This window comes from Rothia similimucilaginosa (assembly GCF_029850985.2).
Lineage (GTDB): Bacteria > Actinomycetota > Actinomycetes > Actinomycetales > Micrococcaceae > Rothia.
In genome coordinates, this window is sequence record NZ_CM138149.1 from 1,902,730 (window position 1) to 2,089,287 (window position 186,558).

Consider the following 186,558-nt stretch of genomic DNA (forward strand, 5'->3'; position numbering starts at 1 on the left):
GCCGTGTGCTCGTAATTTTGGGTTTCCCGCTGGCTTTCATCGTCGCTGGAGGCGGCATTTACCGCATCTTCTATCTGCGGCAGAACCCGAAGATGTTGAGGTACCTGCAAGAGCGCGCCCTGTACCTGGGCGAGTGGTAGCAACCGGTTAGGGCGATGTTCCCCTAGTTTTTGTAATTACATATCCCGCTAATGTATCCAGCTAAAGGACACAGAACAAGCGGGACAGAAAATCCCGGGCACTCTCTCGTGAGAGTACCCGGGATTTCGAGTCCTACAGGACGACTAGAGCATTACCGAAAAGGGTATTACTCCCGTCTGTTCTACTCCTGCCAGCCAACGTTGACCCAGTAGTCAGCGCTGGTGTAGCTCTGCTTGAACAGGGACGGACCGTAGTTCGCGACCTTAGCCTTGACAGCGGCGTACATCGGGCCGTTTGCGTAGGGCAGGTACACTGCGACCTTCTCGTAGTAGAGCTTCTCCGCCTCGTTAGCGATCTTGATGCGCTCGTCTTCCTTCTCGGTGTTCTGCAGCTTCTCGATGAGCTTATCAACTTCGGGGTCACCGACTCCGAACACCTCGGTGGTGAAGAAGTAGGGTGCCGAGGAAGCCAGGTCGGGCAGAACGCCCCAACCGGTGAAGATTGCTTCGTAGCTCTTCTGGCCGAGCACGGAGTTGGAGTTCGACTGCGGCTGGTTGTCAGCGCTCAGGCGGATACCTGCGGACTTCAGCTGCTGCTCCAGAATCTGGTAGACAGCCTGGTAGACCGCCTCGGAACCGAAAGAGGTCAGAGCGAAGCCAGCAACCTTGCCGTTCTTAGCGTAGTAGTCGCCGGACTTGGAGTAGCCTGCGGCCTCCAGAATCTTGCCAGCTGCCTGTGCACCGGTGTCACCAGCGTAGTTGTTCTGGTAACCCTTCTGGAACGGCATTGCGATGATGGAGCCGGGCAGCGGCTCGGTCCAGCCGAGCTGCGAGAAGTATGCCTTAGCGATCTGCTCGCGGTCCACAGAAGCAAGGATTGCGCGGCGCAGTGCCAGATCCTCGATGCGCTTGGGGTTCAGCTGAATGATGTTGACGTTGGTGTTCTGGCTCTGGCGAATCTCGGTGCCAGCCTGGCCCTTCACAGCGTTGTAGCTGGTTGCGCCGATGAAGGTGAACGCGTCCAGTTCGCCGTTCTTGAAGCTTGCACGGATTGCTTCGGAGTCCATCTGACGCCAGATGATGCGGTCCAGGACCGGCTTCTCGCCCCACCACTTGTCGTTCTTGACCAGGGTGAGAACCTTCTGGGAGGAGTTCCACTCGCCAATCTTGAAGGGACCTGCCCAGTACTGGTCGAGGGGCTTGTCAACGAAGCCTTCGTTGAAGAGGTTGACATCTTCCAGTGCGGGGTGGATTGCGAAGGCGCACAGACCCTCGGAGGGGTAGTACGGGGTCTTCATGGTGACCTTAACGTGGAAGTTGTCGCCGTCCACAGCCTCGATGCTTTCAACCTGCTGCCACATGGTGTTGTCGGTGATGTGGTAGGGGTTGTCGGTGGTTGCGCGGTAGACCTTCCAGCAAGCCTGCACAGCCTTCACGTCCATGGGGGTGCCGTCGTTGAAGGCAGCCTTGGGGTTGATCTTGAAGGTCGCGGTCTGCACACCGTTGACGGTTTCGGTCTTGTGCTCGAGGCAGAACTCGGGGTTGAGGGTGCCTTCACCGTCAGGGCTCATAGTGTAGAAGCCCATAACAGCGGGGATGTTGCAGGGTGCCAGCGCATCCAGGTTGCTGGAAGTATAGCCGCTCTGGGTCTGCAGGTTGAAGTTGGGGCCCAGCGCAGTAGCTGCGAGGGTCAGGGTTCCGCCCTGCTTGAGGGAGGAACGGTCCTGCTTGTTGACCTGAAGGTTCTTCAGAATATCTTCAGCGTTGCTAGCGGCGCTACCGCCAACCTTTTCCTTCGAGCCGCCGCAGGCAGCCAGCAGACCGACGGTGCCGAGGGCAACGGTGCCGGTCAGGAGGGTACGGCGAGAGACAGACATGCTCTTCATGGAATTTCTCCTAGAGTATTCGCAGTGTTGTGGAGTCGGTACGCGAACGGTGCGTAGCCAGCACTCCAACCCGGCGGGAGGACAGTCTCTGCCGGGGTGGGCAGAATGCCCACATTTGCTTTTAAGTATATCCTTGCTACTCTCTAGGGCATGGAAAAGCGGCGCGCTACAGAAGGTTTTAATCCTTTTGTAACACGCCGCGGTAGCGCTTTTGCCCTTATGGGGTGTGTGAGCTGTGCTCAGCGCTTAAGATTTTTACTTTTCCCAACCGACGTTGATCCATACGTTCGGGTTGTAGTAGGGCAGACCGAAGAGCATGGGACCGTAGTTCGCCAGGCCCTTACGGCATGCCTTGAAGTTTGGGCCGTTGTGGGTCGGGACGTAGATTGCGACCTCGTCCATGTGGCGCTTCTCCAGCTCGTTCATGATCTTGAGCTGTTCCTTCGGGTCCTCGGTGGACATCATGGTTGCTGCCAGCGAGTCCAGGTCCTTACCGTGACCGTTGTTGGTCGCGGAGATGTAGAAGTAGTTCGCTGCGTCCACCGGGGAGGTGGTGATGCCGTAGCCGCCGCTCTTGATGGTGAAGTTCTTCGCAGAGATGATGCTTGCCATTTCGGATGCACCGTGGTTGTCGATGCTCAGCTCAATACCGATTTCCTTCATCTGCTGGGTGAGGAACTGTGCGGTGGAGCTGACGACCGGGTCGGTACCGAAGGTGGTCACCGAGTAGGAAGCCTTAACCCCGTCCTTCTCGTAGTAGTCGCCATTCTTGGTGTAGCCTGCATCCTCGAGGATCTTGGTAGCTACGTCCTTGCCGAGCTTGGTCGGGTAGTTGTCCTGGTAGCCTTCCTGCATGGGCAGCATGCACATGGAGCCGGGCAGGTTTTCCTTCCAGCCAAGCTTCTCGTAGCGCAGCTTCAGCAGCTGGTCACGGTTCAGAGCTGCAACGAATGCGCGGCGTACGGGCAGGGGCATCTTTTCGGGGTTGATTTCGTAGTTGCCCACGGCCAGTGCGCTACCCTTGCGGATATCGGTGTTTGCCACGCTGGAGAGCTCATTGTAGGAGCTGAGGGTGCTTGCGTCAGCGTAGTCGATTTCGTTGTTCTTGAATGCTGCCTGCTCTGCCTGGGAGCTCATTTCACGCCAGATAATACGCTCAAGCAGAGGCTTGGTGCCCCACCACTTCTCGTTGCGGACGACGGTGAGCACCTTGGAGGAGGAGTTCCACTCGCCGACCTTGAAGGGACCTGCCCAGTACTGGTCGAGGGGCTTGTCGTTCAGGCCGTCGTTGAAGAACTTGGGGTCGGCGAATGCCGGGTGCAGGAACGAGGTGAAGCTGCCTTCGATGGGGTACCAGGGCTTGGACATGGTGACCTTCACGTGGCGGGTATCGCCGTCCACAGCCTCGACGCTTGCGACCTGTTCCCAGATGGGCGAGGGGGTGATCTGGTAGTCCGAACCGGATGCCGCGGCGGTGTAGATGGTCTGGTAGCTCTTGACGGCGTTCACGTCGATGGGGGTGCCGTCGTTGAAGACTGCCTTGGGGTTGATCTTGAAGGTGACGGTCTGCACGCCGTCAACGGTCTGAGCCTTGTATTCGGTGACGTAGTCCTCGTTCATGTGGCCTTCACCGCGGAAGTCGGAGTAGTAGCCGCCAGTGAATGAGGAGTTAATTGCCGCCTGAATATTTAGGTTACCTGCGGTGTAGCCGTTGGTGTTGAGGATGTTAAAGTTCGGGCCAATGCCGTCTGCGCTCAGTCGCAGCTCGCCGCCATCCTTGAGGGCGGAGCGGTCCTTCTCGTTGTAGGAGACTGCCTTGGAAAGGTCGTCGCCAGCGGAGAGAGCGTTGCTTTCGTTCTTGGCGGAGTTGCCGCCGCAGGCTGCGAGCAGGCCGACGGTACCCAGGGCAACGGTGCCGGTGAGCAGGGTACGACGGTTGAGAGTGAAAGTGGTCATTAGTTTTCCTCAGTTAGGTGGGATGCTGCTTTGCTGTACGCGGGGGAACACAACCCGCACACCTTTGTGACAGCACACACATTTTGCATTGGCAACAGTATACACACATTTCCCACACAATATGACCCAGTTCACCATTCCAGGGAAATATTTCAGTCAATCCCCGAAACCACCCCACCACAAAACCACCCTTCAAAAACACAGAAAAGCCCCGCAGTACCCCACCTCTGAGGCGGAATACCGCGGGACTTTACCCTTCCGGAGTCTTATGCCGGCGCCTCCGAAAATTCAGAAACCCCCGGATAGAAATCCAGAAAATTAACCTGTGGCTTTAGTTCTGCCAACCCACATTGACCCAGCGCTTGGGGTCGGCGTAGCTGGTTGCGAAGAGGGAAGGACCGTAGTTAGCCAGCTTCTCCTTCACAGCTGCGTAGCTGGGACCGTTGCCGTAGGGGAAGTAAATAGCAACCTTCTCCATGTGCTGCTTCTCAGCCTCAGCAGCCATCTTCAGCTGCTCATCATGGGATTCCTTCTCGTAAATGGACGCAATGAACTTATCCAGCTCGGGATCACCCACACCCTCGTTGATTTCGCTGGTGTAGAAGTACTGAACGCTGTCTGCGGGGTCAGCACCAATACCCCAACCGGAGAAGGCGCAGTCGTACTGCTTGGAGCCCATCACGGAGTTGAACTGGGACTGCGGCTGGTTATCCTGCTCGAGCTTAATACCTGCCGCCTTGAGCTGCTGCTCAAGGTTCTGGAACTGAGCCAGGGAGGTTGCATCCGAACCGAAGTAGGTGATGGAGAAGCCTGCAGTCTTGCCGTCCTTGGCGTAGTAGTCGCCGGACTTGGAGTAGCCTGCTGCCTCCAGGATCTTTGCCGCAGCCTCGGCACCGGGGTTGGTGGGCATAGCGTCCTGGTAGCCCTTCTGGAAAGGCATAGCAATCAGGGAGCCGGTCAGAGGCTCTTCCCAGTTGATCTGGCTGAACTTGACCTTAGCCAGCTGGGAGCGGTCAACCGCGGCGAAGACTGCACGGCGCAGGGCGGTGTCGGTCACGCGGGTCGGATTGAACTGCAGGTTGACGACACCGACACTCTGACCGGAGCGAATCTGAACACCGGGCTGACCCTTGACAGCGTTGTAGGTTGCCAGGCCAGCAAAGCCGATACTGTCCAGCTCGCCATTCTTGAACGCTGCGCGCTCTGCTTCGTCGCCCATTTCGCGCCAGATAATGCGGTCCAGCAGAGGCTTCTCGCCCCACCACTTGTCGTTGGGCACGAGGGTGAGGGTCTTAGCCGAAGAGTTCCACTCGCCAATCTTGAAGGGGCCGGACCAGTACTGATCCATGGGCTTGTTCACGAAGCCGTTGTTGAAGAGCTCCTTGTCGGTCAGTGCGGGGTGCAGACCGAGCAGGCCGAGGGTCTCAGCGGGGTACAGGGGCTTGGACATAACGATCTTGACGCGGGTCTTGTCGCCATCCACGGGGTCGATGGACGCCACCTGCTGCCAGAAGGGAGCTGCGATGACGTTGTAGCCGTCATCGGGGTTGCGGTAGACGGTCCACGCGGCGCGGATTGCCTCAATGTCAACGGGGGTGCCGTCGTTGAAGACAGCCTTAGAGTTGAGCTTGAAAGTGATGGTCTGCACGCCACCAACGGTCTCTGCCTTGTAGTCGCTGACATAGTCGTCGTTGAGGCTGTATTCGCCAGCAGGGCTCAGGGAGGTGAAGCCGATAGCGGAGGGAATGTTGCAGGCGCCACCGAATGCGGTGAGGTTCTCGGTGGTGTAGCCGCTCTGAGTCAGAATGTTGAAGTTCGGGCCGATTGCGGAGACGCTACCGCGGAAATCGCCACCCTGCTTGAGGGAGGAGCGGTCCTGCTTGTTGATTTCGAGGTTCTTGACGATTTCCTCGGTGCTTGAAGCAGCCTTACCGCTGATCTTCTTGTCAGAGCCACCACCGCATGCAGCGAGCAGGCCGACGGTACCCAGGGCAACGGTGCCGGTCAGCAGGGTACGGCGGTTAATACGTAGATGAGTCATGTGTTCTCCTCGTGCCGGAGGGCTCAGGTGCTATTCGATAAGCGCACCGTGTTGTGCGCCGTTTTTTGCGGGAGCGCCGAAGCTCCCGCCCATCACCTTTGTGAGAGCCCCCACATATTTTGTAATTGAAACACAGTATACCCCCAAAAGAAGCGACGCAGACCACAGTCCAGGCTCTGGAAGAACTATACACTGTCTAAAAGTCATAGATTCAGCATCTGAACCCGCATCATCACGCGGAAGCCGCGTGCAAAAACTAAAAAATGAAATATTATGTCGCATTGGCGCGCGAGCGTGTCACATCCAATACTTTGAGAGTCATTACAGGGTAAAAGCATATCAACGGGTAGCTAAAGCACCCCTGCACCTTCCAAAAGAAAAAGCTCCCCCGCCCCTATACGACACTGCGAAAACGTATAGGGGCGGGGAGCTTAAAACTGCGGCTTATGCCATCCAGCCGACCGTAGACCAGTCAGTACTCTTGAAGAGGAACGCACCGTAGTTAGCGAGCTTCGGGCGGCATGCCTTAAAGTCTGGACCATTGAGGAACGGGACGAAGAGGCAAACCTCGCTCATGTGCTTCTTCTCAATTTCGTTGCACTTCTCGGCGCGCTTAGCGTCGTCGAGAATGGTGACCATCTCGTCGACCATAGCGTCGATTTCGGGGGTGCCGACGCCGTTCCAGTTCTTGGAGTGGTAGAAGTACTCGGCAGCACTGGTCGGATCGGAGCCCACACCGAAGCCCGAAATGCTTACGTCGTACTCGCGGTTACCAACAACCTTCGAAAATTCGGACTGTGCACGCGAATCGAGTTCGAAGTTAATGCCGATTTCCTTCATGCTCTGAATGAAGGTCTGTGCCTGGCCCTTGGTGGTGGCGTCATCACCGAAGGTGGTCAGCTTCAGGGTGATGGTCTTGCCGTCCTTCGCGTAGAAGTCGCCAGACTTGGTGTAGCCTGCGTTCTCCAGGACCTTGCGTGCTTCCTCCGGGTTACGTGCCGGGTAGTTGTCACGGTAGTACTGGGAGGAACCCATCAGAAGCATCGAGCCGGGAACTTCTTCTTCGTAGGGCAGACCCTGGAAGCGAATCTTTGCCAGGGCACCACGGTCGATACCCAGGAAAATTGCCTTACGCACGGCAACATCAGTGATGTGCTGTGCATTCAGGTTCATGCCGCCAGCGAAGAGTCGGTGACCGCGGCGGATCTCGGAGTTCGCAACGTCCTTCATCTCATTGTAGGCGCTGAGGGTACGTGCTTCCACGACGTCCAGTTCGCCATTCTTGTAAGCGGCGCGAGCTGCAGCATCTGCCATTTCACGCACAACAATCCGGTCCAGCTTAGGCTTCTCACCCCACCACTTGTCGTTGGGCACAGCGGTAAAGGTCTTCTCGGAGGAGTTCCAGCCGTTGGGTGCCAGAGTGAAGGGGCCGCAACCGAGCTCGGGGTGGGGATTGTCCACGAAGCCTTCATTGAAGAGGTTTACGTCAAGCATTGCCGGGTGCAGGATTCCGCCGAAGAGCAGACCCTTGAGGGGGTTGTGTGCAGTCTTGAAGACAACGCGTGCGTGGTAGCGGTCGCCGTCGATAGCTTCAACACTTTCGATGAACTCGTAGATACCTGCTGCAGCAATCTTATATTCACCCTCGGGGTCACGCTGAATCTGCCAAGTTGCCTTGAGAGCCTCAATGTCGATGGGGGTGCCATCATTGAAGACTGCCTTGGGGTTCAGGCGAACCTCTGCGGTAATCTTGCCATCTACTTCCTTAGCTTCGAAGCCGAGGCAGTAGTTGGGGTCGATCTCATCTTCACCCTTGTAGGTGCTGCGCCAGATGCCGGCGCTGGCGATAACACCCATGGTTTCGGAGACGGAGGTGCTGGAGCCGTTCTGGGAGAAGCGGTTGAAATCCGGACCCAGGGAGTAGGTGCTCAGGTTCAGGGTACCGCCCTGCTTGAGCTTCGAGGGGTCCTGCTCGTTAATTTCGTAGAGCGGGGTTTCGCTTGCCTTGTGCTCGGTCTTGGAGGATGAGGAGCCACAAGCGCTCAGTACGCCGGCAGCAGCGACGGCGGTTGCGCCGCCAAACAGTACGCGGCGGCTCATGATCGGATTGAATCCGGAGAGGGAGGGGATGGGGTGGGGGCTCATGATGGGCTCCTTGTGGGTGTAGACTGCGCTAATGCAGTGTTTGCAGTGTAAAGTGGGTGGCTCGTATGCTCTGGCGGCGGGGTTTCCGCTTACAGGAGCGCCTGCCATCTGCGGTGATGGGCGGGCAGGTCATGCCATGGAAAATAATGTGACCTAAATCTATGTTTTAAGCCACATTTAATATTTTTAGTAGTGTACACCACACACGTCACTACAAGTGTGCACCACGATAAATATTTCTTAATTATTACGCCCGACCCTAAGACACCGAACCTAAATCCATGTCGGCACAACCCCACCACCCTTCGAGTGACACTCCCTCCCCCACCTCCAGAAATAGTCAGCGGGCACAGCAAAGCGGGCCGAACGCGCATATACGCATTCGACCCGCTCATAGGGTAGGAACCCCTAGGAGTTCATCCAGCCCACAGCAGCCCAGTCCATCGACTTATACAGGCGCGGACCATAGTTAGCCAGATTCTTCTTGACCATCACAAAGTCAGGACCGTTCGTAATGGTGCCCAGGAAGGCGAACTCCGCCATGTGCTTCTTCTCAATCTCGTTGCAGGCGAGGTTACGTTCTTTATCGTCTTCCATGAGTGTCATGGCGTCGATAAGGGCATCGATTTCCTTGCTGCCGATACCTTCGTTGTTCTCGGAGTAGTAGAACTGCTTGGTACCCTCGGTCGCGTCAGCAGAGACCGAGTAGCCACTGAAGGAAATATCGTAGTCCCAGTTGCCCAGAATGGTGGCGAACTCACTATCAGCGTGCTGATCGATCCGAATCTCAATGCCGACATCCTTCATCTGCTGAGTAAAGGTCTGAGCCTTACCCTTGGTGGTCGGATCGTCACCGAAGACCACCACGGCGCAGCCGGCCTTCGTGCCGTCCTTCTCGTAGTAGTCGCCGTTCTTGGTGTAGCCGGCGGCTTCCAGAATCTTCTGCGCCTCCGAAACGCTATTATTCGGGGTCGGGTAAGAATCCTGATAGTAGGGCGAGAAGGGCATGTGAATCATCGAACCGGGGATAGTCTCCTCGTAGGGAAGACCCTGGAACTGAATCTTTGCGAGTGCTTCACGGTTGGTGCCGACGAAGATTGCCTTACGCAGGGCAGCATCCTTGACGCGGCGGGGATTGATATCCAGGCCACCAGCGTAGAGGCGGGTGCCCTTACGCAGTTCGGTACCCGCAATGTTCTTCACCTCGGCATAGGTGGAGGAGGTGCTTGCACCGATAGCGTCAATTTCGTCATTCTTGAACGCGGCACGTGCAGCACTGGACTCCATCTGGGTAAAGACAATCTTGTCCAGCAGAGGCTTCGTACCCCACCACTTGTCATTGGGCACGACACTGAAGGTCTTCGCGGTGGAGTCCCAGCCCTTATCCGCCAGAGTAAAGGGGCCAGCCCAGTACTCGGGGTGGGGCGCATCCACAAAGCCGTTATTGAAGAGCTCAACATCTTCCAGTGCGGGGTGCAGAATCTCAGAGAAGAGGCTCTGCAGCGGATAGAAGGGCTTGGAGAAGGTGACGGTTGCACTGTAGTCGTCTTCGCCCTTTTCTATGGATTCAACGAATTCGTAGATGCCGCTGGAGACAATATTGTAGCCATTATCCAGGCTCTTAAAGATATTCCAGGTGGACTGGAGTGCCTTGTAGGTGATGGGGGTGCCATCGTTAAAGACAGCCTTGGGATTGAGCTTGACGGCAACCTGAATCTTGTCACCCTTCTTGCTGCGCTCGAAGGAGGCAGCGAAGTCGGTGTTTAGCTTGTAGGTGCCGTCACAGTCGAGGTTCCACATGCCAGCCTGGCTGATGGTGCTCATAACGTTGAGGTTATCGCTGGTGTTACCGCTCTGGGTGTAGAAGTTGAAGTTCGGACCAATAGATCCTGCGGGCAGGCGTAGGATGCCGCCCTTCTTCAGGCTATTCACGTCCTGAGCGTTGATGTTGTAGAGGTCTTCTATATTGGCACCGGCGCCGGCAGCCTTGGTCTTTTCAGAGCTTGCACTGCCGTTGCCGCAGGCGCTGAGCAGACCTACAGCCCCCAGAGCCGCAGTGCCGCCAATGAGGGCGCGGCGGCTGAAGCTGTTCTTAGTCACTTCGTGGCTACTCGCGGTGTATGCGGTGTTGGCGGTCATGGGAGTTGTTTCCTTCTGTCCTGTGCGGGTGGGTGTATCCCTGAGTAATGATTATTTATACAGAGTACTGCATAAATTTGTATAAACCCACTGTAGCGCACTTCGGGAGCGAAAACTAAGCATTTTCACAATATCTCTTAATATTTATTGTGTTTTTTGAATATTAATACCACAAATACGCTGATTTTGTGCGAATTTTTCAGATTTTACTGGATAGCTATACCACCGCTCCCCTACATCGATATACAAAAGCGCTCAAAGATCCCTTTCGGAAATACAAAAAGTGTCCACCCGGATGATCCGGGTGGACACTTTCAATAGCTCTAGGCTATCCACCTAGTAGGTGAAGGGATGAGGACTTACTTAGCCCAACCGACCTTCTCCCAGTGAGTACCGATGCCCTGGAAGAGGGCCACGCCGTAGTTGCGCAGACCCTTCTTCACGAACTTGTACTCGGGGCCGTTGATGAGCGGAATCAGCACTGCGAACTCAGCCAGGTGCTTCTTCTCGATCTCGTTGCAAGCCTGGTTGCGTTCCTTGTCGTCAGCAATGAGCTTCATCTTTGCAATCATCTCATTGATCTCATCGGAACCGGCTTCCTCGGGCTTACGACGCATGTAGAACTGCTCGGTAGCCTCGGTAGCATCCGGGGAGGTTGGAGCAAAACCGGAGGAGGTTGCGTCGTAATCCTTAGAGGCCATGGTCTTGTTGAACTCGCTAACAGCACGGGAGTCGAGCTCAGCATTAATGCCTACGGACTTCAGCTGCTGAACCAGGGTCTGACCGACAGCCTTGGAGGTGGGATCCTCACCGAAGATGGAGAACTTGAAGGCAGCCTGCTTGCCGTCCTTCTCGTAGAACTCACCGTTCTTGGTGTAGCCTGCATCTTCCAGAATCTTGGATGCAGCAGCAGCATCGTTGTTCGGGGTCGGGTAGTCGTCCTGGTAGTACTCGGTGAAGGGCATGTGAATCATCGAGTTGGGGAGCTTCTCTTCGTAATCCAGGCCCTGGAAACGAACCTTGGCGAGAGCCTCACGGTTCAGACCAACAACCACAGCACGACGCAGAGCAACATCCTGCATGCGGGCGGGGTTCATAGTCACGCCACCGGAGAACAGACGGGCGCCTCGGCGAATCTCGGTATTAGCAACGTCCTTGAGCTCCTTGTATGCGGAAGCAGTGGTAGCACCAATCGCATCAATCTCATCGTTCTTGAACGCTGCGCGCTCAGCAGCAGTATCCATCTGGCGGAAGACAATACGCTCCAGGACGGGCTTCTCACCCCACCACTTCTCGTTGCGGGTCAGGGTCAGGGTCTTCTCGGTCGAGTTCCAACCACCTTCAGCAATGGTGAAGGGGCCAACCCAGTACTCGGGGTGCGGCTTGTCAACGAAACCATTGTTGAAGAGTTCCTTATCCAGCAGAGCCGGGTGCACAATGCCAGCGAAGAGGGTCTCCAGCGGGTAGTAAGGTGCGGAGAAAGTTACCTTCACCTTGAAGTCATCACCGTTGCGCTCCACGGAAGCAATGCTGCTGTAGATGCCGCTGCTTGCGACCTTGTAGTCACCATCGGTGCTCTTAAGGATGTTCCAGGTAGCCTGCAGAGCCTTGTAGTCGATGGGGGTACCATCGTTGAACTTAGCCTCGGGGTTCAGCTCAATGGAGACGACGGGCAGCCCGTTTTCTTCGGCGACATCGAAGCTCTTCGCAAACTCGGGAGCCAAAGTGCGCTTACCCATGGGGTCACCCTGCCACAGGCCGGCGTAAGCCACGGGGCTCATAGCGGTCTGGGTCTACAGGGAGTTACCGTCCGCACTGAAAAGGTTGAAGTCCGGACCAATACCCGGAATAGCCAGGCGCAGAGTGCCGCCATCCTTCAGCTCAGAAACAGCAGCCTCAGCAAGGTCATAAAGCTCCTTGGCATCGGTACCCACGGTTGCACCCTGGGTGGTTGCCTTGGAGTTCTTGGACGAGCCGCACGCAGCCAGTACGCCCACGGTACCCAGTGCTGCAGCGCCACCGAGAACGGTACGACGGTTCAGGATGAAATTCTTCTCCATGAGAGTGTCCTCTTATACGTTTGACCCTCAATAATCCTGCAGGAAAGCGTCAAGGGTTCCCTGCTCATACGCCGCAATAGGGTGCGGTGAGCGATGAATTAGTGCCGGTCTATGAATGTGTTCCTTGAGGTACGCCCCTAGCGGCGCACCCACAGGCTTAATTATGGCTTACCTGCGGTATAGAAGCTCGCCTATAAATATTCATATCTTGAATGGTGAGAAAGGTTACGCCTAATCAGTGCGGTTTTTCCTATTTTCTTGCTGGTTTCAGTGCCTAGCACCACATTCTGAGACTCCCACAGTCTCACCAGGTGACAATCTCAAGCTGCACGCGCCTAACCAGTACCGGGCATTAAAAACCCGAGGGGCGAATATTCAACGAATATTCGCCCCTCGGCACACATGCGACTTATTCAGCCGACTCTAGAGCTACACCGTAGCGGCCTCAGCCTCAGGGTAGTAGCAAGCATAACCGTGATCCTCACCCTCAACGTGGGTCAGTTCCGGCATCTCCTCCAAGCAACGACGCTTCTTGTCCTCAGGCAGGAGCTTGAAGACCGGGCAACGGCTCGAGAAGCCACAGCCCTTAGGCGCGTTCACCGGAGTGGGCAGGTCGCCCTCAAGCATGATGCGGTGGCGCTTAGCCTCAATCTCGGGATCCGGAACCGGAATCGCCGAGAGCAGTGCACGGGTGTACGGGTGGATCGGGTTGTCGAACACCTGGTCGACGTCACCAATCTCAACAATACGACCCAGGTACATCACTGCAACGCGGTCGGATGCGTGGCGAATCACCGCGAGGTCGTGAGCAACCATCAGGTAGCTCAGGCCCAGGTTTGCGCGCAGCTCTTCCAGCAGGTTGATCACGCCAGCCTGGACGGACACGTCCAGTGCGGACACCGGCTCATCCAGAACCACAAGCTTGGGGTTCACGGCAAGCGCACGAGCAATACCGATGCGCTGACGCTGACCGCCAGAGAACTGGTTCGGGAAGCGGTTCACGTGGTCAGGCTGCAGACCCACAATATGCATCAGTTCGATAACGCGCTTCTTGATGTCTGCCTTGTTCATGCCCTGGTTTTCCAGCGGCTCGGCAAGCACCTCATAAACGGTGAAGCGCGGATCGAGAGCACCGGTGGGGTCCTGGAAAACCATCTGCTGGTGCTTACGCAGCTCAAGAATCTCACCTGCGGACTTGCCGTCCTTGGTGGAGGTTCCGTTAATCAGAATCTCACCGTCGGTGTTCTTATTGAACTCCATGATTTCCAGCAGGGTTGTGGTCTTACCACAACCGGACTCACCCACGATGGAGAAGCACTCGCCCTCACGGATGTCGAAGGACAGGCCGTTCACACCCTTCACAGTGCCCACGCGGCGCTTAATCAGCGCACCCTTCATGAGCGGGAAGTGCTTCTTGAGGTTGCGAACCTCCAGGACGGGGGCACGCTCCTCACGCGGAATACCGTCGTACTTCGATACCGGGGGCTCAGGAACCGGGTACAGCTCCTCAGCGGTCTTACCAACCAGATCCTGAGAGATGGTGCAGGATGAGTAGTGGCCCTCGCCAACGCCTTCCAGCAGCTGCAGATCGGGCTCGCCGTTGGAGTCCTGGCAGCACTGGCCACCGCTCTTAGCGATGGGGCAACGCGGGCGGAAAGAGCACGCGGTCACCGGGTTAATCAGGTTCGGAGGGGTACCCTCAATCGGCACCAGGGAGACCTTCTCGGAACGGTCCACACGCGGGACCGCACCCAGCAGACCGATGGTGTACGGGTGGGAGGGATACTTGTACAGGTCCTCTGCCTTCGCAATCTCCACCGGCTTACCGGCATACATCACCAGAATGTCGTCAGCCATACCAGCCACAACACCAAGGTCGTGAGTAATCATGATGGTTGCTGCGCCGGTCTCATCCTGAGCCTTCTGCATAACCTCCAGCACCTGAGCCTGGATGGTCACATCCAGTGCGGTGGTGGGCTCATCGGCGATGAGCACGCGGGGGTCATTCGCAATCGCCATAGCGATCATGATGCGCTGACGCATACCACCAGAGAACTCGTGCGGGAAGGAACGCAGGCGGTCAGCCGGGGAGGGAATACCCACCATACGCATCAGTTCGATGGAACGATCCTTGATAGCCTGCTTGCTCATGCCCTTGTTGTGGACCTTGAGCACCTCAGCAATCTGATCACCAATGGTGTACACGGGGGTCAGCGAGGACAGCGGATCCTGGAAGATCATAGAGATCTCCTTGCCGCGGTATGCGCACATTTCCTTATCGCTCAAGCCCAGCAGTTCGGTGCCGTTGTACTTGACCGAGCCGGTGATATCAGCGGTAGTCGGGTGCAGGCCCATGATTGCCATGGAGGCAACGGACTTACCGGAACCGGATTCACCCACAATACCCAGGGTCTTACCGGGGTACAGGTCAAAGTTCACACCGCGAACAGCATGCACGATGCCATTCTCAGTGTTGAAGCGGACGTTGAGGTCCTTAACGCTCAGAACGGGAGAGGTACTCATTAGTTCTTCGCCTCCTTTGCAGCGGCGGCAGGTGCCTCTGCCTTCTCGCTCTTCTTGGACTTCTTGATCTTACCGACAGACATGGAGGTCGGGTCGAATGCGTCACGCAGACCGTCGTTCATGAGGGCCAGCGGACCAACCAGCAGGAAGAAGAACAGAACCGGGAACCAGAACATGTGCGGCAGGGTGTTAATCTGTTGCGAAGCATCCGAAATCAGCGAGCCCAGCGAGTAGTTGGGGTACTTAATACCGATGCCGATGAAGGAGTAGGCAACCTCAGAGAGCACAGCGCTCATGATGCCGCTGGTAAAGTTCAGAACTAGCAGAGAGCCGATGTTCGGAACCAGGTGGCGCATCACAATCTTAAAGGGGTGCACACCCATGTAGCGTGCAGCCTTCACGAAGTCGCGGTTGATGAGGGACTGCGCCATTGCACGAATAACACGAGCGCTACCCATCCAGCCGAAGGTAATCAGCACTGCAGAGAGCAGAATCCAGGTGGGAACACTCTTCTGAATCTGCTTACCAACCTGACCGTTAATCAGAATTGCCAGAATCAGCAGCGAGGGAACCATGATCAGGGTCTCAAGGATGAACAGCATGATCTTGTCGATCCAGCCGCCGAAGTACGCCATCACACAGCCGTAGACTGCGGAGATGAACACGGTGACCAAACCAACGATCACACCAATTTCGAGAGAGGTCCAGACGGCCTCAACCATCATGGCGAACACGTCGTTACCCGCAATGGTGGTACCAAACCAGTGGTCAGCCGAGGGGCCTTCACCCAGCGCCATGTAGTCAATGTCGTTGGGCTTGTACTTGGTCAGGTACTTACCGAACAGGCCGAACAGACCCATGCCGATGAACACGGACAGGCCGAAGACTGCAGCCTTGTTACGCAGGAAGCGGCGCAGAATAATAACGCTCTTGTTGATGACCTTGAAGTCACCGTTCTCCTGTACCACCGGTACGGAGGAAGTTGCAGTTACCTGGCTCATGAGATCCTCACTCGGGGGTCGACGATGGTGGTAGCGATATCAGCGATAATCGCACCGACGGCGAACAGTGCAGAACCGTACGCAAGGGTCACGGTCGCAGCGTTCACGTCCTGCGAGGAAATGGAGTCAATCGACCACTTACCGATACCGGGCCATGCAAAGACGGTCTCGGCGAAGAATGCACCCGCAAAAATCAGCGGAATCTGGTACGCGATGGACTGTGCCACGGGGATGAAGGAGACGCGCAGTGCGTGGCGAGTAATCGCCTGGTTACGGGTCAGACCCTTAGCACGAGCGGTTCGCACGAAGTCAGCGTTCACGTTATCGAGCAGGTACTGACGCTGTGCAATCTGGTAACCAGCCCAACCGAAGATGGTCATACAGAAGGTCGGCACGATATAGTGCGCCGCCATATCGATTGTGATTTCCCAGAATCCAGTCAGACCCGGAGTCGAAATACCGGTCACGAAGAAAATCTTCTCTCCACCATTAGCAACGGCGATGTTGTTGATAGTGGTCGCACCCTGCTGCACCACGAAGTATGCAACGGGAGCGGGGATGATGTAGACCAGGTAGGAGTAACCGGTGATAACACGGTCAGAGAATTTGTACTGGCGAGCTGCCGAGTACACACCCAGGGCAATACCAATCACAATCGAGAGAATGGTAGCCACCAGCAGCAGGCGGGTGGAAACCCACACGCGCTGGCCAAATTCCTGGTTAATGTACGCGCCGTTGGGGCTACGGCCCCAATCGAACTTGGTGACCACATTGGTCAGCCACTGAACGTAGCGGTCCCAGGGGTTCATTTCGGGATCGAGACCCAGGGACGCGAAGTTACGGTTCACCTGCTCAGGGCTAGGCTTCGGAACCTTTTCCTGCTCCAAGAGGGCAGGCTTCAGAGCAGTAACCGCTGCAAAGTAACCCATCGTGGTCGTAATAAAGACCATGACGAGGTACGTCAGCGATCGCTGGAGGATGTACCTAAACATGGGACGGTTCCCCTCCTTGTGTAGATGTCGGTGTCATTGGCATGTGTGTCATGCGGCCCTAGCGCACTGCTTCGTGATGGCTGTCACTAGGAGCATAGTTACTTTATCTTATATAGCTCGTAACGCTTCCACCAAACCCACATTGGGTACTTTCACCCCTTAGAACAGCCTGTACGCAAGTTAAAAAAGTGCTGAATAAAAAAATGCCCCGGAATACCGGGGAAAAGGGGCGGATTAACAATTTTTACGAAAATTTTACATCCGAAACAATTAACCCCAGATAGGGACGTAATAACCTTTTCGATAAGCGGTTTAACAGGGTAAAACACCACGTAAACCCACCATTTAAGGGACTAAGCCAACACTTCCAACCCCTAAACCAAGCACTAAGGCACACCTCTTAAGTGCGCTATTTAAGGCAACGCACCCAAAAGCGGCGCCCCAGCGCAAGCAAAATGCTCGCACCGGGGCGCCACCTCTACAACTCTATGAAAGAGCAACTAGCCCCTAATGCTCGAATCCTTTGAGCCAGCAACCCACTCATCCGAGGCTTCTAGAGTCAACGATTCGGGAATCGTCCTACGGGTAGGGCCCCGCATGCTTTTCAGAGCCTGCGCATCCTTCGCCGCCATCTCTGGAGTAATCACCGGAATCGCGCCGGTCGCCGCACGGGCAATATCAACAGCCGGCTCAGTCTCCAGAGTCGTCGCCAGCGCATCCTCACGAATGAAGAACAGAAGCAGCGTAGATACCAGGCCCAGCGGCACCAAGTACAGGAAAAGCGGAATCAGCGCATCGTTATACGCATTCACAATGATGCCGTGCACCGGCTCCGGCAAAGACGCCACCAACTCAGGAGTCAGAGACGAAGACGCATGACTACCCGAAGACTGCAGCGCCTGCTGCGGCATACGCTCAGAAATCAGCGAGGTCAGACGCGAGGTGAACAGACCACCCACCAGCGAGGCACCCACAGTAGCACCCACCTGACGGAAGAAGTTATTCGACGCCGTCGCGGTACCAACCACGCTCACCGGGAACGCGTTCTGAACAATCAGAGTCAAGAACTGCATGGACATACCCAGACCGGCACCCATCACCGCAAGGTACGTACAGAACAGCCAGGTCGGAGTCTCAACAGTCACGGTCGACAGCAGGAACAGACCCAGCGCCACAATCGCGGTACCGGTCGTCACATAACGCTTATAACGACCGGTCTTCGACACCACGCGGCCCGTCACAATCGACACCACCAACATGACACCCATCATCGGAATCATCAGCAGACCAGCCACCGTAGCGCTTACACCCAGCGCCATCTGCAGGTAGGTCGGGATGTACTCCACCGCACCGAACATCGCCACACCCAGCGCCAGCGAAGCACCCAGAGTCAGCAGGAAGTTACGGTTCTTGAACAGGTACATGGGCATAATCGGCTCAGCCGCACGGTTCTCCACCGGGATGAACACCAGCGCAGCAACCACTGAGAAAATCAGCAGACCAATAATCTGCGGTGAAATCCACTCGTACTGATTACCGCCCCAAATCGTGGCAAGCACGAGCGCACTCGTACCCGCCATCAGAATCAGCGAACCAAGGTAGTCAATGTTGTGCTTCTCGCGCTCACGGAACGGGCGGTGTGGCAGCAAGAAAATTACCGCAAGAATCGACAGAATAGCCAGCGGCAAGTTCAGCCAGAACGCCCAACGCCAACCCGGGCCCTCAGTAATCCAGCCGCCAATCAGTGGACCAGCCACCGACGAGAACGCGAAAACGCCACCGATAATACCCATGTAGCGGCCTCGGTCGCGGGGAGGAATCACATCAGCAATCACCGCCTGAGAAAGAATCATCAGGCCACCGCCACCCAGACCCTGCAGGGCGCGAGCAAAAATCAGCCAGTTCATGTTCTGCGCGAGCGCGCCAACAATCGAACCCGCCATGAAAGCGACAATCGCAAAAATCAGGAAGGGCTTGCGTCCGAACTGGTCAGAAAGCTTGCCGTAAATCGGCATCGTAATCGTCGAAAGCAGGATGAAAATAGTAATCACCCAGCTCATGTGCTCCACGCCGTGAAGCTCACCGACGATTGTGGGCAGCGACGGCGCCAGAATCGTCTGGTTCAGCGAGGACATGAGCATCACAATGACCAGGCCCAGGAACATAGCGCGAATGCGGTTTTTACTTTCCTGCTTAGCCTCACCGGCTGACGGTTGGGGTAGTTTCTTTTCCTCTGCATTCATCGTTTAATCCTTAGTTACGTTCTATATGTGTTTGTTGTCAGCACCCGCCGGGTTCTTGATTCGGTTGCCCCGATCCGGTTCTAGCAGGCTTTTGTCGTTCGCAGTAGTGAACCGCCGTTAGATTGCGGGTCGGTTCTGCTCAAAAAGCAGGAACTGGAAGGTCTTCACCGTCTGGCGGATATGGCGGGCGATATCCTCTTTATCCTCCAGGTCACGGGCGAACTCCAGCTGGCGAAGCACCGCGGAGGCAAGCTGGACCTTTGCGCGCGATCGCTCGCGGAAGTGATCGGTCAGCGGGTCAGCGGGGGTTCGGCGCGGGAAGGGGCCGCGGCGGCCAGCAGCATCAAAAGCCACCCAATCAATGGTGTTGAGGTACTCGGTGAGCACTTGTTCGCACTTCATATAGTGCATTTTCAATCGTTTCGCGGACTCGGGGAACTCCTGATAGGGAGCTCGAGGATCCTTGCCCTTGGCGTAGTGGAAGCTCTGGAAAATGACCTCCCAGAGAAGGTGGGTTACACGAATAATCGTGTTGTCATCCTCGTGGGCGCGGTCTATTTCGAGGATTTCCTCGCTGACCACCGGCTCACGCAGACCCAGAACGGCGTCCTCTTTGGAGGGGAAGTAGTTGAAGAAGGTGCGCGGGGAGACGCCCGCCTCCTGGGCGATTTCTTCAACGGTGGTTCCGCGCATCCCGTGTTTGCGGACGCGTTTGAGGGCTGCTTCATGGATTGCCGTCCAGGTTTGTTCGCGGCGGCGTTCGCGAAGACTCTGTTCTTTTTTCTGCATGACTGCAATTATTTCATCACTGCATACAATGCTCAAGTGCATTTTTGGCGTTAAAGCTCACAGCAAAGCCAGCTGAGCTCCAACCCCACCACCGGAACACAATACCGACACATCGCGCTACAAAGCGGCAAACCCGCTCCCCCAAGCCCCACCCGAAACATCGCATAATAGAGAGGTGAACTTATTTGCCCCCACCTACCTCGACTTCCTGCCCTACTGGCTGCGCCTCGCACTCGGCATCGCCGATATCCTCATCCGACTCGCGGCCCTCTGCTGGCTCCCCTACAACCGCAAACCCGTGGTTGCACTGGGCTGGCTCATGGCGATCTTCTTCATCCCCTTCGTAGGGTTCATCGCATTCCTCTTCTTCGGCTCCTCACGCCTGCCCGCCTACCGCCGCGCACGCCAACACGCCATGAACGATATGATTCGCGAAGCCAGCGACAACAAGCCCTTTATCGCCCGCACCGACGACCTCTCCGACCCCGCCAAGGTAGCCAGCCAGCTCAACTACACCCTCGGCTCGCTCCCCCTGGTCGGCGGCAACCAGTTCACCCTCCACACCGACAACCACGACGCGATGGTCGCCATGGCAGAAGAAGTAGACCGCGCCACCAAATACGTGCACTTCGAGTTCTACATCACCGCCTACGACGAGGCGAGCGCAGTCCTCTGGGACGCCCTCTTCGCCGCCCACAAACGCGGTGTACAGGTACGCGTACTCATCGACCACATCGGCTCCCGCAAATACCCGTCCTATAAGAAGCTTGTGAAAATGCTCAACGACTCGGGTATGCAGTGGCGCCTCATGCTGCCCCTCAAACCGTGGAAGCTCAAGTGGCAACGCCCCGACCTGCGTAACCACCGCAAGGTCCTCGTCGTGGACGGCCTCGTCGCGTTCTCCGGTTCGCAGAACGCTATTCACCGCTCCTACGATCTACCTGAAAACATCAAAAAGGGTCTGGAGTGGAAGGATCTGACCTTCTCCTGCACCGGCCCCATCGTTGAAGAGCTCAACGCCGTTTTCGTCTCCGACTGGTACTCCGAAACGAACCAGCTGATCCTGGCAGAAATTAACACCACTATCCCCTACTACGAGGATGGAATGCGCGCCCAGGTTGTTCCCTCCGGTCCCGGTTTTGAAACTGACAACAACCTGCGCCTCATCAACTACTTGATCTACAATGCTGAGCGGCGTATCACCATCTGTTCGCCCTACTTCGTGCCCGAAGAGACCCTACTGCAGGCGCTCACGAACGCCGCATACTCCGGTATTGAAACCACCGTGATTGTGTGCGAGAAGGGTGACCAGTTCCTGCCAAACATGGCGCAGCGTTCCTACTACGAGCAGCTGCTGCAGGCGGGCGTGCGTATTCTGCAATACCCCAGCCCGACCGTGTTGCACTCCAAGTTCATGATGGTCGACGACGAAATCGCGTTCATTGGCTCGTCCAATATGGACCCGCGTTCCTTCTCGCTGAACATGGAAGTGTCAACGTTCATCATTGACCGCGGCATGGTCGCGATGCTGGATGAAGTATGCGCCGAATACGAACAGGTCTGCACCGCGCTGCTGTACACCCAGTGGGCGGAGCGCCCGCGCCGTATCAAGATGACGGAGAACCTCTGCCGACTATGGTCATCGCTCCTCTAAACTATTTTTTACCCATTCGCAGGGTCTGAGTTTTCATCTCCGCACTCGCTAAAGGACTATCAGTTGCCCCTTCTATTTCGTAAAGCACGGCGCAAATTCGCGGAACTCGATGCACACGATGTAGCCCAGCACATTTCCGCGTACACCTACGGTAATTTCTTGGTGCTGGCGGCTCTGCTGAGCATCTACGACGCGAACGCTATCTTTGACGGCACCGCGATCCTTTACATTACGGGTACCGGTCTGACCACTTACATTGCCCACGTCATCTCAGAAATGCAGGAGTACCGGGTACTGCACGGCAGCACCCCGCCGCGAGAATTCGTCAAGCGCGCGCTGGGCAACGCAAGCCCCATTCTGGGTACGACCGTGTACCCCGTGCTGTTGCTGATTCTGGCGGCAATCCTACCACCCGGCGCCACCTACGACATCATTTTTGACTGCACTATTCTCCTCTGTCTTGCGACCGTGGTGTGGCGTATTTTTAGCCTCAACTTCACGATTGCTCGCTACCGCGGTGAGCCACTCTGCTGGCGTACCTTCCGAAGCGCTGTGTGGCTCACCCTCGCGGTTATTGTTCTCGCGATTGTGAAGATTATGTTCACTCACGCTGGTAAATAACCTCAAAGCTCCCCTGACACTCAGATTAACCGAGATTAGGGGAGCTTTTGTATGCACCATCGCAGGATGCGCCGGGCCACAAGCCAGAGCAGTGCTACACGCCAGCCGCGCACAAGCGCATGCAGAAAAGGCAAAGGGCAAAAAGAAACACGCGGCACCTCCGACATCGCACACCTTCGTATGCGGCGAATGCATCGCGCGTTCATTTCTACCCTGAGTAGTTTAGCGCCATAAACGGTTTCCCGTGTGGATTGAAGAAGGTTTAATCTGCAACCACTCCGGCGCAAGCAGGCGAACAGCTTTCGCACAACCTGACAAAGCAGTAATAATCGACTCGCAACGCTGATTAAACTCGCTCTGGTGACGCTTATCCACAATCTGCCCCGGAAAATGGCGGTGCATCTTCGACACAGAGTCGCTACTCTCCTGCAAACCGTGGCCCGTATGGCCCGGAACATGCTTCACCAACACACGCTTCTCGCGGATAGCTTCCGTTAAAGCACACATCTGAGCTACAACACGCTCATCCTGAATACCCTCAGAAACCCAGGCTTCAAAAGCCCCACGGCTATGCGCCAAACGCAACACAAACGTCAACGCACCCAAAGAATCCGTGTGAATAATCAGGCGGCGCGACCCACTATGGAACACCGTATACGCCGCTAACATAGCCGACAGCTCACCGGTCATAATATTCACGCCATCATAGTGGGTATGAAAATAGAAGCCGTCCTCACTCACGCCAGCGATACCCATACGGCCGCCACGCTGATACTTCTTATTGTGAGTCGAACGGAACGAACAATCCGTGAAAACGCTATAGTCCTGCAGCTGATCCAGCGGTCGAGGGGTCAGGGCTTCCTCCACCATTTCATCCACAGCGGTACGTGCCGCACACACCTCAGCATGCATCCGCTCATAGGCGGACGTGCCAGCAAGCTTCACATGCACTTCACCCAAAGAATGGTTATCGTACGGGTCCAGCACCTTCTCAAAGGCGCGGTACTCCATAATCGCCTTCAGCTGATCGCAATCACGGAAAAGCTGCTTCAAATTCTTACGATCAGCAGCAATCGTGACCAGGTTCTGACGGTACTGCTCCGGAACCACATCCCACGCTATCAGTACCGCACGGCCCAGCAGACAGGGATGCACCTCATCACACGGCTCCATGAGGGAATGAACATGCGTGAAAAGCATCGGCTCCTCATGCACCACGGTACGGGTGCCGTCCTGTTTAGAAATAAAAACCACCGTCGACAAGGCTGAATAGCAGAAGCCCTGCGCCGTACGATGCTCTTGAGCTACCGCAATCACAGCAACACCATGATCCGTGTACCCGGCAGGGTACGAAGCGCTATAGTCGGGCGCCTCCCAAGTCAGGGTGCATCGTTTGATATGCGCCGGTGAAAATCCCATGAGTGTCACCCCCCATGCGTGCCATACCGCGTCTCCTTCCATTCATGCGGTGTATCATCCTCATTCTTTTATAGGTCGAAAAGAAAGGGGCACGCAAATATAAAATACCTTTTTTACGGTAAGCGAATGGGCCAGCCGAAAATCCTCTCAGACACCGCCACAGCACGTGAAAACCACGACCATTGCCTCCCCGAACCGGGGTTGAAGGTGTACGGTAAAAGAGTCATATACGACGCGGCCTCACGCCGCCCACCCCATAAGGAGAGCCCAATGATTGGTGTTTACGCCGGAGTATCCGTCAAGCCCAAGCACATCGAAGAATTCCTCAAGATCATCGAACCGCTCGTGACCGCAAGCCGCCAGGACGAAGGCAACGTCAGCTACGACTTCGGTGCCATCTCCAACACCAACTTCGCATTCATCGAGCGTTGGGAATCCCAAGAACTGCTCGAAAAGCACATGGGCACCGAGCACTTCCAGAAGGCTGTCGCCGCATGGGAGCCGCTGCTCTCCTCCGAGCTGGACGTTCGCATCGTCAACTTCCGCTAAACAACGTTAAATACCGAAGCTGCCCGGTACCCCCTATGTGAGGGGGACCCGGCAGCTTCATATATCAGCCTTCGAGCGAGCACGGCCACTAGCGGCGTTCTACGCCAACCTCCACCGAATCAAGAGTGAAACCATTCGTCGCGCTCACGCAATGCACCTTACCGGTATTCACCGACTTGCAGGTGTAACCGTACGCAGTCACCACCTGACCGGCAGGTAGCGCAGTAATACCCTCGGTATTCACCGGCTCCGGGGTGGCGGTCTGACCGACCAGGCTCACCGCAGGAGCCTGGCCCTGCACCATATGCACGCGCTGCTGCGCGGCACCGGAGGCGGCATCCCAACCATCCAGGGGTACACCCACCAGCGCCTGGCAATCCACACCCGACGGGGTCAGAGAGCACGCGACCCTAGAGTCCGGACTGGTGAAACGCAGCGCCTCAACAGTCTTCGCCGAATCGCCCTGACCGAAAGTGCCGCCGCCGTACGCCTTAGAGAAAGTCAACGTACCCGAGAGCATGCGGGTCTGCGCCGGAATCAACGCCAGGCTAGGCTTCTCAACGCTACCACCCTGCATGAAGCAGGCACCCGTAATGTAGTCGCGACCCTGCACCTTCGTAGCGCACTGGTACCACTCCACACTTGCCGAACCGTCCTGGTTCTTGCGGCTGTTGAAGAGACGCACCGCCTCCTGAGCCTTCGCACAATCCGAACCGTCATACACGTAAATACCGGCAGAACCACCCAGCAGGCTCGTCACACCGCAGCGGGTGCCCGCATCAATAGTGTTCGCGGAGCCGCTCGCCTTAGCGTACGCCGCCTCGTACTCAGCCTCCGTGCTCGGCTCATCGGTCAGGGTTGCTACAGCATCAAAAGTCGCAGGCGCATCCAGGCCGGCAGAAATCTGCACAGTATTCGGCTTCCAGGAGCCGTCCGCCGCTTTAAACAGGGTCTTCGCATCAACGGATGCCGAGGAAGTCGCGATCTTCATCGGGGTGGTTTCAGACTCATCAGCCTGCGGCTGAGCGGAGCAAGAACTCAAAGCGAGCGCACCGATGCAGGCAAGAGCCGCCAGAGCGCGACGAGTAAAAACACGCTGTGCGCGTGCGGGCAGTGTAACCATGGATACGTCCTTGTGAGGGTTGCGAATTGCGTTGTATTTGAGTGGTTGTACTGAGTCGGTAAAGCGGGTACCTAAATACCTCCTTACACCCTACTGCACCGCAACTGACAAGGCAATACCCCGCGCCGGGTATCCCACGATAGCAGACGAAGACGCGGATAAAGAACAGCGCCCCGCCCGCAGAAAAACCGCGGAACGGGGCGCTAGCCTATCAGGGCAATATATTAAATTCTCACACGATACGTGAGGGGCTTATGCGTCCTCGGGCAGGATGCGCACACCGCCCTTATCAGCCGAAGCAGCCAGCATGCCATACACCTTCAGGGCGTCCGAAACCTGACGCTCACGCGGCTTCGACGGACGCCACGGTGCAGTGCCCTTCGCCTCGCGGCGAGCAGCAAGCTCCTCATCCGAAACGTTCACACGCAGGATGCGGTTGTTCACGTCGATCTCAATCTCGTCGCCGGTCTGCACCAGGCCGATTGCGCCGCCAGCAGCAGCCTCCGGGGAGACGTGACCGATTGAAATACCGGAAGTACCACCTGAGAAACGACCGTCAGTGATCAGAGCACACTTCTTACCCAAACCCAAACCCTTCAGGTAGGAGGTCGGGTACAGCATCTCCTGCATACCCGGGCCGCCCTTCGGACCCTCGTACTGGATGACGACAACGTCGCCTTCCTTCACGTTTTTCGACAGGATCTCGTACACAGCCTCATCCTGAGACTCAACCACGAAAGCGCGACCCTTGAAGTGGAACAGTTCCTCATCAATACCAGCGGACTTAATGATCGCACCGTTCTGGGCGATGTTGCCGTACAGGACCGCCAGACCGCCATCCTTGGTGTACGCGTGCTCCACAGCGCGGATGCAACCATTCTCGGAGTCAGTCTCGTGGGACTCGTACTTGTTCGCGGTAGAGAACGCCTGAGTGGTGCGCACGCCACCGGGAGCCGCGAGGAACAGTTCCTTCGCCTTCTCACTCGCCTTGCCACCGCGGATATCCCACTCATCCAGCCACTCGTCCAGCGAGTCAGCATGAACAGAATGAACGTTCTTATGCAGCAGGCCGGCACGGTTCAGCTCACCCAGCAGGGCGGGGATACCGCCGGCACGGTGCACATGCTCAATGTGGTACTTAGTGGAGTTCGGGGCAACCTTCGCCAGGCAGGGAACCTGACGCGAAATACGGTCAATGTCATCCAGAGTGAAGTCAGCGCCCGCCTCGTGAGCAATCGCCAGGGTGTGCAGCACAGTGTTGGTTGAACCGCCCATCGCCACATCCAGCGCCATAGCGTTCTCGAACGCCTCCTTGGTCGCGATAGAGCGGGGCAGAACCGACTCGTCATCCTGCTCGTAGTAGCGCTTAGCCAACTCAACGATACGGCGGCCAGCATCCAGGAACAGCTCCTTACGAGCAATCTGAGTAGCCAGGGTGGTACCGTTACCGGGCAGCGCCAGACCAATCGCCTCATTTAGGCAGTTCATGGAGTTCGCGGTGAACATACCCGCGCACGAACCACAGGTCGGGCAAGCGTTCTTCTCAACCTGAGCAAGAGTCTCATCGCTGACGCTGTCGTTAACAGCCATCACCATGGCGTCAATCAGGTCGAGGCGGTGCTCAACAACACCCTCAATGCCCTCGCCGGACTCCATCGGGCCGCCAGAGACAAAGATAGTGGGGATGTTCAGGCGCATAGCCGCTAGAAGCATACCGGGGGTGATCTTGTCACAGTTAGAGATGCACACCAGCGCGTCAGCACGGTGGGCGTTAACCATGTACTCGACCGAGTCAGCAATCAGATCGCGGGAAGGCAACGAGTAGAGCATACCGTCGTGGCCCATCGCGATGCCGTCATCAACGGCGATGGTATTAAATTCCTTGGCGACACCGCCAGCCTCACGAATCGCGCCGGCAACCAGCTCACCCATATTCTTCAGGTGCACGTGGCCAGGCACGAACTGAGTGAAGGAGTTCGCGATAGCAATAATGGGCTTGCCGAAGTCGTCATCGCCCATACCGGTGGCACGCCACAGGGCGCGGGCACCAGCCATGTTACGGCCGTGAGTTGAAGTACGTGAACGCAGTTCTGGCATTGTTTTACCTTCCGTAGTGATGCAAGTACTGATTTTACGCGCGGCGTCCAACGCTCTTCAGCTCAGGGTCACTTTGGTTTCATACATCGAAACGCGCACGAGCCCGCAACCGCCTATCAGTGGGAGGGTTGAGGCCACGGGGGTTGTGCCGGATCTGCGGCAGAATTGCCCCCTTTGGGATAAATGGGGACATCACCCCATTATGCCCCCTAATCTGGAATGAGCCCAGGGTGCGGGCGGCGATATTCAATCGGCGAACGCACCGGGAGGCGGCGGGGCACTATGCCTGCCGCGTACGGGCCTCACTGAGCATACGTAGCAGCGTACGTAGCACCGGGGCGGTTCGTTTCCAACACACTGGTTTATACATGCTGAACCCTGCATACGTTTCAGAAGGTTTCCATGACACAGGCACCCACCGCATCGCCCACCCTCACCCCGGCAACCACCCCGGCAGGTGGCAAAGACTTCGCGTCCTCCGTCATCTACCAGGTGTACCCCAAGTCCTTCTACTCCTCAGCGGGTGGCGCCTACGGCGATTTGCGCGGCATCATCGAGAAGGTGCCCTACATTGCCTCCCTGGGCGTAGACATGGTGTGGTTCAACCCATTCTTCGCCTCCCCGCAGAACGACAACGGCTACGACATCTCCGACTACTACGCCATCAATCCCGACCTGGGCACCATGGAGGACGTCGAAGAGATGATTGCCGCCCTCGCCGAGCACGGTGTGGGCGTCATGTTCGACATGGTCCTCAACCATATTTCGACCGAGCACGAGTGGTTCCAGCGTGCGCTCGCCGGTGAGCGCGAGTACTGGGATTACTTCTACATTCGCCCCGGCAAGTACACCGAGGACAGTCAGCTGCGCGAACCGACCAACTGGGAGTCGAAATTCAGCGGCTCCTGCTGGTCCCGCTTTGGCGAGTACACGGATGAGCACGGCACTCCCCTGTTCTATATGCACTTATACGACCGCACCCAGGCAGACTTGAACTGGTACAACCCGACTGTGCGCGACGAACTGTTTAAGGTCGTGAATTTCTGGTACGAGAAGGGCGTGCGCGGTTTCCGTTTTGACGTTATTAACGTCATCGGTAAGGGTGAAGAGCTGCTCGACGCCCCCGAAGGCACCGTGGACAAGGCACAATACACCGACACCCCGATTGTGCACACCCGCATTCAGCAGCTGAACCGTGCCTCGTTCGGTCAGTATGATGACACCGTGACCGTGGGCGAAATGTCTTCGACCAGCATCGAAAACTGCGTGGACTACTCCAACCCAGCAAACCACGAGCTGGATATGGTGTTCAGCTTCCATCACCTGAAGGTAGATTACGAGAACGGCGAGAAGTGGTCAAAGGTACCGTTCTGTTTTGCCGAGTTGAAGCAGATTCTGAACGATTGGGCGCTGGGTATACAGGCCGGCGGCGGCTGGAATGCGCTGTTCTGGAATAACCACGATCAGCCGCGTGTGCTGAACCGTTTTGGTGACGTTGAGCGTTACCGTGTTGAGTCGGCAACCATGCTGGCGACCGTAATTCACCTGCTGCGCGGTACCCCGTACGTGTACCAGGGCGAGGAAATCGGCATGATTGACCCGGTCTACTCCTCGATCGAGCAGTACGTGGATGTGGAGGCACGCAACGCCTACGTGATGCTGCGTGAACGCGGTCTGAGCGAGCACCAGGCTCTGGAGATTGTGGTGTCGAAGGCTCGGGATAATTCGCGTGTGCCGATGCAGTGGACCGCGGACCCGGCGACTGCGGGGTTTGGTTCCGCGTCGCCGTGGCTGGCTCCCGCCCCGGTGCGTGATGCGGCAACCGGTGCCGGTATTTCGGTGGAGGATGAGGAACGTAACGGCGTGATTCTGCCCTACTACCGCACCCTGATTGCCCTCCGTAAGCAGTACCCGGTCATCTCTGTGGGTTCGTACGCACCCTACGCGCTAGATCACGAGCGGGTGTTTGCATACCTGCGTGAGCTGCCCGCTGGTGCTGCGAACGGTAGCCTGGCGCAACGCCTGCTGGTGCTGACAAACTTCTACGGTGAACCGACCGAGGTTGAGGTTCCGGCTGAGTTCATTCGTTCCGGTCACGTACTGTTGTGTAATTACAAGAATTCTGCGGTCGATTCCACCGCGGCGGACTCTGCCGTATCTGATTCAGCTGAGACAGTGACGCTGAGCCTGCGCGCCTACGAGGCTCTGACGCTACTGATTGAGGACTAAAAGCTAGTGTATGCCTCTACCCAGATGTGTGGGAAGAGGGCGATATAATCCGACCTGGCAATATTCTATTTCTAGAATATTGCCAGGTCGGATTTGTTTACGCCTATTTCTGCAGAGGAATTTATGAGTAATGTCAGGCGGAGTCTTAGAAACCGTGCTCACTCAGCCAGGTAGCCGCTGCCTGCGCGGGCTCTTGCTTAGAAGTACCCGAAACACGGTCATTGAGGGTGCGCAAATCGGCGGTAGTCAGCTTCGCCGAGACACGATTCAGAACCTCCGCCGCGGAGTCGGGAACTCGCGACGTATTGATAATGGGCAGCACCTGTTGAGCCAAAATCATGTTCTTCGGGTCCTCCAGCACCACCAGCTGATTCTGCTCAATCGCGGGCGTGGTCGAGTAGAGGTCAACCACCTGCACTGTGTCATCCAGCAGGGCCTTGACGGTCAGCGCACCACCGCCGTCCGAGAGGGGTACAAACTCGGCGGGGACGCATCCGTACTTCTCTTTCAGACCCGGGATACCGTAGGCGCGCTCAGCAAACTCCGGGGCGGCGCCGAGCTTCAGATTCGTACAGTGGGGAGCGAGGCCTTCAAGGCTTCGCAGACCATACTTTTGGGCAGTCTGCGCGGTAACAACCAGGGAATCCTTATCCTCCGCCTCGGAGGCGTTCAGGGCGCGAATTTCAGCCCCGGAGTCACCCGTGGTGAGGGTGCCGAGAGCGGCGGGTAGCGCCTGCAGAATCTCCTGCGCAGTACTAGCTGTAGCCTTCGGGTCCAGGTAAAGTAGCAGGTTGCCGGAGTAGTCCGGGATAATGTCCACCGCGCCGGAGGCCAGTGCCCCCAGGTACGCTTCGCGGGCGCCGATACTCAGCTGGGTGCGGGCGTTGAAGCCCGCCCAGACGAGGGCTCCGGCGTAGATTTCAGCGAGGATTTGGGATTCGGCGAAGGCTGCTGAGCCGACGATGATTCCTTCGTGTTCGCCCCTGAAGACTTTGTCGCCGCTGAGCCCACAGGCGCTGAGAATACCCGCCATGCCGAGCGTTCCAGCGGCGGTTAGGGCAGTGCGACGAGATACAGCGCGGCACGTGAAGGTTTGAGGTGTCTGATTCATCGGGTTCATGCCTTCTTCCAGTTGGTGGTGAGCCCCGCGGGAGTGAGCGCACGTTGCACAAGACCCATGAGTGCATCCACGGCGAAGGCGAGAAGCGCTACGAGCAAGGTTGCGACGAGCATACGCGGGTAGTCGCGCACAGCGAGCCCGTCGAAGAGGTACCTGCCAAGGGTTCCGCCACTCAGGTAGGCGACGATGGTCGCGGTCGCGATGACCTGCACGAGTGCGGAGCGGAGCCCGCCGAGCATCATGTTGGCGGCGAGCGGAATCTCGAGGCGGGTCAGAATCTGCCATTCAGTCAGGCCTTGGGCGCGGGCTGCGTCCACGAGGTCTTCCGACACGGCGGCGAGTCCTTCAAGAACTCCGGCGAGCAGGGGTGCCGCCGCAATAATAATGAGCACGATGAGAGCGGGCAGGGTTGAGACGCCCAGCCAAAGCGCCAGGATCGTCAGCAGACCGAGCGCGGGCAGCGCGCGGGTGGCAGCAACAGCGCTCATGAGCAGGTTGCTGCGGGGGCGGTTAGTGCCGTCAGAGGGTCGGTGGTGTCCAGCCCAGAGGCCAAGGGGTACGATGATGAGCGCCGCGCAGGCAGTGGCGAGGGCGGTGACGCTCAGGTGTTCAAGCAGGCGCACGAGGATTCCGCCGCTTCCCTGCCAGTTGGTACCGTCCATGAGGTAGGCGAAGGTTCGTTCTATGACGTTCACGGGTTATGCCCTCCTTTCGGGGCTGCGGCGGTTCGCAGCCGTACCCGCCTGCCAGGGCGTAAGTGCCTTCGTCAGAAGGGTAAGGAGCAGGTCGAGGACCAGCGCCAGCAGCAGGCTAAGAATCACGCCAGCCAGGATTTCCGAGGGGATATTGCGCGCGAGTCCGTCGGTGAAGAGCGTGCCGAGCGAAGGCACACCGATGAGGGCACCCACGGACACCATCGCAATATTTGCCACGGTTGCCACGCGGATTCCCGCCATAATAACGGGCACGGCGAGGGGCAGGTAGAGCTCCATCAGTGCTTGTTGGGGCGTGTATCCGAGGGCGCGGGCAGATTCGTGCACGCTATCGGGTACGGAGTCGAAAGCGTCCACACCGGAGCGCACCATGAGCGAGAAGGAGTAGATACTCAAGGCGACAAGCACGTTCAGCGGGGAAATAATGGAGGTTCCCAGAATAAGCGGCATCAGCACGAATAGTGCGATCGAGGGGATGGTATACAGCAGCGAGGAGAGGTGCATGAGGGTTCGTGCACCAATGCGGCGTTCGGAACCACGGTCGCGGCGACGGCTCGCGTAGTAGGCGACCGGCAGCGCGAGGAGAGTGCCAATTACGACGGGCACAATACCCTGGTAGAGGTGGCTGAGGGTCAATTCGAGGACGTGCTGGCTATTGTTGACGACCCATTCCCAGTGCATATCGCCTGCGGCGAGGGGTTGCGCGGCGAAAGGTGATGCCGCGAACACAATATTTTCTGGAAGGCTCATTAGCTTTTCTCGCCTTCTACCGCACCGTTCTGTGTTTCTCGGGAGGCAGTAAGTCGGCGCGCGCGAGCCTGGCGCATCGTCTGTTCATCCAGCAGACCGGCAACGGAGCGGCTCACGAAGGAGCGCACAAAATCATCGGCGGGACTGTAGAGAATCTCTTCGGGAGTACCGAACTGTGCGAGGCGACCACCCTCCGCGAAGACAGCGATTGTATCGCCGAGCAGGAGCGCCTCATCAATGTCGTGGGTAACGAACACGATCGTCTTGGCGAGTCGATTCTGCAGGCGCAATAGCTCTTTCTGCAGATCGGTACGCACCACCGGATCCACCGCGGAGAACGGCTCGTCCATCAGCAGGATGGGCGCATCAGCTGCGAGAGCACGCGCCACACCAACACGTTGCACCTGACCGCCCGAAAGCTGAGAGGGGTAGCGCTTCGCATACGAAGAATCCAGACCGACCACATCGAGCAGTTCGAGGGCACGTACCTGCGCCTCCTTACGGGAGGCGCCGAGCAGACGCGGTACGGTGGCAATATTCTGCGCGACGGTGCGGTGCGGCATGAGTCCACCCTGCTGCATCACGTAGCCTATGCCGCGGCGTAGCTCGTAGGGGTTCTTCTCGTGCACGTTCACACCGTCAATGGTGATGGTTCCGCTATTGGGCTCCACCATGCGGTTAATCATGCGTAGACTAGTGGTTTTACCGCATCCGGAGGGTCCGACGAATACGGTAATCTGACCGGCGGGAATGTGCAGGTTCAGGTTCTGCAGCACCGTGGTGGGTTCACCGGTTCGGCTCAGGTAGCTCTTGGTGATGTTGTCGAAGTGGATTCCACCCGCCTGAGCGGTGGCGGCAGCAGCATTTTTTACCCAGGGAATTTGGGGCGAGCTTGGAATCTGAGGTGAGCTCTCCGGAGGCTGAGCGCTGGGATTCTGAGCGGTCATGGGTGTGGCAATCCTTTCTGCAGCCTGGTGTTACAGCCCAATTTTACAACCCGGTGCGTGCACCGTTCCCGCAGAAATATTTGAATCAGTTTTCTGCAGAAATCTATCTAGAATGAGCATGACATTGTTTCCGCATACACAAAGGCGGCACCTCAGGGTTTTATTCCCAAGATACCGCCTTTTTGACAGGTTTGCAGTATTTGCAACCGCAAAGTTTTTTAAAAACAAAACCCGCCCCACTGTAGAAGCCTGGAGGCGGATTTCGTGGCTCCGACCGGCGTCGATCCGGTGACCTTACGATTTTCAGTCGTACGCTCTACCAACTGAGCTACAGAGCCTTGCGTATTTACTTTTAGATACGCAATGACCGCGTCTTCGGATGATGAATCATCTGAACTTACGCGGCCAGAGCGACCCCGACGGGACTTGAACCCGCGACCTCCGCCGTGACAGGGCGGCGCGCTAACCAACTGCGCTACGGGGCCTTGTTGGAATCAACAGAAGTAAATTCTATATCATCAAACTTGGCTTTGCAAAATCGTGAGATTTGCAAGTACCCCCAACGGGATTTGAACCCGTGCTACCGCCGTGAAAGGGCGGCGTCCTAGGCCGCTAGACGATGGGGGCCTAGTCGATCGAACAGGTTCAGTTTTCTTCATCCCGTCGTTCGAACCTCCACTAGTTTATGACAGGTTCGCGGAGGCATGCAAACCGTTTTTTCAATTTTGCCCGATTTTGACCCTTATTTTTAATCGTTTATAGCCTGGCACATATGCGTTTAAGCTTATCAATGAGGATTCAGAAAAACTTCAAAAAATTTTAAAATTTCTTCACAACACCCCATATCAGGGACTTTTGGAGAGGTTTTAGCGGCTTTTGGGTGCCCATAGAGGCTCTGAGAAAGCCTTATTATTTACCCTGATCCACACTAATTTCTACGGATCTTCTTCAGACTCTTCCAAAATTTTGTTTCCCAGAGAGCCCGAAGGGAATCCAAAGATGCTTTAGATACCCCCTCACATGAGCTCCGGGAGTTAGTTTTCCACCCCGCACTCACCTCACGGCAGCCTAAAACAGCAGAAAATATCTCCATAAAAAAATTCAGTTGTTTCTGGGGTGCCTGCATAAGGTGCACGAGCAAGCACTGCCCAGCCAGTACTACCCGGAGTGCGAAAACTGCAGAAGAGTGCACAGCAGATTCCACGATACATCTCCAGTAGATCCTGCGACACATCTTTCAGCTGCATCTTTCAGCGAGACTCACCCCAGCTTCATCCAATCCCCCCGAGCCCATAAAAATGTGCCTCGTAAAGCAATCACCCCGCAGAGTGCACCTATATGAAAATGTTAACTCCAGGGAATACAATAAACCGGCTTGTCAGATACATATTTTTCTCTCTGTGCAGATATTTGCACAATAATGACGACATAGAAATATAAAGATTTGATAAACCTCTGGCGATTGACAAGGAGAGATGAAATCCAGCTGAAAATACCCCTGAATTGGCTTGAAGCCCCATCTTTGAGCACCGTAGTATAGAGGGCGTGAGGTCACTTCCGGACCTTGCACGGGGCCGCTTCCGGGCCCCAGACGTAGAGTTACCGCACATTACAGTACCGATAAACCGGATAGAGATCCAAAGGGGGATCCAGTATCCGCAACGATGAACCACGCACGGCACTCCATGCACTTGGCATAGGTACCACAACCGTCGCTCTCGTCTGTGCGGTTGCACCCGCAGCACAGGCACAGCAGATGGCACACCTGCAGAAGGCAATGACTGCTGACCAGCAGCTCAAACTAATTCTGTGCCGCCTAGAGCATGTTCCTGCCTGTTTGAAGTATGCGAAGCCTGGATCCTCCAACCGCGGTAATAGCGGCATCGAGAGCGCACTGGGCAACCTGGCCACCGTCCAGGGCGCTGACGCAGGCCGTCAGATTACAAGCGCCAAGGCCACTGTCCGCAAGTCTGATGGACATGCCCACGCACCCCCCCTTGGTGTTATTGCCTGCGTTATCAGTATTGCAAAGTTTGTCATTCAGCTGGGTATCGCCATGTACAAGCTTATTAGGGCACTCGTTAACGCCTTCAAGCAGTGGAAGACCTTCAAGAACATCGTGAAAGCTGTCATTTCTGGTGAGGCTCGCAAGAAGCTGGGTACCGAAACTGAAACCATACTCAAGGCCATTTTGGGCATTGAAGACGTCCTCAAAAAGTGTGTATAGTCTACACACCGTACGGCCATGCACTTGTTGAGAGAGCTAATCTGGTGTTTCTTTAGCTTTCGAGACCCCGTTAAAGGGGTACGCTGCACGTGGATTCTGCGTGGGCTCGCTGCGCGTCCGGGGTAGCCGGAGAGTATGTCCTCGAGTGTCTTCGGCACCTACCCAACCCACCCACATGACCTCATGATACGGGGTGGGTTCCTTTAACCGCTCTTTCAGGCGAACGCTTCTCGATCTTTCCCCCTGACGTCCCCCCATCTCCTTGTATATAGAGTCTCCTTATATATAGACAAAAATCGACCCCGCACCGACTAACGGTACGGGGTCGATTTCTATGCTCTAACGTACTACACGTATGGATTACTCACCGCGGGAGATGTTGATCATCTCGTCACGGTCCACGACCTTCACACGGGCGCGAGGCTCACCGGCTGCATCCTTAGATGCTGCGCCCAGTGCCTTCTCGTGATCATCCAGGCGGTGCCAGCCTTCCCAAGTGGTGTACTTGATGCCCTTAGAATCCAGGTATGCGCTGAATGCCTCTGCCTCCGGCTCGGGTGCGGTGTAGAGGTTCTCGCGATCCTCGAGCAGGTGGGTGATGGTCTCGAGTGCGTCAGACTTGGTGGAGCCAATTAGGCCGACGGGGCCGCGCTTAATCCAACCGGATGCGTACAGGCCGGGAACGACCTCGCCGTTCTCGTCCACGACGCGACCCTCAACGTTAGTGGTGACGCCGCGCTTGTCGTCGTAACCGATTTCGGGCAGTTCGGAACCGAAGTAACCGATTGCACGGTAGACAGCCTGTACGGGGTAGTCCACGTACTCGCCGGTGCCGACAATGCCGCCGTTGCCGTCGAGCTTGTTGCGCTCCATGCGCAGGCCCACGACCTTGCCGTCTTCGCCGAGGATCTCGTGCGGGGACTGCAGGAAGTGTAGGTGCAGGCGGCGGGATGCGGTCTGCTCGTTGGTCTTCTGGTCTTCCAGCCAGCCACGCAGGGTCTTCATCATAACCTTGGTCTGTGCGTTCTTCTCCATGGCCTCCTCGGAAGCCTCGTCAAACTGGAAGTCCTCTTCGTACAGGACGATATCCACGTCGCGGGAGTGTGCGAGTTCGCGCAGCTCAAGCGGGGTGAACTTCATCTGTGCGGGGCCGCGGCGACCGAAGACGTGCACGTCAGTTACGGGGGAAGCCTTCAGGCCCTCGTAGACGTTGTCGGGGATTTCGGTGACGAGCAGGTCGTCAGCGTGCTTGGAGAGGATGCGGGAGACGTCCAGGGCGACGTTACCGTTACCGAGCACTGCAACCTGCTCAGCTTCGAGCGGCCAGGTGCGGGGGTAGTCGGGGTGGCCGTCGTACCAGGAGACAAAGTCTGCTGCGCCGTAGGAGCCGTCCAGGTCGATGCCTTTAATATTCAGGGGTGCATCGAAAATCGCGCCGGTTGCGAAAATGATGGCGTCGTAGTGTTCACGCAGGTCGGCGAGGGTCAGGTCCTTGCCGTATTCGACATTGCCGAAGAAACGGATGTCGCCGCGGTCCAGGACCTTATGCAGCGCGGTAATGATCCCCTTGATGCGGGGGTGATCCGGTGCCACACCGTAACGAATCAGGCCGAAGGGGGCGGGGTAGCGGTCGAAGATGTCGATGGCGACCTCGACGGCGCCGGTGCGGACCTCTTCAGACTTGGTGAGGATGTCGGCGGTGTAAATACCGGCAGGACCTGCACCAATAACGGCGACGCGCAGGGGGCGTGCTGCTTCAGACACGAAAATCTTCCTTTCGAAGTTCACCATCCGACGCCCGGTGCGGCGCAAACAGACGGTGAGCTTAGTGTTCACTTCTTGCCTATTTTACCGGGGATTGACCGGTGTTCGGGGGCTTATAATGCTTTCGCATGCGACCCGAGACAAAGACTAAGGTTCGACCACTAGGAGGCGGGCACCGCCTCAAAGGCCACAACCAGTTCGTCGCGCTCACCGAAGCGGACCAGGTGGCGGTCCAGCACATCCGCCAGGCCAGTGGCCAACTCGTCGCTTTCGGCGCGTACCTCCATGATGAGGGCGCCTTCGGTTTCACGCAGATCGCCGTAGCCGCGGAAGATGCCGTCACGGTTGAAGGTGAGGCGCAGGCCGTCCGGCAGTTCTGTGGTGCCGAGCTTGCGGCCCATATGGGAGCCGAGCTGCTTGATGTAGCGGGCGGGGCGGTCGGTTGCTACGACAGCGCGCTGGCGTACCGGCAGGGATTCCGCAACGGGGTAGTTCTCAGCGGTGTTTTCTTGGGGAGTTTCAGTCACGGTGGGCTCCTTCTCATCTATGCCGAATTCTCATCTATTCCGGAAAAGGCTCACCACACGGAACCTGGCATCCGGCGACGCATTGTTTCACCTCGAATATAGCAGGAACTTAGGGTTCGCTAACCTAATATGTCATCGTTGTTCGCGTAGGGGCGATAAACAACCACCGTTCTTTACACGCCTACCTCTTGAGCTTAATCTCAGCAGCAGCACCCAAATGTGCCGAAGTCACCGCATCATTCAAACGCTTAAAATCCGACCGGTCAGTGTACGTAATCGTCAAAACAGCCTTCTGCCCATCGCACAGAAGCGTCTGGGAGAATTCAACATTCTTCGCAGTCGAACGAATAGCATTAAGCTCTTCAGTCCGCGCAAGAGCTTGCTGCACATCCTCCGGTGAAGAAGCTGTTGCGCAAGCTGGTGTAGTGGTCGAATACTCATTCAGCCATGGTTCAAAAGCTCCGCCCCAGTACAGACCCAGAAGAGCACCAACAAACACCACGCAAGATACTAGAGCGCCCACCACTTTTCGCGGCAGATGCCGCAATCCATTTTTTCGAGGAGTATCGCCTCCTGAATTTTCTGGCACACGATCATACTCATCACGAGCTAGAGGGCTCCTTGTCGTCATGATTCATTCTCCTTCCGATGAGAATTTACGTTTACATCCGCTAGTCCCGAATCGGGAATTCGGGTAGGGGTTTCAAGACGGCATAGCCTATCGCAGGCGGCCATCATATCCGCGTCATGAGTCGCCACGATAACTGTGGCTCCACGCCGAGCAGCAGAGCTCAACAGCTCAACAACCAATGCCCGGTTCTCAGCATCGAGACTTGCCGTCGGCTCATCCGCAAAAATGTAGCGACCACCCTTGTGGATTGCCCGAGCAATGCCCACTCTCTGCTTCTCACCACCACTCAGCAGGGCAGCCGAAGTACGCTCCTTCTCTTCAAGACCAATGACGCTCAGAAGCTCGCGGCTCTCATCCGTAATACGAGCACGGCCAAAGGTCTTACGGTCAAGCAGAATATTCTCGATAACGCTCCATTCCTCAATAATTCCGTAATCCTGAAATACGAAGGAAGCTTCATCAGCCCAGAATGCAAGACGTTCCTTCTCACGAGCACGTTCCATATGGCGGCCCCCGATAACCACCTCGCCCTCGTGAGGTGGCATCAGCAGACCCAGAACATTCAAAAGCGTCGTCTTACCGCATCCGCTCGGACCCACGATTCCGGTTACTTCCCCCGCATATGCCTCAAAGTGGGGACTCTGGAGAATGGGCTGCCCCTGCGCATACACCACAATATTGCGGGAGGCGATAGTTACCTCAGGATGTTCTGCATTACTAGAGGGATAAACAGTCTTTGTCATCGTTCACTCCTATACGTGACGACGGTGAACCGTCGCGGTGAAGATACGGTTAAAACTCAGTCTCAGCACCAACGCCAGAATAGTGCCGTACAACAGCGGCGCCGCCAACGCTGAAAAGGCGTACTCTGCTCCCTGCACCAGAAGAAGTACCAACGCCACAGCAGAGCAAAGGCCCACAATGCAGGCTTCCTTCAGAAGGTACCCACTAAAAATTGTTCTGAGAGGCAGACCAGCAGTACGTAAAACAAAATCATTACGAGCACGAGCCGCAAGAGTAATGTACGTATTAATTGCTGTTCCGATAATGAGCGCCGCACAGAGAATTGCTAGGCCCACAAGATGCGCAACATACCGGTTACGTTCCAGCTGCGCGATGTAAAGGTGTTCCTCTCCCGCGCGGTCCACAGAAAGTAGGGTCTGCCCAATTTCCTCAGCGTTGTAGGCAGCCCGTACAGACGCAGGCTGAGAGACCATGATATTACCAGTAGTCAAGGCCGCAGAAATAAAGGAAGGTTGTAGATTCTGCGTCGCCGATTCGGTTACCACAAGAACAGGCTTTTTATAGTTCAGAAGCCGTGAATCCTGAGAGCTCAAAGCAGGCACCGTTACCCCCGACGAGTTGGTTTTGTCCTCCACAGTGAGCAGAGTAAATCCGCGATCCTCCCGGTCTTTCTGGTGGAAAGAATACTCTGCACGCAAAGACTGAGATCCAGGGAAGTTGCTATCCTCAACGTTCTTGAACGACAAGCCAAGACGTTGCTGAAGAAGGTCCACATAGGCGCGGTTCACCATAAGAGCACCATCGTATCCGCTACCCTCCAAACCCTTAACGTTTTCCAACGCATAGGACAGAAGAACACCGTTCCGTGATTCAAGAGAACCTAAAGCACGCACTGTAGCCTGGTCGTAGGAGGCGAGCGCCTGTTCATCCCGTATCGTCGCTTCGGGCACGTTCACTCGTAAGGTGTACTGGTCAGAAAGAAGAGACCAGCCCGCCGCCGAATCGCTCCTACCCAAACTCACTTGAGCACTTGAGACCAGACCCGGAATAGTGCACGCCACTAAAACCACCACAGCATACTTAGCGATTGCACTCGGAACTGTAAAACGTCGATACGCCGGTTCCCTGCGTCCCACAGCATTAATGCTCGGCCAAGTTATGAGGTTGATCAGCAGTAGAGCAACCAGCATGAGAACGGTAAACACGGCAAAAATTAGCGCCGTAACCCCCATCAGTTGAGGAAGATGCGCCACACCGTACACGAACCCCTCTACGCATCCCATGCACAATGCTGTTACTGCTGCAGGAGGTAGCGCCAGGAGCAGGAGGTCTTGTGCATCCCTTAGCTGCAGGCGCTGCGGGGAGTATCCGTTCAGAAGCAGAATATTCTGAGTTCGCGAACGGACCGATAACCACCCCATGATTGCGGTACAGAAGAGCACAGCCAGACAGATAAGGCTCGTCAGAGAGCCCGAAGAAGTAACTGCCCCGTAGACAACACGCACCGGGTTAACGGAGGTAACTTTAATATCTATGCCTTGTTCACGGGCAAGGTTTTCAAAAGCACGCACAAATTCTTGGCTACCCGCTAGCGCGTATTGGCCGTCAAGCGAGGAATCCTCGAATGCTCGTGACGGATATTTTTTCCCGTGCTTATCCGGGTCGAACCAATCGATAGTTTCACCGTCAGAGCTCAGTGAATTCGCCCCAAATACGTAGATGGATTTTCCGTGCCAGAAATCTTCGGGGTCGGCGACCACCTTGAGTAGCTGGGCACCATCGGCAGCGTAACGGTCCACCAGAGCGTCAAAGTTCTGAATCAGCTCAGACTTAGACTGTTGCGAAGCACGAAGAGAAAGCTGTGCTTGCGTATTGGTACCCAGAGGAGTCTGCGTCTCCAGGACGGAGATGAGGGCGCTACCCAGCAGAAAGGTCAGAACCGTGCACAGTACTGCGCACACTCTCAGAGCATTTTTCATCGTTGAACTCCGGTAACTGACGTAATTTTGTACAGTGGGCGGACGCTTTCACAGCGCCCGCCCACGTATCCGTTCAAATATCTACAGGTTTAGCAGACACGGTAGTAATAGGAAGGGTGGTAGTGCCAGAACAAGTTTCCCCAGACCCATTTCGATGCCCGAGCAGTTTCGCCAGCACGAGTATCTACGGAACGGACAGTCCCGAACGCAGTAGAAACAGTAGAACCATGACAACGATCATTATGGTGATAATCAGAGAAGGCGCGGTTACCGCCCCATTCAACCCCATAATTCCAATCGCCACCCTCATGCGGCTTCTAAGTACCGGCCAGGGCTGCTGTCCTGACACCAGTTGCAAGTGCTCCCGACATGGCGAGCACAGCGAGTGATTTCATGACTTTTATAGTCTTACCTTTCGGTAGAACTTTCCCCTTTGCAGGAGATATATTTTGCTCTTCCACCCTGTGTGTGGTAACGATATTAGCGCTATAGTGAAGAAAATAATATAGTTTTTCAGAATATTTAGATTTAAAACATATATTTTTTTACTATTCAGCGGATTTTAGAATTTTTACCTGCCTTATCAGGCTTCCTGAACGAAAGCTGGGAATTTCCTGGATTAACGCTTAGAGAAACTTTAACCGTAGAATATTCCGGTAACAACAGTGTCACCTCCCCAACACACCGGGAAGTGGCACTTTTTTATGCGGGATCGGAACCCCGAACCCCGCCCCTACGAGAGTATCTACGGATTTTCACGAATGTCCTCTGAGAACACCGCGGCTCCCCAGAACCCCAAGGCAGATGCCAAGGGCGCACTGGACCGTTACTTCAAAATCAGCGAACGTGGCTCCACCATCGCAGCGGAATTCCGAGGCGGCCTCGCCACCTTCTTCGCGATGAGCTACATTGTCGTGCTGAACCCCCTCATCATCGGCCTGGGTAAGGATGCATCCGGCAACGCCCTCGGCGTACCGCAGGTCGCAGCAATGACCGCACTGGTCGCAGGCGTCATGACCATCCTCATGGGCGTCATCGCCAAGCAGCCCTTCGCCATGGCGGCAGGTCTCGGCGTGAACGCGCTGCTGGCAACCACCATCGCCTCCACCCCGAACCTGACCTGGCCCGCAATCATGGGCCTGGTCGTATGGGCTGGTGTGCTGATGACCATCCTCGTGCTGACCGGCTTCCGCACCGCAGTGTTCAACGCGGTCCCCGAATCGCTCAAGGTCGCAATCGTCGTTGGTATCGGCTTCTTCATTGCCTTCATCGGCCTCGTCAACGCAGGTATCATCCGCCGCATGCCCGACGCAGCCGGCACCACCGTGCCCGTCTCCTTCGGCGTAAGCGGCCACCTGCTCGGTTGGCCCACCCTCGTCTTCCTCTTCGGCCTGTTCCTCACCATTGCGCTGTTCATCCGCAACGTGAAGGGTGCAATCCTCTACGGCGTGCTCGCCTCCACCGCCCTCTCCATCATCCTGGAGAAGGTCGTGCCCTCCGGCAGCTCGCTTCAGTCCCCCACCGGCTGGTCCCTGAACGTCCCCGTCTGGGACTCCAACACCAGCAAGCTGCCCGACTTCTCCCTGTTCGGCTCCGCTGACCTGTTTGGCGCCTTCGGCACCCTCGGCGGCATGGCTGCAGTTCTGCTGATTTTCACCATCCTCATCTCCGCATTCTTCGATGCAATGGGCACCTCCGTCGGTCTGGCAACCGAAGCAGGCACCATCAAGGATGGCCAGATTGAGAACGTTGACAAAGTCCTGCTCGTGGACGCCCTCGGCTCCGTAGTCGGCGGTGGCACTTCCTCCTCCTCCAGCCAGATTTTCGTGGAATCTGCAACCGGTATCGGCGCGGGCGCACGCACCGGCTTCGCAAACGTCGTCACCGGCGCACTCTTCCTCGTCGCAATCTTCCTGTCCCCGCTGGTCACCATCGTCCCCTTCGAGGCGGTTGCACCCGCAATGGTGTTCGTTGGCTTCCTGATGATCCGCCAGGCAGTGAACATTGACTGGAACGACTGGGGGCTGGGTATCCCCGCATTCATGACCATCATCTTCATGCCCCTCTCCTACTCCATCGCGGACGGTATCGGCGCAGGATTCATCTCCTACGTCTTCATCCGCCTGGTGCAGGGTCGCGGCAAGGACGTGCACTGGCTCATGTACGTGGTTTCTGCAGTGTTCCTCATCTTCTTCGCTAACGGCCTGATTACCGGCTGGATGCACTAAATACATCGGGTGCCTTACTCTTCACGCATGGAGGCGCAGGCACCATCGGGGCGGGGTATCAGCACCTTTGAGGTGCCGATACCCCGCCCTGCGCTATTCTTCCCCCGCTGCCGACCTAACTACAGGAGCGGGGAAACACCACATCACCGACTGAGCTGCCGCACACAACGCGTTTCAACGGCACAAGCTAGGAGGCGGCGCCTACAATGGTTGAACCATTGTGACGCCCAACCCCAGGATTTACCCGTGAGCTTTACCCGCGAAACTGGCGGCGCAACAGTACACACCGAACAACATCAACGGATCCTTATATGTCTGAACCTCAGAAGACGGCAGCGCCCACCAGCGCACTCGACCGCTACTTCAAGATTTCTGAACGCGGCTCCTCCATCGCCGCAGAATTCCGCGGTGGCCTCGCCGCATTCTTCGCCATGAGCTACATCGTGGTGCTGAACCCCCTCATCATCGGTACCGGCGCTGACGCATCCGAACGCATCCTCGGTATCGCACCCGTCGCAGCTGTGACCGCACTGGTTGCCGGTGTGATGACCATCCTCATGGGTGTTATCGCCAAGCAGCCCTTCGCGATGGCGGCTGGCCTGGGCGTGAACGCGCTGCTCGCCTCCACCATTGCCACCACCCCGAACTTGACCTGGGCAGACATCATGGGCCTGGTCGTTCTTGCCGGTCTAATCATGACCGTTCTGGTGCTCACCGGCTTCCGTACCGCGGTGTTTGAGGCGGTCCCCGAGTCGCTCAAGACCGCGATTGTGGTCGGTATCGGCTTCTTCATTTCCTTTATCGGCCTGGTCGACTCCGGCATTATCCGCCGCATGCCCGACGCTGCAGGCTCCACCGTTCCGGTGACCCTCGGCGCGGACGGTCACCTGCTCGGCTGGCCCACCCTCGTCTTCCTCTTCGGCCTGTTCCTCACCATCGCCCTGTTTATCCGCAACGTGAAGGGTGCAATCCTGTGGGGCGTGCTCGCCTCCACCGCCCTCTCCATCATCCTGGAGAAGGTCGTGCCCTCCGGTTCCGTGACGAAGGCGGCAACCGGCTGGTCCCTAAACGTGCCTTCCCTGGAGGATCTGAAGTTCACCACTCCGGACTTCTCCCTCATCGGTTCCGCTGACCTGTTCGGTGCGTTCACCCATATTGGCCCGCTGGCTGCTTCCCTGCTGGTGTTCACCATTCTGCTGTCGGTGTTCTTCGACGCGATGGGCGTTTCGGTCGGTCTTGCCGCCGAGGCTGGCACCATGAAGGACGGCAAGGTTGAGGACATTGACAAGGTCCTGCTTGTGGACGCTTTCGGCTCCGTTGTTGGTGGTGGCGCATCCGGTTCAGCGAACCAGATTTTCGTAGAGTCCGCTACCGGTATTGGTGCGGGTGCACGCACCGGTTTTGCGAATATTGTGACCGGTGTGCTGTTCCTACTGGCGATTTTTATCTCGCCGCTGGTCACCATCGTCCCCTTCGAGGCGGTTGCTCCAGCGCTGGTCGTGGTCGGCTTCCTGATGATCCGCCAGGCCGTGAACATTGACTGGACCGACTGGGGTCTGGGTATTCCGGCATTCTTGACCATTATTTTCATGCCGCTGTCGTACTCGATTGCGAACGGTATTGGTGCCGGCTTCGTGGCGTACACCTTCATTCGTCTGGTGCAGGGCCGCGGCAAGGACGTGCACTGGCTGATGTACCTGGTCTCCGCGGTGTTCGTGATTTACTTCGGTATGGGCATCATTAACGGCTGGACTAGCTAAGTCCGACAGTCTACATATTTGCTGAGGGCAGGTTCCTGAGGCGGCTGAGAATGTAAGTTTTCAGGCTGCCGAAGGGCCTGCCTTTGGCGTATCTGGTTCACTCTTACATGTTCCTTATCGCTCCTGGGCGCGAGAAAATCATGGCAGAATCATTCCGTTTTCGGTATGATTCTGCCATTTCTTCTACGCCCGCCTTCTACACGTACAAGAGGCAGGGAAAGCTACGAGACCTAGCGGACGTCACCATCCACATAGAACCAGGCGCCGCCCACCTTCTCAAAACGCGACAGCTCATGCATGCTGCCCTTCACCCGCTCCTCCGCAGGTGTGCCCGGCCCCGAACGGTAATACGCAACGAACTCCACCGTACCTGATGCATCAAACGGGCCACCCGAAGCACCCAGAATATCCAGGCGATACCAGCGGATATCATCCTCCAAATCCAAGGTGGCCGGGCGAGTACTCGGATGCCAGCTCGCTAGCAGATACGCCGCATTCCCGGTCGCAAACGCGGTAAAACGCGAGCGCATCAGCTGCTCCGGCGTGGGAGCAGTCAACGTGCCGGAGGCGACAAACTCGCCCAGGACCCTGCCGCAGCAGGCGCCGTACACCTCGCCGCTCGAACAGGGGCAGCGGTCATCATGGTTAAGTTCAACCTGGTTCAGTTCAATCATGCCAATCAGTATAAAGAAAGCACCGCGTCAAGAAGGTGCCCTGTATCAAGAAAACGGCGGCGGCACAGCACGAAGAAACGCCCGCTCCGCCTGGGATACACATCCCCAGCAGAACGGGCATTCTTGTTTTCAATCGTTAAGTTTGAGCGAACCTACACGGTGCGCATCAGCGACAACGCTTATTCAGCGATTGCGCGAGCCGGGGTGTCAGCCGCCGAAGGCTTACCCACATATGCGCCGCGGTACTTAGCAGCCGGGTGGCTGTCAGCAACCTTGGTGTGGCCCTTACCGAAGATGTTCTCACGCAGGGTGTTGCCCTCGTACTCGGTACGGTAGCGGCCGCGCTTCTGCAGCTCGGGAACAACGTACTCGATGAAGTCCTCGAAGGAGCCCGGGGAGACGTGGTATGCCAGGTTGATGCCGTCCAGTCCGCCCTCGTCGATCCAGCGCTCCAGCTCGTCAGCAACCTGAACCGGGTCACCAACAATGACCTCGCCCATGCCACCGATGGTGGTGTGCTCAGCGATGTCCTTACGGGTCCACTTCTTATCCTTCGCCTGCAGGGTTAAGGGGGTCAGGAAGGACTGAATCGACTCGGTCTGCACGTAGTTCAGGATCTCGTCCTCGTCGAACTGGGACAGGTCAACACCGGACCAGCCGCCGATAATGGCCTGTGCAGATTCGAGGTTCACGTACTTCTTGTACTCCTCGTACTTTGCCTTTGCCTTCTCTTCGGTCTCATCCACGATGACCGAGAGCATTGCGAGAATCTTCACGTCGTCGCGGCTACGGCCCTGTTCCTCGGCAGCGGCACGAATACGGTCGGTCACAACGCGGGTCAGGTCCGGGCGCAGGGCGCTAATGAACACAGCCTCAGCGTGCTTACCGGAGAACTTCTGGCCGCGGCTGGATGCGCCAGCCTGGAAGATCACGGGGGTGCGCTGCGGGCTCGGCTCGGTCAGGGAGATGCCGGGCACGGAGAAGTACTTGCCCTTGTGGCCAATCGGGTGGACCTTGGAGGGGTCAGCGTAGATGCCGCGCTCGCGGTCCTTGACGACTGCGCCGTCTTCCCAGGAGCCTTCCCACAGCTTGTAGCAGACGTCCAGGAACTCGTCAGCAATTTCGTAGCGCTCGTCGTGCGGGATCTGGGTGGGCAGACCCTGGTTCTCAGCAGCCGAAGGCAGGTAAGAAGTCACCACGTTGAAGCCGACGCGACCCTCAGTGAGGTGGTCGAGGGAGGCGTAGCGGCGAGCCAGGGTGTAGGGCTGCTCGAAAGTAGCGGCAGCAGTCACGCCGAAGCCGAGGTGCTCGGTCACTGCAGCCATTGCAGAAATCTGGGTTGCGGGGTCATTCACGGGAACCTGAGCGGCACCCTCAATGGCGGGAGCGGCAGAGTTCTTGTACACGTCGTAGATGCCGACAACGTCAGCGATGAACACGGCGTCAAACAGGCCGCGCTCAAGGGTCTTAGCCAGGTCAGTCCAGTACTTGATGGTGTTGTACTCGGTTGCGCGGGAGCGCGGGTGACGCCAGAGATCGAAGCTCTGGTGACCAATGCAGGTCATCTCGAATGCGTTAACTACGATGCGCTTCTTCTGCTCAGCCATCGATTTTCCTTTCGCGAATGATCGGGGACGATCGGGTTTGTACCCTGCACCCCGCGCGCCGCCTCCTGATGCCTTCTGCGTTCGGTGGTGGCCTTCGTGCAGGTGGCGCGTTCGCGCCGTACTTGCCTCTTTTCGTTGAGGCCAGATCATCATCTGGGGCACCCCGCTACGGGAGAGGGTTGCCGCCCGGCTAGCCAGAGCTTAGCGCCGGGACTCATAATCTCGTGGTTTGAGTGTACGGGGCGCGCAGGAGGGAGAGCACGTTTGTGACGAAAAAATATTTTTGTGACGCGCAACCGAAATATTTCGCGACAAATGCGAAATATACAGTCATAGAAATTCATACGCGCCCACTGGATTGATTGAGGCACGCCATAGCCCATAGGGTTGGAGGAGCAAACCATCCAGAGCGACTGAGAGACCTGGCTCCACGACGTCGCAGCAACCGGCACAGATTTTTTCGCCCCCGGTGCTAACGCCAGGACCGATGGAAGTGACATGACACTCAACAGTGCAGTACTTGACGTACCCACCAGTGAAAACACCGGCCACCACGCCGTATCCACCGCCGCCGTCCCCCTGAGCTTTGAAAACGTCGGACAATCTTTCCCCGTGCCCGGCGGAACCCACGAAGTTCTTCGCGGAGTCTCCTTCACGGTAGCCCCCGGCGAGATTATCTCCGTCATCGGCTCCTCCGGATGCGGCAAATCCACCCTCTTGCGTGCAGCAGCAGGTCTGAACCGCATCACCGCAGGTACCGTGCGTATCGGCGAGAAGGCAGTGACCGGCCTCGACCCCCGCGTCGCTATCGGCTTTCAGGAACCGCGCCTACTCCCCTGGCGCACCGTAGCCGACAACGTGGCGCTCGGACTGCCGCAGGGCACCAAAAAATCTGAAGGCACAGCATCGGTAGCATGTCTGCTCGACCTGGTCGGCCTGGGCGAATACGCGACCCACCGTCCCAAGGAAATTTCAGGCGGTATGGCTCAGCGTGTGTCCCTGGCGCGAGCGCTCGCACGTAACCCCGGCGTGCTGCTGCTCGACGAGCCCTTCGGTGCTCTGGACGCGCTAACCCGCATCAACATGCAGGATTTGCTGTTGAACGTGCACCGTCAAGACCCGACCACGATTCTGCTGGTCACCCACGATGTGGAAGAGGCGCTGTACCTCTCTGACCGGGTCATCATCCTCGGTAAGGACACCCCGGAGGCACCCGCCACCATCCAGCGCATTGTGACCGTTGAACGCTCTCACCCGCGTGACCGCGCCGATGCAGAGATCACAGCACTGCGTAGCGAACTGCTGGCTGAGCTCGGCGTGGAAGATAACGCCTAAAAGCCGCCACGAAATACATTTCCCGCACATCACACCATCATCTTCAGAAGCGAAAAGATTTCATCATGACTTACTCCCCGTCTCGCCGTACCGCCCTCAAGTCCCTTGCCGCAGCCACCGCTTTTGCTACTCTGCTCAGCGCCTGCGCCGGTGAAGGTTCCGGTTCCGCTAACGCCTCCGGTGTTGCCGGTGGTGGCAGCCAGAACACCGTGACCATTGACTACGCCACCTACAACCCGCTGTCCCTGATTATCCGCAAGAAAGGTTGGCTTGAGACCGCCCTCGCTGCCGAGGGCAAGAAGGTCGAGTGGGTCAAGTCGGCTGGTTCGAACAAGGCGAATGAGGCTCTGCGTAGCGGCAATATTGATGTCGGCTCGACCGCTGGTTCGGCGGCGCTGCTGGCACGCGCTAATGGCTCCCCCATTAAGGTCATTAGCCTCTACTCGCAGCCGGAGTGGTCGGCACTGGTAACCCGCAAGGATTCGGGCATCACCAAGGTTGCGGATCTGAAGGGTAAGACCGTTGCTGTGACCAAGGGTACCGACCCGTACTTCCTACTGCTGCAGGCGCTCAAGCAGGAGGGTATTTCTGCTTCGGATTTGACCATTCAGAACCTGCAGCACGCCGACGGCCGTACCGCCCTGGATAACGGTCAGGTCAACGCGTGGAGCGGCCTGGACCCGATCATGGCTGCCGCCGAGGTGGAAAGCGGCGACGTGCTCTTCTACCGCAACCTAAACTTCAACACCTACGGCTTCCTGAACGCGGCCGAGAAGTTCATTCAGTCCAACCCGACCGCCGCACAGACTATCGTGGACGTGTACGAGTACGCTCGCGCCTGGGCTAAGAAGAACCCCGAAGAGGCAGTGAAGATTGTCGAGGAGGAGTCCGGCATTAAGCACGAGACCGCCCAGGTCGTCATGGAGCGTACCCACCTGGATATTGACCCGGTTCCGGGCGCTAAGCAGGTTGAGGTTCTGAAGGGTGTCGGCCCGATTTTGGTCGAGTCCGGCGACGTTCCTTCCCAATCCGACGTGGACAAGGCGCTGAACAGCATTGTGGACGACCAGTTCGCAAAGAAGGCTGACAACGCAGCCGTCGAGAAGATCGCGAAGGTGGTTGAGAAGTAATGACCGCCGCAACGATTACCGCCGCCTCCAGCGCTCGCGCTGAGCGTGCCGAGAAGCGCGTCTCATCCGTGAAGCTACCGTCGAACCCGTTCGCCGGTAAGCAGTACCTGGGTCTGATTCTTCCCCTGGCACTGATTGCCCTCTGGTACATCCTGAGCACGAACGGCGTGTTCACCCAGGTCCAATTGCCGTCCCCCGACCGTGTGGTCAGCGCCGGTATTGAGCTAGCGCAGCGCGGCGAGTTGGGTCGCCACGTGGCGATTTCTACTCAGCGTGTACTGATTGGTTTCGGTATTGGTGCCGTGCTTGGCCTGGTGCTGGGTGCGCTGATTGGCTTGTCTGCGCCGGTGCGTCTGATTGCCGCGCCGACTATCGGTGCGTTGCGTGCCGTGCCGTCCCTGGCGTGGGTTCCATTGCTTCTGCTGTGGATCGGTATCGGCGAGAATTCCAAGGTGACCCTGGTTGCTATTGGTGCGTTCTTCCCGGTGTACACCACAGTTTCTGCGGCCCTGGCGCACGTTGACCCGAAGCTTGTGGAGGCGGCACGCGCCTTCGGACTGAAGGGTCTGCTCCTGTTCACCACGGTTCAGCTTCCCGCGGTTCTGCCGTCGGTGGTTTCGGGTCTGCGTCTAGCGCTAGCTCAGGCGTGGCTGTTCCTAGTCGCCGCTGAGTTGCTGGGTGCATCCATGGGTCTGGGTTATCTGCTGACCGACTCACAGAATAATGGCCGTACCGACCGCCTGCTGCTGGCTATTGTGGCGCTGGCAGTGCTCGGTAAGATTACCGACGCGCTGGTGGGCGTATTCGAGCGCTGGGTGAAGGCGAAGTACCCCAGCAACTAGAACCACAGCTAGACACAATACTCAGCACGCTCTGAGTTTTAGGAGAGATGTCCGCTGCGTGGTTGCTCCCCCGAAGATGAGCTAATCATCGCTACGTGCCGGAGAAAGAAGTCGGCGGGGAAACCTGTCGTCTACTGAATGATGATGAATCCCGCACCGCGCCCCACAGCAGTGAGCGCGGTGCGGGGTCTTTAAATATGTCGTTATATTACGAACTGGTGCTCACCATACCGAATATGACGGTCCCCTTTGCGTCCGCCCCCTCGGGCGCGCTTTACTAAGAAGGCAAACCATCCAGAGCGACCGAGAGACCTGGCTCAACGACGTCGCAGCAACCCCCTCGTCAACGCACACACAGACCCCACGGTCGCACAGACAACGGCACGGCGAGCAAGGGTGCTAATGCCAGCAACCGATGGGAGAATAATGGGACTGCCCACCCCCTACTCGTTCACCGACCCGCTGAACCCCACCCCGAATCCCGCCCTCGAATCTGACGAGGCACGCGTCGCGTTCTGGGAGAAGCAGGCACAGCGCCTCACCTGGGCTGAGCCCTGGCACACCGCGCACCGCTTCGAGAAGCCGAAGTCCCTCGGCTTCGATAAGGACGGCATCGAACAGTTCAGCATCCCCGAAATTAAGTGGTTCGAGGGCGGTAAGCTCAACGTCGCCTACAACTGCGTAGACCGCCACGTGGAGGCGGGCCGCGGCGACAAGGTAGCCCTCTACTTTGAAGGTGAACCCGGCGACCGTGAGGCCATCACCTACGCCGAGCTACAGCGTCGTATTGCGAAGGCAGCGAATGGTCTGCTGTCTTTGGGCGTGCGTAAGGGTGACCGCGTGGTCATCTACCTGCCCGTCATTCCCGAAACCATTATTTTCACGCTCGCCTGCGCACGTATTGGCGCGATTCACTCCCTCGTTTTTGGTGGTTTTTCCGCCGAGGCGCTGAAGTTCCGTGTGGAAGACACCGGCGCGAAGGTTCTCATCACCACCGACGGCCAGAACCGTCGCGGCAAGGTCGTTCCCGTGAAGGTGAACGCTGATGAGGCATGCTCGGGTGAGAACAACATTGAGCACGTTATCGTGGTGGACCGCACCAGCGCCTCCGACCCGGTTGCACACGCGGCTGTGCCGTGGACTGAGGGCCGCGACGTCTGGTACCACGACCTGGTGGACGATCAGCCAGACACTCACGCCTACGAACTGCATGATGCTGAGGATCCGCTGTTCATTATTTACACCTCCGGCACAACCGGTAAGCCCAAGGGCCTGGTGCACACGATGGGCGGCTATCTGGTGCAGACCGCATACACTCACGCGCTGCTGTACGATTTGCTGCCGGATTACGTGGAAGAGAACGGCGTATTGCGCCCCGACGAGCTGTCCGCGGTCAATGACGCACAGAAGGTTGAGTCCACCGTTCACTGGTGCACCGCCGACCTCGCATGGGTGACCGCCCACACCTACGAAATTTACGGTCCGCTGGTGAACGGTGTCTCCGAGGTAATTTACGAGGGTACCCCGAACACCCCGCACTTCGGCCGCCACTTTGAGGTCATTGAACGCTACGGCGTGACCAACTACTACACCGCCCCGACCCTGATTCGTTCGCTCATGGGCGCGTTCCCGAATGGCCCGGAGCCCGGCAAGTACGACTTCTCGACCGTGCGTCTGCTCGGTTCGGTGGGCGAATCCATCAACCCGGAGGCGTGGCGTTGGTTGCGTCAGCACGTGGGCGGCGGCACCGCGGCGTTCATTGACACCTGGTGGCAGTCAGAGACCGGTTCGACCGTGTGCTCACCGCGTCCGCACGACCCGGCATTCGCGCCCGAGGGCACCTACCCGGAGGGCACCCCGCACTGCACTCCCCTGCCCGGTTGCGCTACCCGCGCTGTTCCCGGCGTATCCACCCGCTTGGTGGATGAGCACGGCGACCCGGTCGAACCGGGCAAGCAGGGCTTTATTGTGGTCGATAAGATTGGCCCGTCCATGGCTCGTACCGTGTGGCAAAACCCGCAGCGTTACCTGGAATCCTACTGGCGTCACTACGGCGAGCGCGGCTGGTTCCTAGCTGGCGACGGCGCGAAGGAAGACGAAGAGGGTAACGTGTACATCCTCGGCCGTATTGATGACGTGATCAACATTTCAGGTCACCGTCTGTCCACGATTGAGATTGAGTCGGCTCTGGTGACTCACCCGGCTGTGGTTGAGGCTGGTGTCTGCCCCGTGGAAGATGAACTGACCGGTCACCAGGCGGTCGCCTACGTAACGCTCACCGATGAGGGTAAGGCCCTGACTGAGGATGAGCTGAAGGGTGCGCTGACTGATCATGTGCGTGAGCACATTGGCCCGATTGCTAAGCCGAAGGATGTTGTGGCGGTTGCTGATATCCCGAAGACTCGTTCGGGTAAGATTACTCGCCGTCTACTCGGTGAGCTATACCAGGGTCGTTCTTTGGGCGATGTTTCTTCGCTGCAGAATGAGGAGGCGCTGGGCCACATTGCGCAGGTTTTGGTGGATACTGGCCGCGTAAGCGAGGCTGTCTAAGCTCCCCTGCTGAGCTGAAAAGTTGCATAGAGTAAAGGCGCGGATACCGAATAATGATTCGGTATCCGCGCCTTGCTATTTTACTGAGCTGACGAGGCTCTTTATCAGCAGTGTGCAGACCGGTTAGATTCCGATCAGTCAGCCTACTTAATCAGGCCCAGCGAACGAGCGTGTTCAGCGGTAATGCCGCTCGGTTCAATGTGCTCGGGGCCCTTGCCCTTCTCCGGGTTTTCGGTCGCCTGGAAGCGGAGCACCTTCATATCGTTTGCCGCGCCCAGGTTGGTAATCATGCCGTCACCGTTGAGGTCCACGGACACCGGCTCGGTGTCGATCTTACCGTTGCCGTTAAAGTCAATCGGCTGGTTGGCGGGCTTACCCTTGTACAGGAATCCAGCCGCGCGGGGACCAAAGCCGCGTGCCTCGTACAGCTTCGCCTCGTTGAGCATGCGATACTCTGCGGTGGAGTAGCCGAAGTAGCGGCTACCGTCAGCCATGGGCACGCCGGTGAGGGTGTACTGGTAGTTCATGACGCTATAGTAGTTGGGCTTGTAGTTGATTTCGTCCCAGCCGCCGTGGCTCAGGGCGAGGTTGTGGCCGAGCTCGTGCACAAACACTGCCACGCGGATGTCGCTGCTTGCCTTGCCCCAGAAGTGCGGGCCGACGGTGACCATGAGGTTGCGACCACCGAAGTTAGCGATCCCGGAGGAGGTGCCGTTATCGTAGTAGTCACCCCAGATGACGTAGTGGAAGGTGCCTTCGCGGGCGGGGTTGAACTTACCTTCGGTTGCCTTGATGCGGTGGAGAGCCTTGAACTCGCTGTCGAGTTCCTGGTAGCTGATTTCGTTGCCGCCGCCGAGGTTGTATTTGGCGCTGCGGGCACTACCGGCGTCCAGGTGAATGTTCACGCCGGTGGTGCCATTGGGGTTGCGCACGGGCAGGTCGGCATAAATCTTGGTGATGCGGTCCAGTTCGTCTTCGCTGGGTAGCAGGCCAGCCATGTAGTCCATCTCAACGAAGATGTCCTTGTGGTTGGGGTCTGCGCCCATTGCGGGGAAGTCGACGTCGATTTTGCCGTCTCCGTCGGCGTCGTAGCCCTTCATTTCCCAGGTGTTGGGGATGCCGTCGCCGTCAATATCGGGGCTGTAGGCGTTTGCTGCGGGGGCTGCAATAGTACCCAAGCAGAGCACTGAGAGGGAGGCGAGCGTGATGCGTGCGCTCTTCATAAATGCCATATTGTGTTCCTTAAGTGTGTGTGGTGACCGGTAGTGTTTCTATGGAGTTTTCCGGGAGGACGTCCTCCACAGTTTCCATAATGCTCCCGTTTCACTCGCTATGTGAGCTGGGTGCCACAATGTTCATACATTGAGGTAAAAGTTGAGATAATTTTGAAGATGAGCTGAATTACATTAGAGTATCAGTAATTCAAATCACATGCATCACCGCATTCTTCATAACAAGAGAGATCCATGACTTCTTCGCCGAACATCACTAATGGCCTGAACCGCCGCGCCCTCATCAAGGGTGCCGTGTGGGGCACCCCCGTCATCGCAACCGCAGCGGCGGTACCCGCCTACGCGGCGTCCACCGATGCGCAGGAAACCCCGACTCTAAAGTTCGGTGTCTTCACCCAGGCGTTCAACTCGAACCCCACCAACGACTTTGACACCCGCTACGGTCTGGACTCCTACACCGTGCAGGTACCCAACATCACCGCAACCTCCACCACCCCGCAGAGTGCCGGCGGCGGCGCCTTCACCCCCGGCGGTAGCGTCGGCGCAGGCCTGTACGGTGGTGCGGGCCTATGGATTTCCGCACCCATCAACTCCAAGGGCGAGTTCCAGGGTAGCACCTGGCTGTACGGCTCCGCGCACCTGCAGGTGACCTTCGAGTTCACTTTCCCCACCGCCGAGGATGTCACCGACCCGCTGCTGTGGGACATCGATAACGACGTTGAGATCCCCGCACTCGCCAAGAGCGAGGGCGGCGCGAAGACCAACAACCCCGCCGTGGCGGCGTTCAACGGCGTCGCATACACGGCAAAGTTCTACGAGCCGATCATCGAGAACAACGTCTGGACCGGTGTACTAGACATCCGCACCTCCGACTTCTTGGAAGCCACCGCGAAGGACGGCGTGAGCTACGCACAGGTGCTGGCTTCGCTGGTTCCGGTGTACTTCACCGAGGTAACCTCCAGCTACACCCTGACCACCACCGCTCAGATTACCAGCGGTAGTGTCGCAATGCAGCTGACCGAGGGTGGCGAGTACACCTTCAAGAACCTGGCTGGTTTGAGAGCTTCGGCAACCATCACCCGCTAAAGGGACAAACATAAACGAGGGGCCCGGCATCCATAACGGATGCCGGGCCCCTGTGCTATTGACCTGCGCTATTGAGGAAGCTTGGCCTATCGGTTACCGCTGGTAGCCGCTAGAGGCTAGTCCTTCGCGGGAACCAAACCCTCAGCACGAGCGTACTCAGCGGTTATTTCGTTGTCTTCAATCTCGCCAGAGAGCTCTGCCTCGGGAGAGTACGCACCCCGCTGAACTTCCTTGCCCTGAGCCTGCAGCTTGAAGGTCTTCATATCGTTCGGCGCAGTCAGCACGGTCTTCTTACCGTCACCGTTAATGTCCGCCTCAACCGGCTCGTCGTCAATCTTACCGTTACCGTTGAAGTCTATAGCTTCCCACGCGGGCTTGCCGTTGTAGTAGAAACCATAGGCGTTACGACCGAAGCCGGTCTTCTCGTCTAGCTTAGTTTCGTCCAGATCCTTGTAGGCGCGGGTCGAGTAGCCGAAGTACTTCGTGCCGTCTGCACGCTCCAGACCACGCAGCTGGTAGCGGTAGTTCATAATGCTCATATAATTCGGCTTGTAGTTCACGTCATCGGTGCCACCGTGGCCCAGACCGAGGTTGTGGCCGAGCTCATGCACGAAGGTTGCCACGCGAACATCGGAGGTTGCGGACTTACCCCAGAATCGCGGGCCAACGGTCACGATGAAGCCGCGACCGCCCATATAACCCTGACCGGAGGAGCCCTTATCGCCGTAGGAGTCGCCCCAAATCATGTAGTGGAAGACGCTGCGACGGTTCGGATCCATATTTTCGATGTAGAGATCACCCCAGCGCTGCATCTTATCGTCCAGCTGCTCGTGCGCCACTTCATTGCCGCCACCTAGGTTGTACTTGGCGCTACGGGCACTACCGGCGTCCAGGTGAATGTTAATGCCGGTGGTGCCATTGGGGTTGCGGATCGGTAGCTTCGCGTAGATTTCGGTAATGCGGTCGAGCTCATCCTCGCTGGCGAGCAGGTCGGGCATGTAGTCCATCTCCACGAAGAGGTCCTTCTTCAGCGGGCTAGCGCCCATACCGGGGTAGTCCACGTCTACCTTACCGTCGCCATCGGCGTCATAGCCCTTCATCTCCCAGGTGTTGGGGATGCCGTCGCCGTCAATATCAGGGTTGTATGCATTAGCGGCAGGTGCGGTTACAGTACCGAGCACCAGCAGAGCCGCCGAGGCAAGCGCGGTACGTGCCGCTCGAGTAGAAAAGGAGAAAGGCATCTGTATCTCTTCTTGTGTTTGTTCGCATGGATGTGCGCGAAGACCCTCGTGATGATGCGAGTAGCCGTGGGTGGCGTTGAGTGAACCGTTGGATCATCAGGCGCAGCCGATGCGTGAGAGTGAATTATGTATGCACTGTAGTACGGCACCCCAAACAAGTATGGTGGCGCGGGATGCCGCTTAAAAGAACAGCGGGTCACTGTTTTTCGTGAGGTTTTGACACCTCAGAGCAACAATGACCTCGCTTCATCATACACAGCGCTTATATGCCTTGTCCCGGTGTACGCACCGTATTTGCGTTGACATGGCGAACATTACGTAAAAGCGCTCTGATAAGCCTCTATATAGTGTTTTCTACCTCAGACTCTGCCTCAGCGTTCTGCGCGGCAGCCTTCGCCCCGGAGGTCTTTGCGGAGGCGTAGAACAGGCACACAACCGCACCCACAACCGAAGCGACCAGGGGCAACATCATGGAATCCGCCATTGCCGCCGCGTAGGGTTCACGCAGGATCTGCGGAAGCACGCCGCCTCCAGCACCGCCGTGAGAGCTACCGCCCGCTGCGACAGCCGGACCCAACGCGGAAAGATGCGAGGTAATTGCAGAAGCCATAATCGTAGTGATTGCAGCCGAACCGAGTACCGACGCCATCTGGCGGGTCTCGTTGTACACACCCGAACCGGCACCGGCACGCTCAGGCGGCAGGTTACGAGTCGCAGACACCGACAACGGACCCCAGATGCAGGCGTTTGCCGCACCCAGAATAATCATCGGGCCAACCATCAGCCACAGGTTGCCGTCAACAACCATCGTCGGGCGTAGCAAAGCAAAACCGATAACCAACAGCGTAAAGCCAATCACCGCAATCCACTTCGGGTCATAGCGGTTCAGGCGCGCACCCACCGCCGGTGCCAACGCACCCGAGGACAGAGCTAGCGGTGCAGTCATCAGTGCCGCCTCAGTCGGGTTCAGGCCCTCCACCTGCTGCAGGTACAGGGTCAGCGGGAACGCCATGCTGATAGCAACCACGCCCATCACAGCGATACCCACGTTCGACACGGAGAAGTTACGGTCACTGAATAGGCTCAGCGGAACCAGCGGCTCACGCGAGTTAATAGCCTGCCAACCAATGAACAGCGCCAGCACCATAATGCCGGCAATAATCAGGCCCCACACGCTCACCGCAATGCCGGTGCCCATGAACGAATCAGTGATGATACCCCAATCGTAGGTGGTGCCTTCCTGAATACCGAAAACCAGCAGGAACAGACCAATCGCCGAAAGCACCACACCTAACCAGTCGAAGCTGTGCTTCTTCTGCTCGAACACCGGCACATTACGCCACGCCAGGAACATACCCAGAATGCCGACCGGAATATTTATGAAGAAGATCCAGCCCCAGCTGAGGGTATCCACCAGCACTCCGCCCAGAATTGGGCCGACCAGCGCGGCAATACCCGCGGTCGCACCCCAAATACTCATGGCAACACCACGCGCATTCGGCGGGAACATCAGCGTAATCAGAGACATGGTCTGCGGGGTCATCAACGATGCGCCCAGGCCCTGCACCACGCGGGCAGCGATGAGCGATTCAACATCCGCCGCCAGACCACACCACAGGGAAGCGAGCGTAAAAATACCCATACCGATCATGTACAGGTTCTTCTGACCGAAGCGGTCACCCATACGGCCGGTGATGAGCAACGGCACAGCATACGCCAGCAGGTAGGCGCTCGTCACCCACATGCCCTCCGACAGGGACGCCTCCAAATCCTGCAGCATATGCGGCAGGGCGATGGTGACAATATTGCCATCCACAAGAATCATAAAGAAGCCAACGACGAGGGACCAGAGAGCAGGCCAGGGCTTGTAGGGTGTCTTTGCCGGGTTACCGACAAGAGGCGCTTTTTTAGGGCGTGAACTCAATGATCCTCCAGGGATGGGTTGTATACGGATAGGTATCTGTGTGGTCAGGGTTGCCGCTTAGTGAATGTCCCTAATGTTACTCCTTTTCAGAGCGCGGCTTCGGTTGCTCTACCCTTATTCAACTCTTCACGGCGCATATGCAGGGCAACCAGGCAACAGGCACCCCGCACCCTCTAAACTAAAGCTATAGAAACTGTTAGAGCGCCATCATCGGCGCTCACTCCATCAGACCACCCTCAATGAGATGTCCCCGGGAGGGCCCATGGGTTTCTTTGATTTCTTCACCGACCGCACCCCGGCAGAACCCGCCGAAATCCGCCTCGTCGCTTTCGTGAGCGGCAAGGTGCAGGGTGTGGGTTTCCGTTGGTGGTGCGCCGGAACCGCAAAGCCTATGGGCCTAACCGGCTACGCCGAAAACCTGGACGACGGGCGCGTAAAAGTTGTTGCGGAAGGTACCGCCGCCTCCTGCACTCGCCTGGTGGATGTGCTGCACGGTGACGACACCGCCGGACGCGTGGATGAGGTACTTGTCGAGTGGGAGGAGCCGAGCGGCTCATTCCGCGGCTTCGGCATCAGGTAGTTTTTACGGGTTCCCACTCAACCTCGTGCACGTTACATCCAGAGCGCAGTTTAGTTAGCCCAGAGCGCCACAAATTGTGCGCGGTTCATATCAGCTCGGCGTACCCGATGCTGCACCGGGTGACCGTTCTCGTCGGGGCGACCGGAGTTCGGGTCAATATCGTCATAGATGCCGGTGAAACCCACCTTAACCGCCACTCGTTCAGAGGCCTCGTTACCCGCCAGGGCGGTCCAGCGGACGGTATCAAGACCCAACCCGAGCGGGTCGAAAGCGTAGCCGAGGACGGCTCGCAGAGCCTCGGTCATATAACCCTTTCCGCGCGCCTTCGGGGCGGCGTAATAACCCAGTTCGGCGCGAGTTCCGGGGCCTTCGGGGGTTCCGTCAACCAGACGCAATTCAATGGTCCCGGCAAACACGCCGGAGGCGTCAATCGCCCAACGCTGAATCTGTCCGACGGCAATCTGGCGGGCAGTGGTGAGCAGGTAGTCCTCGGCGTCGGCGTGCGTGTAGTTCAAGGGAATGCGGGTGTAGCGGAGGATTTCTTCATCGCGGCAGGATTCCACGATGTCGGGGATATCCGCCTCGCGCAGGTGGCGCAGGGTGAGGCGTTCGGTAATGAGTTCGGGTTGGCCAGGCTCTACATATTCGCTGTCTTCTAAGAAGTCACTGTGTTCAGGGGTCATGATTCGAGCTTAACCCCTGGGGTTTGTAAGTGGGATTTGCGCCTGGCAATTTGCACGGGTAGAAACTTTTCGAATACCCCGGAATATTCAGTGATGCATATCATAGTTAAACCTTCGGGTTTTATTCCAAGGCCACTTGATTATTATGAATTATTCATAATAAAATAGTTATCAGGCCCGTTCACTGGGCACTATTAGAACAAGCGCCACGCACTCTCGTCGCGCGACACAAATCAGAAAGAAGAACACTATGGCAGTTCTGACCATCGGCGACCAGTTCCCCGAATACGAGCTCACCGGCGTTGTCCCGGGTAAGCTCGCTGACATCGAAGCAAACGCCCCCGAAGACTACTTCACCACCGTATCCTCCGAGGGTCTGGACGAAGACACCTGGCGCGTCGTCTTCTTCTGGCCGAAGGACTTCACCTTCGTTTGCCCCACCGAGATTGCTGCATTCGGCAAGCTTGCTGACGAGTTCGAGGCACGTGACACCCAGGTGATCGGCGTTTCCGTTGATAACGAGTACACCCACTACGCATGGCGCCGCTCTCACGAAGAGCTCGTGGACCTGCCCATCGTCATGGCATCCGACCTCAAGCGTGAGCTGGTTAGCGCACTGGGCATCCTGAACAAGGACGGCGTTGCAGACCGCGCAACCTTCATCATCGATCCCCACAACACCATCCAGTCGGTCTCCATTACCGCTGACTCTGTCGGCCGTAACACCGACGAGGTGCTTCGCCAGCTGGACGCACTGCAGTCCGACGAGCTGTGCGCATGCAACTGGAAGAAGGGTGCAGAGACCATCGACGCATTCAAGGAGATGAAGTAATCCATGAGCATCGATAACCTGCGTTCGGCTCTGCCTTCCTACGCGAAGGACATGAACCTCAACCTGTCCTCTCTGCCCCGCATCACCTCCCTGTCCGAGCAGCAGCTCTGGGGTGCAATCCTCGCAACCGCAGCAGCAACCAAGGTTGACTCTGTTGTTGTTGAGATTGCTGCAGAGGCTAAGGAGCACCTGAGCGACACCGCTTACGAGGCTGCTCTGGGCGCTGCAACCATCATGGGCATGAACAACATCTTCTACCGCACCCGTGGCTTCCTGAACGGTGCATACGATGACCAGCGCGCAAACCTGCGCATGCAGATCATCGGCAAGAACGGTGGCATTGAGAAGCTGGACTTCGAGATGTTCGCACTGGCAGTGTCCGCAGTCAACGGCTGCTCCCACTGCGTTGAGGCTCACGAGCACACCCTGCGTGAAGAGGGCGCAACCAAGGAACAAGTCAACGACCTGATCCGTATTGCTGCAACCCTCGGTGGCGTGGCACAGGGCATTCAGCTGGCTGAGGCACTGGGCTAAACCCACTAAGCGTTAGAGCTTACACAGAAGCGGCGCATCCACCCATCACGGGTCGGATGCGCCGCTTCCGCTATGCCCTCAAGCCCCGGCCTTCAAACAGCCTTGATACAAGCGCCTCTTAACTAGGAGCAGAGGCGGGGGCGGGTCTACAATAAATCGGTGCCATTTCAGGTACGCGCACAGGCAGACAGAGCCGGATGCGGTGATAACGTCGTCACCCGACCCGCCCACCGTGCGCGCCTTACCCGCACCCCACAGCACACGTATCACGTACGCAGGAGAACGCCCATGCACGAGCTCTTTGACCCGGACCAGGTATTCCGCATCGTCGACATTGCCGCCGTTGTCGCTAACGGCCTGCTCGGCGGTGCTGTGGCGCGCGCCTTCCGATTCGACATTGTGGGCTTCCTGCTGCTCGCAGTCGCCTGCGGTATGGGCGGCGGTATGATCCGTGACATCCTACTCAACTCTGGTCTGCCGGTGGCACTCACCGACGGCGGCTACTGGGTAGGCGCTATCGGCTCCTCAATTCTGGCGTACAGCATCGATTTGAGTGCCCGCTGGGCAACCCGAACCATGCTCGTCATCGACTTCATCGGTATGGGTGCGTGGGCGGCAACTGGCACCATTAAGTCCCTGAACCTGGGTCTGCACTGGCTGCCCGCTATTGCACTGGGTGTGACCACCGCGGTCGGCGGCGGCGTTATCCGTGACATTATGGTCAACCGCATTCCGGCAATTTTTGGTGGCAACTCCCTGTATGCGACGGTCGCGTTTGTGGGGGCCGCCGAGACCGCCCTCGTGACTGGCCTATTCCACCGCCCGAACCTGGCGATGGGTCTGTCCATTCTGCTGTGTTTGGTGCTGGGTGTACTCGCCCACGCGAAGAATTGGCAACTGCCTACCACTCCGGCTGAGCTACGTGTGCCTCGCCCGCGTCTCTTCACTTTCGGTAAGCAGGAGGACCGCACCACCGTTGCTAATGAGGGCTGGGCGCCCGGTGCTCCACTCACTGAGCAGCTTGAGGTGATTAATGCTGAGCAGTTGGAGGAGTATCGTCGCTCTAAGGGACTTTCAGAGTAAAAACCAATATATGCTGTATATAGAATGTGGGCTGGTTTCTGCTGATCAGATAATCATCTGATGAGCAGAAATCAGCCCACATTTACTATATGCAGTACAACTAAATCGTGTACTCAGTGCTGTCATACACGGTCAAGAACTTACAGATACGCTCATCATCCGAAGCAAAGAAACCGGTCGGCTCACCGTTATAGCGTAGGGTACCGTTCTCCAGGAACACGATACGGTCCGCGACCTTCTTCGCAAACGCCATATTGTGCGTCACGATAACCAGGGAGCGGCCTTCCTTCGCCAGCTGCATGAGCACGCGGATAACCTCCGCCTCCAGCTCGGGATCCAACGCACTCGTCGGCTCATCAAAGAGCAGGTAGGAGGGTTCCAGTGCCAGGGCGCGGGCAATCGCCACACGCTGCTGCTGGCCACCAGAGAGGGCGTCCGGGTAGGAATCCACCTTGTCGGCAAGACCCACCTTCGCCAGCAGCTCGCGGGCACGCTCCTGAGCCTCCTGAGCACTCAGGGTGCCGTTGAGGGTCGGGGCGAGCGCCACGTTCTTCAACGCCGTGTAGTTCGGGAACAGGTTGAACTGCTGGAACACCATCGCAGAACGGGAACGAATATCACGCATCTGCACGTCGGTGAGCTTCTGGCTGTAGTCCACCTGCGCACCGTCAATGATGAGCGTGCCAGACTGCGGGGTTTCCAGCAGGTTCAGGCAACGCAGCAGAGTCGACTTACCGCTACCGGAGGGGCCCAGAATAACCGTGGTTTCACCGTCGGGGATATCCAGGCTAATGTTCTTGAGCACCTGCGTCTCACCGAAGCTCTTCGATAGGGATTCAACGCTAAGCATTGTTGCTCCTCACGTAACGGTTGCTGTACTTCTCCAGCGCCGACTGTGCGGCGGTCAGCAGAGTGAAAATCACCAGGTAAATGATGGCGACCTCGGAGTACATTGCCAGCGGCTCGAAGGTACGCGATGCGATCTGCTTACCGGTCTGGAACAGGTCAACCATCGAAATGACCGACACCAGCGAGGTGCCCTTAATCAGGTCAATGAAGTTGTTGCCCAGGTTCGGCAGAGCGATACGCACCGCCTGCGGAATGACCACGTGGCGCAGGGTCTGCATGCGGGTGAAGTTCAGGGTTGCCGCCGCCTCGAACTGGCCACGCGGAATAGCCGCCACCGCGGAACGGAACGTCTCCGCCACGTACGCGCCGGTATGTAGGCTCATCGTGATGATTGCGGCACTCCACACATCCAGGGCGATCCCGACCTTCGGCAGACCATAAAAGACGATGAACAGCTGCACCAGCAGCGGGGTACCGCGGAAAACCCAAATGTACACCCACGCCAGCCAGTTCACCGGTGCGAAGCGGCTCGTGCGCGCGCCCGCAGACACAATGCCCACCAGCAGCGCCACCGCGAAAGAAATCAGCGACAGCGGAATGGTCACTGCCAGGGTCGAACCCAGCAGCTGGGGCAGGGACTCAGCCCAAAGATTCAGGTAGCGTTCCATAAACGGAACTCAGCTCCTTTAATTAGTTCTTCGGGGAGAGGTCTTCGCCTACGTACTTCTCGTAAATCGCCTTGATGTCACCGTTCTGCAGGTGATTCTTCAGCGACTCGTCGATAGCATTACGCAGGGCATCCTGACCCTTAGGCAACAGGATGGAGGAGTTGCTGCCGGTGCCCAGGTCACCGGAGAGCAGGCGCAGGTTAGCGTCCGGGTGCTCCTTGAAGTACTCAGCGAAGGACACGGAGTCGTTCGCGGTCATCTCTGCACGGCCCGAGAGGACCTGCTCGATAGCCTCATCAAAACCGGAAACAACCACGATTGAGGCGCCCTTCGCCTCCACCATCTTGCGGAAGTTCGAGGTCTCAGACTGCGCCGAGGAGTGACCGGAAATCTCGTTCACGTTCAGCAGGGAAGAATCTTTCTTCACCGCGACCTTCGGTTCGGAGTACAGGTAGGGGACGGAGAAGTCATACTTCTGCTTACGCTCATCGGTTGCAGAAACGTTGTTGATGACGATGTCGTAGCGGTCAGCGCCCACGCCGGCGATTAGGGAATCCCAGGGGGTTTCGGTGAACTCTGCGGTGACGCCCAGGTCCTTAGCGACCAGGTCGATGATTTCCTTCTCGAAACCGACCAGGGTGCCGTTCGAGTCGTGGAAGGAGAAGGGGCGGTAGGTACCCTCCAGGCCCACACGGATCTTTCCGGCAGACTTGATAGCCTCCAACTTGTTGGTACTGGATGCGGTGCTGCTGCCATTGGAGCCGCACGCTGCGAGCAGTGCAGCTAGGCCTGTGAATGCGGAGCCTGCGAGGACAGTGCGGCGGTTAATCATTGCGGACATGTTGTTCTTCTTTCGTGTGGTGGTTGATGCTCTTGTAGTTGCGGGTTGTCGCCCTGCGGTAACCCGGGGGCATCATGCGGTGTGTCCCTCTCTGCGGGTGCAACGCTGGCTATCGTACAGCTATTCCCGGTAGGAAAGAATTCAACGTAACATTCCGTCACAATCTGTGAGAGAGGAAAACCCGGCGGTCGGTACGCGTGTGTGCTGTGTGCCGGCCGCCGGGCTCCACACTAGGATACCGGTTCAGCACCCCAGAACATAGAGGTAAGGTTTACCTCAAAGCTGAACTGCTCTCCACAAGGGGCGATGCTAGGCCCTCAATCTCACCCACAGCACACCGGATGCTCCACCGGGCACAGATAAGGGGCGCGCCCGGGAGTCACCCCGGGTACGCCCCTTATCGTTCAAGCACTGACAAGCACCTAATTTTTGTAATTACAAGCTACAGCGGCTTATACAGCACAGGCTGCTTACTTCGACAGCACCTGACGCTTCGAAGAAATCACGCCCGTGTTAAAACCAGCCAGGTGCAGACCACCGTGAAAACGCGCATGCTCAATCTTCACGCACTTATCCATCACCACGTTCAGGCCGGCAGCCTCACCAATCGCGGCAGCCTCCTCACTCCAGGAGCCCAGCTGCATCCACACGGTCTTCACACCCAGATCCACAGCCTCCTGAACCACACCCGGCAGGTCTTCATTACGGCGGAAAATCTCCACCAAATCCGGGACCTCCGGCAAGTCCTGCAGCGACGGGTACACAGGCTGACCCAGAACCAGCTTGCCCTTTGCCGCCAGAATCGGGTTCACAAAGTACAGCTTGTACGGTGACGCCGACTGCAGGTACGTCGCCACAAAGTACGAAGCACGCGAAATCTTATCGCTCATACCCACAATCGCAATCGTGCGGGTATTACGCAGAATGTTCAGACGCTCAGGGGCGGAAGGACCCACCCAGGTACGCTTCTCAGTCATTACTTTTCCTCCTGAGTGGTAGTAGGCAGGGAGCAGGACGCGCCAGCAGCGTCCTCGGCGGCCTTAGCAGCGGCAACCGCTTCCTCAGCCACCACAATCTTGTCTGCGCTGGACTCTCCAACACGCTCGCCAGCGTGGTTCAGACCGGTTGCGTAGGTTAGCGCCTGGTCCAGGTCCCAAATGATGTCTTCAACGTCTTCCAGACCCACCGAGATACGGATCAGGTCCTCACCGACGCCAGCAGCTTCAAGCTGCTCACGCGACAGCTGCTGGTGCGTGGTCGAACCCGGGTGCAGCACCAACGTACGGGAGTCACCAATATTCGCCAGATGGCTTGCCAGCTGCAGGGCGCCAATGAACTCGCCACCGACCAGGCGGCCGGATGCCTTCTCGGTCGCCTTCACACCGAAGGAGAACACGGAACCGACACCCAGCGGCAGCAGCTTCTTCGCGCGCTCGTGGTGCGGGTGGTCGGGCAGGCCAGCGTAGTTCACGTAGGCGATACGCTGATCCTCAACCAGCCAGGCGACAACCTGCTTAGCGTTCGCCAGGTGCGCATCCATGCGCTGCGGCAGGGTCTCAACACCCTGCAGTAGGTTGAACGCGGCCTGCGGGCTCAGCGACGGACCGAAGTCACGCAGCTGCTCAGAACGCAGCTTAGTGAGGAAGCCGTACTCACCGAAGTTACCCCACCAGGACACACCATTGTAGGAAGGAACCGGCTCGGTCATGGACGGGAAATTGCCGTTACCCCAGTTGAAGCGACCGGACTCGACGACGATACCGCCGAGGGTGGTTCCGTGACCGCCCAGGAACTTGGTGACCGAGTGGATGACGATGTCCGCGCCGTGCTCGATGGGGCGAATCAGGTAGGGGGTGGACAGGGTTGCGTCCACGACCAGGGGGATGCCTGCCTCGTGTGCGACCTCTGCGAGGCCTTCCAGGTCGGCAACCTCACCGGAGGGGTTCGCCACGATTTCGGTGTAGATTGCCTTGGTGTTCTCGGTCAGTGCCGCCTTGTAGTCGGCGGGGTCGGTTCCGGGAACGAAGGTGGTCTCAATGCCGAAGCGGCGCAGGGACACGTCCAGTTGGGTGACGGTGCCGCCGTAGAGCTGCGAAGAAGCAACAATGTGGTCGCCCTGCTGACACAGAGCCGCGAAGGTGATGAACTCGGCAGCCATACCGGAGGCGGTTGCTACCGCACCGATACCGCCTTCGAGGGAGACGATGCGCTCCTCCAGCGCGGCGACAGTGGGGTTGGATAGGCGCGAGTAGATGTTGCCGTACTTCTGCAGGGAGAAGAGGTTCGCAGCGTCGTCAGCGTCTTTGAAGACGAAGGAGGTGGTCTGGTAGATAGGGACCGCGCGGGCACCGTGCTCAGCGTCGGGGGTGCCGCCCGCGTGTAGTGCGCGGGTGCGGAAGCCGAAAGTGTGTTCAGCCATTGGTTTGCTCCTGGTGTATCTGCTGTATCTGCCCGCCTGTGTGCGGGGAGTCGATAGTGGCTCGACTTTATACTGTGCCACCGGCGGCGGGGTGCACCAAGTGCGGGTACCTATATGTCGTTTATTGCGGATTATGACGGGGCATCATATCAGCCGTCATAACAACTTCTGTTATGACGGCTGATATGATGCGCGGTCAATGAGACCGATAAAAATACCCAGTTTTAGCCTGCTTTTCCGGGATTTTCAAGATTCTAAGAGTGATGAAGATACCGCATCATATCAACATCATCGCAGGATCATAACAACATCATGACAAGTCTTGTTATGATGCTGTTATGACCTTGCTATGACGTTCACCAAGAAGTAGCCATCGGGAGCATACATGGAAACAAACACCGCCGAACTCATCGAAAACCTACGCCGTAGCCAGGCTGAAAACGGACAGGTAGAAGTCAAAGCTGCAGCTGGCGGGTTCCCCAAGTCTGTTCTTGAAACCGTTAGCGCCTTCGCTAATGGAGACGGTGGCACCATTCTTCTCGGCCTCACCGACCCGACAGAAGGTCTACAGCCGGTTGAAGGTTTCAACGCACAGGCAGTCCATGATGCATCTGTTGAGGCAATCCGTTCCAAGATTACGCCTCGACCTCCGGCAGATATTCACATTGAGCCAGTAGAGGGCCAGCGCCGTATCGTGCGCATCGATGTACTCCCCGGCGACCCGACGCAGAAGCCCTACTACATCGAAGCACACGGCATGTATAACGGCTCCTACCAGCGTGTTGGAGAGGCCGATATTCGCCTGACTAAGTACGAGATTGACCGCCTCCTAGAGAACCGCAGTCAGCCCCGCTATGACGAGGAGCTGATTAGTGAGGCAAGCTTCAAAGACTTCTCCCCCACCCTTGTGAGTGCCTATGTCGCTCGCCTGCGCGAGGAGCAGCCTCGTGTTTTTGCGGCGCTTTCTGACCGTGAGGTTCTTCTGCAGGCACGCATTCTACGCATCGATTCTCAGGGCCGAGAAGTGCCCACTCTTGGAGCGCTTCTCGCTATGGGTTCATACCCGCAGGCGTTCTTCCCACAGCTGATGATGAGCGTTGTTGTTCTTCCCGGTGAAGAGCTTGGTGAGGTCACCGAGGACGGTCGACGTTTCCTGGACAATCACAGCTGTACCGGCCCTATCCCCTCCATGTTGGATGAAGCTATGGGCGTTCTGGTTCGCAATATGCGCAAAACATCCACGATGGAGGGCCTCAACAGCAGCGGTATCGGGCGGGTTGAGCGCTACGAGTATCCGCTGGAGGCTATCCGCGAGCTCCTGGTCAACGCCCTCATGCACCGCGACTACTCCCCTGGTGCGCGCGGCTCGCAGGTGCAGGTTGAGCTCTACACCAACCGCCTGGTGGTGCGTAGCCCGGGTGGTATTTACGGTGCTGTAACTATCCGAGATTTCGGTCAGCCCGGTGTTTCTTCAACCCGCAATAGCTACTTGGCAAGCATTCTGACTGATCTGCCCGACCCGGGTACGGGGCGTTTGATTGCAGAGAATAGGGCTTCCGGTATTCCCACGGTTCTGCGAGCGCTGAAGGATGCGGGTCTGCCCGCTCCCCAGTTTGCTGACCGTCTACTCTATGTGCAGGTCACTCTGATGCAGCCTCCGCAGGGTGTGTCTTCTACGGAGCAGAAGACCGCGCCTGAGGATAAGATTCAGCAAGTAACCCCTTCCGAAAACAAACATTCAGCCGACACCGTCGAACTGGCGGGGGCCTATGCGTCGCTTGACGGCCTCAGTGAACGCCAGGCCGGCATTGTGCGCGGTCTGCGTGCACAGGGCGAGGCGGTTTCCGCGGCATTTATCCAGGAGCATTGGGGGCGGGGCGCTTCACGTACTTCCATTACGAATGACCTGCGCGGTCTTGTGGATGCGAAGCTGATTGTCCCGACGGCTCCGCCGCGTAGTAAGAACCGTAAATATCGCGCTGCTTAGACGTGCCCGATAAAAGGTACATAAAGGGGAGGGAAATAGAGCGGATATTCTCTATTTCCCTCCCCTGGTGCGTAGCTAGCCGAGTCAGTAACTAACCGAGGCGGCGTTGAAGGCAACCCCGGCTTAGCGGCAGGGCTTTAGCCGCAAGCCCACTCAAAGACGACCTGCGAGAAATCGCGGGCGGCAAGCGCCTCCGGAGTAATCAGCCAGTTTGCCGCACCGGCATCACCCCACATCACGTACACGCCCTCCTCTGCGTCCTCACCCCACTCCGATTCGATGGTCAGCAGGTTCACAGTGTGGCCGCGCAGCTCCTCGAACTCATCGCGCGGATCCTCCTGCACGAATGAAGGGTAGCCGCCGATATGCGAGTAATCCCTCTCCTCCGATTCGAAGGGCTCCAGCAGGTTGTAGGAGGCGTCATCTCGTGCATTCGGTTCCTTAGGAAGCTTCTGGTCCGGGTACATTTCATCCCAGGCGTCAGCGAACTGGTCGTAGATTTCGAAGCCACCGTCCAGGAAGCCCTGTTCCCAGGTCTCGAAGGCAAGTGCGTACTCGGCAGTCTCCTCAGAAACACCCTTACCATCAGGTCCCAGAGGCCAGCCGCCCTCGTCCCAGTCAACGTTGGGGAAGAGAGCATCCGGGTTCGGCTCACCCAGAGTCTCGTAGTAGATAACGCGGTGGTTCTTCTGCGAGAGCGGCTTCTCGTAGTCGTAACCCCACAAGCATTCTTCGTCATTGGGATTAATCCAGAACTGCAGCAGACCGGTCGCCGGGTAGATATTGTTTTCGGGCAGGTCGGCGCAGTTAATCTGCGCAATCATGCCCAGCGGCTCCCCCTTCTCATTGGTCGGCGGCAACTCGCCGGCGGGCAGGTACGGGCGGCCATCAATTTTAGAAGCAGTCTGAGGCAGCGGCGCTTCGGGGCGGGTTACCTTCAGACGGATCGCCTGCTTGCGGGCGCCACGCTCGTTGAGTGCGTCGATGACGCGGCGTACCTGCGCCAGGGTCTCTTCTGAGGGCTTGTTCCTCGGCATGATGTGTTCGTTTCGTCGGTGAATTATTCGGTGTGGAAGGCGCGGGCAACGATACCGCTGCGCCTTTCTGCCCCCATTAGACCCTATTTCGGGCGGGCACGCACCGATTCCGGTCACGAGTGCATCCAGCGGGCAAAAAGCAGGTGCATGGCGTGCAGAAAGCGCCGATTCCGGCCGCATAGGAAAGCACCCGGTTTTCTGTGTTTTACGGGCGGTTTCAGAATTTTTCAGAATTTTCCCAGTTTTACCCCGGGGTAGATTAAAAACTGCTTATCGTGTCAGGGGTCGCTCATAGAGTGTAGGTGTTGGAAGGGACGATCCTTCCGACCGGACACGCCGTCTCCTGCGGTGTTGCCGCTAGGTTAATTCAGCATCTACGGAAGGAACGGTCATGGAAAACACCACTCACGAGAGCCAGTACGCAAACGCAGAGATTTCCTGCACCGCAGATGAGCAGCTGTGCCGTGATGCAGAGTTCAACCTGCTAATGCAGGCGGGCACCATCGTTCGTATGGAGCGTTTCAACGTGGAGGAGCTCCGCGGCGTTCTGAAGCAGCTGGTGGCTGACGGTTCGTGCTTCCGCACCGCGCCGGTGTCCTCGACTATGGACCGCGTGATGCGTCACCTGACTCAGGGCGCTTCCGGTTACGAGGCGAACCTGGCTGAGCTACGTGCGGCGGCGCAGAACGCTCTGCTGTTCGTGTTCCCCCTGGAGAAGGACCTGGAGATGTGCCTGCGCTTTGAGCGTGTGCAGGGTACCGGCCTGGCGTTGACTCGCCTGGGTGTGAGCCCGGTCAATGGTGACCTGTGGACTCAGCACTGGGCGATGCGCGTGCTGGAGTGCACTGGCGGTGTGTTCGCGGTGGAGTCCGCTCCGGGGGCCTGCGATTTTGAGCTGCACCACAAGGTGTTCTACGCGATGCTGTCGCTGGTTGAGCTGTCGACTTTGGGTCTGTCGGCTGAGCCGAAGGACTTCTACATGTTTGCCGATTCGGAGGCTGTGTATAAGAAGTTCAAGCGTGAGCGTCGTGATTGCCGCCGCGCAATGCGTGCCCAGTACGACCGCGCCGCATAAGGTATATCGTGTATGCCATATCCGGCATACACGCATATCAGAGCCATTTGTTCTTCTTAAAGAACCAGTAGAGGAGCAGACAAGAACCCACCATGAGCAACAGCGCGGCGGGGTAGCCGAACTGCCATTTGAGTTCGGGCATGACCTCAAAGTTCATGCCGTAGATCGAGCCAACGATGGTGGGCACCATGAGCAGCGCCGCGTAGGCGGAGATTTTCTTAGTGTCATCGTTCTGCTGCTGACCGAGCAGGGTATCGTGCACGCGCAGAGCGTTTTCGAGAGAGCTACGAAGGTCTTCAAGGCGTTCTTTTGTTTGTGTTACGTGGTCGAGCACGTTGCGGAATTGCCGGGCGAGCTCAACCGCTTCTTCATTCTTTTCTTCGTCGGATGCGCCCGGGTAGGGTGAGGGGTCGAGCGCACCGGTGCGCATGCCTTCGATGATACGGCCAATCATGGATTCGAGGGGTCGGCAGGCACGCTGGAAGTCGATAACCTGGTTGAGCAGTTCGTAGATGCGCTGGGCGAGGGTGTTGGCGTCTCGTCGCTCATTGGTGGAGAAGAGGATGTCTTCGATTTCGTCACTGTCGTTTTCGAGGCCGTCCAGCACGGGTGCATACCCGTCGACGGTGCTGTCGAGGATACGGTGCAGCAGTCGAGCGGGGGATGCGTCGGGGGTGGCGTAGAACAGGTTGAACTGGTCGTTGATGCGCTGGTTGTTGCGTTGTTCGTCGCGGACGAGTGCGAGGGTGTAGCGAGGGCCGGTGAAGAGGTGCAGTTCGCTGAGGCGCACTTCTTCTTCTTTGTCGAGGTAGATAGCGGGGCGGATGACGGTGAAGAGGGAGTCGCCGTATCGTTCTAGTTTGGCGCGCTGGTGGCCTCGTCCGGCATCTTCGATGGCGAGTTCGTGCAGATTGAAGGTTTCTTGCAGGCCGTACAGTTCGTAGATGTCGGGGTTGGCGTATCCGAGGGCGACAGCGGTGTTAGGCTGCTGGTAGGCGTTGAGGGTTTCTTCTTCGGGTGCGCCTATGCGGATACGGTCTCCGCTGGGGTAGATGGCTCCGGTAATGTAGGTCATCGTTGTCCTCCTCTGAACGCTTTTGCACCACGTGTGCGAGGCGCTCTTTCCAGCATACGGCACACGCCCTACCCGGTCACATGTACCGCGCGTGCACCCAGCATACGAAAAGCCCCCGGAAGGCACCTATAAGGTACCCTCCGGGGGTTCACGTATTTAGCTTATTAGATTAGTTTTCGTTGATGAGGTCGCGAACCACAATGGTCTGGTCACGATCCGGGCCCACACCAATCGCAGAAATACGGCAGCCGGAAATCTCTTCCAGCTTCAGCACGTACTTACGGGCATTCTCGGGCAGCTCATCCAGGCTCTTCGCATCCGAAATATTCTCGGTCCAGCCGTCGTAGTACTCGAAAATCGGCTTAGCGTGGTGGAAGTCAGTCTGAGTCATCGGCATCTCGTCGTGGCGCACACCGTCAACATCGTAAGCCACACAAACCGGGATCTTATCCAGGCCGGTCAGGACGTCCAGCTTGGTGATGAACAGGTCGGTGAAGCCGTTGATACGCACAGCCTGACGCGCCAGCACGGCATCGTACCAGCCGCAACGACGCGGGCGGCCAGTGTTCACACCGAACTCGCCGCCGGTGGTTCGCAGGAACTCGCCCATCTCATCGAACAGCTCGGTCGGGAAGGGACCAGCACCCACGCGGGTGGTGTACGCCTTCTGAATACCAATCACGCGGGAGATGCGGGTCGGGCCCACGCCCGAACCGACGCATGCACCGCCGGAGGTCGGGTTGGAGGAGGTCACGAACGGGTAGGTGCCGTGGTCAACGTCCAGGAAGGTTGCCTGGCCGCCCTCCATCAGCAGGGTCTTACCCTCGTCCAGTGCCTTGTTCAGCAGCTGGGTGGTGTCCACAATCATCGGCTTCAGACGCTCAGCGTATGACATGAAGTACTCGACGATTTCATCGACCTCAACGTGGCGGCGGTTGTAGACCTTCACCAGCAGTTCGTTCTTCTGGCGCAGTGCACCTTCAACCTTCTGGCGCAGAATCGACTCGTCCAGGATGTCCTGAACACGCACGCCGAGGCGGCCAACCTTATCCATGTAGGCGGGGCCGATACCGCGGCCAGTGGTGCCGATAGCACGCTTGCCGAGGAAACGCTCGGTCACCTTGTCCATGGTCTGGTGGTAGGGTGCGACCAGGTGTGCGTTAGCGGAAATCTTCAGGCGGGAGGTATCAGCACCACGAGCCTCAAGGCCGTCAATCTCAGCGAAAAGAGCTTCAGGGTTAACAACTACGCCGTTACCAATCACGGGGACGGCGTTATCGCTCAGGATACCCGCGGGCAGCAGCTTCAGCTCAAACTTCTGGCCGTTCACCACCACGGTGTGACCGGCGTTGTTACCGCCGTTGGGCTTGACCACGTAGTCTACGCGGGGTCCGAGCAGGTCGGTTGCCTTGCCCTTACCCTCATCGCCCCACTGGGCGCCCACAATCACGACAGCTGACATTTTTTGTGCTCCTTGAAAGCCTTGAAGATACGCACCGGATTTCACGGCGCGGCGGCGACCTACCGCCTCATGATCCGGGTAGGCACAGCTCTTCTAATGATACCGTGCCCACCCCTTTAAGTCCCGTGTAACGAGTCGATAGGCATGCCGAATACGGTGCCGGTGAGCTTCACCGAGCACGGCAACGCCCCCATCCAATATTCAGACGGGGGCGCTACCGATATGAGCCGTGAAGACTACTTGAGGATCTCGATGAAGGTCATCGGGTAGGTGTACTGCTCACCGCGGTTTGCAGCTAGAGCAGCCAGGCTGTGGAAGATAACCATCAGGATAGACACAACCAGCGGGACAACCCACAGGATGATGCCCAGGATGCCGAAGGTCACCACCATCAGCACCCAGGACGCCATGCTGATGAGCCACAGGGAGAAGTTGAAGTTGAACGCACGACGTGCCGATTCCTTAGTGAAACCGTAACCGGGCTTGTCCTTGTAGATGAACCACATCACCAGCGGTGCGAGAATACTTGCGGTTGCAAAAGACAGTAGCGACAGAATTGCAGAAGCCAGGTGTGTGAGCATCGCCATGTTCTGGTCATCCTTGGAGGAAACCACGTAACCGTTGGGCTGACCCGGCGCCTGCGAGTAGGAGGGTGCCTGCTGGGAGTACTGGTTGTACTGTTCAGGGTGCTGGGACATCGTTCTTTTCCTTAATCTATCGATGAGTGGATACAGCTAATCGTTGAGGCGCGGCAGCAGAATAACTCGCCGTTTTCGGCGGGTGCCCGCCTCGCTCTGCTTGGTCGCAACGCTTGTGATGGTTTCACCCTATCAAGGCAAGGTAAATGGAATATTAACCCTCGCCGGACAGCAGGCGAAGAAACCCGAATATGACAAGAAAAAGACGCCTCTGCCCCTCCACGCGGTGTTACGTGCGTGGAGGGGCAGGTCGTTATACGGTTCTGGGGCTACTCTGTTGTTTTGTGAATCCCTCGATGTCCGCGTAGCCATCCGGCCGGCGGTGTACACCAGGTAGTACCAGTACTCGGCATACCCCGTCTCCGCTGACGCAATCCCCGCACTCGGCGAATCCGGTGCATCCACCAAGGCGCTGCTGCTACACCTACACAACGGCACCGGTGACCTCTCCGGCACCAACGGCGCTAAGGGCAACCGCACCGAGGTACTGAACATCAAGGATCAGCAGACCGAGTACATCACTCCGTCCCGCTTCACCGATGTGAAGAACACCGATCAGTGCTACACCAAAATCTCTTGGTTGGCTCAGCATCGCATCACCACCGACTGCCTGGACGGCACCTACCGCCCGCTAGAGTCCGTGGAACGTGGCGGCTGACTTCGTTGAGCGCTATAAGAGCGTCTTTGAAAATCTAAGCCACTGATATTCCTTTGAAAAAGAAGTACCCCCGGCGGATGCTGTACGCATCTGCCGGGGGTACTTGCTTGCCCTGCCCGAGGCGGGCTAGTTAGTGGCGGCGGGCTTCTTTACGGTTGAGCTTCTCAATGGCGGCTTCCACCTTGGACTTGCGGTGACTCAGCTTCCAGAGGCTAAAAGACTGCGTCAAGGTACTCTTGCCTATCTCCACGAGGGAAGGCAGCCCCTGCCGGATGAGTGCCTCATTGATTTCTTCCTGGGTGGCGCCCTGCTCCTTCATCTGCTCGACGATGATGTTCGCCTCCGCTATTTTCCCGGAGGTGAGCGGGTGGTTTTCGAGGCTGGTTTCGATGTCTACGAGCTCATCGTAGAGTTCAGTTTTTGTTTTTGCTATGGTGCTGTCTTCACCGTCCTTGGTTGACGTGTTCTGTGGCGTAGCGGGGGTGGGGGCGTTTTCCCTCATCACCGGGTGTTTTGAACGGTATTTGAACCGTACACTCATCCTAGCAAACGAGGGGGGTGGAACAAGGATTGCAACCTGTGAGTACGCTGCGTATTTGCGGAACTAGAGGAAGGCTAGAGCAGCACTGAACCCGCCGCGTACGCCGCGCTGAACGCGCCGCGTGGCACACTACCTTGCTTCCCTCGGCGGTTCACCGCACGGGCCATAAGGTGGAGCGTACACTTAAGTCATGCGTGAATTACAGGCACAGATTATCCGTGAAATGGGCGTCAAGCCCAACATGACCGAAGAGCAGGCACGCGAAGAAGTGGAGCGCCGCATCCAGTTCATCTGCGACTACCTGGAAGCCACTGGAAGCCGCGGCCTGGTACTGGGCATCAGCGGCGGCATTGACTCCACCCTGGCGGGTCGCCTCTGCCAGCTGGCGGTGGACCGCCTCAATGAGCGTGGCCGCACCACCGAGTTCGTGGCAGTGCGTCTGCCCTACCGTGTGCAGCACGACGAAGAGGACGCGCAGGAGGCGCTGCGTTTCATCCAGCCCACCCGCTCCCTGACCTTCAACATTGCCGAAGCCGTGGATGGCTTCGACACCGCCTACGCTGCCGCGACCGGCGAGCAGATTAGCGATTTCAACAAGGGTAATGTGAAGGCGCGCGCCCGCATGATCGCCCAGTACGCGATTGCTGGCGGCCCCGGCTACCTGGTGGTCGGCACCGACCATGCGGCGGAATCCATTACGGGTTTCTTCACGAAGTTCGGTGACGGCGGCGCGGACCTGCTGCCGCTGGCTGGTCTGAATAAGCGTCAGAACCAGCTGTTGCTGCGTGTTTTGGGTGCGTCTGAGCGTCTGTGGGCTAAGCCTCCGACTGCTGACCTGCTGGACGGCGTGCCCGGCCGTACCGATGAGGATGAGCTGGGTCTGACTTACCCGCAGATTGACGACTACCTGGAAGGTAAGGAAATCGGCGAGGCGGAAGCTGCAAAGCTGGAGCAGATTTACCTGCGTAGCCGCCATAAGCGCACTACTCCGGTGACGATTTTTGATTCGTGGTGGAAGAACTAGCGCGGAAGAATCTAGCGTCTTCCGGTTGAGCGCCTCAACCAGCGTAAGAACTAACGTAAAAGCCCCGGGCTCCTATGTGGGAGTCCAGGGCTTTTACTATGTTTTCGCAGGCTGAGGACTATGCCTTCTGCTCGGACTGTGCGCCAGAAACCTGGGCAGCCTGAGCATCAGATTCCTCAGAACCTTCAGCTTCTACCTCAGGCTCAGCGGGCGGTACCTTCGTGCCGCCCGTAGCGAGGAACAGTACCAGACCCAGCACGCAGGCGAGCACCTGAGCGAAGGGGAACGCCCAGGTCAGGCCCTTAAAGCCGAACCACATATTGCCGAAGTACACGGCGGGGAAGAACAGCAACGCAATGCCGAGGGTCATCAGCATTGCCGGGCCGCCCTTACCGGATGCCTGGAACCAGGAGACAAACACGATGCTGACCGCGTTGAACACGGCGGCAAGCATCAGCGCGACCAAGACCTCTTCGCCGGTGGAGACCAGACGCTCATCACCAACCACGGCAAGCAGTTCGCGGCGGAAAATCAGCACCGGGATAGTGAGCACCACGGAAGTTGCCACAGACAGTATGGTTGCGGTGCGCAGCGCCTCCTTCACGCGGGCGCCGTTGCGGGCACCGTATGCGTAGGCGTACAGCGGAATACCGCCCATGCACAGGCCCATACAGAGCATTTCGGGCACCATGTTCAGGCGCATTGCTAGGCCGAATGCCGCCACAGTATCATCACCGTAGGAGGCAGCGAGGTTGTTCAGCAGCAGGGCGGAGAAGATCAGGTTCAGGCTCTGAATGAGCTCAGCGGCACCGACCGCGACCACGGGCTTAATGATGGCGGGGTCGAGGGAGAAGTCACGGATGTTCGCGGAGAAGTTCTCGCTCTTACGCATCAGGAACAGCAGGTAGTACAGCATGGACGCAACGTTCGCCAGGACCATCGCCCAGCCGGCACCGGCGATACCCATGTCCATGATGGCGATGAACAGCACGTCAAAGATGCAGGTGACGACGGTGCCGACGATGATGCCGTACATGGACTGCTTGGCGTAGCCTTCGGATCGGACCAGCTGTTCCAGGGTGAACATGCCGATGGCGAAGGGGGCGCCGAGGAACATGAGGTGCACGTAGATGCGGGTCGGTTCGTAGGAGCCGCCGGAGGCACCCATAATGCCGGTAATCGGGTCGGCAAGGATGAAGCCGATAATGGCGGCGATAACGCCTGCACCGAGTGCCGAGTAGAGCGCGAAGGAGGTGACACGGTGGATTTCGTGGGCGGGCTGGCCTTCGCCAAGCTTGCGGGAGGCGAGGGTGGAGGCGCCCAGACCGAACAGGCCCGCAATTGCCATGATGACGCCGAAGACGGGCACACCGTAGCCGGTGGCGGCGAGTTCTTCGACGCTGCCGTAGTGGCCGACGAAGTAGGAGTTCACCACGTTGTAGATGCTGGTGATGGCGAGGCCGAGTGCCATGGGCACGCCGAGAGAGAGTAGCGCCTTGAGGATGGGGGCGTCTTTGAGCAGGTAGATGTTCTGCGGGTCTTCGCTTGCACCGTGCGGGCCATGTCCTGCGGTGGGTGCGGTGTTGTTGGATGCGCCGTTTTTGGGCGCGTTGTTTTCAGTCTGGTGGGACGTCATAGGTTCCTTGGTCTGTGCGGTCCGGTCACTTGTGTGCGTCAGATAGACGGCTGATGTCCGCGAGTGTGCGGGGCCGGGGTGCCCGAAATGTCTTACTCATTCCCTGGGCCGTTGAGGCTTCCGCGTAGGGGGGGTGAGTGCGGGCGTAACTTTCATATTTTACCGATGTTCAGTGCGGGTGGGTAGATACTCACCCTGAGCAAAACCTGCCTTATAGCCGCTTGGGGTGCGCAGATACGGGAGGGCGCACAGAGGCAGCGGCAACATAAAGTAACGAGACGCCCCTCCCCGTTCAGGGGTGGGGCGCCTCACCTCATACGTATCGCATGTAGGAGCGTGAGCTATTCGAGCTCAAGCGGGCCGAGCACACGCGACACCTCAATGTCCAGGCGTTCCTGGATTTGGTGCAGTACGTTCGTGTCGATTCTGCCTTCGTCACGCAGACGCTCAAGGATGTCACGCTGAACTTCGAGCACGCCCAGGCGCAGTTCCTTTTCCTTTTCGTTCGCTTCGAGCACCTTCAACACATTCTCGGGGGTGTCCTCGCCGTGCATGTGCAGGGTGTGCAGGTTGCGGTACATACTCATGTTGAACATGTACTCTTCCGCGATGCGGTCGATGACTTCCTGCGGGGCGTTGATGCGTCCACCGATTTCCTGGATGGAGTCGAAGGACTCGGCAATCAGGGTGCGGATTGCTTCGTTCATCTCTTCTTCTTCGCTGTTGTCGACCGGCAGGTTCGCCCAGCGGATCACGGCGGGCAGCAGCATGCCCTGCACGACCATGGAGCACAGCACCACACCGGACACCACGAAGATCACGAAGTCGCGGTATTCAACACTCGCCGGGATGGACAGCGCCACCGCCAGGGACACGCCGCCGCGCAGACCCGCCATGGTGGATACGACACGTCCGCGGTGGGTGGTGCGCAGGGTGCGCTGCTTTTCGCTGCGGTCAAGCAGTCGAATCGTGAAGATGGACGCCTGCAGGAATACGTAACGAATGGCAACGCAGGCAATCCAGGCGACCAGCACAACGAGCAGGCCGTAGCTCCAGGTGGTGCCGTAGAGGTTGATGGTGACACCCATACGTTCCACGGCGGTGGGCAGCTGCACACCGACCATGACGAACAGCACGGCGTTCATGACGAAGGTGACGAACGCCCAGGTGGGCAGACCGTAGGTGCGGTTCTGCGGTTTGATGGTGTCCGGGCTGTAGTAGGTGAGAAAGAACGCCGCAATCACGACAGCAACCACGCCGGAGCCCTTCATATCGGGGAAAGGCTCGATCTTCTCCGCGAGCAGGAACGCGATGAAGGGCACGGTCAGCATGAAGCAGGTGAACCACATCGGGTTGTCGATGTGGGCACGAATCTTGTTGGCTACCCAACCGACTGCCAGACCGACCAGAATACCGATGAGGAAGGAGAAGAAGAACATGCCGCTGGAGTGGCCGAGGGAGAGTCCTTGGCCGGCGGCTACCTGCATCGCGAGGGTTAACAACACGAGGGTCGTGCCGTCGTTAATGAGTGCCTCCGCCTTAAGCGTGGTGATGGAGGACTTGGGCAGTTTGCCGTTGAGGGTTGCGACGGCGACTGCGTCGGTGGGTGCGAGCGCCACACCGATGAGCAGGGCCGCACCCCAGATGCTCACGCCAACGAGCTCGTGCAGAATCCCGGCGACACCGAAGGCGGTCACGATGACCAGCAGCTTCCGGTGAGGATAATGCCGCGGATGCGGGTGCGCGCTTCACGCCATGAGGTGTTGCGGGCTTCCCAGAAGAGCATGATGGGCAGGAAGATTTCGAGGATGACGTGCGGCGGCAGGCCAATACTCTGAACTTCGTGCAGTTCGTGGGCGGGCATAATGCCGATAGCCAGGCCAATGAAAATCAGCACAATGGCGGGGGTGATCCGCGTTTTGTGCGCGATTGCGCTGCCTACGAGGACAGCGAGGGATAGTGCGATAACGACTTCGAGCATGCTGTTCCTTTTCTTGGGCACAGGGGTACTGGACGCTCGGGTGCTGATATGGGTGTGCCCGGGCGCAGTTCCTGGTGCGCTACATGGTCTGTGAAATGTGTTGATGGTTGCCCTGCGGGCTTTTGTTCTAGGTGGCGTTTACGATGTGGTGAGCGCCTACCCGCGGTGCCCGTGTGCAGGGTTCTACTGGGTTAAAGAGTATACCGGCGGTTTTATTTCCTACGCTCGCTGGCGGGGCTGTCTACTTCATGGGTGCGGGCACCTTTCATGACATTTTGTGTCATTCTGACGTAAACTTCGGGTCGTACCGTGTCAGAGAACAGAAAATCCACCTCCGTGAGTGCGCGTGAGCACTCAGAACGTGAGAAGATAAGGTCATGACTGATAACAACACCGTAACCGGCAGCCCGCTTGTTAAGCGCGGCCTGGCCGACATGCTCAAGGGCGGCGTCATCATGGACGTCGTCACCCCCGAACAGGCTAAGATCGCTGAAGATGCTGGCGCTGTTGCCGTCATGGCTCTCGAGCGCGTTCCCGCGGATATTCGTGCGCAGGGCGGCGTGGCTCGTATGTCTGACCCGGACATGATTGAGGGCATCATTGATGCTGTTTCGATCCCGGTCATGGCGAAGGCACGCATCGGCCACTTCGTTGAGGCTCAGATTCTGGAGACCCTGAAGGTCGACTACATTGACGAGTCTGAGGTTCTTTCCCCCGCTGACTACGTGAACCACATTGATAAGCACCAGTTCAAGGTTCCTTTCGTGTGCGGTGCTACCAACCTGGGTGAGGCTCTGCGCCGTATCACCGAGGGCGCCGCTATGATCCGCTCGAAGGGCGAGGCTGGCACCGGTGACGTCTCTGAGGCCACCAAGCACATCCGCACCATTAAGCGTCAGATTGCTGAGCTTCAGGGCCTGTACAACACCATGCCCGATGAGCTGTACGTGAAGGCTAAGGAACTGGCTGCACCGTACGAGCTGGTTCGTGAGGTTGCTCAGACCGGCAAGCTGCCCGTGGTCATGTTCACCGCTGGTGGTGTGGCTACCCCCGCTGACGCTGCAATGATGATGCAGCTCGGTGCTGACGGCGTGTTCGTTGGTTCCGGTATTTTCAAGTCGGGCGACCCGGTTGCTCGTGCGAAGGCTATTGTGAAGGCTACCGCTTTCTACAATGACCCGAAGAAGGTTGCTGAGGCTTCTCGCGGCCTGGGTGAGGCTATGGTCGGCATTAACGTTGCTGACATTCCGGCACCGCACCGCCTGGCGGAGCGCGGCTGGTAATTCGCGCGCGCACCCCGTTTGTGGGGTGAGTGTTTGATGAGGGGGTGGGGTTCGCTGAGGCGGGTCCCACCCTCCTTGTGTTTGTTGATTTGTGAAGGGAGCGGTGATGAAGGTTCAGCCTACCGGTGTTTTGCCGGGTGAGGGTTTGACGGTTGGTGTTTTGGCGTTGCAGGGCGGCGTGAGCGAGCATGCGGAGATGCTGGAATCTTTGGGTGCGCAGGTACGTTGGGTGCGTACCGGTGAGCAGCTTGAGGGTCTGGATGCGCTGGTTCTGCCCGGTGGTGAGTCGTCGACGATTGACCGTCTGACCCGTATTTTTGGTGTGCGTGAGCCGCTGATTGAGGCGATTTCTTCGGGTCTGCCGACCCTGGGTACGTGCGCTGGCCTGATTATGTTGTCGAAGCATATTAATGATCCGGCGCCGGGTCAGCAGTCGCTGGGTATTTTGGCTGTTTCGGTGGGCCGTAACGCTTTTGGTTCGCAGGTTGATTCTGCAGAGGTGCGCCTGCCGTGGCTGACCCCTGCCGGTGATGAGGTGGTTATTGATACGGCGTTTATTCGTGCGCCGATTGTGACTGGCACTGGTGAGGGTGTGCAGGTGACGGCTCGTCATGAGGGGAAGATTGTGGGTGTGCGTTCGGGCAACCTGATTGGTATTTCTTTCCACCCTGAGGTCACGGGCGATACGACCGTGCATGAGGAGCTGCTGGCTCTGGCACGCGAGGTGAAGGGCAGCTAGCCCCTCCCCCCCCCAAAAAAAATAAGCCCGTTGAGGAGCGTTTAAAGAGTTGTGGCGGTGACCGTTGTTCGGTCACCGCCACAACTATTTTTGAGTGGGCTTATGGTGAGTGGGGTTACGGGCGGGCGCTGCTGGGGGTTTGGGGCTGGGCCTTCCACTGCTGGTAGGCGCTCGTGGCGAGGAATCGTGCACGGTTGCCGTCGCTGAGCGTCTTGACTTGCGTAAACATGGAGATTATCGGGCTCTTGGAGCAAATACGGCACAAAGACACCAGCATCAGATATTGTTATTTGCCCGATAATCAGCAGAAGCCAACATATCCAGAGGGGCACGGTTGGAGCGCCCTTTATGCAACCTCGAACTCCGTAAAAGCCTGCACCTCAACGGCCCAACGCTACTGCAGGAGGAAATAGATAAGTCCCCTAACGTATTCCCAGAGCAGTACCAAGATGACGCACTGCACAACAAATGCGGCTATAGCTGCGAGGGTTGGTATCCAGTAGCTACGCTTAGAACATGCAATAAAAACTGCTATAAAAATAACGCATGAGACAATATCGGGACCCCAGAGAATGAATGCCTGTAGATCATATGGCCACAATATTCCATGCATATATTCTGTAGGGACTTTACATGAACTTAAGATATTGCCTTTTAAAATTTCATAAGTCCCATACATTTTAAAAACTAAATATAGCGATGCGATCCAAAAAATTCCTATACGAAGCTTGACACCCAGCCACATACTAAAAGTCTGCCATAAGCTAGCTGATACAACTCCCACCACAAAGAAGGGTATATAGTCGAAATATGCACTTTGCCACCTATCACATGGCGATACAAATCTATAGAAATCTGCATACAGGGCAGTTGGGAAAATATAGAAAAATTGCAATACAATGAGAAATAAGATATACAAAATTATTTTCTCATTTACGGCAAACATCTTATAAGTAGAATTCATGATGCCATTTCCTTTCAGTAGCATAAAAAGCTAGTAGCGGAACATCGAACACATAGCCTCAATGTTGTTTTTCTTATCCACTAAGCCTCAAAGCCAATACTGGGATAGGTAGGCGACCCGCAAAGCCTCCGCACTCTTACCCTATCTACCTCATGTTTAAGCAGGTCAGAACCTTAAGACTACTGGGTAGCACACTTTGTGTCTAGAGTGTTGGTTTTAAACTAAGATGATATTTTCCATTGACCGCATATCAAATATTTGGGTATGTTTAGACGCAATATATCGTTCCATCCCTCTTGTGAGGTGGTCTCATGACCCACACCCCTGTTTTTCTTTCGTTCCGTTCCAGCGGTCTACGACGCAGTGCCGCGCTGGCGATTCTTCCCCTACTTCTTGCCTCCTGCGGTAGCTCCACCAGCACGGCATCAAACACTCCCGCACCCTCGAACACGACTGTGACTTCATCCCCGTCAGCTTCAAGCGCCACCGGATCCGCTTCCTCTTCCGCGGCGAAGAAGAGCTCCACCCCCTGCCTTGAACCTGACGAAGCCGCGAAAGCTCAAACCCTCAAGCAGCAGGAAGCCATCAGCGCCGACCGCGGTACGGCACTGCCCTCCTACGTCTCCGCGCGGCATGTTGTGCGCAACCAGGCGAACTTCCCCACCCGTGCCGAAGCTGAATCAGCAGGAGCCGAGTGCCTGGCGCTGTACGAGAAGAACAAGGCCGATCACGCCTACGCCGCGGCGTGGGTGCGCGCTATCGATGACAATAACGTGGCAAGCGGAAAGGTAGCCTCCGGCCCGCGCAGTGACATCCAGAGCGCAGACCCCTACAAGGCAAGCAACTACGTCGATATTCGAGAGGGTAAGGAGTACTTCCCGACCCGCCAGGAGCTACTCGCGGCAAACTACCCTGAGAACTACATTGTTGCTTTTGAGGCGTGGGCGCAGCAGGCGCCAGCCGATGTGAAGCAGAAGAGCGACGCGAACCGTGCGGCCGCTAAAGATACGCGCTGGTCTGAGGTGGTAACCCTGCCCAGCCCCGACAACCCTGTCTAATCGAACCCCGTCTAATCTGAGTCTGTCTCATCTTAAAAATAGTTGTGGCGGTGACCGTTGTTCGGTCACCGCCACAACTATTACACGCTCGGACTAAGGCAGGAACGCCAGCCCAAACTCAATAATGATTAGCGCAATAGCACACGCGAAGAGTACCCCACGCGACACATTGAACTTCTGCCAGAGCTCATACAGCTGCCGAGGAACCACCCAAATAACGCACGCATGAAAAGCAAGCGAGAACGAGGCGTTACCCCACTGAATAATCATCAGGGCAAGAGCAAAACCCACGCCGAGCACATCCAGGATGCGCAGGTGCTTTCGCGCCTGCTCCTTCTGCTCCCGATAGCCCGGGTCGTTTGGCGACGTTCGCGGTGCTTTCTTCAGCTGACTCACAATGACCAAAACCGCCAGCGGGATCAGAGAAATATCGAAGAACATGGGAACCGCCTTTCATGTTGGGGTTCGCTCGCTACGCCGGTGACGAGCTGATGGCGCACCATCATTGGTGAAAACTTCTCAAAAATAAGTAGTGTGCAACACGTGCATAACGTATTGTGGGTTACTTTACAGTACACATAGAACCTATTCAAGAGGTAAACAGCCCCCCCCCCGAAAAATTTTGAAAAAATAAGGGCGCCGGGAACCTTACGTTCCCGGCGCCCACTCCCCAGCTGTTCATACCTCAGCGGGATTCAATTTAGAGGCGGAAGAAGCCTTCCACCGCGCGCGTCATGTACGCCATATCGTCCACATGGCACATCTCGCGCATCGAATGCATCGACAGCAAACCAATACCCACATCCACGGTGCGCATACCCAGGCGAGTCGCCGTAATCGGGCCAATCGTCGAACCACACGGCATATTGTTATTCGACACGAACTCCTGATACGGCACACCAACCTTCGCACACGCCGCAGCGAACACGCCAGCACCCACCGAATCCGTTGCATAACGCTGGTTCGCGTTAATCTTCAGCAGCGGGCCACCACCGGGCAGCGGCTGCACGGTCGGGTCGTGGTGACCCTGATAGTTCGGGTGCACCAGATGACCGGCATCAGCCGACAGACAGAACGACGCCGCCACCGAACGGCGGTACTCCTCCGTGCTCTCACCACGCGCAGCGGACAGGCGCACCAGAATATCCTCCAGGAACGGGCCCGCCGCACCACTACGCGACTCCGAACCAAGCTCCTCATGGTCGAACGCTGCAAGCATCACGGTCTCGGTGGCGTACTCGTCCGCATTATCGGCAACGTAACGCTCCAGGGCGGTCAAACCCGCATGCACCGAAGACAGGTTATCCAGGCGGCCGGAAGCGAACAGCTCCTGATCGGCACCGAAGCGGCACGGCGGCTGCGAATCAGCGAACAGCAGGTCGTAACCCACAATGTTTTCCGGGTCGACCGGCTCGCTGTCAATCACGTGCTTCGCCATGTAGCCGAGCACATCATTCTCCGCCGGGTCCACGCCCCACACGGGGTACATGTTGAACTGCTTGTCCAGCACCAGTTCGTTGCGCTTGTGGTCCAGGTGCGGCGCCAGCTGCGGGATGCGCGCAATCGGGCCGGTGCGCACCAGGCGGTCCTTCAGCTCCCCGCCCTCAAGGACGGTGAGGCGGCCCGCCACGCACAGTTCGCGGTCCAGGAAGGAGTTCAGCAGTGCGCCGCCGTAGTTCTCAACAGCAATCTGGTGCCAGCCCTTCGTGGTGATGGAGGAGGAGGGCTTGACCTTCAGGGAGGGCGAGTCGGTGTGTGCACCCAACACGCGGTAGCCGCTTGCCTTCTGCGCCTTCTCGCCGCCAGCCCAGGCGATAATCGCGCCGTCGCGAACGACAAAGTGGCGGCCGGTTGCGACCTGCGGGTCCCATGCTTCAGTCTCTATAAGCTCGGTGAAACCTGCTGCTTGCAGGCGGCGCGCTACCGTGCGCGCGGCGAGGTAAGAGACCGGCGAATCCGCCACGAATGCGGCGAGGTCTTCAATATTTTTTACAGCATCAACAGTCATGGTTTAACCCTACCTTTTCTTGGGTGTTGACGGGGTGACCCGGGCGATAGCCCACGCGGTGTGGAGCAAGAGCCCTGGTGAGGCCCGCATGGAGTGGGGCGGGTGGGTTGGGGTAGCTGGGCTAGAGCAACCCGCCACAACCTTTAGTTATCAACCTTGAGCGGCTGTGTTTCACGTGAAACCTCGCCGCGGCGAGCGCGTGCGTTGAAGATCAGGCAGGCGAGCACCACGTACAGGCCTTCCAGTGCGATACCCTGCAGTGCATCCACGGGGGTCACGCCCTCGGAGGCGAAGGGATCCAGACCAGCCACCATGGACAGCAGCATCAGGATCACGTTATTTGCCACGTGCAGGCTGATGGAGGCTTCCAGACCGCCGGTGTACCAGCAGAGGAAACCGGCATAAATACCCATCGCGAGAATCGTGCTCTGACCCCAGGGGTCGTATGCGTGGGAGAACATGAACAGTACTGCGGGTAGCACAATCGGCAACCAGGGGGTGCGGAGCCAGCGGCCAAGCATCTGCATCATGAAGCCGCGGTAGGCAAGCTCTTCGGCGTAGCACTGCACGGGTACGAGGAGCAGCATCATCGCTATATAAACCCAAAATTCAACCTGTGGAGGTTGAAAATAATGGTATTCAGGCAGGTTCGCACCGCTCACCACCAGCATCACGGCGTAGTAGATGCCGTAAACCGCGAAGCTCAAAGCCAGGTACGGAAGCAGCAGTGAGCGGCGCAGGCGGCCCGCCACCGAGTGGATTAGACCCCAGGGCTTCGGACCCACGACTAGGCGCGCTACAAAGAGCGAAGGCACGATGGCGACGAGGGAGAGGAAGGTCAGCGCGAACAGTGCCGGGTGTTCCATGATGACGGCACGGTTCGTAGCTACATTCTGGAGGGAAACTCCCGAACCCCTAACCGACATAACCAGGGCGACTGAAATGATCAGGTTGAGGCCAATAAATACGGCGACGCCGAGCAGACCTTCCAGCAGGGGTGAGAACCAACGGGATTTCGGGTCGGCATGGGAGAGACGGTGGTAGGCAAGGCCGGCAGGCGCAGTAGCAGCTGCGGGGGTTCCGGCGGCTACCTGCGGAGGTGCGGGAGGCGGTATCGTGTTCATTCTTTAATCCTAGCCTCCGCGGGTTCACTGGTGACCGCGCATACGGCAACCTTCAAGAACTAATCGATACGGGATGTTTCAAAACCATTGAAAAGCCGTGAATTACAGTCAAAACCCACCATTCACGGGGTTCATTTTCTGAACCTATGCCATAATTTGTAGCGATAATACGCTCATATACATAGTCGCTGATGACCGCTCTTCCGGGGTGTTTTTTCAGCACCAGAAAGGCTACTTTCTTATGGCACTCGTCTTCAACCCGCCGCCCAACTGGCCCGCTCCTCCTGCCGGATGGGCCCCCACTCCCACGTGGCGTCCTGACCCCGCGTGGGGTCCCGTTCCTGAAGGCTGGCAGCTGTGGGTCGAAGAGCCCGAGCCCGAACCCATTCAGGTTGAAGAGGCCACTATTGAGCCACTGATTCCCAAGGAGCCCGCTGCTGAGGCAGCTCCCGCTGCGCAGGTTGTAGAGGCACCCGCGGCTGAGTCAGCTGAGGATTCCTCCGGGTCCAAGCCGATGCGTCACCTGACTCAGGTTCCGCTGGCCGGTGTCACTCTGCCCGAGCAGGTTCTCGCATCCCAGTCTTCCGCACTGTCCGATCCCGCTGTTTCTGAGCCGGTTGTTTCCGAACCTGTTGCAGAGCCCGCTGCTGAGGCTGTTGAAGCTCCCGTAGTACCGGCTGTTTCTGAGCCCGCTATTGCTGAGCCCGTCGCCGAGGTTACTCCCGAGGTACCGGCGGCAGCTGAACCGGTTGCTGAGGGTCCCGTAGCTGAGGTTCCCGCCTCCACCGAAGAGGCTGCCCACACCATCGAGAGCTCCCCGCTGGTTAAGTTCCACACTCCGGAAACCGAACGTACCGTGAACCTGTCTGAGCAGCCCGGACAGAACGCGCAGGGCGACCAGAACGCGGCGTTCATCCCGGCGGGTCAGGTACCGAATGGTTTCCACCTGAACCAGGCTGATGGTTTCCAGGGCCAGAACTTCCAGGGTGGCCAGAACGTCCAGGGCAGTCAGTATCAAAACAACCCCTACCAGGGTCAGCCGTACAACGCTCAGCAGCCCTACGCGGGTCAGGTGTCTGGTCAGGACCAGGCAACCGTGGCACTGAGCAACCCCTACGGTACCGAGCCCGCAGCTCAGGGCAAGGACAACTCCCAGAAGAAGGGCCTGTTCTCCGGCACCAAGATTTGGGGTGTTATCGGTGGTGTGCTGGCTCTGCTGATTGTTATTATCCTGGCGATTGTCATGCTGGTTCCGCGTGGCGGCTCGACACCCACCTCCAATTCTTCCAAGTCGGCGAGCACAGCGGTTACTTCCTCTGAGGCATCATCCCCTGAGGCTTCTTCCGCAGCGCCGGTCGCTGCTGCTGAAGCGAAGATGCCCGAGGGTGAGTTCAAGGAATACAAGAAGACCATCAACGACAACAAGGACACCATCGAGATTGAGAAGCTCAAGGGCGATGTGTCCACAGGACTGCTCTACTACGAGTTCAAGCCCGCAGATGGTGTGGTTAACGCCTTCATCTCTAGCCGTGATGAGAAGGGCAACAACAGCGCAGGTGTGAGCGTTATCGACTCGACCCGCGACAGCAAGGACCTCAAGGGCACCGCATGGATTGACGCGAGCGGCCACTCCACCCCCACCCGTAAGCTGGAACTGACCGGTAAGGGCGAATGGACCATTCGCGTCTACGATGCAGACTCCGCACCCCACTACAAGAAGGGTGAGAAGTTCCAGAGCACCATGAACCACTACGCTTTCACCTACGAAGGCACCGAGGCGACCATGGAGTTCCAGACCAGCGGCCCGACCAGCCGCGGCTTCAGCGTTCTGAACGCAACTAAGAACGACCCGTTCTTCTCCTCGACCATGTCGCCTGTGAAGGGCAGCATACAGTGGGTTCAGAACAACAAGAGTTACCTGCAGGTTCGTACCGACTCCACAATTACCTGGAGCATCGGCACTAACTAGTGGCTTGGCTGACTAGATCAACAGGCTGGGTATAAAAGTATCCCCCGCATCCGAATAGGTGCGGGGGATACTTTATACCGGAATATTTATATACTGGGATACTTTTATGCCCGGAGTCTATGCTCTGAGGTTCTGTCGGATGGGCTTACGCCCCTGCTGGATGCGCCCGCCGCCGTGAGCGGGCAGCAACCGTGAGCAGGTAGCCGCCGTGAGCAGGCGGTTTCTTTAGCGGGAGTACTTCGCCTCTGCCAGTTCGGCACCTGCGGCGTATGCCGCACGTTCCACCAGCTGACGATTCGCCAGGTACACGAAGAACGTCACCAGGATGAACAGGTACATCAGCTGGTACGGCATAGTGCCAGCCATCAGGCCCAGGGATCCCTCGGGCACCATCAGAATCTGATCCGAGTTGAAGTGCGGGGAGAGCGCCAGCACAATCCAGAACGGTGAAATGTACATACCCACCAGCGCCGCAGTCGCCAAGATAACAGCCAGCGTGAAGACGAAGGAGCTGACCCGCTGGTACATGAGCGGGAAGATTTCCATGACCACGGCGGCGAGCATCAGCGGGTACCAGGTGTTGTGGTGCGACCAGCTGATCGGCGAAATCTGCAGCATCATGAACGCGGTCAGCGCCAGCTGCGCCATGAGCGCGCGGGCACGAATCAGCGGAACCAACAGAACCGCCGTAACCAGCACAATCAGCAGGGTCAACGCCACCTGCACCACCGACAGGGCGGTAGCCGTCAGATGATGCTGCAGGCCCGCATGGGTCAACGTACCCATAATTGACACATTATCAAAGTAGCTGAACCAGCCCACACGCGAAGTATCACGCACCGCGTGGAACCAGAACGTCAGCGACTCCTCCCGAATCACTAGGAAGCCGATACCCACGGTCGCGGCGAAGCTAGCACCCAGGGTCGCGATGCCCTTCCAGTCCTTACGCATGAGCAGCAGCAGACCGAACGCGAGCGGGGTCAGCTTAATACCCGCCGCAATACCCAGCAGCACGCCGCGCGGAATGCGGGTTGCCGGACGCATAAAATCAGCGAGAATCAGCACTAAAATGATGGCGTTAATCTGCCCAAAATGTGTGGTCAAACGCCACGGGCCGCACATCCAAATAAGCGCCGCAATCAGCGACACCATACCCCAATGACCCAGGTGCTTCTGCAACGGCAGACGCCACGAGCGGCTACGCGCGTAGGAGTACAGCAGGTACGCGCACCAGTAGCAGAGCGCACAAATAATGGCGGTAATCAGCAGCATGCTCTGTGGCTCGGTGAGGAACGCGAGCGGGTAGAAGAGCAGCGCCGCAAACGGCGGGTAGGTAAACGGCAGGCCGCGCGTGCGGAAGGTGTACAGCTGGTAGCCGTCCGGGCCGTCCGCGAGGGAGACAGCGCCCAGGCGGTACACGTAAATATCGTCGGCCGCCGCGTGCGTCACGTAGTCGAAGGCGTAGAGGGCAACCAGGATGAACAGCAGGTGCGCCCAGAGAGCGCCGCTGCGCATGCCGGGGATGCGGTCAAAGAAGCCTGGACGCGCAGGTTTTGTGGGCTCTGCGGCAGGCTCCGCACGTTCTACAGTGCTTTTAGCAGCCGGTTCCGCAACCGCGAAATATGCCGAAGCCCACGGGATTATAGACGCTACCGCCTCGGCGTTCTTCTCGCGATTCTTCTCGCGGCTCACGCGGTTGCCTCCCGAGAAGTAGTAGCCGCGTATTCAGATACAATGGCACGAGCACCCCACCAGCCCAGGGGCGCATCGCTTTCGGCTGGTTCAACCGGAGCGCCACGCACCGGCGCACTCAGTGCGGCAACCGACCAGAACATGACCGTAGCCCACAAGGCAAAGGATGGAAAACCACCAATAGCTACGCCGGGCCCCCATAGGAATTCCAAGCCATTCATATCTAGCTGGGTGATACTGCCGATAATACGCGGTGAAATATACAGGCCCACACCGGCCACCCACGCCAGCACGCACGCAATTTTTTGTGCCGCGGAGGGAAGATACACCATAAAGGTGGGGAATGCGTCTAGGATAAGGGCTGCCAGCAGTAGCGGCAGGAGAACATTGTGATGCGACCAGCTAATCGGTGAAAGTGCCACCATAAGAGTGCCGGTCACGGCCACCTGTGCAAGGGTTTTGCCGCGGCGTTCAAGCTGGTAGAGCAACACGGCAACCAGGGCAATGCTGAGCGCGGCCAGGGCGTAGAAGCCGAGCTTGAGGGCTGTGCCCTTCAGACCGAAGTGCATGAGCCAACCCTGGATGGAAATATTATCCACGAAGTTAATGTCGCCCACGCGGGAGGGGTCAGAGATTGCTGAGAACCAGAATTGGGGAGCCTCATTCGGCAAAAGGATAAAACCGACCGCAATTGTTGCCAGGAAGGTGGCGCCTAAGGCCGCGATGCCCTTCCAGTCGCGGCGCACCAGCAGGATAAGGCCGAAGACCAGCGGAGTAAGCTTTAAGCCACCCGCAATACCGACGAGCACACCGCGCGGCACGCGGGTTGCCGGACGCACAAAATCGGCAAGAATCAGCGCCATAATGAGCGGATTAATCTGCATGAGGTCAAAAGTACGTCGCCACGGGCCGCACAGCATCACCACGATGGTCAAGGCAGCGATAGTTCCGGTACGACCGAGGCGACCCTGCAGGGGTAACGCACGACCGGAAGTCTGGGCATAGTTATAGATAGTGGCCGAAAGCCACCAAGCGGCGGCCGTGGTTCCCAGCACCATAATGGCTTTGCCTACCTCAAGCGGCAGGAACGCAAAGGGCAGGAAGACTAGAGCCGCAAACGGCGGATAGGTAAAGGGGAGCTTCAACACCCCAATTTCAATAAATGCTGGCGCGTATAAATCCTTGGTAAACCCCTCATTGTCGAAGATGGTCATGGCACCCATGCGGTATATGGAAAAGTCCAGACCGCCGAAGGGGTTAATAAGGATTTCAAAGAGGTAACCGCACACCACCATGAGGATGAGTGCCACAATAGCGATTTTTCCCCAGATGGGGGTGGTGGAGTCAGTCCTTGTCACGAGGTGCTTGTCCTTACCTTGGTACCGGCGGATGCGCGCATAAGGTGGGCGGGCATCTGATTTTGGAATCCTAATAGTTTATCGCGCGCACCTGTGAAAGGTGCATTGGGGAGAAGATTCGCAGGGGAAGAATCAGTTGAGCGCACAAGCACAACTATCACGGTATGAGCCGCCTTCATATGCACGTCATGTCTTCAAAATTGGTACTACCCGGGCAATATAATGGGCTTATTGGCACCCGCCCCAATGCAGGGGTACCGGGTGCCGACCCGCACACCGACGTCCACGAACAACCAGCAGTGAAAGCAGTGATCACGTGAGTGAACATCTCGGCACCCCACCCGAAGGTGAGAACACGAGCGGCAAACCCGCAAGCGTCTCCGGAGGCGGCTCCTCCGGCCTGAGCATTGGCGCGCGTCCGGCTGATGTACCCGGCGGGAACCTCACCCCCGAAGAGATTGCACGCCGTGCATCCGGTCGCGGTACGTGGCATCGTCGCGCCTCCAAACCCGTCTCTTACTGGATGTTCACCCTTATCGGTGCGCTTCTGGTGCATAAGCTTATCCCGAATAGCGGCTGGCTGCTGGTGCACATTGTCACCCTCGGCCTGATTACGAACTCGATCCTGATCTGGTCGCAGCACTTCACCGAAGCGCTCATGAAGATCAAAATCCCCGATGAAGCGCGCGGCACCCAGGTGCGCCGCATCTTCATCCTGAACGCCGGTATTCTCGTGCTCATGGTCGGCATGATCGGTCAGCTGAGCGTGCCCGGACTCTACGCCGCCACCGTGGTTGGTGCACTCATTGTGGGCGCCATGGTCACGTGGCATGCCCTGTACCTGCTGAAGCAGATGCGCCAGGCTCTGCCTTCGCGGTTCGGTGTGACGATTCGCTTCTACATTGCGGCGGCGCTCATGCTGCCCCTCGGTGCGACGTTTGGCGCGATGATTGCATACCCGAACCTGAAGGGCACCCTGCACGCCCAGTTCCTGCTCGCGCACGAGGTCGTGAACGTGCTCGGCTTCGTCGGTATTACCGTGGTGGGTACGCTGGTGACGTTCTGGCCGACTATGTTGCGCACGAAGATGGTTGATAAGGCGCTCACTTACAGCCTGCGCGCCCTGTACCTGATGTGCGGCGGCTTGGCGTTGTCACTTGTCGGATCAATATTCGGGATGCGCCCGCTCGCTGCCGCGGGCCTGGTCGTCTACCTGGTCGGTCTGCTTATTGTTGCCTGGGTGATGGTACGTACCCTGCGCACCAAGCGCCCAACCGAGTACCCGCCGATGGGCGTCGGCATGGGCTTCCTCTGGCTGATTATTGGCGTGGCGGCCACCGCCTACATGGTGGCAACCACCCCGTTCGCCGTCATGGATATTCGTGCGGTCACCCCCATCTTCGTGGTGGGCTTTCTACTGCAGGTGCTGCTGGGTGCGATGAGCTACCTGCTGCCTCAGCTGATGGGTGGCGGCCCGGCGGTGGTGCGCGCCTCCAATAAGGAGTTCAGCCGTTTTGCTGCCGGTCGCGTTACCGCCGTGAATCTGGCGCTGCTGATCTTCATGATGCCCAGCTCCATGGTGGGCCAGTCCATTAAGATGGCGGTCGCCATCGTGGGTGCCCTAGCACTTATCGCCTTTATCCCGCTGATGGTGCGCGGCGTGAAGGCTTCCGTGAATACCCGCAAGGAAATGATGGCAGCACGCGCCCGCGGCGAGAAGCCCGTCTTCAATCAGGAGGCGCTCACCCCGGAGCCCGTCCCGCACGCCAAGCAGAGCTTCCAGGCGGCACTCGCGGTTGCTATGGCGTTCCTGCTGGGCTTTGCGATGAACCCGTCCGCGTTGAACCTGCCGTCGGTTTCTTCGTCGGGATCTGTGGCTGCAACCGGTCAGACCACCACCGTGCAGGTGAAGGCGACCAGCAACTACCGTTTCACCCCCGCCGAGGTCGAAGTACCCGCCGGTAACCGTCTGGTCGTTGAAGTCACCAACGACGATGAGGGCATGACCCACGACCTAACTTTCGATAACGGCGCGACCACCGGCGTTATCAACCCTGGCGAGACGAAAACCGTTGATGCCGGCATCATTACCGCCGACCAGGAAGGCTACTGCTCCGTGGCGGGTCACCGCTCCCTGGGCATGGTGTTCAAGGTGAAGGCGACCGGTGCCTCCGCAAACCAGGTGGCACAGAATGGCCACAACCACGGTTCTGCGGGCGGCCACAACCATGCCGCGTCGGGTAGCACTCCGACCCTCATGACCGTTGCGAACAGCAAGATTGACATGTCCGCAGCACCCGGCAGCGGCTACAAGTACCGCAACCCAAACATCCCGGCACCGAACACCGCCGAGCGGGTGAACGGCAAGACCGTCCGCAAGGTCACCCTGGAAGTTGAGGAAGTCGACCGCGAGGTGGCGCCCGGCGTGACCGTTCACATGTGGACGTTCAACGGGCAGAACATGGCACCGATTCTGCGCGGCAAGGTCGGCGACATTTTTGAAATTACACTCATCAATAACGGCACGATGGGCCACTCGCTGGACTTCCACGCGGGCATGGTCTCCCCCGATAACACGATGAAGACCATCGCCCCCGGTGAGCGTCTCGTCTACCGTTTTGAGGCGAAGGGCGCCGGCATCTGGCTATACCACTGCGGTACCGCCCCGCTGAGCCTGCACATGACCCAGGGCATGTACGGTGCGGTCATTATTGACCCGGCGGACCTTGACCCGGTCGATCACGAGTATGTGATGGTTCAGGGTGAGGCGTACCTGCACGACACCGGAAAGACCGCCTCCGACGGCAATAAGCTGGCGGAGAACTCGCCGGAGCTGATTGCGGCGGGCACCCCCACGCTGACCATGTTCAACGGTCACGCAACCCAGTACAAGGCGAAGCCGCTGCAGGTGAAGAAGGGTGAGCGTATCCGTATTTGGGTGATGGTTGCAGGCCCGAACCTGGGCACGAGCTTCCACGTGGTCGGTTCGCAGTTCGACACGGTTTACAAGGAGGGCGGCTACCTGATGCGCCGCGGTGTGGATGCGTTCGGTAGCCGTGACGGTCACAGCCAAGCACTGGGTTTGGCGCCCGCTCAGGGTGGCTTCGTGGAGATGCAGTTCTTGGAGTCTGGCACGTACACGTTTGTGAACCACTCCTTCTCGGAGATGGAACGCGGTGCCGCCGGCAAGATTGTGGTGACCGACCGCTAGTAGTGGCTACCCGCTAAACCCTCACGCTATGCGCTTCTAGCGCCCCGTAAGAGGTTGACCCCGCCCCGGTGCATCCTGTGAATGGATACGCCGAGCGGGGTCTTTCTATGCCCGAACAGAGCGCCGGCACACACCCCGGTAAACAACCCGGCAGGAGCCTGCACGCGCATCGGCGAACTATGCTTTTAGCCTCATGGGTGGACTTCTCTTAGCTAGGAGCGGGCATGGTGCGCTAGTCTATAGGAATGGCAGATTGCACTTCGGGCGCCCCTTCCGAGCATAATGTTACGAGCGCTTCCAACCACATTTCCGTTTTGGCGGACGAACAGGCTTCTTCTCGGCAGCGTAAAGCTTTCCTGCTTCGCTTTCTCGCCAGTTATAACCTGGGTCCGGGTTCTTCAGTCAAGCCTTCTGTGATGAGTTCCGGCCACTAAATTCATTTTTTTGAATAACCCACTACTCTATATAGCCGATAGAGAATATTCCCTTTTGTCTATAGTAAGCGGCTGACATCAGCCGCCATTCTCCTACTATTCACTTTTATATTTACTCTTAACAGCGCGAGGCGCCGACCCCCATTCTCAGGGTTCGGCGCCTCGCGCTTTGTACGACTGGAGCGTGCTTAGTTAAAGATGGCGCGCACGACCGAGTAGCCGGAAACCGGGTACACAGCATTCACAGTTGCGGGCTTCTCGCTCTCGTCCGCGATGTCGATGGACTCGGTGCCGCACAGTAGCTCCTCGAGCAGGATGCGCAGCTCCAGGCGTGCCAGGGGGGCACCGGGGCAGACGTGGATGCCATCACCGTACACAAGGTTGCGGGACTGGTCGCGGTGCGGGTTATAGGTGAGGGCATCTTCGAAGGCGTCCTCGTCACGGTTGGCGCTTGCCCAGTTGATGGTCACGCGGGAACCGGCGGGCAGGGTGCGGCCGCCAAGTTCAGTGTCCTGGGTGGTGATGCGGCGGTTGGTGACGAGGGTGTCTTCAAGTCGCATGATTTCTTCAACGGCGAGAGCGATTTCGCTACGGTCATCGATGGCGTTGCCGTCGGAGAGGGATGCGCGCAGACGGTCCTGCTCGGCACGGTTGCGTGCCAGGAAGTTCACGAATACGCCCACGGTTGCGGAGACGGTGGACAGCTCACCCACGGTCCAGTTACGGATGAGGCTGACGATTTCTTCGTCAGTCATGGTGCGGGGCTCTTCGCCGGGCAGCTGTACGGTGTCGGTGAGCAGTTCGGCGGTGACGTCCTTGGGGTTACCTGCTACGGCATCTTCGCGGCGCTCATCGAGCAGCTGGCGGATGTAACCGTCGAATTCGAGGGCAACCTTAGCGATTTCTTCGCGGTCGCGGCGAAGGGTGGCGACACGGTTCTTTTCGATCCATTCGGTGAGGGGCTGCTCGAGGCATGCGGGCCAGCCCATGAAGGCGTTCTGCACGCGCATTGCGTAGGCCTGGCCGAAGCCCTGCATGACGTCTACTTCTTCGCCTCGGGGCAGTTCTGCGATGAGAGTCTTCACGGCGTCACGGATGACAGGTGCGAACTTTTCGAGGCGTTCGGGGGTGAAGTACTTGTCGTTGACGGTGCGGAAGGTGGTGTGTTCGGGTGCGTCCATGCCGTTGGGGACGGCGATGTGGCGGGTGGAGACGACATTGGAGTAGATTTCGGGGTGATCAAGTACGTGCTGTACGTCGGCATTTTTGAAGACGGAGTAGCCCATGAATTCATCGTGGGCGACGGGGCAGCGGCGGCGCATTGCGTCGTAGGCAGCTACCTGGTCTTTCTGCACTTCTTCGCTTCGGAGGTCCCAGTCGTTGTGTACGTTCTCAGTCATTGTTCACCCGTATTCGTAATAGAGTTGTGGTGTGCTGGATGCAGGGGTCCGGGCGATGCACATAGGGCAGGGTCGGGCGTGCATTCGAGCATGTGTAGCCATTATTAGTTGTTAGTTCTTTGACCGTATCACTTAAGGGCTGGTTGCGCAGGATAGGCGTTCCTTGTTTTCTCATTCAACGAACGACTTCGGGTAAGGCGAGGGCCGGGTCAGGGACCGCCCGCCTCATGCGTTTCTACCCCCGGGTCTAGCGCCCGCGTGCGAAGGGGTAGATGCTACCGTCCATCACGCCACGCTCCACCTGCTCCAGGCTCACGCCGCGAGTCTCTGGCAGGTTGCGGAACATCAGCAGCGCAATGACCACGTTCACCACGGCAAAGCCAATGAAGGAGCCGGTCAGACCGACCGCACCCAGAATCACAGGGAACGCCAACGACAGCACACCGTTCATCATCCAGCCGCTAAACGCCGAAATGCCCATACCCGCCGCACGCACATGCAGCGGGAACAGTTCACTCATAATCACCCACGTCGACACGTTCAGGCAGGTCTGCATCGCACCCACAAAGCAGACGATGAGCACCAGCAGAATCCAGGGGCGCGCCGCGTTATCGGCGGGCAGCAGTATGGATGCGCCCGCAATCAGCACGTGGAAAAACGCGGTCGACACATAACCAGTCATGACCATGACTCGGCGCCGTACGCGCTCCATCAGGCGCAGCGACATGATGGAGCCGAGCACCGCAATCGTACCCGGCGCAATATTCGCGATGAGCGCCGCGGATTCGCTGAAACCGGCTTCCTTGAGCACCTTGATGCCGTAGTACATGATCGAGTTGATGCCGGTCAGCTGCTGGCCCGCGCCGACGAGAATACCGACGAGCAGGATGCGCATGAACCAGCCGCGCACGCCCACGCTTTCCTTACCCGCCGCATCGTTCTGGGAGGTTGCCGCCTCCGCCTGCAGGGTGCGCTCAATGTCGGCGATTTCAGCTTCGGCACGCTCGGTGGAGCGGATGCGCTTCATAACCTCCAGCGCCTGTTCACGCTTGCCGACGCGCAACAGCCAGCGCGGCGATTCGGGCACACGCAGCATGCCGACGAACAGGCCTATGGCGGGCAGGGTGCAGATGGCGAACATCCAGCGCCACACACCGTCGTGCTCACCCCATAGGTTGCCAATGAGGGCATTCACGATGAACGCGGCAAGCTGACCACCCACAACCATGAGCTCGTTACGGCCGGAGAGGGAGCCACGAATTTCGTAGGGTGCGAGCTCCGCGAGGAATACGGGCACCACGGCGGAGGCGCCACCGACCGCCAGGCCGAGCAGGGTTCGTCCGGTGATAAGCACGGCAACGTTGGGTGCGAAGACGCAGGTTAGAGCACCAATGAAGAAGATGGTGGACAGCCCAATGATGGTGGTTCGGCGGCCGTACCGGTCGGAGATACGACCGCAGGTGAGCGCGCCAATAGCGGCGGCAAAGGCGAGCGATCCGGTGACCCAGCCTTGGGCGGTGGAATCCATGCCGAGTTCGCGGCTCATGGGTTCGAGCGCGCCGTTGATCACTCCGGTGTCATAGCCGAAGAGCAGACCGCCGAAGGTGGCGATGAGTGCAATGATGCCGAGGTATCGGCGGTGCTTCCCAGTGCCCAGAGGGGGCAGGGTGGAGGCGGTGCGCTGTGCGCTCATGGTGTCCTTTGATGTGCCGGTGGCGGGTGGCTGCGCCGGATTGGTTCCAGGCGGCAGGGGTGGATACATAGATAAGGTGAGGTGCGTCAGATTAGACACACCTCACCTAATCCTAGCGAAAACGCTCGGCGGGTGATATTTATTTCTCGCCGCGGACAGTTTTCAGCATATTTTACGGCCAACACGTGCGACCGTCTGAGTGCCCTGTTAAGAGGGAGCCCGTGTTTAGAACAGCGCAATCTTCTCCGGTGCCGGGAAGATGGCGTCCAGGGCGGCGAGGTCCTCAGTGTCGAAGCGCAGGCAGGTCGCCTGTGCATTGGCGCGTACCTGTTCAGCGCTGGTCGCACCGGCAATGACGGAGGTGACCGGCGACTGCTGTGCGAGCCAGGAGAATGCCGCCTGCACCTCGGTGATGCCGCGCTCGGTGCAGAAGGTGTGGAAGGCTTCGAGCTGGTCCCAGTTGGCGGTGTCGAGCACGTTCTTCTTGGAGTGGGACAGGCGCGAACCGGCGGGAATGTTGTCGCGGCGGTACTTGCCGGTCAGCAGGCCGTTAGCGAGCGGGAAGTACGGCAGCACACCCATGCCGAAGTGTTGTGCGGCGGGCAGGATTTCTAGTTCTGCGCGGCGGTCGAGCAGGTTGTAGTGGTTTTCTGCGACGATGAACCGTTCGGTGCCGAGTTCGTGGGCGCAGTGTTCGGCGTGGGCGAGCTGCCAGCCGGAGAAGTTGGAGTGGCCCAGGTAGCGGACCTTGCCGTCGCGTACGAGCTGGTCGAGGGCGCTGAGGGTTTCTTCGATGGGGGTGTTAGGGTCGGGGCTGTGGTAGAAGTACAGGTCGATGTAGTCGGTGCCGAGGCGGCGGAGGGACCCTTCGACGGCGCGCATGATGTAGCGGCGCGATCCGCGGGCATTGCGGTCGTTGCCGTTGAGGTCGCCGACGGGCAAACCGAATTTGGTGACGATGGTCAGTTCGTCGCGGTCGAGGCCGAGCTGGGTGAGGGCGGTGCCGAACATGGTTTCTGAGAGGCCGGGTTCGGCGCCGTAGAGGTCGGCGATGTCGAAGAAGCTGATGCCGGCATCGACTGCGGCGGCGATGACTTCGTTGGTGCCTTCTTGGGTGCGGGTGGGGGTGCCGGGGCGGCCGAGATTGTTGCAGCCGATACCGACGCTGGGTACGACGAGGCCAGACTTGCCGAGCCTGCGGTAGACGGGAGATTCAATGCGTTCCATGCTTTAACTCTACGTTGTGTGGGCATGTTGCGAGGTTATTTCCCCTCCAGTTGGGAGGCGAAGAGCTTCCTGAAGCGTGATGTAGGGTCGGTCGTTAGGTCCCGGTAGGTTCCTTGCTCCACCACACACCCACCATCCAACACCACCACAGAATCAACACCACGCAACGTCCACGCACGATGAGACACCAACACCACCAAACGCCCAACAGCAGCCACCTTCAACCGAGCAAAAATCTCCTCCTCAGTCTCAGCATCCACAGCACTGGTCGGCTCATCCAACACCCACACCGGCGCATCCCGAAGAACCACACGCGCCAACGCCAAACGCTGCCACTGACCACCCGAAAGACCAACACCACCAAACGACTCACCCAACTGAGCATCCAAACCACCCTCAAGACCACGCACAAAATCATCAGCACAAGCCACCGACAAAGCCGACCACAAATCAGCATCACCAAGACGCTCAACCGCCTCCTGCGGCAAACCCAGAAGAAGATTTTCACGCACAGTCAGTTCATAACGGCCGTAGTCTTGACTCACCAAACCAACATTTGCCAATAAATCATCAGGTGATATGTCCTGTACCGACTTATCTCCGATTAGGATGTCTCCTTTGGAGGGCTTAAGCATACCCATGAGTGCATTTACTAGGGTTGTCTTTCCTGATCCGCTGGGCCCGACAATACCAATGATCTGCCCGGGACCGAAAGTGAGATTGATGTTTTTAAGAGCTAAAGAATCAGCTTTTGGATACTGGATAGCAAGATTCCTAATGGAAACGCTGCAGATTTCAGGGTAGATATCGGCAATCGGATTTTTCTGCTTGGGCTGTGCGCTAGAAATAAACTTGCGATATATATCAATTGCGTTTGACCCCGCTGCCATCGAGCTAAGGTCGCTTCCCATCGAGCCAAGCGAGACTATAGCCGAGGTAATACCTATAACAGCTCCAGCAAGAGCACCGGGAGCCGGCACCGAGGCCGCTAGAAAAATAAGGGCTAAAGCTAGCAATGCAGCGCTTATAAAACCAACAATTGTATATATTCTGAGGATGTAACGAGCTAGGCCAATTTCCTCCTCACCGGATTTTTTCCGTTCTTGATTAGCACGATGCGCAAAGAACGACCGAGCATTAAGAATTGCAAGCTCACGAGCAGTAGTTATTTGTGCAATCTGGTTAGTGCTATGCCACGCGTTGTAGCTATATGAATATATTTTTTCCATTGCCTCAGCATTCTTACTCGAATAGAGATGTGACATAAAGGCAACAGGAATCATGCCTGCAAGCATGCAGAGTGAAGCATATACATTGATCTTTCCTACGGAATAACTAAGGGCTCCCGTCGAAAAAATGATGAATATCAGAGCACCCATAGTGGAAACTTGAGCCCCCAGGCTCCCCCCTGTCACAGCTTCATGAGCTGCCCTTGATGAGCGAGCATAATCACCGCTCGCGATTTCCTGAGAGGAACAAGTCGCCAGACGAGAAGATACGTTCTGAATACCCGTACTTGACATTCGAGAATTTAGAATCATACGCAGAGAGTCTGATGCTTGTCCCAGGGCAATGTATCCTGCCAGCACAAAACTAACCCCCAGCGCTAGCGGGAGCACTTCATCCTGGCTCTGGCCCAAATGCTCAACAAGTCTAGTGACAGCCTCCATCTGCAGAGCAGGGAATAGTGATAGGCACACAACAGACACTAGATAGGAAACGGTCCATACGGGGTGATTTTTGAAAGCATAAACCACGGACCAAACAGTATTAGCCATAATCTTACGCATCTTTATAGTCCCTTTCAGCGGAAGTTTTGCGCCCTGCAGAATCTTCAGAGATCTGATTTTTGAAAATTTCCATAAACTTTCCCTCTGCCTTCAGTAGCTCCCGGTAGGTTCCTTGCTCCACCACACACCCACCATCCAACACCACCACAGAATCAACACCACGCAACGTCCACGCACGATGAGACACCAACACCACCAAACGCCCAACAGCAGCCACCTTCAACCGAGCAAAAATCTCCTCCTCAGTCTCAGCATCCACAGCACTGGTCGGCTCATCCAACACCCACACCGGCGCATCCCGAAGAACCACACGCGCCAACGCCAAACGCTGCCACTGACCACCCGAAAGACCAACACCACCAAACGACTCACCCAACTGAGCATCCAAACCACCCTCAAGACCACGCACAAAATCATCAGCACAAGCCACCGACAAAGCCGACCACAAATCAGCATCACCAAGACGCTCAACCGCCTCCTGCGGCAAACCCAGAAGAAGATTTTCACGCACAGTCAGTTCATAACGGCCGTAGTCTTGACTCACCAAACCAACATTTGCCAACATGTTGTATTTACTCTCAGAAGAAGCACCCTTATACGTTATGCTCCCCTGGGCAATTGGTGTAATTCCAAGAATTGCATTTATTAGCGTTGTTTTTCCCGCGCCCGAGGTACCAACTACTGCAATCATTTGATTATTCATCAGCTCAAGATTAATATCTTTAAGCGCAAAAGACGACGCGCCCTCATACTGAACGGATACATCTTTGCATATAATTTTTGAAATATTTTCACGGTTAGAGTTAGAAGTTTTTATCTCAGAAGCATGGTCGTAAGTATCAGAGTCGCATACCCTTCGGAATTGCTGAACAGATAATGCTCCATTAATAATCTGGCCGAATGAATATCCCACCTCTTGGGTCGCGTTAACACAGGCGATGATTCCAATCAGCGATCCGGCCACATACGATATATCGGCTCCTGAATCCACAAGGAAGTACAGGGACGCAAAGAGTAAGACAGAGCAGAGTAGCCCTGCAACTATGGAGATGATTCCTCTAACACTTTCAAGGCTCAATTCCCTACCGGCTGCCCGGCGTCGCCAGGACGCTACGCGTTGCGAGAAAAATCGGGAGGCTCTCATGAGGTGAAGTTCTTGGGCGCGACTTTGAGCCATCAGATTGTCTAGATAGTAGTTCTCTACCCGATAGTCCTCGTACATTAGGGTGTATATAGCGTAATCACGTTTAGCGAGGATTACCATTGCAATAGATAGGGGTAGTGAACACAGTGCCGCAAAAATTGCTGCCACAATGCTGACGTTCGCAATATTGAGACAGAGAAGTAACACCATTGCGAAGGCACTCACCAGTGCCATAACTGACATGGTGTGAACCTGCAATTCCTGTTTTGATATTGCCTCTCTAGCAGCACGTATATCTTCCTGTGATTTTGTGCTACTTATATCAGATAACGGAAATGTAGATAACTTGTTATTTAACATGCAGTGAACCCGATAGTTCATCTTTGACTTGAGGATGCGCATGTTACTTATGACCCAGCGTTGAGCAATGATATTAATTCCAGCAACAAGGGCAAGAGCAACGATATAAATCCAGGCCGCGCCACCATTTGAACCACTCAAGGCTGATACTGTATTACCGATCAGCAGGGACTGACTCAAGGGAATGCAGGCTATAACGGCTAGTGATAGGGCGGCGCTCACTAGGGTCCCAGGACAGGTTTTCCAGGCTAGGCGGAAAGACCAGAGTATAGAAGAAAATAGATTTTTCATTCTCACCACGCTCACAAAATCATATTGAACTCATCTTTAAGCATCAAAATAACTGAATTGATGGCTTCCCGTTGTGACAACTTATTACAATCCAAGTAGCCACACTGAACCCATGACTTTTCATAAGCTGCAGGATTATATCCATCAATAACATTTCCAACCTCCATCGATTGCTGGCCGGCACTGTCCCAGCAACTATACAATTTTCCAGAGGATGTCAAGACTACCCCTTCTGGCTGGTACCCTAATTCAGACCTTGGGGTTCGACATGTTGAACAATAGCCACTATGCCCAGGGCGAGATATTTTGAAACCTTTCTTCACTGCAACCCTATACGCATTAACATATTTATCAATATATTCATTCGACTCCTTAATAGAATCATGATACATATTTGTATTGTCAATAAGTGCGAAATAAATCGACATGTTATTAGGATGACCAAGATTTATATACAGGTCATCGAGAAGACTCTCTATAGAATTAATGCTCACACTAGTTACATTAACCCTAATACTTACATAAAATCCTTCTTGTAAGAGTAGGAGAATTGAATCAATAATCTTCCGATAACTCCCCCATCCCGACTTAGTTTTTCTGTACATATTATGCACATCTTCAGCTCCATCTATTGTAATCTGAGTGGTATAACAATCTATAATTTTCAAATACTTTATATTTTCTTCATTGATTAGCACACCATTAGTTACCAGAAAACTTCCATTAACCGGCATAAACTTGGTAAGGCATCGGTGAAAATCAAGAATATCTTTTATATACAAAAGAGGCTCACCACCCAAGTAAGTCACAGAAAATTCAGACTTTCCCATATCCCTGGCATACCCAGCAAGAAATCTAGCCATCTGTTCTGTGGTAATTGCCTTATCTCGTTTATTTTGGGGACGGAGTCCACTAGAATCTACCTGATAGCAATATGAGCAAGTCAAATTACAGGCAAAACCTGGATGATACGTTATCGAAAGCGCATCATCAGAATCTTTTTTTAGCTGGCTCATAGATAATAATCTATCCAGCACCCATGGGCGCAAACACGTCCCACCATTAGCAGTAACTAACAAACGAGGCACAATAAAATAATTACCCTTATGCTCCACAAGGGAAATCCTATTTCCTCTTTTAGCCCACACTTCACCCATGACCGACAACTCCTTTGTATCTTTCAGAAGCGTAGCCCTGCCTCCACCCATTAGAGTAAGCACACGCTACAGCAGGTGGAAGCAGGGATACTTCACTTTCTACAGCGGCTTCTGTCCCGGAATCGGCATACGACCACCGCAATGATCAGCGCAACGACCGCCGCCCGCCGGAACAATTTCAATACCGAACAGATTGCACATGAACTTAACCATGAGAACTCCTCGATGAGCAGTTAATGAAGTACGGCTGTACTTCACTAACTAACTCTACTCTTCAATGAAATATAAAACACACATATTTGTACATATCCAAGAATATTAAGCAGACATATCTGCGACAGTGCCGGGCACCCAAGAGCCAGCTGACGCCTCGACCAGCAACACCTCCCAGCCCCTCCCTTCGTCACAGTTGGTCATATTAAGTTCTTAAGTTCATATTTCGCCCCAATGTCATGTCCAGAAATATTAGGACATCAACCGCCGCATCTCTTGCACACCCTCGGAGGCGGTGGGTAGAGTGAAAGCGTTATCTATCAAGAGCGACCGAGAGATCTGGCTCATCGACGTCGCAGCAACCTCGCCAGTATCCCCCACCGTCACGGTGCAGGGTACGGACAAGGTGCTCCCGCCAGAACCGATAGAGAAGAATACCCTTCGGCACCCCACGATGAGCCGTACCCACAAACCGGTACAGCGCATCCTGCAGAAGAATTCACGCACCCTCCCGGTGCGTATCTATCGGGTGAACACGAAGGAAGGTTATGACGACAGTTCACCCGGCTCTTTCTTTTGAGCTATTCCCACCCCGCTCACACGCAAGCTGCGAGTCGCTACTCCACACCATTGCCGAGCTTGAGGGCACCAACCCCGACTACGTATCGGTCACCTACGCCGGTGACGCGAAGCGCCGCCAGAAGACCCTCGCACTACTCGACCACCTGGTGCATGAAACCTCCCTCACCCCGCTGGCTCACCTAATTTGCGCAGGCCATTCGGTACACGAGCTGGAGCGTGCAGTCCGCCTGATTCTGGGTCTGGGTGTGCGCGGTTTCCTGGCTCTTCGCGGTGATATTCAGAAAGGTCAGGTTTCTGAACTTCCTTTCGCCCGCTACCTGGTGGAGCTCATTCGCCGCGTTGAGCGTGAAGATTTCGCCCACCTGGCGGCTGGCAAGGTGTCAATTGGTGTGGCGGCATACCCGCAGAAGCACCCCGAGTCCGCATCCCTGCTGCAGGATATTGAGATTCTACTGTCCAAGCAGCGTGCCGGCGCGGACTTCGCAATCACTCAGGTGTTCTTTGAGGATGAGCGCTACAGCGCCCTGGTCGATTCGGCGCACCTGGCAGGCGTGGATATTCCGATTATTCCGGGCATCATGCCGGTAACCTCCCTGAAGCGCCTACAGAACCTCTGTCAGATGGCGGGCATGGAAGTCCCGGCGGACCTCGCCTACGCCCTAGAGACGGCAACCAGTAGCGCTGAGATGCACCGCATCGGTGTTGAGTACGCGCTGAACCAGTGCCGCACCGTGATGGACGCGGGCGCACCGGGTCTGCACTTCTTCACCTTCAACGAGCATGCCGCGGTGCTGGACGTTCTGGACCAGCTGGATTTGCCGCGGTACAGTAACCGATTCTCTCAGTCGCTGAGCGAACTGGAATACGCCTAAAAACCCCGCTTTAACCCATAACGCTCCTTGTCGGATGCGTTTCCACTTTCTCCCCCACAAATATTCCGGGAGTTGTTGAGTTCTCCGTTTTACCGCCCATAGTCGGGTGGTAAAACACCGGAACTGACTCCCCTATCTATCCCCAGTAAAGGAATAACTATTATGTCGAACACCGCATTCCCCGCCGCAACCATTGTTGGCTACCCCCGCGTGGGCCGCTTCCGCGAACTGAAGAAGGCTCAGGAGGCTTTCTGGAAGGGCAAGGCAACCCTGCAGGAGCTGCAGGACACCGCTGCTGACGTACAGCGCACCTACTTCGAGCGCGTAACCGCTGCGGGTCTGAAGGCTGATAACTACTCGATTCCGGCGGCCTTCTCCTACTACGACCAGGTGCTTGATGTGGTTCGCCTGTTCACCCTGGTTCCCGAGCGTCTGGCTGAGGCTAAGGACGGCCGCGGCCTGCTGGATCTGCCCGGCTACTTCGCACTGGCGCGCGGTACCGAGACCCTACCTCCGCTGGAGATGACTAAGTGGTTCGATACCAACTACCACTACCTGGTACCCGAGATTGGTGCGTCCACCGAGATTAAGCTGAACCTTGAGGCTATTGACGAGCAGCTTAAGGTGGCAAAGCAGGCTGGCGTGAAGGTTCGCCCGCAGATTGTTGGCCCGCTGACCCTGCTACTGGGCGCTAAGGCTGAGCAGGGTTCCGCTGAGGACTTCTCCCCCGTTGACCGTCTGGATGAGTTTGTTGCCGCGTATGCTCAGGTGCTGGAGCAGCTGGCTGAGCGCGGTGTTGAATGGGTCCAGCTGGATGAGCCGGGCCTGACCGTGGACCGTGCTGACAACGCGAAGGTTGCTGAACTGGCCGAGCACACCTACCGCACCCTGGCTGCTGGCGAGAAGCGCCCGCAGATTCTGGTGACCAGCCCTTACGGTTCCCTGCGTGAGAACCTGCCGGCACTGCTGAGCACCGGTGTTGAGGCATTGCACCTTGACCTGGTGCACGGCGTGTACTCGAAGGCTGAGCTGGAGTCTGTTTCTGCCGCTGGTGTGCACCTGGTTGCCGGTATTGTGAACGGCCGCAACGTGTGGCGTGCCGATGTTCGTGCGGCTCTGAAGACTCTGGAGGATCTGCCGGGAGCATCCGAGGGCGGCGTGTCTGTGGCTTCTTCGACTTCCCTGCAGCATGTGCCGCACGACCTGGCTCTGGAAGACCCGGCCGAAGTTCCGGTGGACGGCCTGTCATTCGCTGATCAGAAGGTCGCTGAGATTGCTCTGCTGGCTCGTGGCCTGGCTGGGGGTGAGGCTGTTGTTGAGCCGGAGTTGAAAGCTGCTGATGAGGCACTGGCTCGCTTCGCCGCTGACCCGCGCAAGCACAACGACGAGATTCGTGCCCGTGCCACCGCTGTGGTTGCTGAGGACTTTGACCGCCCGACCATTGATGTTCGCCGTGCGGCCCAGGCTGATTTGAACCTGCCGAAGCTGCCGACCACCACTATTGGTTCTTTCCCGCAGACCGCTGAGATTCGCCGCCACCGTGCGGAGGCTCGTGCGGGCAAGATTTCCGCTGAGGAGCTGAACGGCTTCCTGCGTGACGAGATTGCTTCGGTCATCGCACTGCAGGAGGATCTGGACCTGGACGTGCTGGTTCACGGTGAGGCTGAGCGTAACGACATGGTTCAGTACTTCGCTGAGAATTTCGATGGTTTCGCAACCACCCGCCACGGCTGGGTTCAGTCCTATGGTTCGCGTTGCACTCGTCCCTCGATTCTGTTTGGTGACGTGAAGCGTCACGGTGATGGCCTGCGCGGTGAGGCGTTCACCGTTCCGTGGAGCTCCCACGCACAGTCGCTGACTGAGAAGCCGGTCAAGGGTATGCTCACCGGCCCGGTGACGATCCTGGCGTGGTCCTTCGTGCGTGACGACCAGCCGCGTCGCGAGACCGCTAACCAGGTGGCTCTGGCTCTTGCCGATGAGATTGCTGACCTGGAGCAGGCGGGCATCCGCATCATTCAGGTGGATGAGCCGGCTCTGCGTGAGTTGCTACCCTTGCGCCGCGATGAGCAGCCGCAGTACCTGGATTGGTCGGTGAATTCCTTCCGTCTGGCGACCAGTGGCGTGAAGGATTCCACTCAGATTCACACTCATCTGTGCTACTCGGAGTTCAACGAGATTATCGACTCGATTAATGCTCTGAATGCTGACGTGACCAGCATTGAGGCGGCTCGTTCGCACATGGAGTTGCTGGCTGACATTCCGGAGAGCTTCGTTTCCGGTTTGGGCCCGGGCGTGTGGGACATCCACTCCCCGCGTGTTCCTTCGCAGGATGAGATTGAGTCTCTGCTGAAGGCTGCGATTGGTTACGGTACCATTGCTGACCTGTGGGTGAACCCTGACTGTGGTTTGAAGACTCGTGATTACGAGGAGACCAAGCAGTCTTTGCATCACCTGGTAGCTGCTACGAAGGCTATTCGCGAATCCCTCTAGGAGTCGCCTATTGGTTCCGCTGCCTGCCGTGGGTTGACCGGATGATGGTTTGCTCGCGGTGACTTGCGGCAGGTGGCGGCTGTTCGGCTTCGTGCCGGTATGCGTACCGACTGTATGCCGAGCTTTTGGGGATAGATAACGGGCCCGCCCGCACGGATTCTTCTGCACCGTACGGGCGGGTTTTCCTGTGCTTATTGGCTACGTTTGTTGGATGCGCTGGTTTTCTGTACGGTTTTTGGGTGCAGGTTTGGTGTGGTGTTGGCTGTGGGCTGGTCTTAGTCGTGTTCAAGTGGTTTTCTTTTTGAACTTAGGGTATAAATTACTCTAAATTTAGTTGTGGTCTGACCAAAATATGCATTTACTCAACAGGAAAAGTATTTATATTCATTACGCCATATGCGGCACTGTTGCCCAGTAGACAGATGTGCATCACACATTTTCTAGACATCCCTGGAATTTCAAGGCTAGAACAGTATTTATAGAATAGTCACTCTGAATATTTGTTCACCTCCGTGAACAATTCAGTGAAAATATGCCCAATAGATTAGTATTTTTATAAGACCCCGCCTCTAGAATGCCAAACATGACTACTACCGCTTCATCAAAGAAGAAGAAGGGTTCCGTACCCCACTGGCTTGCCATTCCGGCGCCCAAGCCTCAACTCAGCGAAGCTGAAGTTTCTGCAAAGTACCCGCGCATGCGCCTGCAGGTCTTCATGGGCATTTTCATCGGTTATGCGACCTTCTACCTGATTCGTAACAACGTCCCGCTGGTCACCCCGATCCTGACCAAGGAGCTTGGCTTCAGCAACGCTGCAATCGGTGCACTGTCCACGGCGCTGCTGCTGGCTTACGGCTTCAGCAAGTTCTTCACCGCAATGATTTCTGACCGCTCTAATGCGCGTCTGTTCTTGCCGATTGGTCTGGTGCTTTCGGGTGTTGCAAACATTCTGCTGGCAATGACCGGTTACATGGGTGAAGGCGCGGGTGCAGCGGGCTACGGTGCGGCTATTGCCTCCATCATGGCGACCATTATGGTCTTCAACGGCATCTTCCAGGGCATGGGTTGGCCGCCCTCCGGCCGTGTGCTCGTGAACTGGTTCTCCACCAGCGAGCGCGGTACGAAGGTGTCCTGGTGGAACACCGCCCACAACGTTGGTGGTGCGCTGTCCGGTCTGCTGGTTGCGTGGGGCTTCTCCATGTTCGGCAAGACCTGGGAAGTTGCTTTCTGGTTCCCTGCTGTTATCAGCTTCGTTCTGGCGTTCGTCGCGTGGCTGCTTATTCGTGATAACCCCGAGGCGGAGGGCCTGCCCACCGTTGACGTGTACCGCAACGACCCGCACAAGGTTGAGTCCACCGCTGAAGATCGCGCAGAGTCCACTTGGACCACCATCCGTAAGCACGTACTGACCAACTCGACCATGGTGTATCTGGCTCTGGCAAACGTGTTCGTGTACACCCTGCGTTACGGCGTGCTGGTGTGGGCGCCGAAGTACCTGCACGATGTGCGCCACGCATCCCTTGAGGGTGGTATTGCGGGCTTCTCGATTCTGGAGCTTGCCGGTATTGGCGGCACCGTCCTGTGCGGTTACGTTTCTGACCGCATGTTCAAGGGTCGCCGCTCCCCCGCGGGTATCCTCTTCCTGATTGCAACTGTCGGTGCGATTCTGCTGTACTGGTTGCCCTCTTCGGATGCGCCGCTGTGGATTGCCTACGTTGCGTTGGCTCTGATTGGTGGCCTGATTTACGGCCCGGTCATGCTGATTGGTCTGCAGGCTATTGACCTGTCCCCCTCGCATGTTGCGGGTACCGCTGCGGGCTTCACCGGTCTGTTCGGTTACGCGCTGGGTGCAACCCTGGCTTCTGCTGGTATCGGCATTATTGTTGACCATTGGGGTTGGAGCACCGCGTTCGTCTTCATGATTGTGTGCTCGGGTCTGGCGGTTTTGTTCCTCTGGCTGGTTAATGGTGCTGAGAAGCGTCTGATGGCTGAGCGTGCAGAGAAGCTGGCAGCTCGGGCATAATTGCCCGATCTTTCGTGTAGGGAAGCCACACCTTTGCTGGTGAGTCACCATATGGTGGCTTGTCGGTAATCGTGTGGCTTCTTACGTTAAGAACCTAGAATGGAACCATGACTACTAACTCTGGAATCACTAAAGAATGGGTGGATGAAACCGTCAAGCCGGGCGACGATTTCTTCCGCCACGTCAACGGTAAGTGGCTGGCAACCCACGAAATCCCGGCGGACCGCCCCAAGGACGGCGGCCTGTACACCCTCCGCGATAACGCAGAGAAGCACGTGCGTGAGCTGGTGGAGAAGATCGCGAAGGAGCAGCCGGAGTCCCGTATTGGCGCACTCTACAACTCCTTCATGGACGTTGAGAAGATTGAGGCGGACGGCCTGGAACCTCTGCTGAAGGAAATCGCCCCGATTCTGAACTCGGCAACCCCCTCCCACCTGGCTGTAACCCTGGCACTGCTGTCTCGTGCGGGCCTGCCGCAGCTGTTCGCCTGGTACACCAGCAACGACCCGAAGGACCCGAAGAATTACACGTTCTTCCTGTACCAGTCGGGTCTGGGTCTGCCGGATGAATCCTACTACCGTGAAGAGAAGCATGAGCAGGCGTGCGCGGCGTATGTTGAGCATATTGCTCGCATGTTTGAGCTGACCGGTCTGGCTGAGGGCTTCGGCCTGACCCCGGAGCAGGCGGCTCAGCTGGTGTTCACTCACGAGTCTGAGCTGGCTCGTCTGCACTGGAACGTCGTGGAGAACCGTGACGCGGAGGCGACCTACAACCCGTACCAGGCGAACGAGCTGGACGAGAAGTTCCCCGGCTTCCCGTTCTCCCAGTGGCTACTGGCGCTCGGTGCCGACCCGGAGACCCTGGGTCAGGTTATTGTGGCTCAGCCGTCCTTCTTTGAGGGTGCGGCTAAGCTGTTCACCTCCATCCCGCTGATGAGCTGGAAGCTGTGGGCTGTGTGGACCGTTCTACGTTCACGTGCGCCGTTCATGTACGACGAACTGGTTCAGGAGAGCTTCAACTTCTACGGCAAGACCCTCTCCGGTACCCAGCAGATTCGTGAGCGCTGGAAGCGCGGCGTGGGCGCTGTCGAGAAGGCTCTGGGTGAGGAGATTGGCCAGGAGTACGTGGCTGTACACTTCCCGCCCTCGCACAAGGAGAAGATGCTGGTTCTGGTCGGCAACCTCCTGGAGGCGTACCGCGAGTCCATTGAGTCGCTGGACTGGATGACTGAGGCAACCCGTCAGAAGGCGTTGGAGAAGCTGTCGAAGTTCGTCACCAAGATCGGTTACCCCGATAAGTGGCGTGACTTCTCCACCCTGGAACTGGTGCCCGGTGACCTGTTCGAGAACCTGCGCCGTACCGGTGCGTTTGACGCTGACTGGCTGATTGCCCGCAAGGGTCAGCCGGTGGATAAGGCGGAGTGGCTGATGACTCCGCAGACCGTGAACGCGTACTACATGCCGCCGGCGAATGAGATCGTATTCCCGGCAGCGATTCTGCAGCCGCCGTACTTCAACCCGGACGCTGACGATGCGGCGAACTACGGCAATATCGGCATGATTATTGGCCACGAGATTGGTCACGGTTTTGACGATCAGGGTTCCCGCTACGACGGCGACGGCAAGCTGGAGAGCTGGTGGACTGAGGAGGATTACGCGAAGTTCAAGGAGCGCACCTCCGCGCTGGTGGAGCAGTACAACGCGTACGTTCCGGTGGGTCTGGACCCGAAGTTCCACGTGAACGGTGAGCTAACTCTGGGCGAGAATATTGGCGACCTGGCTGGCATGTCTATTGCGTTGAAGGCGTACCGTCTGGCTTTGAAGAAGCAGGGCATTGAGTCGCTGGATAACGCGCCGGTGATTGACGGCATGACCGGTATTCAGCGTTTCTTCCTCTCGAATGCTCGCGGCTGGTGTACGAAGTCCCGCCCGCAGCATGCTGAGGTGATGATTTCGGTAGATCCGCATTCGCCGGATGAGTTCCGTGTGAACGGTGTGGTGCGTAATATTGATGAGTTCTATGAGGCGTTTGGCGTCTCTGAGAGCGATGCGCTGTACCTGGCTCCGGAGGAGCGCGTGCGTATCTGGTAGCACCTCGATAAGGGTATATGCTTTATTGCGCATATATGTGAGGCGCCCGCCTCGTGGTTTTCGAGCCACGGGGCGGGCGCCTTTCTGTTGTAGAAACTACACGTTTCTAGACTACTGAACTTTAGGAGTCAGAAGACGAGGACGAAGCAGAAGCCGAGGAAGAGGAAGAGGAATAAGCACGCATACCGGTCAGCTTCCACGCACCGTTCTCGTACACGCCGTGCAGGGTGCGCTCCACCTCGTCCTTACGTTCCGCTTCAGAGGGAGCTTCCTGCACGCGGTCCTTGCTTGCAATAAACTCGCCGGGATCCATGGTCAGGCGAATATTCCAGTTGTAGGTGTCGCCCTCACGCTCGGGCTGCGGGGTGAGCATGGTGATGACAACGGACGCGTCGTGCATCCAGGCTTCACCCTTGATCAGCTTCTCACCGACGGTGCCGCTTTCCGGCTCAACCAGGTTCTTCAGCTCGGACTTGTCGATTGTATATTCACGCAGGGGTTCGGTCTTACCGGTGCGCATGTAGTATTCCAAGGCTGCGCCGAAGAACACAATGGACTGATACAGGCCCTCCACTCTGTTCTCATTAGCGACGGCGGGCTTGGCCGCCCAAGTACATCCCCGAGCTTTTCGTAGAGTTCGGCGATTACAAGGACATGGATGCTCTCATCAAGGTCATCTGCTACACCCGCACGTACGAGATTGGCTCCCCGAAGCCAGGGAGTACCGACAGACCCCAGAGCACCAGCAGTGCATCCTTGATGCCTCATCTAAATAGTGTTAATTCAGATGTAGCACCGTATAGAGAAAGCCCCGAGGCCGAGAGTTCACTCTCTCAGCCACGGGGGCATCACCGTATCAGCGTGTCCTCACGCGGCAAGCACTAGGAAGCGCGGCGGTGGGAACGCAGCACCATCACAGTGCCGGCACCAAGCACCAGTACGCCACCCACAGCCACAGACACCGCACCGAAACCAGTGCGGGCAAGGCCGCCCTGCTGGGAGCTAACGCCACCCGACGCAGCAGACACACCGGGCTGACCCAAGGAGCCGCCAGCAGAACCATCAGTCGAACCCTTCGCGTTCACGTCACCGGCAGCACCGGAAGCACCAGCCTGACCGGACTGACCAGCCTGCGCAGCACCAGACTGTGTGGAGCCGGGCTGGTTGGCACCAGCGGTACCGCCCGGGGTTGCCGAATCCACACGGCGCACACCGCTAAAGTCGTCCGACGCAGCGTTCGGGTCCTTCGGCACGGCAGTCTCAAACGAGCACGCATCCGACGCCTTCTTACCCACAGCAACCGCAAGCTGCTGCACCGGGCTGTTTACCTCAGTACCATCAGCCAGGGTCGCAGAATAGTGCACGTCAAACATGTACTGGCCAGGCTCGGAGAACACCCAGTTCGCGTGCGCGTGCGTCGCGTAATCAATGTCGATCGTGGTCTTGCCGGTCGTCGAATCCAGCAGCACATCCGCACCGTTCAGCGACTCGGTGAACATGCCGAAGCGTGCACCCTCAGGCATGACCTTCGGAACCACGTGCAGGCGCACGGGGCCGCGCAGCTGCGAGTAGTCGATGTCCTGCGTGTTGTAGCCGGGCCAGGGCAGGCCGCTCTGCTGGGTCTGCGGCAGGCCGTAGAAGGCGGTGCCGACCGGGCCCATAAAGTTCAGCTTCTCGTCAGCCATACGTTCGGTGCGTACACGGCGGGCGTTCTCGCTCATGGTCCACACGACCGAATCGAGCGGGCGCACGGTCGAGTCAGCGTCAATGATGCCGCTGTCGTCACGCAGACCCACGGACAGCTGGCGGTCCTTCAGGGTCGCCTGGATGTCCAGGTGGCCGTGCGAGATCTTGGTGCGGCCGTCAATCTTGCCGGGTACGCACTGGTTGCCGGGGGTTCCGGGGGTGGACGGCTCAGCAGAGGGTGCCGGAGCAGGTGCACTCGGTTCTGCGGAGGCGGTCGGCACTGCCGGCACAGTCGGAACCTCGCTGGGGGATACCGACGGAACGGTGCTGGGCTCAGCGGTCGGAGCCTCACTCGGCTTAGCAGAAGGCTCAGCAGAGGGCGCGGCGGTAGGCTCAGCGCTCGGCGACGGATCCACCGGAGCAGGCTTCGGCGCATCGTTAATGGGTGCGCTATCGGGAGCCAAAGCACCGTGTGCGGTGTACTTGGTGCCCGGCTCGTAGTTCGCCGCAACCTCAGTGGTGGAGGCAGAAGCATTCATATCCGGGTGGGTCAGCATCTTCACGCGCAGAGCGGTGCCCTTGTAGAAGGACTCGTCACGGAAGGTAAAGCGCGCCACGCCGTCCTCGACCGAGCCTTCCAAATCGAGGTAGGGGTAGACCGGGTCATCCTGGGCGTAGAAGCCGCCACGCAGGAAGCCGCGCACCTTCGGGTCTTTGAAGCGGACCTCAACGGTGCTGAAGCCGTTGCCGTTCGGGGTGACGGTTACGTCGTAGTCCATGCTGGTCGGCGTGTACTGCCCGGTGCTGAGCACGGTATTCGCTTCGTCCGGGATTTCTTCGGGCCAGGAGCCGTTACCGTCGTCGCTATAGACGCTCTCGGCGCGGCCGGGCTCATAGGCGAGCTTATGCGAGATCCAGCGGGACGCCTCCGCGCTGTTCTCGTCGGAGGTGTCGGGGGTGAAGACCGCCTGCAGCTGGGAACCTTCGCTACCGAGCATTTCAGACCAGGTGGCGGTACCGTTCACGACCGGCAGGTCGGTCAGGAAGTAGCCGTTGTTGTACAGGGTCAGGGTGCCCTTGAGGTTCTTGTTCGCAGCGGTGAAGGTAATGTCGCTGAGCTTATCGTCAGCATCCTTGTTCTTTGCCGGATCAGCATCCAGACGGTGCGGTGCCACGGAGAGTACATACTTCGCGGCGTCCAGGTCACCGACGGGTGCCGCATTGTAGCGGTCAACGGTGGGCACGGCGGTGGGGGTACCGTCACCGAGGACCGGCTGCATGCCACCAACCTGCCAGACCAGCTTCGACGGTTTGGAGCTAATGATGCGACCGTCAGTGGAGCGCGCCACGGTGCGGTAGGTGACCACGTAGCGGCCGGGGCGGGTGAAGGTCGTGGTGTTGTGGGTATGGCTACCCTTGTCGAGCAGCCAGGAGTGCCAGCCGGTGGAGCTACTGGAGAGCATGCGGTAGATGTCGGCGGGCGCGTCGTCCGGGTTGTAGCGGAAGAGCTCCATACGGCCTGGACCCTCAACAGAGAGGATGTCGGTGACAAACACGCCGTCACGGAAACGGTCGGTGGGGATCTTGGTGGAGGCGCCCAGACCAGCCCAGATGGGGTCCTGGTTGCCGGAGGTCAGGTGCGGTGCCATGTAGAGGGTCTGGCCGGGTTCGCCGAGGAACGCCAGGGAGGGAGATTCGCCCAGGGTCATGGTGTACTGCGACTTGCCGTCGCGGCCACTGTAGCCCTTGCCGACCCAGTTGACGGTTTTGTCCAGTTCGTAGGTGTCTGCGCCGGTCTTGTAGGGGTTCGCCTCGTTCATGAGGACGAAGGTGCCGTTCTGCTCGTCCCAGTATGCCTTGGGGGCGTCGACGTGACCCTTGGTGGTGACGATTTTGCCGTTATCGGGGCCTGCGGCGGCGGGCAGGGAGGGGGCTGCGCCAGCGAGCGCGAGCAGTGCTGCGGCGGAGAGGAATGCGGCTGCGCGGCGGAGGGCGGGCTTACCGCCGGGGATGAAGAGTGCGGGGGTGTGTATGGTGATCCGTCGTTGGGTCTGCTTCTGAGAGTTCATGACAACCTTTCTCATTTTTCTATTTCTTAGGGTAACCCTTTTGCAAATAATTGTCATTTGGAAACTAACTGAGTATAGTGATTCTCAGAAACACATGTGTGCAGAGGCTCGCCCAGAAACGCACACCACGTACATCCACAAAGAGAAACCGGCACGCACGCGCCTACCAACGCGGTAGAAACCCGAAAAGCCCCAGCACCGGGCAAACCCCGAAAGTATCGGGCAGCACGCCAGCCAACGAGCAGTCATCCAAGGAGCTACCATGCAAGGACGCACCAAACCCCTGAGCCTACTCAGCGCAACCACCCTCGGATGCACCCTCGCACTCGGGGCACCCCTCGCCCTCCCCCAGGTCGGCACCTTCACCGCCGCACAGGCACAGGAAAACCAAGTCGGTACCCAGACAGGTACCGAGTCGCGCACCTACGTCAACTACGAAGGTGACTACGTCATCGCGGGCGTACACACCGAAATGCTCAACGCATTCCTCGACGGCAACCAGTTCACCCTCGGCACCCTCGCAGACACCGGCCCCGGCAAGCAGGGACGATTCAACCCCGCCCGCACCGTCTTCCACCTGCCCGACGTCGAGGACGCACACACCAACGTCGTAGCAGGCTACGACTACATTGCCCCCGAAGGCACCGACATCTTCTATATTCCCTCCACCCGCACCCGCGGCCTGCTCTACCCCGGCCTCGGTGCGGAAGGAATCCGCCCCGGCACGCTCAAGAACAACACCATCAACCTTGAACTCGTGCGCAGCAGCGTACCCGAAGGCGGCCGCGCCGAAGTCTTCACCGAATCCGGCCGCGACAACCCGCGCGTCTTCAGCACCAACGACCAGCTCGCACCGCACACCATCACCTCTGGCGGTCACGAGCACCTCAGCTGGGCATTCACCCGCAAGGGCATCTACCAGCTGACCTTCCGCGCCACCGCAACCCTTGCTGACGGCACCCCGGTCAGCTCCGAGGCGACCTACACCATCGCTGTGGGCGCCAACGCTGAGGACGGCTTCGAGCTCCTGAACGCGCAGAACGCCGCGAAGGAAGCGGCAAAGGAGAGCACGAGCGAAGCAACCACTACCCCCGAGGCGATCGCTACCGCTACCAAGAGCGCCGCCAGCACATCTACTTCCACCTCCGCAAGTACTGAGGCGAGCACATCCACCGGTATTCGCCGCGTGGATGCATCCGTGAACGGTCAGAACGCCGCACAGATGACCGACCCGAGCGGTGCGAAGGCAGAGGCAAATGGTGAGCAGGCATCCCAGGGTGGATCCGGTGTTACCGCTATCAGAGGCACCGACAACACCAATAACGGCTCCGACAAGGGCGAAAGCAAGGACGGCAACTCCCACGGTGTGAAGGGCTCCAGCGTGAAGGGCTCCAACGCCCGGAACATCAGCGCACCCAGCACCGGTAGCGGTGTGCTGTCCTCCGGTCTGCCCGGTAGCCTGAACCAGCAGTGCATCGCCACCGAGGTTCCCGCCGAAGATGCCAAGGACTCCAAGGACGCTCAGAAGGACAACAAGCAGAGCAACCAGGCAGCCCAGGCGCCGACCAGCATCCCCACCATCGCTGTGGTCAACTCCGCCGAACATAGCGGCCGTGAAGAAGTCACCCACGGCCACTTTGACGTGGGCCCGGTCCTCAACGGCGGCAACCTCACCAGCAGCGTGAAGGACGACCGCACCAGCCCCGCCCGCCACGTCTCCCCCGGCGCCCTCGAGTTTGTACTCAATGACGCCGCGAAGATCAACCTGCCCGCAGGCATGGAGAATATCGCCCCGGCGGGCACTCCCGTGCACATGATTGGTGCAACCCAGCAGCAGGGCGTGCCCTGGCTCGGCTGGAGCACCCAGGACCCCGAACTGCTCAAGCAGCTCGACGGCCCCGTCACCATGAGCCTCAACGGTTTTGAGGGCCCCGGCACCATGTCCACTTTCCTCTCCGGTAACTTCGGTTCCGCCGGTCAGAAGGTCTTCGATTCGCGTAGCGGCGGCTCCTTCCAGGTGCCCGCAAACACCCACCAACACAGCAACTGGGTGTTCACCGCTGAGGGTCGCTACACCGTGACTATCGGCTGGACGGCACGCCTGAAAAACGGCCAGCAGGTCAGCAGCGAATCGGTTCTGCACTTCACCGTTGGCAACCCCGATAACGCCCCGGCAAGCAACAACGCGCAGGGTGCGCAGAACGGCAGCGAGAAGAGCACCGCTAAGAACCCCGTCAACGGCACCATAGACGAAGCCACCGGCATCGTCACCAAGCCCGACGGATCCAAGGTACGCATCGTCGGTAAGACCGCCTCCGGTGAGGATTGCGCCCTGACCAGTCAGGAACTCGCGAACGCTCAGAAGGCAGCCGCGGCAGGTAAGCTGCCGAATACCGGTGTGGTCATCGACCCGTTCATGGTCAGCACCTCCATTCTGGCACTGGCACTCGGTGCCATGATTCTGCGTTCGGCACGCCGAAAGGGCCGCAGCGGTGACACCGCATAGCAGACATACCGGCAACCGCGCGCAAGCATATAGTCGGCGTACCGCCCTCACCCTCGCCTCCCGTATCGCGGTGGGTGCGGGAGTGGGGGCTAGCGCCTTCGCACTGAGCGGATGCGCAGGCACCGTGAATGCGTCCTCCGACCGGATGCGCGTGGTCGCCACGACCCCGATTCTGGCGGATTTGGCGCAGCAGATTGCCGGGGAGCGCGCCAGCGTGCACTCTCTGGTGCCTGCCGGTGCTGACCCGCACTCGTATGAGCCGAGCCTGCGCGATATCCGCGATGTCGCCTATACCCGCTGTGCTCTGACGAACGGTCTTCTGCTGGAGCAGCGTAAGCTCAGCAAAATGGTTGAGGCGAACCTGCCCGCCGGGGTCGTGTCCGTGGCGGTGGCGGAGAAGATTGAGCAGTACGGCGGCAAGCTGGAAGCCATTGTTGAAGATGCCTCCCTAGACTCTATCTGGCTGGGGTTGCGTGTTGAAGAGGGCGGGCAGAACGAGTCTGCCCCCACCGACTCTTCGGATGCAGGCATGCGCTTTGAGGTGCAGAGCGTACGGGCGCGAACCTCCACGGATTCCTCGAATGCGCAGTTAGCGGCGTTCATTACGCAGACCTTCGGTGCGGTGGAGATGCTGTGCGATTCGCATGCGCGCGGCGTGAACCTCACCCGTGAAGGGGACACAGCGATCCGTACCGGCGATATGGGTTCGCTGGAGCTTCCTTTGCAGGCGCATACGCACCTGTCGTGGGCATTTAGTGATGCCGGCGAGTACGCGATTGAACTGAGTGCCACCGCGGTCAATGCGCCGGAGTCCGTGCGTTCTTCGCGCGGCACCCTGTACTGCGTGGTCGGTCGTGACCCGCAACAGCTGGTGGACCGCCTAGCGAAGGAACAGAACGTTTCCGCTTCGGACATCAAGGTTCTTTCGGCAGGTCACGCCGATATTACCGCACGCACCGGCGACGGCAGGCTCGTGCTTCGGGCGGATTCCTCCCAGGGTGCCGTAGAGCACGAGCTGAACCACACCGTAGTCGCGGTCCCCTCCCGGACTCTGCAGGAGGTGCCCGCGGGCGGTAGCTACCGTTTTCTGCGTTCGGGTGCTTCGGAGCATCGCGGTCAGGTGTACCTGCTGGCGCAGGCTGTTCTGGGTAAGCACGTGCACGGCGAAATCGACCCGCACATTTGGCATTCAGTACCGAACGCGAAGGCGAGCGTGCAGGTCATTCGTGACGCGCTCATCTCCGCCGATCCGGCGGGTTCGAGCGAGTATGCGACCCGCACCGAGCAGGTGATGAAGGAGCTTGATGCCCTGGACGCTCAGCTGCGTCAGGTGTATGGAGCCCTTCCGGAGTCGGCACGCAATCTGGTCACCACGCACGACGGTTACCGCTACCTGGCGAGCACCTACGGGTTGCATATTGCCGGTTTTGTGAGTGCTAGTGCCAGCGGCGAGCCGAGTATTCAGCAGCGTCAGCGTTTGCGTCGCACGGTCGAGGATTTGAAGGTTCCAGCGATTTATCTGGATAAGTCCACGGCGATGCGTTCACCGGTTCTGACGGAGCTGGCTCGGGAGGCCCAGGTGCGTACCGGGGTGCTCTATTCGGACACTCTGGATGCGCAGGCTCCTCACTACGCGCAGATGATGTTGGCGAATGCTCACACGATTGCGCTGTGCTCGGGGAATGGCGCTGGGCACAGCTCCGGCGGCGATTCTGGAGATAGCTCTTCGGGTGCTAGTTGCTCGGAGGCGAGCACATCGTAACCCGGTTTTCAATCTCCCCACAAGCTCATATAGCCGTATCAGTATATAGATAATCTTTCACACACCGTTTCGGTCATGATCCAAGTTCGGTCATGATCTAAGGAAGTCCTCATGATGAACTCAACCACCCGCCTCTCTCGTAGCCTGCCCGCCCTGGCTCTGGGCACCAGCCTGATGCTCGCACCCCTGGGCGTGGCACACGCGGAGACCACCCCGCCAACCGCAGAGAGCGCCTCGACTCAGCCGAGCGACAGCAACCTCAGCCGCGGCGAGCGCGCCCTCACCCAGACCCTGTCGGCGGAGCAGCCGGTTGCATCCGGTCGCACCGAAATTTCCTCCGGTCACGTGGATATGGGCCCTCGTTTCAACAACGGCAAGTTTGAGCTCATGCTCCACGACGATCACGGTGAAACCCCCGTCTGGCGCAGCCTGGACGAAGTCATCTACCGCGGTAGCGACCAGGCGATTCTTGAGGTGCCGAACGACCCACGCTACTCCTTCGTGGGTGCACCTGCCGGTTCTAAGGTATACGTGATTCCGCAGACCGAAGCTAAGGGCGTGATTTGGCCGGGGTGGAACACCCAGGATCCGCAGCTGGTGTCCAAGCTGAACCGCGGCGTGAACCTGACACTGGAGCAGGTGAGCGGCCCCGGCACGTTCAGCCTGTACCTGGAGAACGGCAACTTCTCGGCACCGCAGGTGCTGTGGTCCTCTACCAAGAATGAGCCGCAGAAGTTGTGGGTGGAGAAGAACACTCACACCCACGCGAACTGGGTGTTCACCGCCCCGGGCGAGTACCTGCTGAAGGTCACCGCGAGCGCTGAGCTGTCTGATGGTTCCACCGTGTCTGATACCCGCTACCTGAAGTTTGCGGTGGGTGATTCTGCGAATGCTGATGCCCTGTACTCGATGGAGGCGCAGGCTCGCGGTTCGGCATCCTCGGGTTCTTCTGCACCCTCCGATGCTTCGTCTACCTCTGCATCCCAGGCTGCCGGTTCTTCTTCTGCCGCAGCAAGCGACCAGAGCGGTTACCGTACCGAGTTCACGATTCCCTGGGGTGTCATTGCCGCAGGCGTGGCAGCTGTCATTGCTGTGAGCGCTTTCCTTGCGTTCCGTCGCCGCTCCTCCGCGCAGCGTGAGGCACTGGATGAAGTGCGCGGTGACCGTTCGTGAGCGCGTCGGTAACAGCTGGCACTGAACCCGTCCTAGAGATTTCGAACCTGTACGCCGGATACGCACGCCGTTCCATCCTCAAGGATCTGTCCCTGACGCTGGAGCGCGGCGAGTTTGCGGGCCTGATTGGTGCTAATGGTGCCGGTAAGACCACACTGCTACGCACTATTTTGGGTCTGATCCGCCCGGCATCCGGTCAGGTTCGCGTGCTGGGTGAGTCGCCACGTGTGGCGCGTGCGCATATCGGTTATGTGCCGCAGAAGCACCAGTTCCAGTGGGATTTTCCGCTGACCGTCAAGGATACGGTGATGACCGGTCGCGTGCGTGAGATTGGGTTCTTCCATCGCCCGGCGAAGAAGGACTGGGTTCAGGTTTTTTCAGCGATGGAACGCACCGATGTTCTGCACCTGCAGGATGCTTCCATTGCGGAGCTTTCCGGTGGTCAGCGTCAGAGGGTTCTTTTGGCGCGCGCTTTGGCGGCGAACCCCTCCCTGCTGCTGCTGGATGAGCCGTTTACGGGCGTGGATGCCCCGACTCAGACCACTCTGACTCGCCTGTACCGTGAGTTGGCGGGTGAGGGCATCACGATTCTGATGTCTACGCACGACATGCTGGCGGCACGTGAGTCCTGCTCGCGCCTGTGCGGTGTGCGCGGCAATATTCACCTGGATGGTCCGGCGGACTCCTTTAGCTTGGAGCAGCTGCATACATGGTTGCACGGTCACGACATCGAGGAGGCACAGGGTCACGCCCGCACGGGCTTCACCTGTGCCGGTGGTGCGTTAGATGAGTACGGCCACGAGCTGCCTGATTCCTGCGCTTCTGATCATTCGCTCTCCCCCGCTGACACTGTTACTTCTACCGGGGGTGCCCGTTGATTACTCCTATCGATTTTCTTGCAGACCTATTCAATCCGTCTCTGGCGTTCCTTCCGCGCGCCCTGGCTGCGGTGCTGCTGGCGTCGGTGGTTACCGGTGTGGTCGGCTGCCACGTGCTGATGCGCGGCATGGTCTTCATTGGCGATGCGGTGGCGCACTCGGTGTTCCCTGGTCTTGCGGTGGCGTTCGTGCTGGGCGGCAACCTGATGGTGGGCGGTCTGACTGCGGGCGTGGTGACGGCTATTCTGGTGGCTATTTTTAGCCAGAATCAGCGGCTGCGCGAGGATTCCGTGATCGGTATTTTCTTTGCGGCATCCTTTGCGTTGGGTATTGTCATTATTTCGTTGGCGCCGGGCTATTCGGGGTCGGTGCAGGATTTCTTGTTCGGCTCGATTGTGGGTGTTTCGAATGAGGACATTACCCAGGCTGCGATAATGGGTGCCGTTATTCTGCTGGTGCTGTGGCTGTTCCACCGCCAGATTGTGACGGTCAGCCTGGACCGTGAGAGTGCCCGCGCGATGGGCCTGCCGGTGCTTGCCCTGGATATTGTGCTGTACGTTCTGGTGACCATTTCTGTGGTGCTGGGTCTGCAGACGCTCGGTAATGTGCTGGTGTTGGCACTTCTGGTGATTCCGGCGTCGGCAGCGCGTCTGGCGTGCCGCCGACTGGGGTCGATGATGGTGTTCTCGCCGGTGTTTGGCGGTATCTGCTCGGTTGTTGGCCTGTACCTGTCGTGGGCGTTTAACCTGCCGACCGGTGGCACGATTGTGCTATCGATGGTGGCGGCTTTTGTGCTGGTGTGGGCGGTGACGGCGGTTCGTTCGCGAGCGCGTGCCCAGCTGAAGAGCTAAGCCCAGCTCAACCCAATTTTTCTCGGTTAAACGCACGAGGCGCATCCCTGTTGGGGGGTGCGCCTCGTGCGTTTTTTACAGGCCTTAACCACCCAAAGCGAATCATGTTCATGTTTAAAGAACTAAAAGATACACTCCGCGTAATAAATGCGCTTAATTCAACACATCGGGTTTAATGAAAGTACAACCTATCAAATATTTCTTATGGGTTGATACATGTAGTGATAAAGCAGTCACTGCACCCTCCTTAGAGCTTCAAAGAAGGAGTCACCATGAAGGTATATGTGTATCACGGTCCCGTCAGAAGGGTGCCTGGAAGAAGTCCCAAACCCCACCATTCTTGAGCCCACGGACGTTATCGCCCGTGTCGACAGCACCACCATTTGCGGTACTGACCTGCACATCCTGAAGGGTGACTGCCCCAAGGTTGATTACGGACGTATCCTGGGCCATGAGGCTATCGGTACCATTACCGAGGTTGGCTCCGCGTTGACTAACCTGAAGGTCGGCGACCGCATCATCATCCCCGCCGTGACCAGCTGCGGTAAGTGCTTCTACTGTAAGGCGAACCAGCCTACGCATTGCCAGACCGTTGGTGGTGTCGGCTGGATTTTCGGTTACATGATTGACGGTACCCAGGCAGAGTACGTGTGTTCCCTGCGCAGAGACCTCGGTTCACCTGGTTCCGGAGGGCCTAACTGATGAGGACGTCCTCTTCCTCACCGACGCACTACCCACCGGCTTCGAGGTCGGTATTCTGAATGGCAACACTAAGCCCGGCGACACCGTCACTGTCGTGGGTGCAGGCCCCGTGGGTCTGGGCGCGATTATAACCGCTAACCTCTGCGGTACTGGCCGCGTCATCACCGTCGACTTCTACGAGAACCGCTTGAACAAGGCACTGGAGCTGGGCGCAACCGATAAGGTCAACGCGGGCGACTCACTACTTCACCTTCGACCAGTTCGAGGAAGCATACGACCTGTTCTCCCACGCTGCTGAGCACAACGTGGTGAAGGTTGTTATCTCCCGTAACCCCGAGGTTGCGGCATAGACTGCGGTAGGCTCATATACCGCTCATACTGAAACCCCGAACGTTTGTGAGGGATTTCGGTGGGATGTATTCATGACACTGCGAACATCCCTAGGATTCGCCTCCGGGTGGGAGTGGGTAGGTCCCACCCGGAGCGCGAATCGTCCTCCCCTACCCCGAGATGTAGTTATTTTCTGATGATGTAAGAAATCTGAAGATGTAGAGATGCGCCAGCTCGGGGTTTTCTGTTCCCTCAGCCCCCTCTCCGGTGGGCTCTGGGGCGGTTCCTCAAGCGTGATGCACCCTCTGCCGGGCGCTCTGCCAACCTGCTTCGGCGGGTTCTTCTGCCAGGCAACCTCTACCGGTGGAGGGGCGCATCATTTGGCTCTTCTTGGTCGGGTGGTACCTCCGATTCTGCTCGCCCTTGAAGGGAAAGGAAAAGGGTCGCACGCTTACGGTTCAATGGCGAACTCGTAGGCTGCGACCCTTTTCTCATGCCCGGTTTTCGGTGCCTCGGGCGGGCTATTTAGTTTTTAGGCTTCTCAGTACTGGGTTTTTCTCCGGCGGCATTCTTTTCACCGGTGTTCTCATGACCGGCAGCATCGTGCAGGATGCGGGTGAACGCCTCCGTGGGGTCGTCTGCCCCAGCTGCGGCAGAAGAGTCGGTGGCGCCTCCGATGACGGGTTCGGTGGGCGCATCCTCAACGGGTACTTCAGCCAGATTCTCGGCAGGTACCTCGGCAGGAGCCTCGACGGACACCTCCGCGACGATGGGCTCATCCGAGGCGGACTCCGCAGAGGCGGGCGCCTCCGGAGCCTTCTGCGCATCCTCCTGCTTATCCTGAGCCAGAGTCTCTACAGGCTGCTCAGAAACACCCTGCTCAGTAGCTACCGGCTCACCGTGCGCGGATTCCTTCTTCGCATCCTTGTGCGCGTCCTTATGTTCGAGCCTGTAGATGATGCGCGGTTCCAGGCGCTCAAAACCAATCTTGGAGCGCACCCAGTTCACGAAGCGGTCGATACGGTCCTCACCCTCGGTGGTTTCCGCAACCCGGTAGTTGCGCGGCAGCATCACGCTGTCGCTGAGCACGCGCGGGTACTCATCAATCTCCTGAATACCCGCCATGTACATGTTCTCGCGGAACTGGTGAGCGAACTCCTGCTGACCGAGGAACAGCTGGTCGGCGTAGGTTTTAGCCGCCAGGCGCTCGCTGTAGGCGTCCTTGGAGTCGCGAGCGCCCTTCTTGGAGCCGTAAATATCCCAGAAGTAAAAGTACACATTGTTCGCGATAATGGCGGAGATAATGCGGTTCTGCAGGTACACGAGGGCACCGACGGCGACCGCACCAACAATCAGGAGCACCACGGCGAGCGGGGAGAGTGCAAAGTCAGACAGATTGCCGCGGTGGTTCGTGAACAGGCCAATCAGGTAGGCGATGGTGACCACGATGATGGGCACGCCGATGAAAATCACGGCCAGCGGAACCCAAATGTACAGCAGGGCACGTAGAATCAGGCGGTAGTAGCTAATCGAGTCGCCAATGGGGATGGGCGTAGGCTTCACGGAAGAGTGCGCACGCTTCATGAGCAGGCTGAAGATACGGTTGCTGTCGATGCCAACTTTACGCAGCTTCGATTCGAGGGACGCACGCTTGAGGAAGACCCGGTAGTTTTCGAGGACGACGCGCTGGTCGGAGGTGAGCTTTTCGGGGTCGGGTAGGGCGTTGAGGTCCAAGCCGGCTTCGGTGAGGAGCTTGCTCCACAGTTCCAGTCGCGCCAGTTCGGAGGGTTTTGCCGCCGCCTGCGCCTGGTAGTTCTTGTAGGAGATGAAGATGGTGCTGGCACCAATCAGCAGTGTAATGAAGGGTGCAATCCAGTCTTTGAGTCCCATGGTGGCGTTCCTCCTTGAGTGTGTGGAGCCGTTGGTTCCTCTGTCTTTTTCGGGCGACTTTTTCGGGCGTGAGCCTACTGTTTTTACCGTACCACCGGCACCTGTGCTGAACCTTTAAATGCGCAGGTGGGTGCGTAAAAATAGCCCCGCCTCCCGGCGCTCAAGAGCAACGGGAGACGGAGCTTATCTATGAGGTTTAGTGCGCTGTATTAGTGTTCTGCGGGCTTCATTTCGCGCGGTGCCTTACGAATCATGAGGTAGCTGATGACAGCCATAACACCCATGAGCACGGCACTGAATGCGGAGCTCAGCACCACGCCCGAGTCGAAGGCAGCGAATGCGGAGGAGAGCAGCTGGTTCGCCTGCTCGCCACCTACATGGCTGGCGACGGACACGGCACCGCCGAGGGTTTCGTGGGCGTGGTCGGCGAGAGTCTCATCCAGGCCGTCGGGTACAACCACATTTGCGCGGTAGACGGCGGTGAGCATGCCACCAATGATGACGGTGCCGAGCACCGTACCTGTCTCGTAGGAGGTCTCCGAGATCGCGGATGCCGCACCAGCCTTACGCGGCGGCACGCTGGAGAGCATCAGGTCGTTCGAAATGGTCTGCGCAATACCGATGCCGGTACCGAGCACAATGAAGATCAGGATAATCACCAAGTCGTTGTGCGCACCCAGGAAGGCGAGCACCGCGAACGCGGCAGCGTGGAGCGCCAGACCGAAAGACACCACCTGCGCCGGGTGGAAGTGCACCGCCACGCGCGCAATCACCAGACCGGCGATAATGATCGCCAGGGTACCGGGAATCAGCAGCATACCGGCGTACATGGGCGGCAGACCGGAGACCAACTGCAGGTGCTGGGAGGCGAAGTAGATGAAGCCAACGTCCACCATCATGGAGATGAGGTTTGCGGTAATCGCGCCGGTGAACACGGTGTTGCGGAAGAGGCGCACATCCAGCATGGGCTGAATATCGTTCTTCTCGCGGTTGAGCTGACGCAGCACGAACAGGACGATGAAGCACAGGCCGGCAAGGATGGTGCTGATAGCCACCGCATCGAACCCGGTTTCGGAGGTGTGAGTCAGACCGAAGGTAATGCCGGTCATGCCGGTCATAATCAGCAGGATGCTCAGCGGATCCACCGGGCTGGGGTTCGGGTCCTTCGACTCGGGAACCATAATCGGGGCGAGAATCAGCAGAGGAATCAGAATCGGCACAGCGAGCAGGAACACCGAACCCCAGTCGAAGTGCTCCAGCAGGAAACCACCCACAATCGGGCCCAGCGCCGCACCCGCCGAGAAGCCCGAAGCCCACACGGCAATAGCGATGCGGCGCTCGGTCGCATCCACAAAGATATTGCGAATAATCGACAGGGTTGCCGGCATGAGCATGGCGCCAAAAATGCCAAGCAGGGCGCGGGCAACCACGAGCATCAGCGCGGAGGGCGCGAATGCCGCGAGCGCAGAGATTGCCGCGAAGCCGGTCGAGCCGATGAGCAGCAGCTTGCGGCGACCGATGCGGTCACCGATAGCGCCCATGGGCACGAGCAGGGCGGAGAGCACCAGGGAGTAGGAGTCAACGATCCACAGCTGCTCCGCGGAGGAGGGGCTCAGCGCCTTAGCGATTGCGGGCACCGCGAAGGCAAGCACTGTGTTGTCGATGGAGACCAGGAGCACCGGGAGCATGAGCACACCGAGTGCCGCCCAGCGCTTGGTCTTCTGGTCGGGGGCGTGAATGGGCAGAGCCGTGGTGTGCGGATTGTGATTCGTCATGGGTTGTTTTCGTGCGTCTATAAGGTGTCGGCTGATGCGGCGGACGCGGCGGCATCAGCTCGGCCTGTCTTTTGGGCTAGGTCTTTTAGTGAGGTTTTAGGGGTCCGGACGGGGCCATAAACGAAGATTAACTATACCAACTGGACGGTATAGTTTCAAGCGGTTAGACTGGTACCCATGACCACCCCCAACCACCGCAAACAGCGCGCCAACAACTCCCGCGAACACATCCTCGACACCTACGTCGACCTGCTGATTCGCTCGGGAGAACGCGCCGCAACCCTCAACGCCGTCGCCACCCCCGCCAAGGTTTCCAAGGGCGGGCTACTCTACCACTTCTCATCCAAGAAGGCGCTCCTTGAAGCGCTCGCAGAACGCACCCTCACCCTGGCTGAAGAGGACTTCGCGGCAATGGAGCAGGCACCCGAGGGGGCAAGCGCCTACTACATCAATTCCTCCACGCCGGATAACACCCCGTTCGACCGTGCCCTCATTGCCCTCAGCCGCCTGGCGCAGAACAATAATGAGCTCGCCCAGCAGACCATGAGTCGCGTACAGGATGGCTGGCATGCGCTCGTTCTCGCTGAGCTGGGTGATGAACAGATTGCCCGCACCGTGCTGCTTCTGGGTGATGGCATGTACTACAACGCGGCATTCGGAGGCGACTCCGCCAGCCCGCAGAGGGCTGCAGCCATCGCGGCAGACCGTGCGGCACTCGAACGCGCCCTGCAGGTACTCAAGGCGGCGGCTCGTTAAACCACAAAAGCCACTCGACACAGCGGTTAAAGCCACAAGCTAAAACCGCTACCTCAAACCCTATTCTTCAGCGCCGGCGAGCACCCGGGGCTTAACTGGAAGGGTACGTATCTACTCTTCAACCAAGGAGTTCCGATGATTTTCATTGCTGTAAAGTTCCCCGTCAAGCCCGAATACGCTGACCAGTGGATTGAGAAGACCCGCGCTTTCACCGAGGCAACCCGCGCCGAGGAAGGCAATAAGTTCTTCGAGTGGTCCCGCAGTGTTGAGGACCCGAACGAGTTCGTTCTGCTCGAGGCTTTCAACGACGATGCAGCTGGCCCGCACGTGAACTCTGACCACTTCCAGCAGGCTCTGAAGGACATGCGTCCGCTGCTGACTGCAACCCCGAAGATTATTTCTCGCCTGGTTGACGGCGACGGCTGGGACGCTATGGGCGAGCTGCAGATCGACTAGTCTGCACCCCTGATATGCACCTAAAACTGCATAGTTAGATGTTGCATAAGTAGACGCTAAAGCGCCTCTCCTGCCTGTTCTATTGGACAGGCAGGAGGGGTGCTTTGGCGTGTCCGGTACCTGAACTTTTCCCCTTGACACGACGCGGATGGTACCGGTTTTCGGGTCAGCGGGTGCCTTGCGTGCATTTTTACCCTATTAACCCCTTAAAATGGGTAGAGTATGCACACCTATCGATACCCATTCGCACAGGAGGTCTGAATGAGCATCGCATCCCAGCCTCTTCCCGGCGCAGTCGCCGTTGAAGAGCACAACGACGTGGACCACACCTCTGTATCCCTCGCCGTCTCGACCGTTATTCTGGCCCTGCGCCCCAAGGACAACGAAACCCACCCGACCCTGTGGCTGCCGCTGGTTCGCCGCCTCCGCGAGCCTTATAAGGGCCAGTGGGCGCTTCCTGGCGGTCCGCTCAACCCGAATCTTTCCCTCGAAGAGGCAGCGGCTTCGACCCTGAAGCGCGCAACCAACCTGCAGCCCGGCTACCTGGAGCAGCTCTACGCATTCGGCGACGTTCTGCGCACCCCCGAGGCGCGTGCCGCCCGCGTTGTGGGCGAGCCCGAACCGGCACCCGGTACTGATCACGAGCGCGTAGTTTCCGTGGTGTACTGGGCGTCGATTCCCGCCACCGAGGTCGCGAACACTCGCGTGCACGAGAACATCCGTTGGTTCCCGGTCGATGAGCTGCCCGAGCTCGCCTTCGACCACAACGAAATCATTGAGTACGCGCTCTACCGCCTGCAGAACAAGGTCGAGTACTCGCGTATTGCGCACTCTTTCTTGGGTGAGGAGTTCACCCTGGCGCAGCTGCGTGAGGTGTACGAGGCGATTCTGGGTCGCACCCTGGATCCGGCGAACTTCCGCCGCCAGATTGCGGCATCGAAGTCGATTATTGACACCGGCCGCCGCGTGGAGGGCACCCGTCACCGCCCGCCGCGCCTGTACCGTTACAACGACGCTCAGGCGTACGCGGATGCGGGTCCGCTGGGCATGTACCGCGAGCGCCACGAGGCGTAATAGCCTTTCGCGCGTTGTACGCGCGCAGATTTAATGCCTAAGATTTAACGCCTCAAAGGAGGGGTGGCACCGATTGGTGCCACCCCTCCTTTTGCGTTCTCTAAGGGGTATCGGCACTTGTCAGGAGGTTTTACGGGAGGGTGTTTGACTCAGCACCCACACAGTTTCTATGCTTGAGCCATCAGCTCTCTATCCGCGCTACCCCACCGTGAGGGTAGCCTAAGGGACTGAACATATCGATTGACCGAAGCCACCCAAGGCACGACCGGGGTGGTATTCGGAATCTAGGAGGCATCAAAGAAATGACCCACCGAGCATAAGCCCGGATCCAACAACACCAGGTCAATACGCTTTTATGCGTCCACCCCACTACCCGGGCTTACGTGTACCTACAGACCGCGCTCGGGTTTTTCATATTCTCATGCCTAACGTGCACTACGATGGCGGGAATCCGAGCACCCATTCGAAGGAACTCGGCCCATGCCACACCACATTACACTCGACCATATTTCGTATGCACATCCGGGTGAGCCCCCACTTTTCACAGACCTTTCCGCGGTATTTTCTGCGCCACTCACCGGGCTTATCGGCGATAACGGCGCCGGAAAAACTACCCTCTTCAGACTTATTCTTGGCGACATAAACCCTAGTCAAGGCATAATCAGCACCCCACCGCACATAGCGTACCTACCGCAAGATTTAGGGTTGAGTGGGCATCAGCATCTTGCCGATATTTTTGGAATTACAAAAATACTGCAGGCGCTTGATGCGCTGGAATCGGGCGAATATTCCCCCAGCCTTTACGACACCATAGGCGACGCCTGGGATATTGAAGAACGCACCCTCGTAGCCCTTGCCGAACATGGTTTTGGTCCTGCCCTCACTACGACCGATACACAGGCCCGCCGCAACCTTCTGATGCGTCCCCTTAGCACCTTTTCAGGTGGTCAGACGGTCACAGCCGCACTCACCGCGCTTCTGTGTTCAGACCCAGAGTTCATTCTGCTCGATGAGCCGACCAACAACCTGGACTCCGCGGCGAAGGCTCAGCTCTTCGCCGCGTTGGAGGCGCTACCCTGCCCGGCACTCATCATCAGCCATGATCGCGATCTGCTGGAGCGTGTAAACGTGATTGCGGAGCTTCACGCCGACCGCCAGGGGCTGGCGCATCTGCGTCTCTTTGAAGGTAACTACAGCACCTACCGGCAGGCGCTGGACACCGAGCAGCAGGCGGCTCAGCGTCGCGTGACCGAGGCGAAGAACCGGGTGCGTTCGGCGCATCGCGAGTGGGTGCATGCGCAAGAGATTATCTCGAAGAACATGGCGCAGGTCTGGAAGGACGACCAGCCGGATACAATTCTAGACCTGGCAAAGGATGCCTCACGTCAGGCGGCGGCGAAGCTTCGCGGGCTGCGCGTCGGCAAGCAGGAACAGGCTCAGGAGGCATACCAGAAGGCTCAGGATGAGGTGCGCGTGCAGGAGAAGATCTACGCCGAACTGAGCCAGCAGCCCCTACCCGCGGGTCGCAAGGTACTGGAGCTGCACCGGGTTGATGCCCGGCAGGTTTCACGTGAAACATTCACGGTTCAGCAACCCACCAAGGTTGATTCTCTGCATTTTTTGCCCGCCAAGGCAGATAGCGAGAACCAACAGGGAACCCCGGCGGAGCACCCCGAGCACCTGATTCTCAGCGGCCCCGAGCACCTGCGCATCACCGGCGCAAACGGCAGCGGCAAGACCACCCTCCTTGAGGCAATTGCCCACGCCGGCGACCCGGAGTACCGCTCCCCCGTGCAGCCCGCCTACCGCGTCGGCTACTGCCTCGAGGGGGCGTACATTCCTCAGCGCATCACCCTCGACCCGCAGCTGACCCTCCTGCAGTGCGTGCAGCGGGCTAACCCTGGCGTGAGCGAACAGCATCTGCGTGACCAACTGGCGCGTCTGCTTTTCCGCCGCGAGAGCGTGCACCATAAGACCTGTGAGCTCTCCGGTGGTGAGCGGTTCCGTGCCGCAGTGGCGCAGGTGCTTCTGGCGGATCCGGTGCCGCAGCTACTCATGTTGGATGAGCCGACGAATAACCTCGATATTTCCTCGGTGGATTGGCTGGTGCAGGCGCTCGAAGCCTACACCGGTGCGCTCATCGTGGTGAGCCACGATGAGGATTTCTGCCGCCGCATCCGCATTGACCGCACGCTGGCGCTCTAGGGTTCTGCACCCAACCCCGCGGGGCAGCATCTGAATACAACGAACGGGTGCCCGGCACCTCCGAATATGGAGGCGCCGGACACCCGTTTCAGTTACCTCACCGCGGCTACTTCACCGCGCTGACGAAAACTTAGATTAGAGGACCAGGCCCTTGGTCTGGGACACTGCGCGCTCGAAGCGAGCCTGAACGTCAGCCCAGTTCACAATGTTCCAGAATGCCTTGACGTACTCGCCCTTGACGTTCTGGTAGTCCAGGTAGAATGCGTGCTCCCACATGTCCAGCTGCAGAACGGGAATCAGTGCAACGGAGATGTTGCCCTGCTGATCATAAAGCTGCTCGATGATGAGGCGCTTGCCAACGGTGTCCCATGCGAGGACTGCCCAGCCGGAGCCCTGAATGGTCAGTGCAACGTTGGTGAAGTGCTCACGGAACTTGTCGAAGGATCCGAAGAACTCGTCGATTGCCGCTGCCAGCTCGCCGGTGGGCTTGTCGCCACCCTCGGGGGACAGATTGTTCCAGAAGATGGAGTGGTTGGTGTGGCCACCCAGGTTGAACGCCAGGTCCTTGGAGAGCTTGGAGACGTTGCCGTATGCACCGTTCTCGCGTGCCTCTTCAAGCTGCTCGAGAGCTGCGTTAGCGCCTGCAACGTATGCTGCGTGGTGCTTGTCGTGGTGCAGCTCCATGATCTTTGCAGAGATGTGGGGCTCGAGCGCCGCGTAGTCGTAGGGGAGCTCGGGGAGGGTGTACTTTTCAGCCATGATGATGCCTTTCATTAGAATGCTTGGCCTGTATTAAAGATTACCAGCGTAGCGTTTACTTTACTTTTCACGAGTTGGGGAGCGTCACATGTGCACACCAACCCGCATGAGCCTGTGGATTTTAGGCCAAAACTTTTCCCCACGTCTGTGGATAACTCTGTATATTAACAGGCTTTTTAGGCTCGGCACCCTATTCTGCCTTGAAATAACAGGGTATGCACTCATATGAATAACAGTGCTGTAAGTTCTCCACACTGTGGATAACTACTGTGGATAACACCTCTTTTTGGGGATGCGCGGGGGATAAACTGCAGGATTTTCGCTTTCATTCAGGGCGTTTTTCCTTCTACTAGCCAAAATTTTGGACGCCGATAGGGACGCTGAGCGGTCTTATATACCCCTTTACACCAGAGACGGTGGATTAAGTGCACAGGGTTATCCACAGGTGTGGAAAATTTGGCATTCCGCGAATTTAAAGGTAAAAAGATCTTCTGTTTAAGAACTTACCCTCGGTTTTAATGGCTTCAAAAGCCTGTAATTACAAGAATTTTTCTGCAGATCTCTTAAATTGCACCCGCGACGAGCCTCAGGTCTGCTCCGCCAAATCACACGGGTGTAAGTTCTCCACACTGTGGATAACCCCTGTGGATATTATTCTTAGCACGATACGGGGCAACAATACAGTAGGTACGCAGCGTAGCCACACTGTATAGATACGCAACAGCACAGGTGTTTGCACCTCCTCGTACCCCCTCCCACGGCTCGTGCAGCCCTCTTGCTGGCGCCGATATGAAGGCAAAGAAAAAGAGCATCCGACCGTTGGATGCTCTTAGGAGTGAGTTGATAGAAATTTCAGTTAAAAATATACGGTACGGCATGCAGCCCAACCACGAACTGCATCCGCACCGCACATCCGTCGGTAGAAATACGAGTTACTCGTACACCAACGACAATCACCGATAAATAGAGAGTCGAACCTATCGAAGCGAGCTTCCGGTCTCGCCTCGGAGGCTTCCTTCGACCCCGTTATTTAATCAGTGTACATGTTTTCATTACGGTTGCAAAGCTAAAACCGAGATTTTTAAAAATTTTGTTATCATTTCGTTATTTTTTACACTTGGCAAGCTCTTTGCACCCTTCAGAATTTTCACCCAACCCCCTAAAACCCTTGATATTCCGCGGAAGTTAGCTCAATATGCGAGTAAGCTTCTTGGTATGTTCTCCTCTATACTTGTACCGGAAATCTTTATAAATATGCCGTGGAACACTCATGTATCTAAGGTTTTTGCAACCGCCGCGTGCAAAAAAGATAACCCTAGCACCCTTCAAAAAATTAGCACTAAAGTGTCAACCATTACTTGACCGCACCAATTTAGGGTTACCGGCCATACCTTTCGCTACAATGGGTGCCAGCACACCACACCTCCCCCTAATAAGGGAGCCCCATATCCGATAAAAGAGGAACGATCCCGTGTCCACACCAACCACATCTGCGCAGCGGTCCGAAAATACCGCACACAGCGAATCCACCCAGTGGCTCTCCCCGCAAGAGCGAGAAGGCTGGCTCTTTATCAGCTCCATCATCTTCACCCTCACACGCAAGCTAGAGAATCAGCTACAAACCGAGGCTGGCATTAGCTTTGTTGAATACATGGTACTCGCAATGCTCTCCGAGTCTAGGGATCATTCCCTGACCATGACCGAGCTGGCAATTACTACCAATACCCTCCCCGCCCGCCTCTCCCGCGTCGTGGCACGGTTGGAGAAGGGCGGCTACGTCCGTCGCTCTCTCAGTACAGAAGACCGCCGTGTCAGCATCTGCCACCTGCTCCCCGCAGGCGAGCAGAAGGTGCGGGAGGTAGCACCCAGCCACGTACATGAAGTGCGCCGCCAGATTTTCGACCACCTTACGACCGAGCAGGTTGAGCACCTTGCAGAAATTGGCGAGTCGGTCCTCGGTAACACCCCTTCAAACATCATCTCGATTGACGCACTAAAGCGCGGAGACTACCCCACCGAATAACCTCCTCCGCTCTGGGTGAGATCGGCCCCGAATAAGAGTTGAGAAAATCAGGGATAAGGCATATTCCCCATCGGGAACGAGCCTTATCTCTTTAACAGCCCCGTGGAAACGCGAGAACCATGGCACACGCAGCCCCTAAAAACCGCCTCAAGTCGCCTGGGGTACCGCTATCTGCGAAGAATTTTAAAAAATTTTTGCGGTATCACGTACCGCTTTGAAATATCGAATGATCGGCTACCGGGCACAGGAGCACCATGTATGCATGCGGGATATTGGGGTATCTCATGCGGCTTTAAACCGCGAAATCTCAAGGAAACACGCCCAATACCACCCATCCCCAAGGAGGTATTCAGGTTACCCACACTAAGGGTTATGGCGACAATATGTCAGGGGTACCTCATCTACCCCACCGATTAGCCTTTTCTCTCTGTACACGCAACAGAGCACCCCGTACGATAAATATCAACAGGTTGCACCGCGCCATCCGGCACTCAGAAGCAATCACCATATAAGGAGAAACCATATGTCTAAGTCTTTCTACGACCTGCTGAGCGAACAGATTGGCCACGAGTTCGCAGCATCTCACCAGTACCTGTCCATGGCTATCTGGCTCGACGGTGAGGACCTGCCCCAGCTGGCTAAGTTCTTCTACCAGCAGTCCCTCGAAGAGCGCGAGCACGCACTCATGATGGTTCAGTACAAGCTGGACCGCGGCCACAAGGTCGAGATCCCCGCTGTTCCCGCTGTCAAGAACGACTTCGAGAACGTTCAGGAAATCGTTGACATGTCCCTGGCACAGGAGAAGGTCGTCACCGGTCAGATCGAGGCACTGTTCTCCGCAGCACGCGCTGAGAACTACGCACTGGGCGAACAGTTCATCCTCTGGTTCCTCAAGGAGCAGGTCGAGGAAGTCGCCACCATGGAAACCCTTGTAACCGTCGTAAAGCGCGCCAACGGCAACCTCTTCGACCTCGAAAACTACGTCGCACGCGAGCTGTCAGACGACCACGGCCAGGAGTCCGGAGCACCCGCCATCGCAGGCGCATAATCTCGCATTCGCGCGACTAGAGCACTAGTCGAACACGCAGAATACTAAGCGTTCCGCCCTCACCGCACCACGCGGCGAGGGCGGAACGTTTATACATATACGCTATGAAAGCACACCGCGGTGCACCGTCCAGGAGCTAAAAGCCGCCAGAAGCTACTCGAATACTCATACAGCGCAGAGTAAACTTAAAAGCCTTAGATGCCGCATAATATCGCGGCAGAAAGAGGAGAGAATGACTCACACCAATCCAGATACCCTCAGCCGCGGCTCATATAGCAACTCACGCCGCGTAGCCGATATTCTGCGTGCAGAATCCGTCGGTGGTACCGTACTGTTGATTGCGACGGTGCTGGCAGTAGTACTTGCCAACACCCCCGCATCCACCTTCTACTTTGGTCTGCGAGACACCGTTGTTGGCCCGGTCATCCCCGGCTTCAACCACCTGCAGATGAGCCTCGGTACCTGGGCAGCAGACGGTCTGCTCGTAGTCTTCTTCTTCCTCACCGGTCTGGAGCTGAAGAAAGAATTCGTGACCGGTGACCTCAAGTCACCGTCCACCGCTATTGTGCCGATTGCGGCTGCTTTCGGTGGCGTTGTGGTGCCCGCAATTATCTACACGGCCTTTAACCTCGGTAACCCCACCGCTCTGCACGGTTGGGCTATCCCCACCGCAACCGATATTGCGTTTGCGGTGTCCGTTCTCGCCGCTGTGGGCACCTTCCTACCCTCGGCGATGCGTGTCTTCCTGCTGACCCTGGCTGTGGTCGACGACCTGATTGCAATCTGCATTATCGCAATCTTCTACACCAATAACTTCCACGGCGAGTACCTGCTCTTCGCACTGATTCCCCTCGCCCTTTTCGCGTTCATTGCCTACCGTGGTGAGACCATCTTGCACCTAAAGCCACTGGCTGCCTGGCTGCTGCTTCTGCCCCTGGGTATTATCACCTGGGCGCTCTTCCTTGAGTCCGGTATTCACGCGACCATTTCTGGTGTGGTTCTGGGCTTCCTGGTGCCGGTGAAGATGTCCGCTCGCTCTAAGGCAGCCGAGGCTGAGCACGGTCTTGCGGAGGTGCTGGAGCACCGCTTCCGTCCCCTCTCTACCGGCATCTGCGTACCCATCTTCGCGTTCTTCAGCGCGGGTGTGGCTGTGGGCGGTTTTGAAGGCCTCGGACGCGCCCTCACCGACTCCGTGGCGGTCGGCATTATGGTTGCGCTGGTTGCCGGTAAGACCATCGGTATTTTCGGCACCACCTGGCTCGTAACTCGCTTCAAGAACGCTAACCTCGATCCGGATGTCGCCTGGATTGACGTGGTCGGTCTGGCTGCAACCGCTGGTATCGGTTTCACCGTGTCCCTGCTGGTGGCTGAGCTATCCTTCCCGCATGGCTCCCCGCACACCGAGGATGCAAAGATTGCGATTCTCGTCGGCTCTGTTCTGGCTGCCATTGTGGGCGCGGCTATCCTATCTCGCCGTAACAAGCACTACCGCGCCCTAGCCGAGAAGGAAACCTTGGACGCTGACGACAACGGCATCCCCGACGTCTTCGAAGGCACCTACCGTGACCCGAAGACTGAAGCCTAGCAAGAAATCCTAAGGTCCAGAACCTTCTTACACCCCAATGACCCGCTGATCATGATGTCTCACCGCGCTACCTCACGTCGCCGTACAGAACGAGTAGGGCAGGCACCCGCGCCTCCCTCAAGGTATGCAGAGATATCAGCACGCGTGGTCATTGGGGTGTATTCTTTTGCCACGCTTCTGACCACGTTTGCGTGGATTATCTCTCCGCTGCGGCACGGTTGAGGCTTCACCTGGTGGGAAGTCACCGCAGACCTGTTGAATATCCCATCCACTCACACTCTGCCCAGTGCTATTACGATGATTGTGCTGGTTTCTGGGCTGATTGTGCGCAAGCGCGCTGCCCTCATTGCCATCATCGTTTTTCAGCTGCAGGGCGCGCTGAGTGCGACCCATAGCGCTTTTACACTGGTGTTCCCCGCGGGGATTATGCCTAAGGAGCGTATTTTCTCCTCAACGGTCGATATGCTCTCCATCGTGTTTGCGTGTGCGCTGGTGCCGTTCCTTTTTTCGATTCGTTCGGCGTTCCCGGCACGCATTGGTCGCCTCTCGTGGGTGGGTGCGGCTGCTACGGCAGCCGGCGGTATTCTGCTGACCACTTTGGTGCTCTGGTATCTCTGCCGTATTGGTGTGTGGGAACCGTTGCGTTCGGTTACCCCGTGGGAGTTGGTGATGCACGGTATGGGTATTGAGCGTACCCATCCCGGTGTTTGGTCTGCTGATGTGGTGGGTTTCTTGGCCTCTTTCGGTTACGGTGCTTCGCTGGTTGCGGCGCTGAGCATCAGCGAGGCTGGCGCGCGCCTATTAACCGTGCGGGTCTATCGATTATTCAGATGGGTGAGGAGGCGGTCCTTGAGACGGATCGTCTCACGCTCAATGACACATCGATGTTACTGGTGCGTCAGGCGGTTCAGCGTGTGCGCCGTGGCGGGTATACAGCGCTGATACGTCGCTTTACGGAGCTGGATGAGCAGCAGCGTCAGCAGGTTGCGGAGGATATTTCGGCGTCGCGTCTGTATCATTTCAATCTGAAGTTTGCCCCGTTGTGGGTTCCTCGTTTTTTGGCGATGGAGCCGACGTTGGCGATGGTGAATGTTATGTTTGCTGCGGGCATGGCGGAGGGCTTTTTACCGAATCTGTCGGCACGCCGTTTGCAGGATCAGAAGCAGGTTCTTTCTGCAGGTGAGTTGGACGCTCTTCACCAGATGCAACTCGCTACTGTGGAAGAGCTTCCTGAAGTGTCGCGTAGCGATCAGACTCAGCATCGTCTGCGCCATTTGGAGGCGCTACGCGCAGCGGGCATGGAGCTGTATCCGCTGGGTGGTGATAAGGGCGGTACTAGCATCTCTGTGTTGGGTGTCCGGGATGCCCTGAGTATATTCTCTTCTATAAATATTCCAGATTCAGAATTTATTGTTTCCGGGCGTGTTCGTGCGCTTCGTAAGCACAGCGGAGTCCTCTTTGTAACCCTTGTTGAAGAGGGTGAAACCATGCAGGTTGTCATAGAGCGTAGCTTGGTGGGCGAGCGTTTGCTAAGCCTCGCCTCCCGCAACCTGGATACGGGCGACATCATCACCGTGCGGGGCACCTACGGGGCGAGCCGTAACGGCACTGAATCGCTGATTGCCTCCACCTGGCATATGGCGTCGAAGAGTCTGCACCCCATCCCCTTTGACTCCTTTACTGACCCCGAGGTGCGTCTGCGTCGCCCGTTCCACGGACCTGTTGGTGCATCCAGATCAGATTCAGAATCTGCGCCTGCGCACTAAGGTGATTAAGGCGTTACGTGCCCGTTTGGATGCGGAGGGTTTCCTTGAGGTGGAGACCCCGATTCTGCATACGGTGCACGGTGGTGCGAGCGCGCGTCCTTTCCGTACGTATATCAATGCCTATGGTGAGGATTTGACGCTGCGTATTGCGCCAGAGCTGTATCTGAAGCGTCTGGTGGTGGGCGGTAGCGGTCCGGTGTATGAGCTGGGTCGTGATTTCCGTAATGAGGGTGCTGATGCGACCCATAATCCGGAGTTTACGGTGCTTGAGGCGTATCGTCCGTATGCGGATTATGTGCAGATGCGGCAGTTGATGGAGCATCTGATTAAGGATGCCGCACAGGCGGTGTTTGGTTCGGTGTCGTTGCCACTGGGTCATAAGGCTTCGAGCGAGCACACGGTATCTGATGTGTCGGGTCCGTGGCGTGTGGTGTCGGTGTGTGATGCCCTGTCGGAGGCACTGGGTCGCCGTGTGGATGTGCAGACAGATTTTGAGGAGTTGCTGGCTTTGGCGCAGCAGCACGGTGTGCGTGTTCATGAGGGTACGGGTCCGGGAGCCATCGTTGAGGAGCTGTATGGTGAGCTGGTTGAGGCGCATACAGTGGAGCCGACGTTCTATACGGATTTCCCTGCGGAGACGAGTCTGCTTGCGGCACCGCATCGTAGTGTTCCGGGTTTGGCGGAGCGTTGGGATTTGGTGATCAATGGCATGGAGATAGGCTGTGAATATTCCAAATTGGCGGATCCTCTGGTGCAGCGTGAGCACCTGACGGAACAGTCGTTGAAGGCGGCTGCGGGTGACCTGGAGGCGATGGAGGTGGATGAGGATTTCCTGTACGCCTTGGAGACGGGTATGCCGCCGACGGGTGGTTTGGGTCTGGGTGTGAACCGTTTGGTGATACTGTTGGCTCAGACGCAGATTCGTGGGGTATTGTCGTTCCCGTTTGTGAAGCCTGAGTGTTCATAGTCCCGGCCGATACCCCCCGTTTATTCGCTAAGCCCGGTGCGAGGTTTTGCGCCTTGTGCCGGGCTTTTTGCGCCCACCCCACTAGTATTGGTGGAACCCTCACGGAGCCTATATTTACTCTGCCCGTATATTAAGTATTCGTTACATTTTGCGTTTGACCCCTTTTTAAGTTGCTCCGTGAGGGGTGCGCATCCCACAATGAGGTGACTAATCATGCGGAGTATATTTGGCTCCGCTGCGCGACGTGAGTCCGCACCACCCAGCAATGTAACCCACACGTTGTCCCTCTTCCGGGTTTGAGCGTGCGGGCTTTTTGCTTTCAAGATTGGAGTACCGAGTGGATTTTCTTCTGAATATCATCGGGGATATTAATACGCATACTGCAGGGCTAACTTCCTCCGTCGATGCTGTGCAGAACTGGATGTGGAGTAATTTCCTCTACTACGCTCTGATTGCGGCTGGTCTGTACATTACAATTCGTACTCGCGGCGTGCAATGGCGTTCCATTAAGGAAATGATTCGTGTCCTGGGTGACCCGGTTGCTCGTGAGGCTGACGGCAAGAAGAGTATTTCTTCGTTCCGTGCGTTTACTGTTTCGGCGGCTTCTCGTGTGGGTACCGGTACTGTTGCGGGTGTTGCGCTGGCTATTGCTATGGGCGGCCCGGGTGCTGTGTTCTGGATGTGGGTTATTGCTGCTGTTGGTGCGGCTTCTGCTTTCGCGGAGTCCCTTCTGGGTCAGCTATACAAGGAGCGCGGTAAGGATTCCTATATTGGTGGTCCGGCGTACTACATGAAGCGCGGTTTGAATGCTCGTTGGATGGGTTACATCTTCGTGGCGTTCATTGTGGTCACTTATGCGTTTGTGTTTGTGGCGGTTCAGACGAATGCTGTGGTGGATGCTACGGCGAACTCGTTTAACATTGATGTTTCGGGTACTAATTCGATGGGCTTCCGAATCACTATTGGTCTGATTATGGTGGCGCTGACTGGGGCTATTATTTTCGGTGGTATTCGCGCGATTTCTTCGGTGACTGAGTGGCTGGTTCCGATTATGGCGGTGCTGTATCTGTTGCTGGGCCTACTGGTTGTTCTACTGAACATCACTGAGGTTCCGAATATGCTGCTGATGATTTTCCAGGGTGCTTTCGGCATTAAGGAGTTCGTAACCGGTGGCGCGATGGGTGCCGTAATTTGGGGTATGAAGCGTGGTCTGCTGACTAACGAGGCGGGTATGGGTACTGCTCCGAACGCTGGTGCGACCGCTACTATTTCTCACCCGGCTAAGCAGGGTTATGTGCAGACTCTGGGTGTTTACTTTGACACGATGATGGCGTGTACTGTGACTGCGTTTATTGTTCTGCTATCGAACCCGACCTATGGTGATCGTTCTCGTGGTGCGTCGCTGACTCAGTCGGCGCTGGCTATGCAGCTCGGTGACTGGGCGGTTCATTTCTTGACGATTGCGATTTTCATGTTTGCGTTCTCCACTGTGATTGGTAACTACTACTACGGTGAGTCGAATATACGTTTCGTGACTGAGCGTAAGCTGCCGATGAATATTTTCCGCGTGCTAGTTCTGGTATTCGTGTTCTTCGGTGCAATTTCTTCACTGGATCTGGTATGGACTACCGCGGATATGCTGAATGCCGGCATGGTGATTGTGAACTTGACGGCGGTTCTGTTGATGACTCCGCAGGTTGTTGCGGTGTTGAAGAACTATGAGGCTCAGCGTAAGGCTGGTTTGGAGCCGATTTTTAAGGCTTCGGATATGCCTGAGTTAAAGAATCTTGCGGCGTGGGATGGCACCGATGAGGTGACTACCCGTGAGTTCTGGGCTGAGTATGACGCGAAGACTGCTGAGCGTCGTGCTGCTAAGAAGGCCAAGAAGGCTAAGCGCTAGTTTATAAGCCTCGTATAGGCTTTATGGAGGGTCCGTCCTGCTGTGTGCGGGGTGGACCCTTTTTGTGTACCTGAGGCGTATATGAGGCACCCATCAGGGTGGGCTCTGCGCGCCTCCTCGGACTGTTCTGAGGGCCTGGGGGCTCCTCACGGCTCTGTATGCTTAGGGAGGATGTTAGGAGGACTTATGGCTTGGAATAATGTACTGGAGCTGGTGGTCACCATCGTGTTTCTGGCTGGTATTGCGTTGGCGCTACTGTGCTTGGTGACGATTCATCGGAATCCATATTTTTCTGAGGTGCAGAAGTTGAAGTGGCTTTTGCTGGTGTTGTGCCTGCCGTATGTGGGTCCGGTGACGTGGTTGTTGCGTGCGCGTTTGGAACGTATTGACCGGGAACATGCTGAACACGAGCGTATGGCGCGGGAGCAGGGTTCTGAGGCTGCTTCCGATGGAGTGTCCGATCGCGCCTCGGAGGCTCCCTCTGAACCCTCCACCACCTTAAAGTAACAAAGGTCATACTCACTCAATTGGACAGCACCGCATGCAGTCCGTATAGTTTTATGTGTTGCCTACAGTGATACACCGTAAGACACATGCGCGAGTGGCGGAATAGGCAGACGCGCACGGTTCAGGTCCGTGTGCCCGTGAGGGCGTGGGGGTTCAACTCCCCCCTCGCGCACCAACGATCCCCGGTTCGAAAGAACCGGGGATTTTTTCATATCCATAACCATTTCCCCGCTAAATGACGGGGTTCCAGAGCGATCGCGAGTGCATCACCTAAAATAGAATCGGGTGTGTTCTTTCACAGGGCACACAGCTAACGCACAGACACGCTCGTTAAACTAAGCCTTTCGGATAAAGACCGTTTGCGCGGTCTGTTCCTCGGAATGGTCGTTGAGAAGGAGGCGGCATGAAGTTTTTCGACAAGCTGGGAAAGCTGGAGCAAGGCATCGGTCGCACTGTCGGCCTTTCCAAGGGCTTCGGCACCTTTGCGAAGGCGGATGTTGCTAACCGCGTCCGTATCATGATGGATGACGAGTCCTATGTGGACGGCAGTGGCCGCACTATGGCTCCTAATGTCTATACTCTCCGTTTCGCACCGGTTGATTTCCCTCGCCTACGCGAGTGGGGCAACCCGTTCGCTGTTGAGCTGTGCGATTTGGCAATTTCGCACGCCCGCGCGCAGGGTTACACCCTGATTGGTGCAGTTCGCGTGACGTTCAACGTTCTTGATTCTCTCTCTGAGGGCGAGTTTGAGGTTGTTGCGACCTTCGAGCCGTTCTCTGTGCCGGAGGCTCCGGCATCCCCGTCTTTGCGTGGCGCTACTAACTATGCACCGGTGCGTCCGCCGCGTGAGTCTTCTTTGCCGACCCGCATTACGAAGCCGGCTGCTCAGCCCCCGCAGCCTGCACAGTTGCAGACTCCTGTGGGTCGCCCGAGCATGCCTGTACCGCCCCCTGCAGCGGGTATTCCCCGTTTCTTCTTGGAGATTGAGGGTCGCATGCACCCGGTGGATCGTCTGCCATTTGTGCTGGGCCGCGGTTCTGATGCTGATCTTCGTCTGGATGATAAGGGCGTTTCTCGCCGTCACCTGCAGCTTTCGATGCAGGGTGGTGCGGTGGTCGCCTCCGATATGGGTTCTACTAATGGCACGCTGATTAATGGGGCGCCTTTACGTGCACCCGTGATGCTGGCGAACGGTTCACTGCTTCGCATGGGTAATACCCGCATCATTTTCCATAGTTCGACCGGAGGTGCCCGTTAATGGCGTCCGAACTGACTGTTACTATCCTTCGTTACGCTTTTCTGGCGCTCATCTGGTTCTTTGTTTTCCTGGTGGTTTCGGCTGCTCGCCGTGACCTTGGTTTGGGTAAGAACTATCGTGCGGCGCCGGTTAATGCGGTTCCGGAGGCTACCCATATTGCGCCTCCGCCGGCTCGTCCTTCGCAGCTTGTGATTACTACGGGGGTGCAGGCTGGCGCGATGATGCAGCTGGGTGATCACCCGATTATTATTGGTCGCGCTAATGACATTGAGGTGTCTCTGCAGGATGATTACGCCTCTGGCCGCCATGCGCGTCTGTTTCCTCAGGGTTCCCGCTGGTTCCTGGAGGATTTGAATTCTACTAATGGCACGTTCGTCAATAGCGAGCGTCTGACTCGTGCGACCGCGATTGAGCCCGGTGATGATTTCCGCGTTGGCGGTACCACCATGCAGTTGAGGGGCTAGTGTATGAAGATCGCTTTTCGTTTTGAGGCCCGCTCTGATACGGGTCTGAAACGCTCGAAGAATGATGACTCCGGCTACGGTGGTCGTTTCCTTGCTGTGGTTGCTGATGGTATGGGCGGTCACGTGGGCGGCGATGTTGCGTCGGCTACGACGGTTTTAAATTTGACTCCACTTGACCATCCTGACTTTGAGGATGGTACCGGTAGCGTTTATCTGGCTGATGAGATTCAGAGCGCGAACCTGATTATTAATGAGCTGGCAGCCAATGACCCTCAGCTGGCGGGTATGGGTACAACCTGTACTGCCCTGCTGATTGATGGTGATTGCATTGAGTTCGCCCATATTGGTGATTCGCGTGCGTATCGTCTGCGTTCGGGTGCTGACGGCGAGTTTGAGCAGATTTCTACTGACCATACATTTGTGCAGCGTCTGCTCAATGAGGGTCGTATTACCCCGCAGGAGGCGGAGAACCACCCTCATAAGAACGTGATTATGCGCGTTCTGGGTGATGTTGACGCGTCCCCTGAGCTGGAGTTGAAGACTCTGGACGCTGTTCCAGGCGAGCGTTGGGTGCTCTCTTCAGACGGTTTGGATGCTGTGGTGTCCCTGTCGGAGATTGAGCAGGTGATGCGTTCTACCGATGACCTGTCTGAGATTGCTGACATTCTGATTGCGATGACGTTAGAGCGCGGCGCTCCGGATAACGTCACGGTTGTGTCTCTGCAGGTGATTGACCGTGAGGTTCTGCCGGTGGATGAGCCGGTGGGTCCTTCGAGCCTGCCTGAGTCTGCTCTGCCTGATTCGATTGTGGTGGAGCAGGAAGTTAGCACGAACACTCAGAAGCTTCCCGAGGCGGCTACCACGGTTGAGGCTACTGAGGCCCTTTTGAGCGCAGGCTATGACGATGAGTCAGATGATTTTCTTCCCCGCTCATTGCGTCGTTTCCGTCGTGCTCGTGACTTCTCTGGAACCCTGTTGCACAGTGGTTCTGGGGCCGTACGTCACTATATCGGCACGTACGATAATGCCGTGGATGCGGCTCTTACGAATGCTGCGATTTTGCGTAGCGAGTTGGGTTCCCGCCCGCATCAGCTGGTTGGTGCCGCTTCGGTGGCTACTGAGACCGGTATGATTCCGGCGGTTACTTCTCGTACCCTGGAGCATCGTGCGACGGTGGCTCAGCGTGTGCCGTTGAAGGTCGAGTCTGATGAGGCGACCCTGCCAGATGAGCTGGAGGAATTGATCGCTGAGGATACTGTGGAGCATTCTCGCCCGCGGTCTTGGTCGATTCGCCTGTTCATTACCCTGCTGATTGCCGCTATTTTGACGCTGGCTGCGTGGACCGGTCTGCGCTATGTGGAGCGTAGCTACTATGTGGGTGAGAGTGATGGCACGGTTGCGGTCTACAACGGTATTCCGCACGCATTGGGTCCGATTCGTCTTTCTCACGTGGTGGAGAATACTGATATTCAGACGAGTGAGCTAAGTGATCATACTCGTTCTTTGTTACGTAATGCGATTACGGCCAAGGACCTGGAGGATGCACATCAGATTGTGACTCGTTTGAAGACTCAGGCGGACCAGTCTCGTGAGAAAGCGGAGCAGGCTGTTGCTTCCGCTTCTGCGTCTATGTCGCCGTCTGCTTCTGTGGTGGTTCCGAGCACCAATCCGACTTCCGCGGCTCCTGTAGCACCTGAGCAGGCTTCTGAGCAGGCCGCTGAAGGTGGTGTGTCTAATGGCTAAGTTCTCGTTCCGTCGTGAGTCGGATGTGCCTCGGGCACGCCGTTTTACGGAGCTTTTCCTACTGGTTTTGGCGGTGGGTGTTGGCTCTTTCGGCATGTACCTGATTGATCCGGAGCACGCTTTTGATACATCGAAGAGCCAGTGGCTGCCGTGCACGGTGGTGCTGGGTACTGGTGCTCTTCTGATTCACCTGGTCATGCAGTTCCGCGCGCGTTATGCTGATCCGTTTATTCTGCCGCTAGTGGTGGCTCTGAACGGTATCGGTTTGACCATGATTTATCGTCTGGATCCGCAGATTGCGGCTCCGGTGGGTGATGGTCAGCTGATGTGGACCGGCGTGTCTATGGTGCTGTGCGCGATTATTGTGTTCGTGCTCAGAGATTACCGCGTGTTGCGTAAGGTCACGTACACCTCACTGGTGCTGTCGATGATTCTGCTCATCATGCCGTTGGTTCCGGGTCTGGGTATGGAGCTCAACGGTGCTCGTATTTGGATCCATATCGGTAACCGCACGTTCCAGCCGGGTGAGGTTGCGAAGATTACGCTGGCGATTTTCTTCGCCGGATATTTAGCTACGCACCGTGACCTGATTCTGGTGGCGGGCCACCGCATCGGTCCTATCAATCTGCCGCGTCTGCGTGATTTGGCGCCGGTGTTCTTGGCGTGGATAGTGAGCCTGGGTGTTCTGGTGTTCCAAAAGGACCTTGGTTCGGCCATCATGTTCTTTGGCTTGTTCATGGCGATGTTGTACCTGTCGACCGGTCGTATTTCGTGGCTGGTGATTGCGGGTATCGGTATGGCTGTGGGTGGCTATTTTGCATACCACTATGTCTCGCATGTGCACGCTCGTATTTATGCGTGGGTCCACGCTTTTGATCCAGAGATTTACCAGGCGTCTCCTGGTGGTTCGGGTCAGATTCTGCAGGGCGTTTTTGGTCTGGCTTATGGCGGTCTTTTTGGCCGCGGTTGGGGTCAGGGCCGAGCGAACCTCGTCCCGTACGCTAACTCAGACATGATTATTTCCTCCTTGGGTGAGGAACTGGGCTTGGTGGGTCTGGGCGCCATCCTGATGATGTTCATGCTCTTGGTTTCGCGTGGTTACCGCGCAGCGTTGGGTACTCGTGATGGTTTCGGTAAGCTGCTGGCTGCTGGCCTGTCCACAGTTATGGTTCTGCAGCTGTTCGTGGTGATTGGCGGCGTGACTCGCTTGATCCCGCTGACTGGTCTGACAACTCCGTTTATGTCAGCCGGTGGCTCCTCGTTGGTGGCTAACTGGATAATTGTGGCGCTATGGTTGTCTATTTCTCATAGTGCCCGCGCACCTCACCTGGTGGCTGGTTATGATGCTCCGCAGGGTATTGACCATGCGGACACTAGCTACGAGCCGGAGGGTGCTACTAGCGTTCTGGCGCGTATTACGGCTAAGGATTCTGGAGGTGAGAAGAATGGATAGGGCTATTCGCCGCATGTGGATGTCTGCCGCGTGCGTGTTTGTTCTGCTGATGGGTACCCTCAGCTATATTCAGTTCTTCGATTCGAAGACTCTGATGAATAATCAGTGGAATTCTCGAGCGCTCTACGACAATTACGGTTCGGCACGCGGTTCGATCGTGGTTGATGGTACGGAGATTGCTTCGTCGGTGAAATCCGACGATGAGTACAACTACCAGCGTGTGTATAACCACCCGCTTAAGTATGCGGCTCTGACGGGTTATTTCTCCACGATTTATGGCGCGACGGGCCTGGAAGCTGCACTGGATAAGGAACTTGCCGGCACGAGCGACAGCCAGTTCTATGACCGTGTGGCGCAGCTGTTTAGTGGTTCTTCTACGCAGGGCGCTAGCGTGGAGCTGACGATTAATTCGAAGCTTCAAGATATTGCGTATAGCGCTCTGCAGGGCCGTAAGGGCGCTGTGGTGGCAATGAACCCGAAGACCGGTGAGATTCTGGCGATGGCTTCTTCGCCGTCCTATAATCCGAATCTTCTGTCTGCTCATACGAGCTCTTCGGTTTTGGCGAATTATCAGGCACTGACTTCTGACGAGGACAGCCCCCTGTTCAACCGTGCGATTGCCGGTAATACCTATTCACCAGGTTCGACGTTCAAGATTATTGATGCGGTGGCAGCACTGGAGTCCGGCAAGTACAACGCGTCTTCGGTCATTGCGAATCCCGCCCAATTGCCTCTGCCGGGTACGAACATTAGCCTGCCGAACTATACGGGCAGTCAGTGTTCGACCCGCACTCAGGCGACAATTGAGTGGGCTTTAGCTCAGTCCTGTAATACGCCGTTTGCGCAGATTGCGATGGACTTGGGTCAGGAGCGTATCGCGAAGACCGCTGAGAATTTTGGTTACGGCCAGGATTTGAAGATTCCTTTGACGGTTTCTAAATCGTCTTTCCCGTCGAATCTGACGCAGAGCCAGCTGGCTCAGTCAGCGATTGGTCAGTACGACGTGAAGACCACTCCGTTGCAGGTGGCGATGACTTCTGCGGCGATTGCAAATGGCGGCGTGCAGATGAAGCCAAACCTGATTCGTTCGGTGAAGACCAGCAACCTGAGCACTTTGCAGGAGTTCTCTCCTGAGAAGCTGCGTACGTCCACTAGCCCTGAAATTGCTAAGCAGGTGAAGCAGTGGATGGTGAATGCGGTTGATAATGGTATTGCACGTAATGCAGGTGTCTCCGGTGTGAAGGTGGCTGGTAAGACAGGTACCGCGGAGACTACGGCAGGTTTGAATAATTCTTGGTTTACCGGTTTCGCGCCGGCTGATGATCCTCAGATTGCGATTGCTGTGGTCTACGAGGATATTGACGTGGCGACCGGTGCCCAACTGGCAACCAGTACTAGTAAGCAACTCTTTGAGGCGGTGTTGAACAAGTGAGGCCTGCGGCTGATATCACTTTGGGCGGGCGCTACACCCTAACCGAACGTATCGCAATTGGCGGTATGGGTGAGGTGTGGAAAGCTCGCGACAAGGTGCTTGGACGCATCGTTGCGGTCAAGATCCTCAAGGAGGAGTACACCGGTGACCCGGGCTTCTTGGAGCGTTTCCGCGCTGAGGCCCGTAATACGGCGCTATTGAACCACCCCGGCGTAGCGAATGTTTTCGACTACGGTGAGGAGGACAACTCTGCGTACCTGGTCATGGAGCTGGTGCCGGGGAACCCGCTCTCTAGCATCATCGAGCATGAGACTACTCTGCCGCCTGATCGTATTCTGAACTTCATTGCTCAGACTGCTCGTGCGCTGGCTGCGGCTCATTCGCAGGGCCTGGTGCATCGTGACGTAAAGCCCGGTAACCTTATCATCACTCCGGATAATCGTGTGAAGGTGACCGATTTCGGTATTGCTCGTCTGGCTAATCAGGTGCCGTTGACGGCTACCGGCCAGGTAATGGGTACCGCCCAGTATTTGGCACCGGAGCAGGCGACCGGTCAGGCAGCTACCCCCTCTTCGGATATGTACTCGTTGGGCATTATTGGTTATGAGTGCCTGGTGGGTCGCCGTCCGTTTACGGGTGAGTCGCAGATTGCGATTGCATTGGCTCAGGTGAATGATCCGCCGCCGCCGCTTCCGGAGACCATCCCGGGTCCTGCTCGTGCACTGATTATGTGTCTTTTGGCGAAGGACCCGGCTCAGCGTCCTAAGGATGCGACCGCTCTGGCGTCTGCGGTGGATGCGATTCGTCGCCGCGACCTGAAGGCTGCGGTGAAGGCTGTTCCTTCTCTGGCTCAGTTCTTGGCTGAGGAGAACGCTGATGACGCTACTATCGCAATGACCGCTATGGATGTTGCGGCTGAACCGATTAGCGCTTCTTCTACTCCGCGTTTCGGTTCTGGCGGTCGTTTCTCGCCGGAGCCGACGACGGCGCCAATTCCTCGTACGAGTGAGCAGACGATGCGCCCCATGTCTGGTCGTGTGAAGTCTACTCCTGCTCCTGCAGCGAAGCGTGGTCCGAACGTGTGGATGTGGGTTGCTCTGCTGCTGGCAATTGTGCTGATTATTGGTGGTATTTGGACGGTCCTTTCTTCTAATAATGGTGGCGGTTCGCCTGATTCGGTTCCGAGCGCTTCTTCGTCTGTTGTTCCGACGAACACGGGTACCGTTTCTACGGTGGAGCCAACTGATTCTGCTTCTGCCTCTGGCGCAAAGCAGAAGGTGACTGTCAATGCGATTAACTATGAGGGTCGCGAACTGCAGGATGCGGTGAACGAGCTGAAGAATCTGGGTTTGTCTCCCAAGACTGAGGGCATTGAGTCGACTCAGCCGGAGAACACGGTGATTTCGGTTTCTCCGACGGGTACTTTGGATCAGGGTAATAGCGTGACTGTTCGCTATTCGACCGGTCCGAAGTCGGTGACTTTGCCGTCGAACCTTGAGGGTAAGAACGTGGATGAGGCATCGAAGGCTGTTGCTGCTTTGGGTGTGAATGTTTCTCTGCATTATGAGAATTCGGACACTGCAGCTCCCGGTACGGTGCTTCGTACTACCCCGTCGTCTGGCACCAAGGTTACGGTTGGTAGTAATGTAGACATGTATGTGGCCTCTTCCAGCTCGGGTAGGGGATCTAGTGCAAGCGCTTCGGCTTCACGGTCTGCGTCGGCTTCTGCGTCGGCGCGTTAGCCCCTACATTTTGATTTAGTTTTAGTCTTAGTGATCCAGGAGAACTTATGGACCTGTCGGTTCCCGACACGGTTGATAACCGTTACAAGGTACTCGAGGTAATCGGTACCGGTGCAATGGCAACCGTTTATGCTGCTGAGGATACTCGCCTCGGCCGCAAGGTTGCGCTTAAGATTCTGCGCCCGGAGCAGGCCCAGGACGATACGTTCCGCGCACGCTTTAAGCGTGAGGCGGAGGCGGTGGCGTCTCTGAACAATCCTGCGATTGTTGCTGTCTATGACACCGGTTCGTATAACCCTTCTCAGGATGGTAAGGAGTCTGCTTCTTCGGAAGAGGGCCCCGCTATTCCTTATATTGTGATGGAGTACGTGGAGGGTCATACGCTGCGTTCCATCCTGTCCCGTGGCGGTCACCCGCCCGTCCGTGATGCTTTGGGTTATTCCGAGCAGTTGCTGGGTGCTTTACAGTACAGCCACTCAATGGGCATTATTCACCGCGATATTAAGCCCGCAAATATTATGGTGCTGGACCGCACTAGCGAGGATATCGCTAAGGGTCAGCCTGGCCAGATTAAGGTCATGGATTTCGGTATTTCCCGTGCCATTGAGGAGGCTGGCGAGGCCCTAACCAAGGCTAACGTGGTGATGGGTAGCGCACGCTACATGTCCCCTGAGCAGGTCAGTGGCAAGAATGTTGATGCACGCAGCGATTTGTACTCTGCTGCTTGTGTGATTTACGAGATGATTGCTGGTCATTCTCCGTTCGATGCTGAGTCGAATGTTGACCTGGCGGCTAAGCATCTCTCTGACGCTCCTGAGCCTCCGAGCAAGTTCACTCCGCTTGAGGTTCCGGCGGGTCTGGATGCCATCATTCTGAAGGGTCTGGCAAAGAACCCAGATGAGCGTTATCAGAGCGCAGCTGAGTTCGCTCAGGCTCTAGTTTCGGTTGTTCGCCCGGGTGAAGAGACCGTGGTTCAGGATGCAGCAATGACTACTGCTTTTGTTCCTTCGGCGGCTACTGCTTCCTTAGGTGAGGATTACGCCCCGTACACCACCTCGATTACTAAGGCTTCGGTGGAAGACGGCGGCCTCAACGGCTTCTTCGAGTATGGAGACGATGAGGAGCTGTACGATGATGAGGAATACGCGGAATACGATGAGTCTTCGCCGCGTAAGCGTGCGTGGGTTCGTTTCCTCGTGGGTACTCTGATTGCGGCTCTGTTGGTCTTCAGCGTCGGCTCGGTGCTGTACTACCAGAACAAGCTCAATGAGATTCCGCAGGTTTCAGTTCCGGCTGTGGTAAATGTTTCACGAGATGATGCCGAGAATCAGCTGCGTAACCTGGGCTTCGTGCTGGAGTACCGTCAGGGCTACTCGGACAACATCAAGAAGGGTGACGTTATCAGCGTTGAGCCGGGTGTTGGTTCTAAGGTTGATAAGGGCTCAACCGTTATTGTGACTGTTTCGAACGGTCCAGAGAAGGTTAAGCTACCGGGTAACCTACAAGGTCAGAGTGAGGCGTATGTCCGTAACACTCTGAAGGACCTGGGACTGGTGGATGGCCGTGTTACCACCGTGGAGAGCGCTTCTGTTCCTGCGGGTATGGTTGTGGAGCTTTCGCCGGAGAAGGGCTCGACCGATGATAAGGGTGTTCAGACCGTTGAGGCTGGTAGCACCGTAAACATCGTCCTGTCCTCCGGTAAGGTGAAGGTCCCCTCGTTGGTGGGTCTGACCAAGGACCAGGCGATTGCTGCTCTGACCGCTCAGGATGTTCTACTGAACACTAACATTGAGACTGTTCAGACTAACGAGCGTCCTGCGGGCACTGTGCTTTCGCAGAGCTCTGCAGCGGGTACTCTGGTAGCTCAGAACAGCACGGTGACGATCCGTGTGGCTGCTACTCCGACTGCTGCGGCAGCTACTCCGACTGCTGCAGCAGCAAATAACCGTCCTTCAGGTTCAGCTTCGGCGCCTGTGGCACCGACTGCTTCTGCTTCTGCATCTACCCGTACGATTCAGAGCAATAACGCGAACGCCAATGCGAACAACGCTAATAACACTAATGCGAATACCCGCTAAGGGGTTCTAACGACTAACCAAAAGGGGCGGCACTCCACACCAAACGGTGTGGGGTGCCGCCCCTTTTTGTATACATGGCTTCGGGTTAGGAAGTGTGTGAGGGTAAAGTTATCGCCTCCAGTTTCCCTATAGTATGTCTACTACGGGGCTTCTAGAGGCGATATAAACAGTTGAGGGCGGCTTTACTAAGCCATGAGGGGTGAGAGGCTCTTAGCGCGCTCTGCGGCTCCCTGCAGGCCGGTTTCTTCGAGCCAGTTGCCGAGCATGAGGTATCCGCTTTCGGTCAGGACCGATTCAGGATGGAACTGCACCCCGTGCATGGGGGCTTCACGGTGGCGCAGACCCATAATGATGCCGTTGTCGGTGGTGGAGGTGGTTTCCAGGATCTCGTGCATGGTTTCGGGTACGACTGCCAGGGAGTGATAGCGGGTCGCGGTGAAGGGGTTTGGCACATCTTTGAATACGGAGACGTTCTCGTGCACGAGGCGGGAGGTCTTGCCGTGCATGAGTTCGGGAGCATGGGTAACGGTGCCACCGAATGCCTCCGCGATGGCTTGGTGGCCAAGGCATACACCCAATAGAGGTTTCTTCGCTTCAGCTGCCCAGCGAATAGTGTCAATGATAACGCCTGCTTCTGCAGGGGCGCCGGGGCCCGGGGAGACGAGCACGCCGTCGTGTTCTTCGGCGAGCTTGATGACGGCGTCAAGTTCATATTCGTCATTACGGATGACGGTGGTTTCAGCGCCGAGCTGCTGAATGTAGCCGACTAGAGTGAAGACGAAACTGTCGTAGTTGTCGATGACAAGGATGCGGGTCATGGCACGTCCTTAGCACTAATGGTTGATGGTGACGTTCAAGTTGAAGGGGCCGTACTCTGCGAAGTGGGGGAAGACGAATTCCATGAGCAGGTAGACTACGGCGAGTATCAGCACAATAGCGATGATGATGCGAACCCACAGGGGGCCGGGGAGGTGACGGAAAATCCATGCATACATCTGCTTTTCCTCTCTGTTTTTAGGATCCTGCGACGGAGGCGGCGATTTCTGCGGGCGCTCCGACTGCGGCGGGCCGCCAGGATTCAAGGCGGGCGTGGACAATGTATCGTTCGGTGTCACCGTAGCGCGGGTGGCAGGTGGTGAGCGTCAGGAGGCGCTCGGTGGGTGCTGCACCGGGCTGTCCGGGGACGGGTTCGATAACTTCTACCTGGTCGGGCTGCACGATTTCGTGGCTGTAGACGGTGTAGGTGTAGTAGCCGTCTTTGGTGCGCACATAGATGTGGTCGCCTTCGGTGAGCAGGTCAATGTCGTTGAGGACTTTACCGCGGGTTTGGCGGTGGCCTGCGAGGGAGAAGTTGCCAATCTGTCCGGGCATGGCGCTTCCTTCATAATGGCCGAGTCCGAGGGAGTCGAGCACGTCGGAGCTGGTGCCCTGGGTGGCGGGGCGCTGGTAGTCAGATCCGAACTTGGGGATGTAGACAATGCCGAAGACTTCACCGTGGCCGGGTTCACTCAGACCTGCGGGAGGGGTGTTGGGATCCCAGTTGGGTAGGGGTTCGGCGGGGGTGGAGTCAAATTCTTGGACGAGGGTGCTGACGGCTTGGGATTGGGTGCGGTCAGCGTCGATGTTGGTCCACCAGAGCTGCCATGCGACGAAGAGCAGTAGCAGCAAGCCGACGGTGATAAGGAGTTCGCCTGTAATCTGGATAATCCAGCGCAGCACAGTACGGGGGCGGCGCTCTGCGGTGGGTGCCGTTCCTTGGCTCATGCGTTCTCCTTTGTCCTTTGGGTTGTGTATGTTCTTGGGCGCCAAATGGCTTTCCTTATCTATCAACGCATGGAGAAGGTGAAATCATCCCGTAAGTCTGCAAAGATAGGTATGAACATAATTTTTTTAGGTTACCCATACAACAATAAGCGGAGGAAGTATGTCGACCAAGTCGGCTAAGGCATCGTCCAAAAAGAAGTCTCAGAAGTCTGCCAAGTCTGAGGTGGAGGATGCGAGCGAGCTACGCCTGCGTGAGATTGCTCGTGAGATGGAGAGCGGTACGCAGCTGAAGGAGCAGACTCCGTTGTGGTACCGCGTGATTATGTTCTCGCTGTTGACGGTGGGCATTCTGTGGATTATTGTTTTCTACATTACGCAGGGCCTGTTTCCGATTCCTGATATGGGTATGTGGAATGTGAGTGTTGGTGTGGGCGCCATGATGGCGAGCATGCTGATGATGACTCGCTGGCGTTAGATCTTATATAGAGGCGGCCGTCCCGTGTGGGGTAGCCGCCTCTGTATGTGTCTTGGGGTATTGAGAGTTTTATTACCCGGTTCTTATATTCTTATATAAACATATAATCTAGTCAGACTTATATTTTTAATATTTTGGGTTAAGTTTAGCATCATGAACCAAGGAATCCTTTAGTAGATTAGGTCGCCTCGTGCCGCTTCGTGGACGCGCCTGGTTACGGTCTCCATGACGGGGGAGTTGATGTTCCAGCGCTGCCAGTAGAGAGGGAATTCTACAGGGGTTGTGGCGAGCTTCACGAGGTGTCCGCTTTCCAGTTCTTCGGCGCATTGCGCCTCAGGAATGAGGCCCCAGGCAATACCGGAGCTGACGGCACGTGCATAGTCCGGAGATGAGGGAATATAGATGGTGGGACTTTGGATGAAGGTTTCTTCGGCCTCCAGACCTACCTCTTTTTCAATGAGGGCTCGTGCTATATCCTGCACAAAGTCTTTACGGTCATATTCGACAACGGGGGCACGATTGAGCTCTTCGCGGCTCATGGTCTTGGGCCAACCGGGTAGATAACGCTGTACGTAGTCGGGGGTGGCAACGCACCAGTAGCGTGCCACGCCGAGGGTTTCGACGGAGCAGCCGGGGATTTTTTCGGGCTTAGAAGTGATGACTGCCATGACTTCTCCGGATCGGAGCATGGCGGATGAGTGGAATTCGCCTTCTCGTCGCAGATCACAGAAGATGCTGTCTTCGTGGCTGAGGGTTCCTACGGCGTCGATGAACCAGGTGGCGAGTGAGTCAGCGTTGACGGCAATGGAGACGCTCTGGAAGCCACCGGCACCCATGAGCTCGCGTTCCATTTCTTGCTGTAGGAATGCGCTCTGCCGGGCGATGCGTAGCACGCTTTGTCCGGCGTCGGTAGGGGTGACGGGGTTACTTCGGCGTAGCAGGACCTTTCCGGCAATCTGCTCCATAGCTTTGATGCGTTGGGAGATGGCGGAGGGGCTCACTCGCAGGATATCTGCCGCCGCGTCGAAGGTGCCGTATTCGATGACGGTGGCGAAGGTGGTGAGCTGGTCGGTACTGAAACGTGTCATAAGAATATCTTACGCAATGTGAAAATATTTAGATAGATTTAGGGTCCTTTTTCGCGTATTCTCGTCTCTGGCACTTCACACTTCCGCTAACGCACTTTATCCCTGCATCACGAGCTTTCGCCTGGCAAGCTGTTATTAGAAGGAGCCACCACCCGCAATATCCACAAAGCCCGTACCGTTTTATCGACATAGAAAGTTTCACAATGTCCACTTCCCTGTCCCTGCTGTTTCTGGGTGCTACTACCACGATTTCTTTGGTGGCGGCTATTGGCGCCCAGGGAACTTATGTGCTGCGTCAGGGTATTTTGGGGCGGCATATTACCCCGATTATTATTTTCTGCATTCTGTCGGATGCTCTGATGATTGGCTTGGGCGTTGTGGGCCTGGGCGCTCTATTGGATGCGGCGCCGTGGTTTATTGAGGTATTCCGTTATGTGGGTGCGGTATTTTTGGCGTGGTTTGGTTTTGAGGCTGGCCGCCGCGTGTTTACTCCGCACTCCATCGTGGTCGATGATGCCGAGGGTAATTCTCAGTCGTTGAAGGCGGCTATGCTGACCACGACGGCGGTGACATATTTGAATCCGCTGGCGTGGCTGGATACAACTATTCTTTTGGGGTCACTGGCGAATGCTCAGGGCGATCCTGGCCGTTGGTGGTACTACCTGGGCTGTTGCTGCGGTAGCCTGATCTGGTTTTTGATGCTGGGGTATGGTTCGCGTCTGTTGCGTCCGCTCTTTGCGCGCCCTTCAGCGTGGCGTTTTTTGGACGGTGCGACGGCTCTTCTGATGGCGTACCTGGTGTTCAACCTGCTGACGTTGAACCTATCTACCCATTAGCTTTTACCCCCTGACCTGCTTCTTTATACTTTGCCAACCTCTTTTTTGGTGCTCTTCTCCTCTTCGAAGGGTAAGAGCACTTCGTTTTTGGGCATGATGAGCAGACCCAAGTAGATATCGCGAATGATCAGGATGTGCTTAATCCGCTCAATCATGGGCTTGAGGAAGCTTCGGGCGTACTTTTCGTCGCTACTGGTGGTTGCAACGAAGCTGAGCCCGGAGAACACGGCAACGATCATGGACACCTTGATAACAACGGCGTTGATATTGGTGTCTACGCTGAGGATTTTGAGGTGTTCAGGTTTGACGGTCATCCAGGATTCGATGGTGATATCGCTGATGGCGATGGATAAGAATCCCATGAAGAATCCGAAGACGAGTAGCATGAAGAGGGTCGCCTGGATAATCTGCCCAATCATGGGGATGATGATGAGGTTGCTCCAGGGCGCGATTTTGAGGGGTCGGTGTTCGAGGATTTTCTTCTCTTCGACCCAGTCTTGGGGCGGTGTTCCAGATTTCGCCTTCGAGGGCTGCGGCATGCTCGTAGTCACTGTCGCTAAAGTGTGCAATGTCCATCGTCCCTGTAGCGCCCCAGCAGGCGCGCTGTGCGCTCCAGGGAGGTCGTAACGACCACGAACATGGCGAGTAGTCCCATGAGGCCCAGAACCGCCCAGGTGCGCGGGAAGCTGAGTCTGTTGGCAAGCTTCCAGAGGTCTGCGTTCACGAAGATGAAGAGTACAGACACCATGAGCACGGGCAGTACTTTCGCAATCATGGGCGGCAGAGAGGCAAGCTGGTGGATGGCGTGCTTGAGCGACCAGCCGAGTATAGTATCTACGTCCAGGAAGATGGCGAGGTAGATTCCGATAACAATAAGCGGGAAGACTTGGCCACCGTCGTAGACTAAGTCGAAACCTTCAAGAGCATTGGTTTCGAAGATGCTTGTGGTGAAGAGTATTCCGGTTGCGAGTACTTTGAAAGACCCCAGGGTGGTTTGTGCCCATCGTGGGGTGCGGACCATGAGCTTGTGGGTTAGAGCGATGAGCACCCCGGAGATGACCGGCATAACGAGGAAAATCCCGCCGAGTACGATCATTGAGAGTACTTCGTTTCTGAGGGCGTTATCGCTTGTGAGAGCTTTGATGTAGTCCGGTAGGGAGCCATTCGCGTCCTCTACTAGCATGAGGATAATGTCGCGCAGGAAGATATAGCAGATGTGCATGATACCAGCCCACAGGATCCACGGCACGGAGCGTGGGAACGCATCGAGAGCACGTTGACATGCAGGAATGATGAGGGGTGCACCCTGTTTACGGAACCATATATTACTCTGCTTCAGCATGTCGGCCCTAGTGTAGTGCTGAGTGGTGTAATGCTGAGATTGCACCGCTTCTGCAGTGGCTTTAGCACGCAGTCGCGCCCAGATAGGGCGTGCGTCCTTCTACTGCGGGATGTTCTGGTCCTGTGTACTCATGACATACCACTCTACAGGGTGAGATCTCTCTTTTACTCGCGAGTACCTATATTTCTTCCTTCTGGAGTTCTGCCCCAATAAAGCGGCTATAGGCACCCATGAGTAGCACAGCTGCTTCTTCGTGTTCCTCGTAGATACCTAGCTCCTCGTCTTCACTACCCGTGTATGTGCCGCTACTAATTTCGAGCAGGGATAACGGTCCTTCTGCGGTCTCCGGGGCTAGAGCATCCAGGATGAAGCTCAGGGTTTCTTCTGATTCTTCAGCTACTCCCATGAGTCGCCCCATGTGTGTACCCGGGTAGGGTGCGATCGTGAGGACGTCTTCGTTCTCGCATTGGACAATACGTGCCACAGGAACTATATCCCCGTCTGCGGTCTCTTCGAGCAGTAGCTCAGTAGAGAGATCGATATGGCTCTCCTCGCTCTGTAGGAGCTGTCTGGGCCACCAGAGATGGATGTATTCGGTCAGCGCTGCCCAGGCTTCGTGAGGCTCCAGCGTGCTCTCTACGTAGAGGGCTGCCGCTCGTTCTTCACCGTTGTGTTGGCGCTGCTGATCGACTGGCTCTGGTGCGTGGGAAAACATGGGGTAGTGCATGGTTCTACTCTATCCCAGTGTGTCTGTGGAGAGCATTCTTTCTTGTAGACAAAGCTTCGTAGACAAGCCTCTGAGGACATAAAAAAGGGGCAGACCCGTATGGATCTGCCCCTTTTTAGCTTTAGCTGTTAAAGCAAAAGAGCCCACGCAAGCGCGGCTCTTTTTATTGCCTATTGGATTATTATCCAAAAACCATACAGTGAACGCAAACAACAAACAACTTCCTGAAAAGTAAGCCTTCAGCCTATTAGTACCAGTCAACTCCACGAGTCTTCAGTCCTCGCTTCCATACCCGGCCTATCAACCTCATCATCTATAAGGAGCCTCACACACCAAAAAGTGCCAGGAAATCTCATCTCGAAACAGGCTTCCCGCTTAGATGCTTTCAGCGGTTATCCCTCCCGAACGTAGCCAATCAGCCATGCACCTGGCGGTACAACTGACATACCAGAGGTTCGTCCGTCCCGGTCCTCTCGTACTAAGGACAGCCTTTCTCAAATTTCCAACGCGCGCAGCGGATAGGGACCGAACTGTCTCACGACGTTCTGAACCCAGCTCGCGTACCGCTTTAATGGGCGAACAGCCCAACCCTTGGGACCGACTCCAGCCCCAGGATGCGACGAGCCGACATCGAGGTGCCAAACCATGCCGTCGATATGGACTCTTGGGCAAGATCAGCCTGTTATCCCCGAGGTACCTTTTATCCGTTGAGCGACGGCCGTTCCACAACGTACCGCCGGATCACTAGTCCCGACTTTCGTCCCTGCTCGACCTGCCAGTCTCACAGTCAAGCTCCCTTGTGCACTTACACTCAACACCTGATTGCCAACCAGGCTGAGGGAACCTTTGGGCGCCTCCGTTACACTTTAGGAGGCAACCGCCCCAGTTAAACTACCCATCAGGCACTGTCCCTGAACCAGATCATGGCCCGAAGTTAGACATCCAGATTGACCAGAGTGGTATTTCAACAACGACTCCACACAAACTAGCGTCCATGCTTCACAGTCTCCCACCTATCCTACACAAGCCAAACCAAACACCAATACCAAACTATAGTAAAGGTCACGGGGTCTTTCCGTCCTGCTGCGCGAAACGAGCATCTTTACTCGTACTGCAATTTCGCCGAGTTCATGGTTGAGACAGTAGGGAAGTCGTTACTCCATTCGTGCAGGTCGGAACTTACCCGACAAGGAATTTCGCTACCTTAGGATGGTTATAGTTACCACCGCCGTTTACTGGGGCTTAAATTCTCAGCTTCGCCACAAAGGCTAACCAATCCTCTTAACCTTCCAGCACCGGGCAGGAGTCAGTCCGTATACATCGTCTTACGACTTCGCACGGACCTGTGTTTTTGATAAACAGTCGCTTCCCCCTGGTCTCTGCGACCCATACACGCTCCGGGCAGCAAGTACCCATCACGCTCAAGGTCCCCCTTCTCCCGAAGTTACGGGGGCATTTTGCCGAGTTCCTTAACCATGATTCTCTCGATCGCCTTAGTATTCTCTACCTGATCACCTGTGTCGGTTTAGGGTACGGGCGGCTAAAACCTCACGCCGATGCTTTTCTCGGCAGCATAGGATCACCAAATCCCCCAAAAACAGGGTCCCATCACGTCTCAGGCACACAGCCGGCGCATTTAACAACCGACAACCCTACACGCTTAGACCACGACAACCATCGCGTGGCTTGGCTACCTTCCTGCGTCACACCTGTTAACACGTTTACCTCCAAAGATCGGGCCCCACAACCCACACAACACACAAACAAAAGCCTGCACATCATGCTTCGCATGGTTAGCATCACAATATCAGTATGGGCGGTTTTTCACCGGTACGGGAATATCAACCCGTTATCCATCGACTACGCCTGTCGGCCTCGCCTTAGGCCCCGACTAACCCAGGGCAGATTAACTTGACCCTGGAACCCTTGATCATCCGGCGGATGAGTTTCTCACTCATCTTTCGCTACTCATGCCTGCATTCTCACTCGCATAGCCTCCACCACTGGTTTACACCGCAGCTTCACCGGCCACACGACGCTCCCCTACCCAACAATCCAAAAAGATCATTGCCACAACTTCGGCGGTGTACTTGAGCCCCGCTACATTATCGGCGCAGAATCACTTGACCAGTGAGCTGTTACGCACTCTTTCAAGGATGGCTGCTTCTAAGCCAACCTCCTGGTTGTCTAAGCAACTCCACATCCTTTCCCACTTAGCACACGCTTAGGGGCCTTAGTTGGTGGTCTGGGCTGTTTCCCTCTCGACAATGAAGCTTATCCCCCACTGTCTCACTGCTACGCTCTCACTTACCGGCATTCGGAGTTTAGCTGACGTCAGTAACCCGTGAAGGCCCATCGGCCATCCAGTAGCTCTACCTCCGGCAAGAAACACGCAACGCTGCACCTAAATGCATTTCGGGGAGAACCAGCTATCACAGAGTTTGATTGGCCTTTCACCCCTATCCACAGCTCATCCCCTCCATTTTCAACTGAAGTGGGTTCGGTCCTCCACGACGTCTTACCGTCGCTTCAACCTGGCCATGGATAGATCACTCCGCTTCGGGTCTAGGTCATGCCACTCAAACGCCCTATTCAGACTCGCTTTCGCTACGGATACCCCACACGGGTTAACCTCGCGACATAACACTAACTCGCAGGCTCATTCTTCAAAAGGCACGCTGTCACCCCAAAAGGCTCCAACGGCTTGTAAGCACACGGTTTCAGGTACTATTTCACTCCCCTCCCGGGGTACTTTTCACCATTCCCTCACGGTACTGATTCACTATCGGTCACTAAGAAGTATTTAGACTTACCAGGTGGTCCTGGCAGATTCACACGAGATTCCACGAGCCCCGTGCTACTCGGGTGGCCACACCACGGACAGAACAATTTCGATTACGGGACTCTCACCCTCTACGGCCGACCATTCCAAGTCGTTCACCTACCATCCTGAACATCATGCCGGCAGCCAGTTAGAACTGCCACTGTGACTCCCACAACCCCCATGATGCAACGCCTAACCGCTATCACACACCACAGGTTTAGTCTCTTCCGCTTTCGCTCGCCACTACTCACAGAATCATTACATTATTTTCTCTTCCTGCGGGTACTGAGATGTTTCACTTCCCCGCGTTCCCCCCAACCAGCCTATACATTCAGCTGGTGGTAACTCACCATGAAGATGAGCCAGGTTTCCCCATTCGGAAATCCTCGGATCACAGCCCAGTTATCGGCTCCCCGAGGCTTATCGCAGATTCACACGTCCTTCATCGGCTCTTAATGCCAAGGCATCCACCGTGTGCCCTTAATAACTTACACACAATCAAGAAAAATAAGAATCTAAAATCAACAATCAAACCAACACAAAAGCATTGATTCAACGCAAATTCCAGAAGATGCTCGCGTCCACTATATAGTTCTCAAACAACAACCCACAACACAACAACAACACAAGAAAACAAATTCTCACATCATCACCATGCCAGGCAAACAAAGGAACAACACACATGTGTTACCCCAAAACCCAACAATGCGCCTCATCCAACCCAAAACCAATATTCCACCCATGAGCAAAACCACCCACCCGACACTCGCGGATAGTATGGCCAACTAAATGTGCTCCTTAGAAAGGAGGTGATCCAGCCGCACCTTCCGGTACGGCTACCTTGTTACGACTTAGTCCCAATCGCCAATCCCACCTTAGACGGCTCCCTCCCAAAAGGGTTAGGCCACCGGCTTTGGGTGTTACCAACTTTCGTGACTTGACGGGCGGTGTGTACAAGGCCCGGGAACGTATTCACCGCAGCGTTGCTGATCTGCGATTACTAGCGACTCCGACTTCATGGGGTCGAGTTGCAGACCCCAATCCGAACTGAGACCGGCTTTTAGGGATTAGCTCCACCTCACAGTATCGCAACCCTCTGTACCGGCCATTGTAGCATGCGTGAAGCCCAAGACATAAGGGGCATGATGATTTGACGTCATCCCCACCTTCCTCCGAGTTGACCCCGGCAGTCTCCTATGAGTCCCCACCATAACGTGCTGGCAACATAGAACGAGGGTTGCGCTCGTTGCGGGACTTAACCCAACATCTCACGACACGAGCTGACGACAACCATGCACCACCTGTATACCAGCCCCGAAGGGAAACACCATCTCTGATGCGGTCCAGTATATGTCAAGCCTTGGTAAGGTTCTTCGCGTTGCATCGAATTAATCCGCATGCTCCGCCGCTTGTGCGGGCCCCCGTCAATTTCTTTGAGTTTTAGCCTTGCGGCCGTACTCCCCAGGCGGGGCACTTAATGCGTTAGCTACGGCGCGGAAAACGTGGAATGTTCCCCACACCTAGTGCCCAACGTTTACGGCATGGACTACCAGGGTATCTAATCCTGTTCGCTCCCCATGCTTTCGCTTCTCAGCGTCAGTTACAGCCCAGAGACCTGCCTTCGCCATCGGTGTTCCTCCTGATATCTGCGCATTCCACCGCTACACCAGGAATTCCAGTCTCCCCTACTGCACTCTAGTCTGCCCGTACCCACTGCAATACACGGAGTTAAGCTCCGGCCTTTCACAGCAGACGCGACAAACCGCCTACAAGCTCTTTACGCCCAATAATTCCGGACAACGCTCGCGCCCTACGTATTACCGCGGCTGCTGGCACGTAGTTAGCCGGCGCTTTCTCTGCAGGTACCGTCAATCTCTCTTCTTCCCTGCTAACAGAGGTTTACAACCCGAAGGCCGTCATCCCTCACGCGGCGTCGCTGCATCAGGCTTGCGCCCATTGTGCAATATTCCCCACTGCTGCCTCCCGTAGGAGTCTGGGCCGTGTCTCAGTCCCAGTGTGGCCGGTCACCCTCTCAGGCCGGCTACCCGTCGTCGCCTTGGTGAGCCGTTACCTCACCAACAAGCTGATAGGCCGTGAGCCCATCTATAACCACTACATAACGCTTTCCACCAACACCCCATGCGGAGATTGGTCGTATCCGGTATTAGACCCAGTTTCCCAGGCTTATCCCAGAGTTAAAGGTAGGTTACTCACGTATTACTCACCCGTTCGCCACTAATCCACCTAGCAAGCTAGGCTTCATCGTTCGACTTGCATGTGTTAAGCACGCCGCCAGCGTTCGTCCTGAGCCAGAATCAAACTCTCCGTTGAAAAAATAGAAAAGCTTGATAATCTGATCTCAAACAGCGAATCACACACGGGGGTGCGTGACTCAAGCTGACTAAATTTGAAACCATTTGATGATTATCAAATATAAATAAATATTTGGTATTAGTTTCAGTTTCAACCACCATAATGGTGATTTTATTGAACAAAGCACACTATTGAGTTCTCAAGCAACACACCGATTCAACACCTCAACTTACTATTTCAAGCAAGCCTTACCGTTGAACGGTCATTCATGTTATTTCATGATCACCGCGTTCCCGCGGCAACCCAATCAACTATACCAGCGTTTTGTTTGTCATGCAAATCCGTTTTCCGTGATTCACACCACAAAGTTTCTTTCCTAAACTCTTCCACCATCACCAACAAAGCAACCCGGATTTCCTTCAAGCAAGAAACCAAAACACTATACAATTGAAAGTCATTCAACCGCTTCCGACTAGGAGAAACACCGAAGAAGTTCTTCGTTTTTTCCTCCTCGCCGCGGCGACTCATACAACTATACAGACGCCTAAACACCCATGCAACCTAAAAAAGGGTGAAGTAGACCACAAACATGGCGTTGTAAGGGTCTAAACCACCCTTCCAGAGACTAAACTACCTAGTCAAAGTATTTTATGGGTGCTAGAAAATCTTTAAAAAACTTCTAAAAAACCTTATAACCACAGAAGAAACCACTCAAACCCTCGCAGAATACCCTCCAGCGCCCCTCTGCAGCCCCTATTCCCATACCCTGCGCTTGATTCCTAACTCTGCATTTGGGCGCCCATACCTATAGATACGAAAAGCCCCTCCCCTTCCATCCTGCAAGGAATAGAAGAAGAGGGGTGCAGCTACAGAGTGCTGAAGCTTAGTACTGAGGCGGTTAGTGCTGAGCTGATTAGTACTGGGGAGGCGCATCATTCGCCATATTGTTAAAGCGCGAGTACTTACCGCTAAACGCCAACGGAATAGTACGAGTCGGACCACCACGGTGCTTAGCAATAATCATATCCGCCTCACCCACGCGATCACTCTCCGGGTTATACATATCCTCACGATGCAGCAGAATCACCATATCCGCATCCTGCTCAATAGAACCCGACTCACGCAAATCCGAAACCATCGGACGCTTATCAGTACGCTGCTCCGAACCACGGTTCAACTGAGACAGCGCAATCACCGGAACGTCCAACTCCTTAGCCAACAGCTTCAGGCTACGAGAAAACTCCGAAACCTCCTGCTGACGCGACTCAACTTTCTTACCCGAACTCATCAGCTGCAGGTAGTCCAGCACCACAAGCTTTAAATCATTACGCTGTTTGAGGCGACGGCACTTCGCGCGAATCTCCATCAGAGTCATATTCGGCGAATCATCAATAAAGAGAGGAGCAGAATCAATGCGCCCCTGCAGAGTCGCCAGGTTCGTCCAACCCTCAGTATCCAAATCCCCCTTCTTCAGGCGACCCATCGAAATCTTGCCCTCCGCAGAGAGAATACGCATCGCCAACTCAGTACGACTCATCTCCAGCGAGAAAAACACAGTCGTCATCTGATGATGAATAGAGGCAGAACGAGCAATATCAAGGGCCAGAGTCGACTTACCCACACCCGGACGAGCCGCAATAACAATCATCTGGCCACCGTGCAGACCACCGGTCAGCTCATCAAACTCAATAAAGTCAGTCGGTACACCGTACACGCCATCGGGGCGGTTCGAGTTCGCATCAATCTCGTTGATGGTCTCCTCCAACGCCTCAGAGAAAGATACATAGTCTTCCTTCGCGTTACCATCAGTCACCGCATAAATCTCAGCCTGCGCCTGATCCACCAAAGTATCGACCTCAGTCTCATTGGCGTAACCCAGCTGAGCGATCTTCGTACCCGCTTCAATCAGGCGGCGCATAATCGCGTGCTCCTTAACAATCTCAGCGTAATACTGAGCGTTAGCAGCAGTTGGAACTGACGCAATCAGGGTATGAATATAGGACGCACCGCCCACACGAGTCAGCTCACCACGCTTCTTCAGCTCATCAGCAACCGTAATCACATCCGCAGGGCTACCGTGACCGTAAAGAGAAAGAATCGCCTCATAAATCGTCTCGTGCGCCGGCTTATAGAAATCAGACGCACGCAGGCTCTCAACCACATCAGCAATAGCGTCCTTCGACAGCAGCATGCCACCGAGCACCGACTGCTCAGCCACATCATCATGAGGCATAGTGCGGGAACCATAATCAATGGCAGTTTCAGACATGCTTATCCTCGCGTTTCAATCCAATATCTACGACGTTCCAGAAACATTTTCTGCTGAACTCCTATGCTAGTTTCTCACGAAGGCACACGCGAAACACATACACGCCTAATGGGTAGCGCGCAGATAATCCTCAATCTTCTCAACAGCGAGCGCCGCGCCATCCATAGTGCGCATTGCCTCGCCCAGCTGCCGTGCCTTAGCGCATGCCCTCATCGCTGAGCAGACGTGACTGCCTCACAAAAACCAGGCCACTGCTATGTGCCTAGTAGATCCCTCGATATCAGAGTCGAGGGCACTAGTCATGAAAGCAGGTCTCGGACCATGTTTAAGTTTCTCTCTCTCCTTGTATTGCATGCCCTCTCGCATCTGGTGGCGGTGCTGCTACTACACACCTATAGTATGTCGCTGCCTGTAACACACACCATGGTACTTGAGTACCTGCGAGTATCAGCAGTGCTGTACTACTACAGGCTCGCCGGTACGGTGTCGTGGGCGTATATGGGTGGGGGTGGTGCGGCACTCGGAGGCTGTGGTGCAAGCTGATGCTGGGTGAGTGTCTGCTACTGGTGCAGTATCCAGTGCTGATGCTGGTACTAGTGCTCAGCGCCGTAGTCACTGCGGGACTGAGGTACTGTGTACTAGTATGCCTGGTGAGAGCAGGCTAGCGAATGAAAACGGAGCCTCAGTATTCCCCCGCATAACGAGGAATACTAAGGCTCCGTTTCGCTGTATAAGCTTCTCTTACTTCTTACGCAGAATCATGCCGATAGCGCCAATATGGTCGGCATGGCGGCGGAACACACCGCGCATACCCAACACGCGCTCACGAATCTGCGGCTTACGCACCAGATTGAACGCAATCTTCGCAACGCCAGCGGGACCTTCATCAGCCAGTAGACGCTTCGGCTCCAGCAGAGCCATATCGGTCTGGTACACATCCAGCACCTCAAAGCCAGCCTCTTCCGCCAGAGCAGTCCACTCGGCAACAGTCAGCGGGCGGGCATTCACGCGGATAGTACGCGCCAAATCCTTCTGGATCTCTTCCTTCAACTCGGGGCGCAGGTAATCGGGAACCAGCGACATCTCGTGAATAGCGTAGTAGCCGCCCGGACGCAGCAGACGAGCCGCCTCACGCATAATCTCCAGCTTGTGCTTATCGGTCTGCATGGTCAGCATCGCCTCGCCCACCACGGCGTCGTAGCTCTCCGAGGGCAGACCGGTCTCCTGGGCACTAGCATTCACCACACGGTAGTTCGGCTTAGTCGATGCACCAATACGCTCGGTCACGATTTCAGCAGCCTTGGGATCAAGATCCACACCGGTGTAGCTCTTGGGGGAACGCTTCACAATCTCCAAGGCGGTAATACCCAGGCCCGGCGCAAACTCCACGACGTCAATGTCACCACCCAGAGCGCGAGCCAGCAGCCTATTGGTGGTCTCGCGGCCACCGGGGCGCAGAACCTTCTTGCCCAGCTGAGCCAGAAGCCAGTGACCGGCAGCCTTTTCAGCGGGGCGGTCGGTACCGGGAACGGAAGGGGTCTTAGACACGGAAGACAACTCCTAAATACTTGTATTTAATATGCAAAATTTATCTTTCCCAATTCTAGACCCGCACGGCGCCTAAAAGAAAGACGAATCCACGAAAGTTTTGGACGCACGACCCGACAACCTTCAGAAAGCCAGGGCAGCAACACTGCTTCCCTCTGTCATCCAGGTGGTTAAAACAGAAACTGGAGCTGGACCTCTCAGTCCAACCCCAGTCTCATCACACACACATACATACGAAAATCAGAGCCACTTCCGCAAGGGAAGTCCAACTTTCTGATGGTCCTCTCGAACCATCTATATAAAGTATTACGCGTAAACCTTTATTCCCTGTAGGTTAAAGCTGCAAGAAAGCTGGGAATAGATTTTTCTTCAAAATCGAGGTGCAGCACCCCGCATTTCACACCGAAACTACATGTCGCGTTAAAAGAAGAATGGCAAGGCGCTTTTGCCTTGCCATCCTTCTTTCGCTAGCGGGCGACCCCGCTACACGAAACACACACATTCACATCGCAGTCCTCTCGAACCAACACTTATAGTAAACACCCCCAACCTTATGGGAGGATTGAATTTCGCTGGAAACAAGCTGGGAGAAAACCAACAGAACCCTGAGAGCTTTGATATTGTGCAGTTTTTGGTCTCTAAACCGGGCTAATAAGCCGCCATATACAGACCCAGCAGCACCAACGGGTTAGCCACTACAGAAATAACCGCCAGGCAAATATTAGCCACGCGGTACTGACCAAACTTCACCAGACCCACTAGCGCACACACCAACGCAATACTGGATACAAGACCGCCAACCACCAACAAAAGAAGCAGAAGAGCAGTAGCAAGATTAGCGTCCGCAAATGGAATAACCGCTAGAGCACACAGCAGCAAATTGACGCACTCCAACAGCACACCCGTGAATAGAAGCTGAGCGCTAGAAGACAAACGTGAAAAAGATCGAGCCATGTATACCAGTCTACGGTGTCTACCAGACTATGGGGCGCACAGAGAATGTCGAATATGCAGACCGGTCTGGGATGCCCCGAAAGTCTCAAGATACTTCCCATATAGAGGTAATCCATCAAAATCCCCGACCTAAGGGGTGGGAATATCTACGCAATCAGCACGATAAACGAAAAAACCGCGATGTCTCACGTGAAACATTGCGACTTTCTGTATCTAAAAGGGTAAAGCAAACGGGGTGCCCCTCACGAAGAGGGACACCCCGTCCGACACTCAACGCCGCAGCATCAAAGCACCAGCGTCAAATATCTAAAAACCTACTTACGCAGCAGCAACGACGTCCAGGACAACGTTAGCAACAACGTCAGCGTGCAGGCGGACAGTCACCTTGTACTCACCGGTACGCTTAATAGCGGAACCCAGGTGGATGGTGCGCTTGTCAACGGAGCCAATGCCAGCAGCCTCAATAGCCTCAGCAATAGCCTCAGCCTTGACGGTACCGAACAGGCGGCCGTCAGCGCCAGCCTTGTGTGCAACGACAACCGACTTAGCAGCCAGGGCCGCCGCAGTTGCCTGAGCCTCTTCCAGAGAAGCCTTAGCACGAGCCGCACGAGCGGCGCGGATGGACTCAACCTGCTTCTCGCCACCCTGGGTCCAGGTCAGAGCGAAGCCGCGGGGCAGCAGGTAGTTACGTGCGTAACCGTCCTTAACGGTGACAACATCGCCAGCTGCACCGAGGCCGGAAACTTCCTGAGTCAGAATGATCTTAGCCATGTTACTGTCTCTCCTTCTCTTTAGCGGCCAGCGCCGGAGTAGGGCAGCAGTGCAACTTCGCGGGCGTTCTTAATAGCCTGAGCGATCTTGCGCTGCTCCTGAACGGTCACGCCAGTCACGCGGCGAGCGCGGATCTTGCCGCGGTCGGAGATGAACTTGCGCAGAAGTGCGACGTCCTTGTAGTCGATAACGGTGACGTCAGCAGCCTTGAGGGGGTTCTGCTTGGGTTTGGGCTTACGGATTTCAGCCTTAGCCATCGTGGTGCTCCTTAGAGTTGGGAGCCCGCGGCGGATAACCGCGGGATGGATTGATAAATTACTATTCGGAAAACGAAACCGGCTTAGAACGGAGGTTCGTCGTCGGCGCCGCTACCCCAGTCATAGTTACCACCAGACTGAGAACTCCACGGATCAGCAGCAGGAGCTGCAGGGGCCGCCGGAGCAGCCGGAGTGGAGTAGCCAGACTGGCCAGAGTAACCATTACCCTGAGCAGCAGCAAAATTATTCTGCTGAGGAGCGGAGTAACCGCCCTGAGCAGCAGCGTTGTACCCAGCACCACCGCCAAAGCCACCCTGCGCACCGCCACCGAAGTTATTACCTCCGGCAGAACGCTGTGCGCGAGTCACCTGAGCAGTAGCAAAACGCAGAGTCGGGCCGATCTCCTCGACCTCAAGCTCAAACGAGGTACGACGCTCGCCTTCCTTGGTCTCGTACGAGCGGGACTTCAGACGGCCCTGCGCGATAACCTGAGTACCCTTCTTCAAGGTCTCTGCAACATTCTCCGCATAACCACGCCATACCGACGCACGCAGGAACAGGGTCTCCCCATCCTCCCACTGGTTCGTCTGGCGATTAAAAGTACGCGGAGTCGATGCGATCGTGAAATTAGCAACCGCCGCACCCGCAGGGGTGTAACGAAGCTCCGGATCGCCAGTCAGATTACCAATAACAGTAATAACGGTATCGCCTGCCATTTGATGCCTCCTCGATAAGAGTTACAAGTATATTGAATCCAGTACAGCGCAACCCCCTGACATTTTTAGGGGGTCAGCCGACCGGAAAGAAACAACTACTTGCTGGAGATCTTCTGATCCTCCGGGCGGATGATCTTGGTACGCATGACGGACTCGTTCAGGTTCAGAACACGATCGAGCTCAGCTGCAGTCTCGGGGGTAGAGGTGAAGTTCACCACTGCGTAGATACCCTCAGACTTCTTCTGGATCTCGTATGCCAGGCGACGACGGCCCCAGATGTCGACGTTATCGACGGAACCACCATCGTTGGTCACGATCTCGAGGAACTTGGACAGCGACGGCTCAACCGCACGGTCCTCAACCTCGGGGCTGAGGATAACCATCAGTTCATATGCACGCATGATTAAACCCCTCCTTTGGGCTAAACGGCTATGGGATTTCCATAGCAGGAGATTCAATGTGCCCTATACGTGAAACACACCGGGTGGGGAACACGCATAGATTTCTTAACAATACACGAGAAAATACAGATAGAACAGTACCGCACCGCGTGACCTCAACCATGCGATGCAGTACCACAAACCGCAGAAGCTACGCCTCCCGACGCTGCTCCCACCACTGCACCAGGCGAGCCTTCGCCTCCTCCTCAGGAAGCGAACCCTCATCCAGACGCACATTCAACAAGAACTTATACGCCTCACCCACCACCGGGCCCGGCGCAATACCAAGAATCTGCATAATCTGACCGCCATCCAGATCCGGACGAATCGCATCCAGCTCCTCCTGAGCAGCCAACTCAGCAATGCGACGCTCCAAATCGTCGTACGCCTCAGCCAGCGAGCGCGACAGGCGACGATTACGAGTCGTCACATCAGAACGAGACACACGATGCAGACGCTCCAACTGATCGCCAGCATCACGCACATAGCGGCGCACCGCAGAATCAGTCCAACCTGACTCGCGGTAACCATAGAACCGCATATGCAGTTCCACCAGACGAGCCACAGCCTTAATCGTGTCATTATCAAAACGTAGCGCACGCATACGCTTCTTCACCATCTTCGCGCCCACCACCTCATGGTGCAGGAACGAGACAGAACCGTCTTTCTCAAACTTACGAGTCTTCGGCTTACCAATATCGTGCATCAAGGCCGCAAAACGCAGAATAAAATCAGGAGCCGGACACGGACCATCCTCACCCGTCTCCTTCTCCATCGCCTGCTCCATCACTTTCAACGAATGCTCATACACATCCTTATGGTGATGCTCAGGATCAATCTCCATACGCAAAGCAGGAAGCTCCGGCAACACATAATCCGCCAGACCCGTATCCACCAGCAGGTTCAAACCCACCCGCGGATAATCCGCCTCAATCAGCTTCACCAGCTCATCACGTACACGCTCAGCCGAAATAATCTCAATACGGCCAGCCATCTCGCGCATCGCCTCGAAAACCTCCGGGGCAACCTCAAGATTAAAACGCGCAGCAAAACGAGCCGCACGCATCATACGTAGCGGATCCTCAGAAAAAGACTCCTCCGGCGAGCGCGGAGTACGCAAAACACCCGCACGCAAATCCTCAACGCCACCAAACAAGTCAACAACCTCACCACTGGGCAAAGCCGCCGCCATCGCATTAATCGTGAAATCACGACGCACCAAATCAGCGCTCAAATCCGTACCGAACTCAACCGTCGGCTTACGCGAATCCGAAACATACACCTCAGCACGGTACGTGGTCACCTCATACACCACGCCATTCTTACGCGCACTAATCGTGCCGTACTCCTTGCCGATATCCCATGTATGTTCACCCCACCCACGTAGAATCTGCTCGCTCTGCTCAGGAGTAGCATCCGTCGTCAAATCAAAATCGGTGAAGAGACCATCCTCAACCCGCAGATTATCGCGGACAATACCGCCCACCAAGTACAGCTCAAAACCCTCTGCACGGTACAGTTCTCCCAGCTCGGCGGCATCCGGGTACTTCGACACAACATCAATAATCAGCGACATAATCCTTTAATCGTGCCAGAAAAACCACCCATGCGCCCACCCCACACCCACAACACCCCATCAAAGACAGCTATCTCACCCCAAACCGAGACACAAAAACCTCAGCCTATCAGTTAAGGTAGAACCATGAGCATTCCCGTACCCCGCGCCCCCAAAACGCGCTTCACCGCGCCCGTGCGAGCGGTACCCGCCCCTGAAGAAGTCTCTGCAGGCGGGCTCATCATCGACTTCGACCGACCCGAACAGCTACCCGTAGCCATTATCGCCCGCATCAACCGCAACGGCCAACGCGAATGGTGCCTCCCCAAAGGCCACATCGAACACGGCGAAACCACCGTCGAAGCCGCACAACGCGAAATCAGCGAAGAAACCGGAATCACCGGCTACCCCGTAGCCTCCCTCGGCACCATCGCCTACTGGTTCACATCCAACGGCACGCGCATCCACAAAACCGTGCACCACTACCTCTTCGCAGCAACCGGCGGCGAACTCAGCATCGATAACGACCCCGACCACGAAGCAATCGACGTCGCCTGGGTTCCCCTCGAAGAGCTACCCACCCGCCTCTCATTCGCCAACGAGCAACACATAGCCCGCAGTGCGCGCGAATACATCACCACCCAGCTCTAAACACCCGCCGAAGAGCCCAAAAATAAAAGAAGCAATCACCCGCCGACACAGGAGAGACCTACGTGGCACGTAACGACGCCCGCTCAAGCGCAATCATGGCAGCAGGCACCCTCGTCTCGCGCATCCTCGGATTCGTCAAGACCATCCTGCTCACCGTAGCCATCGGCTCACTCTCAACCGTCGGCGACGTCTTCGAAACCGCTAACACCCTGCCCAACCTCATCTATGTCCTCGTAGCAGGCGGCGTGTTCAACGCAGTCCTCGTACCGCAAATCATCAAAGCGGCCAAAGCACAAGACAGCGGCGCACAATACATCTCCAAACTCGTCACCCTCACCATCACCGCAATCGGCCTCATCACCCTCATCACCGTCGCCTGCGCCTGGCCCATCATCAGCATCATGGGCTCAGGCTGGAGCCCCGAACAACGACAGCTCGGCTTCATCTTCTCCCTCTGGTGCCTACCCCAAATCTTCTTCTACGGCCTCTACACCGTCATCGGACAGGTCCTCAATGCCAAAGACGCATTCGGCGCCTACATGTGGTCACCCGTACTCAATAATGTCATCACCATCCTGTCACTATTCCTGTTCATCTTCATCTTCGGCGCACAGACCCCCAACCCCAACCCTATCCACACCGTAGACAATTGGACCAATGCACAGACCCTTGTGCTCGCCGGCTCCTCCACCTTCGGCGTCATCATGCAGGCGCTCGTCCTGTTCATCCCCCTACGCAAGCTCGGCCTGCGCCTCAAGCCCGACTTCGCGTGGCGAGGTATCGGCCTGCGCGCAGCCTCCAAGCTCGCCGCATGGACCCTCGCTTCCGGTATCATCTCCAACCTCGCATTCCTCTACATGACCAAGGTCGCCGCAGGCATCGTCGGTCAGCGCGAACACTACGCCACCCTCGGCATCCAAATCCCCGGCCTGCAGGCACTCAACTACGCCTCCATGCTGTACATGCTCCCACACGGCGTCATCGGCATCTCCATCGCCACCGTGCTCTTCAACCGCATGAGCGCCTCCGCCATCGCCGACGACAGCGACAGCGTCATCTACGCACTCTCCCATGGCCTGCGCAACGCAGCCGTAGCCACCGTCTTCTGCATGGTCGCCCTCATGGTCCTGGCAGGGCCCATCGCAGTGCTCTTCAGCGGCGGCGACCCCATCGCAGCAACCATCATCGCCAAGCTCATCGTCATCACCGCACTCGGCACCCCCACCCTCACCATCAACTATCTCTACAGCCGCGTGCTCTACGCCCGCGAAGACGCACGCACCCCCTTCCGCATCCAGGTGTACTCCGCCATCATCATGGTCATCATGAGCTTCGCAGCATCCCTGCTCAACGCACAGTACACCGTGTACATGCTCGCCTTCATCTACCCGGTGCACAACATCCTGATCATGTTCATCAGCCACCACATGGTCCGCCGCCGCCTCGGCTACTACGGCCAGCGCGGCATCGTCAGCACTTACGCCCGCACAACCCTCGCCTCCCTCTTCGCCGGAGGCATCACGGCCATTGCACTCTGGCTGCTCGGCGGCTACCAGCTCGACGGATTTGCCTGGGCATCCAAGCTGACCGCAATCATCACCCTCGCCGTATGCGGCACCGTCATGGGCCTCGCATACCTCGCCGGCATACAAATCTTCCGCGTCAAGGAAGCCAACGCACTACTGGCACCCCTAACCTCGAAACTTGAGCATTTTGCCCGCCGCTAAGGCAGCACACAACGCCCAACCAGGGTAGCTGTCCGTGTACCCACCGCACCCCACACCAGGGCCCGCAGAGGACATAGGCAACCACCCGAACGCAACAAACTATCACTCAGCCCCGGTATCCTTCAATGCCGGGTAGAATCTAATAGTCAGGGCCCGCCACACGGCAGGCACTATGAAACCACCTCGGGAGAACACGTTGTCGCAACAGTTTCCGGTCGGATCGGTCCTCGGAGGCCGCTACGAGATCACCACACACATCATTATTACGGCAGAATCCGACATGGTGCTTGAAGGCACCGACCAGGTTCTCAACCGTAAGGTCTCGGTCGTCATCGCATCGCCCAGCCGCAGCGCACTGCTGGAAGCAAACTCCCGCGCGCTCGCAACCAACGCACGCGGCAACATCCAAATCCTCGACCTGGGCATCACCCCCGAAGGTAGCCGCTACCTCGTCACCTCCCACACCCGCCCCGAACACCCTGCTGGACACCCTGCTGATCGAAAACCACGCACTCTCCAACGCAGAAGACGCACTGGGCACCGAAATCTTCGGTGACTCCGAGAGTAGCAGCTCCCCCAACACCTATGAGAAGGTCTCTTCCTCCGCCGCTAACCAGGAGAGCATCACCGCCGCCAAGAACTGGAGCTCATCCGGCGGTGCGGCAGTGACCGCATACTCCGAGCCCACCAGCATCTACGAAGATGACGAAGATGAAGAAGACGGCAGCCGCGGTACCTGGGCAGTCGCCCTGGCAGCAGTCCTGCTACTCGTCATCATCGCAGGCAGTATCCTCACCTCCCTGGGTGCAATCGGCTCCAACCAGACAGCCGCACCACACACCCCCAAGTCTTCCGCCTCGGCATCCGAATCGGCTGCGGCAGGCGCCAGCGCATCGGCATCCCCGACCGCTAAGGCATCAAACGACCCGGCTAAAATCGCATCCGTGGCTCGTTTCGCGCCCTCGAACCCCACGTTCATGAACGACATGGACACCCTCATCCCCCACCTGACCGACGGTAACGCCAACACCGCATGGATCAGCTACGGCTTCGGCACCGCCAACTACGCCGGCACCATCAAGGAATTCGGCCTGGCGCTGAAGCTGCAGACCCCCACCGTCGTCTCCAAGCTGACCATCCAGCAGAACACCGGCGTCGGCGGCTCCTTCACCGTCTACACCAATAGCTCCGCATCCCTAAACGGCGCGGTTGAGGTCGGCAAGGGCACCTTCGAAGGCAAGGATGCAGTCGTCACCCTGGACACCTCCAAGCAGAGCATTGAAAAGGGCGCCTACGTGATCATCGTGGTCAACGAACTACCCCGCCTCACCCTGCCGATTGGAACTTGGAATTACGGTCTGCGCATCAACGAAATCAAGGTGGACTAATCAACCCATAACGCGACGCCGACAGGGCGCTCGCACCCCAGACATAAGGGCGGGGTTTCTGAACTCAACAGTTCGGAAACCCCGCCCTTTTTGATGTCCATTTATGACTCTTTATGGCAGGGCCGCTACTCAAAGATTCACAGTGCGCGGAGTATCTGGATAAGGGTCCCCCAAAATGGAATAATCGAGGATAAAGCCCTGTTATAGGGACATAACGAAAGACCTACAAGGGAAAGACATATCCGATGACTGAGAATCTGGGAGGCCTCTTCGGAGGCGCCGCCCTGGGCAACCTGAACCTGGCATCCGCACCCGCCACCGAAGCGGCACCGACTGCCGAGGTTGAGGGCGACACAACCGTCCACAACGTCATTATTGTGGGCTCCGGCCCCGCGGGCTACACCGCGGCAATCTACGCGGCACGCGCCGAGCTGAAGCCCGTCCTCTTCGCCAGCTCTCTGGCACCCGGCGGCTCCCTCATGAATACCACCGAGGTGGAGAACTTCCCCGGTTTCATTCAGGGTATCCAGGGCCCCGAGCTGATGGAGAACATTGGCCAGCAGGCTGAGCGTTTCGGTACGGACATCCGCTACCAGGACGTGGAAAAGGTCGAGCTCACCGGCGACGTGAAGAAGGTCTACACCGCAGACGGTGCTGTTCACCTGGCGAAGACCGTCATCATGACCACCGGTTCTCAGGTTCGTAAGCTCAACATCGAGGGCGAAGATCGACTCTCCGGTTACGGCGTCTCCTGGTGCGCAACCTGCGATGGCTTCTTCTTCAAGGACAAGGAAATCGCAGTGGTCGGTGGTGGCGACTCCGCACTGGAGGAGGCACTGTTCCTGACGACCTTCGCCTCCAAGGTGTACCTGGTGCACCGTCGTGATTCTTTCCGTGCTTCGGAAATCATGCAGACCCGCGCTTTCAACAACCCGAAGATTGAGGTTGTCTGGGACTCGGCTGTCACTGCCGTTCACGGTGAGAACAACCTCGAGTCGATTACTCTGACCAACACCAAGGACGGTTCTGAGCGTCAGCTGGCCGTTCAGGGTCTGTTCATCGCTATTGGATCCGACCCTCGCGTGGAACTGGTACGTGACCAGCTGGAGATTACCGAGAACCACACCATCGCAGTTCAGGGTCGTTCGTCGAAGACTTCCGTTCCCGGTATTTTTGCTGCCGGTGACGTGATTGACCCGACCTACCGCCAGGCAATTATTGCCGCTGGTTCCGGTGCTGTTGCCGCTCTGGACGCGCAGCACTACCTCGAAAACCTCTAAACTATTCGTATTACTCGCAGGGGAATCCGCCCCGTGTCAGAAAGGAGCACTCCGTGAGCAGTGCACAGCAGGCAACTGATACTACTTTTGACGAACTGGTTCTGAAGAACGACAAGCCCGTTATCGTAGACTTCTGGGCTGAATGGTGTGGCCCCTGCCGCATGGTTGGCCCCGTGATCGACGAGATTGCTGGTGAGTACGCTGGTCAGGTCGATGTGGTCAAGGTGGATGTTGAAGCAAATGGCGATACCGCCATGAAGTACGGCATTACCTCTATTCCTGCCATCTACCTTTTCAAGGGTGGCGAGGTGGTCAAGAAGACCGTAGGTGCTAAGACGAAGTCCGCTCTGCTGGCCGAGTTCTCCGAGCACCTGGGCTAATCTTTCGAGAATCTAGAGAAAAACCCTCGGTGATGTTTCACGTGAAACATCACCGAGGGTTTTTATATATACAACTGATATCAGTTGTTAAATATTTTTTATGCGAAAATTTAGCCCGAGAAATCAGAATCCAAAACGCGGATAATGCGGTTCAAGTCCTCGACATTCGCGAACTCGATGGTCATCTTACCCTTGCGGGCCCCCAGCGAAATCTTCACCGAAGTATCGAGCTTATCAGCGAAAGCCTCCGCAATATAGTCCAGACGCTCACGGTGCTTCTGGGGTTGAGGAGTCTTACGTTCTTTCACCTCTGCAGTGCCGGATGCGTGGTTCACCAGCTCCTCGGTTGCACGAACCGACAGTCCCTCATTCACAATCTTCTGTGCGAGAGTCTCAATCTGAGCCTGGTCTGTCAGAGACAGCAGGGCACGAGCGTGACCGGCAGAAAGAATACCCGCCGCAACGCGACGCTGCACCAGAGCTGGCAGCTTCAGCAGACGAATCGTATTTGAAATCTGGGGGCGAGAACGACCAATGCGCTTAGCCAGCTGCTCCTGAGTAGTGTCAAACTCCTCCATGAGCTGCTGGTACGCCGCCGCTTCTTCAATGGGGTTCAGCTGACTGCGGTGCAGGTTCTCCAGCAGGGCGTCACGGAGCAGATCGCCGTCTTCAGTCTCACGAACAATCGCCGGGATGGTGCTCAGGCCAGCTGCCTGGGTTGCACGCCAGCGGCGCTCACCCATGACCAGTTCATACTTTTCAGCACCGTTTTCACGCGAGGGACGCACGACAATCGGCTGTAGAACGCCAATCTCACGTACCGAATGTATGAGCTCTTCCATATCCTGCTCATCAAAATCGGTGCGGGGCTGCTTGCGGTTGGGGTGAATATCACGAACATTCAGCTCAGCAAACTGGGCGCCGGGAACCGGGACCAGACCGCCCCGCTCTTCGGAAGCAGACTGCGGGGTGGAAACATCTTCACCAAAGAAGAAGTCCACCGGACGGCGAGTCAGGGTGGTATTGCGCAGTGCCGCACCCATGTCCACACGGGATTTCTTCTTCAATGTTTCACGTGAAACATTCTGCGAGGAGGCGGGAGCTTCGACCTTCTCCTCTACCCTCTGAACTTCAACAGGCTTTTCCTGAGCAGGTACAGCTTCAGCAGGCTTATCTTCTACAGACTCAGCTTTAGCACTCTTGCGCTGCTTCTCCGGCTTGGCCTCATGAGCCATTTCGAAGAGGCCATCACTCATCGGCTCTTCAATCGGAGTAGATGCTTTCTTGGGTGCAGTCTTTTCAGATGCCTTCGCCTCAGCATTACCAGAATTCTTCGTACTCTGAGGGATCAGCGCCCCCAGGCCACGACCCAAGCCGCGTCGCTTTTCAGCCATCGTTACTCCTTAGGACTCCCGGACGAGCCCGCTCATTTTTTCTTCTTCATCTAGTGTAAACGAAATAAGCACTCGAAAGCAGGAGAGAAAACTGCACAGCACATAATCCGAATTATTCCTGATAATTAATTCTTTAAGGATGTTTTCTTGGGTTTAACCCAGAAAATACCGCACAAAATGAACCCTTTTGAATCATCAATAGACACTTCAAAAAGGCTCATTTCAAAAGATTTAGATTATGCAAATCGGCGTGAGAGTTCCTGTGCTGCCTCGCGGTAAGCGCGTGCACCAGTCGACGAAGAATCGTAGGTGATGACGGTCTGCTGATAGCTGGGAGCCTCAGAAATACGAACCGAGCGAGGAATCTTCACGCTCAGAGTCTCCTCCGGGAAGTGCTCGCGCACCTCCTCTGCCACCTGGAACGCCAAGTTGGTACGGGCATCGTACATGGTCAGCAGGATCGTGCTGATGCGCAGCTTAGAGTTCAGGTGCTTCTGAATCATCTGAATATTCTTCAGCAGCTGGCTCAGGCCTTCCAGTGCGTAGTACTCGCACTGAATCGGAATCAGAATCTCTTCTGCCGCGACGAAGGCGTTGACGGTCAGCAGGCCGAGGCTCGGCGGGCAATCGATGAAGACATAGTCTAGACGCTCCATACCCTGCTTCTCGCGCCATTCAGTGTAGTCCATCAGGGCGTTCTTGAGGCGAGTCTCACGTGCGACCAGAGAGACCAGCTCAATCTCCGCGCCAGCGAGGTCGATATTGGCGGGGGCACAGAACAGGCCGGGCATATCGGGACATTCCTGAACAATTTCAGAAAGCGGCTTATCCTCAATCAGGACATTGTAGACACTGAGAACATCCACGCCGTGCTCAATACCCAGTGCGGTTGAGGCATTACCCTGCGGGTCGTTATCGATCACCAGGACGTTGAGACCAGCCTCCGCGAGTGCAGCTGCGAGGTTCACTGCAGTACTGGTTTTACCCACGCCGCCCTTCTGGTTCGACACGGTGAAGACACGCGTATGCACAGGCTTGGGGAGCAAATCTGCAACAGATTTCTGAGCTTGAGGAGTCATCGGGTGCCTTCCATAATTCGGGTGGTGCGTCTACGGTGATACTTCTTCTAATGCCTCGCGTGTGGCAACACTCTGAGATATGTGTACGCAAGGAGGATTCAACCTCCGCTCCCCCACCATTCACTCATCTCAGTATGTTTCACGTGAAACATACTCCGTGAGGTAATGAAGTCTGTAGTGTTTCACGTGAAACATTAGTGATACCTGAATGGTTTGTGAAGGGTTCGGGGCCCTTAGTGAACCAGCAGGCTTTGATATAGAAGAGTCTAAGGTTTCAGTCCTTCCTTAAGGGTACCCGGCATCAGGTCAATACTCCACGCGAGAGGTCATTCTATGTACTCTACGGATGCAATTGCTGCGCGCACCCGGCAAGTAGGCGCACAAAAATGGGCGGCACCGCGTAAGCCAGTATATTCACCAGCTCATTGCGGCACCGCCCACTCAGGACGAAACCTTTAGAGGCGAACTCGAACCACCGTCGTCGGCTCTTCCAGCAGATCACCGCCGGCGGTGAGGATCTCAGTCTCACGCGCACCGTAACGGTTCAGCTTCTTCTTTGCCTTAGTAATCTCCTCCGCGGCACTACGACCCTTCAGAGCCAGCAGCTCACCGGTGCCGCGCAGAATCGGCAGAGTGATGTCCAGCAGACCCACCAGAGCGGACACAGCACGCGCAGTCACCACATCGGCCTCCACGGCACCCACAGCCTGCTCAGCACGCGAGCGCAGTACGATCACGTTCTCCAGCCCCAGATCCTCAACAACCTCATTCAGCCAAATCACGCGGCGCTCCAGAGGTTCAATCAGGGTCAGCTTCAAATCCGGGCGGGCAATCGCCAGACACAGACCGGGCAGGCCGGCACCAGAGCCAACATCAGCCACCGACGCGTTCAGCGCGATGTACTCCTGCACCACGGCACAGTTCAGCACGTGGCGAGCCCACAGGCGCGGCACCTCACGCGGGCCAATCAGACCACGCTCAATACCGGTCGTCGCCAGGTGCTGCACGTAACGCTCCGCCAAAGGCAGGCGTTCACCGAACACAGTCTCCGCTGCGGCGCGCTCACTCTCGTTGAGAGTAATCATCGAAGTCTCCATACTAGGCTCCTGCCCCGGGAAGAGAAATCACCACGTGACGACGGGGGCCTTCGCCCTCAGACTCACTGTACAAGCCAGCGGCAGCCACCACATCGTGGACCACCTTACGCTCATACGCACTCAGCGGCTTCATGTGCTCATCACGACCGGTAGCGCGCACCTTCTCAATCGCGTCAGCGGCAAGCTGCTCCAGATGCTCACGACGCTCAGTACGATAACCAGCAATGTCCAGGATCAGGCGGGAACGGGTGCCGTTACCAGCCAGGACTGAGAGACGCACCAGCTCCTGCAAAGCCTCCAGAACCTCGCCGTGGCGACCAACCAGGTGGCGCAGTTCCTCATTGTCATCATCCTCATTGACGACCGACAGGTAGATGCGGTTATTGCGCACCTCAATATCGATGTCGCCATCCATATCGACAATATCAAGAAGCTCTTCGAGGTAGTCAGCGGCAATATCACCTTCCTCGTCGATGTCCTCAAAATCGTCTACTTCGCCCTCAAGGGGCTCCTCTACAAGCTGCTCCTCAACGAGCTGCTCGTCCTCATATTCCATAGCTTCAGTCACGATTGTCCTCGGGGTATTAGGAGGGGTGTCATAGGGGTAAAAAGTATCTCATACACGGTGCCGGGCCCGCGCCAACAACGGCGAGAACCCGGCCCGAGTGAAGGAAAGAAACTATTTCTTTCCGTTTTGCTTATTGCGTTGCTGCTTCTGGCGCTTCTTACCAACCGGTTGCTGACGCTGACCAGCTGCGGCACGCTCACGAGCCTCCTGCAAGTCCTTCTCGTGCTGCTCACGGGTCTTACCAATCGGGGGCAGGCCCTTCGCTGCCCGGCGGGCATTCAGCTCACGCTCAGCCTGAGAACCGGGGGTCGGGTTATTGCGGATAACCCACCACTGCTGGCCCAGCGACCAGATGTTCGAAACAGTCCAGTAGTACATAACACCCAGCGGGAAGTTAATACCGGAGACAGCGAAAATGATCGGGAAGATGTACATGATCATCTGCTGCTGACGGAACATCGGAGAGTTCAGAGCCGCCTCTGACATGTTCTTCACACTCAGTTGCTTCTGAATGTAGAACTGGGTCGCACTCATCAGAACAATCATGATGACAGCCTGAACGACAGTAGCGGTAGCGTCACCAGCACCCGGGTGCAGCATGGTCGCGAACAGCTGCGCACCAAAAATCTGCGAGCCATTGAACTGAGAAACCAGGTCAGCCGGCAGCATCAGCAGGCTCTCATTGTGCTGCGCCGCGTTGGGAATACCCATCAGCACCTGGTACAGACCGAAGAAAATCGGCATCTGCGCCAGAATCGGCAAGCAGGAAGCGAAGGGGTTCGTACCGTGCTTACGGTACATTTCCATCTGCTCCTGAGCCATAGCCTGGCGGGAGAGCTGGTCCTTCTTACCCTTGTACTTCTCCTGCAGCTTCGCCATATCGCCCTGCATCGCGGTCATACCGCGCATAGCCTTAATCTGCTTGACGAACAGCGGAATGGTCAGGGTACGCATCACCAGGGTCAGGAAGATAATGCACAGAACCCAAGTCAGACCGGAAGCCGGGTCCATGCCCAGCGAGGTGAAAAGAGTGTGGAACAGCCATAGGACCACGGAGACGATCCATTTAAACGGCCAAAGAATCAAATCAAAAATATTCACGCGGGAATACTCCTTAAGGACTCGGCTAAGTCATTGTGTGGGAGGCACCGCCTACTCAGGGCAGGCGTCACCGCCGGTGTGAGGGTTATAAAGATGGGGGTGGTTGAGCAGAATAATTTTCGGTTCTGCTCCGGGAGCGAAAGTACGCTTCCCCTCCGGAACTGGGTCGATACCTCCGGTCGCCCAGGGAACACACCGCAGAATACGGCGCACCGTCAGGGAAAGCCCGCGCATCGCGCCGTGGGTAGTCAGTGCCTCCAGGGCGTAGGCTGAGCAGGTCGGGTAGTAGCGGCACACATCCCCATAGAGGGGGGAGACGACCTTGCGGTAGGCCTTCATACACGCAATCAGCAGGTTCTGCGGTAGAACGTAGAGTGCCTGCAGAAAAGTTTCAGCCCTCACGAATTCGTTAGGTGCTAGAGCCAGCAACTCGTCGGGGCCCAGAATCTCGGCAGAGGCGCTATAGGTGCCGCTGTTATGCGCATGGAAGCGTTCTTCACAGCGCTCACGCTGGGGACGACTCACGGCTTCTCCTTGCTCTGAGGCAGGTCGAGCTTAGCGAAAGCAGCCTCGAGTGCCGATTCGTAATCACGCCGCAGCTGATCCCAGCTGGCGCTCGCGGAGGCGGGAAGTGCTCGCACCGCGATGGCGTAGCCTTCCGGATGCGCGGCGCAGGTGAACGCAGCAAGTTCACGCAACCGGCGTTTGACCAGATTGCGTGTGACTGCGTTGCCCACCGCCTTCGACACAATAAAACCTACCTGGGTTGTTTTTCCAGGATTTTTCGCCGTAGATATAAGGATGTTCCGACGTCCTGTACGGATGCCGGAACGGAAGGCGTGGGAGAATTCAGCGCTGGTGCGCATACGGTGCCGTTGAGGCAGCACGTGTTCCCCTTTACGTAGTGTGGGAGATTCGGCTCTTGTGGTGAGCTGATCTCCGCATGTATTTCACGCTTAATGATAGTTCGCCCGCCGATGCGTGTGCATCGGCGGGCGAACTATATGCCGTGATTAGGCCGAGAGCTTTGCGCGGCCCTTACCGCGGCGGCTCGACAGAATCGCGCGGCCTGCACGGGTACGCATACGCAGACGGAAGCCGTGCTTCTTAGCGCGACGGCGGTTGTTCGGCTGGAAAGTACGCTTGCTCATACTTTGTCTCCTTGATTTTTTGCGGTTCGTGCCCTCACAGGTATCGGAACCGTACGCTTCTCGGTGCACGGAGGTACCGCGACTATTCGCAGTAGACGGTGCACACACAACAGCATAACTTTAGAAGAGTGGAGGGCGTAAATCAAGTTCTTGACGCTTTTTTCCGCGTGATTCCAGGCTCGTTTGTTCTGAGGAGGCGGGGGTTTCAGTGGGTATTAAGGACGCGGAGACACTACTAGCTCATGGGGTGCAAATCTGAGGATATTTACGGCGGCACAATATCCACCACGGTGTATATCTCATCCAACCCTTCTATTATTAGTGAGTTATCCACACCCATGCATCACCAGGCTGTTCCGCTAAATATCAAGGAAGAAGCCTTGCTACACGCTCAATTCCAACTACTTATCCACCTCTGTAATTACAAGTTTTCCACCGTGTGGAAAACTCTTGTGGACAACTTTCCTCCCCTGTGCATTAAGCGGGTAGAATCTTAATGACCTCGCGGTGGTTTCCGGCATGATTTTCTTTACTGAACCACCGCTTCACATCGAGTGAAAGTAAAGAATTCC

At 57.0% G+C, this 186,558-nt stretch carries 145 protein-coding genes, 4 tRNA genes, 2 rRNA genes, 2 pseudogenes and 3 riboswitches (1 of these 156 only partly in view); of the genes and pseudogenes, 64 read left to right on the top strand and 89 right to left on the bottom strand.

What is annotated here, in order from left to right; genetic code table 11:
* Positions 1-140 carry the final stretch of a dihydrodipicolinate synthase gene (locus tag QFX07_RS07805; RefSeq protein ID WP_314066256.1) on the top strand. It extends 889 nt beyond the left edge of the window, so 140 of the gene's 1,029 nt are visible here — the last part of the coding sequence; the start codon falls outside the window, past its left edge; it ends in the stop codon at positions 138-140.
* 182 nt (positions 141-322) lie between these two features.
* On the opposite strand, the gene QFX07_RS07810 is transcribed toward QFX07_RS07805, so the two are convergent.
* From QFX07_RS07810 to QFX07_RS07865, 12 genes are all read right to left on the bottom strand, one after another.
* On the bottom strand, positions 323-2,026 hold the full coding sequence (locus QFX07_RS07810; RefSeq protein WP_279755010.1) for an ABC transporter family substrate-binding protein: 1,704 nt from the start codon (positions 2,024-2,026) through the stop codon (positions 323-325).
* A gap of 255 nt (positions 2,027-2,281) precedes the next feature.
* The gene (locus QFX07_RS07815; RefSeq protein WP_279741434.1) at positions 2,282-3,982 is read right to left on the bottom strand and encodes an ABC transporter family substrate-binding protein; all 1,701 of its coding nucleotides are present in this window, start codon (positions 3,980-3,982) and stop codon (positions 2,282-2,284) included.
* A 331-nt stretch (positions 3,983-4,313) separates the two neighbouring features.
* Positions 4,314-6,023: an ABC transporter family substrate-binding protein gene (locus QFX07_RS07820; protein ID WP_279741436.1), complete on the bottom strand. Its 1,710-nt coding sequence runs from the start codon at positions 6,021-6,023 to the stop codon at positions 4,314-4,316.
* Between the two features lie 444 nt (positions 6,024-6,467).
* On the bottom strand, positions 6,468-8,168 hold the full coding sequence (locus tag QFX07_RS07825; RefSeq protein ID WP_279741437.1) for an ABC transporter family substrate-binding protein: 1,701 nt from the start codon (positions 8,166-8,168) through the stop codon (positions 6,468-6,470).
* Between the two features lie 408 nt (positions 8,169-8,576).
* Positions 8,577-10,307, bottom strand: a complete 1,731-nt coding sequence (locus tag QFX07_RS07830) for an ABC transporter family substrate-binding protein (RefSeq protein ID WP_279755009.1) — start codon at positions 10,305-10,307, stop codon at positions 8,577-8,579.
* 359 nt (positions 10,308-10,666) lie between these two features.
* Positions 10,667-12,088 carry an ABC transporter family substrate-binding protein gene (locus QFX07_RS07835; RefSeq protein ID WP_279755008.1) on the bottom strand — a complete coding sequence of 474 codons (1,422 nt, stop codon included), beginning with the start codon at positions 12,086-12,088 and terminating at the stop codon, positions 10,667-10,669.
* A gap of 12 nt (positions 12,089-12,100) precedes the next feature.
* Positions 12,101-12,367, bottom strand: coding sequence for a hypothetical protein (locus QFX07_RS07840; protein ID WP_279755007.1), 267 nt, complete (start codon positions 12,365-12,367; stop codon positions 12,101-12,103).
* A gap of 429 nt (positions 12,368-12,796) precedes the next feature.
* The gene (locus tag QFX07_RS07845) at positions 12,797-14,890 is read right to left on the bottom strand and encodes an ABC transporter ATP-binding protein (protein ID WP_279755006.1); all 2,094 of its coding nucleotides are present in this window, start codon (positions 14,888-14,890) and stop codon (positions 12,797-12,799) included.
* Positions 14,890-15,891 (bottom strand): ABC transporter permease, encoded by a 1,002-nt coding sequence (locus QFX07_RS07850; protein WP_279755005.1) that lies wholly within the window; start codon positions 15,889-15,891, stop codon positions 14,890-14,892. Before QFX07_RS07850 ends, QFX07_RS07845 begins: the two co-directional genes overlap by 1 nt.
* Positions 15,888-16,883 carry an ABC transporter permease gene (locus QFX07_RS07855; protein WP_070629231.1) on the bottom strand — a complete coding sequence of 332 codons (996 nt, stop codon included), beginning with the start codon at positions 16,881-16,883 and terminating at the stop codon, positions 15,888-15,890. The genes QFX07_RS07850 and QFX07_RS07855 overlap by 4 nt, the downstream gene beginning before the upstream one ends.
* Positions 16,884-17,383: 500 nt before the next feature.
* Positions 17,384-19,126: an MDR family MFS transporter gene (locus tag QFX07_RS07860; protein WP_279755004.1), complete on the bottom strand. Its 1,743-nt coding sequence runs from the start codon at positions 19,124-19,126 to the stop codon at positions 17,384-17,386.
* A 117-nt stretch (positions 19,127-19,243) separates the two neighbouring features.
* A complete protein-coding gene (locus QFX07_RS07865; protein ID WP_279755003.1) occupies positions 19,244-19,915 on the bottom strand; it encodes a TetR/AcrR family transcriptional regulator in 672 nt (223 codons plus the stop codon).
* 175 nt (positions 19,916-20,090) lie between these two features.
* Here QFX07_RS07865 and cls point away from each other — a divergent pair, with 175 nt between their 5' ends.
* Both cls and QFX07_RS07875 read left to right on the top strand, forming a co-directional pair.
* A complete protein-coding gene (gene cls / locus QFX07_RS07870; protein WP_279755002.1) occupies positions 20,091-21,569 on the top strand; it encodes a cardiolipin synthase in 1,479 nt (492 codons plus the stop codon).
* A 63-nt stretch (positions 21,570-21,632) separates the two neighbouring features.
* Positions 21,633-22,190, top strand: a complete 558-nt coding sequence (locus QFX07_RS07875; RefSeq protein WP_279755001.1) for a hypothetical protein — start codon at positions 21,633-21,635, stop codon at positions 22,188-22,190.
* Positions 22,191-22,412: 222 nt separating this feature from the next.
* Here the strand turns inward: QFX07_RS07875 and QFX07_RS07880 are convergent, their stop codons facing one another.
* Positions 22,413-23,609: an RNase H family protein gene (locus QFX07_RS07880; RefSeq protein WP_279755000.1), complete on the bottom strand. Its 1,197-nt coding sequence runs from the start codon at positions 23,607-23,609 to the stop codon at positions 22,413-22,415.
* Between the two features lie 270 nt (positions 23,610-23,879).
* Between QFX07_RS07880 and QFX07_RS07885 the strand changes: the two genes are divergently transcribed.
* Complete coding sequence (locus tag QFX07_RS07885) at positions 23,880-24,158, top strand: putative quinol monooxygenase (RefSeq protein WP_279741457.1); 279 nt, start codon at positions 23,880-23,882, stop codon at positions 24,156-24,158.
* Positions 24,159-24,246: 88 nt separating this feature from the next.
* On the opposite strand, the gene QFX07_RS07890 is transcribed toward QFX07_RS07885, so the two are convergent.
* The gene (locus tag QFX07_RS07890; protein ID WP_279754999.1) at positions 24,247-25,281 is read right to left on the bottom strand and encodes a 2-oxoglutarate dehydrogenase; all 1,035 of its coding nucleotides are present in this window, start codon (positions 25,279-25,281) and stop codon (positions 24,247-24,249) included.
* A gap of 252 nt (positions 25,282-25,533) precedes the next feature.
* Positions 25,534-27,378 (bottom strand): dihydroxy-acid dehydratase, encoded by a 1,845-nt coding sequence (gene ilvD, locus QFX07_RS07895; protein ID WP_279741461.1) that lies wholly within the window; start codon positions 27,376-27,378, stop codon positions 25,534-25,536.
* 402 nt (positions 27,379-27,780) lie between these two features.
* Here ilvD and QFX07_RS07900 point away from each other — a divergent pair, with 402 nt between their 5' ends.
* The gene (locus QFX07_RS07900) at positions 27,781-29,607 is read left to right on the top strand and encodes an alpha,alpha-phosphotrehalase (protein WP_279754998.1); all 1,827 of its coding nucleotides are present in this window, start codon (positions 27,781-27,783) and stop codon (positions 29,605-29,607) included.
* A gap of 145 nt (positions 29,608-29,752) precedes the next feature.
* On the opposite strand, the gene QFX07_RS07905 is transcribed toward QFX07_RS07900, so the two are convergent.
* From QFX07_RS07905 to QFX07_RS07935, 7 genes are all read right to left on the bottom strand, one after another.
* The gene (locus QFX07_RS07905; protein WP_279754997.1) at positions 29,753-30,718 is read right to left on the bottom strand and encodes an ABC transporter substrate-binding protein; all 966 of its coding nucleotides are present in this window, start codon (positions 30,716-30,718) and stop codon (positions 29,753-29,755) included.
* A 5-nt stretch (positions 30,719-30,723) separates the two neighbouring features.
* Positions 30,724-31,422, bottom strand: coding sequence for an ABC transporter permease (locus QFX07_RS07910; protein WP_279754996.1), 699 nt, complete (start codon positions 31,420-31,422; stop codon positions 30,724-30,726).
* A 3-nt stretch (positions 31,423-31,425) separates the two neighbouring features.
* Positions 31,426-32,190 (bottom strand): ABC transporter permease, encoded by a 765-nt coding sequence (locus tag QFX07_RS07915; protein ID WP_279754995.1) that lies wholly within the window; start codon positions 32,188-32,190, stop codon positions 31,426-31,428.
* The gene (locus QFX07_RS07920) at positions 32,190-33,137 is read right to left on the bottom strand and encodes an ABC transporter ATP-binding protein (RefSeq protein WP_279754994.1); all 948 of its coding nucleotides are present in this window, start codon (positions 33,135-33,137) and stop codon (positions 32,190-32,192) included. The genes QFX07_RS07915 and QFX07_RS07920 overlap by 1 nt, the downstream gene beginning before the upstream one ends.
* A gap of 265 nt (positions 33,138-33,402) precedes the next feature.
* Positions 33,403-33,475 (bottom strand) — tRNA-Phe (locus QFX07_RS07925).
* A 73-nt stretch (positions 33,476-33,548) separates the two neighbouring features.
* Positions 33,549-33,622, bottom strand: a tRNA-Asp gene (locus tag QFX07_RS07930).
* Between the two features lie 69 nt (positions 33,623-33,691).
* Positions 33,692-33,764: transfer RNA gene (locus QFX07_RS07935), tRNA-Glu, on the bottom strand.
* A gap of 1,129 nt (positions 33,765-34,893) precedes the next feature.
* Here QFX07_RS07935 and QFX07_RS07940 point away from each other — a divergent pair.
* Positions 34,894-35,364 (top strand): hypothetical protein, encoded by a 471-nt coding sequence (locus QFX07_RS07940; protein ID WP_279754993.1) that lies wholly within the window; start codon positions 34,894-34,896, stop codon positions 35,362-35,364.
* Positions 35,365-35,724: 360 nt separating this feature from the next.
* Here QFX07_RS07940 and QFX07_RS07945 read toward each other — a convergent pair whose 3' ends face one another.
* The 6 genes and pseudogenes from QFX07_RS07945 to QFX07_RS07970 all read right to left on the bottom strand — a co-directional run.
* The gene (locus tag QFX07_RS07945; RefSeq protein ID WP_279755021.1) at positions 35,725-37,155 is read right to left on the bottom strand and encodes an FAD-dependent oxidoreductase; all 1,431 of its coding nucleotides are present in this window, start codon (positions 37,153-37,155) and stop codon (positions 35,725-35,727) included.
* A gap of 134 nt (positions 37,156-37,289) precedes the next feature.
* Positions 37,290-37,655 (bottom strand): DUF2218 domain-containing protein, encoded by a 366-nt coding sequence (locus tag QFX07_RS07950; protein WP_279754992.1) that lies wholly within the window; start codon positions 37,653-37,655, stop codon positions 37,290-37,292.
* A 181-nt stretch (positions 37,656-37,836) separates the two neighbouring features.
* A complete protein-coding gene (locus QFX07_RS07955; RefSeq protein WP_279754991.1) occupies positions 37,837-38,286 on the bottom strand; it encodes a hypothetical protein in 450 nt (149 codons plus the stop codon).
* Positions 38,283-39,029, bottom strand: coding sequence for an ABC transporter ATP-binding protein (locus tag QFX07_RS07960; RefSeq protein ID WP_279754990.1), 747 nt, complete (start codon positions 39,027-39,029; stop codon positions 38,283-38,285). Before QFX07_RS07960 ends, QFX07_RS07955 begins: the two co-directional genes overlap by 4 nt.
* A 9-nt stretch (positions 39,030-39,038) precedes the next feature.
* Positions 39,039-40,991, bottom strand: a complete 1,953-nt coding sequence (locus QFX07_RS07965; protein WP_459741163.1) for a hypothetical protein — start codon at positions 40,989-40,991, stop codon at positions 39,039-39,041.
* 107 nt (positions 40,992-41,098) lie between these two features.
* Positions 41,099-41,302 (bottom strand): annotated as a pseudogene (locus QFX07_RS07970) (lactococcin 972 family bacteriocin); the annotation flags it as partial.
* Between the two features lie 468 nt (positions 41,303-41,770).
* Between QFX07_RS07970 and QFX07_RS07975 the strand changes: the two are divergent.
* The gene (locus QFX07_RS07975; protein WP_279741475.1) at positions 41,771-43,237 is read left to right on the top strand and encodes an NCS2 family permease; all 1,467 of its coding nucleotides are present in this window, start codon (positions 41,771-41,773) and stop codon (positions 43,235-43,237) included.
* 311 nt (positions 43,238-43,548) lie between these two features.
* Positions 43,549-44,997 (top strand): NCS2 family permease, encoded by a 1,449-nt coding sequence (locus QFX07_RS07980; protein WP_279754988.1) that lies wholly within the window; start codon positions 43,549-43,551, stop codon positions 44,995-44,997.
* Between the two features lie 230 nt (positions 44,998-45,227).
* On the opposite strand, the gene QFX07_RS07985 is transcribed toward QFX07_RS07980, so the two are convergent.
* Together QFX07_RS07985 and QFX07_RS07990 are read right to left on the bottom strand one after the other, a co-directional pair.
* On the bottom strand, positions 45,228-45,671 hold the full coding sequence (locus QFX07_RS07985; protein ID WP_279754987.1) for a YchJ family protein: 444 nt from the start codon (positions 45,669-45,671) through the stop codon (positions 45,228-45,230).
* Between the two features lie 179 nt (positions 45,672-45,850).
* Complete coding sequence (locus QFX07_RS07990; protein WP_279754986.1) at positions 45,851-47,278, bottom strand: LLM class flavin-dependent oxidoreductase; 1,428 nt, start codon at positions 47,276-47,278, stop codon at positions 45,851-45,853.
* A gap of 113 nt (positions 47,279-47,391) precedes the next feature.
* Positions 47,392-47,500: riboswitch (SAM riboswitch) on the bottom strand.
* Positions 47,501-47,675: 175 nt separating this feature from the next.
* A riboswitch (SAM riboswitch) is annotated at positions 47,676-47,772 on the top strand.
* Positions 47,773-47,776: 4 nt separating this feature from the next.
* Between QFX07_RS07990 and QFX07_RS07995 the strand changes: the two genes are divergently transcribed.
* From QFX07_RS07995 to QFX07_RS08010, 4 genes are all read left to right on the top strand, one after another.
* Positions 47,777-48,613: an ABC transporter ATP-binding protein gene (locus QFX07_RS07995; protein ID WP_279741479.1), complete on the top strand. Its 837-nt coding sequence runs from the start codon at positions 47,777-47,779 to the stop codon at positions 48,611-48,613.
* Between the two features lie 65 nt (positions 48,614-48,678).
* Complete coding sequence (locus QFX07_RS08000; protein ID WP_279741480.1) at positions 48,679-49,743, top strand: aliphatic sulfonate ABC transporter substrate-binding protein; 1,065 nt, start codon at positions 48,679-48,681, stop codon at positions 49,741-49,743.
* Positions 49,743-50,585, top strand: a complete 843-nt coding sequence (locus QFX07_RS08005) for an ABC transporter permease (RefSeq protein WP_279754985.1) — start codon at positions 49,743-49,745, stop codon at positions 50,583-50,585. The genes QFX07_RS08000 and QFX07_RS08005 overlap by 1 nt, the downstream gene beginning before the upstream one ends.
* 426 nt (positions 50,586-51,011) lie before the next feature.
* Entirely contained in the window at positions 51,012-53,135 is a 2,124-nt protein-coding gene (locus tag QFX07_RS08010) for an AMP-binding protein (RefSeq protein ID WP_279754984.1), read from the top strand.
* 143 nt (positions 53,136-53,278) lie between these two features.
* On the opposite strand, the gene QFX07_RS08015 is transcribed toward QFX07_RS08010, so the two are convergent.
* On the bottom strand, positions 53,279-54,367 hold the full coding sequence (locus tag QFX07_RS08015) for a C4-dicarboxylate ABC transporter substrate-binding protein (protein ID WP_279754983.1): 1,089 nt from the start codon (positions 54,365-54,367) through the stop codon (positions 53,279-53,281).
* Between the two features lie 234 nt (positions 54,368-54,601).
* On the opposite strand from QFX07_RS08015, the gene QFX07_RS08020 reads away from it, so the two are divergent.
* Complete coding sequence (locus QFX07_RS08020; RefSeq protein ID WP_279754982.1) at positions 54,602-55,453, top strand: transcriptional initiation protein Tat; 852 nt, start codon at positions 54,602-54,604, stop codon at positions 55,451-55,453.
* A gap of 116 nt (positions 55,454-55,569) precedes the next feature.
* On the opposite strand, the gene QFX07_RS08025 is transcribed toward QFX07_RS08020, so the two are convergent.
* Both QFX07_RS08025 and QFX07_RS08030 read right to left on the bottom strand, forming a co-directional pair.
* Positions 55,570-56,694 carry a zinc-dependent metalloprotease family protein gene (locus QFX07_RS08025; protein WP_279754981.1) on the bottom strand — a complete coding sequence of 375 codons (1,125 nt, stop codon included), beginning with the start codon at positions 56,692-56,694 and terminating at the stop codon, positions 55,570-55,572.
* 340 nt (positions 56,695-57,034) lie between these two features.
* Positions 57,035-58,618 carry a DHA2 family efflux MFS transporter permease subunit gene (locus QFX07_RS08030; protein ID WP_279754980.1) on the bottom strand — a complete coding sequence of 528 codons (1,584 nt, stop codon included), beginning with the start codon at positions 58,616-58,618 and terminating at the stop codon, positions 57,035-57,037.
* A gap of 262 nt (positions 58,619-58,880) precedes the next feature.
* Between QFX07_RS08030 and QFX07_RS08035 the strand changes: the two genes are divergently transcribed.
* Complete coding sequence (locus QFX07_RS08035) at positions 58,881-59,198, top strand: acylphosphatase (protein WP_279754979.1); 318 nt, start codon at positions 58,881-58,883, stop codon at positions 59,196-59,198.
* A gap of 50 nt (positions 59,199-59,248) precedes the next feature.
* On the opposite strand, the gene QFX07_RS08040 is transcribed toward QFX07_RS08035, so the two are convergent.
* Positions 59,249-59,881: a GNAT family N-acetyltransferase gene (locus QFX07_RS08040; RefSeq protein WP_279741494.1), complete on the bottom strand. Its 633-nt coding sequence runs from the start codon at positions 59,879-59,881 to the stop codon at positions 59,249-59,251.
* Positions 59,882-60,131: 250 nt separating this feature from the next.
* Between QFX07_RS08040 and QFX07_RS08045 the strand changes: the two genes are divergently transcribed.
* The 3 genes from QFX07_RS08045 to QFX07_RS08055 all read left to right on the top strand — a co-directional run bounded on the left by QFX07_RS08045 (position 60,132) and on the right by QFX07_RS08055 (position 62,330).
* Positions 60,132-60,713 carry a peroxiredoxin gene (locus QFX07_RS08045; RefSeq protein ID WP_279741496.1) on the top strand — a complete coding sequence of 194 codons (582 nt, stop codon included), beginning with the start codon at positions 60,132-60,134 and terminating at the stop codon, positions 60,711-60,713.
* Positions 60,714-60,716: 3 nt separating this feature from the next.
* The gene (locus tag QFX07_RS08050) at positions 60,717-61,247 is read left to right on the top strand and encodes a carboxymuconolactone decarboxylase family protein (RefSeq protein ID WP_279741498.1); all 531 of its coding nucleotides are present in this window, start codon (positions 60,717-60,719) and stop codon (positions 61,245-61,247) included.
* Positions 61,248-61,535: 288 nt separating this feature from the next.
* Positions 61,536-62,330, top strand: a complete 795-nt coding sequence (locus tag QFX07_RS08055; protein WP_279741499.1) for a trimeric intracellular cation channel family protein — start codon at positions 61,536-61,538, stop codon at positions 62,328-62,330.
* Positions 62,331-62,430: 100 nt separating this feature from the next.
* On the opposite strand, the gene QFX07_RS08060 is transcribed toward QFX07_RS08055, so the two are convergent.
* The 5 genes from QFX07_RS08060 to QFX07_RS08080 form a co-directional block, all read right to left on the bottom strand.
* Complete coding sequence (locus QFX07_RS08060) at positions 62,431-63,180, bottom strand: amino acid ABC transporter ATP-binding protein (RefSeq protein WP_279754978.1); 750 nt, start codon at positions 63,178-63,180, stop codon at positions 62,431-62,433.
* Positions 63,173-63,847, bottom strand: a complete 675-nt coding sequence (locus QFX07_RS08065) for an amino acid ABC transporter permease (RefSeq protein WP_012904266.1) — start codon at positions 63,845-63,847, stop codon at positions 63,173-63,175. Before QFX07_RS08065 ends, QFX07_RS08060 begins: the two co-directional genes overlap by 8 nt.
* 22 nt (positions 63,848-63,869) lie before the next feature.
* Positions 63,870-64,688: a transporter substrate-binding domain-containing protein gene (locus QFX07_RS08070; protein WP_279754977.1), complete on the bottom strand. Its 819-nt coding sequence runs from the start codon at positions 64,686-64,688 to the stop codon at positions 63,870-63,872.
* A gap of 470 nt (positions 64,689-65,158) precedes the next feature.
* Positions 65,159-65,665, bottom strand: a complete 507-nt coding sequence (locus QFX07_RS08075; RefSeq protein ID WP_279741505.1) for a CoA-binding protein — start codon at positions 65,663-65,665, stop codon at positions 65,159-65,161.
* Positions 65,665-67,107: an O-acetylhomoserine aminocarboxypropyltransferase/cysteine synthase family protein gene (locus tag QFX07_RS08080; RefSeq protein WP_279754976.1), complete on the bottom strand. Its 1,443-nt coding sequence runs from the start codon at positions 67,105-67,107 to the stop codon at positions 65,665-65,667. The genes QFX07_RS08075 and QFX07_RS08080 overlap by 1 nt, the downstream gene beginning before the upstream one ends.
* A gap of 385 nt (positions 67,108-67,492) precedes the next feature.
* Here QFX07_RS08080 and QFX07_RS08085 point away from each other — a divergent pair, with 385 nt between their 5' ends.
* Complete coding sequence (locus tag QFX07_RS08085) at positions 67,493-69,094, top strand: ATP-binding protein (protein WP_279754975.1); 1,602 nt, start codon at positions 67,493-67,495, stop codon at positions 69,092-69,094.
* 137 nt (positions 69,095-69,231) lie between these two features.
* Here QFX07_RS08085 and QFX07_RS08090 read toward each other — a convergent pair whose 3' ends face one another.
* The gene (locus tag QFX07_RS08090; RefSeq protein ID WP_279741510.1) at positions 69,232-70,131 is read right to left on the bottom strand and encodes a YwqG family protein; all 900 of its coding nucleotides are present in this window, start codon (positions 70,129-70,131) and stop codon (positions 69,232-69,234) included.
* A gap of 391 nt (positions 70,132-70,522) precedes the next feature.
* On the opposite strand from QFX07_RS08090, the gene QFX07_RS08095 reads away from it, so the two are divergent.
* A complete protein-coding gene (locus QFX07_RS08095; RefSeq protein WP_279754974.1) occupies positions 70,523-71,206 on the top strand; it encodes an integrase in 684 nt (227 codons plus the stop codon).
* Between the two features lie 37 nt (positions 71,207-71,243).
* Here the strand turns inward: QFX07_RS08095 and QFX07_RS08100 are convergent, their stop codons facing one another.
* From QFX07_RS08100 to QFX07_RS08115, 4 genes are all read right to left on the bottom strand, one after another.
* Positions 71,244-72,281, bottom strand: coding sequence for a magnesium and cobalt transport protein CorA (locus QFX07_RS08100; RefSeq protein ID WP_279754973.1), 1,038 nt, complete (start codon positions 72,279-72,281; stop codon positions 71,244-71,246).
* A gap of 169 nt (positions 72,282-72,450) precedes the next feature.
* Positions 72,451-73,743 carry an adenylosuccinate synthase gene (locus QFX07_RS08105; RefSeq protein WP_279741516.1) on the bottom strand — a complete coding sequence of 431 codons (1,293 nt, stop codon included), beginning with the start codon at positions 73,741-73,743 and terminating at the stop codon, positions 72,451-72,453.
* A 236-nt stretch (positions 73,744-73,979) separates the two neighbouring features.
* A complete protein-coding gene (locus tag QFX07_RS08110; RefSeq protein ID WP_279741518.1) occupies positions 73,980-74,441 on the bottom strand; it encodes a DUF4870 domain-containing protein in 462 nt (153 codons plus the stop codon).
* A gap of 788 nt (positions 74,442-75,229) precedes the next feature.
* Complete coding sequence (locus tag QFX07_RS08115) at positions 75,230-75,601, bottom strand: recombinase (protein ID WP_279754972.1); 372 nt, start codon at positions 75,599-75,601, stop codon at positions 75,230-75,232.
* Positions 75,602-75,830: 229 nt separating this feature from the next.
* Between QFX07_RS08115 and nadE the strand changes: the two genes are divergently transcribed.
* Positions 75,831-76,664, top strand: coding sequence for an ammonia-dependent NAD(+) synthetase (gene nadE / locus QFX07_RS08120; protein WP_279754971.1), 834 nt, complete (start codon positions 75,831-75,833; stop codon positions 76,662-76,664).
* Positions 76,665-76,782: 118 nt separating this feature from the next.
* On the opposite strand, the gene QFX07_RS08125 is transcribed toward nadE, so the two are convergent.
* The 3 genes from QFX07_RS08125 to QFX07_RS08135 all read right to left on the bottom strand — a co-directional run bounded on the left by QFX07_RS08125 (position 76,783) and on the right by QFX07_RS08135 (position 80,281).
* Positions 76,783-78,300, bottom strand: a complete 1,518-nt coding sequence (locus QFX07_RS08125; RefSeq protein ID WP_279754970.1) for an MATE family efflux transporter — start codon at positions 78,298-78,300, stop codon at positions 76,783-76,785.
* Between the two features lie 341 nt (positions 78,301-78,641).
* Positions 78,642-79,997 carry a cation:proton antiporter gene (locus QFX07_RS08130; RefSeq protein WP_279754969.1) on the bottom strand — a complete coding sequence of 452 codons (1,356 nt, stop codon included), beginning with the start codon at positions 79,995-79,997 and terminating at the stop codon, positions 78,642-78,644.
* Positions 79,994-80,281: a cation:proton antiporter domain-containing protein gene (locus QFX07_RS08135; RefSeq protein ID WP_279754968.1), complete on the bottom strand. Its 288-nt coding sequence runs from the start codon at positions 80,279-80,281 to the stop codon at positions 79,994-79,996. The genes QFX07_RS08130 and QFX07_RS08135 overlap by 4 nt, the downstream gene beginning before the upstream one ends.
* Before the next feature lie 377 nt (positions 80,282-80,658).
* Between QFX07_RS08135 and pdxS the strand changes: the two genes are divergently transcribed.
* Positions 80,659-81,564, top strand: coding sequence for a pyridoxal 5'-phosphate synthase lyase subunit PdxS (gene pdxS, locus QFX07_RS08140; RefSeq protein ID WP_254757469.1), 906 nt, complete (start codon positions 80,659-80,661; stop codon positions 81,562-81,564).
* A 106-nt stretch (positions 81,565-81,670) separates the two neighbouring features.
* A complete protein-coding gene (pdxT, locus tag QFX07_RS08145; RefSeq protein WP_279754967.1) occupies positions 81,671-82,303 on the top strand; it encodes a pyridoxal 5'-phosphate synthase glutaminase subunit PdxT in 633 nt (210 codons plus the stop codon).
* A 394-nt stretch (positions 82,304-82,697) separates the two neighbouring features.
* Here pdxT and QFX07_RS08150 read toward each other — a convergent pair whose 3' ends face one another.
* Positions 82,698-83,267, bottom strand: a complete 570-nt coding sequence (locus QFX07_RS08150; protein WP_279755139.1) for a hypothetical protein — start codon at positions 83,265-83,267, stop codon at positions 82,698-82,700.
* 311 nt (positions 83,268-83,578) lie between these two features.
* On the opposite strand from QFX07_RS08150, the gene QFX07_RS08155 reads away from it, so the two are divergent.
* A complete protein-coding gene (locus QFX07_RS08155; protein WP_070675252.1) occupies positions 83,579-84,325 on the top strand; it encodes a hypothetical protein in 747 nt (248 codons plus the stop codon).
* Positions 84,326-84,418: 93 nt separating this feature from the next.
* On the opposite strand, the gene QFX07_RS08160 is transcribed toward QFX07_RS08155, so the two are convergent.
* The 3 genes from QFX07_RS08160 to QFX07_RS08170 form a co-directional block, all read right to left on the bottom strand.
* Positions 84,419-84,766 (bottom strand): hypothetical protein, encoded by a 348-nt coding sequence (locus QFX07_RS08160; protein WP_279755140.1) that lies wholly within the window; start codon positions 84,764-84,766, stop codon positions 84,419-84,421.
* 259 nt (positions 84,767-85,025) lie between these two features.
* Positions 85,026-86,333, bottom strand: coding sequence for a M18 family aminopeptidase (locus QFX07_RS08165; RefSeq protein ID WP_279741537.1), 1,308 nt, complete (start codon positions 86,331-86,333; stop codon positions 85,026-85,028).
* Positions 86,334-86,476: 143 nt separating this feature from the next.
* Entirely contained in the window at positions 86,477-87,457 is a 981-nt protein-coding gene (locus tag QFX07_RS08170) for a CPBP family intramembrane glutamic endopeptidase (RefSeq protein ID WP_279755141.1), read from the bottom strand.
* A gap of 241 nt (positions 87,458-87,698) precedes the next feature.
* On the opposite strand from QFX07_RS08170, the gene QFX07_RS08175 reads away from it, so the two are divergent.
* The gene (locus QFX07_RS08175; protein WP_279755142.1) at positions 87,699-89,426 is read left to right on the top strand and encodes a hypothetical protein; all 1,728 of its coding nucleotides are present in this window, start codon (positions 87,699-87,701) and stop codon (positions 89,424-89,426) included.
* A gap of 225 nt (positions 89,427-89,651) precedes the next feature.
* Here QFX07_RS08175 and QFX07_RS08180 read toward each other — a convergent pair whose 3' ends face one another.
* Positions 89,652-91,118 (bottom strand): glycosyltransferase 87 family protein, encoded by a 1,467-nt coding sequence (locus QFX07_RS08180; RefSeq protein ID WP_279755143.1) that lies wholly within the window; start codon positions 91,116-91,118, stop codon positions 89,652-89,654.
* The gene (locus QFX07_RS08185; protein WP_279755144.1) at positions 91,115-92,476 is read right to left on the bottom strand and encodes a glycosyltransferase 87 family protein; all 1,362 of its coding nucleotides are present in this window, start codon (positions 92,474-92,476) and stop codon (positions 91,115-91,117) included. Before QFX07_RS08185 ends, QFX07_RS08180 begins: the two co-directional genes overlap by 4 nt.
* A gap of 316 nt (positions 92,477-92,792) precedes the next feature.
* Here QFX07_RS08185 and QFX07_RS08190 point away from each other — a divergent pair, with 316 nt between their 5' ends.
* Positions 92,793-95,687 (top strand): multicopper oxidase domain-containing protein, encoded by a 2,895-nt coding sequence (locus QFX07_RS08190; RefSeq protein WP_279755145.1) that lies wholly within the window; start codon positions 92,793-92,795, stop codon positions 95,685-95,687.
* Positions 95,688-96,309: 622 nt separating this feature from the next.
* Here the strand turns inward: QFX07_RS08190 and QFX07_RS08195 are convergent.
* The 6 genes from QFX07_RS08195 to QFX07_RS08220 form a co-directional block, all read right to left on the bottom strand.
* Positions 96,310-97,521 carry a cytochrome P450 gene (locus QFX07_RS08195; protein WP_279755146.1) on the bottom strand — a complete coding sequence of 404 codons (1,212 nt, stop codon included), beginning with the start codon at positions 97,519-97,521 and terminating at the stop codon, positions 96,310-96,312.
* Positions 97,522-97,768: 247 nt separating this feature from the next.
* On the bottom strand, positions 97,769-99,214 hold the full coding sequence (locus QFX07_RS08200; protein WP_279755147.1) for a sugar porter family MFS transporter: 1,446 nt from the start codon (positions 99,212-99,214) through the stop codon (positions 97,769-97,771).
* A gap of 225 nt (positions 99,215-99,439) precedes the next feature.
* Positions 99,440-100,441: an aldo/keto reductase gene (locus tag QFX07_RS08205; protein ID WP_279755148.1), complete on the bottom strand. Its 1,002-nt coding sequence runs from the start codon at positions 100,439-100,441 to the stop codon at positions 99,440-99,442.
* 35 nt (positions 100,442-100,476) lie between these two features.
* Positions 100,477-102,219, bottom strand: a complete 1,743-nt coding sequence (locus QFX07_RS08210) for an ABC transporter ATP-binding protein (RefSeq protein WP_459741164.1) — start codon at positions 102,217-102,219, stop codon at positions 100,477-100,479.
* Positions 102,220-102,223: 4 nt separating this feature from the next.
* Positions 102,224-103,915, bottom strand: coding sequence for an ABC transporter ATP-binding protein (locus QFX07_RS08215; protein ID WP_279755150.1), 1,692 nt, complete (start codon positions 103,913-103,915; stop codon positions 102,224-102,226).
* Between the two features lie 122 nt (positions 103,916-104,037).
* Positions 104,038-105,183 carry a radical SAM protein gene (locus QFX07_RS08220; RefSeq protein ID WP_279755151.1) on the bottom strand — a complete coding sequence of 382 codons (1,146 nt, stop codon included), beginning with the start codon at positions 105,181-105,183 and terminating at the stop codon, positions 104,038-104,040.
* 527 nt (positions 105,184-105,710) lie between these two features.
* Positions 105,711-105,827, top strand: a riboswitch (SAM riboswitch).
* A 117-nt stretch (positions 105,828-105,944) separates the two neighbouring features.
* Here QFX07_RS08220 and QFX07_RS08225 point away from each other — a divergent pair.
* The 4 genes from QFX07_RS08225 to QFX07_RS08240 all read left to right on the top strand — a co-directional run bounded on the left by QFX07_RS08225 (position 105,945) and on the right by QFX07_RS08240 (position 113,453).
* Positions 105,945-106,850 (top strand): methylenetetrahydrofolate reductase, encoded by a 906-nt coding sequence (locus tag QFX07_RS08225; RefSeq protein WP_279755152.1) that lies wholly within the window; start codon positions 105,945-105,947, stop codon positions 106,848-106,850.
* 162 nt (positions 106,851-107,012) lie between these two features.
* Positions 107,013-109,340, top strand: coding sequence for a 5-methyltetrahydropteroyltriglutamate--homocysteine S-methyltransferase (metE, locus tag QFX07_RS08230; protein ID WP_279755153.1), 2,328 nt, complete (start codon positions 107,013-107,015; stop codon positions 109,338-109,340).
* A 583-nt stretch (positions 109,341-109,923) separates the two neighbouring features.
* Positions 109,924-111,363 (top strand): MFS transporter, encoded by a 1,440-nt coding sequence (locus QFX07_RS08235; protein ID WP_279741561.1) that lies wholly within the window; start codon positions 109,924-109,926, stop codon positions 111,361-111,363.
* Positions 111,364-111,470: 107 nt separating this feature from the next.
* A complete protein-coding gene (locus QFX07_RS08240) occupies positions 111,471-113,453 on the top strand; it encodes a M13 family metallopeptidase (RefSeq protein ID WP_279755154.1) in 1,983 nt (660 codons plus the stop codon).
* A 121-nt stretch (positions 113,454-113,574) separates the two neighbouring features.
* Here the strand turns inward: QFX07_RS08240 and QFX07_RS08245 are convergent.
* Both QFX07_RS08245 and QFX07_RS08250 read right to left on the bottom strand, forming a co-directional pair.
* Positions 113,575-114,042 (bottom strand): annotated as a pseudogene (locus QFX07_RS08245) (DUF6318 family protein); the annotation flags it as partial.
* Positions 114,043-114,334: 292 nt separating this feature from the next.
* On the bottom strand, positions 114,335-117,208 hold the full coding sequence (locus QFX07_RS08250) for a choice-of-anchor M domain-containing protein (protein ID WP_279755155.1): 2,874 nt from the start codon (positions 117,206-117,208) through the stop codon (positions 114,335-114,337).
* A gap of 262 nt (positions 117,209-117,470) precedes the next feature.
* Here QFX07_RS08250 and QFX07_RS08255 point away from each other — a divergent pair, with 262 nt between their 5' ends.
* The 7 genes from QFX07_RS08255 to QFX07_RS08285 all read left to right on the top strand — a co-directional run bounded on the left by QFX07_RS08255 (position 117,471) and on the right by QFX07_RS08285 (position 125,378).
* Complete coding sequence (locus QFX07_RS08255; protein ID WP_279755156.1) at positions 117,471-119,714, top strand: TIGR03773 family transporter-associated surface protein; 2,244 nt, start codon at positions 117,471-117,473, stop codon at positions 119,712-119,714.
* Positions 119,715-119,796: 82 nt separating this feature from the next.
* Positions 119,797-121,476 carry an anchored repeat ABC transporter, substrate-binding protein gene (locus tag QFX07_RS08260; protein ID WP_279755157.1) on the top strand — a complete coding sequence of 560 codons (1,680 nt, stop codon included), beginning with the start codon at positions 119,797-119,799 and terminating at the stop codon, positions 121,474-121,476.
* A 111-nt stretch (positions 121,477-121,587) separates the two neighbouring features.
* On the top strand, positions 121,588-122,649 hold the full coding sequence (locus tag QFX07_RS08265; protein ID WP_279755158.1) for a choice-of-anchor M domain-containing protein: 1,062 nt from the start codon (positions 121,588-121,590) through the stop codon (positions 122,647-122,649).
* Positions 122,646-123,527, top strand: a complete 882-nt coding sequence (locus QFX07_RS08270; protein ID WP_279755159.1) for a metal ABC transporter ATP-binding protein — start codon at positions 122,646-122,648, stop codon at positions 123,525-123,527. The genes QFX07_RS08265 and QFX07_RS08270 overlap by 4 nt, the downstream gene beginning before the upstream one ends.
* Positions 123,524-124,378, top strand: coding sequence for an anchored repeat-type ABC transporter permease subunit (locus QFX07_RS08275; RefSeq protein ID WP_279755160.1), 855 nt, complete (start codon positions 123,524-123,526; stop codon positions 124,376-124,378). The genes QFX07_RS08270 and QFX07_RS08275 overlap by 4 nt, the downstream gene beginning before the upstream one ends.
* Positions 124,379-124,660: 282 nt before the next feature.
* On the top strand, positions 124,661-125,080 hold the full coding sequence (locus QFX07_RS08280; protein WP_459741165.1) for an alcohol dehydrogenase catalytic domain-containing protein: 420 nt from the start codon (positions 124,661-124,663) through the stop codon (positions 125,078-125,080).
* Positions 125,004-125,378 (top strand): hypothetical protein, encoded by a 375-nt coding sequence (locus tag QFX07_RS08285; protein WP_459741166.1) that lies wholly within the window; start codon positions 125,004-125,006, stop codon positions 125,376-125,378. Before QFX07_RS08280 ends, QFX07_RS08285 begins: the two co-directional genes overlap by 77 nt.
* Positions 125,379-125,935: 557 nt before the next feature.
* On the opposite strand, the gene QFX07_RS08290 is transcribed toward QFX07_RS08285, so the two are convergent.
* Complete coding sequence (locus QFX07_RS08290; RefSeq protein ID WP_049363766.1) at positions 125,936-127,300, bottom strand: NADH dehydrogenase; 1,365 nt, start codon at positions 127,298-127,300, stop codon at positions 125,936-125,938.
* Positions 127,301-127,509: 209 nt separating this feature from the next.
* On the bottom strand, positions 127,510-129,075 hold the full coding sequence (locus QFX07_RS08295) for an MFS transporter (RefSeq protein ID WP_012904341.1): 1,566 nt from the start codon (positions 129,073-129,075) through the stop codon (positions 127,510-127,512).
* A 177-nt stretch (positions 129,076-129,252) separates the two neighbouring features.
* Here QFX07_RS08295 and QFX07_RS08300 point away from each other — a divergent pair, with 177 nt between their 5' ends.
* The 4 genes from QFX07_RS08300 (at position 129,253) to QFX07_RS08315 (ending at position 133,566) form a co-directional block, all read left to right on the top strand.
* Positions 129,253-129,831 (top strand): TetR/AcrR family transcriptional regulator, encoded by a 579-nt coding sequence (locus QFX07_RS08300; protein ID WP_012904343.1) that lies wholly within the window; start codon positions 129,253-129,255, stop codon positions 129,829-129,831.
* Positions 129,832-129,966: 135 nt separating this feature from the next.
* A complete protein-coding gene (locus QFX07_RS08305; protein ID WP_070824786.1) occupies positions 129,967-130,287 on the top strand; it encodes a putative quinol monooxygenase in 321 nt (106 codons plus the stop codon).
* A gap of 261 nt (positions 130,288-130,548) precedes the next feature.
* Positions 130,549-131,361, top strand: coding sequence for an NUDIX hydrolase (locus tag QFX07_RS08310; protein WP_070629352.1), 813 nt, complete (start codon positions 130,549-130,551; stop codon positions 131,359-131,361).
* Between the two features lie 480 nt (positions 131,362-131,841).
* Positions 131,842-133,566: an ATP-binding cassette domain-containing protein gene (locus QFX07_RS08315; RefSeq protein WP_279755200.1), complete on the top strand. Its 1,725-nt coding sequence runs from the start codon at positions 131,842-131,844 to the stop codon at positions 133,564-133,566.
* Positions 133,567-133,701: 135 nt separating this feature from the next.
* On the opposite strand, the gene QFX07_RS08320 is transcribed toward QFX07_RS08315, so the two are convergent.
* On the bottom strand, positions 133,702-134,325 hold the full coding sequence (locus QFX07_RS08320; protein ID WP_279741593.1) for a superoxide dismutase: 624 nt from the start codon (positions 134,323-134,325) through the stop codon (positions 133,702-133,704).
* Positions 134,326-135,796: 1,471 nt separating this feature from the next.
* Between QFX07_RS08320 and QFX07_RS08325 the strand changes: the two genes are divergently transcribed.
* The 16 genes from QFX07_RS08325 (at position 135,797) to pknB (ending at position 154,291) form a co-directional block, all read left to right on the top strand.
* The gene (locus tag QFX07_RS08325; protein ID WP_279755201.1) at positions 135,797-136,348 is read left to right on the top strand and encodes a MarR family winged helix-turn-helix transcriptional regulator; all 552 of its coding nucleotides are present in this window, start codon (positions 135,797-135,799) and stop codon (positions 136,346-136,348) included.
* Positions 136,349-136,871: 523 nt separating this feature from the next.
* Positions 136,872-137,396 carry a ferritin gene (locus QFX07_RS08330; protein WP_279755202.1) on the top strand — a complete coding sequence of 175 codons (525 nt, stop codon included), beginning with the start codon at positions 136,872-136,874 and terminating at the stop codon, positions 137,394-137,396.
* A gap of 232 nt (positions 137,397-137,628) precedes the next feature.
* Entirely contained in the window at positions 137,629-138,981 is a 1,353-nt protein-coding gene (gene nhaA / locus QFX07_RS08335) for a Na+/H+ antiporter NhaA (RefSeq protein WP_279741599.1), read from the top strand.
* A gap of 255 nt (positions 138,982-139,236) precedes the next feature.
* Positions 139,237-139,923 carry a hypothetical protein gene (locus QFX07_RS08340; protein ID WP_279755203.1) on the top strand — a complete coding sequence of 229 codons (687 nt, stop codon included), beginning with the start codon at positions 139,237-139,239 and terminating at the stop codon, positions 139,921-139,923.
* Positions 139,812-140,747, top strand: a complete 936-nt coding sequence (locus tag QFX07_RS08345) for an OB-fold nucleic acid binding domain-containing protein (protein WP_279755204.1) — start codon at positions 139,812-139,814, stop codon at positions 140,745-140,747. The genes QFX07_RS08340 and QFX07_RS08345 overlap by 112 nt, the downstream gene beginning before the upstream one ends.
* Entirely contained in the window at positions 140,707-141,714 is a 1,008-nt protein-coding gene (locus tag QFX07_RS08350; RefSeq protein WP_279755205.1) for an amino acid--tRNA ligase-related protein, read from the top strand. The genes QFX07_RS08345 and QFX07_RS08350 overlap by 41 nt, the downstream gene beginning before the upstream one ends.
* Positions 141,715-142,051: 337 nt before the next feature.
* The gene (locus QFX07_RS08355) at positions 142,052-143,614 is read left to right on the top strand and encodes an alanine/glycine:cation symporter family protein (RefSeq protein WP_279741606.1); all 1,563 of its coding nucleotides are present in this window, start codon (positions 142,052-142,054) and stop codon (positions 143,612-143,614) included.
* A gap of 186 nt (positions 143,615-143,800) precedes the next feature.
* Positions 143,801-144,121, top strand: coding sequence for a PLDc N-terminal domain-containing protein (locus QFX07_RS08360; protein WP_279741607.1), 321 nt, complete (start codon positions 143,801-143,803; stop codon positions 144,119-144,121).
* Positions 144,122-144,209: 88 nt separating this feature from the next.
* Positions 144,210-144,296, top strand: a tRNA-Leu gene (locus QFX07_RS08365).
* Between the two features lie 228 nt (positions 144,297-144,524).
* Positions 144,525-145,379: a DUF3662 and FHA domain-containing protein gene (locus tag QFX07_RS08370; protein ID WP_279755206.1), complete on the top strand. Its 855-nt coding sequence runs from the start codon at positions 144,525-144,527 to the stop codon at positions 145,377-145,379.
* A complete protein-coding gene (locus QFX07_RS08375; RefSeq protein WP_279741610.1) occupies positions 145,379-145,843 on the top strand; it encodes an FHA domain-containing protein FhaB/FipA in 465 nt (154 codons plus the stop codon). Before QFX07_RS08370 ends, QFX07_RS08375 begins: the two co-directional genes overlap by 1 nt.
* Positions 145,844-145,846: 3 nt before the next feature.
* Positions 145,847-147,586 (top strand): PP2C family protein-serine/threonine phosphatase, encoded by a 1,740-nt coding sequence (locus tag QFX07_RS08380; protein WP_279755207.1) that lies wholly within the window; start codon positions 145,847-145,849, stop codon positions 147,584-147,586.
* Positions 147,579-149,039 (top strand): FtsW/RodA/SpoVE family cell cycle protein, encoded by a 1,461-nt coding sequence (locus QFX07_RS08385; protein ID WP_279755208.1) that lies wholly within the window; start codon positions 147,579-147,581, stop codon positions 149,037-149,039. Before QFX07_RS08380 ends, QFX07_RS08385 begins: the two co-directional genes overlap by 8 nt.
* On the top strand, positions 149,032-150,471 hold the full coding sequence (locus QFX07_RS08390) for a peptidoglycan D,D-transpeptidase FtsI family protein (protein WP_279755209.1): 1,440 nt from the start codon (positions 149,032-149,034) through the stop codon (positions 150,469-150,471). Before QFX07_RS08385 ends, QFX07_RS08390 begins: the two co-directional genes overlap by 8 nt.
* The gene (locus tag QFX07_RS08395; protein ID WP_279741616.1) at positions 150,468-152,213 is read left to right on the top strand and encodes a protein kinase domain-containing protein; all 1,746 of its coding nucleotides are present in this window, start codon (positions 150,468-150,470) and stop codon (positions 152,211-152,213) included. Before QFX07_RS08390 ends, QFX07_RS08395 begins: the two co-directional genes overlap by 4 nt.
* Before the next feature lie 47 nt (positions 152,214-152,260).
* Positions 152,261-154,291, top strand: a complete 2,031-nt coding sequence (gene pknB, locus QFX07_RS08400; protein ID WP_279755210.1) for a Stk1 family PASTA domain-containing Ser/Thr kinase — start codon at positions 152,261-152,263, stop codon at positions 154,289-154,291.
* A 185-nt stretch (positions 154,292-154,476) separates the two neighbouring features.
* Here pknB and QFX07_RS08405 read toward each other — a convergent pair whose 3' ends face one another.
* Genes QFX07_RS08405 through QFX07_RS08415 form a run of 3 tightly spaced genes read right to left on the bottom strand, consistent with a single transcriptional unit; the run spans position 154,477 to position 156,055 of the window.
* Positions 154,477-155,109: an aminodeoxychorismate/anthranilate synthase component II gene (locus tag QFX07_RS08405; RefSeq protein WP_279741619.1), complete on the bottom strand. Its 633-nt coding sequence runs from the start codon at positions 155,107-155,109 to the stop codon at positions 154,477-154,479.
* A gap of 15 nt (positions 155,110-155,124) precedes the next feature.
* Positions 155,125-155,286 carry a hypothetical protein gene (locus tag QFX07_RS08410; protein ID WP_005507386.1) on the bottom strand — a complete coding sequence of 54 codons (162 nt, stop codon included), beginning with the start codon at positions 155,284-155,286 and terminating at the stop codon, positions 155,125-155,127.
* A 19-nt stretch (positions 155,287-155,305) separates the two neighbouring features.
* Positions 155,306-156,055: a class E sortase gene (locus QFX07_RS08415; protein WP_279755211.1), complete on the bottom strand. Its 750-nt coding sequence runs from the start codon at positions 156,053-156,055 to the stop codon at positions 155,306-155,308.
* Positions 156,056-156,215: 160 nt separating this feature from the next.
* Between QFX07_RS08415 and QFX07_RS08420 the strand changes: the two genes are divergently transcribed.
* Positions 156,216-156,530: a cell division protein CrgA gene (locus QFX07_RS08420; protein ID WP_279755212.1), complete on the top strand. Its 315-nt coding sequence runs from the start codon at positions 156,216-156,218 to the stop codon at positions 156,528-156,530.
* A gap of 170 nt (positions 156,531-156,700) precedes the next feature.
* Here QFX07_RS08420 and QFX07_RS08425 read toward each other — a convergent pair whose 3' ends face one another.
* Entirely contained in the window at positions 156,701-157,618 is a 918-nt protein-coding gene (locus tag QFX07_RS08425) for a LysR family transcriptional regulator ArgP (RefSeq protein ID WP_279755213.1), read from the bottom strand.
* A 203-nt stretch (positions 157,619-157,821) separates the two neighbouring features.
* Between QFX07_RS08425 and QFX07_RS08430 the strand changes: the two genes are divergently transcribed.
* Complete coding sequence (locus tag QFX07_RS08430; protein ID WP_279755214.1) at positions 157,822-158,454, top strand: LysE/ArgO family amino acid transporter; 633 nt, start codon at positions 157,822-157,824, stop codon at positions 158,452-158,454.
* Between the two features lie 23 nt (positions 158,455-158,477).
* Here the strand turns inward: QFX07_RS08430 and QFX07_RS08435 are convergent, their stop codons facing one another.
* The 13 genes from QFX07_RS08435 to QFX07_RS08495 form a co-directional block, all read right to left on the bottom strand.
* On the bottom strand, positions 158,478-159,005 hold the full coding sequence (locus QFX07_RS08435) for a hypothetical protein (RefSeq protein WP_279755215.1): 528 nt from the start codon (positions 159,003-159,005) through the stop codon (positions 158,478-158,480).
* Between the two features lie 5 nt (positions 159,006-159,010).
* Complete coding sequence (locus QFX07_RS08440) at positions 159,011-159,796, bottom strand: D-mannonate dehydratase (RefSeq protein WP_279755216.1); 786 nt, start codon at positions 159,794-159,796, stop codon at positions 159,011-159,013.
* A 178-nt stretch (positions 159,797-159,974) separates the two neighbouring features.
* Entirely contained in the window at positions 159,975-160,511 is a 537-nt protein-coding gene (locus QFX07_RS08445; protein ID WP_279755217.1) for a GTPase, read from the bottom strand.
* A 239-nt stretch (positions 160,512-160,750) separates the two neighbouring features.
* Positions 160,751-163,841 (bottom strand): 23S ribosomal RNA (locus tag QFX07_RS08450).
* Between the two features lie 308 nt (positions 163,842-164,149).
* Positions 164,150-165,678 (bottom strand): 16S ribosomal RNA (locus QFX07_RS08455).
* Together the 16S and 23S rRNA genes form the textbook arrangement of a ribosomal RNA operon.
* 895 nt (positions 165,679-166,573) lie before the next feature.
* Positions 166,574-167,929: a replicative DNA helicase gene (gene dnaB / locus QFX07_RS08460; RefSeq protein ID WP_279741978.1), complete on the bottom strand. Its 1,356-nt coding sequence runs from the start codon at positions 167,927-167,929 to the stop codon at positions 166,574-166,576.
* Between the two features lie 741 nt (positions 167,930-168,670).
* Positions 168,671-169,477 carry a class I SAM-dependent methyltransferase gene (locus QFX07_RS08465; protein ID WP_279754398.1) on the bottom strand — a complete coding sequence of 269 codons (807 nt, stop codon included), beginning with the start codon at positions 169,475-169,477 and terminating at the stop codon, positions 168,671-168,673.
* A 648-nt stretch (positions 169,478-170,125) separates the two neighbouring features.
* Positions 170,126-170,431: a hypothetical protein gene (locus QFX07_RS08470; protein WP_279741976.1), complete on the bottom strand. Its 306-nt coding sequence runs from the start codon at positions 170,429-170,431 to the stop codon at positions 170,126-170,128.
* A 318-nt stretch (positions 170,432-170,749) separates the two neighbouring features.
* A complete protein-coding gene (rplI, locus tag QFX07_RS08475; RefSeq protein WP_279741975.1) occupies positions 170,750-171,202 on the bottom strand; it encodes a 50S ribosomal protein L9 in 453 nt (150 codons plus the stop codon).
* A 20-nt stretch (positions 171,203-171,222) separates the two neighbouring features.
* A complete protein-coding gene (rpsR, locus tag QFX07_RS08480; protein ID WP_004005948.1) occupies positions 171,223-171,459 on the bottom strand; it encodes a 30S ribosomal protein S18 in 237 nt (78 codons plus the stop codon).
* Between the two features lie 83 nt (positions 171,460-171,542).
* Positions 171,543-172,175: a single-stranded DNA-binding protein gene (locus tag QFX07_RS08485; protein WP_279741974.1), complete on the bottom strand. Its 633-nt coding sequence runs from the start codon at positions 172,173-172,175 to the stop codon at positions 171,543-171,545.
* Positions 172,176-172,270: 95 nt separating this feature from the next.
* Positions 172,271-172,576, bottom strand: a complete 306-nt coding sequence (rpsF, locus tag QFX07_RS08490; protein WP_279741973.1) for a 30S ribosomal protein S6 — start codon at positions 172,574-172,576, stop codon at positions 172,271-172,273.
* 190 nt (positions 172,577-172,766) lie between these two features.
* Positions 172,767-174,191 (bottom strand): CCA tRNA nucleotidyltransferase, encoded by a 1,425-nt coding sequence (locus QFX07_RS08495; protein ID WP_279741972.1) that lies wholly within the window; start codon positions 174,189-174,191, stop codon positions 172,767-172,769.
* A 126-nt stretch (positions 174,192-174,317) separates the two neighbouring features.
* On the opposite strand from QFX07_RS08495, the gene QFX07_RS08500 reads away from it, so the two are divergent.
* From QFX07_RS08500 to trxA, 6 genes are all read left to right on the top strand, one after another.
* Entirely contained in the window at positions 174,318-174,821 is a 504-nt protein-coding gene (locus QFX07_RS08500) for an NUDIX hydrolase (protein ID WP_279754399.1), read from the top strand.
* A gap of 62 nt (positions 174,822-174,883) precedes the next feature.
* Positions 174,884-176,548 (top strand): murein biosynthesis integral membrane protein MurJ, encoded by a 1,665-nt coding sequence (murJ, locus tag QFX07_RS08505; RefSeq protein WP_279741970.1) that lies wholly within the window; start codon positions 174,884-174,886, stop codon positions 176,546-176,548.
* Between the two features lie 196 nt (positions 176,549-176,744).
* Positions 176,745-177,104, top strand: a complete 360-nt coding sequence (locus tag QFX07_RS08510) for a hypothetical protein (RefSeq protein ID WP_459741167.1) — start codon at positions 176,745-176,747, stop codon at positions 177,102-177,104.
* A 109-nt stretch (positions 177,105-177,213) separates the two neighbouring features.
* Complete coding sequence (locus QFX07_RS08515) at positions 177,214-177,936, top strand: hypothetical protein (protein WP_459741168.1); 723 nt, start codon at positions 177,214-177,216, stop codon at positions 177,934-177,936.
* A 245-nt stretch (positions 177,937-178,181) separates the two neighbouring features.
* Positions 178,182-179,216: a thioredoxin-disulfide reductase gene (trxB, locus tag QFX07_RS08520; protein ID WP_279754401.1), complete on the top strand. Its 1,035-nt coding sequence runs from the start codon at positions 178,182-178,184 to the stop codon at positions 179,214-179,216.
* Between the two features lie 53 nt (positions 179,217-179,269).
* On the top strand, positions 179,270-179,596 hold the full coding sequence (trxA, locus tag QFX07_RS08525) for a thioredoxin (protein ID WP_279741967.1): 327 nt from the start codon (positions 179,270-179,272) through the stop codon (positions 179,594-179,596).
* A 110-nt stretch (positions 179,597-179,706) separates the two neighbouring features.
* On the opposite strand, the gene QFX07_RS08530 is transcribed toward trxA, so the two are convergent.
* From QFX07_RS08530 to rpmH, 8 genes are all read right to left on the bottom strand, one after another.
* Positions 179,707-180,990 (bottom strand): ParB/RepB/Spo0J family partition protein, encoded by a 1,284-nt coding sequence (locus QFX07_RS08530; RefSeq protein ID WP_279741966.1) that lies wholly within the window; start codon positions 180,988-180,990, stop codon positions 179,707-179,709.
* 236 nt (positions 180,991-181,226) lie between these two features.
* A complete protein-coding gene (locus QFX07_RS08535; RefSeq protein ID WP_279741965.1) occupies positions 181,227-182,069 on the bottom strand; it encodes a ParA family protein in 843 nt (280 codons plus the stop codon).
* 455 nt (positions 182,070-182,524) lie between these two features.
* Positions 182,525-183,166, bottom strand: coding sequence for a 16S rRNA (guanine(527)-N(7))-methyltransferase RsmG (rsmG, locus tag QFX07_RS08540; protein ID WP_279741964.1), 642 nt, complete (start codon positions 183,164-183,166; stop codon positions 182,525-182,527).
* Between the two features lies 1 nt (position 183,167).
* Positions 183,168-183,734, bottom strand: a complete 567-nt coding sequence (locus QFX07_RS08545; protein WP_279754402.1) for a Jag family protein — start codon at positions 183,732-183,734, stop codon at positions 183,168-183,170.
* A 111-nt stretch (positions 183,735-183,845) separates the two neighbouring features.
* Positions 183,846-184,835, bottom strand: a complete 990-nt coding sequence (yidC, locus tag QFX07_RS08550) for a membrane protein insertase YidC (RefSeq protein ID WP_279741962.1) — start codon at positions 184,833-184,835, stop codon at positions 183,846-183,848.
* A 51-nt stretch (positions 184,836-184,886) separates the two neighbouring features.
* Positions 184,887-185,360 carry a membrane protein insertion efficiency factor YidD gene (gene yidD / locus QFX07_RS08555; RefSeq protein WP_279754403.1) on the bottom strand — a complete coding sequence of 158 codons (474 nt, stop codon included), beginning with the start codon at positions 185,358-185,360 and terminating at the stop codon, positions 184,887-184,889.
* Positions 185,357-185,722, bottom strand: a complete 366-nt coding sequence (gene rnpA, locus QFX07_RS08560) for a ribonuclease P protein component (protein WP_279741960.1) — start codon at positions 185,720-185,722, stop codon at positions 185,357-185,359. Before rnpA ends, yidD begins: the two co-directional genes overlap by 4 nt.
* 126 nt (positions 185,723-185,848) lie before the next feature.
* The gene (rpmH, locus tag QFX07_RS08565; protein WP_005504094.1) at positions 185,849-185,986 is read right to left on the bottom strand and encodes a 50S ribosomal protein L34; all 138 of its coding nucleotides are present in this window, start codon (positions 185,984-185,986) and stop codon (positions 185,849-185,851) included.
* Positions 185,987-186,558: the final 572 nt, after the last annotated feature.

Bases quoted from the DNA above. Each gene is read 5' to 3' on its own strand.
- QFX07_RS08255 (WP_279755156.1), top strand. From the start codon at position 117,471: ATGCAAGGACGCACCAAACCCCTGAGCCTACTCAGCGCAACCACCCTC.
- QFX07_RS08305 (WP_070824786.1), top strand. From the start codon at position 129,967: ATGATTTTCATTGCTGTAAAGTTCCCCGTCAAGCCCGAATACGCTGAC.
- QFX07_RS07955 (WP_279754991.1), bottom strand. From the start codon at position 38,286: ATGACGACAAGGAGCCCTCTAGCTCGTGATGAGTATGATCGTGTGCCA.
- QFX07_RS08385 (WP_279755208.1), top strand. From the start codon at position 147,579: ATGGCTAAGTTCTCGTTCCGTCGTGAGTCGGATGTGCCTCGGGCACGC.
- QFX07_RS08170 (WP_279755141.1), bottom strand. From the start codon at position 87,457: ATGAACACGATACCGCCTCCCGCACCTCCGCAGGTAGCCGCCGGAACC.
- ilvD (WP_279741461.1), bottom strand. From the start codon at position 27,378: ATGCCAGAACTGCGTTCACGTACTTCAACTCACGGCCGTAACATGGCT.
- QFX07_RS07835 (WP_279755008.1), bottom strand. From the start codon at position 12,088: ATGAGCCCCGTGGCTTACGCCGGCCTGTGGCAGGGTGACCCCATGGGT.
- QFX07_RS08320 (WP_279741593.1), bottom strand. From the start codon at position 134,325: ATGGCTGAAAAGTACACCCTCCCCGAGCTCCCCTACGACTACGCGGCG.
- QFX07_RS08445 (WP_279755217.1), bottom strand. From the start codon at position 160,511: ATGTTTTCCCACGCACCAGAGCCAGTCGATCAGCAGCGCCAACACAAC.
- QFX07_RS08240 (WP_279755154.1), top strand. From the start codon at position 111,471: ATGACTACTAACTCTGGAATCACTAAAGAATGGGTGGATGAAACCGTC.
- QFX07_RS07845 (WP_279755006.1), bottom strand. From the start codon at position 14,890: ATGAGTACCTCTCCCGTTCTGAGCGTTAAGGACCTCAACGTCCGCTTC.
- nhaA (WP_279741599.1), top strand. From the start codon at position 137,629: ATGACTCACACCAATCCAGATACCCTCAGCCGCGGCTCATATAGCAAC.
- pdxT (WP_279754967.1), top strand. From the start codon at position 81,671: ATGAAGGTTCAGCCTACCGGTGTTTTGCCGGGTGAGGGTTTGACGGTT.
- QFX07_RS08410 (WP_005507386.1), bottom strand. From the start codon at position 155,286: ATGTATGCATGGATTTTCCGTCACCTCCCCGGCCCCCTGTGGGTTCGC.
- QFX07_RS08025 (WP_279754981.1), bottom strand. From the start codon at position 56,694: ATGCCTTTCTCCTTTTCTACTCGAGCGGCACGTACCGCGCTTGCCTCG.
- QFX07_RS08440 (WP_279755216.1), bottom strand. From the start codon at position 159,796: ATGCTGAAGCAGAGTAATATATGGTTCCGTAAACAGGGTGCACCCCTC.
- metE (WP_279755153.1), top strand. From the start codon at position 107,013: ATGTCGAACACCGCATTCCCCGCCGCAACCATTGTTGGCTACCCCCGC.
- QFX07_RS08370 (WP_279755206.1), top strand. From the start codon at position 144,525: ATGAAGTTTTTCGACAAGCTGGGAAAGCTGGAGCAAGGCATCGGTCGC.
- nadE (WP_279754971.1), top strand. From the start codon at position 75,831: ATGCGTGAATTACAGGCACAGATTATCCGTGAAATGGGCGTCAAGCCC.
- QFX07_RS08125 (WP_279754970.1), bottom strand. From the start codon at position 78,300: ATGACGTCCCACCAGACTGAAAACAACGCGCCCAAAAACGGCGCATCC.
- QFX07_RS08265 (WP_279755158.1), top strand. From the start codon at position 121,588: ATGATGAACTCAACCACCCGCCTCTCTCGTAGCCTGCCCGCCCTGGCT.
- QFX07_RS08295 (WP_012904341.1), bottom strand. From the start codon at position 129,075: ATGACGAATCACAATCCGCACACCACGGCTCTGCCCATTCACGCCCCC.
- QFX07_RS08065 (WP_012904266.1), bottom strand. From the start codon at position 63,847: ATGGAACGCTACCTGAATCTTTGGGCTGAGTCCCTGCCCCAGCTGCTG.
- QFX07_RS08060 (WP_279754978.1), bottom strand. From the start codon at position 63,180: ATGCTTAGCGTTGAATCCCTATCGAAGAGCTTCGGTGAGACGCAGGTG.
- QFX07_RS08470 (WP_279741976.1), bottom strand. From the start codon at position 170,431: ATGGCTCGATCTTTTTCACGTTTGTCTTCTAGCGCTCAGCTTCTATTC.
- QFX07_RS08085 (WP_279754975.1), top strand. From the start codon at position 67,493: ATGGAAACAAACACCGCCGAACTCATCGAAAACCTACGCCGTAGCCAG.
- rpmH (WP_005504094.1), bottom strand. From the start codon at position 185,986: ATGAGCAAGCGTACTTTCCAGCCGAACAACCGCCGTCGCGCTAAGAAG.
- QFX07_RS08010 (WP_279754984.1), top strand. From the start codon at position 51,012: ATGGGACTGCCCACCCCCTACTCGTTCACCGACCCGCTGAACCCCACC.
- QFX07_RS08415 (WP_279755211.1), bottom strand. From the start codon at position 156,055: ATGAGCCAAGGAACGGCACCCACCGCAGAGCGCCGCCCCCGTACTGTG.
- QFX07_RS07940 (WP_279754993.1), top strand. From the start codon at position 34,894: ATGGCACACCTGCAGAAGGCAATGACTGCTGACCAGCAGCTCAAACTA.
- QFX07_RS07850 (WP_279755005.1), bottom strand. From the start codon at position 15,891: ATGAGCCAGGTAACTGCAACTTCCTCCGTACCGGTGGTACAGGAGAAC.
- QFX07_RS08020 (WP_279754982.1), top strand. From the start codon at position 54,602: ATGACTTCTTCGCCGAACATCACTAATGGCCTGAACCGCCGCGCCCTC.
- QFX07_RS07885 (WP_279741457.1), top strand. From the start codon at position 23,880: ATGATTGGTGTTTACGCCGGAGTATCCGTCAAGCCCAAGCACATCGAA.
- QFX07_RS08380 (WP_279755207.1), top strand. From the start codon at position 145,847: ATGAAGATCGCTTTTCGTTTTGAGGCCCGCTCTGATACGGGTCTGAAA.
- QFX07_RS07960 (WP_279754990.1), bottom strand. From the start codon at position 39,029: ATGACAAAGACTGTTTATCCCTCTAGTAATGCAGAACATCCTGAGGTA.
- QFX07_RS08375 (WP_279741610.1), top strand. From the start codon at position 145,379: ATGGCGTCCGAACTGACTGTTACTATCCTTCGTTACGCTTTTCTGGCG.
- QFX07_RS08235 (WP_279741561.1), top strand. From the start codon at position 109,924: ATGACTACTACCGCTTCATCAAAGAAGAAGAAGGGTTCCGTACCCCAC.
- QFX07_RS08225 (WP_279755152.1), top strand. From the start codon at position 105,945: ATGACGACAGTTCACCCGGCTCTTTCTTTTGAGCTATTCCCACCCCGC.
- QFX07_RS07985 (WP_279754987.1), bottom strand. From the start codon at position 45,671: ATGATTGAACTGAACCAGGTTGAACTTAACCATGATGACCGCTGCCCC.
- QFX07_RS07825 (WP_279741437.1), bottom strand. From the start codon at position 8,168: ATGAGCCCCCACCCCATCCCCTCCCTCTCCGGATTCAATCCGATCATG.
- QFX07_RS07855 (WP_070629231.1), bottom strand. From the start codon at position 16,883: ATGTTTAGGTACATCCTCCAGCGATCGCTGACGTACCTCGTCATGGTC.
- QFX07_RS07945 (WP_279755021.1), bottom strand. From the start codon at position 37,155: ATGGTGAACTTCGAAAGGAAGATTTTCGTGTCTGAAGCAGCACGCCCC.
- QFX07_RS08135 (WP_279754968.1), bottom strand. From the start codon at position 80,281: ATGCTCGAAGTCGTTATCGCACTATCCCTCGCTGTCCTCGTAGGCAGC.
- QFX07_RS07840 (WP_279755007.1), bottom strand. From the start codon at position 12,367: ATGGAGAAGAATTTCATCCTGAACCGTCGTACCGTTCTCGGTGGCGCT.
- QFX07_RS08390 (WP_279755209.1), top strand. From the start codon at position 149,032: ATGGATAGGGCTATTCGCCGCATGTGGATGTCTGCCGCGTGCGTGTTT.
- QFX07_RS08530 (WP_279741966.1), bottom strand. From the start codon at position 180,990: ATGGCTGAAAAGCGACGCGGCTTGGGTCGTGGCCTGGGGGCGCTGATC.
- QFX07_RS07860 (WP_279755004.1), bottom strand. From the start codon at position 19,126: ATGAATGCAGAGGAAAAGAAACTACCCCAACCGTCAGCCGGTGAGGCT.
- QFX07_RS07815 (WP_279741434.1), bottom strand. From the start codon at position 3,982: ATGACCACTTTCACTCTCAACCGTCGTACCCTGCTCACCGGCACCGTT.
- rpsF (WP_279741973.1), bottom strand. From the start codon at position 172,576: ATGCGTGCATATGAACTGATGGTTATCCTCAGCCCCGAGGTTGAGGAC.
- QFX07_RS08330 (WP_279755202.1), top strand. From the start codon at position 136,872: ATGTCTAAGTCTTTCTACGACCTGCTGAGCGAACAGATTGGCCACGAG.
- QFX07_RS07865 (WP_279755003.1), bottom strand. From the start codon at position 19,915: ATGCAGAAAAAAGAACAGAGTCTTCGCGAACGCCGCCGCGAACAAACC.
- QFX07_RS08055 (WP_279741499.1), top strand. From the start codon at position 61,536: ATGCACGAGCTCTTTGACCCGGACCAGGTATTCCGCATCGTCGACATT.
- QFX07_RS08045 (WP_279741496.1), top strand. From the start codon at position 60,132: ATGGCAGTTCTGACCATCGGCGACCAGTTCCCCGAATACGAGCTCACC.
- rpsR (WP_004005948.1), bottom strand. From the start codon at position 171,459: ATGGCTAAGGCTGAAATCCGTAAGCCCAAACCCAAGCAGAACCCCCTC.
- QFX07_RS08535 (WP_279741965.1), bottom strand. From the start codon at position 182,069: ATGACTCCTCAAGCTCAGAAATCTGTTGCAGATTTGCTCCCCAAGCCT.
- QFX07_RS07975 (WP_279741475.1), top strand. From the start codon at position 41,771: ATGTCCTCTGAGAACACCGCGGCTCCCCAGAACCCCAAGGCAGATGCC.
- QFX07_RS08195 (WP_279755146.1), bottom strand. From the start codon at position 97,521: ATGACTGAGAACGTACACAACGACTGGGACCTCCGAAGCGAAGAAGTG.
- rsmG (WP_279741964.1), bottom strand. From the start codon at position 183,166: ATGGAGACTTCGATGATTACTCTCAACGAGAGTGAGCGCGCCGCAGCG.
- QFX07_RS08110 (WP_279741518.1), bottom strand. From the start codon at position 74,441: ATGTCCCAGCACCCTGAACAGTACAACCAGTACTCCCAGCAGGCACCC.
- QFX07_RS08150 (WP_279755139.1), bottom strand. From the start codon at position 83,267: ATGAATTCTACTTATAAGATGTTTGCCGTAAATGAGAAAATAATTTTG.
- QFX07_RS08205 (WP_279755148.1), bottom strand. From the start codon at position 100,441: ATGGAACGCATTGAATCTCCCGTCTACCGCAGGCTCGGCAAGTCTGGC.
- QFX07_RS08050 (WP_279741498.1), top strand. From the start codon at position 60,717: ATGAGCATCGATAACCTGCGTTCGGCTCTGCCTTCCTACGCGAAGGAC.
- QFX07_RS08100 (WP_279754973.1), bottom strand. From the start codon at position 72,281: ATGACCTACATTACCGGAGCCATCTACCCCAGCGGAGACCGTATCCGC.
- QFX07_RS08040 (WP_279741494.1), bottom strand. From the start codon at position 59,881: ATGACCCCTGAACACAGTGACTTCTTAGAAGACAGCGAATATGTAGAG.
- QFX07_RS07890 (WP_279754999.1), bottom strand. From the start codon at position 25,281: ATGGTTACACTGCCCGCACGCGCACAGCGTGTTTTTACTCGTCGCGCT.
- QFX07_RS08220 (WP_279755151.1), bottom strand. From the start codon at position 105,183: ATGGGTGAAGTGTGGGCTAAAAGAGGAAATAGGATTTCCCTTGTGGAG.
- QFX07_RS07880 (WP_279755000.1), bottom strand. From the start codon at position 23,609: ATGGGATTTTCACCGGCGCATATCAAACGATGCACCCTGACTTGGGAG.
- QFX07_RS08300 (WP_012904343.1), top strand. From the start codon at position 129,253: ATGACCACCCCCAACCACCGCAAACAGCGCGCCAACAACTCCCGCGAA.
- rplI (WP_279741975.1), bottom strand. From the start codon at position 171,202: ATGGCTAAGATCATTCTGACTCAGGAAGTTTCCGGCCTCGGTGCAGCT.
- QFX07_RS08210 (WP_459741164.1), bottom strand. From the start codon at position 102,219: ATGGCTAATACTGTTTGGTCCGTGGTTTATGCTTTCAAAAATCACCCC.
- QFX07_RS08075 (WP_279741505.1), bottom strand. From the start codon at position 65,665: ATGACTGAGAAGCGTACCTGGGTGGGTCCTTCCGCCCCTGAGCGTCTG.
- QFX07_RS08485 (WP_279741974.1), bottom strand. From the start codon at position 172,175: ATGGCAGGCGATACCGTTATTACTGTTATTGGTAATCTGACTGGCGAT.
- QFX07_RS07980 (WP_279754988.1), top strand. From the start codon at position 43,549: ATGTCTGAACCTCAGAAGACGGCAGCGCCCACCAGCGCACTCGACCGC.
- QFX07_RS07905 (WP_279754997.1), bottom strand. From the start codon at position 30,718: ATGAATCAGACACCTCAAACCTTCACGTGCCGCGCTGTATCTCGTCGC.
- QFX07_RS08250 (WP_279755155.1), bottom strand. From the start codon at position 117,208: ATGAACTCTCAGAAGCAGACCCAACGACGGATCACCATACACACCCCC.
- QFX07_RS08000 (WP_279741480.1), top strand. From the start codon at position 48,679: ATGACTTACTCCCCGTCTCGCCGTACCGCCCTCAAGTCCCTTGCCGCA.
- QFX07_RS08500 (WP_279754399.1), top strand. From the start codon at position 174,318: ATGAGCATTCCCGTACCCCGCGCCCCCAAAACGCGCTTCACCGCGCCC.
- QFX07_RS08005 (WP_279754985.1), top strand. From the start codon at position 49,743: ATGACCGCCGCAACGATTACCGCCGCCTCCAGCGCTCGCGCTGAGCGT.
- QFX07_RS08095 (WP_279754974.1), top strand. From the start codon at position 70,523: ATGGAAAACACCACTCACGAGAGCCAGTACGCAAACGCAGAGATTTCC.
- QFX07_RS08165 (WP_279741537.1), bottom strand. From the start codon at position 86,333: ATGACTGTTGATGCTGTAAAAAATATTGAAGACCTCGCCGCATTCGTG.
- QFX07_RS08200 (WP_279755147.1), bottom strand. From the start codon at position 99,214: ATGAGCGCACAGCGCACCGCCTCCACCCTGCCCCCTCTGGGCACTGGG.
- QFX07_RS07830 (WP_279755009.1), bottom strand. From the start codon at position 10,307: ATGACCGCCAACACCGCATACACCGCGAGTAGCCACGAAGTGACTAAG.
- QFX07_RS08115 (WP_279754972.1), bottom strand. From the start codon at position 75,601: ATGAGGGAAAACGCCCCCACCCCCGCTACGCCACAGAACACGTCAACC.
- QFX07_RS08035 (WP_279754979.1), top strand. From the start codon at position 58,881: ATGGGTTTCTTTGATTTCTTCACCGACCGCACCCCGGCAGAACCCGCC.
- QFX07_RS07915 (WP_279754995.1), bottom strand. From the start codon at position 32,190: ATGAGCCTTCCAGAAAATATTGTGTTCGCGGCATCACCTTTCGCCGCG.
- QFX07_RS08175 (WP_279755142.1), top strand. From the start codon at position 87,699: ATGGCACTCGTCTTCAACCCGCCGCCCAACTGGCCCGCTCCTCCTGCC.
- pknB (WP_279755210.1), top strand. From the start codon at position 152,261: ATGGACCTGTCGGTTCCCGACACGGTTGATAACCGTTACAAGGTACTC.
- trxB (WP_279754401.1), top strand. From the start codon at position 178,182: ATGACTGAGAATCTGGGAGGCCTCTTCGGAGGCGCCGCCCTGGGCAAC.
- QFX07_RS08290 (WP_049363766.1), bottom strand. From the start codon at position 127,300: ATGGGACTCAAAGACTGGATTGCACCCTTCATTACACTGCTGATTGGT.
- QFX07_RS08070 (WP_279754977.1), bottom strand. From the start codon at position 64,688: ATGTCCGCAATGATTAACCGCCGCACTGTCCTCGCAGGCTCCGCATTC.
- QFX07_RS08430 (WP_279755214.1), top strand. From the start codon at position 157,822: ATGTCCACTTCCCTGTCCCTGCTGTTTCTGGGTGCTACTACCACGATT.
- QFX07_RS08420 (WP_279755212.1), top strand. From the start codon at position 156,216: ATGTCGACCAAGTCGGCTAAGGCATCGTCCAAAAAGAAGTCTCAGAAG.
- QFX07_RS08105 (WP_279741516.1), bottom strand. From the start codon at position 73,743: ATGTCAGCTGTCGTGATTGTGGGCGCCCAGTGGGGCGATGAGGGTAAG.
- QFX07_RS08015 (WP_279754983.1), bottom strand. From the start codon at position 54,367: ATGGCATTTATGAAGAGCGCACGCATCACGCTCGCCTCCCTCTCAGTG.
- QFX07_RS07810 (WP_279755010.1), bottom strand. From the start codon at position 2,026: ATGAAGAGCATGTCTGTCTCTCGCCGTACCCTCCTGACCGGCACCGTT.
- dnaB (WP_279741978.1), bottom strand. From the start codon at position 167,929: ATGTCTGAAACTGCCATTGATTATGGTTCCCGCACTATGCCTCATGAT.
- QFX07_RS08315 (WP_279755200.1), top strand. From the start codon at position 131,842: ATGCCACACCACATTACACTCGACCATATTTCGTATGCACATCCGGGT.
- QFX07_RS08405 (WP_279741619.1), bottom strand. From the start codon at position 155,109: ATGACCCGCATCCTTGTCATCGACAACTACGACAGTTTCGTCTTCACT.
- QFX07_RS08155 (WP_070675252.1), top strand. From the start codon at position 83,579: ATGACCCACACCCCTGTTTTTCTTTCGTTCCGTTCCAGCGGTCTACGA.
- pdxS (WP_254757469.1), top strand. From the start codon at position 80,659: ATGACTGATAACAACACCGTAACCGGCAGCCCGCTTGTTAAGCGCGGC.
- QFX07_RS08080 (WP_279754976.1), bottom strand. From the start codon at position 67,107: ATGGCTGAACACACTTTCGGCTTCCGCACCCGCGCACTACACGCGGGC.
- QFX07_RS07920 (WP_279754994.1), bottom strand. From the start codon at position 33,137: ATGACCGCTCAGAATCCCAGCGCTCAGCCTCCGGAGAGCTCACCTCAG.
- QFX07_RS08280 (WP_459741165.1), top strand. From the start codon at position 124,661: ATGTGTATCACGGTCCCGTCAGAAGGGTGCCTGGAAGAAGTCCCAAAC.
- QFX07_RS08160 (WP_279755140.1), bottom strand. From the start codon at position 84,766: ATGTTCTTCGATATTTCTCTGATCCCGCTGGCGGTTTTGGTCATTGTG.
- QFX07_RS07820 (WP_279741436.1), bottom strand. From the start codon at position 6,023: ATGACTCATCTACGTATTAACCGCCGTACCCTGCTGACCGGCACCGTT.
- QFX07_RS08090 (WP_279741510.1), bottom strand. From the start codon at position 70,131: ATGCCGAGGAACAAGCCCTCAGAAGAGACCCTGGCGCAGGTACGCCGC.
- QFX07_RS07990 (WP_279754986.1), bottom strand. From the start codon at position 47,278: ATGGCTGAGCAGAAGAAGCGCATCGTAGTTAACGCATTCGAGATGACC.
- QFX07_RS08360 (WP_279741607.1), top strand. From the start codon at position 143,801: ATGGCTTGGAATAATGTACTGGAGCTGGTGGTCACCATCGTGTTTCTG.
- QFX07_RS07995 (WP_279741479.1), top strand. From the start codon at position 47,777: ATGACACTCAACAGTGCAGTACTTGACGTACCCACCAGTGAAAACACC.
- QFX07_RS08310 (WP_070629352.1), top strand. From the start codon at position 130,549: ATGAGCATCGCATCCCAGCCTCTTCCCGGCGCAGTCGCCGTTGAAGAG.
- QFX07_RS08495 (WP_279741972.1), bottom strand. From the start codon at position 174,191: ATGTCGCTGATTATTGATGTTGTGTCGAAGTACCCGGATGCCGCCGAG.
- QFX07_RS07900 (WP_279754998.1), top strand. From the start codon at position 27,781: ATGACACAGGCACCCACCGCATCGCCCACCCTCACCCCGGCAACCACC.
- QFX07_RS08425 (WP_279755213.1), bottom strand. From the start codon at position 157,618: ATGACACGTTTCAGTACCGACCAGCTCACCACCTTCGCCACCGTCATC.
- QFX07_RS08345 (WP_279755204.1), top strand. From the start codon at position 139,812: ATGGGTGAGGAGGCGGTCCTTGAGACGGATCGTCTCACGCTCAATGAC.